Genomic DNA, 230,686 nt, shown 5'->3' with positions numbered 1-230,686 from the left:
CTCTGCTCTGAATCAGAATAGGATTTAAATCCTTTGCTTTTTCCCGAAATTACTCCAATAGGATGTATTAGAAAGTTAGTTCCTTCCATAGTGATTGGCAAGTCGGCCACTTCTATTTGAGAAGTATCAACTAGAGCTACTCGTTTTGATTTCGTGGCATCCTCATAAATAACTTTGGGTTTATCTATTGCTTCTTTTTTGCAACTAACCAAAGTAAAACCAACTATAATTGAAATATATAAAGCGTATTTTTTCATTTTCATAAAATTAAACACTAAAATTAGTGAATTCTTTCTATAATCTTGCCGTCAGTTTAATATTGAAAACGCGCGTTGTCATGTAGTTTGGAATTCCGTACTGGTTTTTCGTATACACATCGCGTACCCATGTATTTGTGATGGCATTTTGATTATTAAACAAATTGAAGATTTCAAATCCTGCAGATAAATCTTTGAATTTCTTTAACCAATGTCCTTCTGGTCTTTCGTTATTTCTTTCGGTCAAGACATAAGAGAATCCAACATCAGCGCGACGATAATCTCGTAAACGACTTTGATATACATAAGGATCTGCATACGATGGTGAACCGCCAGGTAATCCTGTGTTATAAACCAAGTTCATATACAATTTCATATTCGGAATATTTGGCATATAATCTTGGAAAAGAATTCCAAATTTCAATCGCTGATCGGTTGGACGAGCAATAAAACCTCTATTATCAAGATTTTCTTCTGTTTTCATATATCCAAAACTCAACCAGGATTCGGTTCCCGGAACGAACTCTCCGTTCAAGCGCATATCCAATCCATAAGCATAGGCTTCGGCATCATTATTGGCTCGGTATCGAATCCTAACATTTTCTAAAGTATAACTATTTACATCAGTCATTGTTTTATAATACGCTTCAGTTACCAACTTGAAGGGTCGATTATTCAACTTAAAATTATAATCATTACTGAATACAAAATGAATTGATTGTTGGGCTTTTACATTTGGATTTACCGCTCCATTTAAATCTCTTAACTCGCGATAAAATGGCGGCTGATGGTAATATCCAAGAGACAAACGGAAAATCATATCTTTTTCCCAATCGGGTTTGAAAGCCAATTGCGCTCTGGGGCTAAAAACCGTTTGCTGTTTTGCATTTGAAATTCTATCGCCTGAAACAATCCAAGAATGAAAACGAGAACCAGCCGTAATCCAAAGTTGATTTTCGCCAATTTTAGTTTTGGTACTCCATTGTGCATAGCCCGAAAGACGGTTAATATCAATAAAATTTGTGGCTCTAACATTTTGATACGGAACCAAAGGTCCAACATAAGGATTATAGGGTTGCTCATTTGGGAAATCAAAAGCCGGTGGATTAATTGAAAAACCAGCGGAATCAATCACTTCCCATTCTACAATTCGGTCACGAATATTTTCACGAGTGTATTTAAAACCCCAATCTATTTGTTGTTTTTTGTTATTGATTTGATGCACTCCTTTAATTTCTGCATTGACAATCAAAGCATCTAAATCATTACGAGCGTGATTTAATTGCGTACCAATACCTCGATTAAAAGTTACTTGTCCCAATGTTTCTGAGCCGATATTCGTATCCACTTCACCTAAAAAATAAGCCGCAAAAATATCAAAGTACTCTTGCTCTTGTGTATGATAAACAGATGTGATTAACTTAAAAGTATTGTTTTCATTGGCAACAAAATTGGTTTTAAATGCTCCAAAAAGGGTTTGATACCTATCATTTTCCTGACCTTCATAAAAAACTTGTAATGCAATGGGTTCGTCAATAGTTCCAAAATTTGTTTGACGGGTTAAAGGTTGATAATTATATATGTTTTGAGAGGCATTACCCAAGAAACTAAAATGCCATTTTTCATTTGGACTGAAATTTACATTAGTTTGAACATCTACAAATGTTGGTCTAAAATTAGTTTGGGTTTCCTGACTATTAACTAAAAGTGAGTTATCACGATAACGAACTCCCGTAATTGCTGACCATTTTTTATTTTTAGAAGCGCCTTCTGCAGTTACACTGCCACCAAGGAAACTTGCTTCTGCTGCAAGTCCGAATTTAGTTGGTTTTCTATACGTAATATCTAAAACAGAAGATAATTTATCACCGTACTTTGCTTGAAATCCACCAGCCGAGAAGTCCACATTTTGAACCATATCAGTATTGGTGAAACTCAATCCTTCTTGCTGGCCTGAACGAATTAAAAACGGACGATAGACTTCAATTTCATTTACATAAACTAAATTTTCGTCATAATTTCCGCCACGAACTGCATATTGCGTACTCAATTCACTATTCGAATTTACTCCAGCAAACGTTTTTAAGACACTTTCTATTCCGGCATTTGCACTTGGGTTTTTACGTATTGTTTCTGGCTCAATTGAAGTAATTCCTTGAACTCTTCTTCTACTACTGGTTATAATAACATCACTTAATTGCTCTGCTTTGTCACTCATTACTACATGAAATTCAAAATTTTCATCAGGTTTTAATTGCAGTGTTGCCGTGATGCTTTTTAAAGCCGTATGGGTAAAAACGATAACAATTTTTTGATTGGCAGGAACCGTTAATTCATAAAATCCGTTTGAATTGGTTGTAGCTGATTTAGTTTTGTAGCTAATATTTACACCTTCAACAGGTTTGTTATTTTCATCGAGCACAATTCCAGCAACTTTAGCAGTTTGATTTTGTGCAAAAGAAAATATACTTATAATAAAAAATAGGAGCGTGAAAAGGAATCTAATTGTTTTCAAATTATAGAATTAAGGTTTTTGACTTCTAAAAAATTGTGTTTCAAAGATAGTAGAATTTCCAACATTATCAGTAACCACAACTTTTAAATCATTTTTTCCTTCGGCCACGATACCATCAGAAAAACGATGAATCAATTTTTTTGTTTTAGGTTCATATTCTAATAAAATCCATTTTCCATTCAGATATCCATCGTAACTTTTAATGCCAGATAATTGATCCGAAATTGTAAATCTAAGTTCATTGATATCACTAATCCATTTACCACCAATACTTTTATCACTTTTAACTTTAGGTGGTGTTCCATCTTTAAACAGCTTATATTCGCCCAAATATTTGGTATAGATGGTAAACGAATTTTTGTAGCGTTTAGTATTGTAGTAGTTTATTTTCTTTCCATCAATCAAACCGATAAACATAATTTCTCTATCTTTTTGAGCCGTCAAACTATCTTCAAAAGTAATAGAAAAATTGGTATGTGCGGGAACGCTATCTTCATGAAGTTTTAGAATTCCTTTCTCAACTTCGAAATTCATATAAAAATCATCATAGAATGTATTTGCTGGAAAATTTACAGTTACATTTTCAAATGAAAAAATATTTTCTTTTTTAGATTTCACAACATATTTTGAAGTTTTTGGTATTTCAGAAACTTTTGCTGCCAAATCAGAATAATGAATTGGAATAAATATTTTTGTGATGTTCTCACCAAAGTCGGCAATTTCTATACGATAGGATTGTGTTATGTTGTTTGAAACAGTAATCACCCCATTATCAACTCCGGGCTTGATAATACTTAACGAATATGGATTTTTCATAAACAATTTCTGAACCCGTTGTCCCAATTTTTTATAGCGTTCATAATCAATTAAAGCATTCACAAATCGGGTTTCATCAAAATCAAAAGTGTCAAATTGATACCCAAAATCGGCTTTGCCATTCAAAAAAGTTTGAACTCTAAATTCGCCGTTAGCATTCCACGACACATCATCAAAATCTGTTGCTGTAATTCCGAAGCCAATCTTACCTTTTGCAGCAACCTTCTCTGCTAAATAACTTCCATCTTCTTGTAATGATAAATTCACTGAAATAGGTCTTTTAGATTGATTTACAGTAGCATCTTCATCTAACGGATAAACCCATAAACTTGTAATGTTTGGTCTTTTAGAATCAGAAATAAGAGAATCAAAACCAAAATACAATGGATTAATGATTTTCTCAGATTGTGTGTTACGTATTTCAAAATGCAAATGTGGCCCTTCAGAACCACCGGTATTACCAGAAATTGCAATAACATCTCCTTTTTTAACGAATAAATCATTTGGATTTAATGTGATATCAATTTCATAGGATTTGGCTTTATATTGTTCTTTTTTGATATACTTTTCAATATACCCAAAACCCGATTGTAAATGACCATAAACAGAGGTATAACCGTTAGGATGTGAAACGTAAATTGCTTTTCCGTAACCATATTCCGAAATTTTAATTCGAGACACATTGCCATCCGCGACAGCGTAAACAGGAAAACCTTCTTTTTTTTGAGTTTTAAAATCAAATCCAGAATGAAAATGATTGGGTCGTAATTCACCAAAATTTCCAGAAAGTAATAACGGAATGTCTAATGGGGAACGAAAAAAATCTTTTGGATATTGATTTTGTCCAAAACTAAAAAGAGAAAAGAGAAAAAAAAAGCAAAAATTCTTCATACCGCTTATTTTCGCTAAGGTAATGAAAAGTGCGTAAAAATTTACAATTAACTAACTTTTTGTAACTCCTTAAAAAACAAAATATTATAATTATAGTTTGTAATTGGAATAAATAATTGTCAAAACTATTGTACAACCGAAATAGAATTCTAACTTTGTGAAGTAAGTAATGAATAAAAATTCATGAGTGAAATTGCAGAAATAATTGATTCCCTCGAAAATAGAATTGGCAAACTTTTTACTAAAATTAAGGGTTTAGAACAAGATTCTGAAACGGTAAAAACGGAATTAGTTAATGCTGCTGGTATAATAAAAAACCAAGCTGATACGATTGAACAATTAAAATCAGAATGTGAATCACTCCGAATGGCCAATTCATTATTAGGCGGTGAAGAAAATAAACGAGATACAAAGCTTAAAATAAATTCATTAATCCGAGAGATAGATCACTGTATAGCGCAGTTATCAGACTAAAAACATGGATGAAAAGCTTAAAATAAAAATATCAATTGCAGACAGAGTGTATCCGTTAACGGTAGACATGTCTCAAGAAGAAGGGCTGCGGAGTGCTTCCAAAAAAATTGATGCAATGATTAAGCAATTCGAAGAAAACTATGCGGTTCGTGACAAACAAGATGTATTGGCTATGTGTGCTTTACAGTTTGCATCACAAGTAGAACAAAAGCAGGTCGACAAATCCATTGAGAGTAAAGATTTGGATAGATTAAAAAAAATTAATGATGTATTATTTGATTATCTCGAAAAAAAATAACGTTCTTAACATAGGATTACAATACCGCCTACATTAGATTTTTATTGGTAAACTCAACACTAACAAATTAAAATGAGTAAATCGTCGTTACTAAAGCATGCTCCGCCACGGCGGAGAAACTTGACCAACGAGTTAGCTCAAAACTTGTCCTTTCGAGTTTATGCATTCACCTAATGTAGGCTTTTTTTATATATAAATACAAACAAAAAATGGAAACTATACTAATTATAATTGCGCTTATTGCTGGAATTGCTGGAGGTTTTGGAATTGCAAAATTCCTTGAAAAAAGCAACATTTCCAACATGGTAAAAAATGCAAAAAAAGACGCGGCATCTATATTAAAAGATGCCAACCTGGAAGCTGAGAATATTAAGAAAGACAAGTTATTACAAGCCAAAGAAAAATTTTTAGAGCTTAAATCGGAACATGAACAAGAGATTTTAGGTAAGGATAAACGAATAGCTGAAGTTGAAAAAAGAACACGTGATAAAGAATCACAAGTTTCGAGTGAATTGGCTAAAGCTAAAAAAATAAATGATGACTTTGAAGCTAAAACTATTGAATACACTACCAAAATTGAAACATTAGACAAGAAGCAACAAGAACTTGAAAAACTGCACAAAAGCCAAGTAGATCAATTGGAAGTTATTTCAGGACTTTCCGCCGAAGATGCTCGAGAACAATTGGTAGAAAGTTTAAAAGCGGAAGCCAAAACCAAAGCGATGGCATATATTCAGGATACCATTGAGGAATCAAAATTAACCGCTCAACAAGAAGCTAAGAAAGTAATCATCAACACCATTCAACGTGTTGGAACAGAAGAAGCAGTAGAAAATTGCGTTTCTGTTTTTAATATTGAATCGGATGATGTTAAAGGAAGAATCATCGGACGTGAAGGAAGAAATATTCGTGCACTTGAAGCGGCAACCGGAGTTGAAATTATTGTAGATGATACTCCTGAAGCGATTATCCTTTCTTGTTTTGATCCAGTGAGAAGAGAAATCGCTCGTTTATCATTACATAAATTAGTAACTGATGGTAGAATTCACCCTGCTCGAATTGAAGAAGTTGTTGCTAAAACCACTAAACAAATTGATGATGAAATCGTTGAAGTTGGTAAACGTACCGTAATCGATTTAGGAATTCATGGTTTACATCCTGAGTTAATTAAAGTTGTTGGTAGAATGAAATACCGTTCTTCTTACGGACAAAACTTGTTGCAACACTCTAGAGAAGTTTCTAAACTTTGTGGTATCATGGCTGCCGAATTAGGCTTAAATGTTAAGTTGGCAAAACGTGCTGGTTTACTGCACGATATCGGAAAAGTGCCGGATGCCGAAAGTGATTTGCCTCACGCATTATTGGGAATGCAATGGGCTGAGAAATTTGGTGAAAAAGAAGAAGTTTGCAATGCCATTGGAGCGCATCATGATGAGATTGAAATGAAATATTTAATTTCTCCAATTATACAGGTTTGCGATGCTATTTCGGGAGCAAGACCAGGAGCAAGACGTCAGGTTTTAGATTCATACATTCAAAGATTAAAAGACTTGGAAAACATCGCATTTGGATTTAACGGAGTTAAAAATGCTTATGCCATTCAAGCGGGGCGTGAACTGCGTGTAATCGTTGAAAGCGAAAAAGTAAGCGACGAAAATGCTGCAAGTCTTTCTTTTGAAATTTCACAAAAGATTCAAACCGAAATGACGTACCCAGGTCAAGTAAAAATTACGGTAATTAGAGAAACTCGCGCGGTAAATATTGCGAAATAAAGAATATAAAGGAAAAAAATGCGGTATCGTTTGTATAACGATATCGCATTTTTTTATTAATAAAAAATTGATTTTAAACCATCAACTGTAATTGGTTTTAGAAAGTAATCTTTGATTTCATCTTTAAAATCTTTAGCTCTATTCCTATCCACAATATTATCAGAAGAGCTTATGATATAAATAGCAATTTCTTTTTGAAGACGATTTTTTAGTATTTTAAATTCCTCTAAAAATTCCCAACCATCAAGAATGGGCATGTTAATATCCAATAAAATTAAATCAGGTGGAGCTTCCTCTTTTTGAAGATTAATTTTAATTCCTTCTAAAGCTTGAAGTCCATTTTCGAAAAATCTTGGTTCAACATTAATGTTGTTACTGGCCAACAATTTCTTAATGATAAAATGAAATACTTTATCATCATCTATAACAAAAACGTTATTGAATTTCATTTAAAACAGCGTTTGGGGTTATTGTTTTATCTTGACTAAAACAAAAATATAAAAAAAAACAAGAAACTATACTTTTCTAGGATGAAATTTATTAATGATTTGTGTTAAATGTTTTCTGTCTAAATGCACGTAGATTTCAGTAGTTGTAATGGACTCATGGCCAAGCATCATTTGTATAGAGCGCAAATCAGCACCGTTTTCTAAAAGATGTGTGGCAAAGGAATGACGTAAAGTATGAGGACTGATATTTTTTTGCAAATTAATCTTAATCGCCAAAGATTTGATTATAGTAAAAATCATGGCCCGTGTGAGCTGTTTACCTCTTCTGTTTAGAAACAAAGTATCTTCGGCACCTTTGATAATTGTCATATGATTTCTGATCGTGTTTTTGTATAGCTCAATATACTTTTGTGTCGATTTTGCTATGGGAACAAATCGCTGTTTATTTCCTTTTCCTGTAATTTTTATAAAACCTTCTTCAAAAAACAAATCGGAAATCTTTAAGGTGGTAATTTCTGAAACCCGAAGACCGCAACCATAAAGCGTTTCAAGAATGGCTCTATTACGTTCTCCTTCTGGTGTTGATAAATCAATGGCGGCTATTAGATTATCCACATCTTCTAACGATAACGTATCAGGAAGTTTTCGGCCTACTCGTGGTGCTTCAATCAATTCCATTGGACTATCTTTTCGATAATCTTCAAAAATGAGATAGGAAAAAAAACTCTTTAATCCCGAAATAATTCGCGCTTGCGAACGCGCGTTTACTTCTTTGGAAACAGCATAAATAAACTGTTGAATCGTTTCTTCGGATATTTTTTCGGGGGAAACCGAAATGTCATTTTCAAGTAAGAACGCACACAAACGTTCTAAATCAAACGTATAATTAGCGACGGTGTTTTTTGACAAACCCCGTTCAATTTTGAGATAGGATTGAAAACTCTTGATGTAATTGTTCCAGTTCATAGAGCAAAGAAACGAAAAGTGAAGGTATAAAAAAACCTCCAAAAAAGAGGTTTATTACTATTGTTGGATTTCTATTTTAATTATATTTTAAAAACGCCTCCAACATTAAAAGAATTGTAAGCGTTTTTATAACTTACTTCAGAGTTTTTTTCTACATCCGTTAATCCTGATACTCCTTGGTAATCAATTAAAATACTAAACTTTTCAGAAACTTCTATTTTGTATCCAATTCCAACATTAAAACCAAATTGGGTATAAGTTGCAAGACTTTTAACATCTTCACCACCAGACTTCGCTGACATCAAAAATCCGATACTTGGACCAAAATTCAAATTCCATTTTCTGGTACTTCCAAAATGCCAATTTGCATTGAGAGGCACTGTCAAATAACTTAACTCATCTGTTATTCCAGAATATTTAGAACCCATTGGTTGTAGATGCAGTCCAGAGCGCAAACTCCAACGGTTATTAAAAAAATAATCAGCACCAACTCCAAAAGTCACTCCTGATCGAGGAGTGTTATTGGTGTTAATATTAGCCGCAGTATAATTAGAGCTAGCATACCCTATTTGTGGCGCTAATTCAATGGCTCCTTTCTCTCTTAGTTAGGCATTTGCAATAGTGGCCGTCAATACGACAGCAATAGTTAAAATAATTTTTTTCATGTTTTGTTTTTATTAATTTGACTGCAAATGTATTTTAAATAAATTTCAAAACAAATCTTACAATCTAGTTTTTTTCAATAAAAAAACCGCGCTAGTGGCGCGGTTTTTATAAATATTTTTTCAAATATTAGAAATATAAAGCAAATCCAATTAATCCTTGGAAACCGCTAACAGCTTTTGCTTCATCCATAGTAGCGTTGTATCTCAATTTAGGTGTTACAGCAACATTTGATCCTAAAAACCAAGCGTAACCTCCTTCGATTCCAATCCAACTAGCGTTTGTCCCTTCAGAACTGAAACCAGTATAATCAACTCCTACTGGAATTTTGCCCATAATGTAATATTGAGCTCCAATTTTGTAAGTAGTACTTGTAGTACTATCTCCCCCGTCTGGTTTTGAACCACCAAAACCTACTCCTGCTTTAATAGCTAAATTCTCCATTATAAAATAACCACCATCTAAACCGATGTTGTAAGAAGTACTTCCATCAAAAGAAGAATAAGAAAAAGCAGTGCTACCAGTTGCTAGAGAACCAGTGTTTGCTTCAATTACCCATTTACCTTCAGAAGTTTGAGCACCACTTTTCTCTTTTTTGTCTTGTGCATTAGCAAACGATAAAGCGAATACTGCTGCTACTGTTAAAATAATTTTTTTCATGTTTGTTTAATTTTAAAATTAATATCACAAATTTATCTGTATTATACTTCATGAGACCTAAAATACGTTTGCAGTTATTAACAAAATCATTAACAATTTTTCTGATAGTATTATTAACAATGTGTTTTGCTTTTTGATACATTTTTACAGTTTCATTTGATTGTGTAAAAAAACCGCCTCAGTTTTGAGACGGCTTCCTATATTCAATCAAACAATTAAATTACCATTTGTATAATAATCCAAATCTAGCCACAGCGAATGGGTTATTTATCGTACCAACTTGTACATTTAATCCATTATTAGATTCTCCACCATTATCAACAGTATCATAACTTACTAGGTTAGCCAATGTAAATGTTATAGCCCAATTTTTTGTAAGGAAATAATTCATACCTAAATCAATTCCTCCATTCAAATTATCACTCTTTCCTATTTCATTACCATTACTATCTTTTTCTTTAGTTCCGCTAAATCCTAAACTAGCTTGTCCATAAGCTTGGAAGCTTTTGTCTTCTCCTAAAGACAAGAAAAAATAACGCGCGAATACACCTGCACCAAATGTATTTGTTTTATTTTCACTGTAGAATTTTTCTTGAGTTGCATCTATTCTAACCCCTAAAGCTATCTTTTCATTAATCATATAACCCACTTTAGGACTAAATGTGTAACTCGTTTCTACATCATTTGGGCCTTGAGAAGTATTACCAGATCTAACTCCGAAAGAGCCTTCTAAAAACATATCTCCTTTAGAGAAGCCCTTTACGTTTTTCGCATCATCTTGTGCATTAGCAAATCCAAATGCAAATACTGCTGCTACTGTTAAAATAATTTTTTTCATTTTTTTTAATTTTAAAATTAGTATGCATCAAAATTATATGTAATCCTTGTGAAAGGTCATTGTTGGTTATTGTAGTTGTTAACAATGTTATCAACATTTTTTTGGTAATAATATACTAACTATCAATCAATTACAATAGATAGCAAATCAAAAAAACAAGTTTACAACTAAAATAAAATACTCTTATTGTAGTAAAATTGACATCATTTAGTTAAATTAATTATTTAAAAAAGTGCCTAAACACGCGTTGAAATACTAAAGATTCTATATTTTTACTCCAAACACTTTCAAAAAATGAAAATCATAATCATAAATGGTCCAAACCTAAACCTATTAGGTAAACGTGAGCCCGAAATTTATTGCAACATTACTTTTGAAGATTACTTTTTAGAACTAAGACAAAAATTCACATCTGTCGACTTAGAGTATTATCAAAGTAATATAGAAGGCGAGCTTATTGATAAGTTGCAAGAAGTGGGTTTTACTTATGATGGAATTATTTTGAATGCCGCCGGGTATACCCATACATCCGTTGGCATTGGAGATGCGGTAAAAGCCATTACAACTCCAGTAATCGAAGTGCACATATCCAACACCTTTGCCAGAGAAGAATTTAGACATCATTCTTATCTATCGCCAAATGTTAAAGGAATTATAATTGGTTTTGGTATGAAAAGCTATGAATTAGCTTTACAGTCTTTTCTATAATTTTATTACTATTTATATGCTACTTAGAAATTCTATTTCATTTATCGTTTTCATTTTCTCTTTTGCTTCTTTTGCTCAAATCAAAGGAACTGTAAACGATGTAAACGGAAAACCATTACCGTTCGTTACTATTTTTGAAGAAAACACCTATAACGGAACCACAACCAATGAACAAGGCAAGTTTGTATTGAATGTTAAGATTCCTGGCGATCATATCATTCTTTTTCAGTATTTGGGATATAAAACCAATAAACAAATTGTGACTATTCAGCAGAATAACAATAGTCCAATTGATATTGAAGTAATCATGCTTGAAGAAAATATCACGCTCAAAGAAGTCGTAATTAATCCGAAAGACAATCCAGCCAATGAAATTATAAGAAACGCTATTAAGAACAAAAAAGCAAATTCTGAAAAGTCTTCAAAGTATACAGCCGATTTTTATTCTAGAGGAATTTTTAGAGTTAAAAATTTGCCCAAGAAAATCTTAGGACAAAAACTAGACTTTTTTGATGAAATTATTGATTCGAGTCGGAGTGGAATTTTATATTTATCAGAAACCGTTTCAAAAGTTACGTTTCAAAAACCAGATAAACTAAAAGAAGTGATTGTGGCTTCTAAAGTAAGCGGAAATGACAACGGCTTTAGCTTTAATAATGCTTCGTCAGCCAATTTTGATTTTTACGATAATTATTTAGAATTTAACACCAATGTAATTTCACCTATTGCTGACAATGCTTTCAATTATTATAAGTTCAAATTTGAAGGTTCCTTTTTTACCGAAAACCGTCAACAAATCAATAAAATAAAAATCATTCCACGTCGTGAGACCGAACCCGTGATGAATGGTTATATCTATATTGTGGATGATACTTACGCTATTTATGCTGTGGATGTCACTTTTACTGGAAAGCAAATTCAAAATCCCGCGTTGAATACTCTAAATTTAAAACAAAATTTCAGTTATAATAGTACCACCAGAGTTTGGACAAAAAATACACAAACATTAGACTTTGACGCCGGAATGTTGGGTATCAATATCTCAGGTGGATTTACCTATGTGTTTACCAACTTCGAGTTTCCAGAAAAATTCGAGAAAAAAACATTTACCGCCGAAGTCATTCGTTTTGAAGAAAACGCCAATAAAAAAGAGGATTCTTTTTGGAATATTATCAGGCCAGTTCCTTTAACCGAAGAAGAAGTTACTGATTATATCAAAAAAGACGCCCTTCAGGAAAAGAAAAAATCAAAGGTTTATTTAGATTCTATTGATAAAAAGAAAAATAAATTTGGTTTCATGGATATTTTGAATGGCTATACGTATTCTAATTCCTTTAAAAAATGGTCTATAAGCTATGAATCGCCTCTAATGAATACTTCATTCAACACGGTTCAAGGTTGGAATTCAAAAATTGGAGTGTCTTATTTTAAACGAAATGAAGATAAAAATACCTATTATCAGTTTGGCTCATCGTTAGCTTATGGTTTTTCAGATGAAAGAGCAAGAACAACTGCTTATTTTTCATCAAAATTGAGCAACAAATCGAAATCGTATCTTTCTGTTTTTGGAGGAAATTCTGTTAATCAATTTAATGGTGAAGAACCCATTTCAAAATTGGTAAATATGGTAAGCACCTTATTTTTTAAAGACAATTACATGAAATTGTATGAGAAGAATTTTATATCCACTAATTTTTCCAGAGAAATATTCAATGGCTTAAACATGAGTTTGGGTTTGGAATACGCAGAACGAAAACCGCTTTTCAATACAACCGATTATACTTTCATTAAATCGGATGACTTATATACCTCTAATAATCCTTTATTGCCATTTGATTTTACAACTTCGGCTATAGAAAAACACAATTTAGTTAAACTGAATCTTGGTGCTCGAATAAAATTTGGACAACAATTCATCACACGACCAGATGGTAAGTATACCATTGGAAATGACAAATATCCTTCATTATCGTTAAGCTATGAAAAAGGATTTGCAGGCAGTGAAAACCAATATAACTTTGACAAGATTGCGGCTAGAATAACCCATACGCTTACTTTAGGCAACAAAGGAGAAATGCAAATTAATTCCAGAGCAGGAAAATTTTTTAATGCCGACGGGATATCATTTGTAGATTACAAACATTTTAACGGTAATGAAACGCATGTTGTATTAGGGAATTCGTATACAAATTCGTTTAACTTATTGCCATATTATGCTGCAAGTACAAACGATAGTTATTTCGAAACGCACATTGAACATAATGACAAAGGATTTTTTATGAATAAAATTCCGTTATTAAATAAACTACAGTCTAAGTTAATGTTAGGATTTAAAAACCTTGCAGTTCCTGACAGAAAACCCTATCAAGAGTTTTCAGTGGGCTTAAGTAATTTAGGCTTTGGAAAAGTAAGAATCCTTAGAATTGATTATGTTCGTTCATATCAAGGCGGTTATCTTGGCGATGGCGTGATGTTTGGGATAAATTTTTAGAATAATAAGTTCTTGATTTTATCGTTTACTTTAATGTAAATCTACAATTCATGAAAAAAATTGTTTATGTTTTTATCATATTCATCGTTGTAGCGTTTTTTATCATTTTATCGACTGCTATAGACACTTCAAAGGAAAATTCCATTAAAGTTTATGGAACTGTAAAGTCAATAACTGAAGGCGGTGTTAAAGATGTGGTATTTGAATTAGAAAACAATAAAACGCTCTACTACATCAATCGGGGTTTTGAAAACAGATTTGAAATTTTTAAAGCGAAAAAAGATTTTGAAGGAAAAAAAATCACATTGTTTTATGCTAAATCATGGACACCTTTGGCCCCTTTTGGAACTTGCAGTAAACATATTACACATGTTTCGATAAACGATAGTGTTGTGTATTCCGAATGGGAATAATTACTTAAAAAACACATCATATCCAAAACGAATCAACGTTCCGATAACCACAATTAAAAAGAAAATACGGATAAATTCATTACCTTTTTTGATGGCTAATTTTGCACCAACCCAACCGCCAAATGCATTGCATATCGCCATTGGAATAGCAATTGCCCAAATTATTTTTCCTTTTAAAATAAATAAACAAATAGAACCAAAGTTGGTTGCTAGGTTTACCATCTTGGCATTTGCAGAAGCATGAAGAAAGTCAAAACCCAAAACGCTTACAAAAGCCAACACCAAAAAACTCCCCGTTCCTGGACCAATAAATCCATCATAAAAACCAATAACAACACTGATGATGATAGCATAAAATAGCTGTCTTTTAACCGAATGTTCTTTAGCTTGATGTATGCCAAAATCTTTTTTGACAAAAGTGTAAATAGCGATAAATATCAAAACCATAAAAAGTAAGGGTTTCATAAAATCGTTGTGAACCAAGGTCAACAAATTAGACCCAAAAAAAGCAGCAATGAAAGCTATTATTGCCATGATGGAAAGCAATTTCCAGTTCATTTGAACTTTTTTAACATACTGATAAGCCGCAAAACTGGTACCACTAAAAGCTGGTATTTTCAACGAACCTATAACATTGGCAACCGCCAAATTAGGCAACAATATCATAGCTACCGGAGTTTGAATTAATCCACCACCGCCGACAATTGCGTCTACAAATCCGGCAATGAATGCAGCAAGGCAAAGAAGTATGAGGACGTAGTTTTCCATAAATAGTAAAAAATACTAAAACTAAAAACCATTAAGATATTAAGTTTCATTAAGTCGTTCTTAATTCTCTTAATACCTTAATGGTTTAAAATAAATTTTTTTCGGTTTATAATCTAACGATATTAGCTCCAAGCGCACGAAGTCTCTCGTCTATACGTTCGTAACCTCTATCAATTTGTTCAATGTTTTGAATGGTTGAAGTTCCTTTGGCAGAAAGTGCGGCTATCAATAATGAAATTCCAGCTCGAATATCTGGTGAACTCATGGTAGTAGCTTTTAATTGTGATTGGAAATTGTGACCCATAACTACGGCTCTGTGTGGATCACACAGCATGATTTTAGCTCCCATATCAATCAATTTATCTACAAAGAACAAACGGCTTTCAAACATTTTTTGGTGAATTAATACATCACCATTAGCTTGCGTTGCCACCACCAAAACAATACTCAATAAATCGGGAGTAAACCCTGGCCAAGGTGCATCGGCAATGGTTAAGATAGAACCGTCAATATCGGTTTTTACAGTATATCCTTTAGTATGCGCTGGGATATAAATATCATCTCCTTTTTTCTCAAGTGTAATCCCTAATTTTCTAAAAACACTTGGAATAACGCCAAGGTTTTCCCAAGAAACATTTTTAATGGTGATTTCGCTTCTAGTCATCGCCGCAAGGCCAATCCAAGAACCAATTTCTATCATATCGGGTAAAATTCTGTGTTCGCAACCTCCTAATTTTTCAACACCTTCAATCGTTAATAAATTGGAACTAACTCCCGTAATTTTTGCCCCCATCGAGTTCAACATTTTACACAATTGTTGCAAATAAGGTTCGCATGCCGCATTATAAACAGTCGTAATTCCCTCTGCTAAAACAGCTGCCATAACAATGTTAGCGGTTCCGGTTACAGAAGCTTCGTCAAGTAGCATGCTGGTCCCTTTTAATCTTCCTTTAGTTTCTACGCCATAGAAATGGTCTTCCCGTTCGTATCTGAACTTGGCTCCAAGATTAATAAATCCTTCAAAGTGTGTATCCAAACGTCGACGACCAATCTTATCGCCACCCGGTTTTGGAATATATCCTTTTCCGAAACGAGCCAAAAGTGGTCCAACTATCATGATCGAACCTCGTAAACTTCCACCTTCTTTTTTGAACGCTTCTGTTTCAAGATACCCAACATTCACTTCATCTGCCTGAAATGTAATGGAACCTGGACCATTTTTTTGGATTTTTACTCCAAGGTTTCCCAATAGCGTGATCAATTTATTGACATCGATAATATCTGGAATATTATTTATTGTTACTTTTTCTGGAGTTACAAGCACCGCACATAATATTTGTAATGCTTCATTCTTTGCTCCTTGTGGTGTTACATCTCCTTTAAGTTGGATGCCGCCTTCTATTTTAAAAGTTCCCATTTTTAAGAATTATGAATTATGAATTATGAGTTAAATCAATGTAAATAAATAACTCATTACTAACATCTACTTTGGACTAGTATTATTTTTTTTTATGAAAGGTTTTTTACCGTTTTTGATGATTTTCGCTTTGCTATTTAAGGGCATGTTTTTATTGGACATTTTTTTGTTGGTGCGCATCAAATCGTTTGTAGTTAATAACTCTTCTGTACTGTGCAACAAATTTAATTTTCCTCCTGACAATTCAAAAAGATGCTCAAAAATAACGGTATCGGTTACGGTATCCTTATTCCAACTCAAATAGGATTTTTTCATGTGGTTGGCAATTACTTTTACCAAAGCACTTTTCATTTCGCCTTCATCCCAACTATTGGCCACATCAATCATATATTTGATGTTGTTACCATAAAAACGGTATTTTGGGTTTTTTTGGGGATAGGCTAATCGTTCTGGTTTAAGATATATTACATCTCGAGTCGGAATAGGATAAGGAGAATCGACATCCAATTTAAAATCGGACATGATAAAAATCTGATCCCATAATTTATGTTGAAAATCAAGCACATCACGTAAATGTGGATTTAAACTTCCCATTACTTGAATGATGTATTTCGCCGCTTTATTACGTGTTTCCTTATCTTCTATAATCGTGGCCTGATCAATCAGTTTTTGTAAATGGCGACCATATTCTGGAATGATTAAATGTGGCCGTTCTGCGTTATATTCTAGGTTGAATACAACATCGTTTGCATTTTCTTTTATGTATTTTTCAATCATTATAATGAAATTATTCCTTCAATTGTGGACACCGCAATATATTTTTCAATCACACTTTCTGGGCTTTCCAGCATTACGTTTATTGAAATACTAGTGTACTTTGCATTTTTGGATTGTGTAGTTTGAATTACGGCGCCAATGTTATCAAAAGCATTTTCTATTTCTTCTATTTTCTTGGCGTCGGTTGGCACTATAAATTTGTATAAATATTCACTTGGCCATGTTGAAGTGTTATTTAACTCTTCGCGCAATCTTTCGTAAAATTCTTCCGTCTTCTTATCCATTCCTTATTAAATAAAAGCAAATATACAGTATTGATTTTAGATTTTAGCAACCGCTTTAATTTCATCAATTATTCTGAAAGCCAAAGCATCTGCTAATTCCTGTGTTTGTGCTTCAGTATAAATTCTGATTATTGGTTCTGTATTCGATTTTCTAAGGTGAACCCAATTCTCGGCAAAGTCAATTTTTACTCCGTCAATCGTATTGATTTCTTCAGAAGCATACTTCTCTGTCATTGCAACCAAAATAGCATCCACATCAATTTGTGGTGTTAGTTCAATTTTGTTTTTGCTCATATAATACTGAGGATAGGAAGCTCTTAAATCGGCTACCGTCATATCAAGACTAGCCAAATGTGTTAAAAACAGCGCCACACCAACTAAGCTATCCCTTCCATAATGCGATTCTGGGTAAATGATTCCACCGTTACCTTCGCCTCCAATTATAGCATTGGTTTTCTTCATCAGCTCCACTACATTTACTTCACCCACCGCACTTGCTTGATAATTTCCGTTGTGTTTGTTTGTAATGTCTCTCAAAGCTCGAGAGGAACTCATGTTCGAAACCGTATTTCCTGCTGTTTTACTCAGTACATAATCGGCACAGGCCACCAAAGTGTATTCTTCTCCAAACATTTCTCCATCATTAGAAATGAATGCTAAACGATCCACGTCAGGATCTACTACTATTCCGAAATCGGCTTTTTCTTTAACTACCAATTTGCAAATATCACCCAAATGCTCTTTTAAAGGTTCTGGATTATGCGGAAAATGTCCGTTGGGTTCGCAATACAATTTCACACACTCCACGCCCATTTGTTCTAATAATTTTGGAATGATTATACCACCTGAAGAATTTACACCATCAACCACTACCTTAAATTTTCTTTTGGCAACCGCTTCGGCATCAACCAAAGGCAAATTCAAAACTTCATCAATATGAATATCCATATAAGCGTCATTCACCGTGATTTCTCCCAAAGAATCCACATCCGAAAAGTCAAACGCTTCTGATTCGGCAATTTCTAAAATCAATTCGCCTGCTGCACCGCTTAAGAACTCTCCTTTCGAATTCAGTAATTTCAGGGCATTCCATTGTTTCGGATTGTGTGATGCCGTTAAAATGATTCCGCCATCAGCTTGTTCCAAAGGCACTGCAATTTCAACTGTTGGCGTAGTTGACAACCCCAAATCGATAACATCAATTCCTAATCCGAGTAACGTATTCATGACTAAATTATGAATCATCGGTCCCGAAATACGGGCATCTCGACCAATAACTACTTTTAGTTTCGAGTTGCGAGTTGCAGGTTGCGCGTTTTTCAAAAAAGTTCCGTAAGCAGCAGCGAATTTTACAGCATCAATTGGTGTTAAATTATCACCAACTTTTCCTCCAATAGTGCCACGAATGCCTGATATCGATTTGATTAAAGTCATTTTTATTATTTTGAATTTTGAATAATAATTTTTATTTGTTTACAAATATAAAGAATGGGTTTTTTCAATTCTAATTTAAAATTCAAAATTTATAGTTTAAAATTCCTAAATTAGGCACATGAACTTCTTAGCCCATATTTATCTTTCTGGTGATAACGATTTGTTGAAAATCGGAAACTTTATGGCGGACAGTATTCACGGACATGATTATAATCATTACCAAACCGAAATTAGAAAAGGAATTTTGCTGCATCGTTCTATTGACAGTTTTACCGATATGCATCCTATTTATCGACAAAGCAAGCATCGATTACATGAAAAATACGGACACTATTCTGGTGTAATAATGGATATTTTTTACGATCACTTTTTAGCTAAAAATTGGAATCATTATTCGAAAATAAAACTCGAACACTATACACAAACATTCTATAAATTACTTCAGGATAATTATGATTTATTAACCGATAAAGCAAAAGGAATGTTACCTAATATGTTGGGTAGAAACTGGCTAGTAAGTTATGCCTCTATTGAAGGGTTACAAATGATTATGTTTCAAATGGACCACAGAACTAAAAACCGTGTTGCTATGCACGAATCTACAGTGGAGCTTCTGTACTATTACAATGAATTTGAAGACGAATTTACTTTGTTTTTTGAAGAATTACGCCAACACTGCTCCGATAAATTAATAGAACTGAATGGATGAAAAATACTAGTCGTCAGTTCAAGGTATTTAAGAACAAAAAAGTATTGAGAGCACTTAGTTTAAAAAAGCTTCTCGATACATTCCATCTCGTTTTAAAAAACGAGATCGGAACACTCGAGGTGACGGTTCTACTATTATTCTGCTCTTTCATTTCATTTGGTCAACAAAAAGGATTGATTGCTAGCAAAGCAATGGTCGTCTCAGCACGTGAAGAAGCTTCTAAAATTGGTCTAGAAATTATCAAAAAAGGTGGGAATGCTTTTGATGCAATGATAGCGACCCAACTTGCACTAGCGGTAGCTTATCCCTATGCTGGAAACATTTCTGGCGGTGGATTTATGGTGTACAGAAAAGCAAATGGCGAAATCGGCACCTTAGACTTTCGAGAAAAAGCACCACAAAAAGCCACTAAAAACATGTATCAAGACAAAGATGGAAATGTGATTCCGAATTTGAGTACCAACGGCGCATTATCGGTCGGAACTCCGGGAAGCATTGCAGCGATTTTTGAAGTACATAAAAAATTTGGAAAAACACCAATAAAAAATTTGTTCCAACCTGCAATAGATTTAGCACAAAAAGGAATTGTGGTAACCGAAAAAGAGAAAATAAAGTTAGATGAATATCATGATGTTATATTAAAAATTAGCGGTGATAAAACCTTATATAATAAGACATTTAAAGTTGGAGATACTATAAAGTATTTAGCGTTAGCTAATACATTGAAAAAAATTCAAAAAAACGGCAAAAAAGAATTTTATAAAAGAACTACAGCTAAAAAGTTGATAGCATTTCTAGAAAAAAAGGGGGGAATTATTTCTATGAAAGATTTAGCTGATTATAAAGTCGTTTGGCGCAAACCCATTACTTTTAAATATAAAGAACTGAATATTATTTTGATGGCGCCACCATCAAGCGGAGGCATTACTGTGGCACAAATCATGAAGATGATTGAACCTTATGACATCTCTAAATTCGGCCATAATTCAACTGAATACATTCAACTTTTAACAGAAGCAGAACGAAGAGCATATGCCGATAGAAACTACTTTTTAGGCGATCCTGATTTTGTAAAAATTCCACAAAAGCAATTACTGAACGAAAGTTATTTACTAGACCGAATGAAGAATTTTTCTTATGACAAAGCAACACCTTCTTCCGAAGTGAGTCATGAAACTATAGAAACATACGAAAGTGATGAAACTACCCACTTCTCTATTGTTGATACCGAAGGCAATGCCGTTTCGTTAACCACGACGCTTAACGGCGCTTATGGTTCCAAATTGTATTGCGACGAACTCGGTTTCTTTTTGAACAATCAAATGGATGATTTTTCAGCCAAACCCGGAGTTCCTAATTCTTATGGCTTAGTTGGTGCCGAAGCCAATAGTATTGCTCCTCAAAAAAGAATGTTAAGTTCGATGACACCAACTATAGTTGAGAAAAACGGCAAACTGTTTATGCTGTTAGGTTCTCCAGGTGGTTCTACGATTATTACTTCGGTACTGCAAACTATCTTAAATGTATACGAATTTAACATGTCTATGCAATACGCTGTGAATGCCCCCAGATTTCATCATCAGTGGCTGCCCGATGACATTATAATTGAGCCGAATAAATTTGACAAAAATATACTTGAGAATCTCACTCTGAAGGGTTATAAAATAAATGAAAAGTTTGCTCCAGTTCTAGGAAAAGTAGATGCTATATTGGTTGAGCCAAATGGCAAACTTGAAGGCGGAGCTGATTTTCGTGGCGATGATAAAGCGGTAGGATTTTAAAAAAAACATGGACTTTATATCTGAATTGACATCTAAATTATCCGAACTAAAGAACATTGAAAATGCAAAATCAATGCAAGCCTACATGAAAGATAATTTTGTTTTTTTGGGTATCAAAACAAAAGAAAGAAGAGTCATTTTGCAAAACCTATGGAAAAAACATCAACAAGAAATTAAAATCAATTTTAGAGCGATAGCTTGGGAATTATTTAATAAAAAGGAACGTGAATTTCATTATTGTGGTGTAGAAATAATGATTAAAGAAGCCAAAAAAAAGTATACCATTGAAGATATTGAGCTTATAGAAAAATTTATCATTACTCATTCTTGGTGGGATAGTGTTGATTTTATTGCGAAATACATTTTGGGAAATTATTTGCGTCAATTTCCAAATGAAACGTATGTTGTTATTGAACGATTTTCAAACGCAAATAATATGTGGCTCAATAGAAGTACTATCATTTTTCAGTTAGATTATAAAGCTACAACCAATTTTGAGTTACTTATTTCGGAGTGCGAAAAACATAAAGAATCGAATGAATTTTTTATTCAGAAAGCCATTGGTTGGGCATTGCGAGAATATGGCACTTTTAATCCAAAAGGTGTCATTCATTATGTTGAAAACACGAATCTAAAATCATTAAGTAAAAAAGAAGCATTGCGTAAATTAATCTAAAACTAATTACTACTATTTTTTTACTTTTTCTATATATGGGTTACTTTTGTTATTCATCAAATTAATATGCCATCGAACAAAGCTTCCCATTTTAAAATTATTTTCAGGAGTATTTTCAGGAGAGTAGAGAATTTAATTTTTCTTTTGAAAGGCAAATTAAGCGAAAGAAATTTTATCTACTTTGCTAGTGTTGCTGTAGCCATTACTTGTGCTTTTGCAGTAATTCTACTAAAAAGTTTTGCGCACAATATTTTTCTATGGGCAAATGACATAAACGGCTTTTTAAAACTTCCGTATATAAACAGTTTGCTACCAATAGCTGGAATTATATTAACCGTTTTTGTAGTTCGCAATTTCTTAGGCAATAGTTTAGAAAAAGGAAGTTCCAAAATATTGTATGCCGTTGCCAAAAAAGGCGGAATAGTTCCCAAAAAGCAGATGTACGCGCAAATTATTACCAGTTCCTTAACCGTTGGACTTGGCGGTTCTGCCGGATTAGAGAGTCCAATTGTGATTACTGGCGCAGCTTTTGGTTCTAACTTTGCGCAGAAATATCATCTTTCTCAAAAAGACCGGATTCTACTTTTGGCTTGTGGTGTCGCGGCCGGAATTGGAGCCGCATTTAATGCTCCTATTGCAGGTGTTTTATTTGCAATAGAAGTTGTGCTTACCGATGTTTCTATTGCAGCTTTTATCCCCATTATTATATCGGCAGCTACAGGTGCTCTTATTTCTACTATGGTTTTGAGTAACGATGTTATTCTTAATTTTCAGCAAACACTTAAATTTGATTACCATAATACTCCTTATTATATTTTACTTGGAATTTTAGCGGGTTTAACTTCCATTTACCACGCTCGAAATTTTCGAAAAGTAGAGATTTTCTTTGGAACATTCAAAAACAAAGGGTATCGAAGAGCGCTTTTTGGCGCAATCATTTTAGCAATATTAATTTTCTTTTTTCCGACATTATTTGGGGAAGGTTACGAGAGTATTAAAACTTTGGCTTCCAAAAATCCAAGTGTTTTATTAGAAAATACTTTGCTGGAAAACTTCAAAAGCAACGAATGGGTTTTGTTAGGTTTTATTGGAGTAACTATGTTATTAAAAGCGTTTGCCACTGGACTAACTATAGGAAGTGGAGGAAATGGAGGAAACTTTGCTCCTTCGCTTTTTGTGGGTTCGTACTTAGGTTATTTTGTTGCAAAAACTATAAATCTTTTGAACATCACGCATCATTTACCAATAGCAAATTTCACCATTGTTGGCATGGCAGGAATATTGAGTGGCTTGTTTCATGCGCCATTAACTGCTATTTTCCTTATAGTAGAAATTACGGGTGGTTATGATTTGATGGTGCCTTTAATGATTGTGTCTTCGGTTAGTTTTGCAGTTTCCAAACAATTTGAAAAACACTCAATGGATGTAAAAGGATTGGCTGATAAAGGCGATGTTTTTACAAGTGATAAAGACAAAAATATTTTGCAAAGCATTGATATTCATAATTTGGTCCAAAAAAGCTATAAATCGCTAACTATTGAAAGCCCTCTGGAAAATATGGTCGAGATTTTCTCTACTACCAAACAGAAAATCATTCCTATAATTGACGAAAACAAGATATTGATTGGAATCGTAGATTTTGAAGAAGTAAAAGCTATAATTTTCAATCCTTTGAAGTTGAAATTTATGAATATGAATGAAATTATAAGTCAACCCAAAGAAATTATTTTACTTGAAGATAAAGTAGAAAAAATAATGAAACAATTTGAAACTTCAAAAACACAACTTTTACCCGTTATTCAAAAAGGAAAGTACTTTGGTTTCCTGTCCAAAATTGATGTGCTTGAAAGCTATCGCCAACGTCTTAAAGAAATGATTATTGAATAAAATTTTAATATCGGATAAAAATAATTTTTATATCAACCGATAATAATGTATCTTTGTTTTGTAATGTGGAACATAGATTTAACATATCGCGAAGAATTCAAAACAACTTTCGAAAGATTGTATGAAAAACTGGCTGTTTTGCAAAAAAGCAGGCCATTGCCTAACATCGCTTTGCAAAAAATAAAAGAAGCGCTTTCAATAGAATGGACCTATAATTCCAATAGTATTGAAGGAAATACGCTAACACTTAGAGAAACTCAAATGGTTCTTCAAGAAGGAATTACGATAAAAGGAATTACCCTTCGAGAACATTTTGAAGCAAAAAATCATGAGAATGCTATCAATCATTTGTACTCTATTATCAATGCTGATTATACATTAAAAAGCATTGATGTTCTATCGTTGCACGGTTTGGTTTTACGTTCTATTGAAGATGATTTTGCGGGAAGAATTAGAACTGCTGGTGTTAGGATTACTGGAGCCAATTTTGTTCCTCCAAATGCTACTAAAGTTTCGGATTTATTGGATGAATTGATTGATTTTGTGAATACAAATCCTCTTAATTTAAATGACATTGAATTGGCTACTGTTTTTCATCATAAACTAGTATGGATTCATCCCTTTTTTGATGGAAATGGAAGAACAGTTCGTCTGGCGATGAATTTACTGTTGATGCGAAAGGGTTTTCCGCCTGCTATTATTTTAAAAAATGATCGAAAAAAATATTATGAAGCGCTTAATCAAGCGAATGGCGGAAATTATCAAAAACTCACCTTATTAATGTATCAAGCATTAGAACGAACTCTTAATATTTACATTAGTTCATTACCAGATAATGATTATGATTTTCAAGAAATTTCGAATATAGTAAACGAACCAAGTTCACCATATAGTCAAGAATATATATCGCTCTTGGCACGTCAAGGCAAAATTGACGCTCACAAAGAAGGTAGAAACTGGTTTACCACCAAGAAAGCTATTAACGATTATATTAATAACAGGAAACGAAAGCGCTAAAGCAATTTTAGTGCTTTGTTTCACAATAACTTTTGAACTCTCTATTCAAAATTTCTTTTCAATACACTACCTTTGCATTTTGCAAAAAATGCTATGGTTGAAACAGAAAATAGGATAGAAGTTCTCGGCGCTCGAGTTCACAATCTTAAAAATATTGATATTAACATTCCACGTGAAAAACTGGTTGTTATTACCGGTCTTTCAGGTTCGGGGAAATCGTCTTTGGCTTTTGACACTATTTATGCCGAAGGACAGCGTCGTTATATTGAAACCTTTTCTGCCTATGCGCGCCAATTCCTTGGCGGATTAGAACGTCCCGATGTGGATAAAATTGATGGCCTGTCGCCAGTTATTGCCATTGAGCAAAAAACAACCAGCAAAAGTCCGCGCTCTACTGTGGGTACCATTACTGAAATTTATGACTTTCTGCGTTTGCTTTATGCCCGAGCTGGTGAAGCTTATAGTTATGTCAGTGGCGAAAAAATGGTTTCCTACTCGGATGAGCAAATCAAAGAATTGATTATTCAGTATTTTATAGGAAAACGCATTACTATTTTAGCTCCCATCATTCGAGCACGGAAAGGACACTATGCCGAATTGTTTCAACAAATAACCAAACAAGGTTTCCTCAAAGTGCGTGTAAATGGTGAAGTACAAGATTTGCTTCCCGGCATGAAACTCGACCGTTACAAAACCCACGATATCGAAATTGTCATTGACCGAATGGCGATTGAGAATACTGAAGAGAATGAAAAGCGATTGACCGAAAGTATCAAAACAGCGATGTATCATGGTGAAAATGTGCTGATGATTTTAGACCAAGACACCCAAGAAGTTCGCTATTTCAGTAGAAATTTGATGTGTCCAACATCTGGAATTTCGTATCAAAATCCGGAACCCAATTTATTTTCGTTTAACTCTCCAAAGGGAGCATGTGAACATTGTAAAGGATTGGGCTCAGTACATGAAATCAATGTTAAAAAAATAATTCCTAATCCGAAAATTTCTATTAAAAATGGCGGTTTTGCCCCACTAGGTGAATATAAAAGTTCATGGATTTTCAAGCAATTGGAAATCATTGGCGAAAAATTTGGCTTCACTGTAAATGACGCTATCGAAACGATAACTGAAGAAGCAATGCAGGTTATTTTGCAGGGTGGAAAAGAAAAATTTGCTGTAGAATCGAAAACTTTGGGCATTACCAAAGAATACAAAATTGAATTTGAAGGCATTTCCCATTTCATCAAAAATCAATTTGATGAAAGTAATTCCACTTCTATCAAACGTTGGGCTAAGGAATTTATGGATGAAATTGAGTGCCCAGAATGTCATGGTTCACGTTTGAAAAAAGAAGCGATGTATTTTCGAATTCACGAAAAAAACATTTTCGATTTATCCGCTATGGATATTTCAGATTTATCCCTTTGGTTTGACGATTTAGACAAAAACCTTTCCGAAAAACAAAAAATCATTGCTACAGAAGTTGTCAAAGAAATCAAAGACCGATTGCGTTTTTTGGTCAATGTGGGATTGAATTATTTATCGATAAACCGCAGTTCTAAATCGCTTTCGGGCGGTGAAGCACAGCGCATTCGATTGGCAACACAAATTGGTTCGCAGTTGGTTGGAGTGTTGTACATTTTAGACGAACCAAGCATTGGTTTACACCAAAGAGACAATGAAAAACTCATCCATTCTTTGGAACAATTACGGGATATTGGCAATTCGGTTTTAGTAGTTGAACATGATAAAGACATGATTGAACGCGCTGATTACGTGATTGACATTGGTCCAAAAGCCGGAAAATTTGGTGGTGAAATTATCAGCAAAGGAACACCAGCCGAATTGCACCAGCAACATACCATGACAGCGATGTACTTGAATGGTGAAATGAAAATTGAAGTGCCCAAAAAACGACGTGAAGGCAATGGAAAATTTTTAAAATTAAGTGGCGCAACAGGAAATAACTTGAAAAATGTTTCCATCGAATTGCCATTAGGAAAACTGATTTGCGTGACTGGAGTTTCAGGAAGTGGAAAATCGACTTTAATTAATGAAACGCTTTACCCTATTTTAAATGCCTATTATTTTAATGGCGTTAAAAAACCACAACCTTATAAAAAAATTGAAGGTTTGGAGCATATTGATAAAGTCATTGATATTGACCAAAGTCCAATTGGAAGAACCCCACGTTCAAATCCGGCAACGTATACCGATGTGTTTTCTGAAATTAGGAGTTTGTACACGATGACTCCTGAAGCCATGATTCGTGGTTACAAAGCAGGTCGTTTTAGTTTTAATGTTTCGGGCGGAAGGTGCGAAACCTGCGAGGGCTCGGGAGTAAGAACGATTGAAATGAGTTTCCTTCCCGATGTGTATGTGGAATGCGAAACCTGTCAGGGAAAACGTTTCAACAGAGAAACTTTGGAAATTCGATACAAAGGGAAATCCATTTCGGATGTGTTGAATATGACGGTAGATGAAGCCGTTCCGTTTTTTGAAAATATACCGAAAATCTATCGTAAAGTGAAAACAATACAGGATGTTGGTTTGGGTTATATCACTTTGGGACAACAAAGTACCACACTTTCGGGTGGTGAAGCGCAACGTATAAAATTGGCCACGGAGTTATCCAAAAAAGATACCGGAAATACCTTTTACATTATGGATGAACCTACAACAGGTTTGCACTTTGAAGACATTCGAGTATTAATGGACGTCATCAATAAGTTGGTCGATAAAGGCAATACTATTGTGATTATCGAACACAATATGGACGTAATTAAATTAGCTGATTATATTATTGACATTGGTCCCGAAGGCGGAAAAGGTGGCGGTGAAGTGGTTGCAAAAGGAACACCCGAAGAAATTATTAAAAACAAAAAAAGCTATACTGCAGAATTTTTGAAAAAAGAGTTTGATTAAATTTAAATCAAACTCTTTTAAAAAAACATAATTTAATAAGTCAATTTTGCATAAAATTTACTACATCATTTTTATCTCTATTTGTCATATTATTTACATCAATAATAAATGAGTCAATTATTGAAATGTAGTTAACATCAGTACTTAGCTTTTTATAAGCGTTAAGTACTTTGATTAACTTTATGTTTAAATCAGTTGAGACAATAACACCATTATAAGATGGGTCAAGGAATTTATTATATGCTTCATAAATATTTGGCATTAAATCAATTACATCAACAAAATTTTCTATTGTAAATTTTTTGTAATCTTTCTCAATACCCGAAGTTAAATAGTATTCATCAATGTATCTTTTTCCTCTTGGTGATTTAGACAATATACTGTCCCTTATACTATAAAGAATATCTTTATTAGCTGGTACATTTGCAACTTGTCTTTCAACACATTCTTCTTCAATCTCTGTTGATAAATCTTTACTTTCATCTTCATACTCATCTTGATTACATTCATCTGGACCTTTCATAAAGGCACTATCTTTACTATTAGATGGCTCACTGTCACTACAGGAAACGACTAAAACGAAAGAGAATAAAAAAATACCAATAAGCAAAACACTAATTTTTTTCATAATAAAATAATTAAAAGTTTAAGGTAAAAAAAAATTACCTATTAAATTAAACCAAATGATAAATCCTAAGAAAGAACCTATCAAACTACCAATTATAAAATTCAGTCTTATACTTTTAGGAATTAAAACAAAATAAACATATAAACATATCAAAGTAGATGCAACTCCCAAAAAAGTAACTAATAATCCTGATTGCAGCCCTAATATCTTTGCTATTTTAGCCTCATCACCACCAAAAATAAATTTTCCCTTTAGGTAAGAATTTGCCAGAGCATAAAACATAACAAAAACTTGCCTTAAAAGAAATAAAGTCAAGAAAATACCTATCCACCAAATTTTAGTTCGAACTTTATTTCGTCTAATAACTATAAGACCTAAAATACCTGTAAAAAGGGTTTGCAATGGACCCGCTATTTTAATTAATAAAACTTTAGTATCTGAATAAAACTCGCTATTACTTTCAATATCATAACTAACACTTGCGAAATGTAATTTTGGATTGAAGTTAAAATAATACGCTGTTAAATAATGTCCATACTCATGTAACTGAGTACCTATTACTGTTAGTAGAATGAAAATTAAACTAAAATAAAATATTTTAGTGTACCTAATTTCGTTGAGCATAATAAAGAATTATAATTGATAATAAATTTCTTTAAAGAAATTTTTCATAAAATGAGATTATCAGCCTCGAAAAGATATTTAAAAGCATAAATTAATAAAAAATAAAATTAATAAGTAATTTTATTACAAATAAAATTTAAAGTATTTATTTGCAACTTAAACGGCACTTTTACTACTTTTGAGGAAACTTAAAAAAATAATTATGGATATTAAAAAAGTCTCAGAAAACATTAAGAAATTTAGAGAATTAAAAGGTATAACTAGAGATGATATTGCTGGCGAATTGGAAATGAGTGTAAGCGGTTTTAGTAAAATTGAGAGAGGAGAAATTGATTTAACATTGTCAAAACTAGATAAGATTGCAAACATAATTGGTGTTTCAGTTTCACAAATATTAAATTTTGATGCAACGAATATTTTCAATGTAAGTAATAACAAAACTGTAAACTCAATAGGTACTGACAACAACATCACTAATCAGAATGAAGGAAACTATACCGAAAAATACATTCAAAAATTAGAGGAAGAAATAGAGTTGTTAAAAAAACGGAATTAATGAATATTTAGATTGTTAATCCTTTCTGTAATGGTTATGGTAGAAAATCAGCTCTAAGAACATGAACACTTTTTAAAAAAAAGAATTACTTTAGCTCGCCTTTTTTAGCCCAGATAGTAATGGAAAGCTTTGTGAAAATGAAATCTAATTTTTTTGCTAGAAAAAAGCGACTAAAGGAAGCTTTTTAATAGCTTAAAAAATAGATTGAATTGAATAAACTTGAAATGAATAGCTGGAAATAGCTACAAAAAAAATAAAATTTACGAATATGGCAATTGAAAAATACGAAAACGAAGATGATAAAATCCATGATAAATTAAAACAAAAACCATGGAACGAGATACGAACGAACGATTCCTGGGCGATTTTCAAAATCATGTCGGAATTTGTAAATGGCTACGAAACCATGGCTCGAATTGGTCCTTGTGTTTCTATTTTTGGGTCAGCCAGAACAAAACCAGACAACAAATATTATTTACTTGCTGAAAAGATAGCCTACAAAATTAGTAAAGCGGGTTACGGCGTAATCACGGGTGGCGGACCCGGAATTATGGAAGCAGGTAACAAAGGTGCTCATAATGGTGGTGGATCATCAGTGGGTTTAAACATTGAACTTCCTTTTGAGCAACATTATAACCCATTTATAGACAAAGATAAAAACCTAAATTTTGACTATTTCTTTGTACGTAAAGTAATGTTCGTCAAGTATTCACAAGGTTTTGTGGTGATGCCGGGCGGTTTTGGGACTTTAGATGAATTATTCGAAGCGGTTACACTTATTCAAACTAAGAAAATTGGAAAATTTCCAATTATTTTAGTAGGCTCCGAATTTTGGGCTGGTTTATTAGACTGGGTAAAAGCAGTAATGATTGAAAAAGAAGGAAATGCCAATCCAGAAGACTTGAACTTGATAAAAATTGTAGACACGGAAGATGAAGTGGTGGAAGTTTTGGATAATTTCTATAAAAAATACAATTTGAGTCCAAATTTCTAACTTAAATTCCAAGTATTAAATTCCAAATTCCAATACTATCTGCTATGGAATTTGGAATTTGATTTTTGAAAATTATATACCCTATGTTTTTCAACTCGCTTCATTTTGCCATTTTCCTTCCAATAGTATTTCTGTTGTATTGGTTCATGCCAAATAAATCGAAGACTTCTCAGAACTATATTTTAATTGTTGCGAGTTATTATTTCTATTCTTGTTGGGATTACCGCTTTTTATTTTTGTTGATTTTCTCAACGTTGCTTGACTATTTCTCTGCCATACAAATTGAAAACAGCAACACACAAAACCAGCGGAAATTTTGGCTATGGCTTTGTGTGTCTATCAATATTGGTTTTCTTGGAATTTTCAAATACTATAATTTCTTTATTGCTTCATTCACAGATTTATTGAATGCTGTTGGATTTCATGCTAATCCTCTTTTGCTGAAAGTGATTCTTCCAGTCGGGATTTCGTTTTATACTTTTCATGGGCTATCCTATATTATTGATATTTATTATGGCCGAATCAAATCAGAAAGGAACTTTATTGATTATTCATTGTTTGTGAGCTATTTCCCTTTACTTGTAGCTGGTCCAATAGAAAGAGCGACGCATTTGTTACCGCAATTAAAAGCTAAGAGAGCATTCGATTTTGAAAAAGCTAAAGAAGGAATCTATCAAATAGTTTGGGGTTTGGTCAAGAAAGTGGTTATCGCTGATACCTGTGCCAATTATGCTAACGAAATTTTCAATCACTCCAATTCGATGAATTCATTGTCTTTGATTTTAGGTGCAGTGTACTTTGCATTTCAAATTTATGGAGACTTTTCGGGGTATTCCGATATTGCTTTAGGAACTTCTAAACTCTTTGGAATTGATTTACTGAAAAACTTCAACTATCCTTATTTTTCTAGAGATATCGCTGAATTTTGGAGGCGATGGCATATATCATTAACTACTTGGTTTCGCGACTATTTATATATTCCATTAGGCGGAAGCAAAGGTTCAAAATGGTTAAAAGTTAGAAATACGTTTATTATTTTCCTTGTCAGTGGATTTTGGCATGGCGCTAACTGGACATTTATTGCATGGGGGTTTATCAATGCCTTGTATTTCCTTCCGCTATTGTTATTAAATAGAAACCGAAACAATATTGACGCGTTTGAATTGGGTTTCAATTTATCGTCATTGAGAATTCTATTTAATATACTGACAACCTTTGCTATTACTTGCTTTGCTTGGATATTTTTTAGAGCTAAAACCATTCACGATGCTATAACCTATATCAAACGAATGTTTACAAACTTAGAGTTTTCTGAACAATATTTAAGGATTGAACGCTATAGTTATGAAATTGTTTTAATGTTATTTCTATTCGTTATTGTAGAATGGAATAACAGAACCAAAATAGAACCTATATCGGGAAGATTTAGCGGGTTGAAGTTGTCTTTATGCTTAGCTTCTATAGTAGCTTTGGGCGTTTTTTCGGATTATAAAGAATTTATTTATTTTCAATTTTAATGAAATCATTTTTTAAATTCATAGTAAAAGCTTTATTCCTACTTATAGTAACAATGGTGGTGCTCGACATCGTGTATACGGTTGTTTACGAACAAACAAATGACCGAAATAAAATCAGTTATTTATACCATTCTAAAGATAAAAACTATGATGTTGTTTTTTTAGGTTCGTCAAGAATGAATAATCATTTAGTACCCAAAATATTTAATGACAACGGCTATAAAACTTTTAATTTTGGGGTTACGCGTTCCCGACTTGAAGAATCCGCTTTGATGCTAAAATTGATGGTAGAACGCAATTACAAAATCAAAAATTTAATCCTTCAAGTCGATTTAAATATTAATACAAATGACCATTCTGAAGCAATACGTTCTCTGTTTATGCCTTATTTGCATCAATCTAAAATTATTAGAAACCATTATAAAACTATTCCAGAATATAATAAATTACTTTACCTTCCGTTTTACAGGTATTTGCATTATGATGCACGTATTGGCTTTAGGGAAATGTATTATTCACTTGTTCATAAAAAAACCAATGCTTTAGAAAATGGGGGTTTTAATCCATTGAAATCAAATCCGGGGAAAATGATTCCGGCAGATTTATCAAAATACTATCCCAAAAGGAATATTGGTTACGAAGAAATAAAAGCCATTTGCAAAAAAAACAACATCAATTTAATTGCAATAACAACGCCGATGTGCATGAGTACTATTAATAGAGACTATTTTAATCATATTCAATCTGTTTATCCAGAAATTCGTAGATTTGAAAATGCCGTAACAGCCGATGCCTATTTTTCAACGTGCGGCCACATGAATAAAGCTGGTGCAATTGAATTTACCAAGGTTGTTTTTAATGCCTTTTTTAAACCCAAAACAAAACCTTGAAAAAATTACACTACATAATACTCTTAATTGGTTATTTCGTTTCAGCCCAACACCATTCTAAAATGGTAGTAGAAGTAGATGACGAAAAAAAAACAGCTACTGTTTTTCAAGAACTAATTTTTTTTAATCAAACAAATGACACGCTCACAAATATTGTTTTAAATGATTGGATGAATGCGTATGGCAATAAAAATTCAGATATCGGAAAACGATTTGCAGACGAATTTGAGCGTGCGTTTCATCTGGCCAAAGAGAAAGATCGTGGACGAACTGAAAACATTACCATTTCAAATCAGGAAAAATCATTCCTCACCTGGGAACGTAATGAAAATAGAGCAGATGTCATCCAAGTGCGACTTCAATCTAAACTTCTTCCAAAGGAAAAAATTACGCTTTATCTGACCTATACTGTTAAAATTCCAAATGCGCGGTTTACAAAATATGGCTATTATGATGATGGTGGAATGTATCTAAAAAATTGGTTTTTAACACCCGCTCGTTATGAGAATAAAGCATTTGTAAAAAACAATAATAATAATCTGGATGATATTGCCAATGCCCTTTGTGACTATGACCTTTTACTAAAAATAAATCAAAAAAATGCTGCAGTTTCTGATTTAGATGAGATTCAACTAGAGATAGTAAATAATCAAAAACACTATTCATTTTCGGGAAAAAACCGAATGGATTTTTCACTTTTTATTGATTCAAAAAAAGAATTTGAGATATTCAAAAACGAAAAAGTTGAAGTCGTTACCAATTTTAAAGATAATCGAATTAATGATCTTCAGCGTGCACTTGTTATTGATAAAATCTCTAATTGGGTAAATGAAAGAATTGGCAATTATCCCAACAAAAAAATAGTTGTTTCAAAAATAGATTACGAGCGAAATCCCTTTTATGGTTTAAATCAGCTTCCTGCATTTATTGCGCCATTCCCAGACGAATTCATGTATGAAATAAAATTTTTAAAAACCTATATAAATACGTTTATTCATAGCACCATTAATTTAAATCCGAGAGACGACAACTGGATTTACGACGGAATGCAGGTGTATTTAATGATGAAATATATCGAAGAATTTTATCCTGGAATTAAAATGATGGGGAATGTCTCTAAATTTAAACCTGTCAAAGGATACAATTTAGTAAGTTTAGATTTTAATGGCCAATACAGTTATTTTTATATGTTGATGGCTCGAAAAAATTTAGACCAACAACTTAATATACCCAAGGACAAACTAATTAAATTTAACGAAAAAATAGCCTCAAAATACCGTTCTGGTTTAAGTTTAAAATATCTAAACGACTATTCCGAAAGCAATTTAGTAGATAAAACCATTCCTGTTTTTTATAATGCTAATTTAAAACAACAACGTTCCGCAGATGATTTTGAATCGCTTCTAAAACAAAATTCCACAAAAAAAATAGATTGGTATTTTGACAAAATAATTAATTCTAGAGAAACATTTGACTATAAATTTGATGCGGTAACAAAGACAAAAGACAGCATTAGCTTTCGGTTAAAAAACAAAACAGAAACCAATGTTCCTATTTCAATTTATGGCACAAAAAATAGAGAAATTGTATTCAAAAAATGGATAGATGCTTTGCCTAAAGACAGTTTATATACTATTTCTAGAAATGAAGCTGATAGAATTATCATTAACTATAAAAATGAAGTTCCCGAATTTAATCTACGAAACAATTGGCGATCATTAAAAGGTCTTCGTTTAAGTAATAGGCCAATAAAATTTATATTTTTTAAAGATTTAGAAGATCCTAATTATAATCAAATTATTTATCTACCAACATTAGAGTTCAATATCTATGACGGATTTTATCCTGGGATGCGGTTTCATAATAAAACCATTCTTGACAAACCTTTTATATTTGATATCAATCCAACCTATTCAACAAAAACCCAAAGTTTAACCGGAAAAGGTTCAATCTTATTTAACCAATTCAATCGGAATAGTAATTTATATCATATTCGTTATTTGTTGAGCGGAAATACGTTTCACTATGCACCCGAAGCTAGATACTTTAAAGTAACACCCATTATCAATTTCAGAATTCGTCCTGATGATTACAGAGATAATAAAATTCAAAGTATAACATTCAAACAAACGATTATCGATAGGGAAAAATCTAATTTTACAACATCCGAAAACACCGAAAACTATTCTGTTTTTTCAGCAAAATATTATAACGGAAGAACCGAAATAACAAATCATTATAACTTTATAACAGAAACACAATTCTCCAAAAATTTTGGAAAATTACAAGCAGAAATGCAATACCGTAGACTCTTTGATAACAACAGACAATTAAATATCAGAGTTTTTGCAGGAACATTTTTATACAATACCACGACAACAAATTTTTTTGATTTTGGCCTAGACAGACCATCTGATTATTTATTTGAAAGCGACTACTTAGGAAGATCAGAAACTAAGGGTATTTTTAGTCAACAATCAATTGTGGCCGATGGTTTTTTTAAATCAATTTTTGAAACTCGTTTTGCTAACCGTTGGATGGCAACTACTAATCTTAGTTGTAATGTTTGGAATTGGGTAGAAGTCTATGGTGATATTGGTGCGTTTAAAAATAAAAATATTCCAGCTCAATTTGTATATGATAGTGGTATACGGCTTAATTTAGTTACTGATTATTTCGAACTATACTTACCAATTTATTCTAGTAATGGTTGGGAAATAGGGCAACAAAATTATGGTGAAAGAATACGATTTATAATAACATTTCAACCAGATACTTTAGTTAGCTTATTTACAAGAAAGTGGTTTTAAAAATCACATGATTCATTACATTTTTAAACATACTCTTAAATTATGTTTCTTTTAATGCATAATTCTCAACATAAATCGTTTATGAAGCAGAGAAATTACAGATAATTAAAATTATATTTTTACTAGAGATTATACTTTATAATCAGTTTTTAGTTAAATTTGTTACTTCTTGAAATAATCTACCACTATGTCTGAGACTACATCCAAAACCGAAATCACCTTTGAAGACTTCAAACAAGAAGTTTTAAATGATTATAAAATTGCCACAATTAGTAGAGAATGTAGCCTTTTGGGACGAAAAGAAGTACTTACTGGAAAAGCAAAATTCGGGATATTTGGTGACGGAAAAGAGGTGCCGCAATTGGCAATGGCTAAAGCATTTCAAAATGGTGATTTTCGTTCGGGTTACTATCGTGATCAAACCTTCATGATGGCCATTGGTCAATTGTCAATCGAACAATTTTTCGCTGGTTTATACGGCCATTCTGATTTGGAGCATGATCCTATGAGTGCCGGAAGACAAATGGGTGGACATTTTACCACTCATTCTATTGATGAAAATGGCAATTGGAAAAATCTTACCCAACAAAAAAACTCTAGTGCTGATATCTCTCCAACTGCCGGTCAAATGCCACGATTATTAGGATTAGCTCAAGCGTCGAAAATCTATAGAAATGTTCGTGGATTGGAAAATTTTTCAAATTTTTCTAACAACGGAAACGAAGTAGCATGGGGAACAATTGGAAATGCTTCCACCTCTGAAGGATTATTCTTTGAAACCTTTAATGCCGCTGGAGTGTTACAAGTGCCAATGGTAATTAGTGTTTGGGATGACGAGTACGGAATTTCGGTACACGCACGTTATCAAACCACTAAAGAAAGTATCTCTGAAATTATGAAAGGCTTTCAGCGTGATGCTACTGCAAATGGTTACGAAATCTTAACGGTGAAAGGTTGGGATTATCCGTCATTAGTTGCTACTTATGAAAAAGCTTCCGAAATTGCTCGTGAAGAACATGTACCGGTATTAATTCACGTTCAAGAACTAACTCAACCGCAAGGACATTCCACTTCAGGATCACACGAGCGTTATAAAAATTCGGAACGATTGGCATGGGAAACCGAATTTGATTGTGTTTCCCAAATGAAAACTTGGTTGTTACAAAATGATTTGGCAAGTGCTGAAGAATTAGAAACCCTTGAAACCAATTCTAAAAAAGAAGTTTTAGAAGGAAAGAAAGCCGCTTGGACTGCTTTTGTTACTCCAATGAAGGAAGAACAACAGGAGTTGGTTTCGTTATTAAATACTATTGCCGCAACAAGTGATAAGAAATCTTTTATCGAAAAAGAAGCCCATGATTTAGCTTCTATTAAAGAACCTATTCGTAAAGAAATTATAACAGTCGCTCGTAAAGTGTTACGATTGATTGTCAATGAAAATAGCAGAAAGAAATTGGCAACATGGATTACAAATTATACTGAAAAAATCCAACCCAAATTCAGTTCTCATTTATTCTCCCAATCGGATAAAAATGTACTAAAAGCAACTGAAACTGCTGCAACCTATGATGAAAATGCTGAAGAAGTAGATGCACGTTTGATTTTGCGTGATAACTTTGATGCTATTTTTTCAAAACACCCTGAAGCCTTGGTTTTTGGGGAAGATGTAGGAAATATTGGCGATGTGAATCAAGGATTAGAAGGCATGCAAGAGAAATATGGAGAACTTCGTGTGGCTGATGCTGGAATCAGAGAAGCTACGATTCTTGGACAAGGAATCGGAATGGCTATGCGTGGTTTACGACCCATTGCTGAAATTCAGTATTTAGATTATCTATTATATGCTATCCAAATCATGAGTGATGATTTGGCAACCCTACAATACAGAACCAGAGGTAGACAAAAAGCACCTTTAATAATCAGGACGCGTGGGCATCGTTTAGAAGGCATTTGGCATTCAGGTTCACCTATGGGAATGATTATTAATGCCATTCGTGGCATCCACGTTTTGGTTCCGAGAAACATGACTAAAGCAGCAGGTTTTTACAATACATTGTTAGAAACGGATGAACCTGCCTTAGTTATCGAATGTTTAAACGGTTATCGATTAAAAGAAAAAATGCCAACTAATTTAGGTGAATTTAAAACAGCCATTGGTGTAGTCGAAACCATCAAAACAGGAAGTGATATTACTATTGTTTCTTATGGCTCAACTTTGCGAATTATTGAACAAGCGGCCAAAGAATTACAAGAAATAGGAATAGTAGTAGAAATAATTGATGCGCAATCCTTATTGCCATTTGATATTCATCATGATTGTGTGAAAAGCGTCATGAAAACAAACCGATTATTAGTTATTGATGAAGATGTTCCTGGCGGAGCAAGTGCTTTCATCTTACAACAAATTATAGACGAGCAAAAAGGGTATAATTATTTAGATAGTCAACCGCAAACATTAACTGCAAAAGCGCACAGACCTGCATACGGAACCGATGGCGATTATTTCTCGAAACCTTCGGCAGAAGATGTTTTTGAAAAAGTATATGCCATTATGCATGAGGCAAAACCGAATCAGTTTCCGAGTTTGTATTAAATTACTTTTGAGACGTTGCTTTGCAACGTCTCACTTTTTAAAGGCTATTTCATATCTTTGCCAAAAAATAATACCATGCAACCCAAAGATTTACTTAACCTAGCTGAAACCTTCGGGAATCCATTATATGTCTATGACGCTGATACAATTGCGTTTCAATTCCAACGCTTAACGAATGCTTTTTCTAAGGTAGAAAAGTTACGCATCAATTATGCGATGAAAGCGTTGTCTAATATTTCTATTCTAAAATTGCTAAAAAGTTTAGGTTCCGGATTAGATACCGTTTCTATACAGGAAGTGCAATTGGGTTTGCATGCTGGTTTTACTCCAGATAAAATAATATTTACTCCCAACGGCGTTTCGTTTGAAGAAATTGAAGAAGTGGCTAAAATGGGGGTTCAAATTAATATTGATAACCTTTCGATTTTAGAACATTTTGGTGCTAAATATCCCAAAGTTCCTGTTTGTATTCGCATCAATCCGCATGTGATGGCTGGCGGGAATGAGAATATTTCGGTTGGACATATCGATAGTAAATTTGGGATTTCTATTTATCAAATTCCACATGTGTTGCGTATTGTTGAGAATACCAAAATGAACATCAACGGCATTCACATGCATACGGGTTCTGATATTTTAGATATTGAAGTGTTTTTGTATGCTTCGGAAATACTGTTTGATGCTGCTAAACAATTCAAAGATTTAGAGTTTCTTGATTTTGGTTCTGGATTTAAAGTTCCTTATAAAAAAGGCGATATTGAAACCAACATTGAAGAATTAGGTAAAAAACTCTCCAAACGTTTCTTGGCATTCGAAAAAGAATATGGTCGAGAACTTACTTTGGCATTTGAACCAGGTAAATTTTTGGTAAGTGAAGCGGGGTATTTTTTAGCCAAAGTGAATGTGGTGAAACAAACCACATCTACTGTTTTTGCTGGTATCAATAGTGGGTTTAATCATTTAATTCGTCCCATGTTTTATGGATCACAACATCAAATAGAAAACATTTCTAACCCAAAAGGCAAAGAGCGTTTTTATACTGTAGTTGGTTACATTTGTGAAACGGATACGTTTGCCAATAATCGTAGAATTGCCGAAATCCATGAAGGCGACACACTTTGTTTTAAAAATGCTGGTGCGTATTGCTTCTCTATGGCATCCAACTATAATTCGCGTTACAAACCTGCAGAAGTATTGTGGAAAGATGGAAAAGGCCATTTAATTCGCGAGCGCGAAACTTTTGATGATTTACTTCAAAATCAGATTTTGATTGATGTATAAAACAACCTTTAAAGTTGTGATACTGATGAAGTAATCATCTGATTAATAACAAAGCAAAAGTATTTTAAAATAATTATGAGATTCCTCTCTCGCCTAAAAAGTCGAGACGGAATGACAAAAATGAAAAAATTATTTATTCAAAATCTCTGTCAAAACCTCAGATTCCGTTCCGTTGGGTTGGGTAATTTTTAGTAACTGAGATAAAGTTGGAGCAATTTGCGTAATTACTTTTCTATCATGACTTTCGCCTTTTTTGATATTCCAACCATAAAATAGTAATGGCACATGCGTATCGTAGCTATAGGTAGTTCCGTGAGACGTTCCTGTTGGACCGTATTCTATATAACCTGGTTTATCTAACACAATCATATCACCATTTTGGGTGACATCATAGCCTTTAGCAATACAATTTAGATGATAGTCAGCTCCAGAATTGGCAAGAATTTCTTCCTCTGTATATACTCTTTTTACATAATTCTGTGTCATTAAGAAATCTTTAAAAGCCTGCTTAACTTTTACCAAATCTAAATTTTTCGTCTTTATTTTTTCTTTGTCAAAATAGAGATTAAAACCACCATAATCTAAAACCAAGTCTTCTCCAAAAGCATCCGTTGAGAATTTTTTTAGATTCTTAGTTGCCTCTTTACCTTCTATATTGGTTACTTCGTATTTATTGTCCTTAAGATATCGGGCGTTTTCAGCACCCGCATGATCTGCAGTTAAGAAAACCAAATAATTTCCTTTGCCAACGTTTTTATCTAAATAGAGTAAGAAATCAGCAATCGTTACATCCAAACGCAAATAGGTGTCTTGTAACTCTATAGAACGAGGTCCAAGAATATGGCCTACATAATCGGTAGAAGAAAAACTTAAAGCAAGGAAATCGGTATCAGTATCTTTTCCAAGCGACTCTTTTTCGATCGCTAATTTGGCAAAATCTGCTACATAGTCATTTCCAAAAGGTGTTGTGCGTAAAACTCCAGCATCATTTTTATCATACATTGCTTTCAAGTCATAGGGAAAAACAGGTTTGTCCACTTTATATAATTTCCCTTCATACGGATTATCATCAGACATACTTTCATCATAAGTTGTCGAAGGTTTAAATAAATTCCATCCTTGATTAATATAATTCATATATCCTTTCTTGGCATTGAAATCATTTACCCAATCAGGTAAAGCAGCAGCATAAAACGTACTCGAAATAAAGTTTCCTGTTTTGCTATACCAAAATGCCCAATTAGCAAAATGGCCAGCGGGCAAAATAGCGCCTCTATCTTTAATACTGATGCCAATAACTTTTCCTTTAAAATTGGTTGACAATCTTAGTTCATCTGTAATGGTTGTAGTTTGCAAGTTTTTAGGTGACATTTCGCCTTCGGTTTTACTACTTTCCCCCAAAGCTTTTACTGAGGCATCATCGGTGCAATAGACTTCTTTACCTAAGGTTCTGCTGAACCATTCATTGCTTACAATTCCGTGCATTGATGGCGTTGTTCCAGTATATATTGAGGCATGTCCTGGTGCAGTGTAAGTCGGCATAAAATTATAATGCATATTATAAAAAGTATAACCATCGTTTATCAATCGTTTAAAACCATTTTCCGAAAAATCATTTTGAAATCGATAGAGGTATTCCATTTTCATTTGATCTACTACAATACCGACAACTAGCTTTGGGCGTTGTTGAGCTGAAACTGTTAAAATGTAAAACAAGAAAACAAATGGAAGAAATTTTTTCATACGGAATAGAATATATACAAAAATAGAGGTTAAAAGTGAATTATAGCAAAAAAAATGCACACTAAAATTCGGTGTGCATTCTTCCAAAATTCAAAATCTAACAAAACAACAATCTAACTAACTTTTATTTTAAAATCATAAAGGTACATCTCCTATTTATGGAATGTTCTGCTGATGTACAATCATTATTTGGACAAATAATCAAAAGCTTCGTTTCTCCATAACCAATAGCGCGTAATCTTTTTCTATCGATTCCATTTTGCACCAAATAGTCTAAAGCAGCAGCGGCTCTTTTATTCGAAAGCCTTAAATTATACATATCTGAGGCTCGTGAATCGGTATGAGCGCCAATTTCGATTTCCATGTATGGATACTTTTTGAGGATGCCTAACAGTACATTTAATACTTGGGCAGCTTGTGGTTTGATATCCCATTTATTCAAGTCGAAGTAAATATTTTCAAGTTCGATTAGTACGGAACCGTCTGGCTGTTTATTAATAATGTCTTCTGCATCATAATACGATTCAACTTTCATCTGTAAGTCTATGTAAACTTTTCCTTTTTGGCTAGTATCAAATGTAGCTTCAGCTGGAATATAAAAATCTTTGAAAGCCATGATTTTATATTTCTTATTTGGCTCTATATTGAATGTAAAAGTACCGTCTTTACCAACAACAACTTCTTCTAGTAGATTTCCTGCTTCATCATATAATTTTACGGTAGAACCAGGTAAGAGTTGCATTGATTTCATATCTCGAACTTCACCTTCAACCAAATATTGCAATTTATTATCCTCTCTTATGAAAGTATAGAGATTATCATCACCAGTTCTGTTGGAGGCAAAATATCCTTGATCCTTTATCTCGTCTAAAATAAAATTAAAATCATCCATTTCGCTATTAATCGTTGATCCTAAATTCCGTGGTTTATCAAATTCGGCATCACTAATTTTCAAACTCATGAAAACATCTAAGTTACCATTTCCTTGATGCCCGTCTGAAGCAAAATATAGTGTTCCGTCTGCGGTTATAAAGGGAAATTGCTCTCTTTGATTTGTATTGATTGTTTCTCCTAAATTTCTTGGTTGACTATACGTTCCATCATCATTTACATCTACAACATAGATATCAAACGAACCTAATGTACCAGGCATGTCACTCGAAAAATAAAGTTTCTTACCGTCTTTAGTTAAAAACGGATGCTGTACACAATAGGTATCACTTGAAAAAGGTACCATTGTTACATTTGCCCATTTTCCATTTACTAATTCCGCTTTATAAATTTTAACCATTGCCACTTTTTCTTCACCAACTTTAATCTGTTTTTCGCCAGTTCTATTGAAATACATGGTTTTTAAATCGGCACTAAACGTAGCATTACTTTCGTGTTTTTTGGTGTTTATAACATCAGAAAACGGTTCTACTTTCACAAGTTGCCCTTCTGTGTTTACAAATGCTGAAAACAAGTCGAGATAGGGTCTGTCATTCCAACCATATGCGTTCTCTACACCATTTCTAACCGACGCAAACACTACTTTATCGCCATAGAATGAGATTCCGAAATCGCCATTAGTCTTATTTTTTGACATCATTTGTAACTTAAAACTATTAGGTATGTTTCGGGTTACATTTTTCATGAATTTAGTTGTACTTTGCTCATAACCTATATATTCTGTCATTAAAGCATCCCCTTTTTCAAAATCTTTAGTTCCTTTTAAAGCATTAGCGTATCTGAAGAAAACCTCTTTTTTGACGCTGTCTTTAAAGGTAAAAAACAATTGTCCGTATGCGCGAACTGCATTATTCATTTGGAAATTGTAATAATAACAATCTCCAAGATTTTGCAAATTTTGTTTTGTTTGAGGTAATTGCTCATAAGCCTCTGCTGCCTTTACATAAGACCTGCTTTCAAACAATGAATTGGCTTGTTTAACACTAACTTTCTTTTGGGCAAAAAGAGTGGTGATACTGCAAAAAACAAAAAGTATGTAGTATAATTTTTTCATCATTTTCATTTTAAAAGAATCGTGGTGATTTATCATATCCTTTACCAGAAGAAAGTTTACTTAAATCTAAATCAAACAATAAAAAGACTTCATGTGAACCCGAATTAAAGGCACTCAAATTCGTTAATGTATAGTCATAAGAATATCCGATTCTAAGTGTTGGCGTCACATAAAAACTAGCTAATCCACTAAAAGAATCTCCCATTCTATAACCTGCTCCTATTTCAAACTTATTATTGATTAAAGTATTCATGGTTAAATCTATCGACACCGGAGCTCCTTCAACACCTTTTGCCATGAAAGCAGGTTTTAATTTGAAGTTGTCATTTCCGTTAAACGTAAACACATAACCACCGGTAAGGAAAAAATGAACCGCTTCTACGCCACTACCCGGACGTCCGTTTATAGTTTCAATATGTCTTGAGGTCATTAAATTGGGAGCTGAAAAACCAGCATAATAATTTGATCCAAATAAATACATACCAGCTCCAATGTTAGGAAAAGCTTGGCTAATATTATTTTGAAATGCTGGATCTGGTACTGGATCTGTTAATTGAAATCCGCTAAAATTGGTATCAAATAAAGTAACTCCAGCTTTTATACCAAAAGACAACTTGGTACTTTCACTTAAAGGCAAAACATAAGCAAAATCAGCAAAAATATTGTTTTCTTTCACTACATCACCAATTTCATCATGCACAACGGAAATTCCAATTTCTACTCTTTTTGATAGCGGCTTATGCGCAAAAAAGGATTGAGTCGTTGGTGCTCCTTTTATACCAACCCATTGGGCACGATATAAACCACCGATGTTAATTACATCAGCATTATCTGTTGCATATGCTGGATTCATTACACTCATATTATACATATAATGAGTAAACTGTGGATCTTGTTGTGCTCGTAATTTTGAAGTCAAAAAAACCACAAGCAGTACCAGAAAGTATTTAATTATTTTATGTTTCATAGTTGCACTCATTTCTGCATTATCTGTTAAGATATACTCTACCTTGAATTGCTTTTTTAATTCCGTCATTGAAATCTAGAATGTAAAAATAAACGCCTGTTGATAGTATTTTGTCTCCTAAATTAAATCCTCCTACATCTGTAGTTCCATCCCAATTTGGCAAATTTCTGTTGCCTTTATAAACTATATTTCCATATCGATTATAGATTTCTAGTTTAAAATTTGGATATAATAAAGCAAGGTTTGGAATTTCGAAAGTATCATTGATTCCATCATTATTTGGAGAGAATCCATCTGGAATGATAACATCACAAATCGTTAAATCAACAGTAACCGGAAGACGTTGGCTTTCACAACCATTTGCGGAAACTACAGCCCCAAAGTATGTTGTTCCATTTATTAATACCTCAGATGGACTGTATGCTGTTCCTCCTGTCAAAGCATTATACCAAATAACATTCGGAGTTCCAACAATATTTGCTGATAAGTCGGCAACAGTTGGAGCAGGAACATCCAATCCACAGAAAAGATTTCCTTGCTCTATTAAGACTGGAGTTGGCAATGCAGCAACAGTGACAGTAGCTGTTGGAAAAGAAGTGCCACTAATTCCGCATGTCGTAGCAGTAAATGTCAAATCATTTATAGTTATTGTGGTAGCTCCATTGTTTAAAATAGTTGTTCCTGGAATAGTAAATGTTGCAGTTCCTCCTGTAAAGGTTACCGAAATTGTATCGGTACCACTATTTGCACCAGATAAAATATAGGTAATTGAATACGTTCCATTAGGTAAGCTATTGGCACCAGAGATAGTTACATCGCTTCCAAAATTCACACAGGTTGTTTGTGCCGAAACCGTTGCACCAGTGGTATTTGGAATAGCATCAACAGTGAAATTAGCAGTTGCATTTTCATTCGAATTAGTACAACCAGTAGCCGCCACTATTCCTGTAACGGTTAGCGTATAGTTTCCAGCAGTGGTGAAAGTTGCAGCGGGTATTGTAAATTGTCCTGCTCCTGCAGTTATAGTAACATTTCCTGAATTTCCAGTTACTGGTGTTGCTCCCGGAATGGAATAATTAAATTGATACACTCCGTCAGGAAGATTGGTTGCGGCCGCAATATCTACTACTACATTATTTCCAATACAAACAGTAGCAATAGTTAGGTTTGAGCTATCGATATCTGCAATTGGCCTGATTATTATTTGCGCCGTAACATTGGTTAACAAATTGGTACAAGTGGTTGCGTTATTTACAATACTTGTAAACGAAATTATCGTAGGTCCTACATTCGGAATTGAGACTGCTGGAATAGTAAAACTTCCGATACCAGCAGCAATGGTTACAATGACTGATTGATTTAGTAAGGTATTACTTCCGCTTAAATCATAATTTAAGGTATAAGTCCCATCTACTAAACCGTTAAAACTTACAACTGCATTTGAACCAATACATGTTGGTGAGGTAGTAATATTAAATGTTGACAATTGTGGACTTGCTAAAACGGTAAATTGAACTACTTCGGTATCCGTTCCACACGAATTGGCAACGGTATACGTATAGCTATAGGTTCCTGCTGCAAAATTTATAATATTTAAAGGAGATGTTACAGCTTGTCCATTACTATCTGTCCATGCTCCTCCAGCATCTTGACCAATTAAAAGCAAGGCCAAATCAAGAACTCCTATTGAAGAACAATATGACGGCACTGGTGTAACTGCGGCTCCCGCTGTTAGCGGAGCAACAACATTAAAAGTAATATTCGCATCTTCACTAGTGTTTGAACAACCCGAAGTTGTAGTAATTCCATTTATCGTTAGCGTATAACTTCCAACTAATGCAAAAACGGAAGCAAGTATGGTAAATTGACCTACTCCACCAGTAATGGTTATATCTCCAGAGTTTCCTGTTGTTGGAGTTCCGGTAGGAATTGTATAGGCAAATTGATAAATTCCATCCGGAAGATTCGTTGCATTTGTAATTAAAACTGTTGCATTTGAACCTAAACAAACTGATGAAACCGCTATGTTTGCATTATCAATTTGAACTATTGGATTTACAGTAATCGTTGCAATAATATTAACTAAAGTGACTTGACACGTTGAAGCGGTATCTTGAATTGTATTGAATGTAATCGTGGTTGTTCCAGTATTAGGAATACTTGCGGTTGGAATTGTAAAACTACCGGTACCACCTGAAATAGTTAGTGTAATTGTTTGATTGGCCAATGTATTGCTTCCACTTAAACTATAATTTATAGAATAAGTTCCATCTGTCATTCCAGAAAGATTAACTACAGCATCTAACCCTACACAAACTGATGTATTAGCAATATTTGAAGTAATTAAAACTGGATTTGGTAATATAATAAACTGAACATCCTCTGTATCTGTTCCGCATGCATTAGTAACTGAATAAGTATAAGTATAAGTACCCGCAGCAAACGAACTAATATCAATTGGTGATGATGTAGACCATGTCCCTCCTAAATCTTGTCCTGTCAACAAAGTATTCAAATCTATAGTTCCAACTGAGGTACAAACCGATGGAGGCGAAATTGCTGTACCAGCAGTTAAAGGAGCAAATACTCCGAATGTAATATTGGCGTCTTGACTAGTGTTTGAGCATCCTGAGATAGTAGAGATACCACTAATAGTTATAGTATAATTGCCAACTGCTGCAAAAACAGATGCTGGCACCGTAAATTGACCAACTCCACCTGTAATCGTAACATCTCCAGAATTACCCGTTGCTGGAGTTCCTCCCGGTATTGAATAATTAAATTGATAAACACCATCTGGAAGATTGATAGCATTAGTTATTTCTACAACAGCATTTGATCCAAAACATATAGAAGATACTGCAATATTTGTGTTATTGATTTGAACTAACGGATTTACAGTGATGGTTGCTATAATATCAACCAAAGTCACTTGACAAGTCGTACTTGTATCCTGAATAGTATTGAAAGCAATTGTCGTTGATCCTGTATTGGGAAGACTAGCCGATGGAATTGTAAAACTACCTATTCCGCCTGAAATAGTAATTGTAGTTGTTTGATTGGCCAATGTATTGCTTCCACTTAAATTATAATTTATAGAATAAGTTCCATCTGTCATTCCAGAAAGATTAACTACAGCGTCTGACCCTACACAAACTGATGTATTAGCAATATTTGAGGTAGTTAAAACTGGATTTGGCAGTACGATAAATTGAACATCCTCAGAATCGGTTCCGCATGAATTAGTAACAGAATACGTATATGTATAAGTACCTGCTGAAAAACCACCAATATCGATAGGAGATGGTGACGACCAAGTTCCTCCAGCATCTTGCCCTGTCAATAAAGTATTCAAATCTATAGCTCCAAATGAAGTACAAACGGATGGAGGCGGTATAGCTGTACCAGTATTAGGTAATGGATTTACTATTACCGTTACGATAGCTTCATCCGTCAAACAAGGAGAAACTCCACCACTAACAGTATAGGTGAAATTATAAGAACCTGGCAGAACCAATGAAGGATTAAAAAATGTTCCTGATAAAGCTCCTGTTGCATTATCATCACTAAATGTTCCAGAACCCTGCGTTCCGTCCAATCCATTCAATAAATTTAAATTTGTTGTATTGACACATGTCGTTAAAGTTCCATCAATACCTGCATTTGGTGATTGTACTACCGTAATAGTTACTGTTGCAGAATCAGGAGTACACCCAAAACCACCAAAAACAGTATACGTAAATACATCAGAAACACCAACAGCTGGATTAAATATATTTGATACTGTAACGTTAGAAGAATTTGTCCAAACACCACCTGCTTGAGGTGTTCCGCTTAACAATGTAAATAAATTAACTGGAGCATCATTGGAACAAATTATTGGTGGTGTTGTACTTGTTCCTGCATCTGGAACAGGAGATATTGAAACAGTAATAACAGCTTGATCATTCGAACAAGGTAAAGTTCCCGTTAAGGTGTATGTATAATTTCCGATTGGGTCAACTGCCGGATTGAAAATGCCTGAGACTACTACATTTGATGGATTAGTCCAAACTCCACCTGATTGGGCAGAAGTTCCTAATTGTTGAAATAAATCATAAGGTGCTACATTTCCACATATTGAAAATGGGCCAGAAACTCCAGCTTCTGGACCCAATGCTATTGAAACTGTTATTTGAGCCACATCATCAACACAAGGTGCAATTCCTAAAACTGTGTAGGTATAAACTCCGTCAACAGCTGTAGCTGGATTCAAAATATTAGTAACTATTGCATTTGATGGATCTCTCCAAACCCCACCTGTTTGAGCATTAGCTCCGAGCAAAGGAAACATATCTACTGGATCCTGATTTGAACAGATAGGTAAGTTCGCATCATTTCCTGCATTTGGTACAGGTCTTACCGTTAATATTACCGTTTCTATGAGTGCTTTGGTACAAATCGAACTTCCTGCAGTGGTTACACTTACTAAGGTTACGGTCGTGTTTACAGCATAAGTTCCCGGTACTGTTGCCGTTCCTGCTGAGTCTAATGTGATGGTTTGATTCGCTCCGCCGTTTATTGAATACGTTACCGTGGCATTGGCCGTTCCTGTAAATGTGAGTACTGAATTTCCGTTGGCACAAATAGTGGTGGGACTAAAACTCGCACTTGCCGTTGGGTCGATTACCGTTAAGGTAACTGTTTGTGTTAGTGCTTTGGTACAACTCGGACTTCCTGCTGTGGTAACGCTTACTAAGGTTACTGTCGTGTTTACAGTATAGGTTCCTAGTAATTCAGCTGTTCCTGCTGCGTTTAGTACAATGGTTTGATTCGCGCCGCCGTTTATTGAATACGTTACCGTGGCATTGGCTGTTCCTGTAAATGTGAGTGTTGAATTTCCGTTGGCACAAATAGTGGTGGGACTAAAACTCGCACTTGCCGTTGGGTCGATTACCGTTAAGGTAACTGTTTCTGTTAGTGCTTTGGTACAAATCGGACTTCCTGCTGTGGTTACACTTACTAAAGTTACGGTCGTGCTTACAGTATAGGTTCCCAGTAATTCAGCTGTTCCTGAAGCGTTTAGTACAATGGTTTGATTCGCTCCGCCGTTTATTGAATACGCTACCGTGGCATTGGCCGTTCCTGTAAATATGAGTGTTGAATTTCCGTTGGCACAAATAGTGGTGGGACTAAAACTCGCACTTGCCGTTGGGTCGATTACCGTTAAGGTAACTGTATCTGTGAGTGCTTTGGTACAACTCGGACTTCCTGCTGTGGTTACACTTATTAAAGTTACGGTTGTGTTTACAGTATAGGTTCCTAGCAATTCAGCTGTTCCTGCTGCGTTTAGTACTATGGTTTGATTCGCTCCGCCGTTTATTGAATAAGTTACCGTGGCATTGGCTGTTCCTGTAAATGTGAGTGTTGAATTTCCGTTGGCACAAATAGTGGTGGGACTAAAACTCGCACTTGCCGTTGGGTCGATTACCGTTAAAGTAACCGTTTGCGTGAGTGCTTTGGTACAACTCGGACTCCCTGCTGTGGTTACACTTACTAAAGTTACGGTCGTGCTTACAGTATAGGTTCCTAGTAATTCAGCTGTTCCTGAGGCGTTTAGTACAATGGTTTGATTCGCTCCGCCGTTTATTGAATAGGTTACCGTGGCATTGGCCGTTCCTGTAAATGTGAGTGTTGAATTTCCGTTGGCACAAATAGTGGTGGGACTAAAACTCGCACTTGCCGTTGGGTCGATTACCGTTAAGGTAACCGTTTCTGTGAGTGCTTTGGTACAAATCGGACTTCCTGCTGTGGTTACACTTACTAAAGTTACGGTTGTGTTTACAGCATAAGTTCCCGGTACTGCTGCCGTTCCTGCTGCGTTTAGTACTATGGTTTGATTCGCTCCGCCGTTTATTGAATAGGTTACCGTGGCATTGGCCGTTCCTGTAAATGTGAGTGTTGAATTTCCGTTGGCACAAATAGTGGTTGGACTAAAACTAGCACTTGCCGTTGGGTCGATTACCGTTAAGGTAACTGTTTGTGTCAGTGCTTTGGTACAGCTTGGACTTCCTGCTGTGGTAACGCTTACTAAGGTTATGGTCGTGTTGACAGTATAGGTTCCCGGAACTGTTGCGGTTCCTGTTGCGTTTAATACAATGGTTTGGTTTGCTCCACCGTTTATAGAATACGTTACCGTAGCATTTGGTGTACCCGTAAAAGTGAGTAACGAATTTCCGTTGGCACAAATGGTGGTGGGACTAAAACTCGCACTTGCCGTTGGGTCGATTACCGTTAAGGTAACTGTTTCTGTTAGTGCTTTGGTACAACTCGGACTTCCTGCTGTGGTTACACTTACTAAGGTTACGGTTGTGTTTACAGCATAAGTTCCCGGAACTGTTGCTGTTCCTGAGGCGTTTAGTACTATGGTTTGATTCGCTCCGCCGTTTATGGAATACGCTACCGTGGCATTGGCCGTTCCTGTAAATGTGAGTAACGAATTTCCGTTGGAACAAATAGTGGTGGGACTAAAACTCGCACCTGCTGTTGGGTCGATTACCGTTAAGGTAACCGTTTCTGTTAGTGCTTTGGTACAAATCGGATTTCCTGCTGTGGTTACACTTACTAAAGTTACAGTCGTGTTGACAGTATAGGTTCCTAGTAATTCAGCTGTTCCTGCTGCGTTTAGTACTATGGTTTGATTCGCTCCGCCGTTTATTGAATACGTTACCGTGGCATTGGCTGTTCCTGTAAATGTGAGTGTTGAATTTCCGTTGGCACAAATAGTGGTGGGACTAAAACTCGCACTTGCCGTTGGGTCAATTACCGTTAAGGTAACCGTTTGCGTGAGTGCTTTGGTACAACTCGGACTTCCTGCTGTGGTAACGCTTACTAAGGTTACTGTCGTGTTTACAGTATAGGTTCCTAGTAATTCAGCTGTTCCTGCTGCGTTTAGTACTATGGTTTGATTCGCTCCGCCGTTTATTGAATACGTTACCGTGGCATTGGCCGTTCCTGTAAATGTGAGTGTTGAATTTCCATTGGCACAAATAGTGGTTGGACTAAAACTCGCACTTGCCGTTGGGTCGATTACCGTTAAGATTGCACTACTTATTTGGGTATTTACACAACTAGGAATAGTTGCACTCTCTACACTAACGACATTAATTGTTGTATTCACTGTATAAGTATTGGATACTGTTGCAATACCTAAGCTATTTAATACTATTGTTTGATTTGAACCACCATTGATATTATATGTTACTGTTGCATTTGGTGTGCCAGTAAAAGTTAACGCTGATGAAGTTCCAGAACATATTGTTGTTGGATTTAGAGAAACAACAACAGAAGGTAATGGTAAAACTGTGATAGTTACAGTTGAAACATCTGTTACACAAAAAGCAGAAGAAACTGTATATGTAAAGACGTATGGACTTCCAGCTAATGTCATACTAGAAACATTTAATGTTCCTTGATATCCATTTGTTGTTGCAATTGGACCTGACCAAACTCCTGTGATATCAGGCGAACCTCCTAATAAACCAAACAAATCAAATGGAGAGGTTGATGGAATTTCATTTAAACAAATTCCCCTATTACCGTCCGTTCCAGCATCATTTGGTTCATATAAATTTACTAAAACTTCCAATCTGGTACTACTCTCGCATGGTGGATCAACAGTAGTAGCATAATAAGATTGTCCATTTACTAGCAGTGTAGTGGGATCTAATGAAATACCAAAAAAAGGAGTTAAATACCAATTATTAGTACCTGATGCAAGTAAATCAGCTACAGTAGGTGGGGCGCCAGTTACATTACAAAATTCTTGAACCGAACTACCCGAGGGTGTTGGAACAAGTCCAACATTCACAAATAAAGTAAATCTAGAAGTTTCACAACCAGTATTAGGATTGGTTTGACTAATATAATAAATAGTATTGTCTAATAGTGGTGCCGAATTTGAAAGAGCTGTTCCTCCACTGGGAACCGTATACCATCGCAAACCAACACCATTAATTACGAATTGTGGATTGGATGGAGTAGCTAAATTAGCATTAATGACACAAACTCCTTGAAAATTTGCTCCAGTAGGTGCAGAATAAACTGTAACGACAACGCTTTGCCTAGCTCCGCATGTTCCAGTATTGTCATCTGCAAAATAATCTTCACCATTAATTAAACCCGTTGAACTTGAAAGTGGCGTAATTGATGTAGCTGTATCATACCATCTTATTCCACCTCCAGTATTTGTAGCTACTAAACTAGCTATTGTAGGTGTTTGGGTGTCGCAAAAAGTTTGAATAGGATTTGAAACTGTGGGGCATTGAGAATATATAGCTTCATTATATCCAAAAAGAGATACCAATAAAATAATATAAGTGTAGTAGTTTTTAATAATAGTAGTAATCCTCATAAGCAATTCGGTTTTGAACAATTCTTTGCATTTTGACAGAATACGCTATATCATATATTAAGTGTAAAAACAACTCATGTTTTGAAAGTATCCACCAAAGCAAAAAAAGCTTCCACTATATTACTCAATATAATACTCATACCATTTGACTTATTGAAATGTTATAAACAAAATAATCAACATTATCAACAAAAACATATCGGCATACAAACGATAGATATCATAATTTATATATAGTTTTAAGAAAAATTAAGGACTATTTTAAAAGTTATTAATATTTATTTTTTAATAAAAAAATAAAAAAATGTTAATAAGTTTAAGCCGAAACATAAACCTATTAACATTTGTTTAAAAAATTTCTATGCTTTTAAAATTTAATCTTTTGCATTTCTTTTAATGTATATTCTGCTTCTGAAATAACCTCATCAATTATCTCTTTTACCGATTTAATTTCGTGAATTAATCCAGCTATTTGACCTATTTCTAATTCTCCTTCTACTAAATCGCCTTCAAACATTCCTTTCTTAGCTCTTGCTCTTCCTAATAACGTCTTTAAATCCTCTGTGGTTGGACATTTAGAATATAAATCCTGAAGATCATTATAAAACTTATTTTTTATCAATCGGACCGGAGCCAATTCTTTTAAAGTCAACTGGGTATCACCTTCTTTTACATCTATTATAGTTTTTTTAAAATTCTCATGCGCTGAACTTTCATGAGAAGCTGCAAATCGGGATCCCATTTGAATCCCATCAGCACCTAAAATCATAGCTGCTAACATTCCTTTTCCTGTCGCAATTCCTCCAGCAGCTATTAAGGGAATAGAGATACTTTCTTTTACCATTGGAATTAAAGTTAACGTGGTGGTCTCTTCTCTTCCATTATGACCGCCAGCTTCAAAACCTTCAGCGACTATAGCATCTACCCCTGCTTCTTGTGCTTTCAAAGCAAATTTTGAACTGCTCACAACATGTACTACAATTATTCCTTTTTCTTTTAAATAACTTGTCCATGTTTTAGGGTTTCCAGCGGAAGTGAAAACAATTTTCACTCCTTCTTCTATAATTATTTGTATAATTTCCTCAATGTTTGGATAAAGCATCGGTACATTTACCCCAAAAGGTTTGTCGGTAGCTTTTTTGCATTTTTGAATATGCTCTCGTAAAACATCGGGGTACATTGAACCTGCTCCAATTAAACCTAACCCACCAGCATTACTTACAGCACTTGCTAGTTTATATCCACTATTCCAAATCATTCCTCCTTGAATAATTGGATATTTTACACCAAAAAGTTGGGTTATTTTATTCATTAATTCTTAATAAGTTTTCCTTTTTGAACAAATGAATTGCTTTCAATTTTATAATAATAAATTCCTAAACTTAGGCCGTCAACATAAATTGATGAACTTGAATCAACTTCTTTGTTAAAAATAATTTGTCCAAGACTATTATATATCGAAACATTTGCACTATAAAATCCATTTGGAAATGAAATTGAAAAATAATTTTTAACTGGATTTGGATAAACTAAAAATTTGTCAAATTGATTTTGGTTAGTTGAAAGCAATGCTCTATCCAAAGCATTTTGAAAATCAGGGATTCCGTATCCAAATTGATTTGTTGGATTTGTGAATCTATCCGCCGATTCTTTTACGAAAGTAACCACTTCTTGATTTGTTGCCCAAGGAATTGCCTGCCACAAACTAGCAATAGCACCAGCCATTATTGGACATGAAAAAGACGTTCCACTTGCTGTTACAATAGCGCCTGATGTATTAGATACCACGGAACTCTGCCCTTGTGCCATTACGTCGGGTTTTATTCTACCGTCAAACGAAGGGCCAATGGAACTAAACGTTGCATAAGTTTCATCCGATTTAACGGCACCAACTGTTAACACATTAGTGGCTTCTGCTGGAACACCGATATGAGGTTCCACGGAATTTCCAGAATTACCTGCGCTTGCCACAACAATCATTCCTTTACTAAATGCAATATTTGCTCCTTTTGATGCAAAAGCAGCATCACCTGTCATATCAGAATAGGTATGACTGTAATTTGGATTGTCATAATCAAAATATCCTAATGAAGTTGAAATAATATCTACTCCTAACCTATCAGCTTCTTCTGCAGCTTCTACCCAATAACTTTCTTCAACCGGATTTTCTTCAGCAATATCTTCCGTAATAAACAAATAATATTGCGCATTGGGTGCCGTACCTATTAATTGACCATCAACAAAACCGACCATACATGACAAGGTCATCGTTCCGTGATTATGAGTAGAAAAAACATTTGTATTATTGGCTACATAATTATATCCTCCCAAATACAAATTTGTACTGAACATTCTGTTAAAAGGAAGAATCGTATTTACTTCTGCAAAGCCTGAGTCTAAAACAGCTATTATTTTTCCGCTTCCAGTATAATCTTGTTGGTGCAGTAAATGAGCATTTAGCATCTGAACCTGATTAGCAGAATTCCCATAGGCAAAAGTAGCTTGTACATCCATTTGTTTATTTATAGGGCTAAACAATCGAGGCATCGGCATTCTTGCGTTTAAAGAGTTATCGGCAAATTGAATTCGACTTACAAATTGCAAACTTGTTAATGCTTGAATATTAGCAATAGTCCCACGAATGTGAAGACAGTTCAACCATTTCGATTTGGCCTTGACCAGAATTCCGGGAGATGCTGCTACTTGATCAAAATAAGATTGCTCTATCGGAGCATCACTAGTGTTTAAAAGTATACCTTGTGCAGTTCTTCTATCTAATGCTCTTTGCGTGAGCATAGTTGAAGGATTATCTATAAAAGCTTGTGCATTTGGTTTATCATTAAAATAAACCCAAGCATCTTCTTGTGTATACGCAGAAAACGTAACTAATGAAAAGATAAATAGTATTACTTTTTTCATAGATTTGAGATTTGAAAGCACCAAATTACGAAATTACTCCTGAACCAACTAATTCATCATCAATATTCCAAGCAACAAATTGACCTTGTGTAATCGCAGATTGTGGTTCTTCAAAAGAAACATACAAACCACTTTCAAATTGATACAAAGTCGCTTTTTGTAATGCTTGACGATAGCGAATACGGGCCATTACGTTCATTTGCTCTCCATTTCTTAAAGCTAAATCTTCTCTAATCCAATGAATTTCCGAAGGCTGAACTCGCAATGCTTTTCTAAATAAACCCGGATGATTATGACCTTGACCCGTATAAATAGCATTCAATTTTATATCGGTTGCAATAATAAACAGCGCTTCTTTGGTTCCTCCAACATTCAAACCTTTTCTTTGACCAATCGTAAAATAATGTGCTCCTTGGTGTTTACCCACAACTTTTCCGCTTTCTGGAGAATAAGAAATTGCTTCCGATTCAAAAGCCAATTGCTCTTCTAACGAGCTACATTTTGGCAAATCTTGATGGTAAATTTTATTATCGAATGCTATTTCATAAATCAAACCTTCTTTAGGTTGTAATTGCTGTTGTAAAAAAACGGGTAAACGAACTTTACCAATAAAACACAAACCTTGAGAATCTTTCTTTTCAGCAGTAACTAAATCTAGTTTAGTGGCTATTTCTCGAACTTCAGGCTTGGTTAATTCCCCAATTGGAAATAATGATTGTGATAATTGTTTTTGTGATAATTGACATAGAAAATACGATTGATCCTTATTGCCATCTTTCCCAGCAAGCAATTGATATACTGGTTCACCCTCAACTTGAATTTTGCCTTTTCTACAATAATGCCCAGTCGCCACAAAATCAGCACCAAGAGACAAAGCAATTTTCATGAAGACATCAAACTTAATTTCGCGATTACACAATACGTCTGGATTTGGAGTTCTTCCACTTTCATATTCTTTGAACATATAGTCCACTATTTTTTCTTTGTATTGTTCGCTTAAATCAACTGTTTGGAAAGGAATTCCGAGTTTTTCAGCAACAAGTAATGCGTCGTTACTGTCTTCAAGCCAGGGACATTCATTAGAAATTGTAACTGAATCATCATGCCAGTTTTTCATAAAAAGACCTATGACATCATAGCCTTGCTCTTTTAAAAGATAAGCAGCAACACTTGAATCAACACCTCCAGAAAGTCCAACAACAACTCGTTTCATCAAACAATAAATTTTGCAGCAAAGTTATCGCAAAATCTGAAAAAAATTACAATACATTATCAGTTAAAATAATTTGGTCGTAAGCAAAACTTATTTATCGTCCCATTTTATTTCTGATTTCATTTTCTAAGTCTGGATTTGATTTTTCAGCATCTTTAACTTCAACTCTGACTTCAGACTGATTTGGCATTTTAGGTCTTTTGAAGTTTTTGTTTTCATAGTTCATGTTGACCTCTTTCAATTTACCTTTCTCAAGCATTTTCCAGATGTTTACTTTTTTATCCTTTTTATATATACCTTGAGCGGTAATTTGATTACTTACATTTCTATAAATCGCTTGTCCATCATACTCTCCGTTATTATAGTTAGATTCTTCAAGTACAATTCCATTTTCGGCATAACTTTTATATGTTCCGTTTTTAATTCCGTTTTTATAGGTAGTTTCTTCTGCTATTTCTCCACTTTTATAAAATACTTTTCTAACACCGTTTAATTTTCCGTTTACATATAATTCTAGTGTCATAATCGAAGGTAAATCTTCATGATAGTATTTCCATTCGCCTTCAAACTTTTTGTTAATTAGTTTTCCTTCACTTACTTTATTCTTATTTTGATTATAAAAAATGGTGTAACAAGAATTATCATTAGAGTTAAATTCTCTTGTCGCTATTATGGTCCCAGCTTTAGTATCATCAAAAAATTTAAAAATTCCAACTTCCTTTCCGTGTTCAAAAGTGCCGACATACCTTGTTCGTTTGGATTCTTCATACAGTCCTTTCCAAAGACCGTGCTTTTTCCCTTTTTCATCTAACGTATTATATTCTTGTGAAAAAACAGCAACAGAAATTAATAAACACAATATTATGTATTTCATATCATTCATTTTATAAATCAATATTGGTTGCGAAATTAAACTTATCTCTTAAACGAAAAACTTTCGTAATTAGTATTTATCAAATACAAATATCAAATAACTAAATTATTAATAAATGTAAATTTGTTTTTAAGATAATATTGGGAAATTAAATTATTCTTTTTATATTTGGAAAAATTTAAAACTTAAACCAAATGAGAAATTTAATTAAAGGTATTGCATTAGTAGCATTAGTTTTTACTGCGTTTTCATGTAGTAAAGACGAAGCAAAGGATTTTAAAACTTCATCAATTGCTAAAATAGCTGAAATTACACCAGAATTTAGTTCATTCAAAGAAGCTCTTGAAGTTACAGGATTAAAAGCTACATTTGAAGATGCTGGAAATTATACAGTATTTGTTCCTACTAATGCAGCTTTTGCACCAGTACTCGGAGGTCTAACGGTTGCAGAATTTAATACTGCAAATCCTGGATTATTAGAAACAGTATTAAAATATCATGTAATTGCTAATGCTGGAGTACTTTCTAAAGATTTAACAGACGGCCAAGTTGTGACCACTTTACAAGGTCAAAACATTACAGTTGCATTAGAACCTAATACATACTTTCCAGATTTTGATTCAGATTTATTAGATTTTGAAGAAACAAGTATCTTTATTAACTCTGCAAGAGTATTTGCTAGAGATGTAAAATGTACAAACGGAGTAATACATGTTATTGACAGTGTGTTGTTGCCTCCTAGTTCATAGATAAAGTAACACTATTTAAGAAGCTTCTCAAAATTGAGAAGCTTTTTTTATTTAAAGAGGTTTCAAAATGATTTATTTTATTTAACGATAAACAAATCAATAAAAATAAGAATATTATTAAAAATAGTATGTTACTCAAAAAAAATAAAATTTATTTTTATAACATACGCAACCATTTAGTGTTTTTATAATCATTAATGAAATTTAAAAAAATTATTAATCATTTAAAAACAAAAAACAATGAAAAAATTTTCAAAAATTATCGGAATTGCATTATTATCTTTAACTGTTTTCTCATGTAGTGATGATGATGACAACGCTCCTGCTCAACAAACAATTACAGACATTGCTGTAGCCAATCCAGATTTATCAATTTTGGTTACTGCACTTACTCGTACTAATCTAGCTGGCACTTTAGATGGTGCAGGGCAATTTACTGTTTTTGCTCCTACAAATGCTGCTTTCAATACATTCTTTACTTCACTTGGTGCTGGCGTAAATGTTAATAATGTTAATGTTGATGTTCTTAAAGCTGTTTTATTAAACCATGTTATTGGTTCAGAGATTAAGAGCACTGTTATCCCTTCAGCAACGTATGCTTCTACATTATCACCAATAAACGCAACTACCAATGCACCAACTATTACTATGTTTGTTCAAAAAGCTGGAGCAACGGTAACACTAAACGGAGGTATTGACAGCAAAGGAGCGGTGGTTACCACTGCCGATGTGGATGCTAGTAATGGTGTCATTCATATTGTTAATAGAGTAATTCAAATTCCAACTCTAGTTGATCATGTAGTTGACAACCCTGATTTTGATACATTACAAGCAGTGGTAACAAGCACAAGTGGTGCTTTCGGAGATCAAAGTGCTGTTCTTAATGCTTTAAATGGTTTAACTGCTACTGCTCCAGGAACTTTATTTGCACCAAACAACGCTGCTTTTACTGCAGCTACAACGGGAACTGGTTTTTTAACTGGTACTGCAGTTACAGCAGCTAACGTGACAAGAGTATTGCAGTATCATGTTTTAGCTGGAAATGTTCGTTCGTCAGCAATTACAACTACCTTACAAAGTTTGCCAACACAAGCTATGATGCCACAATTAAATGTGGGAGTGCAATTAAATCCTACGGCTAAAATAACAGATACTCAAAATATTGTTACTGATATAATATTAGTTGATGTACAAGGATCTAATGGAGTAATACATGGAGTTACTAAAGTGTTACGTCCATTTTAAATTTAAACATTTCTATGAAAAAGAGAGAAGCGCAGTTTTTAACTGTGCTTTTTTTATGAACCCAATTCAAGTGCTCTATCATTTGCTGCATTTATAGCATCAACTATAGTTTCTTCCAAACTTTGCTTTTCAAAAACTTGAAGTGCCCGTTCGGTGGTTCCGCCTTTGGATGCTACTTTTTTAATCCATTCTTCGTTGGATAACGAATAACTATTTTGGATGGCAACCGAACCCATAAACGTTTGATTGACTAATAACTCTGCTTCCGATTCGTTGAAGCCTAAATCAACAGCAGCTTTAATCATCGATTGCATAAAATAAAAAACGTATGCTGGACCACTTCCCGAAATGGCTGTAGCAGCATCAATTAGTTTTTCGTTTTCTACGTAAACTGATTTTCCTGTGGTGTTTATTAAATTTTGTATGATAAATAATTCTTTTCTATCTACGTTAGCAGAAGCTGAGAAAACAGTCATTCCCATTCCTATTTGAGTAGGAATATTGGGCATGGAACGCACAATTTTAGAGCAAGATAATTGTGATTCTAATTTCGATATTGTAATTCCAGCCATAACCGAAAAAACAATCTGATCGTCTTTCAAATAGGGCTTAATTGAGTGCGCCAAAACATCAAAATCTTGAGGTTTTACAGCCAATATGACTATGTCAAAATCGCATACTTTTTCTGTTGGCACCGATGAAAAGTTAGCTGTAGGTATACTACTTTCTGACGTGGAAAAATTATCATTTCTAACTAAAACAAAAATATCTTCTGGTTTGATGAATCGCGAACTGATAAAACTATTGGCATACGTTTTACCCATATTACCATAACCTACAATTAAGACTTTCATGATTTTATAGAAATTAAAAACTCTGTTTAAAGATAGGATTTTAAACAGAGTCTTAAAAATGTATTATTCGAAAATTATTTCTTTTTATTCTGAATTTGTTTTTGAGCTTCAGCTTGTTCCATCATTTCACGCATCTTCTTTTGGAATTTACCTTCCGTTTTGGGCTTGGCTTTATTTTCCTGAATTTGAGCATGAATCTTATCGCTATTGATGAAATATTTCTTAATAACCAACATGATGCCAATGGTAATCAAATTTGAAATAAAGTTATATAAACTCAATCCTGACCCAAAGCTATTAAAGAAAATCAACATCATCACTGGTGAAACATAGATCATTATTTTCATGATTTTGGCCATATCGGGCATTCCATCTTGTTGAGGTTGCGCCATGGCTTGGTCACCAGATGTCATTTTCATATAGAAGAAAATAGCTATAGCTGCCAATATCGGAAACAAACTAACATGATCTCCATACAATGGAATATTAAAAGGCAATTTAAATATTTGGTCAAATGATGATAAATCGTCAGCCCAAAGAAAGCCTTTTTGTCTTAATTCAATAGCAGAAGGAAAAAATTGAAACGAAGCATACATAAACGGGATTTGTATCAAAGCTGGTATACAGCCCGCCATCGGATTCACTCCCGCTTTATTGTATAACTTCATAGTTTCTTGTTGCTTTTTCATTGGATCTTTTTTGAATTTTTCTCCAATTTCCATAATCTCTGGACGCAACACTTTCATCTTCGCTTGTGACAAAAAAGATTTAAAAGTAATAGGAGACATTGCAATTTTTATCAAAATAGTGAAGATGATAATCGCAATTCCCAATCCCATGAATGAACTTAAAAACCCAAATAGTGGAATAAAAATAAATTTATTAATCCATCCAAATATTCCCCAACCTAAGGGCACAATATCCTCGATATTTTTTTTGTAATTGTTTAATATTTTATAATCTGTTGGACCTAAGTACCAATTCATTTTATAATCTAACTCACCATTTTTAAATGCTAAAGGCAATGTTGATTTAAACTGTTTTGTATATACTGTATCAATTTTATCATCATTAACTAAATCTGTTGAACTTATTTTTACTTTGTTTACAGGTGTTTCAAATAATAGAATTGAACTAAAAAAATGTTGCTTATATGCAATAAACGTTGCATTTTCTAATACATCATCCTCTTGCTTACCTGTACCAGCATAATCCACTTTCCTTTCATTATGTTCATAATAGATTTCTGAATAACGATTTTCATATGCTACACTTTTTTCATTACGATAGGTTTTTAAATCCCATTGCAAATCAGCGGTGGCAGACGTGTTCAAGACTTTACTTAAACCTTGAGAACGAACATCAAAATCTAACATATATTCTTTGGCTTTTAGAACATATTTATATTCTAAAAAATCATTTGCTCCGGTTTTTAACTTCATCGATAGGATTTGGTCTTCTCCGTTTTTAGATAAAGTTGGCTCAAAGAAAAGGTCTTTGGTATTTAAAACCCTATTATCTTTCGTTTGTAATTGAAGATTAAAATTGGCATTATTATTTTTAATTAATTCAACCAATTGTCCTGAATCTTTCTTAAATCTTTCAAAATTCTTTAAAGTAGCTTCAACAATAAAACCTCCTTTATTAGCAATTTTCAAACGCACTAACTCGTTCTCTAAAGTAGTAAAGCTTTCTTTTGCAGAGGGTAACGTTGCTGAATAAGCAAAACTCCCTAAACTACCTTTCAACTTTTCTAATTTTACGGTATCATTAACAGTCGAATCATTTATAGTTGCAACAATTTGTTTTGTAGCGATTTGTTTGGCTTGTTGCTGTTTTTCAACTTTTTCTTTTTTCGCTTTCTCTTGTTGTTCTTTTAATTCAGTATCTCTATTATTGTACATCATCCACATGATGATTACGAATATTAAACCAAAACCAATGATGGTATTAAAATCAAATTTCTTTTGTTGTTCCATAATAATGCTGTCCCGAAGTTTCGGGATAATTTCGATAGGTTATTTATTTTTATGCTTTACCATTGCGGCCACAAAGCTAACAAAAATTGGGTGTGGATTGGCAACAGTACTTTTATATTCTGGATGGTACTGTACTCCAATAAAAAACGGATGGTTTTGTAGTTCAATAATTTCTACCAAACCTGTTTCAGGATTTATTCCAGAACAAACCAACCCAGCATTTTCTAATTGTTTTCTATACTCATTATTGAATTCATAACGATGACGATGACGCTCTTCAATTTGATCTTTGTCATAGATTTGATGTGCTAAAGTACCTTTAGAAATATCACATTTCCATGAACCCAAACGCATAGTTCCGCCTTTATCTGTAATTGTTTTTTGTGCTTCCATTATAGAAATAACGGGATGCTTTGTCTTCTCATTCATCTCGGTTGAATTGGCATCTTCCAATCCTAAAACATTACGCGAAAATTCGATAACAGCCATCTGCATTCCTAAACAAATTCCGAAAAACGGAATGCTATTTTCACGAGCATAGCGAACGGTATCGATTTTACCTTCAATGCCGCGACCACCAAATCCTGGCGCAACTAATATCCCATCTAAATCCTGAAGTTGTTCTTGTGCTGTTTTTGCATCTAAATATTCGGAATGAATAGAAATGACATTCACTTTGGTTTGATTGGCAGCACCCGCATGAATAAATGATTCTAAAATAGATTTATACGAATCTTGCAATTCTACATATTTACCAACTAAACCGACATGTACAGTTTGTTTAGGATGCTTTAATCTGTGAAGGAACGTGTTCCAGTTTCTCAAATCGGGCGCTGCTTTTTTAGGCAAGTTTAATTTTTTCAGCGCCACAACATCTAAGCCTTCTTCGAGCATCAGATTGGGCACTTCATAAATCGTCGAAGCATCAATAGATTGAATTACAGCTTCCCGTTTTACATTACAAAACAATGCCAACTTTTGACGCAATTCGTCTGATATTTCGTGTTCGGTTCTACACACTAAAATATCCGCTTTGATTCCGCTTTCCATCAACGTTTTAACAGAGTGTTGCGTTGGTTTTGTTTTTAACTCACCCGCTGCAGCTAAATATGGAACCAAAGTTAAATGAATTACAATTCCGTTGCTTTCTCCTAATTCCCATACCAATTGACGAACGGATTCGATATAAGGCAACGATTCAATATCGCCGACAGTTCCACCAATTTCAGTAATTACAATATCAAAATCACCTGATTTACCAAGCAATTGCATGCGTTCTTTAATTTCATTGGTGATATGCGGAACGACCTGAACCGTTTTGCCCAAAAACTCGCCTCTTCGCTCCTTTTCAATCACTGAAAGATAGACTCTTCCCGTGGTAACATTATTGGCTTGAGAAGTAGGTACATTTAAAAATCGCTCGTAATGTCCTAAATCCAAATCGGTTTCAGCACCATCATCAGTAACGAAACATTCTCCGTGTTCGTATGGATTCAACGTTCCTGGATCTACATTGATATAAGGATCAAACTTTTGAATGGTAGTTCGATACCCTCTAGCCTGAAGTAACTTGGCCAAAGATGCTGCAATGATTCCTTTCCCCAAAGAAGAAGTCACACCGCCTGTAACAAAAATATATTTTGTTTGATTCATTTTATTAGTAGTTGTTGTGTTGTAGATGTTGTAAAAAAACGAGGCAAAAGTACAATATAAATTGGAGAAAAATCAATTTGAAAATGAGATAATTTGGAAATTTGAAAATGAAAATCAAGATAAATAAAAACGTAATTTTAAAATTATCTCATTTACAAATTTTCAAATTAGATTGGTTTCGGATATTGCCTCTTTACGTTACGAACTAACTCTTCTAAACCATTTAACTTAAGTTCGTAAACCAATTGTAATTGTTCGCCTAGTTGTCCTTTTGGAAACCCTTTATTACTATACCAAACGACATAATACTCGGGTAAGTCGATTAGATAATAGCCTTCATATTTACCAAAAGGCATTTTGGTATGGGCGAGTTTGATAAGAAGTTGTTGTTGTGCATTCATTTAATAAGAGAATAGAAAATAGATAAATGATAGTAAAATGAAAAGTCTATAATCTATATTCTTTCATCTTTATTCTAATTTTACTTCCAGTTAAAGATTATACTCTTTTTAATATCAGGATGCAAACTATGATAAACCGGACAAGTCATGGCTGCTCTTTCTAATATCGATTTAGTTTTATCATCAGCCTCGAGGTTCATTTCAAATTTGATATGAATCTCTGAAATTCGTCTCGGTTCCGCGGCCATAATTTTGGTAACTTCGGCTGTGGTTCCTTTTAGTTCCAAATCCATATCTCTTGCTTTTATTCCCATAATTGATATCATACAAGTTGCCAATGAATTTGCGACCATGTCGGTTGGCGAAAAGGCTTCACCTCTACCATGATTATCTGTTGGAGCATCGGTAAGGATTTCCGTTCCCGATTGCAAATGCATAGAGGAAGTCCTCAATTCGCCTAAATATCTAACAATTGATGTGGTCATTATAAAGCTTCTTTTATGGTTAAATCAGTATCGTAATACAAAATATAAATTCCGTTATTAGAGTAGCCATAAGTTGTATTGGCTACATAATCAAACTTGTTCTCTATTTGTTCCGAAGAGGTTGCTTGAACCGTTTCTTCAAACGTTTTGTCCTGAGACAATCGAACTAAAGTATCAAAAGTTACATCAAAACCCCGAATAGCATATTGGTTGGGTAAAATCTTATTTAGCTTTTTATATTTAGCATCAAATTGATTGGCTTCAACCGTTTCGTTTGGTCTGGAAAGTGATGGAAATAAAAGTTTTAATTTGGTCAATCTAGTCAATGATATTTCTTCAAAATCTAATGTCTCATTCGGTTCCAATATAACCAATTGTACTTGATACTCTTTTTGCACAGCCAACATTACTGAAGTAGTTGCTAAAATCATTCCGGTACTTTCAGAGGCAAGTATTACATAGTTGAGTTTATCTTTTTGAAGTAATACTTTCAAGCTGTCAGCAACTACAGTACCTTTAAGGCTCAATCCAACTATTTTAGTTTCATTTTGCATGTCTTGAATATACTGCCTGACACCTGTTTTTTTATTGTCAATTACGGCAATAATATTCGCATTTTTAGTTTTCATAAAATCAAAGATGGAAGTTCGCAAAAGCTCAGTTGATGGCATGGATTGATATAAATTAGAATACTTTTTTCCAACTTCTTTAGATAATGGAGAAATAACGGGAGTTTTAGTTGACTCAACTAATTCTGCTAATTTTTCCACATTCGCCTGATAAAAAGGCCCAACAATTGCATCCATTGTTTGAAGATTGTTTTGTTGTACTAAAGCAGAAACATTAGAAGTGCTTTTTGTTTCCTGAGAATCTAAAATTTTGATATCAATATTCATCCCTAAAACCTTTGCAGAATCAATTGCCATGAGTGCTCCAGAATAAAAATCTAAAGTCAAGTTTAAAAATTTGTCTTTTTTTAAAAGCGCTTGCGTTGAATTTATAGTATCACTTTCTAACTTTGAGATATTAAACGGAAAAAGTAATGCGAGTTGTTTCCTCGCATTAGTGTTAATTGTTTTTAGTAAATTTCCTTGTTCCTTTTTGACAGGTTCCTTCCGCTGGCCTTTCGGAACTCTGAGAATCATACCTTGTTTTAATCCTTTTTTTAATTCTGGATTAAGTGAGATTAGTTCTTTTTCAGGCATATTATAATCATTGGCTATGCTCAAAATTGTTTCATTCGGTTTAACCACATATTCTTCTAAATATTTTTTGGTACTTGACGAAGGTCCTGATGGCGTTTCTACCGTTGGAGACTTCGCGGTTTCTAAACTGGGTTTTACTGATGAATTACCTACAACAAGAAGCTTAAGTCCAATTGGAAAATCAGAAATAACTTCTGGGTTAAGACGCTCCAATTCAGCAATAGTCATGCCGTACTTTTTGGCTATTCCATACTTTGTTTCTTTAGGTGCAATGACATGATAAGCAATTCCTTCTGTTGAAGTTTCTGGCTTTGATTCCGATTTTTGAGCATTTACTTTCGGTGCTTCTTTCACTGGTACTTTTTCAACTTCAACAGGCTTGGAAACTATGGTGGTTTGTGAACTTCCCGATACTGGAATTTTAATATTTTGTCCGATTTTCAATCCTTCTTTTAACAAATCCTCATTAGCGGCTTTAAGCGCATCAATCGTTATATTATATTGTTTAGAAAGACTATATAAAGTTTCTTTAGATTGAACCAAATGGGTGGTTGGATTACTATTTTGAATAGTTGAAGAAGTTGCTTTAGGGGCAACATAAGATGTCGTTTCAACTGCTGAAGATGGAATTAACAAAACACTGTCCAGCTGAATTCCGTTTTGAGAATCTGGATTTAATTTGTAAATGTCATAAGGTGTAATCTTATACTTTTGAGCTATAATATTTATAGTCTCGCCTTTAACGACAGTATGTTTAGTGTATTTTTCTTGTTTTGCAGCGACGGTAAATACGAAAGAAAATACAGTTAGAAATATTGAAAAAAGAATACGGTTTTTCATTTACCTAATGTTTATTTAACGTCTAAAGTTAACAAAACTTTTTAAACTCAATATAAATTGCTAATTTTTTCATTAACTTTTTTATGTTAACAAATCTATTCCCATTCAATTGTGGCGGGTGGTTTAGAACTAATATCATATACTACTCTATTTACACCCTTCACTTTATTGATAATTTCATTAGAGATTTTCATCAAAAACTCATACGGCAAATGAACCCAATCCGCTGTCATTCCATCTGTTGATTCTACAGCACGAAGCGCAACTACTTTTTCATAAGTGCGCTCGTCGCCCATTACTCCAACACTATTTACAGGAAGTAAAATCGCTCCGGCTTGCCAAACTTTATCATATAATCCATGTTCTTTTAAGCCATTAATAAATATAGCGTCAACTTCTTGCAAAATCCTAACTTTTTCAGGAGTAATTGCCCCCAAAATTCTAATTGATAATCCAGGCCCAGGAAATGGGTGTCTGCCTAAAAGTTCAGGGTCGATGCCCAATGTTTTTCCAACTCTACGAACTTCATCTTTGAACAACATGCGCAAAGGCTCTACTATTTTGAGCTTCATATAATCGGGTAAACCGCCCACATTGTGATGTGATTTGATGGTAGCCGATGGTCCTTTTACAGAAACTGATTCGATAACATCTGGGTAAATTGTTCCTTGAGCCAACCAAGTTACGTCTTCAATTAAATGCGCTTCTTCATCGAAAACTTCAATAAAGGCATTCCCAATTGCTTTACGTTTGGTTTCTGGATCTTCAATTCCATCTAATGCATTCATAAATCGGGCTGAAGCATCAACACCTTTTACATTCAATCCCATGCCCTTGTATTGATGCAATACATTTTCGAATTCGTTTTTGCGCAGCAAACCATTGTTAACGAATATACAATACAAGTTTTTACCAATAGCTTTATGCAATAAAACTGCTGCTACGGTAGAATCTACTCCACCAGAAAGTCCAAGAACGACTTTATCATCTTTTACTTTCTCCTTCAACTCTTTGACACAGTCTTCCACAAAAGCATTGGGTGTAAAGTTTTGAGGAACGTGAGCAATCTTAACTAAAAAATTTTCTAAAATCTGTTTTCCATCTGTTGAATGATAGACTTCGGGATGAAATTGAATGGCATACGTTGTTTCGCCTTCGATTTTGTAGGCTGCATTTTCTACATCTTTGGTACTTGCCAATTTCACACCATTGGTTGGTAAATGTTTGATGGTATCGCTGTGGCTCATCCAAACCTGTGAATTTAGATTTACCTCTTCAAAAAAAGTTTCTCCTTCTTTGATGAATGATAAATTGGCTCTTCCATATTCTCTGATATTGGAAGCGGCTACTTCGCCTCCTGAAAAATGGGCCAAATACTGAGCGCCATAACAGACCGCAAGTAATGGTAATTTGCCTCTGATATTAGACAAATCAATTTGCAAAGCATCTTCTGAACGGACAGAATAAGGGCTTCCGCCAAGGATGACTGCTTTATAAGATGATAAATCTGTTGGAACATGATTGTATGGGAAGATTTCGCAGAATATATTTAATTCCCGAACGCGGCGTGCAATAAGTTGGGTGTATTGCGAACCGAAATCTAAAATAAGTACGTTGTGTTGCATGTGCAAAAGTAGTATTACTAATTGAAAAATAAAAACTCATTTTTTTGATTTCTGAGGAAATTATCACGATTACGCATTCTAAAACAAAAAATAACTAAAAGTGTTACGTAGTTGCTATCGAAACAATGTGTGAATGTTATAATTCTTATTTATTATTATACAAGGTTATTGTAAGTAATCGGTAGCACCTTTGACTCATTGTGAAAATTCATTCGCATTGAAAACAATTTCAAAATGAAAATTTCAAAAAAAGGTATCGAAGCATGTTTAGCATGTTTGATAACTTGCGAAAGCTGTATTATCGATTGTATTGCGAGTGGCAATAAAGAATGTATTGCATTATGCAGAGATTGCGCTGCTATTTGTGCATTGTGTGCACGTTTTGAAGCTAGGGGTTCAAGATTTAGTCAAGATTTGCATGCATTATGTGCTAAAATATGCGGAATTTGTTCCGAAGAGTGCGCAAAACACGCTTCTCATCATGATTCTTGTAAAGCATGTGCAGAAGCTTGTGAAAAATGTGCAAATATCTGTGAAGAATATGCAACAGTCAAGATATAATTTGTAAATTGTCTCAAAATAAAAGATTACCCGAGTAACATTAGAATTGAAGAAGTCCTAAATTATTAAAAAAATGAAAATTTTCATCATAACAACCGGCATCATTATCGTACTCCTGTTACTATTTCAAGTATATACTACCCTGTCAATTAATTCAACACAAACACAGCCATACAAAGTAATTCGGGTAGAAAAAAATTTTGAAATACGATTCTATCCGGCTGCGACTATGGCTACCATTACATCTTCTGCAAAATCTTATAAAGAGTTAGGGAATTCTGGTTTTAGTAAATTAGCGGGTTATATTTTTGGCGGTAACAGTACCCAACAAAAAATAGCCATGACTGCTCCAGTATATATGGATGTAAATGATACTATTTCCTCTATGAGTTTTGTGATGCCTTCTGAATACAATAAAGACAACTTGCCAAAACCAAACAGTTCGGAGGTGAAAATTGTAACTACAGCTGACGAATATGTAGCTGCTATAACATTTGGAGGTTTTGCATCAACTCAAGACATCAATGAAAATATTGAGAAATTGGAAAATGCTTTAAAAGCAAATTCCATTTCTTATTACGGTCACTTTCGATACTTAGGATACAATCCACCTTACCAATTATTTGGCAGGAAGAACGAGATAATCGTGAGTATTAATAAAGATTTTAATTAAATAAATACTACTAGTTATGAAAATTTTATTCGTTTTAACGTCGCATGCTACTTTGGGAAACACCCAAGAAAAAACAGGTTTTTGGATTGAAGAATTTGCAAGCCCCTATTATGTTTTAGCCGATGCCGGTGCCGAAATTACAATTGCTTCGCCAAAAGGAGGACAGCCGCCAGTGGATCCTAGTAGTGAGTTGAAAGATGCGCAAACACCGTCTACCGAAAGATTTTATAAAGACTATAAACTCATTGATAAAGTAGCACATTCATTAAAATTAAGTGATATGAAACAAGAGGATTTTGATGCTGTTTTTTATCCTGGAGGCCATGGTCTGTTATGGGATTTAGCCATTGATAAAATTTCTATTCAACTGATTGAAGAGTTTTATAATCATCAAAAACCAATTGCCTTTGTTTGTCATGCGCCAGCCGCATTAGTGAATACAAAAGCAGCGAATGGAGAACCAATTGTAAAAGGCAAACACCTTACTAGTTTTTCAAATTCAGAGGAAGAAGTAATTAAACTAACCCAAGTAGTGCCATTTTTACTAGAAGATGAATTGATAAAGCATGGCGCTATTTATAGTAAAGGAGCCGATTGGAGTAGTCACACCCAACAAGATGGTTTGCTAATTACTGGTCAAAACCCTGCTTCATCAGAAGCAATAGCAAAATTACTTTTAGCATCACTTCAAGAAAAAAAATAGCATTGAATTAAAATTTAAACCCTGTCAGTGTTTTGAACGCTGACAGGGTTATAAAAAAATACAAAAGATTACACCTATTTTGTCAATAGTTTAGTCTCTTCCCAGCTCCGCAGTCAGGAGACATTTACGAAGCTTTTCAAAGGAACACTTTGCGGAGGTATAAAATTTTGAAAATATCGAAAAAGAATAGTACATTTGTGTTAGATAGAGCAGACAATGACGATGATTAGGATAAAAATGTATTCTACAGAATGCGTGCCACAATGCTAACCAAACAAAAATTTCAGAACTTTTTTGCACAGAATTTACAAACATCTAAATAATCAAAACAATGAAACTTCAAGTATTACAAGACAGCAACGGCAATAATTCTGGAGTTTACATTCCACAACAAGAATGGAGTTTAATTAAACAACAGTATCCCGATATTGAAGAAATTTCATCTGATATTCCTGATTGGCAAAAAGAACTTTTAACATCAAGATTAGAAACTATTGCCAAGCATCCTGAACGTGTAAAACCAATTCAAGGATTATTTGATGCACTCAATAAAAAAGTCAATCGATGATTGAATTTGATTTTGAGTTAGATTACTTTGAAGAAGTTGAAGACGATATTGAGATTGCCAAGCTCTGGTATTATGAGCAAAGTCCTGATACAGATTTAGAAGAACGTTTCGCACATTGCATAAAAGAGACTATTGATAAATTGCAAAAAAATCCTTTTATCTATTATCCGATTTTTGAAAATATTAGAATTGCTCACCCTAAATTTTTTCCATACGGCATTCATTTTACAATTAATGAAGACAAAAAACAAATTTTAATTATTGCCATTTTGCACAACAAACAAGATAAAAGCAAGGTTATAAAACGCCTGTAAAAAATATTTTATTATAACAATAAACCCGGCAATTGCTGGGTTTTGTGTTTTTATATCTTCGCTTTGTGGGCACGGATTGCACCCGAGCGATGCGAACTGACGAAGTAAATCCGCTATCGACCGTTGAACATATCCGAGCGGTCGGGTTTCCGCAGTCATGAGGCATTTGCGAAGCTTTTCAAAGGAACACTTTGCATAGGTATTAAAATTTTGAAAATATCAATAAGAATAGTACATTTGTATTAGATAGAGCAGACAACGACGATGATTAGGATAAAAATGTTTGGAATAGGATGCTTACCAAACAAAAAATTCAGAACTTTTTTGAACAAAATTCTCAATCCGCAAAATAAACAATTATGAAAGTTTTATTAGATATAAAAGACAACAAAGCACTACCTCTTTTGGAGGTACTTAAGGGATTATCTTATGTAAAAACAAAAACTATTTCTAACGAAAAAGCTTTGCTGATGGAAGAGATTAAAGAAGCGGTGGAAGAACTGAAATTAGTACGAGATGCGAAACTGAAAGGCATACCTGCTAAACAGTTGTTAGATGAGTTATAATATTATTGCTGTTCCTACTTTTAGGAAAGAATTAAAAAAGTTGGCTAAAAAATACCATTCCTTAAAAACTGATTTAGCCGTTTTATTTGAAAGTTTGGAGAAAAACCCTGTACAAGGAACTTCTTTATCTAGAAACTGCTACAAGATACGTCTTGCCATTTCATCAAAAAGTAAAGGCAAAAGTGTTGGAGCAAGAGTAATTACAAATTTTGTTATTGCTGATGAAACCGTTTATTTACTCTCTATTTATGATAAATCAGAAAAAGAAAACTTAACCAACAAAGAACTGGCTGAACTACTAGAAGAAGTGCCCGAATAACATAAAGTCCGCTATTAACTAGCTCTTTACTTTATTTTCCAAAACAAGTCCCCATTCTGGTGCTCTTCTGTGACGAGTACCTACTTACCTTTATTTGACAAATAAAGCGTTTTTAACGCTGGTCTTAAAACATTTTATAAATATAAAATTTTTGAGAAAACAATAATATAAAAACGGAAGCTTCAGATTACTTTTATTTTAGTTAACCGCATTGCAAATGCTGTGATTATTTTAACTTAATTCATTACTCGCCTCAAACAAGCACTAGAGATGTGGAGAAACGAGAGCCAGTGGGGGAATACCTTTGTAGAGCTGGTTTAAAATTTTGAAAATATGAATAAGAATAGTATATTTGTGTTGGATTTAGCAGTGGCAACTACGATGAGTAAAATATAAATATATTTTATAAGAAGCTTTATACAATGCTAACCAAATAAAAATTTCAAAACTTTTTTGAACAAAATTTGCAACCTAATAAACAAATAAAAATGAAATATATTTTAGAAATACCCGAAAATAAAATCGCTTTTGCCGAAGAGTTTTTTAAGTCTATTTCTTTTGTAAAAAAAGTAAAAGCTATTGCTCCTAATGAGATTACCAATACTGCTATTTTAAAAGGTATTGAAGATTATGAAAGTAAAAAAGTAGTTCCTACACCGCTTAATTTAGCTGAACTTAAAGCAATGATTAATGCGTAATTTAGTTTTTATGCCAAAAGCTTGGCAAGATTTGGGCTGGTGGATGAAAAACGATATTAAAGCAGTAAAGAAAATTTACAACCTTTTAGAAAACTCTTGCAAAACTCCTTTTGATGGCATAGGACAACCCGAACCATTAAAAGCCAATTATAGCGGTTACTGGTCTCGTAGAATAAACCTCGAACACCGCATTATTTATAAAGTGGAAGAAGAACAAATTGTTGTCTTTTCGCTTTATGGTCATTATCAAGATTAAAAAATAAAGTCCCGAATTTCGGGGCTTTTATTTACAACTATTTTTTTCTGCTCAACTTTATGGGCACTGAAAACATTTCCTCACTATCGACTGTTTAACATATCCAAACGCCCCGCTCTCCGAAGTATTCTTTATAAATATCGTTGTTTCTAGGATGCTGTGCGAATGTCTCCGACTTCGCACCCACTACTAAATAACGCACCAACTTCCTAAAACTCAATATTCGTTATATTTTGTAAAATTATTCAAATTTAAAACATCAACAATAGGAATATCTGCTTTTTCTATTTTCAATAAGCCTGTATCAGAAACATAATTACTGGCGCTCGAATAAATATAGTGTGATGCTTTCTCTACAATTCCTGCACGAACGGGATTGAGATGAATATAATCCAGCTTTGACCACATAAATTTGTTGCTGTAAATTTCTTCAGGATGATTGCCATACTGCCAAAACTGATAATTTTTGTTTCTAGAATGACTGTCGGTTGCCAATTTAAAACGTTCCAACATCCATTCTCTTCTGCTCTCGGGCTCTTCCTGTATGGTTTTTACAATTTCTTTAGAAGTGAATTTTTTAAAATCACGCAACAAATCCGACAATTCTCCATTACCAGATTGCACTACCATGTGAATATGATTGCTCATAATAACATAACCATACAAAACCATAGCTTTGTTTGTAATGCAAAAATCCAAACAAGCTATAACGATGTCTCTATAGTTTTTTCTAGTAAAAACACCTGCCCGCCGGCAGGCTGGTCAACCCAATCTACAACTGTTGCAGTTACAAAATGCGGCAAAGTTTGGTCTCTTATTTTGTATCCGTCCGACATGTTTTTTTATTCAAATATAATTTTTTTTACTACAAATTGATATTTGTTTTGTTGAATTAACTGTGTGTATTATTGGAACGGGTGCGAAGTCAGGAGACATTCGCACAGCAAGCCCCTAGTTTTGATAACGTTTTGTTTTTATGGTAGACTTCGGACAGCGGGGGGGTTAATATTATATTTAGAACCACACGAAAGGATTCGTGCGGGAGCGGGAGGCACTCGTTGCCGTTAAACATGATCCGCAACTCAAAGAATATTATGAAAGAAAAAAAGATGAAGGAAAGAATGCAATGTTAGTTTTAAACAATGTAAAATGTAAAATTATTGGTCGTGTGTTTTCTGTGATTAAAAGACAAACACCTTATATAAATACTTATAAATTTGCAAGTTAATTTACTTTCATTTTTATTTGTTTTTTAACATAGAATGCGCTATCGGGGTTTTTTATGTTTAGGAAGTAATATTGTCATATCTATAAAGCATATAGAATTGTAGTAATGTTATTGCAAAGTTTATAATAGCTAATATCATAATTTTTCTTTTATTGCTATCATTTGAATTCCAAATAATTACAGATAAAACAATTTGCATTAATAATATAAATAGCATTAATAAAAATGTTACTGGACCAGAAATAAAATTACCTTTAGGTAATGTATATACATAATACATTGGAATTAAACTTAAAAAAATACTTAAAAACGACGAATATCTGATATATTTTTTCATATTTTTTTATTCAACACCAGCTTTTATCAATTTATCAGCAGCTTCTCCAATCTTTTTGTCTGCAGCTTTTCCTGGTCTTGCCAAATCAAAATGGTGGTGGGCATCTCCTTCAAAAAAAGGTAATGCATCTATAACAGCATTTAAATATTCGGAATTACTTTTAGGATTACTAAAACCATCTCCCTCAATATCTATTCTTTGTATTCCACCGATTTTCCCAGCATCCTTATATTCATTTAATGTTTTCATCAAATCAGAATCATCCGAAATAGGACTTCCAATTAATATTAAATTATCTACTTTCACTCCTTTGTCTGCTAATGCAATAGCAACATGGGCTTGTAAAACACTACCATAACTATAACCAGTTAAATTCATTTGTTCACCTTCTGCCAATGGATTATTTTTTAAATCTTTCATAATCCCATTAACTGCTTTTGTTATCATTTTTGCCGTTACTTTCATATTTGAATTAGAACCTGGCACTTTACTGTAATGTCTATAAGCATCCGCAAAGATCATATCTCCCTCTCTTCCGTGACTAACATTCATTAAACGAACATCTTTTATACCTCTAGATTCCCAAATTTTCTTAAATCTTTTTTTATAATTCCATCCTTGACTTGCAGGGTCATTTCCTGCACCTGCAACAAAGTAAACTCTACGACCATCAGGATCAATAGCATTAATTGGATTATTTAAGCAGTAAGCGTATGGCGAAACGTTAGGGTATTCTTCCGCCAGCGGGTCAACACTCAACCAAATACTTATCCTCGGGTCATAATACCTTGCTCCATAATAGTAAAATCCTGTTTCTTCATCTAGTTCTTTGCCGTTAAACTTATAGGGCGAGTTGTAGTAATTGCTACCCAACTGCTGCGCCATGGTTTCTCCAAAAGGCAAATTTAAGAAAAATTGGTACGCATTACCGTTAAAATCGGTTAAAGCAGTGCTGGTGCCCAGATGGTCGGGATGGTAATAATATATTGGTGCAACTTCTGGTGCTCTTGCCTCACCCGACCTCTGCAATTTAGCGGTGTTTTCCTCGTTATCAGTTTTGTTTTCATCAGCCAATGCCTTTTCTTGCTCTGCTAGTGGTATTGGTTTATAGTCCTTGTAAACTATTGTTCCTTTTTTGAGTTTATCGGCATAGCTTTGCAAATCTGTTATTTGTGCTTTTTGGAGTTCTTTAGAATCAAATTCGTTAGCCGTGCTTTCTTTTTTGCAAGTAGGGCAATCTGTTTCAAACATACTGGCATCGTTATCACCCAATCGGCTCACTATCCGTTGGCTTCCTGCATAATAATGTTTGCTATATACACCATCGGCAGTAATGACCATAAAGCCGCTCGGGTAACTGGTGTAACCGTTGATGCTTACTGTTCCTGGTGCATTTACCAATGTGCCGTTTTCATACACGGCTTCCATATCAGAATTGGCTTTTAGCACACGCTCACCACTTGCATCATAAATATAATGTTGCATACTGCTGTTGTCTGAAACCACTCTTAAACGGTTGGATTCGTCCCAAGAAAATACTCTTTGTGAGGTATTGGTTGTACGCTTTGTTATATTACCATTCAAATCATATCCAAAATTTTCTTGTTCGCCCGTATTGACATCAATAATAATCCCCACTTTATGTGTATCGGCTATATACTTATAATGATTGCTATAGGTGTTTTGAATGAATGTATTTCCGTTTTTGCTGTGTCCTTGTGTCTTGTTTTCAATGCCATGCGTCTTATTGTAACTCATTTTTAAAAAGTATTTAGCATTGGCATCATTTCCTGAGGCAATTTGATCGATGCTGCCATCAAAAATTCCTTCTGCTTTAACAAGACGGTTAAAATTATCATATTCAAAAGCATGCTTATATCCTCCAGCCATATTATTGGCAGTTACTCCCGCATTATTACTCAAGCCAAGCACATTACCCACTTTATCGTATTGATATTTATTGTTAAACAAATCATTGCTATCGGAAGTTTTAACATTAAGATTTTCTAATCTTCTTAAAGCAGGTGTATAATTATAAAATGTTTCCGTTCTGTTACCATACAGTAAATAGGTTCGCTGCTCATAGTAATCGTAGTCTATACGATTAATGTAACTATAAGGAGATCCGTTATAATCGCCTGTCATTTTGTTTAAGTTTCCTCCTAAATCGTAATTATAAGCTATTGTTTCGCCATCAGGATAAACCATCGATTGCAAACGGTTCCAACTGTCATACTGATAGGAAGTTTTGAAAACTCGTGTAGGTATATTTGGCCCAACAACCGTTCTCACATTTGAAACCATTTCGCCCATATTACCATAATCAAACTCTTGGGTTCCTGTGGCATCTTTCTGCCATATTAATCTGCCTGTTTGATTGCCTGTGTCACCATATTTGTAATATACATTACTGATATTGTCTGAACCATTACTATTGATAGGATATTTGATTTGTACTAATCTGTTATAATAATAATTATACTTAATGAATCTATTATCTGGGTCTAACGAACCATCATTTGCTAAATTGGCAGTCTGCAATTTAATCAAATTACTAGCATCGTCATATTGATAGGTAGTCGTTCCATTATCAGGATGACTAACCAACGTTTTTCGACCTAGTAAATCATATTCATAACCGGTAGTTATTTCTTCAGCATCAGTGTAAGACAATAACTCACCAATAGCGTTATAATTAAAACGTGTCCAGAGGTCGTCCGTAGTACCTTGATTTTTAGTCGAAATTACCTTACCCGACACATCTTTAAAGGTTTCTGTAACAATATTTTGATTTCCATTTTGTTCCACTATAGATTTAGTTTTTATGGCCATTGTACCATCAACATCCGTTTCGATGGAATATTCCATTGTACTGGAGTTATCTTCAGGGTCTAAAGTTTTTACAGGCCTGTCGAGCTCATCATATACAGTTTCTGAATCAAATGGAGACTCATATTCATTCACTACATAATTCTGTTCACAATTTTTATCTTCAAAATAAGGATGAAATTGCTTGATTGTTCTTCCAAAATCATCAAACCACGCTTTACCAGAAATGGACATGGACTCTATATAATTTGGCTCTTGGGGGGAACCAACATTCAACTGAATATCTTTTTTAACTTGAATAGGTCGTCCTAGCCCATCAATGAAAGTAACGGTTTGTATATCATTATCGCTATGCTGTACATCAAAATGATTGGTAATAGCAAATGGCGTAAATAGTGCTCTATCAACACACTCCCTGTAAGGACTATCGTCCACATTGGCATAAATTGGGAAATACTCAAACCTGATGGTGTATCTTTGACTCGCTTCAGTTTCCTTAGGTGCTCTTATAAGCGTAGTTCTTCCAAAAGAATCATACCTATATAACATCAAATTACCTGCCAAATCTATTGTGGATAGAATTTTATCAAAATCAGAGTTATAGGTAGCAGATGACGAATAACCAAAAGCATCAGAAATGCCTATAATGTATTTATTATAAGCAGGATCATATTTATACTCATAAGCCATTTGCTGACCAGCTTCATTTTCTGGATATTGGATATAGTTTAAATTTCCATATTGGTCATACTTCATAAACGTTTGGGCTTCGACACCTGTAGAGATTAGAGCGCTTATTGATTCAATATTCCCATTTGCAACATCCACTGTTGTGGTTCTTTGTCTTCTCAATCCTGATGCATCACTAACTTTTATAAACTTTGGAACATTTAGAATATTTAGATTAAGCAAAGCAGGATCATCATGATATCCTATTTTTGAAGTATAATCATCGCTATTTGTGTCAATGTTACCAAAATTTAAATATTCTACAACTCTACCTTTCGTGTCGTATTCAAATCTTACTTGTGTAGTTAATTGTGGGCTCGGATTTAATTCATACAATTCGTTTATTGTGCTAGTAAGTAAAACAACCGCAGAACGACGACCTTCTGTTCCTCCAACATCAAAGTTATCGGGCAAAACGGTACTATCAATTAAATTATTGTCGTTATTATTCAATTTTCTTACTTGATAATTATTTATGGTTCTTGAAAACTTTAGCTGCTCATCCTCTCCTTTTAAAACATAACTCTCTTTCAATAAACCATTCAAGAAATAACTATTGTTATGATATTTAGAAACCGAAGTTCTGTAAACACTAGTAGGCAGGTTATCTGCATCCATTGCATAATCTTGTACTTTCACCGTTTCATATCCATAAAATTCTCTTTCTCTTCGGTCATATTTTCCGTTTTCGTATATAAAATGTTTTTTATAAACATCTTTTCCGTCATTCACTTTGTCATAACCGTCCTCAATCTGTAAATCGCTCATTGCCCATTTAGCTTGCGAATTGTTATAGTCAACCGGCTGTACTTTATAATCAATAGTGAATTTTCCGCCTAATGGGTTTGTAACAGATTTTAGCATGTCGGTTCGTCTTATACGAGAATGATAAACCCTAACTGTTCCTGGGCTTAATTCTTCTAAAAAATCTGGATAACCGTCACCATCAAAATCGGTAAGTGTTTTTTTGGTTCTGTTGGTAGAAGAACCTAAGGATGCCGTTATACTAACGTCTGGTATTTTAAGAGGTATAGTAATAACTAATAAATACAATGGCCATATTATAGCCCCTGTTCCTGTACCATTTATGCCCGAATTTACAGTTTCTGCACTATTTTTATAATTGAATTGATTGCTAATTTGTGTAAAATTACTAACAAATTTATTTCCTAAATTATAATCAACACTAATGGAAGAACCATTTGAAGCTATTTTATCCAATAAACCATCTCCATTAATATCAAAAAGCGTGTTGTTTGTATCGGAGTCGGTTCTTCCAAGTGATAATCCTGCTTCAATACTACCGTTAGCAAAATTATACCCCAATCCACCACCAATAGTTTGGCTAGAACCAGCAGCTAAGCTGAAATTTCCCCAATAATTTTGAGCACTAAAAACATTATTCCCCAAGTTCAAGTCAATAGAAACATTTATAGTAGAACCGTTCATAGATTTTTTAACTATGTCAGGAAGACCATCACCATTAACGTCTGCCCACATGCGAGAGGTGTTATTCTCACCAAACCCTAAACTTCCAGAGATCCCCGTAGAATTTCCACCTCCACCAAAAGCAAATGTTCCTGGCTTTCCAATATGATCTTTACCGTTTCTTTTGGCGGTGTCTGCTGGAATTGGTTTTCCTGCTTTACTGAACGTCCCAGAAGCTGATAAACCCCAGTTCCCATTATTATCGTCAGACATAGCTCCACCTATACTTCTAACCATTGGTTCAAATAACCCCCCAGTTTTTAATGTGTATTGTAATCTATCAGTAGTAACAATATCGGGATAACGATCACCATTCAAATCAATATAATCTGTTAATGTTGTTGAACTTCCACCTAAGGACGCTACAGCTGATGCTTGAAAACCGCCAGATCCACCACCAGCGGTAATATTATCTCCACTTCCTCTAGAAACTCTATCAATTCCAATAGCACCTGTATTATACAATCCTTGTGTTATGGAAGTAACACTAGGGAATACATAAGATTGAGCCAGTGTTGCAGCCCTAAAAGCAGTACTAGTAGCATAATTTTCATTATGGAATCCTATCCATTTTTCCACAATGGTACTGTTGTCTTTACTTCTAACAGGATTTGCCATCATAAAGGGGAAATTGTTTATTCCAGATTGATTTACCAAAGTGTTTAAATTATTAAACAAAGTGGTGGTTGCAGCTGGATCTTGAACGTTAATAGGTGGCTGATTAATAGTGTTATTTTCCAACGCTGTTTGCAATTGTGTTGCCTGCGCATTAGTAATGGTTAACAATTCTTCTTTGATTAACTTTACACCAAGTGTTGGATCAACAATTGAATTTGCTGCTTTTGCCGGACAATAAAAAAATTGTCCCCATTGACGGTACATTGAACCAAACTGACTGAGCGGTTTATGCATTAAATTAACATTACTAGCAGGAACATTGACAGCTGTTGTTCCGTTCATGATAGTGGCAATTGTAGTGGCATTCATCAATCGGAAAAGTAATGAAACATTTGTTGGATGATTTATAGGTCGTGCTGAATCATCGGTATAAATACCAACTTCAATTTTTGCTCCTGTGCCTGTAATAGGGATTGGGGTTGTAGCTACTGTAACACCGTCAGCTTGAAAAATAGACACAGATCCATTAGCAACTTTTATTATTCGCTTTCCTACTAAAGTATTTCCTCGTTTAACAACAAAATTTAATGTTCCGTTATCATTATTGTTGAAAATACTATTTGTAATAACAGGTGCTATGCTTAAACCTGAACTATTATAAGAACTAATATCAATGGTTTTATAATAACTCCCACAATTAAACGGTTTATAAATACTATAATCCACTATTGGATATTTAGTTTCTGCATCGGTTACAACACCTTCCGATGCTCCGCCTACAGTAGCGGTAATGTTTTGAGAAGTGGTGAAAATAACCTTTGGCTTCCACTCAAATAATTTCCAATTTACATTAGATGTCGAACGCACTCTAAATAAAAATTGCGCCAGCGAGTTTGTTGTAGAACTTGCCGATATGGCATTTAATGCTGCCGTTGGAGCTACTGTATTTGGAGATCCTGGCTGACATGTCCAAGTGTATATTTCATCTTCTTGATACAATATAGGGGTGCCATTATTTGGCGGAGTACCAGTGGTAGTGACTTGTCTTTTCACTATTTGAAAAGTTACCACATCCGATGGATTATTTACATTAAAATTATCCCAAGTGATTTGGGCTGTTCCATTACCAGGAAAAGTGACCGGAGCACTCTGAGAAAGAATAAAACCATCACTATAACTGCTGGAATAGGGTTTTAGCCCATTCTGGTCTAATGTATTTAAAAAAACGGTTTCTGTATAAGAAACTTTTGGATCCCAGTTTACTGCAGGATTTCCAGTTGATATAGAATGTACCCTAAAATAGATACGGTCGCCTTTTTTGACTTTCAATGTTTGCCCTTCGCAGTTTTTGTCAAGTGTATTGGTAACCGATGTTGTTGCGCCATTAAGACGAATGCCGTATAATTTACAAATCTCACTTGGGGTAAATGTGCAAGTGGTCGGGTTTATTGATGTTGATGATAGATCGTTTACTTTTTGGGAATTTTCTTCGTTTTGTTTTTTGTAGTATTCATCGAGCCAATCTTGCGCATCTTTCTGGGCTTGTTTTCTTTCTTTAGTTTGCTTGTCTATGAATGAATCAGATAAACTACTGTAATTTGAAAGAAATTCAGGAGTTAAATTTTTATTTAGTTTATAAATTTTAATTTGGTCAGTAATTAAAGCATCTTTATCATCATACCATACAATTCCTTTGTTAGTTTTCTTTAAAACATATTTTTGATTTTCAATTTCTAATTGTATAGGTATTCCTAAAGAGTCTAATTCATTCAAGTCACAACCATTTGCTAAAGATTGTTTATAAATTAATTCAAGTTCATTTTTAGAAAATCTATAATCTTTCCAATCATCATTATTCGATAATGTATTTTCTGCTAATGATTTATTTTGTGTACAATTAATTTGTGAAAAATTATAAGTATTTGTAGTGTTGCCATTTACTGATGTCAAAGAAATAGTGCTGAGTGTTTCAAAAGTATTATTTATTGTTACAGTAATAGTAGATCCAGCATTTGGATTTGTAAATAAAGTAACGGTTGCTCCTGGATATTGTGACTCGATGTAGTTTTTAAAAATTTGAAAATCACTATTTTGATATAATGTTAAAGGTGAATTCGGAAGAATTTGATTATTTATTTTAATATTGGTAGAAATCCCAGATGAAGTTGTTATTGGCCATGCAGGAGTTGGAGTTTCATTAGGTCCAGAGCCATTACATTGATAAGGTAAATTTCCATTACCTAAATATGATAACCAATATCCATCCATAGCCAGATAATTTAATTCTGGATTACTTGAATACAAATGTTTTGAATAATAAACAGCATCAATTAATGTTTGAGTGCAATAACCTATATCAATTGAAATGTGTTGATAGGCATCATATAGGGTGAAACTATTATGATAAGTCCCAGGAAAAACTGATTCTAAAGAATTTAAGACATTATGGTTCTTATAAACAAAATCATTTGAAATTATATTGTGATTTATCCCATTAGCATTAATATAGCTGAACGTTTGTCCCAAAAAAGTAGGACCCGAATAATTTCCGTTAGACATAAATAGTGGATGATTAGTGTTTACTGATGGAAATACTCCAGTCGCAGCATTATAATTTGTACTCCCAACTAAATAGGTTAATTTTAAGGAAACATTTTCACTTCCATCCCTATCATATTCCCACCAACCTTCATTACTTGCACCTACAGATCGTGTTAAATTAAAATCTCTAAATATACTTGTTGGAACCGGAAATGTTACGCTATAGCATTTTGGTTCAACAAACTTTCCCATCTCAATAGTCAAAATAGCTTCCTTCGAAGGGTCAGTATTTAATATAGTATTTTCTATCTTTATAGCACCATCAGCAGGTGCTTCCCACACTTTTACCACATCATAAGCTGGAGTTACATCTTCTAAGACCTCATCGGGTGGTGTAATTTCATTGGGTCTGGCTTTAATGATCATGTTCTCAGTACGTTCGCTCTCGGGTTCAAAGAAAGGGATGTCACCTTGTATTCTATTAAAATACACAGTACCATAACTTTCAATATCCGTTAATCCATCGCCATTAGCATCTGTAAAATACACATTGCTTCGTGATTTGTTATTGGAACCATCATATCCAAAAATAGCACTTCCTCCAGAGAAACCTGCATTCAATTGAATGTTATAACTGGAAGATTCACCATGAGACTTATAAAAGTCTGTAATTGAATTATCAATACTAGTAATATTTTTTAAACCGCTAAAGGAATGGGTAATAACGGGTTCGTTATTAGTATCATAAGTTCTAGTAACCAAGTGTTTCTTCCAATACAACCTATTATTAAATTTGTAAACACAATCTTCCAGTCCATCACCATCTATATCTATTAGGGCTGTTAACGATTCGCTATTTTCCCAACTATGGCTATAACCACCTCCAATAGTCATTAATTTGTGGCCATTGTTCCACTCAAAATCAATTCCAAAACCAAGGTGACCCCCAATATTTATCGATTTTGAAGTTGAAGAACCTAAAATAGCCCCAACACTAACAAAGGAAGGAATAACTCCATTGATGAAAAAACTTGAATTATAGAGTGGAGGACAATTTGGATCAATAATGTTTCCTATTGGTTGATAACTGATTGTGTGATTTCCTAACAAATTATGGAAATAATCTCCTGCTGGAAATAGCCCTTTGTTATAGATTTTTGAGTTTTTTGACTTAGTAATGCTATTTTTTAATTCTAGATCTTTTTTTATCTTTTCTAAATTATCTTTTGAAACTTTACTAATATCTACATTCTCAATATTATTATTCACAACTGATTGCTTTGCAGACAATTGGGAACAATTTAATGATAGATTAAAATTATAAAAATGATCTAGTCCATTATAGTGCAAGTTAATTTGATTAAATATATGATTGCCATAGAATTGAAGAATACAACTATAAAGTGTCATACCATCTTGACCAAAATTAAAGAAAGTATTGTATTGTGAATTAACAGCCTGAGAAAAAGCATAAGGATTGCTAAGTAGATTAAATGGACCTCCAGGAACTTGAACACCATCGATAAATACTTCAGTAGGTATCCCAACTGGAACTAATGGAGCCCCTGGTTCAGTACGTGGAGCTGGAAAGTGTACTCCATAGCAATGATTGCCTTGATCTATAGGACACCCATTATTACTTATTGGACCTGCCACGGTAGGACAAGGATCATTTTCATTACAAACTCCATCATTGTCTGTATCTAAACATGGAGTGACAGGGGCATCATTACAAATTGTTTGATTAACACCATTAGAAAAATAAACATCATTCCCATTTCCATCGGCTAAATCATCATAATACTCAAAAGTATGTCGGTAGAACTCCTTGTTATCTTTATCCAACTCTGCCACAGCTATAAGTTGGGATTTTTTGAATTTACTGAGATTGGGATTGTAAATAAGATTATATTTTCTAATGGGGAGACGACCATCAATTTTTTTAACAATAATATCTTTTAGCAAATAAGGTTCCACTTGTTTTACTCCCAAACGAGCATTAATACTTACATCTTGACGAATTGTAGTTGTAGAGTTGAATACAACTTCATACCCATAGTTTGCATTATTAAATCCTGTATATTTAATGTTCTTAATATGAAAAATTCTACCATTATTTAAATTAGCATTTTGTCCTGACTGTGTTGGGATTGTTGTGTTGTCATACTCGTATTTTACACAATTACCAAAAACATCTTGTGTCATATATAAAGCCCAATGACAAATGTTGGTTCCGGCTCCACCAATCCTGATAATAGCATTTTCATTAATACCTGTATTATCGCCTCCATACCAATTAATTGTACCATCAGTATTGGTTACTTTCCAATAATAGTTTGTTGTAGCAGATCCTAATCTTTCAATTTTAGCAAAACTGCCTTGCTTTCTTGGTGTAAATTGAATATTTGCAGTTCTATTTATTGGAGAAGTATCATAAATTCCTCCTGTTTCTTGATGCCTGTTAGGCATCCAATCTTGACCATTACTAGTTTTTGGATACATTAATTGTTCACCATTTAAAGTATATATTTCAGACTCTTTTGTTGGGTTAAAAGTTGGCACTCCCCATCTTGTGTCTATGGTAATGGCTGGAGTGCTAATATTCCATCCTTGCCCTAACCATCCATTACCACCTTCATTGCTATATTGCACTGCAAGTTGCGGTTGCATCCCTTTTCTACCTGCTGGAATTTTGATAGGATAACTCACATTGGCATCACCTTTTTGTGATACTTCTGGAGGACTTATCAATGTCATTTCAGAGGAAGGGTCAGCCGCTTTGATGTCGTTCATCATGGTAGGTGTAAATCCTGCTGTTTCTGGACTTTCCGGTGTTTGTATTATCCCATTGATGTAATCCGTAAAGTGATTGGTTAAAGACGTAATTGTTTTATCAATTTTATTGATGGTGTCTCGCTCAATAGCTACCCATGTTTTTTGTTGTGTATTGAAATAAAAAGTCTTTATTTCATTAGCATTATGCCCTTTTGGGATTAGATGCTCATCATAAGCAATTTCTAGTGCTACAGGTTTATTGAATTTTGTTCCATCAGGCAAAAAGCGAAAACCATAACCGCCTTGGGTAACATTGACCAAACCAGAAGACATTGGAGCAATATCAATAGTTCTAATTTTTGAAATACTAATTTCTTTGTCATCTATTAATGCGCTATCATTAATTTTTAAAGATGCACCTTCTGTTTTTATAACTGAGCTAGTTCGTGCTTTAACAAAACTGACTACTGGTTTAAAACTTTCTTCTATAATAAATACTTTATCTGCTTCTATTAAATTATCTAATGAAAGTAGTTCCTGACCTAAAAGCCCTTTGGAATCAAAAGCTTTTACCATTACAAACTTTCTGTTTTTTATGGCGTCAGTCAATTTTAAAAAACCTTCGTATTCACCATCAACACTATTTAAAGGTGTGTCTTCGGCATAAACTTTTACATCTGAATTGTAATTTTTCAAAAATCCTTTGATATATAGTTGATTGTCTTTACTATAATTTAAACTTGGCGCATTTAAAATTAAAGAAGAAACACCTTCACTACCTTTTGTTATACCAAATTCAAGTTTTACATTTTTTATTTGATATTGATAATTAGATCCTTTGGGAATACCAAAAAGTATTTTGTTTTCTCCAACTCGCAACCAATTGAGGTTAATTTCTTCCCGTTGTGAAGTCCAACCCTTTTGATTTTTAACGATATAACCACCTGTTGCTGGTCTATCATTGATGCTTCTAGAAACGGCATTGAAATCTTGTACACCAAACAAGTCATACGTCAAATAGGTCTTAAAATTTTGAGTTGGAATGTCTTTTATATAAAACTTGAATAAATTATCTTTTGCATCATCCAAAGGATTTGTATTGGAAACACCAATAGTACCTTCTTTAATATCCGAATCAACTTGAAAGCTAAAGAGCTTATCATTTAATGAATTTGAACTATAAAGTTTGGATTTTGGGTTTGATTGTATGATATTTGGAGTATTCGATTTACTCGCAATTTTATCGTTAGTATCTACTAATTGAGAACTACCAATATAACCGTAATAGTCCTTTTCTTTTGCCCCATAAACATCTTGAATCATTGATTGACTGGGTGCTACAAATGTGCTATGAAGCATAGCTATTAAAGCGATTCTATTAAAAACAATTACAGTTTTTCTATTGATTCCTAAAATTTTAGTTCTATTTTCCATGTTAAAAAAGATGTTTTTATTAAAACTGTATTATTTTACAATTAATTTACTTGTTTCTAGTTTTTCATTAACAGAAATCATAATTAAATAAGTCCCTGACACCAATATACTTTCGTTAAAAAGATAATTTTTAATTGATCCTAAATTTTTCGTTTTAATAACTTTGCCATTAACATCAGCAATTTGAATTAAAACAGTTGAAGATTCTTTTAAATTAAATTGTATTGTGAATATTTCGTTAGCATTTATAGGATTTGGATAAACCTTAATTTGACTTGCCAAACTATTGTCAGAAGCTTGTTGGATTGGCAAATCGTTAAGTAAAATAGAATTTAGGATATTTTCTTTTGCTTTAACTATTGTAAATAAATAACTAAAATCTGAATCAAATTGAATAGCATCAAACACAATTTCATTTTCATTATTAATAGTAGCTTTTATATACTTTGCTTTGTCATAATTAAATTCGGATGTACTTACACTATCAATTGCTAGCCAAATAAATTCTTTATCATTACTATCAAAATTACTCTCAAGCGGCATCAGCTTTTTATCTATTTTAATTTGAGTTATAAATTTTCCAACACTAGCAGCTGAAGGATTAATTTTCCATACTCTATTCATTTTTTTTTGATTTCCTTCATCATTCTTTTTCAAAACAATACTTTTTCCATTATTACCCCATAACAGAAAGTCTTTATCTCTTATAAATGTTTCATTTTCATTATTGCTTTTCATTATTTTATTTAAGCCAATACATAAACCATCTTCTAATGAATTTTTTGACTGCTTTTGGTTTAATCCAATGTATTCGTCATTTCCAATGCCAGTAATATTAAAATTAAAGCCTTCATTTTGTTTAACATCCCAAATTATATCACCTTTAGAATTGTAATAGCTTTGTCCTTCATTAAGAGATATTCCATATTTTAATGACAAATAGCTTTCTATTATAGCTCTTTCTTTATTACTAACATATCTTGGAATATATATCAACTCCGCTAATTGATTTATAGATTCTTTATCAGTTGTCAATAAATCCTCCAAAATCAGATTTCCGTTTTTTCTGCCAGTTAAAGAGTTTTTATTATACAAATAACTCAGAAGAATACCTGTTTTAGAATCGCCTTTGTTTAATATCACTTCTTTATCACAAACTATTTTTTGATTACTCAATCTTGATTTAAAAGAACCTCTTTCTAATGAAAATAAAAGATTTTCTTCCTTTGAATTGCTTTTACAAACTATAAACAACGAAGAGCTTTTAGATACTAGATTTTTATATTTTCTTGACACACTGTCTTTTGAAAAATCAACGGAAGGATTAAAGTTCAAATACTTTTTTATTTTTAAAGCTTCCAAATTAGGAACAGTAGGATTGACTTTAATTTCCGTTTCACTTCCCTTAATCCAGAGATAACCATCGAAGAATGATGAATTTTCTTGGGCAAAAAGCATAGTACTACAAAGCAAAACTGAGAGAAAAGAAAGCTGTTGGAGAAAAAAGCAGTGAACTTTCATGATATTTTTAATTTAGTGGTTATAACTATTTAGCAAAACTAAAAAAGATAATTTGAAGTTTAGGTAAGCAAAATGCGTACATTTTCATTTTTTTTTCAGAAATACTCTAAAATCAATGCAAACTCTCTTAATCAGTTGCATTCATTCGCTATTAGATACAAATTTCTTGCTTATTTTATTGATATTTAACAGTTAACTTACAATATTAATAAAAAATTTTAAAGAAAAAACATTTATTTATAATTTAATATTTAGATAATATAAAAACTATTAGTTGTTGACTACTGAATACTAAATATGTCTGTTGTCATTCCAAAGGAATCACTTTTACTATTGTCATTCCGTAGGAATCTCCCATCTCCCATCTTCCATCTTTTTTGTCATTCCCGCGCAGGCGGGAACATCTCCCATCCTCCATCTCCCATCCTCCATCTTTTTTGTCATTCCCGCGCAGGCGGGAACATCTCCTCAAAAAATAAACCTTTAAATAAGCTTAATAAGCTCCCTCTCCTTTGGAGAGGGCTGGGGTGAGGTAAACTTTAACAAAACTTTAATCATTACCTCACAAACTTTGGCAAAAAAATTGATAATTCAAAAAATGTGAAATAGTTCACAAACAATTATTAATTCAAAATATCATGAAATCAAATTCAGACTTAACAAGCGCGAACACCTATTCAAGTAAAAGTTCAGTGAGCGAAACAGGACACTACAAGAACGTAGTAAACTTCAAAAAACTAAAAATCTATGCAGAAGGACTAGGTGCATCCTACAGTCCTCAAAAAGAAATCCTAAAACTTTCTTTTATTGAAACATTACTAACCGATGCTACAAAAGCACACGACAACGTTAAAGCACAAGACAACACGGTGGCACTAGCAATAGATAATCGTCAGTTAGTTTTCGAAAACATCAAACCATTAGCAACAAGAGTAATCAACACTATGAGCTCAACAGATGTGGATCAGAAAACAATTGAAGATGCAAAATCAATCAATGCTAAAATTCAAGGAGCACGCATTGACAAAAAAGACAAATCCACAAATACTGAGCAAAACAAAAATAGTATCTCAGTTTCTCGTCAAAGCTATGATAGCTACTACGAAAATTTCAAAAGTTTGGGAAACCTACTAGAACAAGACGGCAATTACAATCCCCTTGAAGAAGATATAAATATAGAAGGGCTAACAACCAAAAAAAACGAAATGTTAGCATCCAACGTTGACGTTACGACCAAGAGCAATACCTTAGAAACACTTCGAATAGTTAGAAATAAAATACTCTATACCAATGAAAACTCAGTAATAGTGGTAGCAAAAGGAGTAAAAAAATACATTCGAGGAAAATTCGGTATATCCTCCCCAGAATTTGCTCAAATAAAAAATTTAGAATTCAAAGATTTAAGCAAAAAAAACAAAAAATAAAATCAAATAACAACCACTCATCGAGTGGTTTTTTTATGCACATTCAGCAAGAAATTCTATCCTAAAATCAATAGTAAAACAGAATTTTCAAAACTAGCAACTACATTTTCAAAACTCTCAGTGGCAGTTTCAAAAATCCCAGTGGCGGTTTCAAAACTCTCGACCGCGATTTCAAAACTCTTAACTGCCATTTCAAAACTTTGAGTGGCGGTTTCAAAATTCTCAACAGACATTTCAAAACTTCAAGTTGCAGTTTCAAAACTCTCAACAGCCATTTCAAATCTTCGAGTAGCAGTTTCAAAACTTCCAATTACAGTTTCAAAACTTTCATTATAATTTATTACACAAAAAACCCTTTCTTGTTATATAACTAGACAGGGTTTATGATAAGATTAAGTAGGTACTCGCCACAGGCAAGCACCAGAAATCTGGACAAACGAGAGCCAGTGGGGTGTCATAAAATAAAATTTAATTATTCAATTAAAATTAATAGCAAATAGAATTAATAATTTGATAATATATTGAGTTGTTTTTAAATATTCTAATTATGGTACCTTTAGTTTTCAAAATTTAAAACCTAAAAAAATGACAACAACAGCAGTAGCAAACCAATTGGTTGACCTTTGTCGCCAAGGAAAAAACGAGGAAGCGATTACCTCATTATACGCAGAAAATATCGATAGCGTAGAAGCCAATGAAATGATGGGGCCAAAAGTACAACACGGAATGGCAGCTATCTTAGAAAAACATAAAGCGTTTGAAGAAAGTGTGGAAGAATTTCACAATGCTGAAATTTCAGAACCTTTAGTAGCAGGAAATACTTTTGCCATTACCTATTTACTCGATGCTACTTTTAAAGGTAGAGGAAGAATGACTATGGAAGAAGTATGTGTTTACCAAGTAAAGGATGGAAAAATTATTTTAGAGCAATTTTTCTATTAATCAGAAAAACAAAAAGTTAGTGTTTGAAACTCTAGTAACGTTTTGAACTCTTTGAAGGATATCGATACTTCAAATTATTAATTAAATAAAACACCCTAAGGTTGTAAAAAAACTTAGGGTGTTTTGTCTTATTCTAAAAATCAATTATTATTTAAACGCTTTCAATCCAGGGAAATAAGCGGTATCGCCCAGTTCCTCTTCAATTCTTAATAGTTGATTGTATTTCGCCATTCTATCAGAGCGCGATGCCGATCCTGTTTTAATTTGACCACAGTTTAACGCTACTGCTAAATCAGCAATAGTATTGTCTTCGGTTTCACCCGAACGGTGCGACATTACTGAGGTGTAACCTGCATTATGCGCCATGTTTACCGCTGCAATCGTTTCTGTCAAGGTTCCGATTTGGTTTACTTTTACCAATATTGAATTGGCAATGCCTTCCTTAATTCCTCGAGACAAACGTTCCACATTGGTTACAAATAAATCATCCCCAACTAATTGAGTTTTATCTCCTATTAATTGAGTTAAATGTTTCCAACCTTCCCAGTCGTCTTCGTACATTCCGTCTTCGATAGAAATAATTGGGTAATTGGTTGCCAATGAAACTAAATATTCGGCTTGTTCTTTTGAGGTTCTTATTTTTCCTGTGGCTCCTTCAAATTTGGTATAGTCGTATTTTCCATCAACATAAAATTCAGAAGCAGCGCAATCTAACGCAATCATTATTTCATCACCAAATGTATAACCTGCATTTTCAACTGCTTTTTTAATAGTATCCAAAGCATCTTCAGTTCCACCCGCAAGGTTTGGTGCAAAACCACCTTCATCGCCTACTGCTGTAGAAAGATTTCTGTCGTGCAATACTTTTTTAAGGTTATGAAAAATCTCAGTTCCCATTTGCATTGCGTGGGTAAAGGATGTTGCTTTTACGGGCATAATCATAAATTCTTGGAAAGCAATCGGCGCATCAGAATGTGAACCGCCATTGATAATATTCATCATTGGAACGGGTAATGTATTGGCAGAAACTCCACCAACATATCGGTATAAAGGCAAACCAAGTTCGTTTGCAGCCGCTTTAGCAACAGCCAAAGAAACACCTAGAATAGCATTAGCACCAAGGTTTGATTTGTTTGGGGTGGCATCCAATTCAATCATCAATTGATCGATATGATTTTGTTCAAAAACAGAAACACCCATTAACTCTGGAGCAATAGTAGCATTAACGTTGTTTACTGCTTTCGAAACTCCTTTACCCATGTAGGATTTTCCGCCATCTCTTAATTCTACTGCTTCGTGTTCGCCGGTTGATGCACCACTTGGTACAGCTGCACGACCTAAAACGCCGTTTTCTGTTACTACATCTACTTCAATTGTTGGATTTCCTCTGGAGTCAAGAATTTGTCTTGCGTGAACTTTAATAATAATACTCATTTTTATGATATTTAGATTTTTGATTATAGTTTGTAGTCCTTCTCGCGAAACTTCGAGAGCGCTTAGGATGACAACAAATATATTTCAACTTTATTTATCAATTTGATAATTCGCTAGAATGTTATTAACGCAATCGTTTTAGTTTTTTTACGATAAATGAAATTTGGACAGTTTTAAGCTTGTTGCAATTCCTTACTCCATTTAATGTTGGAAATAAACTCATCAAATAAATAAGAAGAGTCATGTGGTCCTGGACTTGCTTCTGGATGATACTGCACTGAGAAACAATTTTTAGATTTCATTTTCATTCCAGCTACTGTGTTATCATTGAGATGGTAGTGTGTGATTTCCAAATCGTTATGTTTTTCCAATTCTTCTCTATTCACCGCAAATCCGTGGTTTTGAGAGGTGATTTCACCTTTTCCAGTCAAGATATTCATGACCGGATGATTAATTCCTCTGTGACCGTTAAACATTTTATAGGTTGAAATTCCATTAGCTAAACCAATAATTTGATGTCCTAAACATATTCCAAAAACGGGTGTATCAGAAGCAATAATTTCTTGTGCAACTCCAATAACTTGTTCCAAAGGTTCAGGATCACCTGGTCCATTAGATAAAAAATAACCATCTGGATTAAATGCTTTTAATGTTTCGAAATTTGTATCGTATGGAAATACTTTTATGTAACAATCTCTTTTGGCGAGATTTCTCAAAATATTTCTTTTAATCCCTAAATCCAAAGCTGAAATTTTAAATGTTGCATTTTCATTCCCAAAAAAATAAGGTTCAGTTGTTGATACTTTAGAAGCCAATTCTAATCCTTCCATATTTGGTACGTTGGACAATAGCGTTTTTAATTCCTCTACTGAAGTTCCATCTGTACAAATCACAGCATTTTGAGCGCCATTATCTCTGATATAACTAACCAAAGCTCGGGTGTCAACATCTGAAATACAAATCAAATTTTGATTTTCAAAATAGTCATAAAGATTACTTTCGGAATCAGGTCTTGAATGATTAAAGCTAAAATTTTTACATACCAATCCCGAAATCATTATTTTTTCCGACTCTACTTCATCTGAGTTTACACCATAGTTTCCAATGTGTGGATTAGTAGCCACCATGATTTGTCCAAAATAAGATGGATCAGTAAATATTTCTTGATAACCTGTCATTCCTGTATTAAAGCAAACTTCTCCAAAAGTTTTTCCAGAAATTCCAATAGATTTCCCATAAAAAATAGTTCCGTCGGCAAGTAGTAAAATAGCTTGTGGTCGTGTTGTGTATTTCATTAGATTATCTTAGTAGTTGTGTTACAAATTTAGAGTATTCCAAATTAAATTCTAAATCGATTTATTAAAGTTTATAAACATTCCTTTTATGGCAAAAAAAAAGGATAAACAAAACGTTTATCCTTTATATTTATGAAGTAGCAATCATTATGCTTGCTCTTCTTTTGAATCTTCATCTGATTCTGTTTCTGGTGTTTCTGCTGCTGTTTCTTCTGCTTCAGCGATTGGAGTTTCTTCAACAACTTCTGGAGTTTGCTCCGCCAGTTCGCTAACGCTCGAGTCAACTTCAGCAACTGGAGTTTCTTCAACAACCTTTGGAGTCTCTACAACCTCTGCAGCAGGAGTTTCCACAACTTCTTCTACAATTGGCGCAGCTTCTTCAGCGACTGGAGTCACTTCTTCTACAACTGGTGCAGCAACATGAGTTGCAATAGGTGCAGCCGTTTTCTTAGGACGACGCGTTCTACCTTTTTTCTCTTCTTTTTTACCTCCGTTGTATAGTTCGTTGAAATCAACTAATTCAATCATTGCCATATCAGCGTTATCTCCAAGGCGGTTACCCATTTTGATGATGCGAGTATATCCACCTGGACGATCACCAACTTTTGCAGCTACATCTCTAAACAAGTCAGTTACTGCATATTTGCTACGTAAGTAAGCGAAACATATACGACGATTGTGCGTTGTATCTACTTTCGATTTTGTTATAAGCGGCTCAACGAATTGTTTTAGCGCTTTTGCTTTAGCAACAGTAGTATTAATACGTTTGTGCTCTATAAGAGAACAAGCCATATTAGCCAACATAGCTTTTCTATGTCCAGTCTGTCTGCTTAAATGATTTACTTTTTTTCCGTGTCTCATGACGTATTTTTTTAACCTTCATCTTGCTTCAATCCACCTTGGAGAGCAAAATATGAAGTAATTTATTCTTTATCTAATTTGTATTTACCTAAATCCATTCCGAACGTTAAGTTCTTATTGGCAACTAATTCATCTAACTCCGTTAGCGATTTTTTACCGAAGTTACGGAACTTCATAAGGTCATTTTTGTTGAAAGATACTAGATCTCCAAGTGTGTCAACTTCTGCAGCTTTCAAACAATTCAATGCTCGTACGGATAAATCCATATCAACAAGTTTTGTTTTAAGCAATTGTCTCATGTGTAATGATTCCTCATCATAAGACTCCGTTTGAGCAATTTCATCAGCTTCTAAAGTAATTCTCTCATCCGAGAATAACATAAAGTGGTGAATTAAAACTTTAGCAGCTTCAGTTAAAGCATCTTTTGGATTGATTGAACCATCAGTCTTGATTTCGAAAACTAATTTTTCATAATCTGTTTTTTGCTCCACACGGAAGTTTTCAATAGCATACTTAACATTTTTTACTGGAGTAAAAATGGAGTCAGTAAATATTGTTCCGATGGCTGCGTTTTGTTTTTTGTTCTCTTCTGCTGGAACATAACCACGACCTTTCTCGATAGTTAATTCCATATTAAGATTTACTTTGCGATCTAAATTACAAATAACTAAATCTGGGTTCAACACTTGAAAACCAGAGATGAATTTTTGAAAATCACCAGCTGTAATTTGATCTTTTCCTGAGATAGAGATAGAAACTGTTTCATTATCTACATCTTCGATCTGACGTTTGAAACGTACTTGTTTTAGATTTAAGATAATTTCAGTAACATCTTCTACTACTCCTGAAATAGTTGAAAACTCATGCTCAACACCATCAATTCTGATAGAGGTGATTGCATAACCTTCTAACGCAGAAAGTAAAACTCTTCTAAGTGCATTACCAACTGTCAATCCGTATCCTGGTTCTAAAGGTCTGAATTCAAACTTACCTTCAAAATCGGTTGAATCGATCATGATAACTTTATCGGGCTTCTGAAAATTAAATATTGCCATAATTTAGACTAATGTCAATTATTATTTGTTATACAATTCGACGATTAACTGCTCTTTAATATTTTCTGGGATTTGAAGTCTTGCAGGAACAGAAACGAAAGTTCCTTCCATCGTGTCATTATTCCATGTAATCCACTCATATACATGAGATGAATTTGATAATGATGCACCAATTGCTTCAACAGATTTAGATTTTTCACGAACGGCAACTTTGTCACCTGCTTTTAAGTGGTAAGAAGGAATGTTAACCAATTCTCCGTTCACAGTGATGTGACGGTGAGAAACGATTTGACGCGCTGCTCTTCTTGACGGAGCAATTCCCATTCTAAAAACTACGTTATCTAATCTAGCTTCGCATAACTGTAAAAGGATTTCACCAGTTACACCTTTAGAAGCCGCTGCTTTCTCGAATAAATTTCTGAATTGCTTTTCTAAAATTCCATAAGAATATTTAGCTTTTTGCTTTTCCATCAATTGGACAGCGTACTCAGATTTCTTTCCTCTTTTTTTAGCCATCCCGTGTTGTCCAGGAGGATAATTTCTTTTTTCGAAGGCTTTGTCTTCTCCGAATATCGCTTCTCCGAATTTACGGGCGATTCTTGTACTTGGACCAGTATATCTTGCCATTTTAAATTGTTTTAGATAGAGATTATGAATTCAGGTCGAATCCTTCGATAATCTTATTTTCTATCTTTTGTTATACTTAAATATATTAGATACTGAGATACTGAACTAAATTCAGCATAAATTCAGTATAAAATTAAACTCTACGTCTTTTAGGAGGACGACATCCGTTGTGTGGCATCGGAGTAACGTCAATGATTTCTGTTACTTCAATTCCCGAATTGTGTATCGAACGGATAGCAGACTCACGTCCGTTACCTGGTCCTTTAACATACACTTTAACTTTTTTAAGTCCAGCTTCTAATGCTACTTTACCGCAATCTTCTGCTGCCATTTGAGCTGCATACGGAGTATTCTTTTTAGAACCTCTGAAACCCATTTTACCTGCAGATGACCAAGAAATAACTTCACCTTTTTTGTTAGTCAAAGAAATGATGATGTTGTTAAAAGTTGCATTAATATGCGCTTCGCCAGATGATTCAACGATAACTTTACGTTTTTTTGTTGTTGCTTTAGCCATATTACTTATTATTTAGTTGCTTTTTTCTTGTTAGCAACAGTTTTTCTTTTACCTTTTCTTGTTCTAGAGTTGTTTTTAGTTCTTTGACCTCTTAATGGAAGACCAGATCTATGACGAATTCCTCTATAACATCCAATGTCCATTAAACGTTTAATGTGTAGTGAGACTTCTGAACGAAGTTCACCTTCAATTTTGTAATACGATACCGCATCACGGATTGCTCCGATTTCGTCATCATTCCAATCTTGAACTTTTGTATCTTGGCTTACTTGAGCTTTTTCTAAAATCTCAATTGCTCTACTTTTACCTACTCCGAAGATGTAGGTTAAAGCGATAACTCCTCTTTTGTTTTTAGGTATATCTACCCCTGCTATTCTTGCCATAACTATCCTTGTCTTTGTTTAAATCTAGGATTCTTTTTGTTGATTACGTATAATCTGCCTTTTCTTCGTACAATCTTGCACTCGGCACTTCTTTTTTTAACTGATGTTCTTACTTTCATCTGATTCGATTTAATTGTTTTTAAAAGGTCAGATGGAACTCGCCTGCTCGTTTCATCTTGAATATCTTTTAATATCTATAAGTAATTCTTGCTTTTGACAAATCATAAGGACTCATTTCTAGTTTTACTTTGTCACCGGGTAACAATTTAATGTAATGCATACGCATTTTTCCAGATATATGAGCAATTACAACATGTCCGTTTTCTAACTCCACACGGAACATTGCATTTGACAATGCTTCAATTATTGATCCGTCTTGTTCTATTGCTGATTGTTTTGCCATAAAAACTAAGCTACTGCTTTTCTATTTTTACCACTTTTCATCAATCCATCATAGTGTTTATTCAATAAATAAGAATTTATTTGCTGAATAGTATCGATAGCAACACCGACCATAATGATCAATGACGTACCACCATAAAACATAGCCCAAGATTGTTGCACATTAGCACTAACAACAATCGCTGGGAACACAGCAATTAACGCAAGAAATAATGAGCCAGGGAATGTAATTAGAGACATGATTCTATCTAAGAAATCTGCAGTTTCGATTCCAGGCTTAACACCAGGAATAAATCCACCGCTTCTTTTTAAATCATCTGCCATTTTATTTGTAGGTACAGTAATTGCCGTGTAAAAGAATGTAAAGATTACAATCAATGAAGCAAAAACTACATTGTACCAAAGACCAAACATATCACTAAACGTACTTGCAATAGATTGTGAAGTTTCTGATTTTGAAAGTCCTGCCACTGCAGCAGGTATAAACATAATAGCTTGAGCAAAAATGATTGGCATTACTCCGGCAGAATTCAATTTTAACGGAATCCATTGTCTGTTTCCACCCATCATGTCTTGTTCGAAATCTCCGGTTGTTGTACGACGTGCATATTGTACCGGAATTTTTCTAACGGCCATAACTAATAGTACACAGGCAATAATTACTAATAACCAAATAATGATTTCAAGTACTAATAACATAGGTCCACCATTATTATTGGTCACTTTTGAAGTAAACTCTTGGTATAATGCTTGTGGTAATCTAGCAAGAATACCCACCATAATTAATAGCGAAATACCGTTACCGATACCTTTATCTGTAATTTTTTCTCCTAACCACATTGCAAAAATAGTTCCTGTAGTAAGGATTAAAACCGATGAAAATAAGAATGAGAATGAATCAAATCCTAAAAGGAATGCGCTATTTGGTAAAGTTCTGTATAAGTTATAGATATAACCAGGACCTTGAACTAAAGTTATAGCGATGGTTAACCATCTTGTAATTTGATTTAATTTCTTTCTGCCGCTTTCACCATCTTTTTGTAATTTTTGCAGATAAGGAATGGCAATTCCCATTAACTGAACAACGATTGAAGCCGAAATGTAGGGCATGATGCCTAATGCAAACACAGACGCTTTTGAAAAAGCTCCACCAGTAAACATATCTAGTATTGATCCAATACCATTATCTGTTTGGCCAGCAAGACCGCTTAATTGAGTAGCATCAATACCCGGTAGCGTAACGTGCGCGCCAAATCTATAAACCAATAATAGACCAAGAGTTACCAAGATTCTATTTTTTAGTTCTTCTATTTTCCAAACATTACTAAATGATTCAAAAAATTTCTTCATTGTTATTACAATTATAGTGTTACCGCTTCTCCACCAGCAGCTTCAATAGCCGCTTTAGCAGTAGCCGTAAATTTGTGGGCTGTTACTTTTAATTTTGCTTTCAATTGGCCTCTACCAAGTATTTTAACCATTTCGTTTTTAGTGGCCAAACGGTTTTCAACAATAACTGTAAAATCTACAGTATCGGTAACAATTCCGTTATCTACTAATAATTGAAGGTTATCAAGATTTATTCCTTGATATTCTTTACGATTAACATTTGTGAAACCAAACTTAGGCACACGTCTTTGAAGTGGCATTTGACCTCCTTCAAAACCAATCTTTTTAGAATAACCAGAACGAGACTTAGCTCCTTTGTGACCTCTTGCAGAAGTACCACCTTTACCAGAACCTTCTCCTCTACCCAATCTTTTGTTTTGATTGTGTGTTGAACCTTCAGCAGGTTGTAAGTTACTTAAATTCATAACTGTATTTGTTATTTAACTTCCTCTACGGAAACTAAGTGTTTAACTTTATTTATCATTCCAAGGATAGCTGGATTGGAATCATGCTCTACAACTTGTCCCATTTTACGGAGACCTAAAGCTTGTAATCCTCTTTTTTGTGTGAGTGGACAGTTGATTTTGCTTCTAACTTGTTTTACTAATAATTTAGCCATAATTTCCTTGAATTAACCTTTAAAAACTTTTTCTAAAGAAATACCTCTTTGTTTTGCAACAGTAACAGCACTTCTCATTTGTAATAAAGCATCAAAAGTTGCTTTTACCACGTTGTGAGGGTTTGATGAACCTTGTGATTTTGATAATACATCGTGAATACCAACTGATTCAAGAACCGAACGAACAGCTCCACCAGCAATTACACCAGTACCATGAGATGCAGGCATCAAATATACTGCAGCACCACCAAATTTTCCTTTTTGTTCGTGTGGTACAGATTGTCCACTCAATGGAATTCTAACCAAATTTTTCTTAGCATCTTCTACTGCTTTAGCAATTGCTTCAGAAACATCTTTGGACTTTCCTAATCCGTGACCAACTACACCATTTTCATCGCCTACAACAACAATGGCAGAAAAACCGAATGCTCTTCCTCCTTTTGTTACTTTTGTAACACGATTTACACTTACCAAACGATCTTTTAATTCAAGACCACTAGGCTTTACTAACTCTACGTTTTTGTATCCGTTATACATAATTTCTTAGAATTTAAGTCCAGCTGCTCTCGCGCCTTCCGCTAATGATTTAATACGACCGTGGTATAAATAACCTCCTCTATCGAAAGTTACTTCTGTTATCCCAGCTTTTAAAGCTTTTTCAGCAACCAGTTTTCCAACTGATGTTGCAACTTCAATACTTGTTCCTTTTACATCTACTCCTTTATCTTTTGATGAAGCAGCCAATAAAGTAACTCCATTCACATCATCAATTAGTTGTGTATAGATTTCTTTATTACTTCTGAATACAGAGAGTCTTGGTCTAGCAGCAGTACCGCTAACAATCTTTCTGATTCTGAATTTAATTCTTTGTCTTCTTTCAGTTTTTGTTAATGACATAATACTACTTTTTACGCTGATTTACCTGCTTTTCTTCTCAATACTTCACCAACAAACTTAACTCCTTTTCCTTTGTAAGGTTCTGGTTTACGGAAACCTCTGATTTTCGCAGCGATTTGTCCAATTAATTGTTTGTCGAAAGATGTTAACTTCACTATTGGATTTTTACCTTTTTCAGATATTGTTTCTAATTTAACTTCTGGAGCTAATTCTAAAACAATATTGTGTGAAAAACCTAAAGCTAAATCTAATTTTTGTCCTTGGTTTGAAGCCCTGTAACCTACTCCAACCAATTCTAATTCTTTTGTAAACCCTTCAGATACTCCAGTAACCATGTTATTGATTAACGATCGATATAATCCGTGTTTTGCTCTATGATCTTTACTATCAGATGGTCTTTCAACTGTAATTTGACCTTCTTCAACTTTAACTGTTACGTCTGCGTAATCTTGTGTAAGTTGACCTAATTTTCCTTTAACTATAATTACTGTTTCGCTAACTTCTACAGTAACACCAGCAGGAATCGAAATTGGATTTTTACCTATTCTTGACATTGTTTGACTGTTTTAATTAGTATACGTAACAAATTACTTCTCCACCAACATTTAATTGCTTCGCTTGTTTCCCGGTCATTAAACCTTTTGAAGTGGAAACAATAGCAATTCCTAATCCGTTAAGGATTCTTGGGATTTTTGAAGAACCAGCGTACTTGCGTAGACCTGGCTTACTGATTCTTTGGATATCTTTTATCACAGAGTCTTTAGTATCTTTATCATACTTCAGAGCAATTTTGATGGTTCCTTGAACAGAACTATCATCAAATTTGTAACTTAAAATATATCCTTGATCGAATAAAATTTTTGTGATTTCTTTTTTAAGATTAGATGCTGGAATCTCAACCACTTTGTGATTGGCTCTCACTGCATTTCTAATTCTAGTCAGAAAATCTGCAATAGGATCTGTATACATATTTATTAAATTGCGGCAGCGGTTTTCAATAAAACTATTTCATTGAACCTGAAGCCATTAAACTCTTTTTTTTTACAACAGAAATTGAGTGTTACCATTAAAAAGCCGGCAAATGTACAATTATCCGTTGAAATAAACTAACTACCAGCTAGCTTTTCTAACACCTGGTATCAATCCTTGATTAGCCATTTCACGGAATGTTACACGTGAAATACCGAATTGACGCATATACCCTCTTGGTCTTCCTGTCAATTTACAACGATTGTGCATACGAACAGGTGAAGCATTTTTAGGTAATTTTTGTAAACCTTCGTAATCTTTAGCTTCTAGTAAAGCTTTTCTTTTCTCAGCGTACTTTGCTACCGTTTTTTCTCTCTTAACCTCGCGGGCTTTCATTGATTCTTTAGCCATGTCTTAATTCTTTTTAAAAGGTAAACCTAATTCTGCTAATAATGATTTTGCTTCTTTATCGGTGTTTGCAGAAGTTACGAAAGTAATGTCCAAACCTGATATTTTATTTACTTTGTCAATATCAATTTCAGGGAAAATGATTTGTTCAGTAACACCAAGATTGTAATTTCCTCTTCCGTCAAAACCTGTAGCTTTGATACCGCTGAAATCTCTAACACGTGGTAAAGATGAAGTAATAAGTCTGTCTAAAAACTCATACATTCTTTCTCCTCTTAGAGTTACTTTTGCTCCAATTGGCATACCTTTTCTCAATTTGAAAGACGCAACGTCTTTTTTAGAGATTGTAGATACTGCTTTTTGGCCAGTTACTTTTGTCAACTCATCAACTGCATAGTCAACCAGTTTTTTATCAGATACTGCTGCTCCAACTCCACGGCTTAAAACGATTTTTTCCAATTTTGGAACTTGCATTACGTTTTTATAACCGAATTCTTCTTTAAGGGCAGCAATTACTCTGTCCTTATATTCTTGTTTAAGTCTAGGTGAATATGCCATAACTATAGTACTTGATTAGATTTTTTTGAAAATCTCACTTTCTTATCTCCTTCTACTTTAATTCCAACTTTTGTAGCTTCTTTTGATTTTGGGTCAATTAAAGACAAATTTGAAATATGAATAGGAGCTTCTTTCTTAACGATCCCTCCTTGAGGGTTTTTTGCACTTGGTTTTGTATGTTTTGAAACCATGTTTACACCTTCAACAATCGCTTTGTTCTTTTCACGGTCAACACGCATAACTTTACCTTCAGAACCTTTATGGTCTCCAGCGATAACCTTTACCGTATCTCCTGATTTTATTTTTAGCTTTATCATCTTACTATGAATTAAAGCACTTCTGGTGCTAATGATACAATTTTCATGAATTGTTTTTCACGAAGTTCTCTTGCCACTGGACCAAAAACACGAGTTCCTCTCATTTCGCCTGCAGCATTCAAAAGAACACATGCATTGTCATCAAAACGGATATAAGAACCATCGGCTCTTCTCACTTCTTTTTTGGTACGTACAACAACTGCAGTTGAAACAGCACCTTTCTTAACGTTACCGTTTGGTGTTGCATCTTTAATTGAAACTACAATTTTATCTCCAACAGAGGCATAACGACGTTTCGTTCCTCCTAATACACGGATAGTCAAAACTTCTTTTGCTCCTGTGTTATCTGCGACTTTTAGTCTTGATTCTTGTTGTACCATAATTATTTAGCTCTTTCAATGATTTCAACTAGTCTCCAACATTTAGTTTTAGATAAAGGCCGTGTTTCCATGATCTTTACTGTATCACCAATGTTACAGTCATTTGTTTCGTCGTGTGCATGAAACTTTTTAGTTTTTAACACGAACTTACCGTATAATGGGTGTTTTACTTTAGTTACTTGAGCCACAACAATAGACTTGTCCATTTTGTTTGAAGTAACCACACCAATTCTCTCTTTTCTTAAATTTCTTTTATCTTCCATTTTAGCTAGCATACAATTATTGTAACTCTCTTTTAGTTAGCTCAGTTGCTACTCTAGCAACTGCTCTTCTAGCACTTCTAATTTGAAGTGGATTTGCAATTGGCGAAATAGCGTGAGCATTTTTTAGATCTGAATACGCTTTTCTTAGTTGACTAAGTTGAACTTGTAACTCAGCGGCGGATAGATTTATAATTTCTGATTGTTTCATAATATTTTTTGATTATGCTTCGAAATCTCTAGCAACGACAAACTTAGTTTTTACGGGAAGTTTTTGAGCAGCAAGACGTAACGCCTCTTTTGCAACAGAAAGTGGAACTCCACCAACTTCAAACATAATTCTTCCCGGTTTTACAATTGCAGCCCAATATTCGACCGCACCTTTACCTTTACCCATACGTACCTCAAGAGGCTTTTTAGTTATTGGTTTATCTGGGAAAATATTGATCCATAATTGACCTTCTCTTTTCATATATCTAGTTGCGGCAATACGCGCAGCTTCTATTTGACGTGAAGTTAAAAACATTCCGTTTTCGTGTACAGATTTAATTCCAAACATTCCACTAGAAAGTTCGTGCCCTCTTTGAGCATTTCCTTTCATTTTACCCTTCTGTACCTTACGGTATTTTGTTCTTTTAGGCTGTAACATTTTTCTTTAATTTAAAAATTTACTTTCTTTTACGGTCTCCCGCAGGTTTTCTATCCTTATTAAAAGGTTTTCTGTCTCCTCTTGGAGAATCTACACCTTTACTACCACCTTGCCCAGCTTGTTTTTTGTCCATGCCTACGAGTGGAGAAAGATCTCTTTTTCCATAAACCTCACCTTTCATGATCCATACTTTGATACCCATTCTACCATAAGTAGTATGTGCTTCAGCCAAAGCATAATCAATATCAGCTCTGAAAGTTGATAGAGGAATTCTACCTTCTTTGAATTGTTCCGAACGTGCCATTTCAGCTCCGTTCAAACGACCAGAAATCAAAACTTTAATACCCTCTGCATTCATACGCATTGCCGCTGCGATAGCCATTTTAATGGCTCTTCTGTATGATATACGGCTTTCGATTTGACGCGCAATACTAGTTCCAACTAAATAGGCATCTAATTCCGGTCTTTTAATTTCAAAGATGTTAATTTGAACCTCTTTGTCAGTAACTTTCTTAAGTTCTTCTTTTAACTTGTCTACCTCTTGACCACCTTTCCCGATAATAATACCAGGTCTAGCAGTAGTGATAGTAACGGTTACAAGTTTCAAAGTTCTCTCGATGATTACTTTTGATACACTAGCTTTTGATAAACGAGCATGAATGTACTTTCTGATTTTATAATCTTCAGCGATTTTGTCACCGTAATCATTTCCACCATACCAGTTTGAATCCCATCCTCTGATGATCCCAAGTCTGTTTCCTATTGGATTTGTCTTTTGTCCCATCTTACTTAATTTGCTTGTGTGTTATCTAATTGTCCTAATACGATAGTAACGTGGTTAGAACGTTTTCTAATTCTGTGTGCTCTTCCTTGTGGCGCTGGACGAAGTCTTTTCAACATCATTCCACCATCTACTGTGATAGTTTTTATAAATAAGCCAGCTTCAGAAACGTTTCCTTCTGCATTTTTCTGCTCCCAATTGTTGATGGCAGACAATACTAATTTCTCTAATTTTCTTGAAGCTTCTTTTGAGCTAAATCTTAAAATATTTAAAGCTCTTTCCACTTTCTGACCTCTTACCAAGTCTGCTACTAAGCGCATTTTTCTAGGTGAAGTAGGGCAGTTATTCAATTTCGCGAAAGCAATCGACTTATTAGCCTCTTTTCTCGCATCTGCTGTTTCTCTTTTACGAACTCCCATTGCTTCTTATTTTTTACCTTTATTTTTTGCTCCAGCGTGACCTCTAAAAGATCTAGTTGGTGAAAACTCTCCTAATTTGTGTCCTACCATGTTCTCAGTTACATAAACTGGAACAAATTGACGACCATTGTGTACTGCAATTGTTTGCCCAACAAAATCTGGAGTAATCATGGATGCTCTAGACCAAGTCTTTACAACACCTTTATTTCCACCAGCAATATTTTCTTGAACTTTCTTATCTAATTTATAGTGTACAAAAGGTCCTTTTTTTAATGAACGTGCCATGTCTATCTAATTATTTCTTTCTGCGTTCAACAATATACTTATTACTCGGGTTCACTTTAGAACGAGTTCTATACCCTTTGGCAGGAAGACCTTTTCTAGAACGTGGGTGACCTCCTGAAGAACGTCCTTCTCCACCACCCATTGGGTGATCAACAGGGTTCATTGCAACTGGTCTTGTTCTTGGTCTTCTTCCTAACCATCTTGTTCTACCTGCTTTTCCAGATACAATCAATTGGTGGTCAGAGTTAGAAACCGCTCCAATAGTTGCCGAACATGTCAACAAGATTAATCTTGTTTCACCTGATGGCATTTTGATTGTAGCATACTTTCCGTCTCTTGCCATTAATTGAGCAAATGTTCCAGCAGAACGAGCAATTACTGCTCCTTGTCCTGGTCGCAATTCGATACATGAAATTACAGTCCCCAATGGAATTTTGCTCAATGACAAAGTATTTCCAATTTCAGGAGCCGCACCTTCTCCAGACACAACTGTCTGCCCTACTTGCAAACCGTTTTGAGCCACAATATATGTTTTCTCACCATCTGCATACCACAATAATGCGATAAAAGCAGTTCTATTTGGATCATATTCAATTGATTTGACAGTAGCTGGAATTCCAACTTTAGTTCTTTTGAAATCAATCATACGATACCTTTGTTTATGTCCACCGCCTGTATAACGCATGGTCATCTTTCCTTGACTATTTCTACCTCCTGAGTTTTTTATCGGTGCTAACAAAGAGCGCTCCGGCTTATCAGTCGTGATGGCGTCAAAACCATTCACAACTCTAAAACGCTGACCAGGGGTAATAGGTTTTAATTTTCTAACTGACATTTTCTATTAGATATTATTATAAAAATCTATTGTTTCTCCTTCTTTTACTTGAACAATTGCTTTTTTGTAAGCATTTGTTTTTCCGCTGATCAAACCACTTTTAGTATATTTAGTAGTTCTATCAGCTCTATAGTTCATCGTGTTCACATCAACAACAGTAATTCCATAAGCAGCCTCTATGGCTTTCTTAATTTGAACTTTGTTGGCTTTTTTGTCAACAACAAAACCAAAACGATTGAAAACCTCACCTTCTTTGGTAATTTTTTCTGTTATGATAGGTTTAATTATGATACTCATGGCCTGTTATTTACTTAAATTTTCAACAATTCCTTCTAAAGAACCCTCTGAAAGAACTAAGTTATTTGCGTTTAATATCGCATAAGTGCTTAATTCTGAGTTGGTTACAACGCTAGATGCTTTCAAATTACGTGACGACAAATATACATTTTTATTTGATTCACCCAACACAAACAAAGATTTTTTGTTTTCTAACCCCAATGCTTTCAAAACATTGATGAAATTTTTAGTGTTTGGTGTTTCAAAATTGAAGTCTTCAACAACTACTATATTTGATTCTTTTGCTTTAATAGAGAATGCAGATTTTCTAGCTAATCGCTTTAAACTTTTATTCAATTTGAAAGAATAACTTCTTGGACGCGGTCCAAAAACGGTACCTCCACCTTTGAATAAAGGATTCTTTGCACTACCAGCACGAGCGGTACCGGTACCTTTTTGTTTTTTAATCTTACGAGTAGAACCAGCAACTTCAGCTCTTTCTTTAGCTTTGTGTGTTCCTTGTCTTTGATTTGCTAAATATTGTTTAACATCAAGATAAACCGCATGATTATTTGGCTCGATTGCGAAAACTGAATCAGAAAGTTGCACTTTTCTCCCAGTATCTTTTCCTGTTTTATCTAAAACTTTTACTTCCATTACTTCTGAATGATTACGAAAGAGTTTTTGCATCCAGGAATAGCTCCTTTAACAACAAGTAGGTTCTTTTCAGCCACTACTTTTAAAACTCTAAGATTTTGTACTTTCACATTATCTCCTCCCATTCTTCCTGCCATACGCATTCCTTTGAATACACGTGATGGATAAGAAGAAGCTCCTACAGAACCTGGCGCTCTCAAACGGTTGTGTTGACCATGTGTAGCTTGTCCAACACCACCAAAACCGTGACGTTTTACAACACCTTGAAAACCTTTACCTTTTGATACACCTTGTACATCAACAAATTCTCCTTCGCTGAATACTTCCACGGTGATGTTGTCACCTAATTTGTAATTATCTTCAAATCCTTGGAATTCAACGACTTTTTTCTTGGCAGATGTTCCCGCTTTTTTAAAGTGACCTAAGTCAGCTTTAGTGGCGTGTTTTTCTGCTTTGTCATCGAAACCAAGTTGAAGAGCTGAATACCCGTCAACCTCATTGGTTCTGACTTGGGTAACGACACAAGGGCCAGCTTCGATTACTGTACAAGGAATGTTCTTCCCGTTTTCATCGAAAATGCTAGTCATGCCGATTTTTCTTCCAATTAACCCAGACATATTAAACTATTTATAATTATTACTTGTTTACTTTTTTTCAGTATTAATAATTAAGTATTAAGTACTAAGACAAAAATCTTAATACTTAATACTCTTTACTTAGTACTATGCTTATACTTTAATCTCTACTTCAACACCACTAGGTAACTCTAATTTCATAAGAGCATCAATAGTTTTTGAAGATGAAGAATAAATATCCAACAATCTTTTATACGAACTTACTTGAAATTGTTCTCTCGCTTTTTTGTTAACGTGAGGAGAACGCAATACAGTAAATATTTTTTTGTGCGTAGGTAACGGAATAGGACCTGTTACAACAGCACCTGTGCTTTTCACAGTTTTTACGATTTTCTCTGCTGATTTATCAACCAACATATGATCGTAAGACTTTAATTTTATTCTAATTTTTTGACTCATCTTGATAAGAATTAAGCGTTACCTTTTGCTTTTTTGATTACTTCCTCAGAAATATTTGAAGGAGTTTGTTCGTAGTGTGAAAATTCCATTGTAGAAGTTGCTCTTCCTGAAGATAATGTTCTTAATGTTGTTACATAACCAAACATTTCAGATAAAGGCACATCAGCCTTGATAGTTTTCGCACCATTTCTGTCACCCATGTCATTTACCTGACCTCTACGACGGTTGATATCACCTACGATATCTCCCATGTTTTCTTCTGGTGTAATAACTTCCATTTTCATGATAGGCTCAAGAATAACAGCTCCAGCTGCTTTTGCTACTTCTCTGTACCCCATTCTTGCTGCTAATTCAAAAGAAAGCGCATCAGAATCCACAGGGTGGAAAGATCCGTCTAATAAAGTAACTTTTAAACTATCAACTTGGTATCCTGCTAAAGGACCCGTTTTCATAGCTTCACGGAAACCTTTTTCAACAGAAGGAATATATTCTTTAGGAACGTTACCCCCTTTTACGGCATTGACAAACTGTAAACCAACAGGAGTTTTACCATCCACTAGATCAGCAGGCTCAAGAATAAATACGATATCACCGAATTTACCGCGTCCACCAGATTGTTTCTTATATGTTTCTCTATGTTGAGCAGATTTTGTGAAAGCTTCTTTATATTCAACTTGAGGCTCACCTTGGTTTACTTCAACTTTGAATTCACGTTTCATACGATCTACAAGGATGTCTAAGTGTAACTCACCCATTCCTGAAATAATCGTTTGACCTGAAGCTTCGTCAGTTCTTACTGTAAACGTTGGATCCTCTTCAGCTAGTTTTGCCAAAGCCATACCCATTTTATCAACGTCAGCTTTAGTTTTTGGCTCAATAGCGATACCAATTACCGGCGCTGGGAATTTCATTGACTCAAGAATAATTGGGTGTTTTTCATCACACATAGTATCTCCAGTCTTGATATCCTTAAATCCAACTGCTGCGCCAATATCACCTGCTTCGATATAATCGATTGGGTTTTGTTTGTTAGCGTGCATCTGGTAGATACGAGAAATTCTTTCTTTGTTTCCTGAACGTGTGTTCAAGATGTATGAACCTGCATCCAAACGACCTGAATACGCACGGAAGAAAGCTAAACGACCAACATAAGGGTCAGTAGCAATTTTAAATGCTAAAGCTGCGAACGGCTCTTTTACATCAGGACGACGTAAGATTTTAACCTGATCTTCCTCTAATAAATCAGCATCATCAGGATGAATTCCTTCAATACCTTCTTTATCTAAAGGAGATGGTAAATATTTACATACAGCATCCAACATGAATTGAACACCTTTATTTTTAAATGAAGATCCTGCAATCATAGGAATGATAGCCATATCCATAGTTGCAGCTCTTAATGCTGTGTTGATTTCTTCCTCAGTGATAGAGTTTTCATCTTCCATGAATTTCTCTAAAAGGTTTTCATCATAATCAGCAACTGCTTCAATAAGGATTGATCTGTATTCTTTAACTTCCGCAAGCATATCCTCTGGGATAGGCACAATATCAAAAGTAGCTCCTAGTGTTTCATCATGCCATACAATAGCTTGATTTTTAACTAAATCTACCACTCCTTTAAAGTCATTTTCCTCACCTATTGGTAATGTAATCGCAACAGCGTTAGACTTTAACATGTCTCGAACTTGTTGACAAACCATTAAGAAGTTAGAACCCTGACGGTCCATTTTGTTTACGAATCCCATACGCGGAACTCTATATTGATCAGCCAATCTCCAGTTAGTTTCTGATTGTGGTTCCACACCATCAACAGCAGAAAATAAGAAAACTAATCCATCCAGTACACGTAAGGAACGGTTTACCTCTACGGTAAAGTCAACGTGTCCCGGGGTATCAATAATATTAAAGTGATAATCCTGAGAAGTTGGTAATGGTTTACCTTGTTCCGTTGGAAAACTCCATTCACAAGTAGTAGCAGCAGAAGTAATGGTTATACCTCTTTCCTGCTCTTGTGCCATCCAGTCCATTGTTGCAGCACCATCGTGTACTTCACCAATTTTATGTGATTTTCCGGTATAGAATAATATACGCTCCGTTGTTGTTGTTTTACCAGCATCAATGTGAGCCGCAATTCCGATATTTCTTGTAAATTTTAGATCTCTAGCCATTTCTTAAATATTAAAATCTGAAGTGAGAGAATGCTTTATTTGCTTCTGCCATTTTGTGAGTGTCCATTCTCTTTTTAACAGCGGCACCTTCTTCTTTGGCCGCAGCTAAAATTTCAGAAGCTAATTTACCTGACATCGATTTCTCGTTTCTTCTACGAGCATAAAGTATCATCCACTTCATGGCCATAGAAATTTTTCTGTCTGGACGAATTTGCATAGGAATTTGGAATGTAGCTCCACCAACTCTACGACTGCGTACTTCTACGTGAGGCATAACGTTTGTTAAAGCATCTTTCCATACTTCTAATGACGATTTTTCATCATTGTTCTTTTTTGTTTCTACAATTTCCATAGCATCATAAAATACTTTGAAAGCTGTCGATTTCTTACCATCCCACATTAAGTTGTTTACAAAACGTGTTACTAACTGATCGTTAAATTTTGGATCTGGTAAAAGTGGTCTTTTCTTTGCCGCTCTTTTTCTCATGTCTTTACTTTAAAAGTTTTTAAATTACTTTTTTGCTTCTTTTGGGCGTTTTGCACCGTACTTAGATCTTCTTTGTGTTCTTCCTGCTACACCTGATGTATCAAGCGCACCACGCACAATGTGGTATCTAACTCCTGGTAAATCTTTTACCCTTCCGCCTCGCACTAATACTATCGAGTGCTCTTGTAGATTGTGTCCTTCTCCTGGGATGTATGCATTTACTTCATTTCCATTCGTCAAACGTACACGCGCAACTTTACGCATAGCAGAGTTTGGTTTTTTTGGAGTAGTAGTGTAAACACGCGTACAAACACCTCTTCTTTGAGGACAAGAATCTAAAGCAACCGATTTACTCTTCTTAGTGATTTGAGTTCTTCCTGTTCTTACTAATTGTTGAATTGTTGGCATAATTAAATACTAATTTTTCTTTATTTTATTAATTCCCGCTTTTTTAGGGGTTGCAAATGTAGTAATTATTTTCAATGAAACAAATCGTAATTAATTAATTTTTTTATCAATTAAATATTTGTATTATAATGAGATAAAGATTTGCGATAAAGTTTGTGTATTTATAAAATTAAAGTACTGCCAATGGCTATATAAGACAAATTATTTTTAGATTCCACAAACAACAATAAAAACAATTTTTTTGCGTTATTTTTATCCAAACTTAAATAGACTTGAATAAGATTTTAATCCCCTTTGTACTACTTATCAACATTTGGAATCTTTCTGCACAAGAATTTCAAATGAAAATTGTGGGACAAAACGAAAGAGAAACAAAAATTATTGACAGTCTTGGCTATTTAGTAAAGCACAAAAACACTAAATCTATTATTGATGAAAATAATTCTTTTTATGAAAAACTGAATAATAAAGGATATACAGAATCTCAGCTCATAGAAAACTCCAAACCCAACGACTCAAGCTTTAGTTTTAAATATAGTCTTGGTAAAAAAGTAAAAACAATACACCTATTTATTGGTAAAGAATTTCAAGAAAACATAAGTAGTTTATATGAAATCAAAAATGACACATTAATTCTTCCGTTTGAAGAAAGCGAATTATTCTTAAATACAATTTTAAAAAAATTAGAAAGTAATGGTTTTTCAATGGCAAAAGTAAAACTTATTAATATTCAAAAAAATAATGACTTTCTAAAAGCGGACTTATCAATTACCAAAGCAATAAAAAGGAAAGTAAATGATATTGTAATTAATGGGTATGATAAGTTTCCTATTGGGCATAAAAAAAATCTGATTCGGTTATACCGCAATAAGGTCTTCAATCAAAAAAACTTAGAGCGATTGTATAATGAAATTGAGAAATTCCGATTTGTCAAACAAAGCAAATTCCCAGAAATCCTTTTTACCAAAGATTCAACTAAAATATATGTTTATTTAGAAAAAACGAAACCAAATACTTTTGATGGTTTTATTGGTTTCAATAATGATGAAAATAAAAAACTTATTTTTAGTGGCTATCTGGACTTGGTATTGAATAATATTCTAAATTCTGGTGAAAAACTATCCTTGTATTGGAAAAGCAACGGTCAAGATCAAAAAACATTCAATTTGGGAGTTGAGCTTCCCTACATCTTAAAAAGCCCCATAGGAATAAAAGCAGAATTGAATATTTTTAAGCAAGACAGCACTTTTCAAAATACAAAAACTGGAATCGATTTGGGGTATTATTTTAATTACAATTCTCGATTATATTTAGGCTATCAATCGACAGAATCGAGCGATATTCAAAATGTGAATTCTTCTAGTTTAAGCGACTTTAACAATTCCTTTTTAACGACGTCATTTGAATTTCTAGATTTCAAGACTGATGATTTTCTTTTTCCTGAAAAAACGCACTTTGATTTTAAAATAGGAACTGGAAAAAGAGACTCTAAAATACTATCAGACAATCAGTTTTTTGGCAGTTTGTTTTTGAAACATAACTTCTATTTAAACGAAAAAAATAGTGTCAATATTAAATCTCAAAATTTTTATCTCCAAAGTGGGAATTACATTGTAAATGAATTACAGCGATTTGGCGGAATAAATTCTATTCGTGGATTTATCGAAAACAGCCTTCAAGGAAATGTATTTAGTGCTTTATTATCTGAATATAGATATATACTTTCACCTGGTTTATATGTGCATTCAATTATTGATTATGCCTACATCCAAGACAAAACTTCAAATAGCAATCAAAATCTTCTCGGTATTGGATTTGGCTTTGGACTACTTTCCAAAAACGGATTGTTTAATATTGTTTATGCCAACGGTAGCCCCAACAATCAAGCAATAAAACTTTCCAACTCTATTGTACATATTAGCTTTAAAGCAAGCTTTTAATGGTCGACAAACTTTACCCTTTTTCTTTTAACATTTCATTAGGATTTTTAAGATTTTTTTAAGATATTTGGTTTCACTAATTATAACCAAATAAATAATGAAAACAAAGTTAAATGGATTCCTAACGCTGTTCATAGCGTTGTTGGTGCAAATCTCTTTTGCACAAGAAAGGATGGTTACAGGTACTGTAATGGACGTGTCTAACCAACCACTACCCGGTGTAAATGTTTTAGTTAAAGGAAGTAATGTTGGAACACAAACCGATTTTGAAGGTAAGTTTTCGATAAAAGCTTCTTCAACCGCTACATTAATTTTCAATTTCGTAGGGTTGAAAACACAGGAAATAGTTGCTTCATCTACAACTATTACGGTAAAAATGAAGGATGACGCTATCGAATTAGAAGGATTAGTTGTAACCGCTTTAGGTATCAAAAGAAAGCCTAATGAAATTACTACAGCAACTCAATTAGTTAAGTCAGCCGAATTAAATCAAGCCAAGGCTACAAACGCGGCACTTGGTTTGGTTGGAAAAGTATCAGGTTTACAAATCAACACCATAAACAACGGTGTAAACCCACAAACAAGAATACAACTGCGCGGGTTTAGATCTATTTCAAATAACAACGAAGCGCTAATTGTAATTAACGGAGTAATATCTACGGCACAAGCTTTCACTGAATTAAACCCTGAAATTATTGAATCTGTAAACGTAATGAAAGGGGCAAATGGATCTGCATTATATGGTAAAGATGGAGCTAACGGTGTCATTATTGTAACCACAAAAAGAGGTACTAAAAATACTGAAAAATTTAAAATTACGCTGAACACAACGTTTACTGCGGAAGAGGCATCAATGTTCCCTATACTTCAAAACCGATTTGGTCAAGGCTATCAAGGTGCTCAAGATTTTACCGAGAACACGAATTGGGGTGCAGAACTTGATGGTTCATTGCAACCCACTGGTTTAGAACAAACACTACTTCCCTATTCATTTATCAAAGATAACTACAAACCATTTTTTACTGATGGAAGCACGCTTCTAAACTCAATTGCGATAGCCACTGGTGATGAAAATAGTTATTTAAATTTTACCCTCGGAAATCAAAAAACGGATGGTATTATTCCGGGAGACCAATTTACAAAGAATAACTTTTATTTAAGCGCAGGGAAAAAAGTGGGAAAATGGAGTTTTAACGGAAATGCAACCTATACCACTAGCAATCAAAATACGGCTGGAGGTGTAGAAGGTTCTATATATGGCGCTTTAGTTCAAGTTCCGGTTAACGTGCCTGTACAATTATTTAGCAATCCTGACAACGCTACACACTGGACCTATTGGGAGTTAAGTCCTTATTGGAAACTGAAAAACGAAAGAATTTCAAATAAAGGGCAAACTTTTGAAGGTGTTGGTGAATTAAACTATGAATTCAACAAAAATATTAGTGCTACCTATAGAGCCAGTTACAGAAGTACTTCTTTCAATAGAGTAGAATTCTTCAATGGCTATAAAACAGAGGTTGTCTATTGGGATTCTCCTTTTGACTATGTTTCATCCTACGAAGTTGGGAATAGCAATTCAAGAATTTTGTATGGCGATTTATTGATAAATTTTAATTATGAATTAACGAAAGACTTGACTTTTAAAGCAAATGTTGGAAATAATGTACAAAATAGAGAATTTAATTCTTTATCAGTTAAAGGAGAAAAATTAGTAATACCAGGATTGTATAATATTACAAATATTACAGGAAATGCTATTCCTTCCGATTCTAAATCAAGAGATAGAAGTTATTCTTATTTTGCGAATGTTGATTTAGGGTATAAAGACTATTTATTTTTGAACTTAACTGCAAGAAAAGATTGGTGGTCAGTAATCAAAAAACCTAGCTTCTACCCAAGTGCAGGGGTTTCTTTTATACCTACTCTTGCTTTTCCTAATTTTGGAGGCAAAACACTTACGCATGCAAAGTTTTCTGCCGGATTGGTAGCAGTAGGAAATAGTAGTATTGATGCCTATGAAACTAATAACCTATTTGAAAGCGCACTCTCGGCAGGATTTCCTTATTCAATCAATAGTTTTGTTCAAGAAATATCTATTGCAGATCCTGACTTAATTCCAGAACTCACCACTACTTTTGAATTCAATATGAATTTAGAATTCTTTAACAGAAGAATTACTTTTGATGCGAGTTATTTTAGATCTCAAAACAGTGATCAAATTATCGGAATTTCTCCCTCTACAGCCTCAGGTGTCAACTCCGCAACCATAAATGTGGGTGAAACTATTTCGAAAGGTGGCGAATTAGACCTTGGTGTCATACCTTTCAAAACAGAAGACTTTACTTGGGATTTCAGAATTGGCTATAGTACTTTTAGAACCGATGTAACAAAAGTAACTAAAGAATCTAATCAAATTGCTGTTGGACAATACCTTGGAACGGCTGGAATTGCTGCTATTAGAGGAGAACAGTTTCCTATGCTTGTCGGAACAGGTTACCAAAGAGATGATAATGGTAATGTGGTTATAGACGCCGCAACTGGAGACCCACTAAAAGCAACAAACGTAAAACTAGGCAAAACAACTCCAGACTACATTCTTGGAATCACAACCAATATTAGATATAAAAATTTAAAACTTACTGGCGTTTTTGATTATAGAACAGGTCATGTTTTTTATGCCGGCGTTAAAGATGGTTTGATACAAAATGGTTCTGATATAGTTACGGCTCAAAACGGAAGAGATCCTTTTATTTTTCCTAATTCCGTTATCGAAACATCACCTGGTGTATTTACTCAAAACACGAGTGTAACTACTTCGGGTAATCAAGATTATTTTACTGGAATTTATAGAGAAATTGATGAAAATTTTGTTTTGGATGCTACTGCTTTTAAATGTAGAGAGCTTGCGTTATCTTATTCATTCTCAGATAAAATATTGAAGAATTTGCACATTGATGGATTGTCTCTAGGACTTAATGCACGAAACGTATTTATGATACTTCCTAAACAGAATAGAAACTATACCGACCCTGAATTTTCGTTTACCACAGGAAATAACGTTGGTTTAAGCACCGGAGGTCAAGCACCACCAACAAGAACATATGGCTTCAATATTAATATAACTTTTTAATACAAATGAAAACGAAAAATATATATAAAAAAATATTGTGTGGCTTATTAATCGGAACTTCTTTACAATCGTGTGATGATTTTCTTGATGTAAATGAAGACCCTAATAATCCTTCATCTGAAAATGTAAATCCTGAAATCGTTCTCGCCGCAACTCAAGTGTATACTTATGGTGTATTGGCTGGATATGTATCTGAGTTTAATCCAAATGCAGTTCAAGACAATATGAACCAATTGGGTAATTTAATGATGAATAACTGGACTAGAGATGTCGGTGCATCCAATTCAAGTTACTATTTTAATGAACACACGTATAATGTAACTTCTGATTTCTATTCAGGTGTTTTTGAAAATCTATATTTAAGAACTTCAAATTATACGTTCATACAAAACACAACGAAACCCGGATATAACAATTATAAAGCCATTGCTAAAATATTGAAATCATTTTATTTCCAATATTTAGTAGATTTATACGGAAACATTCCATACACGGAGGCACATAAAAGAGGTGATAATTTGACTCCAAAATACGACGATGCCTTAACTATTTATAGAGATTTAGTGGTACAATTAGAGGAAGCTGTTACTTTGATAGACAATGCACCTGCTGGCACGTACAATCCTGGAGAAAATGATGTAATGCTTGGTGGTGATATGCAAATGTGGAAAAAATTTGCCAATACACTTAAACTAAGAATACTTTTAAGAGAATGCAAAAGAACGGCTTCATCAGCTTATATTTCCTCAGAAATGGCTGAATTACAAAGTAGCGGTGCTCAATTTTTAGGGCCAAATGATAATGTAACCATTAACCCTGGGTTTAGCGCAGCTACAAATAAACAAAACGGATTTGCAGCAATGTTTTTAACTATAAATGATACTTATAAAAATAACTGGTCCTCTACCGCTGCAACTAAATATACTGTAAGCTATTTACAAACCACTAATGACCCCAGATTGACTAGAATATACTCTGCTACATCTGCTCCTGGTGGTAATGATTACAATGGTCATCAACAAGGCGATGTGTTGAATACCTCTACAAACTATCCGGTTTCGCATGTTGGTCCCGGTTTATTGCAAGACTCATCACAAGACGGCTTGGTATTTACCGCCACCGAGAGTTTATTATTGCAAGCAGAAGCAGTACAAAGAGGTTATTTAACTGGTTCTGCAAAAAGTTTGTATGAAAGTGGTATTACCGAATCGTTTAAGTTGTTAGGTTTAACTACTGCTCAAGCGGTTACTTATTATAGCCAAGCAACCAATCTAATAGGATGGAATGGTTCTACAGGAAATGAAATTCATGCCATAATCAATCAAAAATGGATTGCATTAAACGGTATTAACGGGGGAGAAATTTGGATTGAAAATACAAGAACAGGTTTTCCGAGTCATGTGCCACTTTCAACAGTAGCACCAGGTTCAACAAGACCAATTCGTTTATTATACCCAAGCTCTGAAATTGCAGGTAATACTGCAAATGTTCCGCAACAGAATGAATCTGAAGCTTTCACAAGTAAAATATTTTGGAACCAATAATAAAAATAAATATGAAAAAAATAAATATAATATTCTTAACAATTTTAACCTTTGCTATTGCAATATCCTGTGTTAAGGATGATGTAGAAAACAATAGTACAGGTGATCTTATCGTTGGATTTAAGAATTCACAATCATCATATATCTATACTGATAATGATGTCGACCCAGTTCAAGTTTTTGAACCGATAGACCTAGTTGGAGGTAGTGATGGTACAACATCAGATGCTGATATTTCGATCCCTTTTTCTATTGATGTAACGAGTACTGCAATTTTAGGAACTGATTATACTATCAATGCAACTGGTGGAAATGTAACCCTTGAAGCAGGTTCTAGTTTTGTAAAACTCCCATTCACAATTAACCCAAGCGTGCTGCCAGGAAATGTTCCTAAAACAATCATTATCAATTTAGGACAACCAGTTCCTGCAGGAGTAGTGGTTGCAGATGATAAAAAAACCATCACTATAACCATTGCCAAATGTGAATCTGATTTAGCAGGCACCTATTCTTTAGTGGTTACCAGAGAAGACAATGGAGTCGTTTATAATTTCCCAAATGAAGTAATCACAGAATTAGCCTTAGGCGTTTATGAAACTTCAAGTACAGGTCCGTATGATGATTTAACCAATGATGGTGCACCAAGAAATGGGTTCATTTTTAAAGATGTTTGCCAATCTATTGCTATAGATGAGCAAAATTTAGGCGATTATTACTCCAATCTTGTAGAAGGCGATGAAGATGCCGGATTAGTTACACTTGACCCTATTACTGGTGAAGTGACCTCTATCACGATGAACTACTCGATTAGAGGATTCTCTGCTGGAGTAACTCGAAGATATTTTACAGCTGTTTATACAAAACTCTAAAAAAATTATTATGAAAAAAATATCAAATTATATATATCTCTTAGTATCATTGCTGTTTTTAGGAATATTTTCTATAGCCTGTAATGAAGAAGAAAATTTAGGAAAAAAAGAAAAACCAGAGTTAACTGCTAATGGAGATACTTCAATAACTGTATCGGAAGGAACAGATGCTGTACTAAAATTTAAACTTGACAAAGCTATAAACAAACCAATACAGTATCGTTTAGTTATGTTAGACGAAAGTAGCGCAACAGACCAAGATGATTACGTAATTCCAGGATGCAGAAGTAATGATCCTGATTGTGTGGCTATTGAAGAAAATGGAGGCCCAGTGGGTTATATCTTTGAAATCCCTGCTTATACAACAGAATACAGTGTAAATATCTCCACAATTCTTGATGACTTTAATGAAGCCGATGAAGTTTTAAGACTTAAAGTAATTTCAAACAGAACATTATTAGGTACTGTAAATGAGTTGTTTTATAATGTCACTATTCAAAATTCGGTTTCTGATGATTTAAGCATACGATTAAATTGGGATGGTACTTTTATGTCTGGTGGTGATGAAATCGCCAATTGTGATTTAGATATGGACCTTGAATTGTACGATACAAATTTGAATATCATTGACGACAGTTATAGTAATTGCCCAGAGAGTATCACCATCAACACAGCTACAGCAGCAGACGGAACGTATTATTTAGCGGCTAGTTTATGGGATACTTTTGGTTATATAGAAAATGTAAATATTCCTGCTAACATTACATTTATAAAACAAGGAACCACTTTCAATACAACGCTAGACATTTCTACTTTTTTTCCAATGCAAGATGGTGGTTTAGCAAATGGAAATTCTAATGCAGCAGTTATTTATACTATTGTAAAGAGCGGCACTGTTTATACAATAACCGATGTAAATAACACCACTGTTTTCCAAGGAAGGTATGGTAACTTTAATATAAAAGGAAAATCCAAAAGAAAAAAGTAATTAGTTTTTTAACCTAAACAAACCATCCCGTTCCAAAAAACGGGGTGGTTTTTTTATATCTTTGCGCCATGGAAAAAGAAAACCAAATATTTGGAATTAGAGCTATTATAGAAGCCATTAGTGCGGGTGCAGCAATCGATAAAGTCTTCATACAATCCGATGCGCAAAGCGAGTTAATGCAGGAATTAATGAAGGCGATGAAGAAAAATAGCGTCAATTTCTCGTATGTTCCTGTTGAAAAATTAAACCGATTGACTCCAAACAACCATCAAGGTGCTGTAGCCACTATCGCTCCTATAAGCTTTGTAAAGCTAGAAACGCTCGTTGATAGCTTAGTCGAAAGCGGCAAAATTCCACTTTTCTTAATTCTAGACCAGTTAAGTGATGCTCGTAATTTTGGTGCTATTATTAGAACTGCAGAATGCACCGGCGTTGATGGAATCATTGTTCAAAAAACAGGTTCTGCTCCCGTAAATGGCGACACAGTGAAAACTTCTGCTGGAGCCGTTTTTAATGTGCCCATTTGTAAAGTAGATCACATAAAAGACGCCATTTTCTATCTTCAAGGAAGCGGCATAAAAACCGTTGCTGCTACCGAAAAAACAGATCAAAACATTTATGATATTTCCCTTAACGAACCTGTTGCAATTATAATGGGTAGTGAAGACCGAGGAATCAATCCATCAGTTTTAAAAATTGTAGATGAAAAAGCAAAACTGCCAATGTTTGGAAGCATAGGTTCACTTAATGTTTCTGTTGCCTGTGGTGCTTTTCTTTATGAAACTGTTCGTCAAAGACTATAAATATTTCTCTTTTTTAAACCATTAAGAAATTAAGTTAAATAAGACATAGTGAAACTTAATTTCTTAATGGTTTAAATCAGTATTCTCTTTAAAATCATATACATAATTGAATGTTGCTGTTGAATTATCTTGTTCACCTTTCTCTTCCTCTTTTTGTGTATTGACAAAATTTCCGTTTTCATCAAAGTGCTTCATAAACCTATCCTCTTCTGGATTAAAATCAGGCTTTTCCCAAGGATATTGAATTGCTGTAACATAATCGGGAGTTTTGAAATAGGCAGCAAATCCAAAACCTGTGATCAATCCCGCCAAATGACCTTCCCACGAAATGGTATTATCCACATCAGGAAAAACATACCAAACCATTCCTCCATAAAACATCACAACTGTTAATGACAACGCCATTAAGCGATAATATTGTGTCATCATGCCTTTAAAAAAAATAAAAGAAACCAATACATAAATTAAACTACTGGCACCAATGTGATACGATTCTCTTCCAATTACCCATGTAATCAATCCGGAAAGTAAAATGCCATAGAATAATACTTTTAATGAAATATCTCTATAGAAATAAATTAATGCCGTTGTCAGAATAAATAAGGGAATGGAATTGTTGGCTATATGATTCAAACTTCCATGAAGAAACGGACTAAAAATTACGCCTTGCAAACCTGAAACCGTTCTTGGTAAAATTCCGTGAGAAGTCAAATCAACATTGAAACTATTTTCAAAAAAGAAAATGAACCACATTATTATAAGAATAATTACTGGAACTAGCCAAACCGATGGTGTAAACTTAAAATGATGATAATCGTTCATTGGAAAAAAAATACTTTTTGCTCTAGTCAAAAATACAACCAAAATAAAAGCAATGCTAATTTGTCAGTTTGTTTTAGTTTTAACCACGAAGTTCACAAAGAAGGCACAAAGTTCTCAATGCTTAGTGTGCTTCGTGAAAATATTTGTGCTCTTAGTGGTTAAGCTTTTTTAAAAAAATAGTATAAATTTACAACATGGAAGCACCACTTGCCGAACGCATCAGGCCTGAAGTTTTAGCCGATTATATCAGTCAATTACATCTTGTGGGTGAAAATGGCTCATTGACTCAACAAATTGAACGTGGCATTATTCCGTCTATGATTTTTTGGGGTTCTCCCGGCACAGGAAAAACCACTTTAGCACAAATAATTGCCAAACAAAGCAATCGTCCGTTTTATGAATTGAGTGCTATTAATAGTGGCGTGGCGGCCATTCGCGATGTGATTGATAAAGCCAAACAAAGTGGTGGATTATTCACTGCAAAAAATCCAATTTTGTTTATTGATGAGATTCATCGGTTTAGCAAATCGCAACAGGATTCACTCTTGGCTGCTGTCGAAAAAGGCTGGATAACATTAATTGGTGCCACCACCGAAAACCCAAGTTTTGAAGTTATTCCAGCGCTTTTGTCACGTTGTCAGGTGTATGTTTTAAATCCGTTTTCTAAAGAGGACTTATTGGCTTTGCTTCAAAGAGCCATTACCGAAGACAAAATCATTTCTTCCAAAAAAATAAAACTGAAGGAAACCGAAGCGTTACTTCGACTTTCTGGAGGCGATGGACGGAAGCTATTAAATATTTTTGAACTCGTCGTAAACGCAAGCCCTGAAGGTCAAATTGTGATTACCAATCAAAAAGTTTTGGATTTGGTTCAACAAAATACGGTTTTATATGACAAAACCGGAGAACAACATTATGATATTGTATCAGCGTTTATAAAATCGATACGAGGAAGCGACCCGAACGGAGCAGTGTATTGGTTAGCCCGAATGATCGAAGGTGGCGAAGATGTAAAATTTATTGCACGACGTATGTTAATTTTATCAAGTGAAGATATTGGCAATGCCAATCCAACAGCTTTTATTATGGCAAACAATACCTTTCAGGCAGTGGCAACTATTGGGTATCCCGAGAGTAGAATTATTTTAAGTCAATGTGCTGTTTATTTGGCTACCTCAGCAAAGAGTAACACAAGTTATATGGCTATCGGTGAAGCGCAGCAATTAGTAAAACAAACGGGAGATTTATCAGTGCCGATTCATTTGCGTAATGCTCCAACGAAGTTGATGAAGGAATTGGGTTATGGCGAGGAATACCAATATTCACACAGCTATGAAAATAACTTTTCTGAACAGGAATATTTGCCCGATGAAATTAAAAACACCGCTTTCTATAAACCCGGAAACAATGCTCGGGAAAACGAAATGCGTACTTTTTTGAAAAATCGTTGGAAGGATAAATATGGGTATTAGTATGCAGTGATAAAATTAACATTAAGAAGTTAAGAAAATTAAGAATTTCATTAAGACTTAACTAAACTTAATGGAGAAACTTAATTTCTTAATGGTGAAAAAGTGTTTGTTCTTAAAATTAAAACCGAAGATTTATTGATTCCGAAACAAGCTTACCACCTTCATAATATTCAAAAAACCATTGATTTTCTTTTGAAATCAAAACTCCATTTATCACACCTTTTGTACCAAGAAATACATTCTTTTGAGAAGTAGTATATAATTTCATTATAACTTTAGGCTCATTGTCAACCACTTGAAAACCATAAGTAGTGGGTTGAGCAAAGTAGAATGTTTCAGAATTTTTATTCTGATTGTTAGAAACACTATCATTACTAATTGGTACTTGAGTTACTATTGGAACCACAGATACAATTTCTGTAATTGTTGTACCATTATATTTATAGTTCAAGGTGTCAAATGATTTAGAAACCATCCGCAAAGCTTCATTATAAGCTGGCGCTAATTGTTTGTTTCTACTACTACCAAAATCGGTTTCAAATACTACTTTGTCTTTACAATCTTTCAAGACCAATTTTACTTTTGTCATGAACATATTATTATTTTCTTCTAAAGATGCTTTTAAATGAGAACATTGATTGTTTATTACTTCATAAGGAATTTCATCTGTACTCAAATAGGACTTAAAGCCATATTTCTGCAAAAGTAATTTGGTTGTTGTATTCAAATTATACCTATCATTTTCTTTCAAAAAATCAAACTTAATAGGAACAATAACATATTGATAGTCATTTATGCTTTGCGAAAAAGCAGAAACAGAAACAAACAAAATCAGTAGCAAAAGTAATTTCTTCATTATAATATATTTTTTAATTCTAATAAATGTTTAATGACCATAATTTCTTCTTCGGGAGAATGGATTTCTTTCTCATCAAATAAAATGGCTTGCATTCCAAAAGCCATAGCGCCACGAACATCTGCATCAATACAATCGCCAATCATTATAGCGTTCTCTTTTTGAACACTAGCCAAAGATATGGCATATTCAAATATAGTTCGATGCGGTTTCTTTACTCCAGCCATTTCGGAATTGGTGATGGTTTGAAAATATTTCTCCAACCCCGAATGATACATTTTTCTTTGTTGCACTTCAGCAAAACCATTGGTAATGATATGTAATTGATATTTTGGATATAAATAATCTAAAACTTCAATCGCACCCTCAAACAATTGATTATTATCGGGCAAGAATTCAATATAGTCATGAGAAATACTATCAATTTCTTTATCTGAAATTGTATAGTTTATAGCATCAAAAGATTGTCGAAGTCTTTCATATCGCAATTCTTCATGTGTCATCTTATCGACCTGATACAACTTCCAACACGATTGGTTAATGGGCGCATAAATTTCTATAAATTGGAGTGTATTAATTGTGGGATGATGTGCTTTGAAAATTTTATCAAAAGCTAAAATGGAATTTTTATCAAAATCCCAAAGAGTATGGTCTAAATCAAAAAAAATGTCGGTGATAGTATTTAACTGCATCTTATTTTTTATTTAAAAATTCTTTTATCAAGAGGGAAATTTTCATGATGAGTAATTTTTATTCTTTTAAAATCGGAATGATAAGGATTTAATAAATAATTAAAATCTCCTCTAACCACTGCCGATGGAACTTTCATTACACAATACTCTTTTTTTTGAATAAATTCATCACCAATAATCTGTGTGGTGGTATTTTCTGGAAATTCATTCCAACCGATTTCTATTTTTTTTTGATTACAATCAATTACCTCAATATCATCAGGAATTTGAATGGTTATCATTAGAAAACTACTTGGTAAAGTAGCCAATGTTAAATGTACTGCAACTTCCGCCATTGCTAAAGCTCTACTTTGAGCAGTGTAAATTATTTCGGTTCCTTTTGAATTCCATCTTGCGCCAAATCTTGCTGCACCAATTCCAGATAATTCTATTGGATGCTTTTTGTTTATTAACCTATAAACTTCCATTAGAGAAAAATAGCTTGGTCTATTTTATGCAACTCTGTCATGACCATTTCTTTACCATAGGAATCTGTCAACAGATCTAATGGTTTTAAATTTGCCAATGCAAAACTTGGTGTGTTTAACCATAAATAAAACTGCTCCTCATCGTCAAAAATTTCCCTCCCTAAAGCGGTAACTTCTGCCAATTCTAAAATTTTCTCTGAAGGAATTGCATCAAAAAAGAAATCTTTTTTTAACTTATTTCTGTGAAGCGTACGTGTGGAAACACCAAGAAATTTAGCCCATTCTTCCTCTTTAAAAGGCGTTCTTTCTTTAATCAAATCGTATAATTCATAAGGAAGTCCTTTTCTAATAGAATGCACAATTAACATTCTGTTGGAAAGAAATTTTTTGTATGTGATATTCTTATCAATTAGTGCTATTTTATAATCTTTCTCTACTTTTGAAACATATAAACGCACAACTTTATCAAGGTGAACATCAGAATTGGAAACTATTTTAGACATAATTTTTGACATTTGTCTGCTAAAATATGACATTTGTCATCGCAATCCAAATTTATTTAAAAAATACCTTCGTCTTGAAAGCTATAATAACCGTTTTCGGTAATGATAATATGGTCTAAAACTTTAATATCAAGTTGCTCGCCAGCCAATTTTAATTTTTTGGTAATTGCTGCATCAGCATCACTCGCTTGTAATTTACCCGATGGATGATTGTGTGTTAGAATTATAGAGGTAGCATTGTGTTCTAAAGCAGTTTTAAAAATTAAACGAACATCAACTACGGTTCCAGTTATACCTCCTTTTGAAAGTTGGGATTTATAAATCACTTTATTGGAATTATTAAGATACAACACCCAAAATTCTTCGTGTGGAAGTTCGCCAATAATGGGTTGCATAATGTCGAAAACGGCTTTGCTCGAAGTGATTTTTTGTAGTTCCAACGTTTCTTCCGCTCTGCGTCGTCTTCCTAATTCTAATGCTGCAGCAATGGAAATGGCCTTTGCTTCGCCTATTCCTTTGAACTCCATTAATTGCTTCAAGGATAATTTCCCTAGAGCATTCAAATTGTTACTGACGCTAGCGAGAATTCTTTTGCTTAAATCAACAGCGCTTTCATTTCTGCTTCCGGAACCAATTAGAATAGCCACCAACTCGGCATCGCTCAAAGCTGCTTTGCCTTTTAGCATTAGCTTTTCACGTGGCTTATCGTCTTCTGCCCAGTTTTTTATGGAGAAATTTTGTTCCAAAACAGTATACTAATTATTACTTTTTTACGTTATCAAATAAAGGATAAATGTATGAAACCATTTTATTTTTTGCTAATTGCCATCACATTTTTAACATGTGGACAAAAAATTATGTATAATTATGATATTCTGTAGAAATCCTTTCTGATAAAAGTGCTTTGAGTTTTCTAGGGAAAGAAAAACTATGGGCAAGGTTCCTAGGAAGTGACAACAAGACTCACTACCCACAAACACTAACTACAAACTTGTTATTCCGGAGGAATCATTTATTTAAAAGACCCATTCCAAAACTCTATGTTTGGGTTTACTTCCATAATCAAATTTAACTTCTTTTCCCTTGAAAGATTTTTGATTTCTTTTTCCCTTTCAATCGCCAGTTGAATCCATCCAAACTTTTCATAATAAATTAAAAAATGCACATTATAACGTGCTGTAAAACTATTTGGATTTAATCTACTTTCATGTTGTTGCAATCGTAACTTCAAATTATTGGTTACGCCTGTATATAAAACTGTTCTGTTTTTATTAGTTAAAATATAAACATAAAAGGTGTAAATTCCTTCGGTGTATTCAATCATGAACTATTGCTTTATTATTAACTTTTTTGAGACTCCTACGGAGTGACAACAAGACTCACCACCCACAAACACTAACCACAAACTTGTCATTCCGTAGGAATCCCTTTTTAATTATAGCGTCACGAGTTTTCTAAGGAAAGACAAACTATTAGTGAGACTCTTTCGGAGTGACAACAAGAATCACTACCCACAAACACTATATACAAACTTATCATTCCGTAGGAATCGCTTTCTGATAAAAACGCTACGAGTTTTCTAGGGAAAGACAATCTATGAGTGAGACTCCTTCAGAGTGACAACAAGAATCACTACCCACAAACACTAACTACAAACTTGTCATTCCGTAGGAATCCCTTTTTAATAATGGCGCTATGAGTTTCCTACGGAAAAACAAAATATGAGTGAGACTCCTTCGGAGTGACAACTAAATAAACTTTACTCAATCAAACTCTTCACCTCATCAAAATTCAATCCGCCATAATTTCCGGAACTCATTAAAAGTAAAGCCGAATTATTCAAGTCATAAGAAAATAAAAAGTCTTTAAATTCCTGTGGATTGGTATAAATAATCAGATCAGTACGCTTGAACGATTGTGCAATTTGGTCATAGGTAACTTCTTCCAACTGTTTTATTTTCACTGCATCAGGAGAATAAAAAACAACAGCTACATCTGCTGCATCCAATGCGCCTTCGTATTCTTTTAAAAACTCAGCGTTCAAACTGCTATACGTGTGTAACTCCAAACAAGCTACTAATTTTCTATTTGGATATTGGGCTTTTACTGCTTTAGTCGTTGCCGAAACTTTGCTTGGGGAATGAGCAAAATCTTTGTAAGCTACTTTCCCTTTTCCCTCTGCAATTTTTTCTAAGCGTTTAGATGCGCCTTTGAAACTCGCAATGGCTTCATAGAAATCGGCTTCGTCTACGCCCATGTTTTGGCAAATCCATTTGGCTCCGGCAAGATTGTTCAGATTATGTGCTCCAAAAACTTCAATAGGCATCAGTCCTTCCGGAGTATCAAGCAAAGTTATTCCATCTTCTACCGTATAACTTGGTGTAGTATATGGAATTCTTCTGATGGTATTTGTTGTTTCTTCAGCCACTTTTTTTACAGTTTCGTCTTCTTCGTTATACACCAAAATTCCGCCTTTGATAATTTGATTGACAAATATTTCAAACTGTTCTACATAGTTTTCAAAGGTGGGAAACACATTAATATGATCCCAAGCAATCCCAGAAAGTAAAGCAATATTGGGTTGATACAAATGAAACTTTGGCCTTCTGTCAATTGGTGATGATAAATATTCGTCACCTTCCAATACAATAAAATCATTTTTTTCTGTGAGATGAACCATGGTATCAAAACCTTCGAGTTGTGCTCCAACCATATAATCCACTTCGATGTTATGATACTGCATGACGTGTAAAATCATAGAAGTGATAGTGGTTTTACCATGTGAACCGCCAATGACAACGCGGGTTTTGTTTTTGGATTGTTCGTATAAAAACTCTGGATACGAATAGATTTTTAACCCTAATGCTGTAGCTTTTACTAATTCTGGATTGTCTGCTTTGGCATGCATTCCTAAAATTATGGCTTCAATATTGGATGTGATTTTCTCAGGAAACCAACCCAATTCAACCGGAAGTAATCCTTTCTTTTCTAATCTTGATTTTGATGGTTCAAAAATAGCATCATCACTTCCAGTAACTTGATATCCTTTGTTGTGCAATGCTAAAGCGAGATTGTGCATGGCTGCGCCGCCGATGGCAATGAAATGTGTACGCATTTAATTTAGTTTCGTAATTTGTAATAGTTAGTCCAAAAATACACAAAAAAGAAAACATTCAGATAATAATAAAGAAGCCTTCTCAATATTAAAATTTGAGGCGGTTTTATTATTTGATTCCATTTTTTCTAAAAGTTTAAAATTATAGAATGATGATAAAATTACTTTCAAGCTGCAATTTTCTTTCTTAAATTGTGAGTTAAAGCCATTAATCCGAACTCTAATTCTGTTTTTTCGATTCCTTTTAGAGAAAATCGTCTAAAACTGTTGTTATGTTTGAGTTGAGCAAATACGGGTTCTACATCGGCTGTGCGTTGTTTTCTTTTATGTAATCCTGTCTCGCTTGTTAAGAGTTCCCTTATTTTTTGTTTGTGTCTCTCAAGATTGTGGTTTCTCTCTATACTCCGATTTCCTTTTCCTTTAAAACATTGACCTCGTAATGGACAACCTTCGCAGTTTTTGGCTCGGTAATGTGTTAACTCTTGCGTATAGCCAGCTTCGGTAATCCGTTTATTTTGGTAAGTTTTATGCATTTTTTGTCCAATTGGACATACATAATAATCTTCTTCTTGGTTGTAATGAAGATTTTCTTTACTAAATGGTTTGTGCTTCTTTTGATAATTTTTGTCTTGTTCTTTGTCAAAAGTATTGTACTTCACATAAGCTATTAACTCTTGTTTTTCTAAATAATCATAGTTTTCTTCACTTCCATAGCCTGCGTCGGCAGTAATGTCTTGTAGTTCTTGAAAAACTTCCTCTCCGTAAGTTTCGAACTGGATGTTTCTCAGAAATAAAATCGTCAAACGAATAAGGTAAAAGTGTGGTTTGACGTTGATTGTAATGCTTGAATTTCATATATAATCATCTGTAAATCAGATATATATACAAAAAATCAATCTTTTATGCAAGAAAAAAACATAAAAAAACCGTCTCTAGTTGTGAGACGGCTTCTTTCTTGTGGGTAATGAGGGATTAACTTCGTTGATCCTTTTAGGGGAGACTTTAGCACAAGAAAAAACTTCAAGAATGCTTCGCATCCTTCTGTTTTTTATTTCTAAAACACTTACAAGAGTAAACTCTTGACGTGTTTCAAAAATAAAAAACCGATTAGTTTCCTAATCGGTTTTCTTGTGGGTAATGAGGGATTCGAACCCCCGACCCTCTCGGTGTAAACGAGATGCTCTGAACCAGCTGAGCTAATCACCCGTGTTGCGCTTTAATGCGAGTGCAAATATAGGACTCTTTTTTATATCTGCAAACTTATATTAAAAAAATTATAAAATTTCTGCCACTACAAAAGTGCTTCCCCCAATATAAATAAAGTCATTTGTATTGGCTTTTTCTTTTGCGGTTTGATAAGCGTTTGATACTGAATTATATGTTTTTCCTGTTAAATTATATTCGTACGCTTTTTTCATTAATATTTCAGAATCTAATCCGCGAGTAACAGGAGGTTTGCAGAAATAGTAAATTGCGTTTTTTGGAAATAGAGGAAGAATTTCGTCTAAGTTTTTATCATGTACCAATCCTAAAACAATATGTAATTGGTCAAATTTTTCATTCTTTAATTGATTTAAAACAACTTTCAATCCGTGAGCATTATGTGCCGTATCGCAAATAATTTTTGGGTTTGAACCCAGTTGCTGCCATCTTCCTTGAAGTCCAGTATTTTTAATCACATTCAAAAAGCCTTTTTTTATAGCTTCTTCTGAAATTGAAAGTATTTTTTTTTCTTGTAAAACTTTGATGGTCTGCATAACCGTTTTCTTATTTTGAACCTGATAATCGCCAAGCAAAGCTGATGGATATGTCTCTTCAATTAAATCGGACGCAAAATAAATTTCGGCATGCATTTTTTTAGCTTTCGTTAAAAAAACAGATGCTGTTTCTGACGAATATTCGCCTATAACTACAGGTATATTGTATTTTATAATACCGGCTTTTTCAAAAGCTATTGCTTCTAAAGTATCTCCTAAAAATTGAGTATGGTCTAATCCGATATTTGTAATCACAGAAACCAGTGGAGTTATAATATTAGTCGAATCTAATCGTCCACCCATGCCCACTTCAATAATATTGATGTCTGTTTTTTGTTTTACAAAATACTCAAATGCTAAACCAACACTCATTTCAAAAAAACTCAACTCATGGACTTCAAAAAAAGTTATGTTTTTGTTTATAAAATCACAAACATACTCCTCCGATATGGGTTTTCCGTTTATGGTAATTCGTTCTCTATAGTCTTTTAAATGAGGTGATGTATATAAACCAACTGTATAACCCGCTTCTTGTAAAACAGATGCAAGTAAATGCGAAGTTGAACCTTTTCCGTTAGTGCCAGCTACATGGATACACTTCAAATAATGTTCTGGATTTCCCAAATGCGCGGACAACAAAACAGTATTGGTAATATCTTTTCGATAGGCAGTTGCTCCTTGTGTTTGATACATGGGCAATTTGTCAAACATCCAAATTAACGTTTCTTTATAGTTCATAATTTTCGGAAAAATTTCGGCATCTTATATACTTTAGTACACTTTTTTTCGTTTATATTGTCAAGCGTATTCTAGAAGTACAAAATTGAAATTATTTTCAGAATTAATAGTCAAAAATTAGATAAATATGATTAGTACATTTTTGCAATTACAAGCCGATACTTTAGCTCAAGCTATTCCAACCGTAGATAAAGCCAATGCTGCTTTGACCAATGAAGTTTCTGTTTTAGAGTTTATTTTTAAAGGCGGTTTGTTCTTAATACCAATCGCTATTTTATTGTTCTATACATTATATATTATTTTTGAGCGCTATTTATATATTCATAAAGCGGCCAAAATGGACAAAAATTTAATGAAAGACATACGAAACCATTTGAATAATGCCAATATAGAAATGGCGGTTAATTCGGCTGAAAGAACCGGTAATGCCCAAGGGACTATCATGAAAGAAGGCGTGTTAACTATCGGAAGGCATATTAACGAAATTGAATCCAATATGGAGCGTGCTGCCAATATTGAAATTGGCTATATGGAAAAGAAATTAGGACAACTTGGATTGATTGCCGGAATTGCCCCAACACTTGGGTTTATCGGAACCATATCGGGAGTAATCAAAATATTTTATAGTATTTCAGTTACTGAAGATATCAGTATCGGAAATATTTCCGGCGGATTGTATGAAAAAATGATTAGTAGTGGTGCCGGATTGATAGTTGGAATTATTGCTTATAGTGCCTACCACTTATTTAACGGAAAAATAGATGCATTCTCATTAGATATTCAAAAGCAAGTACTCGAATTTATAAATATCATTCAAAGACCAAATCATGGCAATAAAGCGAAATAAACGATTTCATGCAGAAGTCGCTACTTCCTCTTTAAGCGACATTATGTTTTTCTTGTTGTTGTTTTTCTTAATCATTTCTACTTTGGCAAATCCAAACGTTATTCGAATGACCTTGCCAAAATCTAAAACCAATGAAAAGACTAACAAGCAATTAATTACGTTGTCTATAACAGACGAAAAACGTTTTTTTGTGGATAAAGAAGAAGTAGATTTTGGACAACTGGAAGATCGATTATTGTCCAAAATGGACCCAGCCAAACAACAAACCGTTGTTATTAGAATTCCAGCTACATTGCAAGTACAAGACTTGGTCGATGTTTTGCAAATAGGAGTGAAAAACAAGCTCAAGTTTGTTATAGCTACTAGTCCAAAATAGAGTTAAATTTTATTATATTTAAAAAAAAGAAGCCGTTAAGAACCTTTTTTGTTTAGTTCAAACTAAAAGTATAAATAATTTTTCCGACTTGTTTTTCAGGTGCATTACTATCAGCTTGCCATTTGGTATTCATCGCAGCTATCTTAGCTTGGTCTAGCAAACACTTTGCGGTGTTAGTTGTTCCTTGCACTCCAGCCGTTACGCTTATTGTATTTCCATTTCTATCTACAGAAACTTGCACTGCTACACGTCCTTGTTCTTGGCAAGTATAATCGGGTTGTGGTTTGCTCAATGCTTTTCGGTTGCCTAACGAATAACCAGAACCACTCCCGTTGCCACCACCGTTTCCACTTCCAGTTCCCGAACCTGTTCCGCTACCACTTCCAGTTCCGGTTCCAGAACCATTTCCTCCGCCCGAACCTGTCCCACTTCCGCTACCATAATAACCACTTGAGTTAAGGTTTCCGTTGGCATTTCCTTTGTTACCGCTTCTCGTATCATTTCCATCGCCACCTTTGTTACCAAGGATACTAGATAAAGCATCGTTAGCATTTTTGGAAACTTTTGGTTTTTCAACAACCGGTTTTATGTCTTTTTTGGGAATAATTGGAGTAGGTGTCTTTTTTGTCTCTTTTTTTGGAATTACGGCAGTTACATCTTCCGAATTATCATCTGAAATTATGTCTTCATCAGGCGAAGTAGTGGTAGGCGTAACTTTGGCTTGGTCTTTTACATTTAAGACTTCGCTTTTAAAATTGTCTCCCATTCCAAAATCACTATCTCCAAAATTCATTTCAATACCGCCACCGCCGCCACCGCCCATGATTTTCATATCGGATGGAGGCCAAAAACGCAGCAAGAAAAGTAATAGCAATAACAAAGTATATACAATAGTTGTAATAGCTAATGATTTTTTGTCATCATTTGATAATTCAAAGCTCATAAAGGTTTATAAGTTTGTTTATTATTATAACGTTTAAAAATACAAATTATTGTGCAATTTCAAGACTTATTTTTACTAGACTAATTGTTTCAGCGCTATTTCAAAAGCAGTCGCACTGATCTTCTTTTTATCTGAATTTAAATTATAAGCCTTTTCTATAGCTTTTTTTATAGTTTCTGAAATATCAGAGAATATAGCCTCATCGGTCATTTGTACTTTTTTCTCCATAAAATAAGCGAAAACACGAGCCATTCCGCAGTTGGAAATAAAATCCGGAATTAAACTTACTTTGTTGTCGGTTTCTTCCATAATACTTCCGAAGAAAATTTCTTTATCGGCAAACGGCACATTAGCACCACAGGAAATCACTTCTAAACCGTGATTTATTAAGTTGTCAATTTGCGCTTTGGTTACTAATCTTGATGCAGCACAAGGCGCAAAAATATCAGCACCTAAATTCCATATTTTTTCATTGATTTCTTCAAAAGCAATCATGTTTTGAGCCACCAGTTTGTTTCCATCTTTATTCAAGAATAATCTTTTGATTTCGTCAAAAGTAAATCCTTCTTCATTGATGATACCACCATCACGGTCAATAATACCTACTATTTTCGCACCCATTTCTGCCAAATAAAAAGCCGCAGCCGAACCAACGTTTCCGAAACCTTGAACGATGGCTTTCTTGCCTTTCACATCACCACCATAAATATGATAGTAATGACGCACCGCTTCGGCAACACCATAACCAGTAATCATATCGGCTACCGTATATTTACGCAACACATCAGGAGAGAACTTCGGGTTTTCAATTACCTTGATAACACCTTGTCGCAATTGCCCAATTCTATTAATTTTATCCGCTTCGGTTGGTTTAAAATGACCGTTAAAAACACCTTCCTGCGGATGCCATACACCACATTCTTCCGTAAATGGAATTACTTCATGAATTTCGTCAACATTTAAATCACCACCTGTACCGTAATAACTTTTTAATAATGGAGAAACCGCTTTATACCATCGTTGTAAAACACCTTTCTTTCCAGGGTCATTCGGGTCGAAGTTTATTCCTGATTTGGCACCGCCAATAGCTGGTCCTGAAACCGAAAACTTTACTTCCATAGTCTTTGCTAGCGATAGTACTTCGTTCATATCCAATCCTTTTCGCATTCTCGTTCCGCCGCCGGCAGCACCTCCACGAAGCGAATTTATTACGGTCCAACCTTCGGCTTCCGTCTCGGCATCTTTCCAGTTGAATATAATTTCGGGTTGTTTATCTTCGAATTTTTTTAATAATTCCTTCATTATTAGATTGGTTTATTACTTTATGTTCCAAACAATTCTGGTTCACCACAGGTATTTGTTGCGCAAATATAAAACTTAAACAATAATAATTGACGCAACTAATTACATAGATTTGTATCAAGTGTTAAAAACTATGAAAAAAGTAATTTTATTCATTAATGTTATTCTGCTGTACTCATCTTGCGAAAAAGTCGACGATGACACTAATTTAAGTTGTATTGAAAATTGCACTCATATTGAAGGTAAAATAACGACTAAAAATAACTTACCAGTAAAAAATGTACAATTGATATTTCGCTTTCAAAAAAGCACAGGTACATATTCAATTTATACCCGTAAAATCGCAAACGCAAAAACTGATTCTAATGGAAATTATAGCATGGATTTTTATCTAAAGGATGAAGAATTAGGAGATAGCGGGCCAGGTTGGTTAAACATGTACATCGAACAAAACTCTATAAACAGAGGCCTTTTTTATGTTAATCGTATTTACCTTTTTGAAGATATATTGCCTATATATGACAGGAATACTTCACGGATAAACAATGTCTATCTACCAACAAAAAAAGATTTAAAAATTAAACTCCAAAATTTCGTTCTATTACAAGAAGGAGATTATTTCGAAGTACAATTATATGTTCCAAATGGTTTTGAGAATAATGAGTTGAATACTTATGGGAATTATTATAGATATCATACAGAAGGAATAAATAAGTATCGAATAAATGTTTCTTCAAAAACATTCACCATACCAGCGGCATTAAATCAAACTAATTATGTTGTTTTGGTAAGAATGAAAAATGGATTGTATTCAGAAGAAACTATCCCAGTTGCTGTGGATGAAAATTCTAATACTATTTTGACGTATGATTATTAAAAATAACACCACAGCTGTGGTCATGTTTTGCGCCAGTAACAATCGAAATAATTAATTAATAACGCCACTTTCAAGTGGCGTTATTAGTTGTTATTTTTTATTTTCTTTAAAGCGTTTGTCTGGAGTCCCGTCTTTTTTCAAAGGTACTTTTGCTTTCTTATTCTCTTTGAAACGTTTGTCTGGAGTTCCGTCTTTTTTCAAAGGAGCTTTTGTCTCTGTAGCTGGTTTTGCTGCTTTTTTAGAAGATTGTTGTGCCGATGCAGCTAATGTGAAACTTAATAATGCAGTAACGGCTAAAAGTAATTTTCTCATGGTTTAATAATTTTGTGATTGAAGCGCTAATTTATTACATATTGAAAAGAAAAAGAAATAGAATCCTCTTAATATTTAAAAGTTAAAATTCAATTATTCTTTAATTATATTTGGTTTTAAAAAAAAATATATGAAAGCAAAATTATTATTTTCTCTCTTATTGATGTTAAATTGTATACCGTTTTTTTCTCAAGTAGAAAATAGAGCAACCTTCTTTTACTCATACTATTCTCCATCGTCAGGAGATGCTTTAAATGATGTTCAGCAATCTAACATCGATTTTCAATATTTTTTAAAAAGTAGCGCATTGGCAAAAAAAATCCGCTGGGATAATTCATTTTCTGTTAAAACAGTTCTTTTGGATCAAATTACGAGTCAAAATCTTTATGATTTTTCTTATTTAACTTCTTTTGCCTATACTAAAAAAGGTAAAAATTTAATTATCGGAAATGCCAGAATTAATTTCAGAAACGAAACAGGAGCCGCATTAACAAATGATGCGATTTATACTGCTTTTTCATTAGGTTATATGAGACAGTCTCAAACCAACAAATCGATTCGATGGGCAACAGGTATTAACTATAATAACGATTTTGGAAAAAATGTGATATTGCCTTTTTTTATATTTAATTATGAAACGCAAAAGCTTAAATTTAATGCAACACTTCCTGTTTCTATTTTACTTCTAATTAGAAACAATCTTAAATTTTATTACGGATTAAACGCTACTTTAAATTCATCTATTTTTAAGGTTGAGAATGATTCCTATCAAAGACTGCAACTATTAAATACTAACTTTTTTGCTTTTTCACAAATAAAACTAAACCAAAAGTTATGGTTAGAAGTAAAGCCAGGTATTACATTGCGAAGAAATATTAATTTTTTACAGCATGATTTTGAACTCATCAACGCTAGTTCAGAAAATAGCTTAAATCCTAATTTTGTTTTTACTTCTGGATTGCTGTACAAGATCAATTAACTATAAATAACACCACTAGAATGATTGTATTTCGCACCAGTAACACTTGCTAGTGTATTAATTTCGTTTCGAAGTTTCAACACACCAAGCAAGCCAAATATTAGTGCTTCTTTATACTCAAGGACTTTTTTATCTGGAATAATAATTTTCATTTTAGGTAAATGAAACATCATTCGCTCAATCAAAAAGGTATTGTAAGCTCCGCCGCCAGTAACTAACATTTTACCTTCTCTACTAGATAAAGCCAAGCCAATTTGTATTGCAATATGTTCTGAAAACGTTCTCATTTTGTCCTCTGTCGTAGTATTGTATTTTTCAATCATAGGCAAAACAGTTTCTTTTACATATTCAAATCCCAACGATTTTGGAAACGGTTTTTTATAATAATCCAAGGCATTAAGTTCATCTAACAAATCGGTTTTTAAATTACCACTTCGAGCAATTGTACCTTGGTCATCATAATCTAAGCCTAATTGACTGGCATAAAAATTTAAAACGGTATTAACCGAAGAAATGTCAAAAGCGATTCTATTTTCATTTTCTTCAAATGACACATTAGAAAAACCTCCCAAATTCAAACAATAATCATAATCGGCAAAAAGAATTCGGTCACCAATAGGAACCAAAGGTGCTCCTTGCCCGCCTAATTGAACATCCTGCAAACGAAAATCACAAACTACGGTTTGATTAACAATACTTGCTATTTCTGGAAGATTGCCGATTTGAAGTGTAATCCCATTTTGGGGTTGATGTAAAATGGTATGTCCGTGAGCGCAAACTGCATCAAGGTTTTGTAATTGATGTTTATCGATAAATAATTTGATAATGTTTCCTAACAGAATGGTGTACGCTTCATTTAGTTTTTTCAATTCTACATCTGAAAAATCTACAGCTGTTTTTAAATTGTTTAACCAAATTGTATTATAGGGTACTGTTTCAGATTCTAAGATTTCATAGTGCCATTTACCTTCTATGATAGTGAAATGGATATGTGCTAAATCAACTCCATCTAATGAAGTGCCCGACATAACACCAATAACGTTATAGGATTCTTTAAACATTGTCTAAATTTACGAAAACGTTTGAAATTTTGAGTTTTAAGTACTATTTTTGCTCACCAAAAATAAAGAAACAACCAACATAATCGCAACTATTTATGGATTTTAATTTAACCGAAGAACATGTAATGATACAACAAGCAGCTAGAGATTTTGCTCAAGCAGAATTGTTGCCAGGCGTAATTGAAAGAGACGAACATTCAAAATTCCCGACCGAGCAAGTCAAGATGATGGCAGATCTTGGTTTTATGGGAATGATGGTTGATCCTAAATATGGTGGTTCAGGTTTGGATAGTATTTCTTATGTTTTGGCGATGACTGAGATTGCAAAAGTAGATGCTTCGGCTGCGGTTATTATGTCGGTAAACAATTCTCTAGTGTGTGCCGGAATGGAAAAATACTGCAATGAAGAACAAAAAATGAAATATTTAGTACCTCTTGCCAAAGGAGACGTGATAGGGGCATTTTGTTTATCGGAGCCCGAAGCAGGAAGTGATGCGAGTTCGCAAAAAACAACTGCCAAAGATATGGGCGATTATTATTTGCTTAACGGAACCAAAAACTGGATCACTAATGGAAATTCAGCTTCGACTTATTTAGTGATTGCACAAACCGATGTGGAAAAAGGACATAAAGGAATCAATGCTTTTATTGTTGAAAAAGGTTGGGCAGGTTTTGATATTGGACCCAAAGAAAAGAAAATGGGAATCCGCGGAAGCGATACACATTCCTTACTATTCAACGATGTGAAAGTGCCAAAAGAAAACAGAATTGGTGCTGATGGTTTTGGGTTTAATTTTGCAATGAATGTGTTGAACGGTGGAAGAATCGGGATTGCATCTCAAGCATTGGGAATTGCAACAGGTGCTTATGAATTGGCTTTGAAATACTCACACGAAAGAAAAGCATTTGGCAAAGAGATCTTTAAACACCAAGCTATTGCCTTTAAATTGGCTGATATGTATGTAAAAATTACAGCCGCTAAATTGTTAATCATGAAAGCGGCTTGCGAAAAAGACGAAGGCAAAGACATTGCACATTCTGGCGCTATGGCAAAATTATACGCTTCAGAAATTGCACTTGAAGTGGCGAATGAAGCGGTTCAAATTCACGGAGGAAACGGCTATGTGTCCGAATACCATGTAGAACGCATGATGCGTGATTCAAAAATCACCCAGATTTATGAAGGAACTTCAGAGATTCAACGAATTGTAATTTCAAGAGGATTGGTTTCGTAGAACAGACAATTAAATATTTTTAACCATTAAGAAGTTAAGGAAGTTAAGTAATGTTAAGCTTAATGAAACTTAATTTCTTAATGGTTTTTGAATTTAATAAATAGCTACATTTACTCAAAGAATTTTTATGTCAGAAGAATTAAAATACTGGTATCTCCGTAATCATAAATTGTTTTGGACATTAAGTATGTCACAAATTAAGCAAATATGCATTATCACTGGTTTTAAAAAAGCCAAGAAAGGCGATGTTATTTATTTCTCTTCCTCTGATTTGCCTCGTGTTTTTTTACTCAAAAAAGGAAATATCAAAATTGTTTCTGTGGATGAAGAGGGCAACGAAACCATCAAAGATATTATCCAAAAAGGGAGATTTGTTTGGAGAATTAGAATTAGAAAATGACAGAAATTCTAGTGAATATGCCAAAGCATTGACAGATGAAATCATCATTTGCAGCTTCTTGATGTCTGACTTTGAAAATTTGTTATTACAAAACCCCAATTTAGCTTTATCCTACACCAAGTTCGTTGGGCTAAAAATGAAGCGCATCAAAAATAGTTATGCTAACCTAATGTCTAAAGATGCCAAAACCCGTTTGCTAAACTTCTTAAAAGATTGGGCAGAAAAAGAAGGCAATAAAATTGATAATCGAGTAATTATTGAAAACTACCTCACTCAAAACGATATCGCTCAAATCATTTGCACCTCACGTCAAACGGCTACTTTATTATTTAATGAATTAGAAGAAAATGGACTAATGCATTATAGCAGAAAGGAAATTATCATTGAAGATATTTCGAAGCTTTAAGATTATTTTACCTAATTTGTAAACTACCCGACATTTCGCTTTTTTAAACCTACTTAGTTTTGCTTAATAATCAAAACATAAAATTACTTTATAATGAAAAAAACAATTTTAATCTTATTCGTTGCTTTTCTATCAACAATAAGTTTTGCGCAAACAGCAACAAAAAGAGCTAAAGAATTCAATTTAGAAAACAAAGTAGCCATTCAAGGTTATGATCCTGTTGCTTATTTTACACAGAAGAAAGCTGTGAAAGGGAAAACTACAATTGCAACAACTTATGAAGGAGTAACGTATAATTTTTCTTCAAAAGCAAATAAAGATTTGTTTTTAAAAACCCCAACGAGTTACGAACCTCAGTATGGTGGATGGTGTGCTTATGCTATAGGCACTAATGATGAAAAGGTTGAAATCAATCCGGAAACATTCAAAATCGTAGATGGAAAACTTAATTTATACTACAATGCTTTTTTCAACAACACGCTCAAAAGCTGGAATAAGGATGAGGTCAATTTGAAGAAAAAAGCAGATGCCAACTGGAAAAAATTTATCAAATAATCAAAAATCAAAAAAATGAAAAACCCAATATTTATTTGGATTGTAAAACTAATAGCTGTTGCAATCCTTGTTCAAACTTTATTTTATAAATTTTCTGGAGCAGTAGAAAGCGTTTATATTTTTACCAAATTGGGTATCGAACCTTTTGGAAGAATAGGTTCGGGAATAGTTGAATTGATTGCATCGATTTTAATCCTTATTCCGAGAACTACTTTACTTGGTGCGTTATTAGCTGCAGGAACAATGTTTGGTGCTATTCTTTCTCATGTATTTGTGTTGGGAATTGATGTAAAAAATGATGGTGGAGAATTATTTACTTTGGCAATAATTACGTTAATTTGTTGCTTACTATTAGTTTATAATCAAAAATATAAAATAGTAGACTTATTACGGTTAAAAATCTAATCTATAATTATGCTTATTCCTTCCATCCAAAAAACATTAAATGAATTGAGCCAACTTATTAGTCAGCTCTCATCAGAAGAATATTGTCGTCCTTGTGAAGGATTGAGTAATGCTACAATTGGCGAGCATTCTCGTCATATTATTGAAATGTTTCAATGTCTTCATAATCAATATGATTTAGGTGTAATAAATTATGATAATCGGAAAAGAGATTTTACGATACAAACGGATACTGTTTTTGCAAAATCAACAATCGAAACAATAGTTGCTCAACTTGAAAAATCAAATAGAACTCTTCAATTACAACAAGTAATTGACGGTGAAGAGCTTTTAATTGATACCAATTATCACCGAGAATTATTGTATAATTTTGAACATTGTATTCATCATCAAGCCTTAATAAAAGTAGCTATTATTCAGTCACACAGTATCACTGTTGATGAAAATTTTGGAGTTGCGCGTTCCACAATTGAATATAGAAAACAATGTGCACAGTAAGTTTTGTTTATGCCAATGGGAAAATGATTATAACTTCTAATAGAGATGAAAAAATCATGCGCCCAAATGCAATTGAACCTAAAAATTATTTAATTAATAATAAAAAAATTCTTTTTCCAAAAGACAAGAAAGCGGGTGGAACTTGGTATGCAGCAGATGAATATTCTAATGTGATTGTTTTGCTAAATGGAGCATCTGAAAAGCATATTGTCAAGCATAGCTATAGAAAAAGCCGTGGAATAATTTTATTGGAATTGATTAGCAGTTTGTCGCCTATCGAATCATGGGAAAATATAGATTTGAATGATATTGAGCCTTTTACTATAGTATTATTTGAAAGTCAAAAACTCTACCAATTACGCTGGAATCAGATTGAGAAAGAAACGATAACACTAGACACTACTAAATCGTATATTTGGTCTTCAGCCACTTTATATTCAGAAGAAATCAGACAAAAAAGAGAAAAGTGGTTTTATACTTTTCTTGATACTAAGCCTGAAGTCAACGAAAAAGAATTGTTTACCTTTCATCGCTATACAGAAGAGGATAATTATGAACATGGTATGGTAATCAACAGGAAAGATATTTTAAAAACATTGAGCATTACTCAAACGATTATTGAGCAAAACCGATTGGAAATGAAGTATTTCGATTTGCTCAACAAACATGAATACAACAACACTTTTTTTGTGATTTAATATACTAAAGTTTGAAACTATTTTTTCACAAACTCTTTCATTGGGAGTATTGGCCATTTCAGATTGTCTATATTCCTATTTATTTTTTATGGGGATATTATGCGCTAAAAGCACGAACGATTTTCTTTTTCAACGCCTGTAATCCATCAATGAAAAATGGTGGTTTTGTGATGGATAGTAAAATAGAAATTTATGATTTGATTCCCCAAAATTTTTACCCAACAACGAAATTTGTTAACGAAAAAATGTCTTTTGATGCCGTTAAGACTTTACTTGAAACGTCACAAATAAAATTTCCGTTTATCGTAAAACCAGATATTGGCTTACGAGGTTCAGCTGTAAAAAAAATCCATTCGCTTGATGAATTAGAAGCGTATCACAACAAAGCCAATTTTGATTATTTAGTGCAAGATTTGATTCCCTATCCTAACGAGGTTGGAATTTTCTATGTTCGATATCCAAATGAAAGAACAGGAAAAATCACTGGAATTGTAGCCAAAGAATTTCTGATTATTGAAGGCGATGGTTGTTTGACTTTTGAGGAATTATTGAAAGTTAATCCACGTTATGAATTCCAATTAAAAGTACTGCAAAAAGAATACGGAAAACAATTACTCGAAATTTTACCAAAAGGCGAAAAGCGAAATTTAGTTCCTTATGGGAATCATGCTCGTGGTGCCAAATTCTTAGATTATAGTCATTTAATTTCTCCCGAATTAACCAAGGTTATAGACGAAATGTGTTTGCAAATTCCGGAGTTTTATTTTGGCAGAATGGATTTGATGTACAACACTTGGGAGGAATTAGAACAAGGTAAAAACTTCTCATTAGTGGAACTAAACGGAGCAGCCAGTGAACCAACGCATATTTATGATCCAAAACATTCGTTGTTTTTTGCATGGAAAGAGTTGGCGCGACATGTTACATACATGTATCAAATTAGTGTTGACAATCACAAACGTGGATTCCCGTATTTGTCTCACAAGGTCGGAATGGAACAATATAGATTACATTTGGAACAAAGTAATAAAATTGTAAATTTTTAAAGTATTCTCTTTGTCATTCCGAGGCACGAGGAATCTCATACTCTAAAGAGATTTCTCCTTCGTCGAAAGGACAAGTTTAAGGTTAAGAAATGATAAATCTCAAAAACATATTCGTTGGTTTTCTAATAAGCTTTATCGGTTCCATTCCGTTGGGTTATTTGAATGTTATTGGATTTGATATTTACTCTCAAAAAGGATTGATGGCAACCATTAAGTATCTATTAGGTGTTATTATAATTGAATTTTTTGTAATTTATTTCACCTTGATTTTTGCAAAAAAATTAGCCGAAAATAAAAAACTAACCCAATACATCGAAGGTTTTTCGGTGGTCTTTATGTTTATTTTAGCTGCCGTCTTTTATTTTGGTTCGAATTCAAAGACAGATTATTCCAATTCGTTTGATTATTCGCCATTTGTTTTGGGAATTGTATTAAGTTGTTTGAATTTTATACAAATTCCGTTTTGGACCGGCTGGAATTTATATTTACTCAATGGCAATTATATTGAAATTTCTAAATCAAGGAAATATTTTTATGTTTTCGGAACTATTGCAGGAACGTTCAGTGGAATGTTGGTATTAATTTTAGCACTTCATTATTTTGCTTCTAATGTTGATTTTTTGTCTCGATATTTAATGAAGTTCATTATTCCTCTTGTGTTTGTTGGGCTTGGAGTTTTTCAGGGAATTACGTTTTATAGGAAGTATTATCGCTAAATTTCATTAAGGCACTTTTAGTATCTTTACGGCGACAAAGAAAAAAATGAAAAAAAATATCATCATATCAGGAACATCTAGAGGAATTGGCTACGAGTTAGCATTACAATTCGCAAAAGCAGGACATCATGTTTTAGCTATTTCTAGAAAAACACCTCAAATATTAATTAAAAACGAAAACATCACCTGCCTTTCAGTTGATTTAGGAAAGCAAGAAGAGTTGATAGAAGTTGAAAAAATTCTTTCACAAACTTGGAAGAAGGTAGATATTATCATTCACAATGCCGGAAGTTTGTTGCTCAAACCTTTTGATCAAACTACTCAAGAAGATTTTGAAAACATCTATAAAGTAAATGTTTTTGGCGTAGCCAATCTAACAAGAATAGCTTTACCTTATTTAAAAAAAGGAAGTCATGTTGTTTCTATAAGTTCAATGGGAGGCATACAAGGAAGTACGAAATTCGCAGGTTTGGCTGCGTACAGTTCGAGTAAAGGTGCAGTAATTACCTTATCTGAATTATTAGCCGAAGAATACAAAGAACAAGGAATAGCTTTTAATGTATTAGCACTTGGTGCTGTGAATACAGAAATGTTGCAAGAAGCTTTTCCAGGTTATGAAGCGCCAATTTCTGCGGAAGCAATGGCTACTTATATTTTCAATTTTGCTTTAACTGGAAATAAATACCACAACGGAAAAATAATTCAGGTTTCATCATCAACGCCATAATTCATTGAGTGAAGTTTTATCAAAATACTTACCTGACCATTCTGTTCATTCTTGTTTTGAATTAATCAAAAACAATAATGTTCACCTAAAAATTGTCAACGAACGACAAACGCGTCATGGCGATTATCGAAGAGCTGTTGGAGGGAAACACGAAATTACTGTAAATGCCAATTTGAATAAATACCGGTTTCTAATAACCTTAGTTCATGAAATTTCGCATTTAGTTGCCTATGAAAAATATGGTCGGTTTATAAAACCACACGGCAATGAATGGAAAATTACCTTTCAGCGACTTATGGTCCCGTTTATTCGTCCTGAAATTTTTCCACATTCGGTATTGCCTTTAGTGGCAAATCATTTCCGAAATCCAACGGCTAGCAGCGATACTGATGCCCGATTGGCTTTTGCCCTAAAACAATTTGACGAACGAAAACCCGATGTTCATTTTATTCACGAAGTGCCAAGCGGTAGTATGTTCCGAATAAAAAATGGCAGAATTTTTCAGAAGAAAGGCCTACGTGTAAAGCGTTATGAATGTCTTGAAGTAAAAACAGGACGATTGTTTTTGTTTAATGCCAATGCTGAGGTGGAGATAATTTTGGGTTGAAAAAAAGCAGCATTAAATAAGATTAATGCTGCTGAAAATTGAAACTCAATTAAGTATTAGTTCACTCTTTTAAAAACAAACACTTGCGATGAGGGTTCGGAGTCGATTGCAATGAGATAAACTTTTAAGGTCGTAGAATTTAAAGTCTTGATTTCATAAGTTAAAGAAGCACTCTCTCCAGCCACAGTAAGTACATTACCTTCTCTTGTATACGATTGGTTTGAAACAGATTCAAAACATTCGCTTCCATTGAATGAATGACTTGTAATTATAGCAGAATTTATAATGGCAAAATTTTTAGCACATCCAGCAACAGGTACATAATCTGTTAATGTTTCTTGTCCGTTTGTTACAGTTCCTAGTTTAAAATTTTCCCATTTTCCAAGAAGCGATACTTGATCGTCATTTGAACAAGACATAATAGTTGCTAAGGAAATAAAAGTAACTGCTACTAAAATTATTTTTTTCATTTAGGTTTGTTTTTAGTTTTGGTAAAAATAGTAATATTCTTATTAGATATAAATATTAATATGTTAATTATTTAATCCTAGTTTATTATAAATATATTTGTATCCATAATAATAAAACCTATAATCTGAGTTACTCGATACCTTAGTAAAATAAAGAAATGAATAAAAATTATTACGCCATATTAATGGCAGGTGGCGTGGGTTCTCGCTTTTGGCCAGTGAGTACAACAGAGTTGCCGAAACAGTTTCACGATATGTTAGGTGCAGGAAGTACTTTGATTCAAAAAACGTTCAGTCGATTGTCAAAAACAATTCCAGCCGAAAATATTTTGATACTAACCAACGAACGCTATAACGATTTGGTTCTCGAACAATTGCCCATGGTTAAACCAGAGCAAGTCTTGCTAGAACCAGCGATGCGAAATACCGCTCCTTGCATTTTATATGCGTCGTTAAAGATCCAAAAGCAGAATCCGGATGCTGTAATGGTGGTAGCACCAAGCGATCACTGGATTGAAGATGAAGATGAATTTTCACGAAATCTACAGCAGTGTTTTGATTTCTGTCAAAAAGAAAATGCCTTAATGACTTTAGGAATTCAACCTACGTTTCCAAATACTGGATTCGGTTATATTGAATTTGATAAATCGGATACCAAGCCAATTAAGAAAGTAAATCAGTTCAGAGAAAAACCCGATTATCAAACGGCAAAAACATTTCTAGAAGCTGGTAATTTCCTTTGGAATGGGGGCATATTTATTTGGAGTGCAAAAGCAATTACGGAAGCCTTTGAAAAATTCCAACCACAAATGAATGCCTTATTTCAGAAAGGAATGGATTGTTATAATACGTTCGATGAAAAACAATTCATAGAAGAAAATTATGCTAATGCAGAAAATGTTTCTATAGATTATGCGGTGATGGAAAAGGCAAAAAATGTGTATGTTTTACCGGCTACTTTTGATTGGAATGATTTAGGGACTTGGGGACAACTCCATGAAAAATTAGAAAAGGATGAACACAACAACGGTATTATTAATGCTAAAGTTGTGATGGAAAATGCATCTAATAATATTGTGCGTTCTGATGCTGATAAAATAATTGTTATCGATGGTTTACACGATTATATCATTGTAGATAAAGAAGGGATTCTTTTAATTTATCCAAAAAGTAAAGAACAGGATATCAAGCGAATTACGGCTTTAGCAAATGAGTTATAAAAGTAAAGGAACTTTGCTTCTTTACTTTTATTACTCTTTATTTTGTGCTTTTCTAATTTTTTTGAAAAGATTGGAGGAATAAACAAAGTCGGTAATAGCTTCGTTATCAGTTTTGAAAATATCTTTTTTGCTTCCTTCCCAAGCCAAAACACCTTCTTTTAAAAAAACAATTTTTTCTCCTATTTCCATTACCGAATTCATATCGTGAGTATTGATTACGGTGGTAATATTATATTCAACTGTGATTTCATGAATCAAATTGTCAATAATGGTTGCAGTTTTTGGATCCAAACCCGAATTTGGCTCATCACAAAAAAGATATTTCGGATTGTTTACAATGGCCCTAGCAATGGCTACCCGTTTTTGCATTCCTCCCGAAAGCTCTGAAGGTTTTTTTAGATTGGCATTTTGCAGATTTACCCTATTAATTACAAAATTGACGCGTTCTTTTATTTCGGTAGCCGATTTATTGGAAAACATTTTCAAGGGGAAACCCACATTTTCTTCTACTGTCATACTGTCAAATAAAGCACTTCCCTGAAAAACCATTCCAATTTCTGTGCGTAATTCTCTCTTTTCAGCATCTGAAAGTTCAGTATAAATTCTGCCATCAAAAGCAATAGTTCCTTTGTCTGGCGTGTGAATTCCGAGTAAACTTTTTAGTAAAACCGTTTTTCCCGAACCACTTTGTCCAATAATAAGATTGGTCTTTCCTGTCTCAAAAGTAGTTGTGATTCCTTTCAAAACTTTAGCATCGCCAAACGATTTCTCCACATTTTTTACTTCTATCATTAGGTTAAAAGTAATTGCGTTAATATATAGTTCATTAAAATGATAGTTACGGAAGTCCAAACAAAGGACACAGTACTTGCCTTACCCACTTCGAGTGCGCCACCTTTCATATAGTAGCCATGAAAGGATGGAATTGTTGCTAAAATCAAAGCAAAAATAAAAGTCTTAATAAAAGCATAAGTGATGTGAAACGGAATGAATTCCATTTGAAGACCGCCAATAAAATCAGCGCTATTTCCAAAACCTCCATAAACACTAGCGATAAAACCACCATAAATTCCCAAAAACATGGCTATTCCAATTACAAATGGATAGAGCAGTAGTGCAACTATTTTTGGAAAAACTAAATAATTCAAAGAATTTACGCCCATGACCTCGAGCGCATCAATTTGTTCGGTAACTCGCATAGTTCCGATACTTGAAGTGATAAAGGAACCCATTTTACCTGCCATGATGATCGAAATAAAAGTGGGGGCAAATTCTAAGATTATGGATTGTCTTGTCGCAAAACCGATGAGGTATTTCGGAATTAAAGGATTGGTTAGGTTCAATGCTGTTTGAATGGCTACAACACCGCCAACGAAAAATGAAATGAAAGCCACAATGCCGAGAGAATCAATAATTAAATCATCTATTTCTTTAAAGATTAATGTGCGCATTACCGACCATTTTGTGGGCTTTCTGAAAATTTCAGCCAGCATCAAAAAATATCTTCCGATTTGCGATAAATAGCGAACAAGCATCATAAAATAAAAATAATGGTAAAAATAGTTATAAGTTGTGAGTTATGAGTTTTTACTTTAGAACAATTTTTCTTTCATCTTTTGTAATCTGTATTTTCTAATGAATTTAGCTTGTTCATCAGTAACTAAAAGTGGTTTTTTTGCTAATTTAGCTTTCAAAAAGCCTTTAATGTAATCAATAGACAATAAAGGTTTTCCTTTTCGAAATGCTAATTTTAATGATGCAATAAAAGTGATAAAAAAGCCATAACCCAAACAATAAAAAGCTTCACCTTGCTTATACCTTGCAGCTTTGTTGTAATTCGCTCCGGTAGGTTTAAGATGTTTTACTTTTAACGTTTCATCAGTAACTACTTTCCAATTGCAAAATTTGCATAATAATTCGTCAACAGTATCCCAGCCCATTGCGGGTTTTAAACCTCCAATTTGCTGAAAACATTCTTTTCGATAGGCTTTAAAGGCACCGCGAATATGGTCTTTATCCGTAAGGTTTTCTAAAATCCAGTCACCATTTTTTTCGATGTAGGCAAATCCGCCCACCATTCCTATTCGTTCATCTGATTTGAAATGGTTAATAATGGTTTCAAAATAGTTAGATGGAAAAATTAAATCGGCATCGGCTTTTACAATAAAATCATACTCATCATCTAGCGTTTCTAATCCTTTTTGAAATGCTTGAATGACTTTGCTTCCTGGCAAGTGTATGGAATCTGAAGTTTTATTTACTAATGTTATCCAAGAATGTTTTTCTGAAAATCCTTTAACGATTTCAGCTGTTCTATCCGTAGAATTATCATTCACCACCACAATTTTTGAAGGTAAAACCGTTTGCTCGACCAACGATTGTATGGTTAGGGCAATAAATTTTTCTTCGTTGTATGATGGAATGACGATGTAATATTTCATTTTTAAATTCCAATTTTTTAAATTCCAAATTCCAACTGATATGAATGAAATTTTGGAATTTTGGATTTATTTTTTGGGATTTCTTACTGCATAAACAATATAATATCTGGGTGTAAAATAACGGAGTAAGGGACGGAAACCAAATTTTTTAACGGGATGCGTAAACTTTTCTTTATCGATGATTTTCCAACCTGTTTTTTCTAATAGCCAATCCAATTGCCAATCTTCAAATTCATGGTAATGTCGGTCCCATGTATCGGTTTTACTTCTGTAAGCAGGAGAAAACCACAAACGCAATGGAATGGATATTAATAATTTATCACATTTTACGTTTTCTAAAACCGTATAAGGGTTCAATAAATGTTCAAAAATTTCAAAAGCGGTAAAGACTTGATAAATTTCGTTTTGTAATGCCGATTGATCATTATCTAAATCTTCTCCTTTGGTATTTTTAACAGTATATCCATTTTCTTCCATGATTTTGGAAAATGGATTTGGAACTCCTAAATCGAAAATGGTTTCCGATGTGGAAATGTGTTTTTTTAGAAACTGAAGTGTAATGTTGAAGCGTTTACTTGGATAGGTCTTCTCGTACATGTAAAAAGTTTGTGGTTTATTGTTTGTGGTCTTTTCAAGGCAAAATTAACTATAAACCATAAACCATAAACTAAAAAACAGTTAAAAATTACATTCGGTATACAATAGCATTTACATTCATTCCAGCGCCAACCGACGCAAACATGATAACATCGCCTTTGTTTAGTTCTTGGTTTTCAATTTCGCCTTTAACCATAGAGTCATATAAAGTTGGAATAGTTGCAACGCTTGAGTTTCCGAGTTTGTGAATGCTCATTGGCATTATTCCTTCTGGCATTTTTTGGTCATAAAGTTTGTAAAATCGTTGCACTATTGCTTCATCCATTTTTTCATTGGCTTGATGAATCAATATTTTTTTTAGTTGATTAATATCAGTTCCACTATTATCAAGACATTCCTTCATAGCTTTAGGAACATTGCTTAATGCAAATTCATATATTTTTCTGCCATACATTTTAATGTAGCGAACATCAGGATTATGTGTAGTATTAAATGATTTTCCAAAGTATAAATAGTTTGCTTCATCATAAGAAAATGTTGCCGATTCATGGGCAAGAATTCCGCCATCATCAGCTGTAGCTTCAACAATAGTAGCACCTGCACCATCAGAATAAATCATAGAATCTCTATCGTGTGAATCAACCACTCTTGATAAAGTTTCTGCGCCTATGACTAAACATTTTTTTGCCATTCCGGCTTTTATAAATGCAGTTGCTTGGATGAATCCTTCAACCCAACCAGGACAACCAAAAAGCATATCATAAGCAACACATTTTGGGTTTTTAATTCGAAGATTATGTTTCACTTTAGAAGCTAAACTCGGTAACATATCGCCTTGGATAGCTCCTTTTTTTACATCGCCAAAATTATGAGCAAATATTAGATAGTCTAAAGTTTCAGGATCTATTTTAGAATCTTCAATTGCTTTACGAGCAGCAATCGTTGCTATATCTGATGTATTTAAATCATCAGTAACATACCGGCGCTCTAGTATTCCAGTGATTTCGAGAAATTTTTCAGCTACTACATCATTCGGATGCGGAAACGGAGTTCCGTCATCATTCAAAAAAACGTGTTCAGCAAAATTTTTATTGGATACTATTTCAGTTGGGATATAACTTCCAGAGCCTGTTATTTTTATGTTCATTATTCTAAAATTTCGTTACGAAATTATTAATAAAAATAGTTTTTGATTATATAATTTATAATTAATTGAAAACTATTGTGAATAATTCAAAAAAATCGTTAGATTATTGTTGAACTAATAATTATTTGTCTTTTTCTTTTGCGATTTTAATTTGCATTACAGTGGCAATACTTAGCGCTTGTGTTTTTATTTGCTCCGCTTTTTCGCCTTTAAAGTTTTCATCAACACTGTTATAAAAATGGTTAAGCCAAATTGTAAAAAGTTCTGGAGTTAAAGGTTCTTTTTTATGAATGTCCAAATGAATTTGGGTTAAATTTTTCGCATATCCGCCAGTTCCTAAAATCGCTTGCGACCAAAACGTCACTAAAATTGGTAAATGTTCTTCAATTTTTATTTTCACTACATCGGTAAAAATATAACTTATTGATTTGTCTGAAAGCAGTTTTTTGTAGAATTCGTCTACTAACAAATATAAGTCACTTTGGTTTTGAATATCGTTCATTTTTAATGTTTAAAGTTTAAAAATTGTTTGAGGGTTTAAAGTTAATCTGAACAACTTTAAACCCTTAAACAATTTTAAACAAATCTAAAACTTATATGTACGCTTCAATTGGAGCACAGCTGCAAACTAAATTTCTGTCGCCATAGGCCTCATCTGCCCGACGAACAGTTGGCCAAAATTTATTATCCGCTACATAATCCAAAGGGAATGCTGCTTGTTCACGAGTATAAGGATAAATCCAATTATCGGTAGTGACCATCATTAAAGTGTGAGGCGCATTTTTCAAAACATTGTTAGGGTTTTCAATGGTGGCAGCTTCTATTTCTTTTCTAATTGCGATCATTGCATCACAAAAACGATCTAATTCTTCCAAGTTTTCACTTTCAGTCGGTTCAATCATCATCGTTCCTGCAACAGGGAATGAAACAGTTGGTGCGTGAAATCCGTAATCCATCAATCGTTTAGCAATATCTGTTACTTCAATTCCTTTTTCTTTAAATGGACGGCATTCCAAAATCATCTCGTGTGCCGCGCGACCCATTTCTCCAGAATATAAAGTATCGTAATGACCGTTTAATTTTTCCTTGATATAATTGGCATTCAAAATAGCATATTCTGTAGATTTTTTCAAACCTTCAGCACCCAACATACAAATATAGCCATACGAAATTAAGCAAACCAAAGCCGAACCCCAAGGTGCTGCAGAAATAGCTGTGATAGCATTCTCTCCACCAGTTGGAATTACAGGATTTGTTGGCAAAAAGGGAACCAATTGTGGTGCAACACAAATGGGACCAACACCTGGACCGCCACCGCCATGAGGAATAGCAAAGGTTTTATGCAAATTTAAGTGACAAACATCAGCGCCAATGGTTGCCGGATTTGTTAAGCCCACTTGCGCATTCATATTGGCACCATCCATATACACTTGTCCACCGTGATCGTGAATGATTTGTGTAATTTCTTTAATGGCACTTTCAAAAACGCCGTGGGTTGATGGATACGTAACCATTAAACATGATAAATTAGCAGAATGTAGTATTGCTTTTTCACGTAAATCATCAACATCAATATTTCCGTTATCCAATGTTTTGGTAACCACAACTTGCATCCCAGCCATAGCAGCCGAGGCTGGATTAGTACCGTGAGCAGAAGATGGAATTAAAGCAATATTTCTGTGATGATCGCCACGTGATTGGTGATACGCACGAATAACCATTAGTCCTGCATATTCGCCTTGAGCGCCTGAATTGGGTTGTAAAGTGGTTCCGGCAAAGCCAGTAATAACATTTAATTGTTGCTCTAACTTAGTCAACATTTCTTGATAACCTTGCGCTTGGTCTAAAGGTGCAAACGGATGAATGTTGTTCCACTGAGCCATGCTTAGAGGTAGCATTTCTGCGGCAGCATTTAATTTCATTGTACAAGAACCTAAGGAAATCATGGAATGATTTAAAGCCAAATCTTTGCGTTCTAACATTTTGATGTAACGCATTAAGGCCGTTTCTGAATGGTACTTATTAAAAACATCATGTTGTAAAAAGGTAGATGTTCTTTCTAAATTAGAAGGTATTTGATTTCCGTTTTGCAAGTAAGAAATAGTAGAAGACTGTTTACCATTTGCTTTAGCAAAAATCGAAACTATTTTATTTAAATCAGTAATACTGGTGGTTTCATTTAAAGATATTGAAACGGTTTTATCGTCAACATAATAAAAGTTGACTTCGTTTTGTTCCGCAATTTCTTTTACCATTTTTGCATCCGTTTTGATGACGATAGTATCAAAATAGGCAGTATTGGTTTGGTATAAACCTAATTTTTCCAATTCATTTGCTAAAGTGGCAGCCAAAGCGTGTACTTTATTGGCAATATATTGTAACCCTTTTGGGCCATGATAAACCGCGTACATTCCTGCCATAACAGATAATAAAACCTGTGCTGTACAAATATTAGAAGTAGCTTTATCACGTTTGATGTGTTGTTCACGAGTTTGCAATGCCATGCGAAGTGCACGATTTCCATTAGTATCTACCGTTACACCGATAATTCTTCCTGGCATCGAACGCTTGTATTCGTCTTTAGTAGCAAAATAGGCCGCGTGTGGACCACCATAACCTAATGGAATTCCGAAACGTTGTGTAGTTCCAAAAACAACATCTGCACCCATTTCTCCTGGTGGAGTTAGTTTTACTAAACTCAAAATATCAGCTCCAACGGCAACTTTTATTTCGTTAGTTTTCGCTTTGGCAATGAATCCAGCATAATCATGAACTTGTCCAAATTTCCCAGGATATTGAAGAATTGCCCCATAAAAATCATTTGAAAAATCGAATTCTTCATGATTTCCAATTACTAATTCCACACCAATTGGAGTAGAACGGGTTTGTAAAACGGATAATGTTTGTGGTAAAATTTCATCGGAAACGAAGAATTTACAAACATTATTTTTCTTTTGGTCACGTGTTCTTACATCAAATAATAACGCCATGGCTTCTGCTGCAGCGGTACTTTCATCAAGAAGTGAAGCATTTGCAATCTCCATTCCGGATAATTCGATAACCATCGTTTGAAAATTTAGAATTGCTTCTAAACGACCTTGGGCAATTTCTGCTTGGTAAGGAGTATAAGCGGTATACCAACCTGGATTTTCAAAAACATTTCTTTGAATTACTGCAGGAATAATCGCTTGGTTATAGCCCAAACCGATATACGATTGGAACATTTTATTTTTATCCCCAAGCATTTTTATGTGGTTTGCAAATTCATATTCAGTCATGGCAGGATCTAAATCTAAATCTGTTTTTAAGCGAATATCATCTGGTAACGTTTCAAAAATTAGCTGCTCCATCGTTTCAGCATCAATAGTTTTAAGCATATGATTTAGGTCTTTCTCACGTGGACCTATGTGGCGAAGTGCAAATGCGTCTGTTCTCATTAAAAAGGTAGTTCTTAAGTGTTTTAATTATGCTAGTTTAAGCGCTCACAAAAGTAATTATTAATGTTTTAATTTTGTGCTAAACAATGTTTAATGTTTTCAGAATTTTTCAACTAATAACAACTGTTATTAACACTTTGACTACTTTTATATAATGCATTTTTTAAAACGATTTCTTGACTTTTATATTTATTCTTCTATTCACGTAGGTTTTGCTGTAATGGCTTTGGTTTATGTCACTACTTTTTCTTATGATTTGAGTAAAACCATTTTGTATCCAAGTTGTGTTTTTTTTGGAACTGTATTGGGGTATAATTTCTTAAAATATTTTTTTGTTTTACGGATTGGGAATTTTTATTCAAAGAAATATTATAATATTTTAGTCATAAGTCTTTTGGCTTTAATTGGATTTTTATGTTTCTTTTTATGTTTGAAACAGCGTATTCAAATTCATTTACTCTTTTCGGGAATAGCTGTTTTGGTTTATCCTTATTTACGAAAGTACGGTTGGTTGAAATTATTTTTAGTGAGTTTTGTGGTAACCTATATAACCGTTTTTATTCCTTATCAATCGGTTAAAGGGTTGCCACTCGATTTTTATGTCAATTTATTGCAACGATTTATAATTATAACAAGTTTACTAATTCCATTTGAAATTATGGACAGTAAGACAGATGCAATAACCATGAATACTTTGCCACAATTATTTGGAATTAATAAAACAAAAGTCTTAGGTATTTTATTAGTAATTCCGTTTATAGTATTAGAATTTTTAAAACAAAAAGCCGATTATTTGGTAATTCCAATTGGATTATTAACAATCTTATTTATCACTTTCACCACTTTAGAAAGAAATAAATACTATACCACTTTTTGGGTGGAAAGTGTACCGATTTTATGGTTGAGTTTACTTTTGTGCTTCAGCTAAATTTTTAACAAACTCATTTCTTTTTAGTAAAAAATCGGTTAGGTGTTTTTTGAGTAGTATTTTGTCAAATAGTTTTCCAAAAATCCCATAAGGTGTCTCGTATTGCAGAAAATCAATCATCACTGTAGTGCCATTTTGAGCGACAAAACTATGTTCGTGGCGAAAGGATTTAAAATGACCTTGTTCCATCTCATCAACAAAATAAGATGGTAGTTCCATTTCAGTGATTTTGCTTTTGTGTTTTAGATATACTCCGAAATGCTTGCCACGCCAAGTAACGGTTTCATTCCATTTAATTAGTCCAGAAGTTCTACCCGCTATGGCTTTTTCTTTTGATTGAAAAGTTGAAAGTTGGTGCACTTCGATGTTTCTAGATAGATCAAAAACGATTTGAATGGGTGCTCTTATTTTGGTGATGAGACGGATGGTGGTCATACGAGGTAATTATGCTTTTACTGCTATTGATTGGTTTTCTTTCGCTTTGCGTTTTCCTCTAAAGAAAAAATATAGGTTTAAGAAAAGCATTACTCCCAGATAAATAGTAAAGGCACCTATTTTGTAACTCAATTGTTCTATCAGATTTTGATAACTATCTTGATATAGATTCAATTCTAAAATCAACAGGGCAAAGCCCAAATTGAGCAGGTAAAAACCAGTTTCAAAGAGTTTGTTAGTAGCATTGGCAATTTCTTCGCGACCTTTAAAAATGTCCATCATATATACTTTACTGTTTTTAAAAAGTGTTCTAGAAACGTAATAAGTAAGAAATAAAGCAACTGGTAAATAGATGGCGTAACCGAATAAAATTTTTGTAGTTTCCATGATAATCGAATTTAAATTAATTTTTGAATGTATTTAGTAAGAACGAAAATGTTGATGTAATGCATTATAGCAATAGTGCCGACAATAATTGCTGATTTCAAAGCAATGACTTCGACCAATTGATGGAGTGATAGTATCTTTTCCCAAGAAATCAAAGTCATGGCGCAGTATCCAAGATTGAGTAAGTAATAGCCAACGAGTAAAATTTGATTGGCTTTTTGGCATAAATCTTCATGATCCGGAATCAAAGCAGCAACAAAGATATTGCCGTTGTCGTAGCAGATTCGACCTACTCTAACAATGATAATTCCTGTAATGAATAAGTAAATGAAGTAGCCAAGGATGTTGAGGTTCATAGTTTTCTTTTTTTATAGATAATAAAAGTAAGATACATTGCCAATATTGCTGGAATTGGAATCAAAGTGAAAGTAAGAATGTTGTTATAACCAATTTGGGCATTAACAAACCATGTGATGAAAAAGAGAATAACGCCTGCAGCATATACCTGAAGATATTTGTCCTTTGGTTCATCACGAAGCATTCCAAATCCGACTATGACCTGAAACAAACCTGTAAGCATTGTTGATATCAATCCCCAAAAGAGAAAGTTTTCATCTATAATTCCTATCAGGCAAAGCAAAATTGGAAATCCAACAAAGGCAAGATTGAGTTTAAATAGATTTTTCATAATTATCATTTGTTTTAAACTTTCAGAAAAAAATGAAAGTTTTGATTAAATTTTTTACTTTTTCATAAATTTAACTAACAATTGTGCCAACCAATTGTCTTTGTATTCGGTTATTTTGTCTAAAACATTATCAGCTTGTAAAACAAAATCGTACAGTTTTGTGGTTTGATCAACAAAGTATCTTTCTTCGGCTGTAGCATCTGATTTTATAGATGAAACTTCTTTCAATACTTTCAAAGCAGGTTTGATTTCGCGTTTGCTTCGCTCTCTTGAGATTTTTACGGCCAATTCGTCTAAATCTTTTTCTGCAGTAAAAAATTCTCTTCTTTCTCCCGCTTTGTATTCTTTATACACTATACCCCAATCCATCAAAGCTCTCAAATTCATCGAAGCATTTCCTCTCGAAATTTGTAGTTCCTCCATAATATCTTCCATCGAAACCGCTTCGTGTGACACCATCAAAAGCGCATGGATTTGTGCCATGGTTTTGTTAATGCCCCATTGGCTGCCCAGTGCACCCCAAGTTTGAACGAATTTATTTTTAGCTTCTTTGAATTCCATATGACAAATGTATAACAAAGTTTTTAAACTTTCAAAAATAAATGAAAGTTTATTTTAATTTTTTTAGCGTTTCCCTCCGGGTCGGGCTTTCCGCTACAAGTCCTCGCTTCGTCGTTCCTCCTTGCTGTGGGCTTTTCGCTGCAATCTCTAACGCGAAATCGTAAATAAAAAAACCGAAGCACTACTTCGGTTTTTGAAATATTTTAGATCTTAATATGACCCCAGTTTTCACCACTTTTAATTCGGCTGATTTGCATTTCACTGACTCCAAATTGCTTTGCAATCATTTTTAATCGCGTTTTTCGATCAGGTTTTGCCAACAATTTTTTTATTAACATCACTTTGACAACCGTAAGTTTTCTTCCGTCAGATTTTATATTGTGTTCTAATAAATTTTTTCTTGCCTGAATTACATAAGGACTTTGATTACTAAAGTCAATCATTTCTTGTCTTGTGGCCCATTTTAAATTCCTGTAATCATCATTGTCTCGTTTTCGGTCCAAATGCAAAACATAGGTTTGATCTTCGGATTCTTTTGGAATGAAAAACGTTGCAATAAGTTTTGAATAAAATAAATGTTTGTATTTTGGCTTGCCATTTATTACAGTTTTATAACTTACAATGTTATAGCCGTCTGCTTTAGCAGGTTTTAAAAGTCGACCAAATTTTATGTCTTCGATAAAGCTCATCAACCTTCCTTTGTTAGAAATTGCATATCGCAATTTTCGTTCATCTTCAAAAATAATTTCCCTAAACTCTTCGTTTGGTAAGAGCCTAATTGGAATCATAGGATTAAGTTTCATTATATTGTGGTATTAAATAGAAAGTACTAAACTACAATATTTTTTTAAAGTAACCCTGCTCTTTTTAATAACGCTTCCGGTTTTGGTTCTTGCCCGCGGAAACGTTTGTATAACTCCATTGGCAATTCAGTTCCGCCTTTTGACAATATAGTGTCTTTGAATTTTAACGCAGTTTCTTTATCAAAAATTCCTTTCTCTTGAAAGTAAGCAAAAGCATCGGCGTCTAAAACTTCTGCCCATTTGTAACTGTAATATCCTGAGGAATAGCCACCTTGAAAAATATGAGAGAACGAAGTACTCATACAATTTTCAGCCACATCGGGATAAAAAGTAGTACCATCCATAGCTGACTTTTCAAAAGATTTTACAGTAAGTATTTCTTGAGGTTCCCCATGAAAACTCATGTCTAATATTCCAAAACTCAGTTGTCGTAGCGTAGCCATTCCTTCTAAGAAACTTGCACTTTCTTTTATTTTGTCAACATATTCTTGCGGAATAATTTCACCCGTGAGATAATGTTTAGCAAACAATGCCAAAGCTTCAGGCTCATAACACCAGTTTTCCATGATCTGACTTGGCAATTCAACAAAATCCCAATACACTGATGTGCCCGATAAACTTGGATAGGTTGTGTTGGCTAGCATGCCATGTAAAGCATGACCAAATTCATGGAAAAGGGTAGTTACTTCATTGAAGGTTAGCAATGATGGTTTTGCTTCTGACTTCTCGGAAGAGACAATTGGTGGCGTAAAATTACAAACGATAGAAACGTGTGGTCTTTCGTTAATTTCCTCTTTTATATATTGAGGTTTAAATGATGTCATCCAAGCACCGTTTCGTTTGCCTTTTCTCGGAAAGAAATCGGTATAGAAAACGGCAACCAATTCATTTTTGGATTCCCGACTACTCGGGAATGACACTTCAAAAGTTTGCACATCTTCATGGTATTTTTCAATATCAAAAACTTCATTGAAGGTTATGCCAAAAAGTTTTTCAGCGATAGTAAAGGCACCTTTTAAAACATTTTCTAATTTGAAATAAGGTTTTAAAATTTCATCATCCAAATTAAACAACTTTTGCTTCAATTTTTCTGAATAATAAGCACCATCCCATTTTTCAAGATGGTCAATTCCGTCTAGTTCTTTTGCGAAAGCAGTCAATTGTGCAAATTCTTTTTCAGCTGCGGGTTTCGCTTTGGATAATAAATCATTTAAAAAAGATTGAACTTTTTCAGGTGTTTGGGCCATACGTTCTTCTAAAACAAAATGCGAATGCGATTTATAACCCAACAAACGGGCTCTGTCGTGACGCAAAGCCACTATGTTTTTTACATTCTCCTGATTGTCGTAATCATTTTCTTGGAATGCCTTTTTACCAGCAGCAATGACCATTTCTTTTCGCAATTCTCGGTTTTCGATATAGGTTATAAAAGGTAAATAACTTGGAAAATCTAAGGTAAACATCCAGCCTTCTAAATCATGAGATTTGGCTAAGGAACGTGCCATTTCTTTGGCACCATCAGGTAATCCTTTGATTTCAGCTTCGTTGCTGATGTGTAATTTATAGTTGTTGGTTTCAGCCAATACATTTTCGCCGAAAGTCAATTTTAATTTGGCCAAAATTTTATCTATTCCACGTAAAATTTCTTTTTTTTCATCCGAAAGTAAGGCTCCGTTTCGTGAAAAGCTTTTGAATTTTTTATCTAATAACGTAGCTTGCTCTGGAGATAATGTCAAAGTTTCTTTTTGATCGTAAACAGCTTTTACTCGTTTGAATAAGTCTTCGTTTAAGGCAATGTCATTACTGAAAGCGGTTAGTAAGGGAGAAACATTCTGAGCGATTTTCTGCATTTCGTCACACGTTTCTGCTGAATTCAAATTAAAGAAAATGGATGATAATCTATCGAGCGCTTCGCCTGAAAAATCTAGTGCTTCAATGGTATTTTCAAAAGTTGGTGCTTCAGGATTGCTGGTAATGGCGTCAACTTCGGCTCTGGCTTTCGCTATGTTTTCCTCGAAAGCGGGTTGGTAATCTTCTAATTTGATTTGGCTGAAAGGTGCCGTGTTGTGTTTGGTATTGAATTTTTGTGTTAAGATTTTCATAGTCATTGCGAGGAACGAAGCAATCTCGTTCTTTTAATTTATTTTGTTGTATCAATTTAGGTCTCTAGCCCCGATTGGAGAGGAAATCCTTTTTTAGTTTGTACTTCGACAGGCTCAGTATGACAAACTAAAAAAGATTGAAACGGAAAGCGGGAAATGGCTCCTATTAATTATTTTTTCATTTCATCCGATGATTTATTCACCGCGTCTTTCAGATTTTCTTTATAAACAAGAATTTTATCGAGCACTAATTTATCATGACTACCGATTATTTGTGCTGCCAGAATTCCGGCATTTTTTGCTCCGTTCAAAGCTACTGTTGCCACTGGAACACCTCCAGGCATTTGCAAAATTGACAAAACCGAATCCCAACCATCGATAGAATTACTGGATTTTACTGGAACTCCAATCACAGGCAAAGGCGACATAGAAGCCACCATTCCGGGCAAATGCGCTGCACCACCGGCACCGGCAATGATTACCGAAATGCCACGGGTATGTGCTTTTTTGCTGAACTCAAATAATTTTTCGGGTGTTCGGTGTGCTGAGACAATATCTACTTCGGTCTCGATGTCAAAACTTTTAAGGATGTCTATGGCTTCTTGCATTACAGGCAAATCTGATTTTGAACCCATGATTATCGCTACTTTGCTCATTTTTGATTTTTTTTGAACACAGATTTCACAGATTAACGCAGATTTAATTTGTGCTAATTTGTGGAATTTGTGTTTATTTTACTAATTACTTTAATTGAATTCTTAACTTCTTCCGCAATTCTTCTAGCTTCATTCATATCCTCATTTACAATGGTAACATGTCCCATTTTTCGGAATGGTCTTGTTTCTCTTTTTCCATAAATGTGTGGTGTAACGCCATCAATCGCCATAATTTTCTCGATATTTTCGTAAACAACTGGACCAGAAAAACCTTCAGCACCGACCAAATTTACCATAATTCCGGCAACTTTGCTAGCGGTATTTCCTAAAGGTAAATCCAGAATAGCACGTAAATGATTTTCAAATTGCGAGGTGTAACTTGCTTCAATGCTATAATGTCCGGAATTATGAGGTCTTGGTGCTACTTCGTTGACCAAAATTCCTTCATCATGTGTTTGAAACATTTCAACGGCAAGCAATCCTACATGATTGTAGGCTTGTGAAACTTGTAGTGCAATTTTAGTTGCTTTTTTGGCGATGTTATACTCAATTCGGGCTGGGCAAATTACATATTCAACTTGATTGGCTTCGGGATGGAATTCCATTTCAACAACAGGATAGGTTTTTACTTCGCCTGATGCACTGCGAGCTACGATTACTGCCAATTCATTTATAAATGGTACCATTTGCTCCGCTATGCATTCTACATTTGGAAGTGTCTCAATATCTTGAATAGAGCGTACTATTTTCACTCCATTTCCATCATAACCAAATTGGGCACATTTCCACACAAAAGGCATTTCGATTAAGCCGTTCTCAATTTCGGCACGCAAACCATTTAAGCTATTAAAACGTTTGAACGCTGAAGTTGGAATTTGATTTTCGACATAAAAATCTTTTTGAACGCCTTTGTTTTGAATTAATCTCAGTGTTTTTGGAGAAGGATACACTTTTAATCCTTCTTCTTCTAATTTATCTAAAGCATCGAGGTTAATATTTTCAATTTCAATAGTTAATACATCTACTTTTTTACCAAATTCATACACGGTATCGTAATCCATTAAATCACCAATAAAAAAATGTGTAGCACCAAATTGACATGGCGCATCCATACTTGGGTCAAGAAAATAGGTTTGAATGTCAAATTTTCGAGTTTCGGCTAATAACATCTTGCCGAGCTGACCGCCTCCGAGAATTCCTAATTTAAAGTTGGAAGAGAAATAGTTCATTCGTCCTAGTTATTGTTTTTTATTGGTCTCATGCAGTCGCTTCGCTCGTGTTATTTTGTTGCGTGTTGTCAGTCTGTCGACAAGAAGATTGGCACAAAGATAATTTTTAAAAAATGAATATTAAAACCAAAAGTGTAACAATATTTTACATTGATAAACTAATTTCAAAAATAAAAAATTATGAAAGCTATATTCTCTTCAGTTTGTGTTCTATTTTTTTTAATTACGAATGCACAAGAAAGCACTTGGAAAAAGTTAACAACGGAACCTTATCCAGGAAAACAAGACGACATCACCTTTATCGATGAAAATAGTGGTTGGTATGTAAATGGGTATGGAAAAATTTACCACACAGAAGATGCTGGCCTAACTTGGGTTAAGCAAATAGAACAAAAAGGCACTTTCTTTAGAACGATTGCTTTTGTTGATAAAAATAGTGGTTTTGCGGGAACGGTTGGAACCGATTATTTCCCAAATGTTACTGATACCATTCCATTGTATAGAACTAAAGATGGCGGTAAATCATGGAATCCCGTTTCGTATAAAGGCAATTATGTTAAAGGTTTATGCGCTATAGATATTGTGAAAGAACAATTTATCAATCATGGGAACATCGATTATAAAACACATGTTTTTGCCGTAGGCAGAGTTGGAAGTCCGGCTAATTTTATGGTTTCACATGATGGAGGAGAAACTTGGACATCAAATAGCATGAATAATGATTGTAAAATGGTGTTCGATATTAAAATGTTGAATAAAAACGAAGGATTTGCTTGTGCGGCGAATAATGAAGACATTGCTCAGTCAAATGCTGTGATTTTAAGAACTACTGATGGAGGAAAAACGTGGCAAAACGTATATCAATCTTCCCGACCTTATGAAACAACTTGGAAAGTATCTTTTCCAACACCAAAAGTTGGCTATGTTACCATTCAAAGTTATAACCCAGATCCAAATGTAAAACAACAACGCATTGCCAAAACAGTTGATGGTGGAAAAACTTGGGAAGAAATAAATTTGGTTGAAGATGCTGGTTCACGCGAATTTGGAATAGGATTTATTGATGAGAATCACGGTTTTGTGGGTACAATGAACTCAGGATTTGAGACAAAAGACGGAGGTAAAACCTGGGAAAAAATTGATTTGGGACGCGCGTGCAATAAAATTAGAATTTATAAAAACGAGAAAGGAAAAGTATACGGTTATGCTATTGGAGTGAATGTTTTTAAGATGTAATTTTCTTTAAAATATCTTTCACTGCAAATCGATACCCAGGAGTTTGATCACTAGATTCGCGTGATAGAAGCATGATTAATTCTTCGTTTACCCAAGAATATTTTTTACCCAAAATGTATAAAAAACGCATAGTGTAAGCAGCGTTAGCCGCTTTTTTGGTTTGAATGAGCCAGTCTAAGCCTGTTTCAATGATTTTTTCTTCTTGAATTTTGTTGAGTCTAATTTTTTTACTCTTGGCTAAAAACAAGCAAATTTTTGAAATAGACCGAATAGCAGAATCCGATTTATAGTCCGCTATTGAAGTACTGAATTTATCTATAAAAGGAACAAAAAGGGTTAATTGCTCTTCACAAATCATTTCTAAAATCCAACAAGCCTTTATATGATTTTTATCTTCAGTGTTACACGCGATTTCAACTAATTGAGAAATATATATCGGATTTTCAATACAATAATCTCTAATTAATTCCCTTGGTTTTCTATGAGCTGTACAAGTGGCAACCTGATCGTAAAATGGAGTATTCATTAAGTAAAAAAATCAAATTTATAAAAAAGTGCTAATACTTAGTCCTTAATACTTAATACTTCTTTAAATTTGTACCTTATTTTAAATTCAAAACCACATGATACACCTTCACGATAAAACGTTCGAGCCATTCATTTCTTCAGAGGAAATTGATTTTGCGATTAAGAACATGGCCAAACAAATGGATGATGATTTTTTTGACGAAGTGCCTGTGTTTATTGGTGTTTTGAATGGCGCATTTATGGTGTTGTCTGATTTGATGAAACAATACCGCGGCATGTGTGAAGTGAGTTTTGTGAAATTGGCGTCTTATGAAGGAATAGCAAGTACAAACGACATAAAACAATTGATTGGATTGAATCAGGATGTGGAAGGCAGAACCGTTGTAGTTGTAGAAGATATTGTCGATACAGGAAATACCGTCGAAGAACTGAAATCCATCTTTAAAGAGAAAAAGGTAAAGCATTTAAAAATCGCGACGCTTTTCTTCAAACCACAAGCCTATAAAAAAGACATCAAAATTGATTACATCGGAATCAGAATTCCAAATAAATTTATAGTAGGATATGGTTTAGACTACGACGGCTTAGGAAGAAATTTGCCGGATGTTTATCAAGTGGCACAATAATAATTAACGATTAAAGATTAACGATTTTTGAACTAAGAACTTTGTACAAAATGACTAAGCATATTAGAATGAAAATCATAAATCATAAATCAGCAATCAAAAATCAAATAAATTTTTATGATTAATATCGTTCTTTTCGGAAAACCAGGTGCTGGAAAAGGCACACAAGCTGAATTTTTAAAAGGAAAATATAATTTGACACATCTTTCAACAGGTGATATTTTCAGATACAACATTAAAAACAATACCGAGTTAGGAAAATTGGCCCAAACCTATATGGAAAAAGGCGATTTGGTTCCGGATGAAGTTACCATTCAAATGTTGCAAAGTGAAGTGGATAAAAATCCAGATTCTGACGGGTTTTTATTTGATGGTTTCCCAAGAACTATAGCGCAAGCAGAAGCTTTGGATGGGTTTTTAGAATCAAAGAATCAAAAAATAACCGCAACGGTTGCTCTAGAAGCAGATGACACCATTTTAGTAACCCGTTTGTTAGAACGAGGCAAAACCTCAGGAAGACCTGACGATCAAGACGAAGAAAAAATCAGAAACCGTTACGAAGAATACACTCAAAAAACAGCACCTTTGATGGATTATTATAAAGCGCAAGGCAAATTTCACGCTGTGGATGGAATCGGTACTATAGAAGAAGTGACACAGAGGTTGAATAACGTTTTTGATAAATTATAAGAGGTTTATAGTTTATGGTTCATAGTTTATAGTTAGAGATTCTAACAAACCACAAACCACAAGCCACAAAAAGTAAACAACAAATGGAACTACTCATTATACTTTTTTTAATACTCCTAAATGGTGTGTTTTCTATGTCTGAAATCGCTTTGATTTCAGCTCGTAAAAACCGTTTAGAAACCGCTGCCAAAAAAGGAAATACCAATGCAAAAGTCGCTTTGGATTTGGCTAATTCACCAAATAAATTTCTATCAACGGTTCAAATCGGAATTACCTTGATTGGAATTTTGACGGGTATCTATTCGGGCGATAAAATAACTTCAGATGTTAAACTTTTTATTGAAGGATTTGTTGTTTTAAAGCCTTATGCTGATTCAATAGCGGTGGGAATAGTAGTGTTGGTTTTAACATTTTTCTCTTTAGTATTAGGCGAATTATTACCAAAAAGAATCGGTTTAAATCATCCGGAAAGTATTGCTAAAGCAGTAGCACTTCCGATGAAGATTATTTCTCAAATTACCGCTCCTTTCATTTGGTTACTCACAATTTCTACAGAAGGACTACTTAAGGTTTTGAACATTAAACCCACAGCTGACGGAAAAGTTACTGAAGAAGAAATTAAAGCCATTATTAAAGAAGGAACCGAAGGTGGTGAAGTGCAAGAAATTGAACAAGATATAGTAGAACGCGTTTTTCATATTGGAGACAGAAAGGTGAATTCGCTCATGACTCATCGGCAATCTATTGTATACCTTTCGTTAGAAGAAACTTTAGAAGCATTAAAGAACAAAGTACTTGACGAATTACATTCGGTATATCCTGTTTGTAGTGAGAATATGGACGATGTTGTCGGAGTCGTTTTGCTGAAAGATTTGTTTACTAGTTTTGAAAAAGGACCATTCGATTTAAAATCGATTACTAAAGATCCAGTATATTTCATTGAACATACATCGGTTTATAAAGCGTTAGAGAATTTTAAAAAGTCAAAAGTACACTATGCATTGGTTACAGATGAATATGGCGTTTTTCAGGGAATTATTACCCTAAATGACATCTTAGAAGCTTTAGTAGGCGATGCCTCTGATTTTGATGAAGACGAATACCAATTGATTGCAAGAGAAGATGGGACTTGGCTTGTTGATGGTTTGTATTCTTTGCATGATTTCTTGACGTATTTTGATATGGATGAATTGACTAATGACTATGAAGTTACTACCGTTAGTGGTTTAATAATGACCGAACTTGGAAATATTCCAAAAACGGGTGAAAAACTGATTTGGAATAAATTTGTTATAGAAGTCATTGACATGGATGGCGTAAAGATTGATAAAGTGATTGTGAAAACTTTAAAAGCTTAAAAATTGGTTTAAAAGTTTAATGTAGTTTAATTTTGTTTAAAACTAGTTGAAAAGCAAACCATTAAACCCATAAACCCTTAAACATTTAAACTAAAGAAAATGACAGAAGGCAATTTTGTAGACTACGTAAAAATATATGTTTCTTCCGGAAAAGGAGGAAAAGGTTCTTCGCACCTACACCGAGAAAAATTTATTGAAAAAGGTGGGCCTGATGGTGGTGATGGCGGTCGTGGTGGACATGTTTTTTTGAAAGGGAACAAAAGTCTTTGGACCTTATTTCACCTCAAATTTGCACGTCACGTAAAAGCCGGTCATGGTGGCGATGGCGGAAGTTCAAGAAGTACGGGTCACGACGGTGAAGATCAAACCATAGAAGTGCCATTAGGAACCGTAGTTCGCGATAAAGAAACCGATGAAATTTTGTTTGAAATCACGGAGCACGGAGAAGAACGAATCTTGGCGAAAGGCGGAAAAGGGGGTTTAGGAAATTGGCATTTTAGAAGTTCAACCAATCAGACACCTCGTTATGCCCAACCTGGAATGCCATCAGAAGAGTTAGATGTCATTTTAGAATTGAAAGTCTTGGCCGATGTCGGTTTAGTAGGGTTTCCCAATGCAGGTAAATCGACTTTGCTGTCGGTATTAACTTCTGCCAAACCAAAAATAGCCGATTATCCGTTTACGACGTTGAAACCCAATTTAGGAATTGTTGCCTATCGTGAATTCAAATCCTTTATTATGGCAGATATTCCAGGAATTATTGAAGGTGCAGCCGAAGGTAAAGGATTAGGACATTATTTTTTACGCCATATCGAACGTAATTCAACGCTTTTGTTTCTAGTTCCAGCCGATGCGGACGATATCAAAAAAGAGTATGAAATTCTACTCGATGAATTGCGTCGCTATAACCCAGAAATGTTAGATAAAGACAAGCTCATCGTAGTTTCTAAATGCGATATGCTCGATGATGAACTCAAAGCGGAACTAAAATCACAACTAGACAAAGCCTTCAAAGGAACGCCTTATTTATTCATTTCCTCAGTGGCCAATCAAGGATTAATCGAGCTCAAAGACAAACTTTGGGAAATGCTAAATGTAGCTACTGAACTGCCTGAGAATAGTCATGGTTTGTAAATTATAGAGTACCATTTTTAGCTATCTTAAAGGATAGCTTTTTTATTTCTAAAATGAATGTTAAAATTTACGCTATCGATGTAGTTTTTAGAAATGATTGTTCGTCAATTAATTCAAAAAAACTATATTCGCACCGCTTATAAAAGTTTTTTTTGGAACAAATTCAAATTTCAAAAGACTAAAGCATTGAATCGTATAACTTATTAAAATATTATGAAGAAAATTGTTTTATCTCTAATCGTTGGGATAGTATTGATGCCATTGAGCATGAAAGCTGACGAAGGAATGTGGTTCCTAATGTTCATTGAAAGATTAAACCACCGCGATATGCAAAAAATGGGCTTACAACTGACAGCCGAAGAAATTTATAGCATTAACAATCATAGTTTGAAGGATGCTATTGTGCAATTTAACGGAGGTTGTACAGCCGAAATAATTTCAAAAGACGGTTTGGTTTTAACCAATCACCACTGTGGTTACGATGCTATTGCAGAACTTTCTACAACACAAAAAAACTTATTGAAAGATGGTTTTTGGGCAGAAAACAGAAAAGCAGAAATTAAACCATCTAGTTTATTTGTTCGTTTCTTCGTTCGTATGGACGATTGTAGTAAAAGAATTTTAGCCAAAGTAAACTCTTCTATGTCAGAAGCTGATAGAGAAAAAGCAATCAATGCTGAAATTGCAGCTATCGAAAAAGAAAATAATCTAGGCGGAAAGTATACGGTTTCTGTGCGTTCTTTTTTTCAAGGAAATGAATATTACTATTTTGTATACCAAGATTATAAAGATGTCCGTTTAGTAGGAACTCCTCCTGAAAGTTTAGGAAAATTTGGTGGCGATACTGATAACTGGGAATGGCCACGTCATACTGCCGATTTTTCTATGTTTAGAGTTTATTCTGATAAAGACGGAAATCCAGCCGATTATTCAGAAAGCAATGTGCCTTTAAATCCAAAGCACTATTTACCAGTAAATTTAGGTGGTGTAAAAGAAAATGACTTCGCAATGATTTTAGGTTATCCGGGAAGAACCAACCGTTGGATGCCAGCAGCTGGTATTGAGCAAAACGTAAAATTTGCTTATCCAGCATGGGTAGAAGGTGCTAAAACTGGAATGGATGGCATGAAAAAATATATGGATCAAAGTGATGCTTTGAACTTAGTCTACGCTTCTAAATATGCATCAACAGCCAACTATTGGAAAAACCGTCAAGGGATGATTGACGCGTTAACTAAATTTGGAACTTCTAAAACCAAAGCTGCTCAAGAAGCTAAATTTAATACTTGGGCAAACAAACCGGGCAACAAAGCGAAGTACGGAAATGTAGTGGCTAATATCAATACGTATTACGGAATGACTAACGAAAAGTCAAGACATGATAATTATTTGCAACAGTTATTTAGAACCAGTGGTTTTGGTACTATAGGACGTACTTTAGGTCGTCAATTAGAAAATTACGTTAAAGCCGATGCTACTAAACGTGCCCAAATGGCACCTGGAATTGAAGAAATGGCAACGGAGATGTTTAAAGAACTTCACTTACCAGCAGAAAAAGATATTTTAGCAGCACAATTAAAATTATACGCGACTAAAGCTACAGGATATGCTATTGCGCCAATGGTTAAAAAAATTGGGGACGAGAACAACAATGATTTTACAAAATATGTAAATGCTGCTTTTGATTTAAGTGTGTTCACTTCTCTTGACAGAATTAAAGGGTTTTTAGCCATTCCAAGTCAAGGCATTTTAGATAACGATCCTTTATACACCTTATCCAATGACATGATTACTCACTTTAATTCAAAGTCAGATGAAATAGCGAAAGCCCAAAACGATTACAGTGCTTCGTTCCGTTTGTTGGTTGAAGGATTAAGAGAATCTAAAATTGGAACTATCAAATATCCAGATGCCAATTCAACCTTGCGTTTAACCTATGGTAAGGTACGATCTTTACCAGCGGACAAGCGTAATGACGCAAAAATAAATAACTATACGACACTTGACGGACAAGTAAAAAAATATAAAAAAGGAGATCAAGAATTTGATTTACCTGTTAAGGTTTTGGATATGAATAAGAACAAAGATTACGGAAGATTTGCCGATAAGGACGGTTCGCTTCACGTAAATTTCTTAACGGATAATGACATAACAGGAGGAAACTCGGGTTCGCCAGTATTGAACGGAAAAGGCGAATTAATTGGTTTAGCATTTGATGGAAACATCGAAGCCATGGCTGGAGATGTTATCTTTGATCCTAAATTGCAAAGAACCATTAATGTAGATATTCGTTATGTATTATGGGTAATTGAGAATTTCTCAGGTGCCAAGCACATTGTAGATGAAATGACATTGGTGAAGTAAAAGTAATAAAGTAATTCTGAAATGAATGAAGAATCTAAAAATTCGTCCTGATTAATTTCGGGACGTTTTTTTTGTTCTAAATCTTTTATTGGAATACTAATAATAAACTACATTTGTTCTGCTCACGCAAACTATATTGGAGTAAATGAAAAAATTGATTTTTATTATTTATTTAATGTCAAATATGATTTTCTCTCAAACCAATTTTGAGAAAGCAGAAAAGCTTTTTTCACAGCAAAAATATGCTTTGGCCAAGCCAATTTTTGAAAGTATACTTATCGAAAATCCCAATCATCAGAAAACTTTAGAATATTTAGGTGATATTGAAGGCGATAGCAAATCTTGGGATAAAGCAATGGTTTACTATGATAAACTTAGAAAACTAAATCCATCTAATGCAAATTATTATTACAAATACGGAGGTTGTCTTGGCATGAAAGCCAAGGAAAGTAATAAATTTAAAGCACTCGGAATGATAGGCGATGTAAAGGCTTCATTCGAAAAAGCAATACAACTCAATCCCAATCATATTGAGGCGCGTTGGGCATTGATAGAATTATACCTTCAACTTCCCGGAATTATTGGTGGCAGTGAACGCAAAGCTCAAAAGTATGCTGCCGAATTACTAAAGATATCTCCAGTAGACGGACATCTGGCTAAAGGACACATTTCTGAATATTTCGATAGATACCAAGAAGCTGAGAATAATTATAAAAAAGCAATTGCTTCAGGCGGTTCAAAGAATACGTATCTAAAATTAGCAAATCTCTACAAAAACAAATTAAACCAACCACAGAAAGCAAAAGAAGTAATGGATTCGTTTTTTCAAAAAGGATAATTTACCATTTTAAAATATAGTACTCAAAATTATTTTTTCATATATTTGAATTCACTTTAAAAACTTATTTATGAAAAAAATCATTTTATTAGCAATCGCCTTGATTGGATTTAATGCAGGAGCACAATCATTGCCTAAGGAAGTAAAAAAAGTAGTACCTGCAGCAGCTACAAAACAAGCTGAAGCAACAGGTAAAGCAGAAGTTAAATCAGCAAAAAAATCGAATAGCACTCTTAAAAAAGTGAACAAAACTTCCAAAGATGTGGAGAAAGGAGCTGATGAAGCTGCAAAATATTCCAATAATAAAGCAATAAGTACAACAAAAAAAGGAGCAAAATCTGTTAAAGATGCCACAGCTCAATAGTTTTTTTTTTTACAATTGGAAGCCGTCTCAATATTAAAATTTGAGGCGGTTTTATTATTTGATTCCATTTTTTCTAAAAGTTTAAAATTATAGAATGATGATAAAATTGCTTTCAAGCTGCAATTTTCTTTCTTAAATTGTGAGCTAAAGCCATTAATCCGAACTCTAATTCTGTTTTTTCGATTCCTTTGAGAGAAAATCGTCTAAAACTGTTGTTATGTTTGAGTTGAGCAAATACGGGTTCTACATCGGCTGTGCGTTGTTTTCTTTTATGTAATCCTGTCTCGCTTGTTAAGAGTTCCCTTATTTTTTGTTTGTGTCTCTCAAGATTGTGGTTTCTCTCTATACTCCGATTTCCTTTTCCTTTAAAACATTGACCTCGTAATGGACAACCTTCGCAGTTTTTGGCTCGGTAATGTGTTAACTCTTGCGTATAGCCAGCTTCGGTAATCCGTTTATTTTGGTAAGTTTTATGCATTTTTTGTCCAATTGGACATACATAATAATCTTCTTCTTGGTTGTAATGAAGATTTTCTTTACTAAATGGTTTGTGCTTCTTTTGATAATTTTTGTCTTGTTCTTTGTCAAAAGTATTGTACTTCACATAAGCTATTAACTCTTGTTTTTCTAAATAATCATAGTTTTCTTCACTTCCATAGCCTGCGTCGGCAGTAATGTCTTGTAGTTCTTGAAAAACTTCCTCTCCGTAAGTTTCTTTTAGATTTTCTAAATGTGGTTGTAAAGTTTTAGTATCTGTTGGGTTTTGATGTAAAGTATAATTAAATATGATTTGATTTTCAGTTGATATTTGTGCGTTATAGCCAGGTTTTAACTGTCCGTTTTTCATATGATCTTCTTTCATTCGCATAAAAGTAGCATCTGGATCGGTTTTACTATAGGAATTTCTATCTCCCAAAATAGCTTCTTGTTCTTCATACTTTTGAAGATTTTTTTCAAAGTTTTGTTTGATGTAACGAAGTTTTGCTTTGGATTTTGATGAAGCTTTTTCATTACCTGATAGTTTAGCGTCTATTTGCTCAACAGTTTTTTGAATAACTTCTTTGCTGATTTCTTTGAACTCAGGCGGTTCTGGATTTGGGTCATCATCATTGGAGATGCTTTGAGCATAATTCCATAAATCTTCTAATTGAGTAAGCATTTTGGTTTTATTTGTTTTGATGCTATTACCCCAAACAAAGGTATATCTACCTGCTTGTACTTCTATCTTTGTGCCATCTGTATAAATTTGTTTTAAAGAAATAAGTACTTCTGATGCTAACATTAAAAACACTTGCTTGAAAATTTCTTTAAAACTGTCTTTAAGTTTGTTGCTTCTGAATCGATTAATAGTATTATGGTCAACTATGTTCATGCCAGTCAACCACATAAAATTGATATTCTCTCTTATAGCTAATTCTATCTTTCGAGAAGAATAGATGTTAGTCATATAAGCATACAACATTACTTTTAGTAACATTTTTGGATGATAGGCTGGATTACCTTCTTTACTGTATGCTTTTAACAATGGCTGAATGTTTATTGACTCAACTACTTAGTCAACTACTCCTTTAGATTTGTTTTAATAAATTTAGGTAAATTTAGAAAAGAGAAAAGTGTGGTTTGACGTTGATTGTAATGCTTGAATTTCATATATAATCATCTGTAAATCAGATATAAATATACAAAAAATCAATCTTTTATGCAAGAAAAAAACATAAAAAAACCGTCTCTAGTTGTGAGACGGCTTCTTTTTATAATTAAATCAATTATTAAAAAATTTACGATTATAAAATAATTATTTAATCCTAAAAATTACTTTTCTAACCAAACTTCTTGTTTCCTTACTGCTTGGAACATAGGTTCTGTCCTCTCCACCCGAAATTGTATTTAATCGAGAAGGATCTATACCTAACTTTATTAAAGTATCTTTAACATTATTTGCTCTATCTAAACCTAACTGTTGATTATCAAAACGATCACCTATATCATCCGTATACCCTATCAAATCCATATTGGCATTTGGATTCGTATTCAAATAAGTTAAAATATAATTAATACTATCCTTAGAAGAACTAATATATACCGATTTATTTGTTTCATAATAAACACAAATATATCCATCATTAATTGCTCTAGTAAATGCGTCATCGGTTGACTTTTGATTAGTATTAGATGGTGATTGAGATGTATTGGTAATGCCTGAATTAGCACCATTATTTTTATCTAAGTACTTTTCAATTTCATCTGGAATATTGTTTTTATTTTTATCTACCATAACACCTTTTGTGTCTACAATAGATCCTTCAATAGAATTATTTTCTTGATCTAAATAATCTAATACTCCATCTTTATCGGTATCAATAAGTTTAGTTTCAACCTCTTTCATTCGTTTTTCTAGATCTTCATTCTTAGCGTCAACTAATTTTTTATTTTCTTCTTTAACTTGTTCAACGGGTTTTCCTAATTTATAACTTATCCCAATAGACAAACAACTCATCTGACCTGTCAAGTTGTTCTTTTCATCGGACACATTTCCATCCCAAGTATGGTGTTGTCTAAAGTTATTAATTAACGTCATATCTAAAAATAATGCCGTTTTTTTAGTAATATTATATGATGGAGATATTCCGTAAATCAATCCTAAAATATGATCTGGTGAACCAATAACCTGATTTTGTGAAGATTTAACAGTTTTAAGAGAAGCTATATTAATTCCGATATGGGGAAGCAATTTGAATTTAGAAGTTTCACTTAATCCAAATAATGCATTAATATTAAACATTGTTTGTATGGATAGTCTAAATTGAGCCACTTCAAAATCATTACTTTTATTGTTCGTAGGTATAAATCTATCAAAGGCTAAATCCGATTTAAAAGTAACATATTTGTTTACATAGTATCTCGCTCCAATATTTACAGAATTTAAATTTATTTCCCCTAAAAATTTATCGTTTTCTGTAGAAAAATAGCCGTCGTTATAAGGTCTAATACCGCGACTACTTCCAAAAGATAAGTCTAAAGACCATCTATTTAATTTAATTTTTTTTGTGCTGGCGGAATCAATTACTTCTTGAGAAAAAGCATTAAAACTAAGAAGATAAATTAGTAATAAAGACAAAATATTTTTCATGAAACTATCTATTTTTTTTGCAAATCTATTCAAATTTGTATTTGTCATACTACAGCAAATAAATTATTAACAATTTTAAAACATTCCTAACTATTACATTTTAATTGGTAATGATTAATTAATATTTTCATAATGATAATCTTGAATTTTATAATTTTAGGTTAACTATAATTTCACACTTCTGTACTTAGTTTGCATCACAACTAAAACTCCGCAGATGAAATTTTTTTACGCTACTATCTTACTTCTCCTATCGCACGCAATTACTGCTCAAACTGGAATTATTTCAGGAAGCGTTGTAGATGAATCAAATGGATCATCATTACCTGGAGTTAATATTACCATCAAAGAATTGAAAAAAACCCTAACTAGTGATTCTGAAGGAAAATTCATTTTTAGAAATATTCCTGTTGGTCTTTATGAATTAGAATTCCGATTTGTAGGTTATCAAGCAAAAGCCGTATCTGATATAAACGTGATAGCTAATGAAACAACCAACTTAAATGCTTCATTAAATTCCCAAAAAAATGTATTGGATGAAGTGGTAATTACAAGAACAAAAGCCAAAACAGAATCGGTTAAATCATTATTGATAGCTCAAAAAAACAGTGCCAATGTATCTGATGGTATTTCTGCTGAAACCATAAAAAGAACTCCCGACAAAAATACTTCAGATGTATTAAAGAGAATAAGTGGCGCGAGTATTCAAGACAATCGTTTTGTAATTATTAGAGGTTTGAATGATCGTTATAATGCCGCCTTTTTAAATGGAGCTCCATTGCCAAGTTCAGAATCTGATAGAAAAGCCTTCTCTTTTGATATTTTCCCTTCTAATATGTTGGATAATTTAATTATCACCAAAACAGCGACACCCGATTTACCAGGCGATTTTGCTGGAGGTGTTGTTCAAATAAATACAAAATCGGTTCCTGATAAAGATTTTCAATCGGTAACTATTGGTTCAGGGTACAATACCATAACAACTGGTAAAAATCAAAGAACTTATAAAGGTAGTGGCACTGATTGGTTGGGCTTTGATAACGGAACGCGTGCTATACCTTCCACCATTCCTAATGTTGAGGTATTTAGCACTCTGGGTTTTCAAGAAAGAGTAGATGTAGCAAAATCGTTTCAATCCGATTGGAACATAAATGATAGCACTTTTGGCCCAAATTATAGCTTTCAATATTCTCTAGGCCATCACTTTGATATCAAGGACAAAACATTAGGTATAATGTTTTCGGTTTCCAATAATAAATCAAATAATTTTAATACCGTTTTGAGAAATGATTATGACAATCCTGGCCAAGATTTACCAGCGATTTTACTTGAAACGTTTAATGATAAAAACTATAGCGAACAAGTATTAACTGCAGCATTAGCCAATTTTTCTTTGAAATTTAATGATAATCATTCTATTTCTTTTAAAAATATTTTGAGTTTGAATTCCACTGATTTAGTGGTAGAAAGGTCTGGTCTGAATGATGTTGCAGATGTTAGGTTAACTGTTTCAGATGTAAGATGGTTTACAAGCAGTAAAATTTATTCAGGACAGCTTAATGGGGAACATTATTTTTCTAAACCAAAAATTAAACTGAACTGGACAGGCTTTTATAGTGATATAAATAGAGATATTCCAAATCTGCGCAGGAATATTTATACTATAGCTGATCCTGACAGTACAGATCCAGCACAAAATACTCCAATTGCTGCAATTGCAGCTAATAATGGTGGTCCTGATTATGGCGGTGGAATGTTTTGGTCTGAAACGAAAGAATTTATTACAGGAGGTAAAATAGATATTTCAAGAAAGTTCTTGATCGGTGAAAATTTTAACAATGAAATAAAAATTGGTGGCTTCACACAACTTAGAGAAAGAGACTTTTTTGCGCGTCAACTACAATATAATGAGTTGAGACAACCACCAGGAACTTTATTTGATACAGATCTGTTAGAATTACCAAATGCTACGATATTTAATGTTGCCAATATGGGGCCACAACCTTCAGGATTAAATGGTTTTACCCTTTTTGATTTTACAAAATTTACGGATACCTATTTTGCAACATCTAAATTACATGCCGGGTATCTTATGTTGGATCATCGTTATAAAAAGTTTAGACTCATTTGGGGAGCTCGATTAGAAAGTTTCACGCAAACTTTGGACGCAAGAAAAACTGAAGTTGAATATTTAGCGTTAAATAAAAAACAAAATGACCTATTACCATCCGTAAATTTAATTTATGCTATTACAAGTAAACAGAATTTACGTATCAGTTTTTCTAAAACTTTAAATAGACCTGAATATAGAGAATTAGCACCTTTTGGATTTTACGATTTTACGACTCAATTTTTCACTCAAGGAAATGACACTTTGAAAATAGCTAAAGTTAATAATTTTGATTTGCGTTATGAATTTTATCCTGGTAAAGGACAACTATTTTCAGTTTCTTATTTTAGAAAAAATTTCACAAATCCTATAGAACTTAAACAAGAAATTAATAACAAAACGGTAACCTATAGAAACGCAGATAGTGCTGTAAACAGTGGTATAGAATTAGAATTCAGAACCTTATTGAGTTCTATTTTTACAAACGAGAATACTACCGTTTTTGATGACATCACATTATTTGCAAATACCGCAATAATTAAATCAGTAGTAGACGTCTCGAGTATTAGTTCCGTTAATACAGATTCGAGCATTCCGCTTCAGGGTCAATCGCCTTTTGTGATAAACGTTGGTTTGCAATATTTGAACAAAGAAAATGGCTGGGTCTTTTCGTCAAACTTAAACAGAGTAGGAAACCGAGTTGCTATTGCTGGAAATGAATTCAATCCCGCTTTATGGGAAAAAGGAAGAACAATAATTGATTTTCAAGTAGCAAAAAGTTTGATGAAAAACAAAATAGAATTGAAACTAAATGTTCAAAACATTTTGGCTCAAGACCAAATTTTCTATCAAAACGATTACTCACAAGCGGATAGATACGGAACTTTTGAAACATTAGGAAATTATATTTTTACTGGAGATTATTTGTATGAAGATGGCTTTAATCCTAAATACGATAATGTCTATTGGCGTACTAAATTTGGCCCAACATTTTCTTTTTCGATGACCTATAATTTTTAATTTAAAAACAAAATTCCAAATCATCTCAACGATTGTTTTAGTCACTATTGAAGAAAACTTTGGATATTTAAACAACTATAAAAGTACAATTATTTAAATTTTAGTAACCGCTATCATTTTTATAGTTAGAAATAAATTTAAATTAATGAAAATTCTATACGCCGTTCAAGGTACTGGTAATGGTCATATCACAAGAGCAATCGAGATCATTCCCTATTTGCAAAAAAAAGGAGATCTAGACATCCTGGTAAGCGGCATTCAATCTGATATTGAGCTCCCATTTGAGGTTAAATATAAATTTAAAGGACTTTCCTTTATTTTTGGGAAAAAGGGAGGGATTAATTTTTGGGAAACGTTTTTAAAATTAAATTCAAGAAAACTATTAAAAGACATAAAAGCACTTAAAATCAAAGAATATGATTTGATAATAAGTGATTTTGAGCCTATTTCTGTATGGGCTGCTATAAAAGCAAAAAAAGTATGTATTGGACTTAGTAATCAAGTTGCCGCTTTGCATCATTTAGCGCCTAAACCTCAAAATGATGATTTAATGGGCAAATTGATTTTACAAAATTATGCTCCTACAAATTATAATTACGGCTTACATTTTAAAAGTTTAGATACTAATGTATTTACACCAATAATTCGAAAAGAAGTAAGAGCTATTACCCCAACAAATAATGGTCATTATACCGTTTACTTACCTTCCTATGATGATATACAAATTATTAAAAAATTAAAAAAAATTGAACAGGTAGAATGGCATGTTTTTTCTAAACATAGTTCAAAAAAATACAAAGTGCATAACATATCAATAAACCCTATAAACTCTGAACTTTTTTTGAAAAGTATGGCTTCGGCTGAAGGCATATTTACTAACGCCGGATTTGGCACAACCAGTGAAGCTTTATTTCTTAAAAAGAAATTATTAGTAATTCCGATGAAAAAACAATATGAGCAACATTGTAACGCCGCTATGTTAGAAGAAATGGGAGTTACCGTACTTAAAAAATTTAATAAAAAAATGATTGAACCCATATTAGAATGGGTTAACAGTACTAATTTAGTTGAAGTTGATTATAAAGACAACGTAAAAGATATTATTGATTTAATTATTAAAAATCATAACGTTTTAATTAAAGATGGTCAAATTGACAAATAATTAAAATGAAAAATCTCGAGCAAAATATCGATTTAACGTTCAATTATTCTAAAGCTGATTTTGGCGAAGACTTTTTATGGGGTGTATCCTCATCTGCGTTTCAAACTGAGGGTAATCATGATAAATTTGGAAAAGGAGCGTCAATCTGGGATGAATTTTCAAGCAGAAAAAAAGCGATATTAAATAATGATTCTCCAAATATTGCAACTAATTTTTATGAAAATTATAAAGACGATATAAAACTAGTTAAAGCATTATCAATACCTTTTTTTAGATTTTCAATATCGTGGTCTAGAATTTTACCAAACGGAACTGGAGAAATAAATCAAGAAGGAATCAATTTTTATCATGATGTATTGGATGCTTGCAAAGAAAATAATATTGAACCTTTTGTAACACTATATCATTGGGATTTACCTCTCGAACTAGAAAAAAAAGGTGGATGGACTAATAGAAGCATTTTGGAATGGTTTGAAGAATATACTTCGGTTTGCATCAATGCATTTAAAAACAAAGTTAAGTATTGGGTGGTCTTAAATGAACCTTCTGTTTTTGTTGGTGCTGGTTATTTTTTAGGCATTCATGCACCAGGAAAAAAAGGAATCAATAACTTTTTACCCGCAATGCATCATTCGTTACTTTGCCAATCTATAGGTTTCAAAACTATCAAAAAAATTGACCCAAGTGCTCAGGTAGGAACTACTTTTTCATGTACCTATATTACTCCAAAAACCTATAATGAAAAAGACATTAAAGCCGCTGAAAGAATCGATACTCTTTTAAACAAAGCCTTTTTAGAACCATCATTAGGTTTAGGATATCCGATTGCAACATTGCCTTTTTTAAAACATATTTCTAAATACACTCTTAAAGGTGATGAGGAATTAATAAAAGTAGATTTTGATTTTATTGGTCTTCAAAATTATACAAGAGAAGTAGTAGAACATCATTCTTATACACCTTATTTGAATGCAAAATTAGTTCCCGCTAATAAAAGAAATGTTGACTCCACTTTAATGAATTGGGAAATACATCCGAAGTCTATCTACATGATGATTTTAAAATTTAGTGAATATAATGGGGTCAAAAAAATTATTATAACCGAAAATGGCGCTTCATTCCAAGATGAAGTTAAATTGGATATAATCAATGATGAAAAACGTGTCAATTTTATAGAAAGCTATTTGCAACAAGTTTTATATGCAAAAGAAAAAACGGATAAAGTTATCGGTTATTTTGTATGGTCTTTAACGGATAATTTTGAATGGACTGAAGGTTACAAACAACGATTTGGTTTAATATATGTTGATTACTCTACGCAACAAAGAATTATAAAGAAATCAGGTGTTTGGTATAAAAAATTTTTAGAAGGAAAGTAAATTTCTTAAACATACGTTAACATTTGATGCTAGATTTTTGTCATAAATAGGCCTGTTAATACTAACTTAACAAATAGTAAAATAAAAATTTACATTAAGGGCAAAGTAGAAAACGATTACTTTACTTAATAATCATCTTTATTTAATTCATTTTTTACACTAAATTATTCTGTTAAATCTAAGTTTGCCTTGTCTAACAAAATAACATTTTTAAAAATGAAAAAAAATTATTTAATTGCGCTTTTGGCATTATTTGTCAACTTTGCAAATGCTCAACAATTTTTTGAGTCAACAACTTATCGTGGTGCCTTTGCACCTGGAACTCCAATGTGGACGGATTCATGGACCAACTTTGACCCAATCAATGAACCGTACCCTGATGCTGCAACTGTAGTAAACGTTACTGCTGACATTACAACTAACACAACGTGGTTGTCTGGAAGAACTTACAAATTAACAGGTTTGATTTATGTAAGAAACAATGCTACGTTAACAATTCAACCTGGTGTAGTGATTAAAGGTCTTACCTCTGTTAATGGTACTGCTTTAATTATTACTAGAGGTTCTAAATTAAATGCTATCGGAACTGCTACTAGTCCTATTGTATTTACCTCTGGAAAAACAGTTGCTCAAGGAAGACAACCTGGTGATTGGGGTGGAATTATCCTTTTAGGAAGAGCTGGATTTAATGCCAATGTTCCTGCAGGATTAAATAACGGTGTTAATAACATCGAAGGTATTACGGCAAATGCTAATACTGAATATGGTGGTGGAGCTTCTGCTATCAACAATGATGATTCAGGAACATTAAAATATGTTAGAATTGAATTTGGTGGTTATGTTTTCTCACCTAACAACGAAATTAATGGTTTAACAATGGGAGCTGTAGGAAATGGTACTACCATTGATTATGTTCAAGTATCCTACACTAATGATGATGCTTTTGAATGGTTTGGTGGTTCTGTAAATTGTAAGCACTTAGTTTCATTCAGAAATTTAGATGACGATTTTGATACTGATAACGGTTACAAAGGTCTAGTACAATTTGGTTTAATCGTAAGAGATCCTGCTATCGCTGATAACCCATCTGTTTCTACTTCTGAAAGTTTTGAGTCAGATAATAATGCTACTGGAGCTGTATCACCTGCTGGTTTTGATACCACTTCTGCAATATTTACAAACATTACTTCAGTAGGACCATCTTTCCGTGCTACTTTATTACCAACTACAGCATTAGCTACTGGACATGAAAGAGCGTTACGTTTAAGAAGAGAAACACAATTGAAAGTTTTCAATTCAATTTTTATGGATTTCAAACAAAGTATCTTATTTGTTGATGGAGCCGCTACTGTAAGCAACGCAACTCCAGACGGTACTTTGAAATTTGTAAATAATATTATGGCTGGTGCTGTTGGTAGTTTCACAGGTGGTGTTAACCCAGCTAGTTTAGCTACAGGTGTAGGTGCAGCGAATTGGTTTACATCAAATGGAAACACTACACAAGCATCTAGTTCAGGTATTTTGGCTTCGCCTTATAATGCTACTACAAATACCTATTTAGGATTAGATTACAGACCAGCAACTGGAAGTGCAGCGCTTGGTGGAGCTAATTTTACTGATAGCGCCATTGCTCCTTTTGTAATTCCTCCTACGGCAGGTACAACTCCAGTGGTAACAAACGTTACCTATTGTAAAGGTGCTGTTGCTACTCCATTAACAGCTACTATAACAGGATCTGGTACTTCTTTATTATGGTATACTGTTGCTACTGGTGGAGTAGGTTCAGCTACAGCTCCAACACCTGCTACAACTGTTACTGGTGTTAAAAACTACTATGTTTCTCAAATTAATCCAGGAACGGGAGAAAGCGCAAGAGTATTGTTAACAGTTACTATAAATGCTTTACCAACTGAAGTTATTGGTACAATCACAGGTGTAGGTCCAGCTGGATCAACTTCTGTAACTGCAATTGGAAATTATGTGGGAACAACAGCTGTATTTACTTACTCAGTACCTGCATTTATAGATGGTTCACTAGCTTATTTATGGACAATGCCTTTGGGAGTAAATATTACCGGTGGTCAAGGAACCAATTCAATTACAGTAAACTTTGCTAACGTTCCTTTTGGTGCTGGTGCTGTTGGATCAATACAAGTACAAGCGGTTAATGCAAGTGGTTGTAGAACTGCTGCTAAAACTTTAGCATTGACTAAAGCGTTACCGCTTGCTCCTACTTTAATCAATATGTATGATACTGCTTCAACTACTCCTACTACGGCGCTTACTTCGTATGCAAAATATATGGGTTCTACCACTCCATTAACTTTGACTGCATCTCCTGTTGTAGGTGTTACAACCTATGAGTGGGAATTACCAGCTGGTGTTACTATAAGTATTCCTGCAGGAACTCCTGCTCCAGTAAACTCAACGGTTAACTATACTTCAGAGCCATTTTTTAGTCCATCAACAGGTTCGCTTCCTCTTGGAACTAGATTCTGGACAGTTTCTAATACTACGTACACAATTAATGTAAATGGTACTCCAACAACAATTACTGTTTCTCAATGTGCTCAAAGATATCAAGGTGGTGGTGCATATCCTTCTACTACTGCACTTTACTTACAATACGGAACGGTAGTTAGAAGTAACTTACCCTCTATTTTGGTAAATTTTGCTGGTGTTACAAACCCTGCTACAACGGCATTATACTTCGGAGTTAGATCACTTAACGGTGTTGGTTACTCAACTACATCTAATACAGCAAACGCTGATGTTGTAGCTAATTTAACTGGAATTCCAGGTTTGTTTAATACAACATACACAGCAACACAGACATTAATTACACCTCCTAATATACAAGGAAGTACAACGTACACTGCAAGTGGTTTTGCTCCAAAAACTTCAAAATTGAAGAAGTTCACAGCTGCAATACCTAATGCTCCAAGTGCATTGAAATTAACGAATCCAGCTGCTGTTTTACCAGCGACTCCAACAACTGCAGTGAGCATAGTTACTCCATTTATTGGTACAACAACGCAATTAACATTGACTGCAACTCCATCTGCAACTGCATCTTCATATGCTTGGACATTGCCAGCGGGTGTTAATCAAATTTCAGGTGGAAATTCAAATGTTATTGTAATTGATTTTGCTGGTGTAGCGCCAGGAGTTACTTCTATGTATTTAGAATGTAAAGCTGTAAACGCAATTGGTAGTTCAATTACAAATAACTCAGCTGCAACTGTTATTCCTGCAACCACTTCAACTGCTAGATTGTTAAAAGTAACAGCAGCAGTTCCTTTAGCTCCTGCAACTTTAGCTTTAACTAATGGTATTACTACTACAGCTATAACTAATGCAGGTAAATTTTTAGGTACAACTACTGCATTAACATTAACAGCTGCTGCTTCAGCTAATGCAACTTCTTACTCTTGGGAATTACCAGCGGGTGTTACTCAATTGTCTGGTGGAAATACAAGAATTATCACTGTTGATTTATTTGGTGTTGCACCAGGTACTACCACATTATATTTTGGTGTGAAAGCGGTTAACGGAGTTGGTTCTTCAGTTACAAACAATGCTACTGCTGTTCCTGCAACAGCTTCAACAGCTAAATTGTTAAAAGTAACAAATACAGTACCTCTAGCTGTTTCAATTGTATCAGGACCTCTTACTGCAATTAGCTGTGGAACTACTTATAACTACACTATAACAGCGTCTTTATTAGCAAGTTCTTACATCATTACTGGTCCTGCTGGTTCTGTGGTTACTTCTGCAAGTTTTCCTTCAAATCCAACAAATACTATTACAACAAGTGATTTGACATTCTCAGTGGTATATCCAAGTAACTTTGCTACAGTAACTCCAAAAACTATAGTTATTACTTCAGTTAATGGTTTTGGTAATAGTACAACTAACAAAACACTTACTATTGCTCCGGCTACTTTATTACCGGTAGGAGTTATAGGAGGCGGTTCAACATTTAGCAGAACAATTCCAAAAACTATTTCAATTCCTGCTGTTACAAATGCTGCTTCATATACATGGTCAGTAGTGAATGGTGCGGTAATTGTTTCTGGTCAAGGAACAACTTCGGTTGTTGTTGATTTTACTAATGTACCGTTAGCTTCAACTACAAATGTTGTTTCTGTTTTTGCTAGCAGTAATTGTGGTGTAAATACACCAACAAAATCAATTACATTAACTGCTACATTACCAAGAATGGCTGAAGCTAAAGTTATTGATGAAAAAGCTTATAGCAATGCATCAGTATATCCTAACCCTGCAACATCAGAATTCAATATTGATATTGATGCTTCAAAAGTTGGTGCAGTTCAAATGTCAATCTATTCTATCAATGGAATAATGGTATTGAACTCTAAAACAATCAACTTGGAAGAGGGTAGAAATACTATCAATGAAAACATCTCAAATTTAAGCAATGGTATTTACATTGTTAGATTAGTTGACGCTTCTGATAATGAAGTATTGGTTAAAAAATTAATCAAAAACTAATCCTTAAATCATAGTTTTAAAGGCTGCCATTCGGCAGCCTTTTTTTTTCTCCTTAATTAAAAAATAACTTAAACATAACAATATAAAAATAATAGCAAGTAATTCATTTTTACCTTTATGGTTTTAATTTTTACCATGAAAAAGATATATTTATTATTATTTTTTGTGTTATTTTTTGGTTCTTTAAAGGCACAAACGATAACATTTTCAGACCAAACTTTCAAATCAAAACTCCTAGAATCTAGTTCAAGTAATTTTATTGCGAGAAATTTAAATGGCGATTACTTTTCTATTGATGCTAATTCAAATAACGAAATCGAACTTACAGAAGCCTTAGAAGTAGCCTTTTTAGAAATTGATAATTCTTCCATTTCCTCTTTGAGCGGAATTAACAACTTTACTAATTTACTATTACTTAGTTGCGAAAATAATTTACTTACCAACTTAAATGTTTCAGGTTTAATCAATCTTACTACATTGAATTGTAGTTCTAATCAGTTAGGTAATTTAAATGTGAATGGTTTAACCGAACTACAAAATTTAAATTGTCAATTCAACCAACTTACTAATTTAAATGTTAACGGAATAACGAATCTTGAAATCGTAAACTGTAGCTACAACCTCATTGCTAGTTTAGTTTTGAATAACTTATTAAATTTAACTGAGGTTAATTGTAATGACAATCTGATTAGTTCTATTGACTTAACTGATTTAATTAGTCTTATTTCTTTGAACTGCAGCAATAACAGGTTGTCGTCACTAGATACCACCAACTTAGTGAGTCTTGAATTATTAAATTGCAACACAAATTTATTGGTTTCGCTGACAATTAATGGTTTAGTAAATTTTAATGAGTTGGACTGTAGTAATAATTTATTAACGTCTTTAAATTTAATAAACACATCTAATCTAAGCGAATTGAATTGCAATTTCAACCAATTAACTTTGATTAATTTAAGTGGTTTGATTGGATTAATAAATTTTAGTTGTAGCAATAATATTTTAATCGCTCTTGATCTTGATGGTTTAACTCAATTAGAAGATGTAAACTGTTCGAATAATCTAATTACAACCATAAGCTTTTTAAATACCAATCAACTACAAAATCTAAACTGTGATAACAATCAACTTGTTACGTTAGCAATTAGTGATTTGACTAACTTAAAGTATTTGTATTGCAATAATAATTCCATAATTGATTTAAATACAAACGGACTTAATGCACTTTTAGTCTTAAGTTGTAATGCAAATGAAATTACAACTTTAAACCTATCATCAACAAATAATCTACAATCTTTATACTGTTCAAACAATCAAATTGCAACATTGAATTTGAGCAATTTGTTTAATTTTCAAAATCTATTTTGCTCGAATAACGTATTGACCAGTTTGTTTATAAAAAATGGAAGTTTTGAAAATAACTTGCAATTCGCGGGAAATCCTACTTTAGAATATATTTGTGCAGACCCATTTCAAATGGAATTTATTCAGGATGAAATTAATAATAATAATTATACTAATTGTCATGTCAATAGTTATTGTTCATTTGTGCCTGGAGGTATTTCGTATACCATTCAAGGAAACAGTAAATTTGACTCCAATACGAATGGATGTGATGCATTAGATACTGTATTCCCTACTTTACAAATGTCATTCTCTGATGGTTCAGTTACTGAAAATCTTTTTGCGAACAATTCTGGTAATTTTTCTAAATCAATTATAAATGGTTCCTATACCATTACACCAATAGTAGAGAATTCAAACTATTTTTCAATTGCTCCTTCTACAGTATCGGTAGCGTTTCCTTCTCAATCTAGTCCTTTTGCACAAAATTTTTGCATTACTCCAAACGGTAACCATAACGATTTAGAAATTGCTATTCTACCCGTAAACAATGCTATTCCAAATTTAGAATCAAAATATAAAATAGTATATAAAAATAAAGGTACAACGACACAATCAGGTACAATCAACTTAAATTTTAACGATGCTGTTTTAAATTTCGTCTCATCAAATCCAGTCAATTCTTCTCAAAGTACAAACAACTTAAATTGGATTTTTACAAGTTTAAATCCGCTTGAAACAAGATCCATTTTAGTGACACTAAAAGCAAATTCTTCAACAGACACACCAGCGGTAAACATTGGCCAATTGTTACCATTTAGTGCATCTATCACAACTGCTGCCGCTGATGAAACACCTAATGATAATACAATATCATTCATTCAAAAAGTTGCTGATTCAACTACAACTAATGATAAAGTTTGCATCGAAGGGAATAGCATTTCTACATCACAAGTAGGCGAATATGTTCATTATTGTATTCGCTTTACAAATAACGGAAACGCAATAGCACAAAATGTAGTTGTAAAAGATATAATTGATCTCAGTAAATATGACATTGCTACCGTAATTCCTCTTGATGCGAGTGCTATTTTTGAAACTAGAGTAACCAATTCAAATACGATAGAATTTATTTTTGAAACTATAAATTTAGGTTTTGCTTCTACTAATAATGCAGGATATGTACTGTTCAAAATTAAAACTTTGCCTACTTTGTCTGAAGGTGATATTTTTTCCAACAGCGCCACTATTTATTTCGATTTTAAAACACCTTTATCAACAAATAATGAGTCAACAATCATCCAAGTTTTAGCGAATCAAACTTTTGTCTCTTCTGAAAATTTTATAATTTATCCAAATCCAGTAAAAGAAGTGTTAACTATACATTCTTCTGATGTAAGAACAGTTGATACCATTTCTATTTATAATTCACTTGGACAGTTAATGAAACACATGTCAAATCCTAGTAATTTATCATTAAATGTGTCGGACTTAAGTAAAGGTATTTATTTCATAAACATAATTTCAGAGAATGTTAAAACAAGCTTTAAATTCATAAAGGAATAATTTATTGAATTTGTAATGACGTAATGTTCAAAAAAATGAAATTAAAGCATATTGATTCAATTCGAGGAATAGCTATAATAATGGTCATTTTTGGTCACATTGGACAAGAAATAAGAGGTCTAAGTAGTGTACCTCATCTACTTACTTCCTATGGTCAAATGGGAGTTCAATTATTTTTTGTTGCGTCAGCATATACATTGTGTTTATCCACATCCAATAGAATAAGTGAGACACAATCGTTAAAAAAATATGCAATTCGTCGTTTCTTCAGAATTGCACCTGTTTATTATTTAGGATTACTAGGCTATTTGCTATTAGAATTGTTATTGGGGTGGAATAAAACGGGACTATTTATTGTACCCGAAAAATATAGTGTAATAAATATTTTAATGAATTTTTTATTTTTTCATGGATTTTACCCGCCAGCTAATAATAATATTGTTCCTGGTGGTTGGTCAATTGGGACGGAAATGGCATTTTATGTGTTATTTCCTTTATTATTTTTAGCTGCAAAAAAATGGGCAACTGCAGCTTTTGGAAAAGCTCTTTTACTGCTATTCGTTTTACTTTGTTTTTCTCAATTACTTATTGTTTTAATTGCAATTTCCTCAGGGCAAATAGTCAAAAATAACAGCTTTATGTATTACAATCTTGTGAATCAAATTCCGGTGTTTTGTATTGGAATTATTTATTATTTATATGAAAAAAAATCGGTTTTTAATTTCAATTGGAAATTTGATTTACTAGCATTTCTTATGTTTACGAGTTGTTCACTTATATTATGGAACTCCAATTTGCAAGGTTCATTTTCATTAATTCCATTTTTGTCTGCAATTTCATTTGTCTTTTTAATTAATATATTCAAAAAAATTGAGTCCTTAAATTTTAATTATTTGATAAAATTAGGAACCGTTTCCTATTCGATGTATATCATTCATTTCATTTTTCTGAACTTCTCGAGTAAAGCATCGCTTAATTTATCTGACTATTTGAATAAAAACATCTTGCTTATTTTGATGTTTATTCTAACCGTTATTGTAACCTTTGCTTTTGCTGCTTTATCGGAAAGGTATATTGAAAAACCATTTATTAACCTAGGAAAAAAAATAATCCTTAAAATGCAATAAGTTAGGCTTTTATCTATTAATTTGATTGTGTTTTACAATTGGTTGTATGTCGATACTTAAATAACAAAAAAATGAGCAAAAAAATACTAGTTTTAGGTCTGGGTCAAAACAATTTCCTCTCTTTTTTATATTCAACATTAAAAAAGTTTGACGCGTCTTATAGTATTTCGGTGCCATTTTATAATGAAATTACATCCGACTCTTCTCATGAAACTTGGATGTATGATAATAAAAAAATAGTTTTAAAAAATAATTTAATCTCAATAGTACGTGCTTTATTTTTCTGCCTGTTTTCAAAGCACTTTTATCAAACCTTTTACTTTATCCTTTTTGTAGAAAAAAAAATGGGTAAGGCATTTCACTTTTGTTACAAACAACTAATTGCTAAAAGTTTCTTTATCAGAAATAACAACTTTCAGGATTATGATACGTTCCACTTTCATTTTATGCAGTACAGTTATCTAAGAGAATTGTTCTTAGTGCCAAAAAACAAAAAAATTGTCTGCTCGTTTTGGGGTTCTGATTTATTGCGAACTAATGATATTCTGAATTTTTACTTTGTTAAAAAAGCACTAAACAAAGCAACCATTATTACCTGTCAATCCCAAGAATTAAAAGAAATCATACTTTCAAAATTTGGAAGAAATCTGACCGATAGGATTCAAATTGCTTTATTCCCAACCTATGAAAAAATTTATGATTTAATGGATGTTAATGAACAGAACCAAGAAGCAATAAATCTTTTCAAATCAAATAACAGCTATTCCAATGATAAACTTAACATCTTAATTGGTCATAGCGGAAGTACCGCTAATAATCATTTGAAAATTATAAAAACATTAGAAAATGTAAAGCATAAAAATAAAATCCATCTGATTATTAATCTCAACTACGCCATTACATTAAGTGAAAAGGAACTCTATACAAAAGAATTAACCGAAGTTTTAAATAGGTTAGACATTTCCTTTGTGATTTTAGAAAAATTCTTTGTAAACGATGAATTAGCAGTATCGAGATTAGCCTCTGATATTTTTATTCACGCACCTATTTCAGATGCATTAAGCGGAACAATGTTAGAATTATTATATGCCTCAAATATTGTTATTACAGGTTCCTGGTTGCCTTATAAAACATATAGAAAAGCGAATTTAAACTATCATGAAATTTATGATTTTGGTGAACTTTCTGAAAAACTTGACTTCATCATTGATACTATTAGTTCTGAAAAAATCATAGCGTCAAAAAATAAAGCATTCATTAAAGATTATTTTAGTAATGATCGAATTATTGTGAATTGGTCTCAAATTTTAAATTAAAATGAATCTAAAAAGCAAAGTAAAAAGTGGTTTGAAATGGACTTTTATTGACCAAATTCTATCTCAAATTATTTTTTTAATTTTTAGTATTTTTCTGGCTCGTGTCTTAACGCCTTCTATGTTTGGAATTGTGGGAATGGTTACTATATTTTCAAATTTTGCAATTCTTTTTATTGACTTAGGTTTTAGTGCTGCATTAATTCAAAAGAAAGAAGTTACTCAAGCACATTTTTCATCCGTTTTTTGGCTGAATATTGGCATTGGATTTTTAATATATGCTCTTTTTTATATTTGTGCACCATTGATTAGCGTGTTTTATAATCAACCCGAATTAAAACTCCTAATTCGAGTTATTTGTTTGTCATTTATTTTCACCGCATTCACTTCAGTACAAGCCAACATTCTAATTAAAGAAATGCATTTCAAAAAAAAAGTAATTATAAATTGGATTGCCATGCTTATTGGCTATTTAGTTGCTTTCATTATGGCATATCAAGGATATGGCGTTTGGTCTTTAGTTATGATGACTTTAATTACAGCAATTCTTAACGCTATTTTGTATTGGATGGTTTCAAAATGGATTCCATTATTCATTTTTGAATGGAATAAAATTAAAGAATTATCAAGCTATGGATTAAATTTTATGGGTGAAGCAAGTGTCAATTATTGGTCGCGAAATTTTGACAATTTTATTATTGCAAAAGTTTTAGGAAGTACTGATTTAGGGATTTATACAAGAGCTTATTCATTAATGCTGTTACCGTTAAGAAATATTTCTACAATTGTCACCAAAGTGATGTTTCCTGCATTTTCCCAAAAACAAGATGATGTAGCATTATTAAAAAAGTATTATTTAAACATTATTCAATACATAGCACTAATTACATTTCCTTTAATGATAGGGCTTTCATTAGTATCGAAAGAATTTGTGCTTTTATTTTTTGGTAACAAATGGTCGGCAATGATTCCGATACTTTCCATTTTAAGCGGATTGGGTGCCATCCAATCTATAGTTTCCTTAAACGGATTAATTTACAATTCTTTAGGTAAAGTAAATATTGCATTTAAAGTGTCTTTGTTTACTAATTTTATCTTAATAATCGCCTTTATTATTGGTGTTAATTATGGATTAAAAGGAGTGGCATGGAGTTATTTTATAGCCAGTTTGTTGCTTTTCTTTCCAATTTATGGTATTGCCATAAAGCAACTTAATATTAGTTTGTTCGAAATTTATGTAAATTTAAAAGGCGTGTTATTGGCTACACTATCAATGATTATAACCATGTTAACTTTGAATCATTTTTTCGATTTTTCTCTGCTATTGGGTTTACTACTAAAAATTGTAGTCGGAGGATGCACCTATCTTTTACTGCTTTTTATTTTTGAAAAAAAAATGCTATTAAATTTAAAAAACAAAGTTGTTCATTTTAAAAAAAGCGAGGTTACTAAATCAAAAGACATAACTGATTAATAATAAAATAATAAAAAAGAGTATGCTATTTAATACTTTAAATTTTGCCATTTTTTTGCCCATAGTTTTTCTATTGTATTGGTTTGTTTTCAATAAAAATTTTAAACTTCAAAACATATTACTACTGGTATCGAGTTACTTTTTTTATGCTTGCTGGGATTGGCGTTTTTTGTTTCTATTGGTTTTCTCTACGTTATTAGATTATTATACGGGATTGAAAATGAGTGATTCTAAAAGTAAAGCCCAGAAAAAGTTTTGGTTCGTAGTGAGTGTAAGCATTAATCTCGGTTTTTTAGGAATATTCAAGTACTATAACTTTTTTAGTGAATCATTTGCTGGATTGATTTCAAATTTTGGCTTTAAAATCAATCCGTATACCTTAAATGTGATACTTCCTGTTGGAATTTCATTCTATACATTTCATGGATTGTCTTATGTCATTGATATTTATAAAGACCGCATTAAGGCAGAAAAGAATTTTATAGATTATTCGGTATTTGTTAGTTTCTTCCCGCTTTTAGTTGCTGGACCTATTGAAAGAGCCACCCATTTATTGCCTCAAATTCAAAATAAGCGAACTTTCAATTTTTCCATTGCTAGCGATGGCATGCGACAAATATTATGGGGACTTTTTAAAAAAGTAGTTATTGCTGATCAATGTGCCATTTATGCCAATCAAATTTTTAATGATGCAGGAGAACAATCTGGAAGCAATTTAGTACTTGGTGCTCTTTTTTTTACTTTCCAAATTTATGGTGATTTTTCGGGGTATTCAGATATTGCCCTTGGAACCGCACGATTATTCGGAATCGATCTACTGAGAAACTTTGCCTTTCCCTATTTTTCTAGAAATATTGCCGAATTTTGGCGAAGATGGCACATCTCATTATCAACTTGGTTTAGAGATTACCTATATATTCCGTTGGGAGGAAGTAAAGGCGGCATGTGGATAAAAATTCGAAATACTTTTATCATCTTCATCGTAAGTGGATTTTGGCATGGCGCCAATTGGACGTTCATTATTTGGGGATTATTACACGCTTTATACATCATGCCTTCTATTATTTTTAACACTAATAGAAACCATCTCGATATCGTTGCACAAGGGAAATTTTTACCAAGTATAAAAGAATTAGCAATGATGCTGATTACGTTTAGTTTAACAGTATTTGCCTGGATATTTTTTAGAGTTCAAGATGTAACCCATGCTTTTATTTATATTTCCGGTATCTTTTCGAAATCATTATTTACTATACCAACAATAACCCCGCTAGTATTGTTTGCATTTATTGGATTATTTATTACAATAGAATGGTTGGGAAGACAAAATCAGTATGCTATTGCTAAATTTTGCGATAATTGGCCTCGGTTTTTTCGATGGAGTTTTTATTATTTAGTTATTGCTGCTATCTTCTATTTTAATGGAACGGAACAACAATTTATTTATTTTCAGTTTTAAATATGAAAAGATTTATAAAATATATAATACTGTTTTTTGTTCCTGTCCTAATTTTTTTGGTTGCCGCTGAATTGTATTGCAGGACTCAAACCATAATTGTAATTAAAAAACAACATTTTGAAAACAACTTAAGCACAATAAATACGTTACTATTAGGAAGTTCACACTTTCAAAATGGATTGAATCCAGAGTTTCTAAAATACAATTCATGCAATCTGGCCTATGGTGGGCAACCCATATCAATAGATTATTTTTTGTTAAATAAATATATTGACCAAATGAAAAACTTAAAAACAGTATTGTTTGAAGTTTCACCTCATCGACTTTATTATGAGTTTGATCCTTCTAATTGGAATGGTCATGTTTATTCAAATCTTTATGATATAAATTACAAAACAGAAAAACTATCAATAAAAAACTATTCCCTAGTCTTATCAGATGTTAAGTATTTCTCTACCATTTTTATAGATAATTACAATCCTAATCTCACAAAACCAAAACTAAATACATTTGGATTTATGATTAATGCGTTCTCAGGTAGATTTACAGAGTTAGAAAATGACTCGATTAAAATTAATCAAACATTTAAAATGAATTCAATATTTGAAAATCAAAAAAACTTTAAATTAAATATGTTTTTTTTGAATAAAATCATCCAAGAATGTCAAAAGAAAAAAGTAGAAATTATTTTTATAGGCACGCCATTATATCAAACATATTACAGCAAAATTCCATTGAAAACTGAAATACAAGTTAAAAATGCATTGAGTCACGTAACCAATAAATATGGAATTCAATATTATGATTTTTCTAGAAGCAAAAAGTTTCATTTGAAAGATTATATAAATGACAATCATCTCAATCCAAATGGAGCAAAAAAATTTACTATGCTTATTGATAGTATTTTAACCAACTAATCGCTACTAGGATTATGAAACTATTTTTAATTTTAATAAATAATATTCCATGAAACTATTTATTATAAATTGTATTAAATTTTTTGGGATAATGATAATTATCTGTGTTTCCTTATACGCCTGTATTGATTATCTAAATTCTAAAAAAAGTAATGATTATATTAGTTCACTTAATAAAAAAGCTATTTTTGTTGGTGATTCTCACATGCAATGCGGGATTAATGATGCGGTGATTGCCAATGGAATCAATTTCTCTCAAGATGCCGAATCCTATTATTTTACTTTTCAAAAACTAGAGAAAATACTAGCATTAAATAAAGAAATAAAAACAATTTATTTAGGTTTTAGTTATCATAATTTATCCTCGTATTACGACGATTACATTTTTGGAAAAGAGAATCTCGAAATTTCTTCTCGCTATTTTTTTATACTTCCTCCAGCCGAAAAAAGAAAATTTATGATTTACAATTCAGATAATGAAATACTATATTTTAATAAAATTATTGTCAAAGGAATTTTAAACATTAGGGACAAAAAAAATAATTATTCTTTTTTTGGAGGGTATCAAAATAATTTTTATGAAGTAGGATCCAAAAAAAAATCAATGGATAAAAGAATAAAAAATCAATTTTTCAAAAATGATACGATAACTCGTTTTTCGGAAATTAATTTATCGTATTTGGATAAAATAATGGAATTATGTAAAAGAGAAAATAAAGATTTAATTGTATTGAATACACCACTTGATTCTTATTACAAGAGTAAAATTCCACAAGAGTATGTATACAAATACAATCAAATTATTGAAAGTAAAAAACTTAAAGTTATCGACTTTAATGCTGTGGCATTTAAAAATAATGATTTTTTAAAAGATGGAGATCATGTTTCTAAAAAAGGGGCAATTTTGATTTCAAAAATGTTAAATAATTGATTTTTGAACATAAAACTGAAGAGCCAGATGATTAAAAAATTGCAAAAAATTTACGCCGCTAACATTCATTTGTTAAAAATTAATACACTTTGGATAAATATAAGTACCAAAGGTATCCGGAGAAATATGAGTCGCATTTTAGTGTTCGGAAATTGCGATTATGCTATTCATAAATCGGCTCAAATTAATTTAAATAATGGTCATTTAGCACTCAATCGACATATTACAAAAAAAGACCCTTTCGTTGGAAACATAGAATTGTATGAAAACTCAGAAATAAATGTAGCTAATACATTTTTTATTCATAGTGGTTGTGATGTGATGGTTTTTAAAAATGCAAAATTAAATTTAGGAAGCGGCTATATTAATCGTTATGCAAAAATCAGATGTTATTCCTCTATTTCAATTGGGCAGGGAGTAGCAATATCTGAAAACGTTTCTATTTGGGATAGTGATGTGCATGCTATAAAAGGAAAAGAACACGTGATGACCCAACCCATAGTCATAGGAAACCACGTTTGGATTGGTACGAATGTTACAATTTTAAAAGGAGTAACAATAGGAGATGGCGCAATAATAGCTGCGGGTTCTGTGGTTAGTAAAGCTATTCCTGCTAAATGTTTAGCGGCCGGAATTCCCGCTAAGGTTATTAAAGAAAATGTTGAATGGAAATAAATAAGTAGATGTTTTCAGTAATCATACCCTATTATAACAAAGCAAACTACATCATTAGATGTATTGATTCTGTTATGAATCAAACGTTTGATGCGTTTGAAATAATTGTAGTGGATGACGGGTCAACAGATGATGGAATAGCATTGATATCAAAGAAATATAGTGAAAGTATATTAATTATTTCTCAAAAAAATCAAGGTGTTTCAGCAGCAAGAAATAATGGGATTAAAATGGCAAAACAGGAATATATAGCACTATTAGACGCTGATGATACATGGCATCCGCACTATCTTGAAAGTGTAAATTTTGTTATAGGTAAAGAAAATGAAGTAAAAATAATTGGAAGTCATTATTCAAGAACAAATGATTTTTTTAATAAAAAAGTCGATTCTCCAAATTATTATAAATTAGATGATTATTTTAGAAAAGCTATTCGTAATACTTATTTCACATCATCCTCATCGGTCATTCAAAAAAAATTCTTTGAAGAAAATGATGGATTTAATAGTAGTTTAAAAAAAGGAGAAGATCATGATGTTTGGTTTCGAGTGATTTTAAGCGGCGGAAATTTCTTTTATATTACCGATACTTTAGTCTACTATTCTAACGAAGATACAAACCAAGTTACAAGAAATAAAGTAGCATTAGAAAAGGACCTTGTGGGAACAATAAATACTTTATATAAAGAGTATAAAATACTAAACACTGATAAAAATTTTAATAAATTCATAAGTCTTTATGTATATTTTAATCTCTATCCTTATTTTTTTGATAGTGATTCGAATGCAAAAGCAAAAGCAGTTCTAAAACAAAATGAACACGCTAACTTTTTTTTGAAACTTTTATATATGATTCCGTTATCGATTGGAAAAAAAATAATGGGAGTAAAACAAGGTGAAAAATACATGCGATTGTATTTAAAATTCATAATTCGTTATTTATCAAAATAAAGATGAAGATAATTCGATTGACAACGTTTTTAGATTTTGGTGGAATTGAATCCAAAATGGCAAATTTATCTTCTACATCCGATGATAATGAGTGGATATTTTGTTCGATAGGTAAAGGAGGAACAGCAGAAAAAAAAATTATTGAAAATAAAAAAGACGTGATTTGCTTTAATTATTCTTATAAAATCCCTTCCATAATAACAATTGTAAATTTATATTTTTATTTCAAAAAACAAAAGCCATTCGTGTTACATTCTGCTGGTTCTGAAGCTAACTTTCATGGTATAATTGCCGCAAAATTAGCAAATGTCCCTGTAATTATTGCCGAAGAAATAGGTATTCCAAATCATAGTAAAATGGCTAAAATTGTTTTTAATTTTATTTACAAACTTTCTGATTTTGTAGTAGGCGAATCGCATAGTGTTGTTGAAAATCTCAAAATAAACTATCAAATAAAACAAAATAAATTAAAAGTAATACCCAATTTTACCCTTTTTGCTGCGGATGAAAAAGCATTTTTTACAGATAAAAATGATGTGTTTAAAATAGTGTCTGTATCAAGATTAGAACCCGTAAAAAATATTGAGGGTATGATTAAAGTTATGAAAAAATTACAGCAACAAAAATTTACTTTTAAATTTACTATTGTTGGAGAAGGAAGTTCATCACAGGCATTAAAAGAGTTGGTAAAAGAACTAAATTTAGAAAATGAAGTCGAATTTGTTGGATATCAAAAAGATACGGAAAAGTATTATTTAGATTCAGATGTTTATATTTTAAATTCCTTTTCTGAAGGATTTTCAAATTCACTCTTAGAAGCTATGTATTTAAAAAAAATGTGTATTACAACCCATGTTGGAGCAGCTTCAGAAATAATTAAAAATGATATAAACGGTTGGATTATCCCAGTTAATGATGATAATGAATTATATCAAAAAATAATAAACTGCATCAAATTAAGTTCAGAGGATAAAAAGAATATTGGAAATAATGCAAAAAAAACAGTTGTTGAAAATTATTCATTACAAAATCACATCAAAAAACTATTGCAATTATATAAAACCAAACCATGATTAGAGTTTTAAACATAATCGACACTATGGGTTCTGGAGGCGTGGAACGTAGACGTCTATCTTTGGCCAAATTATTAGACAAAACTAAGTTTGAACTAAAGATTATTTGCACCAATGCAGTAGGTGATTTTCCAAAAGAATTTAAGAAGCACAACGTCGAAATTTTTGTAGTTGGAGATTTAAAGTCATTTTTAGATAGTAAACAACACAAAAAAGTACAAAAAATAATCGGTGAGTTTAAACCTCACATTATACATGGCGCCGTATTTGAAGGTGTAACAATGGCAGCTATTAACGGATTTTACAAGCGAGTTCCCGTAATTATTTTAGAAGAAACTTCAGATCCTCAAAACAGACGTTGGAAAGGCAACCTACTGATGAAATTACTGTGCTTCACTGCCCATAAAGTAATTGGTGTTTCACCTGCGGCAACTTACTATCTCGAAAATAAAATTAATTTACCTAAAGATAAAGTTGTATTAATAAACAATGGTGTTGTTATTCCTAATATTGACGATTCTGAAACAATAAAAAGAAGTAAAGAAAAACATCACATTTTAGATGATGAAATTGTTATTGGTTCAGTAGGTCGAATGAACTCTGATGCACATAAACGTTTTTCAGATTTAATTGAAGCATTTTCAATTGTAGCCAAAAAGAATACTAAAGCAAAATTAATATTAGTTGGTGATGGTCCGGAAAAAGAAAATTATGAAAAACTTGCCGTTACGCTCGGAATTTCTGACCGCGTAGTTTTTACAGGGTATCAAAACCAAATCGGAATGTATTATTCTATTTTCGATATTTTCTGTTTGGTTTCTGCTTATGAAGCTTTTGGGCTTGTATTGGTTGAAGCAATGTTGCATAAGTTACCCGTAATTGCTACGAATGTTGGTGGAATGCAATTTATTGTTGATGATAATAAGACTGGATATTTAGTTGAGAAATTTGATGTTGATGCTATTAGTAACAAACTAACTATCTTATGTGATGATGTTGGTACAAGAATACAATTTGGTGAAAATGGATATCGTAAAGCCATCCAAAATTATACAGAAGAACGCTATGTTAAAAATGTGGAAAATTTATACATAGAACTTATAAAAAAAGAAAAAATAAGTGAGCACTAAATTATTTTTGCCCGGATTAAATGGCTTGAGGGCAATTGCTGCATTATCGGTTATTTTGGCGCATGTCTCAGAAACACTGGTAGAAAAAAGAATTTTAAATACTAATTATTTTGGACATTTTGGTGGTTACTCTGTTACCATTTTTTTTACTCTAAGTGGATTTTTGATTACGTTTCTTTTACTAAAAGAACTTGAACTACAATCAAAAATTGATATCAAAAAATTTTATATCAGAAGAATTCTCAGGATTTGGCCACTGTATTTTTTTTATATACTATTAATTGTTATCGTCATGAAGTTTACAGTGCCTTCTACTATTTGGTATTACGTTTTCATTGTGCCTAATATTCCTTTTGCACTTCATTTAGCTGGAAATTCTATGATTACAATTCCATTACTAATTCATTATTGGTCCTTAGGTGTTGAAGAACAGTTTTATGCTTTTTGGCCATGGATGCTAAAAAATTCCAAAAAAATAAAAAAAACAATATTCATTTTTTGTGTCGCTTACTTTGGACTAAAAGTTGTTTTATCTATACTAAATGCTCCTATCGTGATACAATCGATATTGCTTCATACCCGATTTTGTTGCCTGGCTATTGGTGGAATTGGTGCCTGCCTCTATTTTGAAAACAATAAAATAGTAGTTTTTGTTAAACAAAAATTTGTTGAGATTTTGGCTTGGCTCATTATAGTATTATTCTTATTGAATGTCATAAGAGTTTTTTCGATTGTAAATCATGAAATTATCGCTCTATTGGTTGTTGCCTTGATTATTAATCAAATAAGTAATTCAAAAACAGTCATTCCATTAGAGAACAAGCTATTTGATTATTTAGGTAAAATCTCATTTGGGTTATACATTTATAATCCATTAGTACTTTATTTCATCTCCTTTCTTCTTCTTGAGACTAATGAAAACAAACCTTTAAAAGCCACGCTATTTATTTTTTCAACTTTTAGTGCTGTAATTCTTGTAGCGCACCTTTCCTACTTCTATTTTGAAAAGCGCTTTTTAAATTTAAAAAATAGATTTACGACAATCGAAAGCTATTCTAGTAATCCGAATAATTAGGATGATATGATTACAAAAGATAGTATATACTTACCTGGTTTAAACGGAATACGCGCAATTGCCGCAATGGCTGTTGTAATTACACACATTAACAATAGATTAGAATATTATGGAATTCCAAATGCCGCTTTGTTGGATTTGGCTAGTTATGGTGTTACCATTTTTTTTACACTCAGCGGTTTTTTGATTACGTATTTATTACTAAATGAACTTGAAAAAACAAATACGATTAATGTCAAAAAATTCTATATGCGAAGAGTGCTACGCATTTGGCCTTTGTATTATATTTATCTAATTATTGTAGTTTTTTTAAATGGAATTTCGAATATTCAATGGCCAATCTTATTCTATTTTTTGATGATTCCAAATTTGAAAAATTCATTTGTTGGCATTATAAATACTGCTGTTGGTACTAAAATAACGACCTTTATGGTTGGCCATTATTGGTCACTCGGAGTTGAAGAACAATTTTATGCATTTTGGCCTTGGATTATAAAAAAATCAAAGAAATTAGTATTGTTTTTAGTTGTTTTTCCCATTGCATTTATTTTATTAAAACTGACTTTGCGAATTTTTGAAGCGCATTATAATATACTGGTATTTGTAAACTATACCCGTTTTGGTTGCCTTGTTATTGGTGGTTTGGGAGCTTATTTATATTTTAAAAATAATGTTTATATTCAAATATTATATAGCAAATGGATGGAAACATTAGCTTGGCTGTTTTTTATTATGGTTGCCGCAAACAAATTTCACATAACCTCTATAATAGACCATGAAATAATTTCTGTATTTACGTTGATCATTATTTTTAATCAAATAAATAATCCTGAAAAACTCATTTCATTAGAGAACAGATTTTTCGATTATTTAGGAAAAATATCATTCGGTTTATATGTTTATAATCCCTTAGTCATATTTTTGATGGCAGATGTTTTTAATTTATTTTCCATAAATAATATTTTGATTAAACAAATTCTTATCTATGTATTTGCAATTACTGCTGTCATATTTGTAGCTCATATTTCATATAATTATTATGAAAAACGATTTCTAAAACTAAAAACCAAGTACACGACCATCGAAAGTATAGCAAGCAAATTTTAAAAAAAAACCATGAAAAATATTCTTTTTATTACTTGGGACGGACCACAAACAAGTTATATGGAAGGTCTGTTTATGCCCATTTTTTTTGAAATTCAAAAAGAAAATAATTATCGTTTTCATGTGATACAATTCAGTTGGGGAACAGAAGAGCGAATAGCGATTACACGACAGAAAGCAGATGAACTAAATATAAAATATTCCTTTAAAAAAATTCATCGAAAACCTCATGCCTTAATTGGAAGTTTATTTACTGTTGCTGAAGGAGTAATTTTTATAAAAAAATATTTAAAAAATAATTCTATTGATATACTTATGCCAAGAAGCATAATGCCCGCAATAATGGTAAATCGATTGTTTACTAAAAACTATAAAATTCTATTCGATGCCGATGGTTTACCTATTGAAGAACGCGTAGACTTTTTAGGATTAAAGAAAAATAGCCTAATTTATAACATCTATAAAAAAGAAGAAAGATTAATTCTCATCAAAGCTTACGCTATTATTACAAGAACTGCAGCGGCAATTGATTTTCATTTAAATGCTATTGGCAAACAACACAGGGATAAATTTTTTGTTGTTGTAAACGGAAGAGATACAACGTTTTTTAAGCATAATATAAACGTTAGTCAAAAGATTAGAGAAGGATTTAACATAAATAAGGAGACCAAGGTTTTTATTTATAGTGGTTCACTTGGGCCACAATATGGATGGGAAATTATGATTAAAATATTTAAAAGGTATTTACAAATAAATCATAACTCAATCTTTTTGATACTTACCGGAAATGAAGCATTTGCAAAAAAAAGAATTCCACTAGCTTTACAAAATCACATAATAGTAAAATCATTACCTTTTGAAGAAATTCCAAAATACCTTTCTGTAGGTGATATTGCATTTGCCATTAGAGAGCCTAAATTGAGTATGCAAGGTGTTGCTCCAATTAAGCTTGGTGAATACTTATTAATTGGAATTCCTACCATAGCGTCGTCAGGAATTGGCGATACAGAATCTCTCTTGAAAGATAAAAACTTCTGTTTTTTATATCAACATGATGCTAAAGATTCCGTTGAAAATGCTATAAAATTTATAGAAAAATCTGGTGAATTTGATAAAGTAGACATTCAAAATTTTGGTATTGACAATTTTTCAATGAAAATAAGTACCTCTCGCTACAAAATTGCTTTAGACTATTGCTCATGAAAATACTTTATCTCACAAAATACAGCAGAAATGGAGCTAGTAGTCGACTGCGAAGTTATCAGTATTTCCCAATTTTGGAAGCAAATGGACACTCGGTTACAGTCAGTCCATTTTTTGATGAAGAGTACTTAAGTAATCTATATTCAGGAAAAAAAATAGCAAGATTAAAATTTTTGAAATTCTATTTAAATCGATTTTTGACACTATTTTCAATATATAAATACAACAGAATTGTAATTGAAAAAGAGCTTTTTCCTTATTTTTTTAGTTGGTTTGAAAAAATTTTATACTGGTTTAAAGTAAAATACATTGTCGATTTTGACGATGCCATTTTTAATCACAATTATGATTATAACAGATCAAAATTAATTTCGTTTTTTTTTAAAAATAAGATTAAAAATGTCATGAAATACAGTGGCTGTGTAGTGGCAGGAAATAGTTACTTGGCTGAAAAAGCTAGAGAATCTGGTGCAAGAAAGATTGTCATACTTCCAACAGTAATTAATATCGATGTTTATAAAGTTAAGGATAATTATGATAATTCTAAAATTATTATAGGTTGGATTGGTTCCCCATCAACTTTTAAATATGTTGTAAATATTAAATCTGTTTTGTTAAAGTTATTAGATTTTTACAATGTTGAATTGCATATTGTGGGTGCAAACCAAGATTTGGAATTGGGAAGCAAAGTGAAATACCTTAAATGGACCGAAGACTCCGAAGTAGCATTGATTTCTAATTTTGATATTGGAATAATGCCACTCGAAAATACCCCTTGGGAATTGGGAAAATGTGCTTACAAACTAATTCAATACATGGGCTGTGGATTGCCAGTAGTAGCTTCATCTGTTGGTATGAACAAAGAAGTTGTTGACGAAAATATCAATGGTTTTTTAGTTGAGACAGAAGAACAATGGTTCGAAAAATTAAGCATTTTGATTGAAAATAATATTTTAAGAAAAGAATTTGGGAACAAGGGAAGAATAAAAATAGAATCGGATTACGATATTCAAAAAAAACATAATGTGTTATTATCAATTTTAGCAAATGAATCGTAATTCTAAAACCCATTATCTTGATATTTTACAAATTTTTAGAGGAATTGCTGCCTTAATGGTAATTGTTCATCATGCTGTTGGATCATTATCCTTCTACCACCAAATTGATTATTTGTTATTATCATATATTGGTTTACTTGGTAAGTTTGGTGTCGATTTCTTTTTTATCCTTTCAGGTTTTATAATTTCTTATGCTGCCTATTATAAATATAGCGAACCCGATTCCTTTAAAAAATATATAAAAAATAGAATCATTAGAATTTATATTCCATATCTTCCTATCGGGATTTTAATGTATGTCTTGTACACCTATTATCCTAGTTTTTCTAATGGCAACCGAGAAATTAGTTTATTTACTTCTGTAACTTTATTGCCTTTTGGGAATCCAGCATTATCAGTGGCATGGTCATTAATATTTGAGCTTCTGTTTTATTTTATTTTCAGTATTTCATTTTTCTCAAGAAAAGCATGGAATTATTTTCTGTTATTATGGACGGTTATAATTTTATTGTTTAACTATAGTTCCTTACACAATTTATCTATAAATAATAACATTACTTTTAGAATATTACTATCAACGTATAATATCGAATTTATACTTGGATATGTTTTATCGCTTCTCATTATTTACAAAATAAAATTAAGTTTAAATAAAATTATTATTTGGCTAGTAATGCTGTTCTTAGTTTTCTTTGGAATAAACAATTTTTATACAAACACACCTTATTTCTTTCCCAACTTTTTATTTTCAGGTGTTTCGTTTTTTATCCTATATTATATGATTACAAATTATAATTATCAACTGAATAAAAATTCAATTATGATGATTATAGGCAATGCATCTTATTCGATATATTTAATTCACAATCCTTTACAACTAGTAATTTTAAGGATGTATCCAAAAATAAATACGGTTGCTAGTTTAATTTTATCTTTAACATTAGTGGTAATAGCATCATGCCTATTTGGTTATGTATATTATCTTATATTTGAAAAAAAATGTATGAATTTTATAAAATCTAAAATACTCGGATAAATTATGGATATCCTTTTTGTGATACTATTTATATTTTTTGGTTTTTTGTTTATCAATAGTTTTAAAAGGAAATTATCTCAAAACAACATTGCGACACTAAGACAACTCTTTATTTATCATTTACTTTTTGGGGTTTACTTTTATTTCTTTGTTTATGGAGATTCTATAGGGTATTGGCGTTACCCTAAATTCATGACGTTTGAACGTTTTTTGTACTCGTTTAAAGAAGAACAAGGAACGTATTTCATTTATGCTCTAAATTATTTTCCATCTAATGTATTGGATTTATCCTATTTCGTTGGAACAATGATGTATAGTGTCATTGGTTTTATAGGATTAACCTATTTTTTTGTGACTGCTATTGATATAATACCTACTAATCCAAAATTTAATTCTTTTAATTTATTTCCACTTTTATTTTTCTTTCCTAATTTACATTTTTGGAGTTGTGGCGTTGGAAAAGATACGCTCTTATTTTTCTGTATTGGGCTTTTTGTTTATGGAATAATGAATGTTACAAAGCGCATTTTGTTAATTATTTTGGCATTGTCGTTATCTTATTTTATTAGACCTCATATTTCATTATTCATGATACTCTCTTTTGGTTTTGCCTTTATTGCCAATAAAAACATCACTGTATTTCAAAGATTAGTATTCTTTTCAATCATGATTGGTTTAGCTATTGCAATATTTCCTATGGTACTAAAATTTGCTAAAATTGAAGAAGCAACTATAGAAAACTTTAACAATTTTGCCACAAATAAAGCTTCACGATTAAATAGATCGTATACAAGTTCTTCTATTGATGTTTCCTCCTATCCATTTCCATTAAAAGTATTTACGTTCTTATATCGTCCTTTCCTATTTGATATCAATAGTATTCCGTCTTTACTTGCGGCTATTGAAAATACTATCCTATTAGTTCTATCTATAAGTATAGTGATAAGAAAGGGACTAACCTCATTCAAAAAAGCACCATTTATAATTCAGGGAATGGTTTATTTTTTATTCATAGGAACCTTTGCTTTTTCTCAATCTTTAGGGAATTTAGGCATCATGATTAGAATGAGAAATATGTTTCTGCCTGGATTAATTATTTTTATTCTTTGGCATTTTTCGTATGTCAACAAAGAAGAATTAGACGACACTTCAATTTAAATCAGCACATTCAATTCATAATTTTTTATTCTAGTTATCACACTTTGTTTTAACATAACATGAATTAATCTTTAAGAGATTTGCTCCCTTTTTAAGTTATTGTAAAGATTTATTTTATCAACAATAATTAAATAAATTGAACTTAAATTTGAACTAATAATTGTTATAACACATTATTATTTTATAAATCGAGTAAGAATTAAACCTTAATAAAAGGTAATTCATGTCAGAATCAAAAAAGAAATTAATTAGAATTACAACCGTTCCACTATCATTGGATAAAATTCTAGATGGACAGTTGGCATTTATGAACAATCATTATGAAGTGATTGCGATTTCTTCTGAAAAAGAGTATCTCATAAGATGTGCTAAAAATGAAGGTGTTCGTTATAAACACATTGAAATGACTAGAAAAATCACTCCATTAAAAGATTTTCTTTCACTTCTAAAGCTCATTTCATTTTTAAAAAAAGAAAAACCATTTATTGTTCATTCACACACTCCTAAAGCAGGTATTATTGCGATGTTAGCTTCTCGAATAGCAAATATTCCAATTCGATTACATACTGTTGGTGGATTGCCTCTTATGGAAGAAAAAGGAAGCAAAAAGAAATTGTTAGAAATGATAGAAAAATTAACGTATTCTTTTTCTACAAAAATATTTATAAATTCTAAAGGACTTTACGACTACATAATTGACAATAATTATACTTCTAAAAATAAATTAAAAGTTGTTGGTAATGGCAGTTCAAATGGAGTAGATGTCCACTATTTTTCACCTGAAAAAATTTCACAAATTGAAATAGCTCAGCTAAAATTATCATTAGGAATTCTAGAGAATGACTTCACTTTTATTTTTGTAGGAAGAATTGTAACTGACAAAGGAATAAATGAACTGGTAGAAGCATTTGATACCGTTTGTTTAAAATATAAAACTATCAAACTAGTATTAGTTGGTGAACAAGAAAGCGATTTAGATCCTTTAAATGAAAAAACATTAAATCTAATTCGCAATAACAATAAAATCATTGAAACTGGTTTTCAAAATGATATTAGACCCTATTTAGCTTTAAGCAACGCATTAGTTTTCCCTAGCTATCGTGAAGGATTTCCAAATGTTCTTATGCAGGCTGGTGCAATGGGACTGCCTGTCATTGCATCAAATATAAATGGCTGTAATGAAATTATTGTTGATGGAAAAAATGGAATACTAATACCCTTGAAAGACATAAATTCTATTGAAAGAGCACTTATTCAACTAATTGATGATAAGTCGTTTTATCTAAATCTTAAATCAAATTCGAGAAGCATGATAGTATCTCGATTTGAGCGGAGCGTTATTTGCGAAAAAATATTGGATGAGTATAAGAAAATGGAAAATAGCTTATAGTCATGATATATAGAGAACATTTTATTTTTGGAGCGGGTGGACATGGTAGGGTTATTGCAGAGTTATTGCAGTTAAACAACTATAATATAGAAGCTTTTTTTGACGATAATCCTAAAACTAATATCGTAAATTCACTTCCTGTAATTTCTAGTAAAAATATTTTAAATAATGATCTAAAATTATATTTGATTATCGCAATTGGAGATAATTTTACCAGAAAAAATGCAAGTAAAAGACTCAAAAATAATAATTTCTTTTCTTGTACTCATAAAAATGCAATAGTATCTATAACAGCAAAAATTGATATTGGCACAGTTGTCATGGCAAATGCTGTCGTTAATTCTAATGCCAATATCGGAAAACATGTAATTATAAATACTTCTGCAGTGGTGGAGCATGATTGCACTATTGAAGATTTTGTACATATTTCTCCTAATACTACTTTGTTAGGAAATGTATTTGTAGGTGAAGGTACTCAAGTTTGTGCTGGAGTTGTTATTTTACCTGGTGTTAAAGTCGGAAAATGGTGTGTAATTGGTGCTGGAAGTATTATTCTAAAGGATGTTCCTGATGGTTCTATAGTAGTTGGAAACCCGGGTAGAATCATCAAACAAAATCCAATTTATGAATCTGCGATGGAATTTGAAAGAATGATTCAGGTTTTTAGTTAATAAAAACTAATTCCCTTTTCTTTAACTATCCAAAAAATTAAAATCTTAACTACGATTTTCGAACCTTAATTTTATTAAATATACTTTTCTTTTTTTGAATTTCATTCTCTCCATATCCGTAGTTATATCCATAATTATATTTATATCCATACGTTTTATTTTGTCCAATATTATTTAGAATTAGACCCATACTTTTTACGTTATTAAGGGTTTTAAAATTGGAAATAAACTTAAGTAATTTCTTTTCTGTGTAATTGGAACGAGTAACATATACTACAGTATCGGCTAATTCAATGATTAAACTCGTATCTGTTACTAAAACTGTTGGCGCTGTGTCAACGATCACATATTCATATATATTTCTTAGTTCATTAAGCAATACTTCAAATCGACCATTTGAAAGCAATTCTGCCGGATTTTGAGGTATAACTCCAGATATAATTACGTCGAGATTTACTTCATTTTCCTGACTATTTGTTATAATATCTTCAGCAGTTAATTTATTGTCAAACAAGTAATTAGTAACACCTTTTACTAACACCTTTTTCAAATCTAACGAATTATGCAACTGAGGATTTCTTAAATCTGCACCGACCAAAACCACTTTCTTTCCAAAAGATGAAAGTGTAATTGCTAAATTAGTTGAAACAAAAGTCTTTCCTTCTCCTTTTACTGATGAAGTGACAAAAATGACATTTCCTGCTTTTTTAAGAGTAGTAATGAATTTGATATTTGAACTCAGGATTCTAAAAGACTCAGATAATATGGAGCGATCTAATAATCCTATCTTTTTATTCTCATCTTTAATATTTGGAATTTCAGAAATGACAATCATATCTTTTATTTCCTGCTCAATATCTTCTTTTGTTTGAACTTTACTATTAAACAATCCGTTGAGATATACTATAATGAATGGGATTAGTAACCCCATAATAAGAGCTATACCAAAATATGATTTCCGATTGGGGAAAATCGGAGTAGGAGAAAAACTGGCATCCTCAACAACTTTTACGCAAGGATTCGTAATTGCCAAATTTACGAGTGCTTCCTCACGTTTTTGCAATAATAATACATACAAATTCTCTTTAATAGTTTGTTGTCTTTCTATTGATCTAATATTTTTCTCCTTATTGGGAACTTTCCCATAATTTGCTATCTCTTCAGAATTGATTTTTCTGTATTCATTTTTCTTTATTTCTAATACTTTTTGATACCCAATTATTGATGACTTAACATTATTCTTCAATTGTATTGCTTGGTTTATACTCTCTTTAACCAATGGGTTAGATTCTCCACCTCCAGATTGTAGTAATTTATTACATTTAAAAACCTGTTGATTATACTTATCAATCAAACCATTTATTTCTTGATCATCAAATCCTACATTTGCAGGCAAAAGCTCTAAGTCTTTTGATTTATTTAAAGACAACAGCATCAGTTTCGATAAAGTTGATTGTGTATATGCTTTATCTAAATCAGATTTTGACTGAAATGTCCTTTGCATTAAAACACTCGCATCACTTTCGACATTACCCACTTGGTTATCGCGCTTATAGTCAGCTTTAGATTGTTCAATAGAGTCTAATTCATTATAAAGATATTCGAATCTTTTATCAACAAAATCGACCGTTTTCTGATGTACATATTGTCGGTCTTTTACACCATCATTATTAAAAGCTATTATCAAAGTATTTAAAATATCCGTAATCTTTTCTGGGCTAAAACCTGTTAAATTTAGTTTCAGTATTTCACTTTGATTACCTACATAATCTACACTGATTTTTCTTGAAATATTCTTTATTATACTTTTTCTATCTTTTAGTGAAATTAAATAAATACGTCCCTCTATTTTTTTTAAAGATTCCTTATTTTTTAAGGTTAATTTAAACGGTAATTCGTAATCAAAATTTGTCTGGTTAAATTTATATTTTTTTGAAGAACCGTTCAATTTATAACCGGTATTCGTTATTTCAACTTCGAAAGAACCAAATCTATTTTTGAGTGAATCCTTTTCAACCGCCCATATCACTTTAAAAGGAGCATCATTCCATAACTCGTATGACTTAACTCTGCCCACACCATAAACTTCAGTAGTCAGGTTTAAACTATCAACTACAGTCCCAACTATTCTTGAGGATTTTAAATTTTCAATTTGATTTTCTAAATTAACTTTACTTGAACCAAATATGGAGACGCCATCGTTTGGCATTTTAAAAGAAGACGTTGAACTATCCAAAACTTGAATTTTGGCTGAAGATTCAAATACATCATTTGCATATCTCAAATAAAAATAGCAAGCTACAAGCGAAATAATGGCGGAAAATAAAATCCACTTCCAATGAAATAAGTATTTATCTAATTCTTCTCTAAAATTAACTTTTATGGGTTGACTTTGCATTTTATTTTGTAAGTAGAATAATTGTTAATGCTAATGATAATGAAACGGAAATCACAGCAATAAAGTTCCCTAAATTACCAATATATCCAGCGGACTTTACTTTCGGTCCATTTGGATTTATATATAAAACATCATTAGGTTTGATATAATAATAGGGAGAGCCAAACCAACTTTTAGATGTCATATCAATAGTTATGTACGTTTTTGCATTATCCTCTTCTCTAATTAATAATACGTTTTCTCTCTTTCCATTTATTGTTAAATCACCCGCATATCCTAAAGCTTGGAGTATGCTTATATTTTGCTCTGAAAATGTATAAGTTCCTGGATTATTTACTTCCCCTAATACAGTGAATTTTGCATTCATCAAGCGCGCTGTAACGATAGGGTCTTTTAAATGTTTTCCATCGATTAATTTTTTAACCAATAAATCTTCTAATTCTACTAATGACAATCCTTTAACATAAACTTTTCCAAGAATTGGTAGCGAAATTTTACCCTCTAAGTTGACAAGATAACCTTGATATAGCGTATTACTTTGATTTTGGGCTAGATTCATATTATATACCATTGACAATTCTGCTGAACTAGAAGAAATGATAATACTCAATATATCATTTGATTGGATTTTACTAAAAGAAAAAATATTTTCATCACGCTTTTCAGAATTAATATCATTGAAATAAATTACCTCTTTTTTTGATGAACAAGAAGATAAAAAAAATAAAGACAAAATAATTAAAAGATAATCTGATTTAATAAAATTCATCGAGAGGTTTTGTTTGAAATAAATAAAATTTGATACTAAAATTAAAATCAATTATTACAATAATTATAATAAATAGATTCGGAGCAAATCTATACTTCTACTCATTAACAAGCAACAAATTAATAGATATATAAACTTTTATAAATCATTATTTAATGCAAACTTAACATTGTCAATTTTAATAAAATTTTTGTCAAAAAACAAAGAGTGTACAAAGAAACTTTAAAATCAAATAGTACGAATTTATATTTATAAATAGTCTAAAGTCCTTTCCAAAGCCATTCCACGTGAACCTTTTATAAGAAGTGTTTTATGTTGCAATTTTACTGATGAAAGGTAGTTGGCTAAATCTTCAAAAGAAACATAAAAGTAGAAATTGTCCTTTTGTACGGTATTGGCAAAAAAATCTTTGCCCACAAAATGACATTCAAAATTGCTATTACTTTTTAAAAAATCTACTATTGTTTTATGTTCAGAAATACTTTCATCCCCAAGCTCATACATATCACCAATGATGATACATTTATTAGATTTATCTAATTGGATGAAATTCTCTAACGCCACTAACATACTGCTTGGATTGGCATTGTAGGCATCTAGTATAATTTCATTTGTTCCTTGTGTCAATAATTGAGAACGGTTATTTTCGGGAATATAACTCTCTATTGCAGCTTTTATATCTTCTGTGGGAACTTTAAAATGATATCCGACAGTAATTGCAGCATTAATGTTATTCGTGTTATATAGCCCAATTAAATGGGAATTGATTTCAAAACCTAAAGTTTTGATTTTAACAAAAGGATTTGCGCTAACGCTTTCAATAAAAACGTTGGCACTTTTATCTTTTTGACTAAATGTAATTCTTTCAAAAGCTTCTGTTTTACTGTTTTGAATTTCGTCATCTAGATTTACAAAAACGGCTTTGTCATTTCCTTTTATAAAGGTATACATCTCACTCTTACCCTTTATCACTCCTTCTATTCCGCCAAACCCTTCAAGATGTGCTTTACCAAAATTGGTTATATATCCATAATCTGGTTGTACTATTTCACATAAAAACTCGATTTCTTTTTGATGATTAGCGCCCATCTCAACAATACCTATCTGCGTTTCTTTGGTAAATGACAATAAAGTTAACGGAACGCCTATATGGTTATTAAAATTACCAATTGTTGCTTTTGTTTTATACTTTTTCGATAAAACTACATTAAAAAGCTCTTTGGTAGTTGTTTTTCCGTTGCTCCCAGTCAAGGCAATAATAGGAAGTTTCAGGTATTGTCGATGAAATTTAGCCAACTCTTGAAGCGTTATTAAACTGTCTTCAACCAAAATAGTTCTTTCATCTATAAAATAATTTGAATTGTCTATAATAACATAACGCGCTCCTTTTTCTAATGCTTCTTTGGCAAAAGTATTAGCATCAAATCGTTCTCCTTTTATAGCAACAAAAAAAGAATTATACTCAATGTTTCTGGTATCAATTGAAACCTTGATGCACTTTAAAAATAAATCATGAATGTTTTTAATTGTCATTTCGGAAAAATAATAATAATAAAAAAGCCCTTAAAATTAGGGCTTTTTTGTCAGTATTCATAAAACTAGAATTTAGTTTCTTGCTCTTTTCTTTTTATCAGCTTTTGGACCAACTTTAGACATTGCACATCTGAATCCGATGAAGTCGGTAGCCATATCTTGTGGGAAGTATCTTCTTTGTGCTGGATCTAACCAATAAGCTCTGTCTCTCCATGAACCTCCTTTATAAACTCTTACATCATCATTTACTAAAGTTGTTCTTTTGTTAGACTTGTCATATTTTTTAATCATATTACCTAAACTGTCTGTAGAAACATTGTGTCTAGGAGAATCATACATTCTTTGGTCGTCCTTTAGTTTCCCTTTTTCATCTCCTTCTTCTGAAGATCCAAATTTAAAATATCTAGTAGATTGCTTATCACCATCTCTATAATTTTTATTGTCTGATTTATCAAAGTTTTGTCTCAAATAGGTTTCTTTATCATCAACAGGAACTTGAGCAATTCGCCCTGGGAAATTTCTAGAAATAATTTTACCATTAGATAAGGTATCGAATTTCTGAGTTTCAAGAGTAACTAACTCCACTTTCCCATCTTCTCCAATCTTATTCTTCATGTAAACGTTACCTCTAAAATAGTTGAAGTCATTGGCTTCATCATCTACAATTGGTCTGTACACATCGGCAACCCATTCGGCCACGTTTCCAGCCATATCATACAATCCAAAATCATTTGGTGGATAGGACTTCACTTTGTTAGTGATATCAGCACCATCATCGGACCAACCTGCAAGTCCACCATAATCTCCTTTTCCTTGTTTGAAATTAGCCAATTGATCTCCTCTAACTTGTCTTTTTCCAGAACGTGTATAACTTCCAGACCAAGGATACTTCTTTTGCCCCTTATAGGTATTGTATTCTCTTTGTCCAACATCGGCAGCAGCTGCATACTCCCATTCCGCTTCGGTTGGCAGTCTATAATCTGGCAAAATTAGACCCGAAGATCTTTGTGCATAAACATTTTTCGCACTGTTTCCTGCAGTGTTATTTGCATCAGCTTTTGCCGGTTTTGCGGCACCTCTTCCTGCTCCTTTTTTCAAAACCAACGTCTCATCTCCTCCTTTTGCTGTAGACGGAGTTGCAAGATATGCTTCTGTACTGAAAACTTTATCGGCTGTCATGTCAGTCACTTTTGAATCCTTCTTCAAATACTTTTGATCTTCAAGAATTTTTTCGTTGACACGATCCGTTCTCCATATTGCAAATTCGGTAGCCTGAATCCAGTTAACACCCACTACAGGGTATTCGGCATATGCTGGATGTCTCAAGTAGTTATTAGTCATTGTTTCATTATAGCCTAATCTGTTTCTCCAAACTAATGTGTCAGGTGAAGCACCTTCATAAATGTTTTTATAATTGTCTTCATCAGGAGGAAAAACTGTTTTTAACCAATTTAAGTATTCCATATACATCATATTGGTCACTTCCGTTTCGTCCATGTAAAAAGACATAACGTGTTGCTGATTTGGAGTATTATTCCAATCGTGCATTACATCATCCTGTACTTTACCCATGGTAAAAGTTCCTCCTTCAACCATAACCAAACCTGGACCTGTTGCTTGATTTTTAAATTTAGAAGCATATTGAAAACCTCCTTTTTTATCGTTGATTTTCCATCCGGTTGCTTTGGAACCACCAGTTGACTTGCCTTTTTTACTACAACTAGTAAATCCGACCATTATTACCATTAGGGTTAGTAATAATTTTGCAGTATTAATTTTGTTTACTTTCATATTCATAGTAGGTATAAATTTCGTGCCGCAATATAAGTATTTACTATTACATTGCAAAAACTTTTTTAAAATAATACTAAATTCGCCACTTGTAGAAGAATTTTATATGTAACGCAAAAATACTAGTTTTATTGTATTTTGTATCAAAAAAAAAAATTTTTTACTTTAATACTTTTTTGAATAATATTACGTTTACTCTATTACTATGAAAAAGATTATCACTCTTTCCTTACTAATTGCAAATGTTTTCTTTGCTATTGCGCAAGAAAAAGGAACTAATTCATTAAAATGGACCGATAAAAAACCATTATCTTATGGTAATTATTCGTATACATTGCCTCAGTTTAATATAGAGAATTACCAATTTGATGCCTATTCAAAAACGTTGCTTTATGGTTTAACTATAAAACTTAATAATAGCCTTAATGAGGGTGCTTTTCAAATTACAAATGTGGTTTTTGAGCCAATTTTAGAAAGTCAATTGGGCGATTTGTCCATAAAAAACATACCTTCTACATTTAACTATACCTTTAAAAACTCTATTGCACGTGACCAATATTATGGAAAAATAAACATTACACCGATCATTAAAGAAGGTAATTCATATAAAAAACTTATCTCTTTTACCTATTCTTTTGGACAAAATGCGTTAAGAGTAGCACCACAGACGAATACAATTACGGCAATCGGAAACGCTGTTTTAGATTCTGGAAACTGGTATCGTTTTTATGTACAAAAATCAGGTGTCTTTAAAATAACCAAGAGCTTCTTGAGTAGTTTAGGGTTAAATACCAATGTTGACCCAAGAAAGATTAAGATTTACGGAAATGGTGGTCGTATGTTACCGCTACTGAATTCTGAAGATTACCCAATGGATTTAACTGAAAATGCGATTCAGTTTGTTGGCGAAAATGATGGGGTATTTGACAATCAAGATTACATTCTTTTTTATGCAGAGGGAGTGGACAAATGGAATAACGATTACAAAAGCAATCTCAACATTTATAGTGACAAATCATATTACTATGTTACTGCACAAGGAGGAGATGGTAAAAGAATTGTTGATATGACTCAGCCAACAACAAATGCAACAACTACGATTACAACATTTGACGACTATAAATTCCATGAAGTTGACGATATCAATATAGAAAAACTAGGAAGAATATGGTTTGGCGAAAATTTTAGTGCTACTAACGAACAAGAATTTGAGTTTAATTTTCCAAATTTAGTAAACACGACAGCCATTAGAGTTGAAACCCATATTGCAGCAGTTACGTCAACAACTAACAATTTTAAAATTGAAGCCAACTCACAATTAGTTGGAAACATTGCAATAACGCCATCTCCTAATAGCGATGTATTGGTTTTTGAAAGAACCTTATCTTCTCTTGTAACTGTAAATAGTAATGATGTAACTGTTAAAATCACTTATGAGAATAACGGTGTCCCAAGTTCTAAAGGGTATCTAGATTATATAAACATTACAGCCAAAAGAAACCTTCAAGCTTATGGCAAACAATTTTCTTTTCAATTTGATCAAGCCGCTTCTTTACTTGGAGTCGGAGAATACCAAATTTCAAATGCCTCTTCCATTTCACAAGTTTGGGATATTACCGATATTTATAATGTTACCAAAGCAGAAAATACCGCACAAAGTTCGTTTTCCTTTAAGTCAGATTTAGGGGAAGTTCGAAAATATATGGCTATCGATAATTCAGATTATTATTCGCCATCAAAAGAATCTAAATCAAAAGTAGACAATCAAAACCTAAAAGGAACTATTTTCAATGATGCTCAAGGTGGTTTTAAAGATATTGACTACCTAATTATTACGCCAAAATTCTTAACTGTACAAGCCGAAAAACTAGCCGCATTTCACAGAAGTTATTCCGGACTAAATGTAAAAGTGGTCCATTTAGAAAACATCTACCCTGAGTTCTCATCAGGCAAACAAGATATTGGTGCTATTCGAAACTTTGTGAAATATGTATATTTCAATGCTTCGACAGCTAGCAAAAGAGTGAAGTATTTAAATATTTTTGGAGATGCATCTTATGATTTTAAAGACCGTATCCCAAACAATACCAATATCGTCCCTATTTATCAAGCCCTAAATAGTTATACCGAAGGAGAATCATCGTTCGCCTCAGATGATTTTTTTGGCATGTTAGATCCCGATGAGGGCAGATTAGATTTTGGTAATTCTCCAACTAACGGAAGCACTTCTTTTTCATATGACTTTGGCGGAATTGATGTAGCAATCGGAAGGATGATTGTAAGCTCAACGCAGCAAGCAGATGAAATGGTCAATAAAGTTATAGAGTATCATGATATTAAATCGTATGGCAGTTGGAGGAACAATTATGTGTGTATAGGCGACGACCCAAATCTGGATAAACCTAGTGACAACCAATTACAATATTATCAAAACAGACTTGCAGATAGAATCTCTGTAGAAAAACCTTTTATTAATGTCAAGAAAATACTTTTAGACTCCTTTGTGCAGGAAACTTCTGCAGGCGGAAAAAGATATCCAAAAGTTCGCGAAGAAATTTTTGCATCATTCGAAAAAGGAGCATTAGTGTTTAATTATTTAGGTCATGGTGGCGAAGAAACTTTAGCTGAAGAGCGTATCTGGGAAAAATCAGACGGTCAAAACTTGACAAACAAATTTAAATACCCACTATTCATAACCATAACTTGTGATTTTTCAAGATTTGACAATCCGTATCGTCCAACAGCAGGCGAATATATCTATTTGAATCCAAAAGGGGGCGCCATTTCAATGATAACTACTGTTCGTTCCATTGGGCAATCAACCGCTCAATATTTTAATGACGAATTAGCAGAGTTTTTATTTGCTTTTGGTAGTGATAGTTACCCTTCTATAGCCGAAGCGCTAAGGTTCGCTAAAAATTCTGGACCAAACGCCGCAACAAACATTGTGGTATACTTAGGTGATCCGGCATTAATGTTGGCTATTTCAAAGCCAAAAATTGTCCTGACAAAAGTAAATGACATCCCTATTTCTGGTCCAATTGATGATTTCCAATCACTTGATTATGTAAAATTAACTGGTGAAGTTCGTGATGAAAACAATAATACTTTGGTAAATTATAATGGTGAATTATCGGTAAATATTTTTGATAAAAATTTAGTTGTAAATACACTACGAAATGACAATTATGACGCTGTAATTAATGATCTTTTAGAGCTTGCTCCTACCATGTCATTTTCAAAACTAGGAGAAACCATTTTTAGAGGAAATGCAGGAATAGTAAATGGAAATTTCGAATTTGGCTTCTATGTTCCAAGAGACATTAGAATTCCTGTTGGCAACGGTAGAATTAGTTTTTACTCCAAAAGAAATCAGATCTTATTAGACAAAACGGGTTACAATACCGATATTAAAGTAGGTGGAATTAACACGAGTGCAGTAGCGGATACTACTGGTCCAACAGTCAAACTCTATATGAATGATGAAACGTTTGTAAATGGTGGTATTACTAATGAATCCCCTTTCTTTCTTGCACTACTTGAAGATGAACATGGCATCAATACAGCAAGTGGAATAGGTCATGATATTATTGGAATTCTTGATGGTGACGAAACAAAACCATTCATCATGAATGATTATTATGAAACCGAATTAAATGATTATACAAGAGGTAGAGTCTATTTCCCTTTCCGTAATTTGGCGGTTGGTTTGCATACCATTTCATTTAGAGCTTGGGATGTCTATAACAATCCAATAACTGCTGAAATACAGTTTGTGGTTGTAGGTGATGAAAGTATCACCCTAAGCAAAGTGCTCAATTATCCTAACCCATTTGTAAGTTATACTGAATTTTGGTTTTCACACAACAGACCTTTTGAACCTCTAGAAGTACAAGTGCAAGTAATGACCATAACCGGTAAAATTGTATGGACAAAAAATCAAACCGTATCCACTGATGGTTTTCTCTCAAGAGAGATCACTTGGGACGGAAAAGACGACTTTGGAGACCGAATTGGCAAAGGTGTTTATGTCTATAAACTAACGGTAAAGTCCACTTTATCGAATAAAAAAGCAGAAAAAATAGAAAAACTTGTAATCCTATAGGAATATACTATATTTGTGAACTTTTATTAAAATGAAGATGAAAAAAATAGCGATGTTAACTGTTTTATTAACCACACAGTTTATCAATGCACAACAAGATAGCCGCGTAATTACCACGGGTGTTCCTTTTCTTTTGGTTGCTGCCGATGCCCGTGCAGCAGGTATGGCGGACCAAGGAGTTGCAACCTCTACCGATGCTTTTTCCCAGCAATGGAATCCTGCAAAGTATGCATTTGCAATAGACAAACAAGGTTTCACCACTAGTTATACGCCTTATTTAACAGATTTGGTAAATGATATTTCGCTAGGTCAAGCAACCTATTATAACCGATTCGGCGATGATGGAAGAAATGCCTTCGCTGTCAGTTTGCGTTACTTTGGGTTGGGAGAAATCGAATTGAGACAAAACGCAGATGATCCAGCGCAAATTGTTAAACCAAATGAAATGGCAATCGATGGTTCGTATGCACTTAAATTAAGCGAACGATTTTCGATGGCTGTTGCAGGAAGATATATTCGTTCAGCTTTAAGAATTCCAAGTGGAGATACCGGAGATTCTAAACCCGCAAGTTCATTTGCTGTAGATATTGCTGGTTTTTATCAAGGTGAAGAAACTGCATTTGCCGATTTTAATGGACGCTTACGTCTGGGTTTTAATTTCCAAAACATGGGACCAAAAATCAATTATGATGCTGGGGCTTCAGACGACAATAGTGCCAATTTCCTTCCAGCCAATATGAGAATTGGTGGCGGCTATGACTTTATTTTGGATGATTTCAACAAAGTATCTTTAAATGTTGAGATTACGAAATTATTGGTTCCAACACCACAAAGTGCTGACTTGGATGGTGATGGATTAGTTACTACCCCAGAGGAACAAGCATTACAAGCACAAAACAATGCCGATTACAACAAAATCAATTGGGTTTCCGGTATTTTCTCTTCCTTTGGTGATGCACCAGGAGGGTTTAGTGAAGAACTTAAAGAGTTTACCTATTCCATTGGAACCGAGTATTTATACCAAGATTCATTTGCCTTTCGTCTGGGATATTTCCACGAAAGTCCGATAAAAGGAGCTCGAAAATTTTTCTCACTTGGCGCAGGATTTAAATACAATGTAGTTAAAGTAGATGTATCCTATTTGTTCTCGGCATCAAAAGTGAAAAACCCATTAGAAAATACTCTTCGTTTCTCATTATCGTTTAACTTTGGTGATAAATATGACGATTATTAATAGCTAATAAATAACAAAAAAAACATCCAAATTTCCAAAAAAGAAATTTGGATTTTTTTTCCTCAATACCTAAGTAAAAAATTTTCAATTCGAATGAAAAAAATAGAAATCAACACCTCGTTTACCGCTTTCCAATCCATTGAAGAACTTCCTCAAGACGTTGAGGCATTAATGCAAAAAGCAATAGAAATTAGAAAAAAAGCTTACGCACCTTATTCTAAATTCAAAGTCGGTGCAGCACTACTATTAGACAACGGAAAAATTATTTTAGGATCTAATCAGGAAAACGCAGCGTATCCATCAGGTCTATGTGCAGAGAGAGTAGCTATTTTTCAATCAGGGGCTATTTATCCTGAAGCCAAAATTATTAAAATGGTTATATCCGCTGCTTCAGATGCCAACAAAACAACAACGCCAATTCCACCATGTGGCAGCTGCAGACAATCCATTTCTGAGTATGAATTTAAACAAAACACGCCAATAGAAATATATTTTATGGGTGAAAGTGGCGAAGTATACAAATCAGATTCGATCAAAAATTTACTGCCTCTGAGTTTTGATAAAAACTTCTTATAGATTTGATATTAAGAGGAGAATGTCCAGTGGACATTCGGTACTTTTTTATTCATTTTAGGGTAAAGTAATATTTTTTTTAGCGATAGGTGCAAAGTCAAGATAATAGTTAAAAAATTACACTTTTAAATTTTACTTCTTACCTAGAATGTTTTACTTTTGCCTTCCGACCTTTCGGAACGCAAATTTGTGAGTGAGTGAACTATTTTGCGTTGAAATATAATTTACAACTAAATAACGCTTTAGCAAAAAGTAACAAATGAAAGAAGTAACAAAAGAAGTTTATTTAAAGTGGTACGAAGACATGCTACTTTGGAGAAAATTTGAAGACAAGCTTGCAGCACTTTATATTCAACAAAAAGTTAGAGGATTTCTTCACTTATACAATGGTCAAGAAGCCGTTTTAGCGGGGGCATTACACGTAATGAACCTTGGTGGTAAAGACAAAATGATTACCGCTTATCGGAATCACGTACAACCAATTGGAATGGGTGTTGACCCAAGAAGAGTAATGGCTGAACTACTCGGTAAAGTAACCGGAACTTCGAAAGGTATGGGTGGTTCGATGCACATCTTCTCAAAAGAACACGGGTTTTATGGCGGTCACGGTATTGTTGGAGCGCAAATTCCAGTAGGTGCCGGTATGGCTTTCGCCGATAAATATTTTGAAACTGGCGGAGTAACACTTACTTATTTTGGTGATGGTGCAGCGCGTCAAGGGTCATTACACGAAGCCTTCAATATGGCTATGTTATGGAAATTACCCGTGGTTTTCATTTGTGAAAACAACGGTTATGCTATGGGAACTTCTGTTGAAAGAACCGCTAATCATACAGACATCTGGAAACTAGGATTAGGTTATGAAATGCCATGCGGACCGGTAGACGGAATGAATCCGGTTAAAGTTGCCGAAGCCATGCATGAAGCAATGGAAAGAGCACGTCGAGGCGATGGACCAACTTTTTTAGAAATGAAAACATACCGATACAGAGGTCACTCTATGTCAGATGCTCAATTGTACCGTACTAAAGATGAGGTAGAAGAATACAGAAAAATTGATCCAATAACACAAGTGCTCGACGTGATTATGGAAAAAAGCTATGCTACAAAAGAAGCTATCGAAGCCATTGACGAAAGAGTAAAAGCCTTAGTTGAAGAATGTGCCACATTTGCCGAAGAGTCTGCTTTCCCAGAAGTGCAACAATTGTATGATGTAGTTTACGAACAAGAAAATTATCCTTTCATTCCTCACAGACTATAATTATGGCAACAAAAATAACAATGCCGCGTTTGAGCGATACGATGACCGAAGGAACCGTTGCTACTTGGTTGAAAAAAGTGGGTGACATAGTTAAAGAAGGTGATATACTAGCAGAAATCGAAACGGATAAAGCGACAATGGAGTTTGAATCTTTCAATGCTGGTACTATATTATATATCGGAATTAAAGAAGGGGAAACTGCTGTGGTAGATTCTCTTTTAGCTATTATTGGACAAGAGGGTGAAGATATTTCAGGATTAATAAGCCCCCCAACCCCCAAAGGGGGAGTTGTTGGAGAGGAATTTAAGAATCCGATTCCTGATGAAAATACTATTTCAGATTCATCTCCTTCCCCTTTGGGGAAGACTGGGATGGGGCTTCCAAAAGGAGTAATCGTAGTAACGATGCCTCGCTTAAGCGATACTATGACCGAAGGAACCGTAGCCACTTGGTTGAAAAAAGTTGGTGATGTCGTAAAAGAAGGTGATATCCTTGCCGAAATTGAAACCGACAAAGCCACAATGGAATTCGAATCTTTCAATGCTGGTACATTATTGTTCATCGGCATTAATGAAGGACAATCAGCGCCAGTAGACAGCGTTTTAGCCATCATCGGTCCTGCCGGAACAGATATTACAGGCATAGCAGAAAATTATAAAAAAGAGGGAGGATCTCAATCAAGTGCAACACCAAATGCATCAGAGGTTTCCAATAGTGTTTCTAACTCCCAGCTTCCAGCTTCCAACTCTTCAGACAGAATTTTTGCTTCTCCATTAGCGAAGCAAATAGCAAAGGATAAAGGAATTAATCTTTCTCAAATAAAAGGTTCGGGTGAAAACGGTCGTATCACAAAAAGTGATGTGGAGAATTTCACTCCATCGGCTTCAGCTGCAACTAGTCAAGTTACGCAACCCGCAACACAAAACTCGCAACCCGAAACTGTTGTAAGACCATTCATTCCAGCTGGAGAAACAGTAACAGAAGTAGTCAAAAATTCGCAAATGCGTAAAACCATTGCGATTCGTCTATCGGAATCCATATTCACCGCACCCCATTTCTATTTAACCATAGAAATTGCCATGGACGAAGCTATGAAATCTCGTGCAGCCATTAATACCATCCCTGATACAAAAGTGTCTTTCAACGATATGGTTATCAAAGCGTGTGCGATGGCATTAAAAAGACATCCTAAAGTAAACACACAATGGTCTTCTGATGCCATCATCATCAACCATCATGTGAATATCGGAGTGGCTGTAGCGGTTGAAGACGGCCTGGTTGTCCCTGTTTTGAAATTTACAGACCAAATGACATTGACTCAAATTGGCGATAGAGTAAAAGATTTAGCCGGAAAAGCCAAGTCTAAAAAATTACAGCCAGCTGAAATGGAAGGAAGTACATTTACCGTTTCTAATTTAGGAATGTTCGGCATTCAGTCGTTCACTTCTATCATCAACCAACCGAACTCTGCCATACTTTCCGTTGGCGCAATCGAAGAAAAACCAGTGGTAAGAAACGGGCAGATAGTAGTGGGTAACACGATGACACTAACGTTAGCTTGCGACCATCGCACAGTTGACGGAGCAACAGGAGCACAATTCCTGCAATCATTGAGACAATACTTGGAAAATCCGGTAACAATGTTGGCCTAAAGAAAATTGTCATCCAAAGCGCAGCCGAGGGACATCAACACAATACATAGAAGCCGTCTCAAAACTGAGGCGGTTTTTTTATGATTTTTTATTTGAAAAACAAAGAGATTTTTTTCCTGACTTCCGCACTGGGACACCCAAGTTTATAATTCAAAAAGTTTTTTTATTATTTGATGCTCTTTTGTTATCATAATATTGTGTTTAATTATCTCATTATTTGTTGTGTTTTTACTTCAATTTGAAACATACTTTGAAGAATTTCGATTGCTTTTTCTGGGGATAGATTCGATCTCTTTAATTTTAGTTGTCTTTCGAGTTCTTTGTAAACTTTGTAAGTAACAAAGGTTAAACAAATATGTGCTTCTATTCGTTCTTTTTTTCGGTGATAAATAGTTCTTATTTTTAAATCTGTTTTAGCAGTTCTGAAAGCTTTTTCTATTTGCCATAAGTTACTATAATTCTCTAAAATTTCATCTTTTATATGTTTCGCATTGGTTATATCACCTTTTAATCCATCCCACTTTGTGTCTTGTTGGAACTTAAACTTATAGATGACAACTTGTAATTTTCCTTCAATTTTTTAATTTCTTTAAAAAAATTTCATGGCTCTTCAAAAAGTTTATCGATTTGAACACGATTACTACTAATACTAATGGTTTTCAGTACCTTATAGCTGCTAGAACTTTTATCAATAACTTGAATACTTACAACACCACTTTTATTTTTCTTCTGTCTAACAAACATAGAACAAATGTAAAAAAACATCCTGGGACACCCAAAACCAAAAAAAAAAAATAAATCTTAAAAACCTCATATTCAGAGTTAAAATAATCAAGAATTAAAAAATTAAAAAAAGTGAGGAAGTCAGGAAAAAAACCGCAAATTCGCAAATTAAAATTACAGATAAAGTGATTTTAATTTGCGAATTTGCAGTAACTTTTTTTAATCTGCACATTATCCCAAATTACGCATTTATTTACAAATAAAAATGCACTACCTGTGTTTATAAAAAACAACAAAATGTAAGTATTTTATATAATACATTATAAATTTTATGGTTTTTAAACGTTTTTTTATGCTTTTTATCGATTATATTAAAAAATGTTTTAGTTTTGTAGTGTTAAATAAAATGAATTATAATTAATTCTTTTTTTGAGGTGCAATGATAATCTTAGTGGTATTAAAAATAATATCACAGACTTCAAGTAAAAGGTATTGTTATTATTTGTTTTTAAACACACAATTAAACTTAAAACATAAAAAATAGAAAAAATGGAACTTAAAAGAATTACAAGATTAATTTGTTTAGCTATTGTATTCCTAGTAGGATTAAGTAGTAGCAGCATTAAAGCCAACAATTTAAATATTGGTACACCCACTGTAGTCGGGGGGGATTTGCAGTTTACCATTTCATGGGATAACAGCTGGAATACAGATATAACCCCAGGCAACTGGGATGGTGTTTGGGTATTTATCAAACGCCAAGGTTGTTTGGATAATTTTTGGACACATGCTTTAGTAAGCACCGTTTCTGGTGATCATTTGATAACAGGAGGTGTTTTGCAGGTAGATGCTGTGCCAGATGGCATGGGTGTTTTTATCAGACGGTCTGCAATTGGCAATGGAAACATTCCAACAGCAACAGTTTTAATAGCCCTACAAACCGCCGCTAACCTAAGTGATAATTTTCAAGTAGCGGGAATTGAAATGGTTTATGTGCCAGAGGGCGATTTTCTTATTGGCGACAATAGTAATGGTTTTGGGCAAGGAAGTGGTTCTAATGCATGGGGCTTTAAAAATGTGTTAATTACCAATGCCATACAAACAGCAGGTATAGGAGCTACTCTTAACTATAAAAATAATGCTACTCATGGTAGTACAGCTCCTTTGCCATCTACCTATCCGTTAGGGTGGAATAGTTTTTACAGCATGAAATATGAAATCAGTCAAGAGCAATATGTGGCTTTTTTAAACTCGCTTACCTATACGCAACAGATTGCAAGAACTAATGTTAGTCCTGCTTCTGCTGCTGGTACCTATGCCAATGCAAACGCAGCAACACCAGTAAGAAACGGTATCAAAATTAGAACCAGCGGCGTTGCCGCCACTTCACCTGCAGTGTATGGATGTGATTTAAACAACAATGGTGTTTTTAATGAAGCGGCCGATGGTCAAAATATTGCCTGTGGTTGGATATCGTGGTCTGATTTAATGGCTTATTTAGATTGGGCAGCTTTACGACCGATGACAGAATTTGAATATGAAAAAATTTGCAGAGGTTCATCACCATCTTCGTTACCAAATGAATATGCTTGGAATGCGGTTAGTATAACCCAAGCAACAGCAAATTCAATTAACAATGCCGGACAAGCAAGTGAAACCGCAACAGCGGCTGGTAACGGGCTATGCAACTTTAACGGAGGACCAAATGCTGGACCTTTGCGATGTGGTTTTGCCGCGGGTGCCGCTACCAATAAAGCACAAGCCGGTGGTGCTTGGTTTGGCGCTATGGAAATGTCGGGCAATGTATGGGAACAATGTGTAGGAGGACAATTTTTTAATTATTCTGGCTTTACATCTGCTTGTGGCGATGGCACTTTAGCTACTTCAGGTTGGGCCAATACGCCCAACTGGCCCGGATCAGGTGGTGGTCAAGGTGGAGGCGTTATTAGAGGTGGCAGTTATGCAGAAGCTGGGCAATTCCAAAGAATTAGCGACTGTGCAGGTATGAATAATAATTCTAATCAAAATAGGAATAACCCAAACGTTGGTGGAAGAGGTGTAAGATAATAAAATAAAAAAACAAGCTAATTAGGTTATCAATACTACAACAAAATGTTAAAATATACCATATTACTTTTGATGCTATTGACCGCATCTCTAAAATCATTTGCCCAGTTTACTGGTGGAGATGCCGATGGATATAGTGCTGGATTATTGACACAATCTAGTTGTCCGCCAATAGTTTCAAATTTTGTTTTTTATGGTGGTAATGACGACGGAAGTAGTATTGCAACCGTAACGCAAGGCGGTTGTGTGCCTATAGTTGCTAATTTTGCTTTTTATGGTGGCGTTGCCGATGGATCTAGTAATGGTTATCTAGTGCAAACCAATTGTGGGCAATTGACTACGGATTTTATTTTTTATGGTGGTAATAACGACGGAAGCAGTGTTTCATCGTTGACGCAATCCGGATGTACACCTATAGTGGCTAATTTTGTCTTTTATGGTGGTGATTCCGATGGATACGACACTGGCTCGTTGACGCAATCTGGTTGTACCCCTGTTGTTGCCAATTTTGCATTTTATGGAGGCAATGCCGATGGATACGACACTGGCTCGTTGACGCAATCTGGTTGTACACCAGTTGTTGCCAATTTTGCATTTTATGGAGGCAATGCCGATGGATTTAGTACTACATTGTTGACGCAATCAGGTTGTACACCTATTGTTGCCGATTTTGTTTTTTATGGCGGCAATGCCGATGGATTTGCATTTGTTGCAATTAATAGTTCAGGAACTCCATCGAGCTCCCCAACATTGTGTATCGGTACCCCTGCAACCCCAATAACACATGTGACAACTGGCGCAACAGGGATCTCCAATTCGGGAGTGTCTGGCGCCAATGGATTGCCCGCAGGGATGAGTGCTACTTGGGCAAGTAATACCATCACAATTAGTGGAACCCCTACCGTGGCTGGGACATTCAACTACAGCATACCCTTAACAGTAAGTTGTGGTTCGTTAAATGCCACCGGAAGAATAACTGTAACTCCAGCATTGGTTGGAGGTACCGTTGCAGGAAGCGCAATAGTTTGTACGGGGTCCAATTTAACGACTTTAACATTAAGTGGTCATACTGCAGGTGCAATCAGCCGCTGGGAATCCTCAATTGATAATTTTGCTACAGCAGGAACCCCAATTGCCAATACCACTACTACATTAACAGTGTCTAACTTAACAGTGACAACTAGTTATAGAGCGGTAATAGGAAACAGTACATGTAATTCAATAAATAGTTCAATAGCAACGATAACAGTAAGTACAACATCACTCGGAGGCACCGTAGCAGGAAGCGCAACGGTTTGTTCGGGCACCAATTCAACCACATTAACATTAAGTGGTCATACAGGCACCATTGTTCGTTGGGAATCCTCGATTAATAATTTTGCGACAGCAGGAACCCCAATTGCCAATACCACTACTACATTAATAGCGACAAACTTAACCGCGACTACTCAATACAGAGCGGTACTAACAAGCGGCTCATGTACTGCAGCAAGCGACTCAGCAACAGTAACAGTTATATCCTCAGTTGGAGGAACAGTTGCGGGAAGCACAACGGTTTGTACCGGTACTAATTCAACAATATTGACACTAAGTGGTCACACAGGTGATATCACCAGTTGGGAATCTTCGCCTTCAAGTACATTTGCTTCTTCAGTTACTAGCATTGCCAACACCACTACTACATTAACAGCAACCGACTTAACAGTGACTACTTATTACAGAGCGGTTGTAACAAACAGTACCTGTAGTCCAGCAAACAGTGCCATAGCAACCGTCACAGTAAGTCCAGCATCAGTTGGAGGTACTGTTGCAGGAAGTACCACAGTTTGTACAGGGACGAATTCAACCACGTTAACCTTAAGCGGTCATACAGGCACTATCACCCGCTGGGAGTCTTCACTTAACAATTTTGCGACAGCAGGAACCCCAATTGCCAATACCACCATTACATTAATAGCGACAAACTTAACAGTAACTACTTATTACAGAGCGGTGCTAACCAGTGGTCCATGTAGTTCTGCAAACAGTGCAATAGCAACAGTAACCGTAGGTCCAATATCTGTTGGAGGTACAGTTGCAGGAAGCGCCACCGTTTGTACAGGTACCAATTCAACTACTTTAACCTTAAGTGGTTTTACAGGTGCTATTACCCGTTGGGAATCTTCGCCTTCAAGCACATTTGCCTCTGCAGTTACTAGTATTGCCAATACCACTACTACTTTAACAGCGACTGATTTAACAGCAACTACTTATTATAGAGCAGTAATAACAAACAGCCCCTGTGGTCCAGTAAACAGTGCCATAGCAACAGTAACAGTTAGTCCAGCGTCAGTTGGAGGAACTGTTGCAGGAAGCGCCACAGTTTGTTCAGGAACAAATAGTACTACTTTAACCTTAAGCGGTCATACTGGTACTGTAACGCGATGGGAATCATCACTTAATAACTTTGCGACAGCAGGAACGAACATTGCCAATACCACCACTACATTAGTAGCGACTAACTTAACAGTGACTACTTTTTATAGAGCGGTACTAACCAGTGGTGCTTGTAGTGCAACGAGCAGTGCAGTAGCAACAGTAACAGTAAGTCCATTATCAATTGGTGGTATAGTTGCAGGTAGTTCAACAGTTTGTACAGGTACCAATTCAACCACTTTAACCTTAAGCGGACATACAGGAGCTATCACCCGTTGGGAATCTTCGACTTCCAGTACATTTGCTTCTGGAGTTACACCTATTGCCAATACAACAACTACATTAACAGTGACTGACTTGACTGCGACTACATATTACAGAGCGGTACTAACAAGCAGTCCATGTAGTGCAGCAAACAGTTCAATAGCAACCGTAACCGTAAATCCAATACCTGTTGGAGGTACCGTTGCAGGCAGTGATACAGTTTGTTCAGGCAATAATTTAACGACTTTAACATTAAGTGGTCATTCAGGTGCTATTACAAGATGGGAATCCTCACTTGATAATTTTGCTACAGCAGGAACCCCTATTGCCAATACAATATCTTCATTAAATGTCAATAATATAACAGCCACTACTTATTATAGAGCTGTTATTACCAACGCAGGTTGTGCATCGGTTTACAGTACAACAGCAATAATTACAGTAAGCCCAACATCAGTTGGAGGAAGCGTTGCTGGTAGTGCAACAGTTTGTAATGGCAACAATACAACTACATTAACATTAAGCGGTCAAACAGGTGCTGTAATCCGTTGGGAATCCTCGTTTAATAACTTTGCTACAGCAGGAACCCCAATTGCCAATACCACCACTACATTAACAGTGACTAACTTAACAACCACCACGTATTACAGAGCCAGAGTAGCAAGCAGCCCCTGTAGTTCAGTAAACAGTGCATCAGCGACACTAACAGTTATTGCATCAGTTGGAGGAACTATATCAGGAAATGCAACGGTTTGTACAGGCACCAATTCAACCACCTTAACATTAAGCGGTTACACAGGTGCTATTATCAACTGGGAATCCTCACTTGACAATTTTGCAACTGCAGGAACCCCAATTGCCAATACCACCACTACATTAACAGCGACCAACTTAACAGCGACCACTTCTTACAGAGCGTTATTAACAAACGGTACATGTAATTCAGTATACAGTGCAAGAGCAACAGTAACAGTAAGTCCAACATCAGTTGGAGGCACCATTGCAGGTAGCGCAACGGTTTGTACAGGTACCAATTCAACCACGTTAACCTTAAGCGGTCATACAGGTGCTATCACCCGTTGGGAGTCTTCACTTAACAATTTTGCGACAGCAGGAACCCCAATTGCCAATACCACCACTACATTAACAGCGACTAATTTAACAACAACTACTTATTACAGAGCGGTACTAACAAGCAGTCCATGTAGTGCAGCAAATAGTGCAATAGCAACAGTAACAGTAAGTCCAGCATCGGTTGGAGGTACGGTTTCGGGAGGAGCCACAGTTTGTACGGGCACCAATTCAACCACGTTAACCTTAAGCGGTCATACTGGTGCTATAATCCGTTGGGAATCCTCACTTAATAACTTTGCTACAGCAGGAACCCCAATTGCCAATACCAGCACTACGTTAATAGCGACTAACTTAACAGCGACTACTTTTTACAGAGCAGTACTAACAAGCAGTCCATGTAGTTCAGCAAACAGTGCAATAGCAGCAGTAACGGTAAGCTCAGCATCGGTTGGAGGCACCATTTTAGGAAGCAGTTCGGTTTGTACGGGCACTACAATCATTTTAACATTAAACGGCCATACAGGGGCTGTTACCCGCTGGGAATCCTCACTAAATAACTTTGCGACAGCAGGAACCCCAATCGCCAATACCACCACTACATTAACAGCGACGTTAACAACAACTACGTATTATAGAGCAGTTGTTACAAGTGGTGCATGTGCTGCTGCGAATAGCACAACGGCAACTGTAACAGTAAGTCCGGTATCCGTTGGTGGTTCGGCTACTGCTACCCCAGCTACAATTTGTACAGGCAATTCTACTACAATACTATTAACCGGAAATACAGGTTCAACCATCCAATGGCAACAATCAGCCAATGGAAGTACAGGTTGGGCAACAGTAACTGGAGGAAGTGGAGGTACTACAGCAACTTATACTACACCAAATTTAACTTCTACAACCTATTATAGAGCAGTTGTTACAAGTGGTGGTTGTAGTTCAGCAAACAGTACAGTAGCAACGATTACGGTTAATGGACCATCCGGTCAACCTACCTTAGGTTCCTTGGTGCAACCAACTTGTACCGCTTTGATTGGAAGTTTTACTATTACCAATTACAATGCCTCTTATACTTATACTGCTTCACCTTCAATTGGTGTAGTAATATCA

200 protein-coding genes, 1 tRNA gene and 2 pseudogenes (1 of these 203 cut by a window edge) are annotated in these 230,686 nt (G+C 33.6%); 94 read left to right on the top strand and 109 right to left on the bottom strand.

Going from position 1 to position 230,686, the window contains the following annotated elements:
* The 3 genes in view from ACIQ2L_RS04870 to ACIQ2L_RS04860 are tightly spaced (at most 37 nt apart) and all read right to left on the bottom strand, a layout consistent with a single transcriptional unit that may run on beyond the window.
* On the bottom strand, positions 1-257 hold the 5' portion of the coding sequence (locus tag ACIQ2L_RS04870; protein ID WP_396156975.1) for a hypothetical protein. 457 nt of this gene lie to the left of the window's left edge; only the first 257 of its 714 coding nucleotides appear in the window; it begins with the start codon at positions 255-257; the stop codon falls past the left edge of the window.
* A gap of 37 nt (positions 258-294) precedes the next feature.
* Positions 295-2,772: a carboxypeptidase-like regulatory domain-containing protein gene (locus ACIQ2L_RS04865; RefSeq protein WP_396156973.1), complete on the bottom strand. Its 2,478-nt coding sequence runs from the start codon at positions 2,770-2,772 to the stop codon at positions 295-297.
* 9 nt (positions 2,773-2,781) lie between these two features.
* Complete coding sequence (locus ACIQ2L_RS04860) at positions 2,782-4,479, bottom strand: M23 family metallopeptidase (protein ID WP_396156971.1); 1,698 nt, start codon at positions 4,477-4,479, stop codon at positions 2,782-2,784.
* Between the two features lie 183 nt (positions 4,480-4,662).
* On the opposite strand from ACIQ2L_RS04860, the gene ACIQ2L_RS04855 reads away from it, so the two are divergent.
* The 3 genes from ACIQ2L_RS04855 (at position 4,663) to rny (ending at position 7,023) form a co-directional block, all read left to right on the top strand.
* Positions 4,663-4,953 carry a hypothetical protein gene (locus ACIQ2L_RS04855; RefSeq protein ID WP_396156969.1) on the top strand — a complete coding sequence of 97 codons (291 nt, stop codon included), beginning with the start codon at positions 4,663-4,665 and terminating at the stop codon, positions 4,951-4,953.
* Positions 4,954-4,957: 4 nt separating this feature from the next.
* Positions 4,958-5,251, top strand: coding sequence for a cell division protein ZapA (locus tag ACIQ2L_RS04850; RefSeq protein WP_396156967.1), 294 nt, complete (start codon positions 4,958-4,960; stop codon positions 5,249-5,251).
* 209 nt (positions 5,252-5,460) lie between these two features.
* Positions 5,461-7,023: a ribonuclease Y gene (rny, locus tag ACIQ2L_RS04845; RefSeq protein WP_396156965.1), complete on the top strand. Its 1,563-nt coding sequence runs from the start codon at positions 5,461-5,463 to the stop codon at positions 7,021-7,023.
* A 56-nt stretch (positions 7,024-7,079) separates the two neighbouring features.
* On the opposite strand, the gene ACIQ2L_RS04840 is transcribed toward rny, so the two are convergent.
* The 5 genes from ACIQ2L_RS04840 to ACIQ2L_RS04820 form a co-directional block, all read right to left on the bottom strand.
* Entirely contained in the window at positions 7,080-7,472 is a 393-nt protein-coding gene (locus ACIQ2L_RS04840) for a response regulator (RefSeq protein ID WP_396156963.1), read from the bottom strand.
* A gap of 66 nt (positions 7,473-7,538) precedes the next feature.
* The gene (xerD, locus tag ACIQ2L_RS04835; RefSeq protein WP_396156961.1) at positions 7,539-8,438 is read right to left on the bottom strand and encodes a site-specific tyrosine recombinase XerD; all 900 of its coding nucleotides are present in this window, start codon (positions 8,436-8,438) and stop codon (positions 7,539-7,541) included.
* 80 nt (positions 8,439-8,518) lie between these two features.
* Positions 8,519-9,025 carry an outer membrane beta-barrel protein gene (locus tag ACIQ2L_RS04830; protein WP_396157012.1) on the bottom strand — a complete coding sequence of 169 codons (507 nt, stop codon included), beginning with the start codon at positions 9,023-9,025 and terminating at the stop codon, positions 8,519-8,521.
* A gap of 205 nt (positions 9,026-9,230) precedes the next feature.
* A complete protein-coding gene (locus ACIQ2L_RS04825) occupies positions 9,231-9,761 on the bottom strand; it encodes a hypothetical protein (protein ID WP_396156959.1) in 531 nt (176 codons plus the stop codon).
* 220 nt (positions 9,762-9,981) lie between these two features.
* Complete coding sequence (locus ACIQ2L_RS04820) at positions 9,982-10,599, bottom strand: outer membrane beta-barrel protein (RefSeq protein ID WP_396156957.1); 618 nt, start codon at positions 10,597-10,599, stop codon at positions 9,982-9,984.
* Between the two features lie 294 nt (positions 10,600-10,893).
* Here ACIQ2L_RS04820 and aroQ point away from each other — a divergent pair, with 294 nt between their 5' ends.
* The 3 genes from aroQ to ACIQ2L_RS04805 are packed head-to-tail and all read left to right on the top strand — an operon-like array spanning position 10,894 to position 14,211.
* Positions 10,894-11,307, top strand: coding sequence for a type II 3-dehydroquinate dehydratase (gene aroQ, locus ACIQ2L_RS04815; RefSeq protein WP_396156955.1), 414 nt, complete (start codon positions 10,894-10,896; stop codon positions 11,305-11,307).
* A gap of 16 nt (positions 11,308-11,323) precedes the next feature.
* Positions 11,324-13,798 (top strand): DUF5686 and carboxypeptidase regulatory-like domain-containing protein, encoded by a 2,475-nt coding sequence (locus ACIQ2L_RS04810; protein ID WP_396156953.1) that lies wholly within the window; start codon positions 11,324-11,326, stop codon positions 13,796-13,798.
* Positions 13,799-13,848: 50 nt separating this feature from the next.
* Positions 13,849-14,211, top strand: a complete 363-nt coding sequence (locus tag ACIQ2L_RS04805; RefSeq protein WP_396156951.1) for a hypothetical protein — start codon at positions 13,849-13,851, stop codon at positions 14,209-14,211.
* Here ACIQ2L_RS04805 and ACIQ2L_RS04800 read toward each other — a convergent pair whose 3' ends face one another.
* From ACIQ2L_RS04800 to glmM, 5 genes are all read right to left on the bottom strand, one after another.
* Positions 14,212-14,979: a sulfite exporter TauE/SafE family protein gene (locus ACIQ2L_RS04800; protein WP_396156949.1), complete on the bottom strand. Its 768-nt coding sequence runs from the start codon at positions 14,977-14,979 to the stop codon at positions 14,212-14,214.
* A gap of 106 nt (positions 14,980-15,085) precedes the next feature.
* Positions 15,086-16,396 carry a UDP-N-acetylglucosamine 1-carboxyvinyltransferase gene (murA, locus tag ACIQ2L_RS04795; protein ID WP_396156947.1) on the bottom strand — a complete coding sequence of 437 codons (1,311 nt, stop codon included), beginning with the start codon at positions 16,394-16,396 and terminating at the stop codon, positions 15,086-15,088.
* Between the two features lie 66 nt (positions 16,397-16,462).
* Complete coding sequence (locus tag ACIQ2L_RS04790; protein ID WP_396156945.1) at positions 16,463-17,173, bottom strand: DUF4290 domain-containing protein; 711 nt, start codon at positions 17,171-17,173, stop codon at positions 16,463-16,465.
* Positions 17,173-17,457 carry a DUF493 family protein gene (locus ACIQ2L_RS04785; protein ID WP_396156943.1) on the bottom strand — a complete coding sequence of 95 codons (285 nt, stop codon included), beginning with the start codon at positions 17,455-17,457 and terminating at the stop codon, positions 17,173-17,175. The genes ACIQ2L_RS04790 and ACIQ2L_RS04785 overlap by 1 nt, the downstream gene beginning before the upstream one ends.
* 36 nt (positions 17,458-17,493) lie before the next feature.
* Positions 17,494-18,891 (bottom strand): phosphoglucosamine mutase, encoded by a 1,398-nt coding sequence (gene glmM / locus ACIQ2L_RS04780; RefSeq protein WP_396156941.1) that lies wholly within the window; start codon positions 18,889-18,891, stop codon positions 17,494-17,496.
* Positions 18,892-19,009: 118 nt separating this feature from the next.
* Between glmM and ACIQ2L_RS04775 the strand changes: the two genes are divergently transcribed.
* The 6 genes from ACIQ2L_RS04775 (at position 19,010) to uvrA (ending at position 27,886) form a co-directional block, all read left to right on the top strand.
* On the top strand, positions 19,010-19,600 hold the full coding sequence (locus ACIQ2L_RS04775; protein ID WP_396156939.1) for an ACP phosphodiesterase: 591 nt from the start codon (positions 19,010-19,012) through the stop codon (positions 19,598-19,600).
* Positions 19,597-21,381, top strand: a complete 1,785-nt coding sequence (gene ggt, locus ACIQ2L_RS04770) for a gamma-glutamyltransferase (RefSeq protein ID WP_396156937.1) — start codon at positions 19,597-19,599, stop codon at positions 21,379-21,381. Before ACIQ2L_RS04775 ends, ggt begins: the two co-directional genes overlap by 4 nt.
* A 7-nt stretch (positions 21,382-21,388) precedes the next feature.
* Positions 21,389-22,057 carry a DNA alkylation repair protein gene (locus ACIQ2L_RS04765; protein ID WP_396156936.1) on the top strand — a complete coding sequence of 223 codons (669 nt, stop codon included), beginning with the start codon at positions 21,389-21,391 and terminating at the stop codon, positions 22,055-22,057.
* Positions 22,058-22,123: 66 nt separating this feature from the next.
* Positions 22,124-23,944, top strand: coding sequence for a chloride channel protein (locus ACIQ2L_RS04760; protein ID WP_396156934.1), 1,821 nt, complete (start codon positions 22,124-22,126; stop codon positions 23,942-23,944).
* Positions 23,945-24,007: 63 nt separating this feature from the next.
* Positions 24,008-24,961 carry a Fic family protein gene (locus tag ACIQ2L_RS04755; protein ID WP_396156932.1) on the top strand — a complete coding sequence of 318 codons (954 nt, stop codon included), beginning with the start codon at positions 24,008-24,010 and terminating at the stop codon, positions 24,959-24,961.
* Positions 24,962-25,054: 93 nt separating this feature from the next.
* Positions 25,055-27,886 (top strand): excinuclease ABC subunit UvrA, encoded by a 2,832-nt coding sequence (gene uvrA, locus ACIQ2L_RS04750; RefSeq protein ID WP_396156930.1) that lies wholly within the window; start codon positions 25,055-25,057, stop codon positions 27,884-27,886.
* Positions 27,887-27,926: 40 nt separating this feature from the next.
* Here uvrA and ACIQ2L_RS04745 read toward each other — a convergent pair whose 3' ends face one another.
* Together ACIQ2L_RS04745 and ACIQ2L_RS04740 are read right to left on the bottom strand one after the other, a co-directional pair.
* The gene (locus tag ACIQ2L_RS04745; protein WP_396156928.1) at positions 27,927-28,514 is read right to left on the bottom strand and encodes a hypothetical protein; all 588 of its coding nucleotides are present in this window, start codon (positions 28,512-28,514) and stop codon (positions 27,927-27,929) included.
* An 18-nt stretch (positions 28,515-28,532) separates the two neighbouring features.
* Entirely contained in the window at positions 28,533-29,138 is a 606-nt protein-coding gene (locus ACIQ2L_RS04740; protein WP_396156926.1) for a hypothetical protein, read from the bottom strand.
* A 202-nt stretch (positions 29,139-29,340) separates the two neighbouring features.
* On the opposite strand from ACIQ2L_RS04740, the gene ACIQ2L_RS04735 reads away from it, so the two are divergent.
* From ACIQ2L_RS04735 to lysA, 7 genes are all read left to right on the top strand, one after another.
* Positions 29,341-29,694 carry a helix-turn-helix domain-containing protein gene (locus ACIQ2L_RS04735; protein WP_396156924.1) on the top strand — a complete coding sequence of 118 codons (354 nt, stop codon included), beginning with the start codon at positions 29,341-29,343 and terminating at the stop codon, positions 29,692-29,694.
* A 268-nt stretch (positions 29,695-29,962) separates the two neighbouring features.
* Entirely contained in the window at positions 29,963-30,688 is a 726-nt protein-coding gene (locus tag ACIQ2L_RS04730) for a TIGR00730 family Rossman fold protein (RefSeq protein ID WP_396156922.1), read from the top strand.
* An 83-nt stretch (positions 30,689-30,771) separates the two neighbouring features.
* The gene (locus tag ACIQ2L_RS04725) at positions 30,772-32,205 is read left to right on the top strand and encodes an MBOAT family O-acyltransferase (protein ID WP_396156920.1); all 1,434 of its coding nucleotides are present in this window, start codon (positions 30,772-30,774) and stop codon (positions 32,203-32,205) included.
* Positions 32,205-33,095 (top strand): hypothetical protein, encoded by an 891-nt coding sequence (locus ACIQ2L_RS04720; RefSeq protein WP_396156918.1) that lies wholly within the window; start codon positions 32,205-32,207, stop codon positions 33,093-33,095. The genes ACIQ2L_RS04725 and ACIQ2L_RS04720 overlap by 1 nt, the downstream gene beginning before the upstream one ends.
* Positions 33,092-35,905, top strand: coding sequence for an aminopeptidase (locus ACIQ2L_RS04715; protein ID WP_396156916.1), 2,814 nt, complete (start codon positions 33,092-33,094; stop codon positions 35,903-35,905). Before ACIQ2L_RS04720 ends, ACIQ2L_RS04715 begins: the two co-directional genes overlap by 4 nt.
* 187 nt (positions 35,906-36,092) lie before the next feature.
* A complete protein-coding gene (locus ACIQ2L_RS04710) occupies positions 36,093-38,498 on the top strand; it encodes a thiamine pyrophosphate-dependent enzyme (protein ID WP_396156914.1) in 2,406 nt (801 codons plus the stop codon).
* A 75-nt stretch (positions 38,499-38,573) separates the two neighbouring features.
* Positions 38,574-39,779, top strand: coding sequence for a diaminopimelate decarboxylase (lysA, locus tag ACIQ2L_RS04705; protein WP_396156912.1), 1,206 nt, complete (start codon positions 38,574-38,576; stop codon positions 39,777-39,779).
* 129 nt (positions 39,780-39,908) lie between these two features.
* Here the strand turns inward: lysA and pafA are convergent, their stop codons facing one another.
* The 8 genes from pafA to ACIQ2L_RS04665 form a co-directional block, all read right to left on the bottom strand.
* Entirely contained in the window at positions 39,909-41,522 is a 1,614-nt protein-coding gene (gene pafA, locus ACIQ2L_RS04700) for an alkaline phosphatase PafA (RefSeq protein ID WP_396156910.1), read from the bottom strand.
* A 124-nt stretch (positions 41,523-41,646) separates the two neighbouring features.
* The gene (locus tag ACIQ2L_RS04695; protein ID WP_396156908.1) at positions 41,647-43,530 is read right to left on the bottom strand and encodes an OmpA family protein; all 1,884 of its coding nucleotides are present in this window, start codon (positions 43,528-43,530) and stop codon (positions 41,647-41,649) included.
* Between the two features lie 7 nt (positions 43,531-43,537).
* On the bottom strand, positions 43,538-44,494 hold the full coding sequence (locus tag ACIQ2L_RS04690) for a type IX secretion system membrane protein PorP/SprF (protein ID WP_396156906.1): 957 nt from the start codon (positions 44,492-44,494) through the stop codon (positions 43,538-43,540).
* A gap of 19 nt (positions 44,495-44,513) precedes the next feature.
* Positions 44,514-52,886, bottom strand: a complete 8,373-nt coding sequence (locus ACIQ2L_RS04685; protein ID WP_396156904.1) for a gliding motility-associated C-terminal domain-containing protein — start codon at positions 52,884-52,886, stop codon at positions 44,514-44,516.
* Between the two features lie 367 nt (positions 52,887-53,253).
* Positions 53,254-54,198: an NAD(P)H-dependent flavin oxidoreductase gene (locus ACIQ2L_RS04680; RefSeq protein WP_396156902.1), complete on the bottom strand. Its 945-nt coding sequence runs from the start codon at positions 54,196-54,198 to the stop codon at positions 53,254-53,256.
* Entirely contained in the window at positions 54,198-55,805 is a 1,608-nt protein-coding gene (locus tag ACIQ2L_RS04675) for a S8 family serine peptidase (protein ID WP_396156900.1), read from the bottom strand. Before ACIQ2L_RS04675 ends, ACIQ2L_RS04680 begins: the two co-directional genes overlap by 1 nt.
* Before the next feature lie 25 nt (positions 55,806-55,830).
* Positions 55,831-57,018, bottom strand: a complete 1,188-nt coding sequence (gene mnmA, locus ACIQ2L_RS04670) for a tRNA 2-thiouridine(34) synthase MnmA (RefSeq protein ID WP_396156898.1) — start codon at positions 57,016-57,018, stop codon at positions 55,831-55,833.
* A gap of 94 nt (positions 57,019-57,112) precedes the next feature.
* Complete coding sequence (locus ACIQ2L_RS04665) at positions 57,113-57,892, bottom strand: toxin-antitoxin system YwqK family antitoxin (RefSeq protein WP_396156896.1); 780 nt, start codon at positions 57,890-57,892, stop codon at positions 57,113-57,115.
* Between the two features lie 194 nt (positions 57,893-58,086).
* On the opposite strand from ACIQ2L_RS04665, the gene ACIQ2L_RS04660 reads away from it, so the two are divergent.
* Both ACIQ2L_RS04660 and ACIQ2L_RS04655 read left to right on the top strand, forming a co-directional pair.
* The gene (locus ACIQ2L_RS04660; protein WP_396156894.1) at positions 58,087-58,641 is read left to right on the top strand and encodes a fasciclin domain-containing protein; all 555 of its coding nucleotides are present in this window, start codon (positions 58,087-58,089) and stop codon (positions 58,639-58,641) included.
* Between the two features lie 240 nt (positions 58,642-58,881).
* A complete protein-coding gene (locus tag ACIQ2L_RS04655) occupies positions 58,882-59,886 on the top strand; it encodes a fasciclin domain-containing protein (RefSeq protein WP_396156892.1) in 1,005 nt (334 codons plus the stop codon).
* Between the two features lie 53 nt (positions 59,887-59,939).
* Here the strand turns inward: ACIQ2L_RS04655 and proC are convergent, their stop codons facing one another.
* The 7 genes from proC to guaA all read right to left on the bottom strand — a co-directional run bounded on the left by proC (position 59,940) and on the right by guaA (position 68,928).
* On the bottom strand, positions 59,940-60,740 hold the full coding sequence (proC, locus tag ACIQ2L_RS04650) for a pyrroline-5-carboxylate reductase (RefSeq protein ID WP_396156890.1): 801 nt from the start codon (positions 60,738-60,740) through the stop codon (positions 59,940-59,942).
* Between the two features lie 74 nt (positions 60,741-60,814).
* Positions 60,815-62,719, bottom strand: coding sequence for a membrane protein insertase YidC (gene yidC / locus ACIQ2L_RS04645; RefSeq protein ID WP_396156888.1), 1,905 nt, complete (start codon positions 62,717-62,719; stop codon positions 60,815-60,817).
* 39 nt (positions 62,720-62,758) lie between these two features.
* On the bottom strand, positions 62,759-64,372 hold the full coding sequence (locus tag ACIQ2L_RS04640; RefSeq protein ID WP_396156886.1) for a CTP synthase: 1,614 nt from the start codon (positions 64,370-64,372) through the stop codon (positions 62,759-62,761).
* Between the two features lie 167 nt (positions 64,373-64,539).
* Positions 64,540-64,773: a DUF3820 family protein gene (locus ACIQ2L_RS04635; RefSeq protein ID WP_396156884.1), complete on the bottom strand. Its 234-nt coding sequence runs from the start codon at positions 64,771-64,773 to the stop codon at positions 64,540-64,542.
* Between the two features lie 80 nt (positions 64,774-64,853).
* A complete protein-coding gene (locus ACIQ2L_RS04630) occupies positions 64,854-65,258 on the bottom strand; it encodes an OsmC family protein (RefSeq protein ID WP_396156882.1) in 405 nt (134 codons plus the stop codon).
* Positions 65,258-67,303, bottom strand: a complete 2,046-nt coding sequence (locus ACIQ2L_RS04625) for a LysM peptidoglycan-binding domain-containing protein (protein ID WP_396156880.1) — start codon at positions 67,301-67,303, stop codon at positions 65,258-65,260. The genes ACIQ2L_RS04630 and ACIQ2L_RS04625 overlap by 1 nt, the downstream gene beginning before the upstream one ends.
* Positions 67,304-67,398: 95 nt before the next feature.
* Positions 67,399-68,928 carry a glutamine-hydrolyzing GMP synthase gene (guaA, locus tag ACIQ2L_RS04620; RefSeq protein ID WP_396156878.1) on the bottom strand — a complete coding sequence of 510 codons (1,530 nt, stop codon included), beginning with the start codon at positions 68,926-68,928 and terminating at the stop codon, positions 67,399-67,401.
* A 234-nt stretch (positions 68,929-69,162) separates the two neighbouring features.
* Here guaA and ACIQ2L_RS04615 point away from each other — a divergent pair, with 234 nt between their 5' ends.
* The 9 genes from ACIQ2L_RS04615 to ACIQ2L_RS04575 all read left to right on the top strand — a co-directional run bounded on the left by ACIQ2L_RS04615 (position 69,163) and on the right by ACIQ2L_RS04575 (position 73,586).
* A complete protein-coding gene (locus ACIQ2L_RS04615; RefSeq protein ID WP_396156876.1) occupies positions 69,163-69,489 on the top strand; it encodes a four-helix bundle copper-binding protein in 327 nt (108 codons plus the stop codon).
* Positions 69,490-69,562: 73 nt separating this feature from the next.
* The gene (locus tag ACIQ2L_RS04610) at positions 69,563-70,162 is read left to right on the top strand and encodes an SOUL family heme-binding protein (protein ID WP_396156874.1); all 600 of its coding nucleotides are present in this window, start codon (positions 69,563-69,565) and stop codon (positions 70,160-70,162) included.
* A gap of 16 nt (positions 70,163-70,178) precedes the next feature.
* A complete protein-coding gene (locus tag ACIQ2L_RS04605; protein WP_396156872.1) occupies positions 70,179-70,865 on the top strand; it encodes a type 1 glutamine amidotransferase domain-containing protein in 687 nt (228 codons plus the stop codon).
* Between the two features lie 331 nt (positions 70,866-71,196).
* Entirely contained in the window at positions 71,197-71,433 is a 237-nt protein-coding gene (locus tag ACIQ2L_RS04600; protein WP_396156870.1) for a hypothetical protein, read from the top strand.
* A complete protein-coding gene (locus ACIQ2L_RS04595) occupies positions 71,430-71,747 on the top strand; it encodes a type II toxin-antitoxin system RelE/ParE family toxin (protein ID WP_396156868.1) in 318 nt (105 codons plus the stop codon). The genes ACIQ2L_RS04600 and ACIQ2L_RS04595 overlap by 4 nt, the downstream gene beginning before the upstream one ends.
* 359 nt (positions 71,748-72,106) lie before the next feature.
* A complete protein-coding gene (locus ACIQ2L_RS04590) occupies positions 72,107-72,313 on the top strand; it encodes a hypothetical protein (protein ID WP_396156866.1) in 207 nt (68 codons plus the stop codon).
* Positions 72,303-72,632 carry a type II toxin-antitoxin system RelE/ParE family toxin gene (locus ACIQ2L_RS04585; protein WP_396156864.1) on the top strand — a complete coding sequence of 110 codons (330 nt, stop codon included), beginning with the start codon at positions 72,303-72,305 and terminating at the stop codon, positions 72,630-72,632. The genes ACIQ2L_RS04590 and ACIQ2L_RS04585 overlap by 11 nt, the downstream gene beginning before the upstream one ends.
* A gap of 488 nt (positions 72,633-73,120) precedes the next feature.
* On the top strand, positions 73,121-73,330 hold the full coding sequence (locus tag ACIQ2L_RS04580) for a hypothetical protein (RefSeq protein WP_396146588.1): 210 nt from the start codon (positions 73,121-73,123) through the stop codon (positions 73,328-73,330).
* A complete protein-coding gene (locus ACIQ2L_RS04575; RefSeq protein ID WP_396156862.1) occupies positions 73,323-73,586 on the top strand; it encodes a Txe/YoeB family addiction module toxin in 264 nt (87 codons plus the stop codon). Before ACIQ2L_RS04580 ends, ACIQ2L_RS04575 begins: the two co-directional genes overlap by 8 nt.
* A 216-nt stretch (positions 73,587-73,802) precedes the next feature.
* Here ACIQ2L_RS04575 and ACIQ2L_RS04570 read toward each other — a convergent pair whose 3' ends face one another.
* From ACIQ2L_RS04570 to ACIQ2L_RS04555, 4 genes are all read right to left on the bottom strand, one after another.
* The gene (locus tag ACIQ2L_RS04570) at positions 73,803-74,285 is read right to left on the bottom strand and encodes a transposase (RefSeq protein WP_396156860.1); all 483 of its coding nucleotides are present in this window, start codon (positions 74,283-74,285) and stop codon (positions 73,803-73,805) included.
* A gap of 872 nt (positions 74,286-75,157) precedes the next feature.
* On the bottom strand, positions 75,158-87,565 hold the full coding sequence (locus tag ACIQ2L_RS04565; protein WP_396156858.1) for a SpvB/TcaC N-terminal domain-containing protein: 12,408 nt from the start codon (positions 87,563-87,565) through the stop codon (positions 75,158-75,160).
* Between the two features lie 30 nt (positions 87,566-87,595).
* Complete coding sequence (locus tag ACIQ2L_RS04560; protein ID WP_396156856.1) at positions 87,596-89,086, bottom strand: T9SS type A sorting domain-containing protein; 1,491 nt, start codon at positions 89,084-89,086, stop codon at positions 87,596-87,598.
* Between the two features lie 307 nt (positions 89,087-89,393).
* Complete coding sequence (locus tag ACIQ2L_RS04555) at positions 89,394-89,558, bottom strand: hypothetical protein (RefSeq protein ID WP_396156854.1); 165 nt, start codon at positions 89,556-89,558, stop codon at positions 89,394-89,396.
* 166 nt (positions 89,559-89,724) lie between these two features.
* On the opposite strand from ACIQ2L_RS04555, the gene ACIQ2L_RS04550 reads away from it, so the two are divergent.
* A complete protein-coding gene (locus ACIQ2L_RS04550) occupies positions 89,725-90,510 on the top strand; it encodes a hypothetical protein (RefSeq protein ID WP_396156852.1) in 786 nt (261 codons plus the stop codon).
* A 56-nt stretch (positions 90,511-90,566) separates the two neighbouring features.
* On the opposite strand, the gene ACIQ2L_RS04545 is transcribed toward ACIQ2L_RS04550, so the two are convergent.
* Entirely contained in the window at positions 90,567-90,743 is a 177-nt protein-coding gene (locus ACIQ2L_RS04545) for a hypothetical protein (protein WP_396156850.1), read from the bottom strand.
* A gap of 352 nt (positions 90,744-91,095) precedes the next feature.
* On the opposite strand from ACIQ2L_RS04545, the gene ACIQ2L_RS04540 reads away from it, so the two are divergent.
* Positions 91,096-91,452, top strand: a complete 357-nt coding sequence (locus ACIQ2L_RS04540) for a SnoaL-like domain-containing protein (RefSeq protein ID WP_396156848.1) — start codon at positions 91,096-91,098, stop codon at positions 91,450-91,452.
* Between the two features lie 147 nt (positions 91,453-91,599).
* Here ACIQ2L_RS04540 and eno read toward each other — a convergent pair whose 3' ends face one another.
* From eno to rpsL, 34 genes and pseudogenes are all read right to left on the bottom strand, one after another.
* A complete protein-coding gene (eno, locus tag ACIQ2L_RS04535) occupies positions 91,600-92,886 on the bottom strand; it encodes a phosphopyruvate hydratase (protein ID WP_396156846.1) in 1,287 nt (428 codons plus the stop codon).
* 173 nt (positions 92,887-93,059) lie between these two features.
* Entirely contained in the window at positions 93,060-94,181 is a 1,122-nt protein-coding gene (gene carA / locus ACIQ2L_RS04530) for a glutamine-hydrolyzing carbamoyl-phosphate synthase small subunit (protein WP_396156844.1), read from the bottom strand.
* Between the two features lie 378 nt (positions 94,182-94,559).
* Positions 94,560-95,042: pseudogene (rplQ, locus tag ACIQ2L_RS04525) on the bottom strand (50S ribosomal protein L17); the annotation flags it as partial.
* A gap of 62 nt (positions 95,043-95,104) precedes the next feature.
* Positions 95,105-96,097, bottom strand: a complete 993-nt coding sequence (locus tag ACIQ2L_RS04520) for a DNA-directed RNA polymerase subunit alpha (protein ID WP_396156842.1) — start codon at positions 96,095-96,097, stop codon at positions 95,105-95,107.
* Positions 96,098-96,118: 21 nt separating this feature from the next.
* On the bottom strand, positions 96,119-96,724 hold the full coding sequence (rpsD, locus tag ACIQ2L_RS04515) for a 30S ribosomal protein S4 (protein ID WP_396156840.1): 606 nt from the start codon (positions 96,722-96,724) through the stop codon (positions 96,119-96,121).
* Positions 96,725-96,857: 133 nt separating this feature from the next.
* Positions 96,858-97,241 (bottom strand): 30S ribosomal protein S11, encoded by a 384-nt coding sequence (gene rpsK / locus ACIQ2L_RS04510; RefSeq protein WP_091467573.1) that lies wholly within the window; start codon positions 97,239-97,241, stop codon positions 96,858-96,860.
* 8 nt (positions 97,242-97,249) lie between these two features.
* Positions 97,250-97,624: a 30S ribosomal protein S13 gene (rpsM, locus tag ACIQ2L_RS04505; RefSeq protein ID WP_264520636.1), complete on the bottom strand. Its 375-nt coding sequence runs from the start codon at positions 97,622-97,624 to the stop codon at positions 97,250-97,252.
* Between the two features lie 2 nt (positions 97,625-97,626).
* The gene (ykgO, locus tag ACIQ2L_RS04500; protein WP_081932050.1) at positions 97,627-97,743 is read right to left on the bottom strand and encodes a type B 50S ribosomal protein L36; all 117 of its coding nucleotides are present in this window, start codon (positions 97,741-97,743) and stop codon (positions 97,627-97,629) included.
* A gap of 68 nt (positions 97,744-97,811) precedes the next feature.
* A complete protein-coding gene (gene infA / locus ACIQ2L_RS04495) occupies positions 97,812-98,027 on the bottom strand; it encodes a translation initiation factor IF-1 (protein ID WP_026714631.1) in 216 nt (71 codons plus the stop codon).
* A 5-nt stretch (positions 98,028-98,032) separates the two neighbouring features.
* The gene (secY, locus tag ACIQ2L_RS04490) at positions 98,033-99,376 is read right to left on the bottom strand and encodes a preprotein translocase subunit SecY (RefSeq protein ID WP_396156837.1); all 1,344 of its coding nucleotides are present in this window, start codon (positions 99,374-99,376) and stop codon (positions 98,033-98,035) included.
* Between the two features lie 11 nt (positions 99,377-99,387).
* On the bottom strand, positions 99,388-99,840 hold the full coding sequence (rplO, locus tag ACIQ2L_RS04485; RefSeq protein WP_396156835.1) for a 50S ribosomal protein L15: 453 nt from the start codon (positions 99,838-99,840) through the stop codon (positions 99,388-99,390).
* An 11-nt stretch (positions 99,841-99,851) separates the two neighbouring features.
* Positions 99,852-100,034, bottom strand: coding sequence for a 50S ribosomal protein L30 (gene rpmD / locus ACIQ2L_RS04480; RefSeq protein ID WP_396156833.1), 183 nt, complete (start codon positions 100,032-100,034; stop codon positions 99,852-99,854).
* A gap of 12 nt (positions 100,035-100,046) precedes the next feature.
* Entirely contained in the window at positions 100,047-100,571 is a 525-nt protein-coding gene (rpsE, locus tag ACIQ2L_RS04475) for a 30S ribosomal protein S5 (protein WP_396156831.1), read from the bottom strand.
* A gap of 6 nt (positions 100,572-100,577) precedes the next feature.
* Entirely contained in the window at positions 100,578-100,931 is a 354-nt protein-coding gene (gene rplR / locus ACIQ2L_RS04470; protein ID WP_396156829.1) for a 50S ribosomal protein L18, read from the bottom strand.
* A gap of 11 nt (positions 100,932-100,942) precedes the next feature.
* Complete coding sequence (gene rplF, locus ACIQ2L_RS04465; protein ID WP_396156827.1) at positions 100,943-101,485, bottom strand: 50S ribosomal protein L6; 543 nt, start codon at positions 101,483-101,485, stop codon at positions 100,943-100,945.
* A gap of 16 nt (positions 101,486-101,501) precedes the next feature.
* Positions 101,502-101,900 (bottom strand): 30S ribosomal protein S8, encoded by a 399-nt coding sequence (gene rpsH / locus ACIQ2L_RS04460; protein ID WP_396156825.1) that lies wholly within the window; start codon positions 101,898-101,900, stop codon positions 101,502-101,504.
* 141 nt (positions 101,901-102,041) lie between these two features.
* The gene (rpsN, locus tag ACIQ2L_RS04455; RefSeq protein ID WP_396156823.1) at positions 102,042-102,311 is read right to left on the bottom strand and encodes a 30S ribosomal protein S14; all 270 of its coding nucleotides are present in this window, start codon (positions 102,309-102,311) and stop codon (positions 102,042-102,044) included.
* A gap of 3 nt (positions 102,312-102,314) precedes the next feature.
* The gene (rplE, locus tag ACIQ2L_RS04450; protein WP_396156821.1) at positions 102,315-102,866 is read right to left on the bottom strand and encodes a 50S ribosomal protein L5; all 552 of its coding nucleotides are present in this window, start codon (positions 102,864-102,866) and stop codon (positions 102,315-102,317) included.
* Positions 102,867-102,868: 2 nt separating this feature from the next.
* Positions 102,869-103,183 (bottom strand): 50S ribosomal protein L24, encoded by a 315-nt coding sequence (rplX, locus tag ACIQ2L_RS04445; protein ID WP_396156819.1) that lies wholly within the window; start codon positions 103,181-103,183, stop codon positions 102,869-102,871.
* Between the two features lie 11 nt (positions 103,184-103,194).
* A complete protein-coding gene (rplN, locus tag ACIQ2L_RS04440; RefSeq protein ID WP_007803649.1) occupies positions 103,195-103,563 on the bottom strand; it encodes a 50S ribosomal protein L14 in 369 nt (122 codons plus the stop codon).
* Positions 103,564-103,565: 2 nt separating this feature from the next.
* Positions 103,566-103,826 (bottom strand): 30S ribosomal protein S17, encoded by a 261-nt coding sequence (rpsQ, locus tag ACIQ2L_RS04435; RefSeq protein ID WP_264520627.1) that lies wholly within the window; start codon positions 103,824-103,826, stop codon positions 103,566-103,568.
* A gap of 16 nt (positions 103,827-103,842) precedes the next feature.
* Positions 103,843-104,034, bottom strand: coding sequence for a 50S ribosomal protein L29 (gene rpmC, locus ACIQ2L_RS04430; protein ID WP_396156817.1), 192 nt, complete (start codon positions 104,032-104,034; stop codon positions 103,843-103,845).
* 12 nt (positions 104,035-104,046) lie between these two features.
* Positions 104,047-104,472 (bottom strand): 50S ribosomal protein L16, encoded by a 426-nt coding sequence (gene rplP, locus ACIQ2L_RS04425; protein ID WP_396156815.1) that lies wholly within the window; start codon positions 104,470-104,472, stop codon positions 104,047-104,049.
* Between the two features lie 19 nt (positions 104,473-104,491).
* Positions 104,492-105,256 carry a 30S ribosomal protein S3 gene (rpsC, locus tag ACIQ2L_RS04420; RefSeq protein ID WP_396156813.1) on the bottom strand — a complete coding sequence of 255 codons (765 nt, stop codon included), beginning with the start codon at positions 105,254-105,256 and terminating at the stop codon, positions 104,492-104,494.
* 5 nt (positions 105,257-105,261) lie between these two features.
* Positions 105,262-105,672: a 50S ribosomal protein L22 gene (rplV, locus tag ACIQ2L_RS04415; RefSeq protein ID WP_290284598.1), complete on the bottom strand. Its 411-nt coding sequence runs from the start codon at positions 105,670-105,672 to the stop codon at positions 105,262-105,264.
* A 6-nt stretch (positions 105,673-105,678) separates the two neighbouring features.
* On the bottom strand, positions 105,679-105,957 hold the full coding sequence (rpsS, locus tag ACIQ2L_RS04410) for a 30S ribosomal protein S19 (protein ID WP_007136562.1): 279 nt from the start codon (positions 105,955-105,957) through the stop codon (positions 105,679-105,681).
* 10 nt (positions 105,958-105,967) lie between these two features.
* Positions 105,968-106,792, bottom strand: coding sequence for a 50S ribosomal protein L2 (gene rplB / locus ACIQ2L_RS04405; RefSeq protein ID WP_396156810.1), 825 nt, complete (start codon positions 106,790-106,792; stop codon positions 105,968-105,970).
* A gap of 6 nt (positions 106,793-106,798) precedes the next feature.
* Positions 106,799-107,089, bottom strand: coding sequence for a 50S ribosomal protein L23 (gene rplW, locus ACIQ2L_RS04400; RefSeq protein WP_290284594.1), 291 nt, complete (start codon positions 107,087-107,089; stop codon positions 106,799-106,801).
* Positions 107,090-107,095: 6 nt separating this feature from the next.
* Complete coding sequence (gene rplD / locus ACIQ2L_RS04395) at positions 107,096-107,725, bottom strand: 50S ribosomal protein L4 (RefSeq protein WP_396156809.1); 630 nt, start codon at positions 107,723-107,725, stop codon at positions 107,096-107,098.
* The gene (gene rplC / locus ACIQ2L_RS04390) at positions 107,725-108,342 is read right to left on the bottom strand and encodes a 50S ribosomal protein L3 (protein WP_396156807.1); all 618 of its coding nucleotides are present in this window, start codon (positions 108,340-108,342) and stop codon (positions 107,725-107,727) included. The genes rplD and rplC overlap by 1 nt, the downstream gene beginning before the upstream one ends.
* A gap of 111 nt (positions 108,343-108,453) precedes the next feature.
* Positions 108,454-108,759 carry a 30S ribosomal protein S10 gene (gene rpsJ, locus ACIQ2L_RS04385; RefSeq protein WP_136151632.1) on the bottom strand — a complete coding sequence of 102 codons (306 nt, stop codon included), beginning with the start codon at positions 108,757-108,759 and terminating at the stop codon, positions 108,454-108,456.
* Between the two features lie 11 nt (positions 108,760-108,770).
* Positions 108,771-110,927, bottom strand: a complete 2,157-nt coding sequence (gene fusA / locus ACIQ2L_RS04380; protein WP_396156805.1) for an elongation factor G — start codon at positions 110,925-110,927, stop codon at positions 108,771-108,773.
* 10 nt (positions 110,928-110,937) lie between these two features.
* Positions 110,938-111,414, bottom strand: a complete 477-nt coding sequence (gene rpsG / locus ACIQ2L_RS04375; RefSeq protein ID WP_136151630.1) for a 30S ribosomal protein S7 — start codon at positions 111,412-111,414, stop codon at positions 110,938-110,940.
* A 24-nt stretch (positions 111,415-111,438) separates the two neighbouring features.
* Entirely contained in the window at positions 111,439-111,822 is a 384-nt protein-coding gene (gene rpsL / locus ACIQ2L_RS04370) for a 30S ribosomal protein S12 (RefSeq protein ID WP_007136570.1), read from the bottom strand.
* Between the two features lie 272 nt (positions 111,823-112,094).
* Between rpsL and ACIQ2L_RS04365 the strand changes: the two genes are divergently transcribed.
* The 6 genes from ACIQ2L_RS04365 (at position 112,095) to rlmB (ending at position 121,096) form a co-directional block, all read left to right on the top strand.
* Positions 112,095-113,762, top strand: a complete 1,668-nt coding sequence (locus ACIQ2L_RS04365) for a hypothetical protein (RefSeq protein WP_396156803.1) — start codon at positions 112,095-112,097, stop codon at positions 113,760-113,762.
* 97 nt (positions 113,763-113,859) lie between these two features.
* The gene (locus tag ACIQ2L_RS04360) at positions 113,860-116,892 is read left to right on the top strand and encodes a SusC/RagA family TonB-linked outer membrane protein (RefSeq protein WP_396156801.1); all 3,033 of its coding nucleotides are present in this window, start codon (positions 113,860-113,862) and stop codon (positions 116,890-116,892) included.
* A gap of 5 nt (positions 116,893-116,897) precedes the next feature.
* Complete coding sequence (locus ACIQ2L_RS04355) at positions 116,898-118,436, top strand: SusD/RagB family nutrient-binding outer membrane lipoprotein (protein WP_396156799.1); 1,539 nt, start codon at positions 116,898-116,900, stop codon at positions 118,434-118,436.
* An 11-nt stretch (positions 118,437-118,447) separates the two neighbouring features.
* The gene (locus ACIQ2L_RS04350; RefSeq protein ID WP_396156797.1) at positions 118,448-119,305 is read left to right on the top strand and encodes a hypothetical protein; all 858 of its coding nucleotides are present in this window, start codon (positions 118,448-118,450) and stop codon (positions 119,303-119,305) included.
* Between the two features lie 10 nt (positions 119,306-119,315).
* On the top strand, positions 119,316-120,293 hold the full coding sequence (locus tag ACIQ2L_RS04345) for a hypothetical protein (RefSeq protein WP_396156795.1): 978 nt from the start codon (positions 119,316-119,318) through the stop codon (positions 120,291-120,293).
* A gap of 68 nt (positions 120,294-120,361) precedes the next feature.
* Entirely contained in the window at positions 120,362-121,096 is a 735-nt protein-coding gene (gene rlmB, locus ACIQ2L_RS04340; RefSeq protein WP_396156793.1) for a 23S rRNA (guanosine(2251)-2'-O)-methyltransferase RlmB, read from the top strand.
* A gap of 63 nt (positions 121,097-121,159) precedes the next feature.
* On the opposite strand, the gene ACIQ2L_RS04335 is transcribed toward rlmB, so the two are convergent.
* The gene (locus tag ACIQ2L_RS04335) at positions 121,160-121,918 is read right to left on the bottom strand and encodes a rhomboid family intramembrane serine protease (protein WP_396156791.1); all 759 of its coding nucleotides are present in this window, start codon (positions 121,916-121,918) and stop codon (positions 121,160-121,162) included.
* A 194-nt stretch (positions 121,919-122,112) separates the two neighbouring features.
* Between ACIQ2L_RS04335 and ACIQ2L_RS04330 the strand changes: the two genes are divergently transcribed.
* The gene (locus tag ACIQ2L_RS04330; protein ID WP_396156789.1) at positions 122,113-123,390 is read left to right on the top strand and encodes a replication-associated recombination protein A; all 1,278 of its coding nucleotides are present in this window, start codon (positions 122,113-122,115) and stop codon (positions 123,388-123,390) included.
* A 118-nt stretch (positions 123,391-123,508) separates the two neighbouring features.
* Here ACIQ2L_RS04330 and ACIQ2L_RS04325 read toward each other — a convergent pair whose 3' ends face one another.
* From ACIQ2L_RS04325 to ACIQ2L_RS04280, 10 genes are all read right to left on the bottom strand, one after another.
* The gene (locus tag ACIQ2L_RS04325; RefSeq protein WP_396156787.1) at positions 123,509-124,246 is read right to left on the bottom strand and encodes a hypothetical protein; all 738 of its coding nucleotides are present in this window, start codon (positions 124,244-124,246) and stop codon (positions 123,509-123,511) included.
* Complete coding sequence (locus tag ACIQ2L_RS04320) at positions 124,246-124,938, bottom strand: YjjG family noncanonical pyrimidine nucleotidase (RefSeq protein ID WP_396156785.1); 693 nt, start codon at positions 124,936-124,938, stop codon at positions 124,246-124,248. The genes ACIQ2L_RS04325 and ACIQ2L_RS04320 overlap by 1 nt, the downstream gene beginning before the upstream one ends.
* A gap of 8 nt (positions 124,939-124,946) precedes the next feature.
* Complete coding sequence (locus tag ACIQ2L_RS04315; RefSeq protein WP_396156783.1) at positions 124,947-125,405, bottom strand: RES family NAD+ phosphorylase; 459 nt, start codon at positions 125,403-125,405, stop codon at positions 124,947-124,949.
* The gene (locus ACIQ2L_RS04310) at positions 125,405-125,908 is read right to left on the bottom strand and encodes an antitoxin Xre-like helix-turn-helix domain-containing protein (protein WP_396156781.1); all 504 of its coding nucleotides are present in this window, start codon (positions 125,906-125,908) and stop codon (positions 125,405-125,407) included. The genes ACIQ2L_RS04315 and ACIQ2L_RS04310 overlap by 1 nt, the downstream gene beginning before the upstream one ends.
* 56 nt (positions 125,909-125,964) lie before the next feature.
* Positions 125,965-126,654, bottom strand: coding sequence for a DNA repair protein RadC (radC, locus tag ACIQ2L_RS04305; protein ID WP_396156779.1), 690 nt, complete (start codon positions 126,652-126,654; stop codon positions 125,965-125,967).
* Between the two features lie 266 nt (positions 126,655-126,920).
* Entirely contained in the window at positions 126,921-127,232 is a 312-nt protein-coding gene (locus ACIQ2L_RS04300) for a GIY-YIG nuclease family protein (RefSeq protein WP_396156777.1), read from the bottom strand.
* Between the two features lie 435 nt (positions 127,233-127,667).
* The gene (gene murC, locus ACIQ2L_RS04295; protein ID WP_396156775.1) at positions 127,668-129,023 is read right to left on the bottom strand and encodes a UDP-N-acetylmuramate--L-alanine ligase; all 1,356 of its coding nucleotides are present in this window, start codon (positions 129,021-129,023) and stop codon (positions 127,668-127,670) included.
* A 167-nt stretch (positions 129,024-129,190) separates the two neighbouring features.
* Positions 129,191-129,826 (bottom strand): transposase, encoded by a 636-nt coding sequence (locus ACIQ2L_RS04290; protein ID WP_396156773.1) that lies wholly within the window; start codon positions 129,824-129,826, stop codon positions 129,191-129,193.
* A 328-nt stretch (positions 129,827-130,154) separates the two neighbouring features.
* A tRNA-Val gene (locus tag ACIQ2L_RS04285) sits at positions 130,155-130,229 on the bottom strand.
* Positions 130,230-130,297: 68 nt separating this feature from the next.
* The gene (locus ACIQ2L_RS04280; protein ID WP_396156771.1) at positions 130,298-131,518 is read right to left on the bottom strand and encodes a bifunctional folylpolyglutamate synthase/dihydrofolate synthase; all 1,221 of its coding nucleotides are present in this window, start codon (positions 131,516-131,518) and stop codon (positions 130,298-130,300) included.
* A 130-nt stretch (positions 131,519-131,648) separates the two neighbouring features.
* Here ACIQ2L_RS04280 and ACIQ2L_RS04275 point away from each other — a divergent pair, with 130 nt between their 5' ends.
* The gene (locus ACIQ2L_RS04275; RefSeq protein WP_396157011.1) at positions 131,649-132,365 is read left to right on the top strand and encodes a MotA/TolQ/ExbB proton channel family protein; all 717 of its coding nucleotides are present in this window, start codon (positions 131,649-131,651) and stop codon (positions 132,363-132,365) included.
* On the top strand, positions 132,346-132,741 hold the full coding sequence (locus ACIQ2L_RS04270; RefSeq protein ID WP_396156769.1) for an ExbD/TolR family protein: 396 nt from the start codon (positions 132,346-132,348) through the stop codon (positions 132,739-132,741). The genes ACIQ2L_RS04275 and ACIQ2L_RS04270 overlap by 20 nt, the downstream gene beginning before the upstream one ends.
* 52 nt (positions 132,742-132,793) lie before the next feature.
* Here ACIQ2L_RS04270 and ACIQ2L_RS04265 read toward each other — a convergent pair whose 3' ends face one another.
* Both ACIQ2L_RS04265 and ACIQ2L_RS04260 read right to left on the bottom strand, forming a co-directional pair.
* Positions 132,794-133,684, bottom strand: coding sequence for an energy transducer TonB (locus ACIQ2L_RS04265; protein ID WP_396156767.1), 891 nt, complete (start codon positions 133,682-133,684; stop codon positions 132,794-132,796).
* Between the two features lie 75 nt (positions 133,685-133,759).
* A complete protein-coding gene (locus tag ACIQ2L_RS04260; RefSeq protein ID WP_396156765.1) occupies positions 133,760-134,986 on the bottom strand; it encodes a Glu/Leu/Phe/Val dehydrogenase dimerization domain-containing protein in 1,227 nt (408 codons plus the stop codon).
* 133 nt (positions 134,987-135,119) lie between these two features.
* Here ACIQ2L_RS04260 and ACIQ2L_RS04255 point away from each other — a divergent pair, with 133 nt between their 5' ends.
* On the top strand, positions 135,120-135,863 hold the full coding sequence (locus ACIQ2L_RS04255; RefSeq protein WP_396156763.1) for a hypothetical protein: 744 nt from the start codon (positions 135,120-135,122) through the stop codon (positions 135,861-135,863).
* Positions 135,864-135,953: 90 nt separating this feature from the next.
* Here ACIQ2L_RS04255 and ACIQ2L_RS04250 read toward each other — a convergent pair whose 3' ends face one another.
* Positions 135,954-136,175, bottom strand: coding sequence for a hypothetical protein (locus ACIQ2L_RS04250; protein WP_396156762.1), 222 nt, complete (start codon positions 136,173-136,175; stop codon positions 135,954-135,956).
* A 130-nt stretch (positions 136,176-136,305) separates the two neighbouring features.
* On the opposite strand from ACIQ2L_RS04250, the gene ACIQ2L_RS04245 reads away from it, so the two are divergent.
* The gene (locus tag ACIQ2L_RS04245; RefSeq protein WP_396156761.1) at positions 136,306-137,154 is read left to right on the top strand and encodes a DUF6268 family outer membrane beta-barrel protein; all 849 of its coding nucleotides are present in this window, start codon (positions 136,306-136,308) and stop codon (positions 137,152-137,154) included.
* Here the strand turns inward: ACIQ2L_RS04245 and ACIQ2L_RS04240 are convergent.
* Positions 137,151-138,215: an anhydro-N-acetylmuramic acid kinase gene (locus ACIQ2L_RS04240; protein WP_396156760.1), complete on the bottom strand. Its 1,065-nt coding sequence runs from the start codon at positions 138,213-138,215 to the stop codon at positions 137,151-137,153. The two genes, ACIQ2L_RS04245 and ACIQ2L_RS04240, sit on opposite strands and share 4 nt — an antisense overlap.
* 95 nt (positions 138,216-138,310) lie before the next feature.
* Here ACIQ2L_RS04240 and ACIQ2L_RS04235 point away from each other — a divergent pair, with 95 nt between their 5' ends.
* The 11 genes from ACIQ2L_RS04235 (at position 138,311) to ACIQ2L_RS04185 (ending at position 145,508) form a co-directional block, all read left to right on the top strand.
* The gene (locus tag ACIQ2L_RS04235) at positions 138,311-139,450 is read left to right on the top strand and encodes an acyl-CoA dehydrogenase family protein (protein WP_396156759.1); all 1,140 of its coding nucleotides are present in this window, start codon (positions 138,311-138,313) and stop codon (positions 139,448-139,450) included.
* 127 nt (positions 139,451-139,577) lie between these two features.
* Entirely contained in the window at positions 139,578-139,850 is a 273-nt protein-coding gene (locus ACIQ2L_RS04230) for a hypothetical protein (RefSeq protein ID WP_396156758.1), read from the top strand.
* Positions 139,822-140,256 (top strand): Crp/Fnr family transcriptional regulator, encoded by a 435-nt coding sequence (locus ACIQ2L_RS04225; protein ID WP_396156757.1) that lies wholly within the window; start codon positions 139,822-139,824, stop codon positions 140,254-140,256. Before ACIQ2L_RS04230 ends, ACIQ2L_RS04225 begins: the two co-directional genes overlap by 29 nt.
* Before the next feature lie 93 nt (positions 140,257-140,349).
* Positions 140,350-140,811, top strand: a complete 462-nt coding sequence (locus ACIQ2L_RS04220; RefSeq protein ID WP_396156755.1) for a YHS domain-containing (seleno)protein — start codon at positions 140,350-140,352, stop codon at positions 140,809-140,811.
* Between the two features lie 15 nt (positions 140,812-140,826).
* Positions 140,827-141,216, top strand: a complete 390-nt coding sequence (locus ACIQ2L_RS04215) for a DoxX family protein (protein ID WP_396156753.1) — start codon at positions 140,827-140,829, stop codon at positions 141,214-141,216.
* 9 nt (positions 141,217-141,225) lie between these two features.
* Positions 141,226-141,714, top strand: coding sequence for a DinB family protein (locus ACIQ2L_RS04210; RefSeq protein ID WP_396156751.1), 489 nt, complete (start codon positions 141,226-141,228; stop codon positions 141,712-141,714).
* The gene (locus ACIQ2L_RS04205; RefSeq protein ID WP_396156749.1) at positions 141,702-142,412 is read left to right on the top strand and encodes an NRDE family protein; all 711 of its coding nucleotides are present in this window, start codon (positions 141,702-141,704) and stop codon (positions 142,410-142,412) included. The genes ACIQ2L_RS04210 and ACIQ2L_RS04205 overlap by 13 nt, the downstream gene beginning before the upstream one ends.
* Before the next feature lie 11 nt (positions 142,413-142,423).
* Positions 142,424-143,458, top strand: coding sequence for a D-alanine--D-alanine ligase (locus ACIQ2L_RS04200; protein WP_396156747.1), 1,035 nt, complete (start codon positions 142,424-142,426; stop codon positions 143,456-143,458).
* A gap of 89 nt (positions 143,459-143,547) precedes the next feature.
* Positions 143,548-144,174: a hypothetical protein gene (locus ACIQ2L_RS04195; RefSeq protein WP_396156745.1), complete on the top strand. Its 627-nt coding sequence runs from the start codon at positions 143,548-143,550 to the stop codon at positions 144,172-144,174.
* 46 nt (positions 144,175-144,220) lie between these two features.
* The gene (locus ACIQ2L_RS04190) at positions 144,221-144,901 is read left to right on the top strand and encodes an SDR family NAD(P)-dependent oxidoreductase (RefSeq protein ID WP_396156743.1); all 681 of its coding nucleotides are present in this window, start codon (positions 144,221-144,223) and stop codon (positions 144,899-144,901) included.
* A gap of 4 nt (positions 144,902-144,905) precedes the next feature.
* On the top strand, positions 144,906-145,508 hold the full coding sequence (locus ACIQ2L_RS04185) for a SprT-like domain-containing protein (RefSeq protein ID WP_396156741.1): 603 nt from the start codon (positions 144,906-144,908) through the stop codon (positions 145,506-145,508).
* 56 nt (positions 145,509-145,564) lie between these two features.
* Here the strand turns inward: ACIQ2L_RS04185 and ACIQ2L_RS04180 are convergent, their stop codons facing one another.
* Positions 145,565-145,978 (bottom strand): hypothetical protein, encoded by a 414-nt coding sequence (locus ACIQ2L_RS04180; RefSeq protein ID WP_396156739.1) that lies wholly within the window; start codon positions 145,976-145,978, stop codon positions 145,565-145,567.
* A gap of 158 nt (positions 145,979-146,136) precedes the next feature.
* On the opposite strand from ACIQ2L_RS04180, the gene ACIQ2L_RS04175 reads away from it, so the two are divergent.
* Positions 146,137-147,198 carry a mannose-1-phosphate guanylyltransferase gene (locus ACIQ2L_RS04175; protein ID WP_396156738.1) on the top strand — a complete coding sequence of 354 codons (1,062 nt, stop codon included), beginning with the start codon at positions 146,137-146,139 and terminating at the stop codon, positions 147,196-147,198.
* 30 nt (positions 147,199-147,228) lie between these two features.
* On the opposite strand, the gene ACIQ2L_RS04170 is transcribed toward ACIQ2L_RS04175, so the two are convergent.
* The 7 genes from ACIQ2L_RS04170 to gcvP all read right to left on the bottom strand — a co-directional run bounded on the left by ACIQ2L_RS04170 (position 147,229) and on the right by gcvP (position 154,820).
* Positions 147,229-147,990, bottom strand: a complete 762-nt coding sequence (locus ACIQ2L_RS04170; RefSeq protein WP_396156737.1) for an ABC transporter ATP-binding protein — start codon at positions 147,988-147,990, stop codon at positions 147,229-147,231.
* Positions 147,990-148,736 (bottom strand): MlaE family ABC transporter permease, encoded by a 747-nt coding sequence (locus ACIQ2L_RS04165; RefSeq protein WP_396156735.1) that lies wholly within the window; start codon positions 148,734-148,736, stop codon positions 147,990-147,992. The genes ACIQ2L_RS04170 and ACIQ2L_RS04165 overlap by 1 nt, the downstream gene beginning before the upstream one ends.
* A 54-nt stretch (positions 148,737-148,790) precedes the next feature.
* The gene (locus ACIQ2L_RS04160) at positions 148,791-149,639 is read right to left on the bottom strand and encodes a glycosyltransferase family 2 protein (protein WP_396156733.1); all 849 of its coding nucleotides are present in this window, start codon (positions 149,637-149,639) and stop codon (positions 148,791-148,793) included.
* A 66-nt stretch (positions 149,640-149,705) separates the two neighbouring features.
* Complete coding sequence (locus tag ACIQ2L_RS04155; protein ID WP_396156732.1) at positions 149,706-150,236, bottom strand: methyltransferase; 531 nt, start codon at positions 150,234-150,236, stop codon at positions 149,706-149,708.
* An 88-nt stretch (positions 150,237-150,324) separates the two neighbouring features.
* Positions 150,325-151,383, bottom strand: a complete 1,059-nt coding sequence (locus ACIQ2L_RS04150) for a 3-oxoacyl-ACP synthase III family protein (protein ID WP_396156730.1) — start codon at positions 151,381-151,383, stop codon at positions 150,325-150,327.
* Between the two features lie 121 nt (positions 151,384-151,504).
* Positions 151,505-151,885 carry a group III truncated hemoglobin gene (locus tag ACIQ2L_RS04145; RefSeq protein WP_396156728.1) on the bottom strand — a complete coding sequence of 127 codons (381 nt, stop codon included), beginning with the start codon at positions 151,883-151,885 and terminating at the stop codon, positions 151,505-151,507.
* A gap of 91 nt (positions 151,886-151,976) precedes the next feature.
* Complete coding sequence (gene gcvP, locus ACIQ2L_RS04140) at positions 151,977-154,820, bottom strand: aminomethyl-transferring glycine dehydrogenase (RefSeq protein WP_396156726.1); 2,844 nt, start codon at positions 154,818-154,820, stop codon at positions 151,977-151,979.
* A 154-nt stretch (positions 154,821-154,974) separates the two neighbouring features.
* Between gcvP and ACIQ2L_RS04135 the strand changes: the two genes are divergently transcribed.
* Complete coding sequence (locus ACIQ2L_RS04135) at positions 154,975-155,748, top strand: hypothetical protein (RefSeq protein ID WP_396156724.1); 774 nt, start codon at positions 154,975-154,977, stop codon at positions 155,746-155,748.
* Here the strand turns inward: ACIQ2L_RS04135 and ACIQ2L_RS04130 are convergent.
* The 9 genes from ACIQ2L_RS04130 to ACIQ2L_RS04090 form a co-directional block, all read right to left on the bottom strand.
* Complete coding sequence (locus tag ACIQ2L_RS04130) at positions 155,728-156,183, bottom strand: cell division protein (RefSeq protein ID WP_396156722.1); 456 nt, start codon at positions 156,181-156,183, stop codon at positions 155,728-155,730. The genes ACIQ2L_RS04135 and ACIQ2L_RS04130 overlap by 21 nt on opposite strands.
* Positions 156,184-156,192: 9 nt before the next feature.
* Positions 156,193-156,570, bottom strand: coding sequence for a hypothetical protein (locus ACIQ2L_RS04125; protein WP_396156720.1), 378 nt, complete (start codon positions 156,568-156,570; stop codon positions 156,193-156,195).
* An 11-nt stretch (positions 156,571-156,581) separates the two neighbouring features.
* Positions 156,582-156,926 carry a hypothetical protein gene (locus ACIQ2L_RS04120; protein WP_396156718.1) on the bottom strand — a complete coding sequence of 115 codons (345 nt, stop codon included), beginning with the start codon at positions 156,924-156,926 and terminating at the stop codon, positions 156,582-156,584.
* Positions 156,923-157,258, bottom strand: coding sequence for a hypothetical protein (locus tag ACIQ2L_RS04115; protein WP_396156717.1), 336 nt, complete (start codon positions 157,256-157,258; stop codon positions 156,923-156,925). The genes ACIQ2L_RS04120 and ACIQ2L_RS04115 overlap by 4 nt, the downstream gene beginning before the upstream one ends.
* Positions 157,259-157,312: 54 nt before the next feature.
* Positions 157,313-157,819, bottom strand: coding sequence for a GbsR/MarR family transcriptional regulator (locus ACIQ2L_RS04110; RefSeq protein ID WP_396156716.1), 507 nt, complete (start codon positions 157,817-157,819; stop codon positions 157,313-157,315).
* A 203-nt stretch (positions 157,820-158,022) separates the two neighbouring features.
* Positions 158,023-158,622, bottom strand: coding sequence for a hypothetical protein (locus tag ACIQ2L_RS04105; RefSeq protein WP_396156714.1), 600 nt, complete (start codon positions 158,620-158,622; stop codon positions 158,023-158,025).
* Positions 158,623-158,666: 44 nt separating this feature from the next.
* A complete protein-coding gene (locus ACIQ2L_RS04100) occupies positions 158,667-160,724 on the bottom strand; it encodes a M3 family metallopeptidase (RefSeq protein ID WP_396156712.1) in 2,058 nt (685 codons plus the stop codon).
* A 170-nt stretch (positions 160,725-160,894) separates the two neighbouring features.
* Positions 160,895-161,380, bottom strand: a complete 486-nt coding sequence (gene purE / locus ACIQ2L_RS04095; RefSeq protein ID WP_396156710.1) for a 5-(carboxyamino)imidazole ribonucleotide mutase — start codon at positions 161,378-161,380, stop codon at positions 160,895-160,897.
* Between the two features lie 53 nt (positions 161,381-161,433).
* Positions 161,434-162,609 (bottom strand): 5-(carboxyamino)imidazole ribonucleotide synthase, encoded by a 1,176-nt coding sequence (locus tag ACIQ2L_RS04090; RefSeq protein ID WP_396156708.1) that lies wholly within the window; start codon positions 162,607-162,609, stop codon positions 161,434-161,436.
* Between the two features lie 180 nt (positions 162,610-162,789).
* On the opposite strand from ACIQ2L_RS04090, the gene ACIQ2L_RS04085 reads away from it, so the two are divergent.
* Complete coding sequence (locus tag ACIQ2L_RS04085; protein ID WP_396156706.1) at positions 162,790-163,845, top strand: WD40/YVTN/BNR-like repeat-containing protein; 1,056 nt, start codon at positions 162,790-162,792, stop codon at positions 163,843-163,845.
* Here the strand turns inward: ACIQ2L_RS04085 and ACIQ2L_RS04080 are convergent.
* On the bottom strand, positions 163,835-164,371 hold the full coding sequence (locus ACIQ2L_RS04080) for a hypothetical protein (RefSeq protein WP_396156704.1): 537 nt from the start codon (positions 164,369-164,371) through the stop codon (positions 163,835-163,837). The two genes, ACIQ2L_RS04085 and ACIQ2L_RS04080, sit on opposite strands and share 11 nt — an antisense overlap.
* A 97-nt stretch (positions 164,372-164,468) precedes the next feature.
* Here ACIQ2L_RS04080 and hpt point away from each other — a divergent pair, with 97 nt between their 5' ends.
* The 7 genes from hpt to ACIQ2L_RS04045 all read left to right on the top strand — a co-directional run bounded on the left by hpt (position 164,469) and on the right by ACIQ2L_RS04045 (position 171,747).
* The gene (gene hpt / locus ACIQ2L_RS04075) at positions 164,469-164,999 is read left to right on the top strand and encodes a hypoxanthine phosphoribosyltransferase (protein ID WP_396156702.1); all 531 of its coding nucleotides are present in this window, start codon (positions 164,469-164,471) and stop codon (positions 164,997-164,999) included.
* A 117-nt stretch (positions 165,000-165,116) separates the two neighbouring features.
* Positions 165,117-165,689 (top strand): adenylate kinase, encoded by a 573-nt coding sequence (locus ACIQ2L_RS04070; RefSeq protein ID WP_396156701.1) that lies wholly within the window; start codon positions 165,117-165,119, stop codon positions 165,687-165,689.
* 134 nt (positions 165,690-165,823) lie between these two features.
* Entirely contained in the window at positions 165,824-167,047 is a 1,224-nt protein-coding gene (locus ACIQ2L_RS04065; RefSeq protein WP_396157010.1) for a hemolysin family protein, read from the top strand.
* 99 nt (positions 167,048-167,146) lie between these two features.
* Positions 167,147-168,181, top strand: a complete 1,035-nt coding sequence (gene obgE, locus ACIQ2L_RS04060; protein ID WP_396156699.1) for a GTPase ObgE — start codon at positions 167,147-167,149, stop codon at positions 168,179-168,181.
* A 213-nt stretch (positions 168,182-168,394) separates the two neighbouring features.
* Positions 168,395-170,545: a S46 family peptidase gene (locus ACIQ2L_RS04055; RefSeq protein ID WP_396156697.1), complete on the top strand. Its 2,151-nt coding sequence runs from the start codon at positions 168,395-168,397 to the stop codon at positions 170,543-170,545.
* A 145-nt stretch (positions 170,546-170,690) separates the two neighbouring features.
* Positions 170,691-171,383 carry a tetratricopeptide repeat protein gene (locus ACIQ2L_RS04050; RefSeq protein WP_396156695.1) on the top strand — a complete coding sequence of 231 codons (693 nt, stop codon included), beginning with the start codon at positions 170,691-170,693 and terminating at the stop codon, positions 171,381-171,383.
* A 70-nt stretch (positions 171,384-171,453) separates the two neighbouring features.
* On the top strand, positions 171,454-171,747 hold the full coding sequence (locus ACIQ2L_RS04045) for a hypothetical protein (RefSeq protein ID WP_396156693.1): 294 nt from the start codon (positions 171,454-171,456) through the stop codon (positions 171,745-171,747).
* Between the two features lie 112 nt (positions 171,748-171,859).
* Here ACIQ2L_RS04045 and ACIQ2L_RS04040 read toward each other — a convergent pair whose 3' ends face one another.
* Together ACIQ2L_RS04040 and ACIQ2L_RS04035 are read right to left on the bottom strand one after the other, a co-directional pair.
* On the bottom strand, positions 171,860-173,287 hold the full coding sequence (locus ACIQ2L_RS04040) for an IS1182 family transposase (protein ID WP_396157009.1): 1,428 nt from the start codon (positions 173,285-173,287) through the stop codon (positions 171,860-171,862).
* A 255-nt stretch (positions 173,288-173,542) separates the two neighbouring features.
* Positions 173,543-174,877, bottom strand: coding sequence for an OmpA family protein (locus tag ACIQ2L_RS04035; protein ID WP_396156692.1), 1,335 nt, complete (start codon positions 174,875-174,877; stop codon positions 173,543-173,545).
* Positions 174,878-175,094: 217 nt separating this feature from the next.
* Between ACIQ2L_RS04035 and ACIQ2L_RS04030 the strand changes: the two genes are divergently transcribed.
* From ACIQ2L_RS04030 to ACIQ2L_RS03920, 23 genes and pseudogenes are all read left to right on the top strand, one after another.
* On the top strand, positions 175,095-178,007 hold the full coding sequence (locus ACIQ2L_RS04030) for a TonB-dependent receptor domain-containing protein (RefSeq protein ID WP_396156690.1): 2,913 nt from the start codon (positions 175,095-175,097) through the stop codon (positions 178,005-178,007).
* A gap of 145 nt (positions 178,008-178,152) precedes the next feature.
* On the top strand, positions 178,153-179,169 hold the full coding sequence (locus tag ACIQ2L_RS04025) for a glycosyltransferase family protein (RefSeq protein ID WP_396156688.1): 1,017 nt from the start codon (positions 178,153-178,155) through the stop codon (positions 179,167-179,169).
* A gap of 5 nt (positions 179,170-179,174) precedes the next feature.
* Positions 179,175-180,548, top strand: a complete 1,374-nt coding sequence (locus ACIQ2L_RS04020) for a GH1 family beta-glucosidase (RefSeq protein ID WP_396156686.1) — start codon at positions 179,175-179,177, stop codon at positions 180,546-180,548.
* Positions 180,549-180,764: 216 nt separating this feature from the next.
* Complete coding sequence (locus tag ACIQ2L_RS04015) at positions 180,765-185,063, top strand: T9SS type A sorting domain-containing protein (RefSeq protein ID WP_396156684.1); 4,299 nt, start codon at positions 180,765-180,767, stop codon at positions 185,061-185,063.
* A gap of 135 nt (positions 185,064-185,198) precedes the next feature.
* Entirely contained in the window at positions 185,199-187,973 is a 2,775-nt protein-coding gene (locus tag ACIQ2L_RS04010; protein ID WP_396156682.1) for a T9SS type A sorting domain-containing protein, read from the top strand.
* Between the two features lie 35 nt (positions 187,974-188,008).
* Positions 188,009-189,100 carry an acyltransferase family protein gene (locus ACIQ2L_RS04005; RefSeq protein ID WP_396156680.1) on the top strand — a complete coding sequence of 364 codons (1,092 nt, stop codon included), beginning with the start codon at positions 188,009-188,011 and terminating at the stop codon, positions 189,098-189,100.
* Positions 189,101-189,171: 71 nt separating this feature from the next.
* Positions 189,172-190,416 (top strand): hypothetical protein, encoded by a 1,245-nt coding sequence (locus ACIQ2L_RS04000; protein WP_396156678.1) that lies wholly within the window; start codon positions 189,172-189,174, stop codon positions 190,414-190,416.
* Between the two features lies 1 nt (position 190,417).
* Positions 190,418-191,887, top strand: coding sequence for an MOP flippase family protein (locus ACIQ2L_RS03995; protein WP_396156676.1), 1,470 nt, complete (start codon positions 190,418-190,420; stop codon positions 191,885-191,887).
* Positions 191,888-191,909: 22 nt separating this feature from the next.
* Positions 191,910-193,346 (top strand): MBOAT family O-acyltransferase, encoded by a 1,437-nt coding sequence (locus ACIQ2L_RS03990; protein ID WP_396156674.1) that lies wholly within the window; start codon positions 191,910-191,912, stop codon positions 193,344-193,346.
* A 2-nt stretch (positions 193,347-193,348) separates the two neighbouring features.
* Positions 193,349-194,263 (top strand): hypothetical protein, encoded by a 915-nt coding sequence (locus ACIQ2L_RS03985; protein ID WP_396156672.1) that lies wholly within the window; start codon positions 193,349-193,351, stop codon positions 194,261-194,263.
* 91 nt (positions 194,264-194,354) lie between these two features.
* A complete protein-coding gene (locus ACIQ2L_RS03980) occupies positions 194,355-195,194 on the top strand; it encodes a hypothetical protein (protein WP_396156670.1) in 840 nt (279 codons plus the stop codon).
* 504 nt (positions 195,195-195,698) lie between these two features.
* Positions 195,699-195,798: pseudogene (locus ACIQ2L_RS03975) on the top strand (DapH/DapD/GlmU-related protein); the annotation flags it as partial.
* A gap of 79 nt (positions 195,799-195,877) precedes the next feature.
* Complete coding sequence (locus tag ACIQ2L_RS03970) at positions 195,878-196,819, top strand: glycosyltransferase family 2 protein (protein WP_396156668.1); 942 nt, start codon at positions 195,878-195,880, stop codon at positions 196,817-196,819.
* 2 nt (positions 196,820-196,821) lie between these two features.
* Positions 196,822-197,892 carry a glycosyltransferase gene (locus tag ACIQ2L_RS03965; RefSeq protein WP_396156666.1) on the top strand — a complete coding sequence of 357 codons (1,071 nt, stop codon included), beginning with the start codon at positions 196,822-196,824 and terminating at the stop codon, positions 197,890-197,892.
* A complete protein-coding gene (locus ACIQ2L_RS03960; RefSeq protein ID WP_396156664.1) occupies positions 197,889-199,022 on the top strand; it encodes a glycosyltransferase family 4 protein in 1,134 nt (377 codons plus the stop codon). The genes ACIQ2L_RS03965 and ACIQ2L_RS03960 overlap by 4 nt, the downstream gene beginning before the upstream one ends.
* A complete protein-coding gene (locus ACIQ2L_RS03955; protein ID WP_396156662.1) occupies positions 199,012-200,097 on the top strand; it encodes an acyltransferase family protein in 1,086 nt (361 codons plus the stop codon). The genes ACIQ2L_RS03960 and ACIQ2L_RS03955 overlap by 11 nt, the downstream gene beginning before the upstream one ends.
* A 6-nt stretch (positions 200,098-200,103) precedes the next feature.
* Positions 200,104-201,204 carry an acyltransferase family protein gene (locus tag ACIQ2L_RS03950; protein WP_396156660.1) on the top strand — a complete coding sequence of 367 codons (1,101 nt, stop codon included), beginning with the start codon at positions 200,104-200,106 and terminating at the stop codon, positions 201,202-201,204.
* A gap of 9 nt (positions 201,205-201,213) precedes the next feature.
* The gene (locus ACIQ2L_RS03945) at positions 201,214-202,404 is read left to right on the top strand and encodes a glycosyltransferase (RefSeq protein ID WP_396156658.1); all 1,191 of its coding nucleotides are present in this window, start codon (positions 201,214-201,216) and stop codon (positions 202,402-202,404) included.
* Positions 202,401-203,462, top strand: coding sequence for a glycosyltransferase family 4 protein (locus ACIQ2L_RS03940; protein WP_396156656.1), 1,062 nt, complete (start codon positions 202,401-202,403; stop codon positions 203,460-203,462). Before ACIQ2L_RS03945 ends, ACIQ2L_RS03940 begins: the two co-directional genes overlap by 4 nt.
* Positions 203,452-204,498 (top strand): acyltransferase family protein, encoded by a 1,047-nt coding sequence (locus tag ACIQ2L_RS03935; protein WP_396156654.1) that lies wholly within the window; start codon positions 203,452-203,454, stop codon positions 204,496-204,498. The genes ACIQ2L_RS03940 and ACIQ2L_RS03935 overlap by 11 nt, the downstream gene beginning before the upstream one ends.
* 3 nt (positions 204,499-204,501) lie before the next feature.
* On the top strand, positions 204,502-205,656 hold the full coding sequence (locus ACIQ2L_RS03930; protein ID WP_396156652.1) for a hypothetical protein: 1,155 nt from the start codon (positions 204,502-204,504) through the stop codon (positions 205,654-205,656).
* A 223-nt stretch (positions 205,657-205,879) separates the two neighbouring features.
* Complete coding sequence (locus ACIQ2L_RS03925) at positions 205,880-207,046, top strand: glycosyltransferase family 4 protein (protein ID WP_396156650.1); 1,167 nt, start codon at positions 205,880-205,882, stop codon at positions 207,044-207,046.
* A gap of 2 nt (positions 207,047-207,048) precedes the next feature.
* Positions 207,049-207,717 carry an acetyltransferase gene (locus ACIQ2L_RS03920; RefSeq protein ID WP_396156648.1) on the top strand — a complete coding sequence of 223 codons (669 nt, stop codon included), beginning with the start codon at positions 207,049-207,051 and terminating at the stop codon, positions 207,715-207,717.
* Between the two features lie 49 nt (positions 207,718-207,766).
* On the opposite strand, the gene ACIQ2L_RS03915 is transcribed toward ACIQ2L_RS03920, so the two are convergent.
* The 4 genes from ACIQ2L_RS03915 to gldJ form a co-directional block, all read right to left on the bottom strand.
* Complete coding sequence (locus ACIQ2L_RS03915; RefSeq protein WP_396156646.1) at positions 207,767-210,115, bottom strand: GumC family protein; 2,349 nt, start codon at positions 210,113-210,115, stop codon at positions 207,767-207,769.
* 1 nt (position 210,116) lies between these two features.
* On the bottom strand, positions 210,117-210,884 hold the full coding sequence (locus ACIQ2L_RS03910; protein ID WP_396156644.1) for a polysaccharide biosynthesis/export family protein: 768 nt from the start codon (positions 210,882-210,884) through the stop codon (positions 210,117-210,119).
* 249 nt (positions 210,885-211,133) lie between these two features.
* A complete protein-coding gene (gene murF / locus ACIQ2L_RS03905) occupies positions 211,134-212,417 on the bottom strand; it encodes a UDP-N-acetylmuramoyl-tripeptide--D-alanyl-D-alanine ligase (RefSeq protein WP_396156642.1) in 1,284 nt (427 codons plus the stop codon).
* Between the two features lie 72 nt (positions 212,418-212,489).
* Positions 212,490-214,208 carry a gliding motility lipoprotein GldJ gene (gene gldJ / locus ACIQ2L_RS03900; protein ID WP_396156640.1) on the bottom strand — a complete coding sequence of 573 codons (1,719 nt, stop codon included), beginning with the start codon at positions 214,206-214,208 and terminating at the stop codon, positions 212,490-212,492.
* A gap of 205 nt (positions 214,209-214,413) precedes the next feature.
* On the opposite strand from gldJ, the gene porU reads away from it, so the two are divergent.
* The 5 genes from porU (at position 214,414) to ACIQ2L_RS03875 (ending at position 223,033) form a co-directional block, all read left to right on the top strand.
* Positions 214,414-218,313 (top strand): type IX secretion system sortase PorU, encoded by a 3,900-nt coding sequence (gene porU, locus ACIQ2L_RS03895; RefSeq protein WP_396156638.1) that lies wholly within the window; start codon positions 214,414-214,416, stop codon positions 218,311-218,313.
* 37 nt (positions 218,314-218,350) lie between these two features.
* Positions 218,351-219,547: a type IX secretion system outer membrane channel protein PorV gene (gene porV, locus ACIQ2L_RS03890; protein ID WP_396156636.1), complete on the top strand. Its 1,197-nt coding sequence runs from the start codon at positions 218,351-218,353 to the stop codon at positions 219,545-219,547.
* 51 nt (positions 219,548-219,598) lie between these two features.
* Entirely contained in the window at positions 219,599-220,123 is a 525-nt protein-coding gene (gene cdd / locus ACIQ2L_RS03885) for a cytidine deaminase (protein ID WP_396157008.1), read from the top strand.
* A 256-nt stretch (positions 220,124-220,379) separates the two neighbouring features.
* Positions 220,380-221,381: a pyruvate dehydrogenase (acetyl-transferring) E1 component subunit alpha gene (gene pdhA, locus ACIQ2L_RS03880; protein ID WP_396156634.1), complete on the top strand. Its 1,002-nt coding sequence runs from the start codon at positions 220,380-220,382 to the stop codon at positions 221,379-221,381.
* A 2-nt stretch (positions 221,382-221,383) separates the two neighbouring features.
* The gene (locus ACIQ2L_RS03875; protein WP_396156632.1) at positions 221,384-223,033 is read left to right on the top strand and encodes a 2-oxo acid dehydrogenase subunit E2; all 1,650 of its coding nucleotides are present in this window, start codon (positions 221,384-221,386) and stop codon (positions 223,031-223,033) included.
* Between the two features lie 205 nt (positions 223,034-223,238).
* Here ACIQ2L_RS03875 and ACIQ2L_RS03870 read toward each other — a convergent pair whose 3' ends face one another.
* Positions 223,239-223,502, bottom strand: a complete 264-nt coding sequence (locus tag ACIQ2L_RS03870) for a hypothetical protein (protein ID WP_396157007.1) — start codon at positions 223,500-223,502, stop codon at positions 223,239-223,241.
* A gap of 803 nt (positions 223,503-224,305) precedes the next feature.
* On the opposite strand from ACIQ2L_RS03870, the gene ACIQ2L_RS03865 reads away from it, so the two are divergent.
* Both ACIQ2L_RS03865 and ACIQ2L_RS03860 read left to right on the top strand, forming a co-directional pair.
* On the top strand, positions 224,306-225,823 hold the full coding sequence (locus ACIQ2L_RS03865) for an SUMF1/EgtB/PvdO family nonheme iron enzyme (protein ID WP_396156630.1): 1,518 nt from the start codon (positions 224,306-224,308) through the stop codon (positions 225,821-225,823).
* Positions 225,824-225,868: 45 nt separating this feature from the next.
* On the top strand, positions 225,869-230,686 hold a 4,818-nt coding region (locus tag ACIQ2L_RS03860), incomplete at its 3' end, for a beta strand repeat-containing protein (protein ID WP_396156628.1).

The sequence above is a fragment of the Flavobacterium sp. genome, from assembly GCF_044369455.1.
Taxonomy (GTDB): domain Bacteria; phylum Bacteroidota; class Bacteroidia; order Flavobacteriales; family Flavobacteriaceae; genus Flavobacterium.
This window is presented reverse-complemented; position numbering and strand designations above follow the sequence as displayed.

What these genes read in the sequence shown, in the direction of transcription:
- rplR (WP_396156829.1), bottom strand. Translation starts at nt 100,931, where the DNA reads ATGTCATTAACAAAAACTGAAAGAAGACAAAGAATTAAATTCAGAATC.
- ACIQ2L_RS04560 (WP_396156856.1), bottom strand. Translation starts at nt 89,086, where the DNA reads ATGAAAGTTCACTGCTTTTTTCTCCAACAGCTTTCTTTTCTCTCAGTT.
- mnmA (WP_396156898.1), bottom strand. Translation starts at nt 57,018, where the DNA reads ATGAAACGAGTTGTTGTTGGACTTTCTGGAGGTGTTGATTCAAGTGTT.
- rpsC (WP_396156813.1), bottom strand. Translation starts at nt 105,256, where the DNA reads ATGGGACAAAAGACAAATCCAATAGGAAACAGACTTGGGATCATCAGA.
- ACIQ2L_RS04130 (WP_396156722.1), bottom strand. Translation starts at nt 156,183, where the DNA reads ATGACCACCATCCGTCTCATCACCAAAATAAGAGCACCCATTCAAATC.
- ACIQ2L_RS04735 (WP_396156924.1), top strand. Translation starts at nt 29,341, where the DNA reads ATGGATATTAAAAAAGTCTCAGAAAACATTAAGAAATTTAGAGAATTA.
- ACIQ2L_RS04575 (WP_396156862.1), top strand. Translation starts at nt 73,323, where the DNA reads ATGCGTAATTTAGTTTTTATGCCAAAAGCTTGGCAAGATTTGGGCTGG.
- rpsG (WP_136151630.1), bottom strand. Translation starts at nt 111,414, where the DNA reads ATGAGAAAAAGAGCGGCAAAGAAAAGACCACTTTTACCAGATCCAAAA.
- ACIQ2L_RS04655 (WP_396156892.1), top strand. Translation starts at nt 58,882, where the DNA reads ATGAAAAAATTTTCAAAAATTATCGGAATTGCATTATTATCTTTAACT.
- ACIQ2L_RS04565 (WP_396156858.1), bottom strand. Translation starts at nt 87,565, where the DNA reads ATGGAAAATAGAACTAAAATTTTAGGAATCAATAGAAAAACTGTAATT.
- ACIQ2L_RS03965 (WP_396156666.1), top strand. Translation starts at nt 196,822, where the DNA reads ATGAAGATAATTCGATTGACAACGTTTTTAGATTTTGGTGGAATTGAA.
- ACIQ2L_RS04850 (WP_396156967.1), top strand. Translation starts at nt 4,958, where the DNA reads ATGGATGAAAAGCTTAAAATAAAAATATCAATTGCAGACAGAGTGTAT.
- rny (WP_396156965.1), top strand. Translation starts at nt 5,461, where the DNA reads ATGGAAACTATACTAATTATAATTGCGCTTATTGCTGGAATTGCTGGA.
- uvrA (WP_396156930.1), top strand. Translation starts at nt 25,055, where the DNA reads ATGGTTGAAACAGAAAATAGGATAGAAGTTCTCGGCGCTCGAGTTCAC.
- rplP (WP_396156815.1), bottom strand. Translation starts at nt 104,472, where the DNA reads ATGTTACAGCCTAAAAGAACAAAATACCGTAAGGTACAGAAGGGTAAA.
- ACIQ2L_RS04595 (WP_396156868.1), top strand. Translation starts at nt 71,430, where the DNA reads ATGATTGAATTTGATTTTGAGTTAGATTACTTTGAAGAAGTTGAAGAC.
- ACIQ2L_RS04590 (WP_396156866.1), top strand. Translation starts at nt 72,107, where the DNA reads ATGAAAGTTTTATTAGATATAAAAGACAACAAAGCACTACCTCTTTTG.
- ACIQ2L_RS04860 (WP_396156971.1), bottom strand. Translation starts at nt 4,479, where the DNA reads ATGAAGAATTTTTGCTTTTTTTTTCTCTTTTCTCTTTTTAGTTTTGGA.
- ACIQ2L_RS04045 (WP_396156693.1), top strand. Translation starts at nt 171,454, where the DNA reads ATGAAAAAAATCATTTTATTAGCAATCGCCTTGATTGGATTTAATGCA.
- ACIQ2L_RS04035 (WP_396156692.1), bottom strand. Translation starts at nt 174,877, where the DNA reads ATGAAAAATATTTTGTCTTTATTACTAATTTATCTTCTTAGTTTTAAT.
- aroQ (WP_396156955.1), top strand. Translation starts at nt 10,894, where the DNA reads ATGAAAATCATAATCATAAATGGTCCAAACCTAAACCTATTAGGTAAA.
- rpmD (WP_396156833.1), bottom strand. Translation starts at nt 100,034, where the DNA reads ATGGCTAAATTATTAGTAAAACAAGTTAGAAGCAAAATCAACTGTCCA.
- ACIQ2L_RS04680 (WP_396156902.1), bottom strand. Translation starts at nt 54,198, where the DNA reads ATGAATAAAATAACCCAACTTTTTGGTGTAAAATATCCAATTATTCAA.
- rplV (WP_290284598.1), bottom strand. Translation starts at nt 105,672, where the DNA reads ATGGGAGTTCGTAAAAGAGAAACAGCAGATGCGAGAAAAGAGGCTAAT.
- ACIQ2L_RS03995 (WP_396156676.1), top strand. Translation starts at nt 190,418, where the DNA reads ATGAATCTAAAAAGCAAAGTAAAAAGTGGTTTGAAATGGACTTTTATT.
- ACIQ2L_RS04030 (WP_396156690.1), top strand. Translation starts at nt 175,095, where the DNA reads ATGAAATTTTTTTACGCTACTATCTTACTTCTCCTATCGCACGCAATT.
- ACIQ2L_RS04050 (WP_396156695.1), top strand. Translation starts at nt 170,691, where the DNA reads ATGAAAAAATTGATTTTTATTATTTATTTAATGTCAAATATGATTTTC.
- ACIQ2L_RS04805 (WP_396156951.1), top strand. Translation starts at nt 13,849, where the DNA reads ATGAAAAAAATTGTTTATGTTTTTATCATATTCATCGTTGTAGCGTTT.
- ACIQ2L_RS04125 (WP_396156720.1), bottom strand. Translation starts at nt 156,570, where the DNA reads ATGGAAACTACAAAAATTTTATTCGGTTACGCCATCTATTTACCAGTT.
- ACIQ2L_RS04115 (WP_396156717.1), bottom strand. Translation starts at nt 157,258, where the DNA reads ATGAAAAATCTATTTAAACTCAATCTTGCCTTTGTTGGATTTCCAATT.
- ggt (WP_396156937.1), top strand. Translation starts at nt 19,597, where the DNA reads ATGAAAAATACTAGTCGTCAGTTCAAGGTATTTAAGAACAAAAAAGTA.
- rplC (WP_396156807.1), bottom strand. Translation starts at nt 108,342, where the DNA reads ATGTCTGGGTTAATTGGAAGAAAAATCGGCATGACTAGCATTTTCGAT.
- ACIQ2L_RS03915 (WP_396156646.1), bottom strand. Translation starts at nt 210,115, where the DNA reads ATGCAAAGTCAACCCATAAAAGTTAATTTTAGAGAAGAATTAGATAAA.
- rpsS (WP_007136562.1), bottom strand. Translation starts at nt 105,957, where the DNA reads ATGGCACGTTCATTAAAAAAAGGACCTTTTGTACACTATAAATTAGAT.
- ACIQ2L_RS04080 (WP_396156704.1), bottom strand. Translation starts at nt 164,371, where the DNA reads ATGAATACTCCATTTTACGATCAGGTTGCCACTTGTACAGCTCATAGA.
- hpt (WP_396156702.1), top strand. Translation starts at nt 164,469, where the DNA reads ATGATACACCTTCACGATAAAACGTTCGAGCCATTCATTTCTTCAGAG.
- ACIQ2L_RS04205 (WP_396156749.1), top strand. Translation starts at nt 141,702, where the DNA reads ATGTGCACAGTAAGTTTTGTTTATGCCAATGGGAAAATGATTATAACT.
- ACIQ2L_RS04150 (WP_396156730.1), bottom strand. Translation starts at nt 151,383, where the DNA reads ATGAACATAAAAATAACAGGCTCTGGAAGTTATATCCCAACTGAAATA.
- rpmC (WP_396156817.1), bottom strand. Translation starts at nt 104,034, where the DNA reads ATGAAACAATCAGAAATTATAAATCTATCCGCCGCTGAGTTACAAGTT.
- ACIQ2L_RS04550 (WP_396156852.1), top strand. Translation starts at nt 89,725, where the DNA reads ATGAAATCAAATTCAGACTTAACAAGCGCGAACACCTATTCAAGTAAA.
- ACIQ2L_RS04020 (WP_396156686.1), top strand. Translation starts at nt 179,175, where the DNA reads ATGAAAAATCTCGAGCAAAATATCGATTTAACGTTCAATTATTCTAAA.
- ykgO (WP_081932050.1), bottom strand. Translation starts at nt 97,743, where the DNA reads ATGAAAGTAAGAACATCAGTTAAAAAAAGAAGTGCCGAGTGCAAGATT.
- ACIQ2L_RS03960 (WP_396156664.1), top strand. Translation starts at nt 197,889, where the DNA reads ATGATTAGAGTTTTAAACATAATCGACACTATGGGTTCTGGAGGCGTG.
- obgE (WP_396156699.1), top strand. Translation starts at nt 167,147, where the DNA reads ATGACAGAAGGCAATTTTGTAGACTACGTAAAAATATATGTTTCTTCC.
- ACIQ2L_RS04685 (WP_396156904.1), bottom strand. Translation starts at nt 52,886, where the DNA reads ATGAGGATTACTACTATTATTAAAAACTACTACACTTATATTATTTTA.
- ACIQ2L_RS03910 (WP_396156644.1), bottom strand. Translation starts at nt 210,884, where the DNA reads ATGAATTTTATTAAATCAGATTATCTTTTAATTATTTTGTCTTTATTT.
- ACIQ2L_RS04320 (WP_396156785.1), bottom strand. Translation starts at nt 124,938, where the DNA reads ATGCAGTTAAATACTATCACCGACATTTTTTTTGATTTAGACCATACT.
- gcvP (WP_396156726.1), bottom strand. Translation starts at nt 154,820, where the DNA reads ATGAGAACAGACGCATTTGCACTTCGCCACATAGGTCCACGTGAGAAA.
- ACIQ2L_RS04810 (WP_396156953.1), top strand. Translation starts at nt 11,324, where the DNA reads ATGCTACTTAGAAATTCTATTTCATTTATCGTTTTCATTTTCTCTTTT.
- murF (WP_396156642.1), bottom strand. Translation starts at nt 212,417, where the DNA reads ATGACAATTAAAAACATTCATGATTTATTTTTAAAGTGCATCAAGGTT.
- ACIQ2L_RS04765 (WP_396156936.1), top strand. Translation starts at nt 21,389, where the DNA reads ATGGACTTTATATCTGAATTGACATCTAAATTATCCGAACTAAAGAAC.
- ACIQ2L_RS04755 (WP_396156932.1), top strand. Translation starts at nt 24,008, where the DNA reads ATGTGGAACATAGATTTAACATATCGCGAAGAATTCAAAACAACTTTC.
- ACIQ2L_RS04540 (WP_396156848.1), top strand. Translation starts at nt 91,096, where the DNA reads ATGACAACAACAGCAGTAGCAAACCAATTGGTTGACCTTTGTCGCCAA.
- rplN (WP_007803649.1), bottom strand. Translation starts at nt 103,563, where the DNA reads ATGGTACAACAAGAATCAAGACTAAAAGTCGCAGATAACACAGGAGCA.
- rplD (WP_396156809.1), bottom strand. Translation starts at nt 107,725, where the DNA reads ATGGAAGTAAAAGTTTTAGATAAAACAGGAAAAGATACTGGGAGAAAA.
- ACIQ2L_RS04345 (WP_396156795.1), top strand. Translation starts at nt 119,316, where the DNA reads ATGAAAAAAATATCAAATTATATATATCTCTTAGTATCATTGCTGTTT.
- purE (WP_396156710.1), bottom strand. Translation starts at nt 161,380, where the DNA reads ATGAGCAAAGTAGCGATAATCATGGGTTCAAAATCAGATTTGCCTGTA.
- ACIQ2L_RS03980 (WP_396156670.1), top strand. Translation starts at nt 194,355, where the DNA reads ATGATAATTATCTGTGTTTCCTTATACGCCTGTATTGATTATCTAAAT.
- ACIQ2L_RS04610 (WP_396156874.1), top strand. Translation starts at nt 69,563, where the DNA reads ATGAAAATTTTCATCATAACAACCGGCATCATTATCGTACTCCTGTTA.
- rplW (WP_290284594.1), bottom strand. Translation starts at nt 107,089, where the DNA reads ATGAGTATCATAATTAAACCTATCATAACAGAAAAAATTACCAAAGAA.
- ACIQ2L_RS04100 (WP_396156712.1), bottom strand. Translation starts at nt 160,724, where the DNA reads ATGAAAATCTTAACACAAAAATTCAATACCAAACACAACACGGCACCT.
- ACIQ2L_RS04025 (WP_396156688.1), top strand. Translation starts at nt 178,153, where the DNA reads ATGAAAATTCTATACGCCGTTCAAGGTACTGGTAATGGTCATATCACA.
- ACIQ2L_RS04280 (WP_396156771.1), bottom strand. Translation starts at nt 131,518, where the DNA reads ATGAACTATAAAGAAACGTTAATTTGGATGTTTGACAAATTGCCCATG.
- guaA (WP_396156878.1), bottom strand. Translation starts at nt 68,928, where the DNA reads ATGCAACACAACGTACTTATTTTAGATTTCGGTTCGCAATACACCCAA.
- ACIQ2L_RS04725 (WP_396156920.1), top strand. Translation starts at nt 30,772, where the DNA reads ATGTTTTTCAACTCGCTTCATTTTGCCATTTTCCTTCCAATAGTATTT.
- ACIQ2L_RS04220 (WP_396156755.1), top strand. Translation starts at nt 140,350, where the DNA reads ATGAAAAAAACAATTTTAATCTTATTCGTTGCTTTTCTATCAACAATA.
- ACIQ2L_RS04690 (WP_396156906.1), bottom strand. Translation starts at nt 44,494, where the DNA reads ATGAAACATAAAATAATTAAATACTTTCTGGTACTGCTTGTGGTTTTT.
- fusA (WP_396156805.1), bottom strand. Translation starts at nt 110,927, where the DNA reads ATGGCTAGAGATCTAAAATTTACAAGAAATATCGGAATTGCGGCTCAC.
- ACIQ2L_RS04000 (WP_396156678.1), top strand. Translation starts at nt 189,172, where the DNA reads ATGAGCAAAAAAATACTAGTTTTAGGTCTGGGTCAAAACAATTTCCTC.
- rpsE (WP_396156831.1), bottom strand. Translation starts at nt 100,571, where the DNA reads ATGTATAACGGATACAAAAACGTAGAGTTAGTAAAGCCTAGTGGTCTT.
- ACIQ2L_RS04120 (WP_396156718.1), bottom strand. Translation starts at nt 156,926, where the DNA reads ATGAACCTCAACATCCTTGGCTACTTCATTTACTTATTCATTACAGGA.
- ACIQ2L_RS04720 (WP_396156918.1), top strand. Translation starts at nt 32,205, where the DNA reads ATGAAATCATTTTTTAAATTCATAGTAAAAGCTTTATTCCTACTTATA.
- ACIQ2L_RS03940 (WP_396156656.1), top strand. Translation starts at nt 202,401, where the DNA reads ATGAAAATACTTTATCTCACAAAATACAGCAGAAATGGAGCTAGTAGT.
- ACIQ2L_RS04730 (WP_396156922.1), top strand. Translation starts at nt 29,963, where the DNA reads ATGGCAATTGAAAAATACGAAAACGAAGATGATAAAATCCATGATAAA.
- ACIQ2L_RS04105 (WP_396156714.1), bottom strand. Translation starts at nt 158,622, where the DNA reads ATGAAACTTAATCCTATGATTCCAATTAGGCTCTTACCAAACGAAGAG.
- ACIQ2L_RS04615 (WP_396156876.1), top strand. Translation starts at nt 69,163, where the DNA reads ATGAAAATTTCAAAAAAAGGTATCGAAGCATGTTTAGCATGTTTGATA.
- carA (WP_396156844.1), bottom strand. Translation starts at nt 94,181, where the DNA reads ATGAAATACACAACACGACCACAAGCTATTTTACTACTTGCCGACGGA.
- ACIQ2L_RS04255 (WP_396156763.1), top strand. Translation starts at nt 135,120, where the DNA reads ATGAAAAAAGTAATTTTATTCATTAATGTTATTCTGCTGTACTCATCT.
- ACIQ2L_RS03875 (WP_396156632.1), top strand. Translation starts at nt 221,384, where the DNA reads ATGGCAACAAAAATAACAATGCCGCGTTTGAGCGATACGATGACCGAA.
- ACIQ2L_RS04635 (WP_396156884.1), bottom strand. Translation starts at nt 64,773, where the DNA reads ATGAATGCACAACAACAACTTCTTATCAAACTCGCCCATACCAAAATG.
- ACIQ2L_RS03935 (WP_396156654.1), top strand. Translation starts at nt 203,452, where the DNA reads ATGAATCGTAATTCTAAAACCCATTATCTTGATATTTTACAAATTTTT.
- ACIQ2L_RS04710 (WP_396156914.1), top strand. Translation starts at nt 36,093, where the DNA reads ATGTCTGAGACTACATCCAAAACCGAAATCACCTTTGAAGACTTCAAA.
- ACIQ2L_RS04745 (WP_396156928.1), bottom strand. Translation starts at nt 28,514, where the DNA reads ATGAAAAAAATTAGTGTTTTGCTTATTGGTATTTTTTTATTCTCTTTC.
- ACIQ2L_RS04135 (WP_396156724.1), top strand. Translation starts at nt 154,975, where the DNA reads ATGCATTTTTTAAAACGATTTCTTGACTTTTATATTTATTCTTCTATT.
- rpsM (WP_264520636.1), bottom strand. Translation starts at nt 97,624, where the DNA reads ATGGCAAGAATAGCAGGGGTAGATATACCTAAAAACAAAAGAGGAGTT.
- ACIQ2L_RS04010 (WP_396156682.1), top strand. Translation starts at nt 185,199, where the DNA reads ATGAAAAAGATATATTTATTATTATTTTTTGTGTTATTTTTTGGTTCT.
- infA (WP_026714631.1), bottom strand. Translation starts at nt 98,027, where the DNA reads ATGGCAAAACAATCAGCAATAGAACAAGACGGATCAATAATTGAAGCA.
- ACIQ2L_RS04600 (WP_396156870.1), top strand. Translation starts at nt 71,197, where the DNA reads ATGAAACTTCAAGTATTACAAGACAGCAACGGCAATAATTCTGGAGTT.
- ACIQ2L_RS04085 (WP_396156706.1), top strand. Translation starts at nt 162,790, where the DNA reads ATGAAAGCTATATTCTCTTCAGTTTGTGTTCTATTTTTTTTAATTACG.
- ACIQ2L_RS04315 (WP_396156783.1), bottom strand. Translation starts at nt 125,405, where the DNA reads ATGGAAGTTTATAGGTTAATAAACAAAAAGCATCCAATAGAATTATCT.
- ACIQ2L_RS04840 (WP_396156963.1), bottom strand. Translation starts at nt 7,472, where the DNA reads ATGAAATTCAATAACGTTTTTGTTATAGATGATGATAAAGTATTTCAT.
- murC (WP_396156775.1), bottom strand. Translation starts at nt 129,023, where the DNA reads ATGCGTACACATTTCATTGCCATCGGCGGCGCAGCCATGCACAATCTC.
- ACIQ2L_RS04625 (WP_396156880.1), bottom strand. Translation starts at nt 67,303, where the DNA reads ATGAAAAACCGTATTCTTTTTTCAATATTTCTAACTGTATTTTCTTTC.
- pafA (WP_396156910.1), bottom strand. Translation starts at nt 41,522, where the DNA reads ATGAAAAAATTTCTTCCATTTGTTTTCTTGTTTTACATTTTAACAGTT.
- porV (WP_396156636.1), top strand. Translation starts at nt 218,351, where the DNA reads ATGAAAAAAATAGCGATGTTAACTGTTTTATTAACCACACAGTTTATC.
- ACIQ2L_RS04245 (WP_396156761.1), top strand. Translation starts at nt 136,306, where the DNA reads ATGAAAGCAAAATTATTATTTTCTCTCTTATTGATGTTAAATTGTATA.
- ACIQ2L_RS03970 (WP_396156668.1), top strand. Translation starts at nt 195,878, where the DNA reads ATGTTTTCAGTAATCATACCCTATTATAACAAAGCAAACTACATCATT.
- ACIQ2L_RS04065 (WP_396157010.1), top strand. Translation starts at nt 165,824, where the DNA reads ATGTCTGAAATCGCTTTGATTTCAGCTCGTAAAAACCGTTTAGAAACC.
- ACIQ2L_RS04520 (WP_396156842.1), bottom strand. Translation starts at nt 96,097, where the DNA reads ATGGCAATATTTAATTTTCAGAAGCCCGATAAAGTTATCATGATCGAT.
- ACIQ2L_RS04665 (WP_396156896.1), bottom strand. Translation starts at nt 57,892, where the DNA reads ATGAAATACATAATATTGTGTTTATTAATTTCTGTTGCTGTTTTTTCA.
- rpsD (WP_396156840.1), bottom strand. Translation starts at nt 96,724, where the DNA reads ATGGCAAGATATACTGGTCCAAGTACAAGAATCGCCCGTAAATTCGGA.
- ACIQ2L_RS04160 (WP_396156733.1), bottom strand. Translation starts at nt 149,639, where the DNA reads ATGAAATATTACATCGTCATTCCATCATACAACGAAGAAAAATTTATT.
- ACIQ2L_RS03930 (WP_396156652.1), top strand. Translation starts at nt 204,502, where the DNA reads ATGGATATCCTTTTTGTGATACTATTTATATTTTTTGGTTTTTTGTTT.
- ACIQ2L_RS04190 (WP_396156743.1), top strand. Translation starts at nt 144,221, where the DNA reads ATGAAAAAAAATATCATCATATCAGGAACATCTAGAGGAATTGGCTAC.
- glmM (WP_396156941.1), bottom strand. Translation starts at nt 18,891, where the DNA reads ATGACTTTAATCAAATCGATATCAGGCATTCGTGGCACTATTGGAGGA.
- ACIQ2L_RS03990 (WP_396156674.1), top strand. Translation starts at nt 191,910, where the DNA reads ATGCTATTTAATACTTTAAATTTTGCCATTTTTTTGCCCATAGTTTTT.
- ACIQ2L_RS04270 (WP_396156769.1), top strand. Translation starts at nt 132,346, where the DNA reads ATGGCAATAAAGCGAAATAAACGATTTCATGCAGAAGTCGCTACTTCC.
- xerD (WP_396156961.1), bottom strand. Translation starts at nt 8,438, where the DNA reads ATGAACTGGAACAATTACATCAAGAGTTTTCAATCCTATCTCAAAATT.
- rplO (WP_396156835.1), bottom strand. Translation starts at nt 99,840, where the DNA reads ATGAATTTAAGTAACTTACAACCTGCTGAAGGTTCAACACACAATCAA.
- ACIQ2L_RS04740 (WP_396156926.1), bottom strand. Translation starts at nt 29,138, where the DNA reads ATGCTCAACGAAATTAGGTACACTAAAATATTTTATTTTAGTTTAATT.
- ACIQ2L_RS04355 (WP_396156799.1), top strand. Translation starts at nt 116,898, where the DNA reads ATGAAAACGAAAAATATATATAAAAAAATATTGTGTGGCTTATTAATC.
- porU (WP_396156638.1), top strand. Translation starts at nt 214,414, where the DNA reads ATGAAAAAGATTATCACTCTTTCCTTACTAATTGCAAATGTTTTCTTT.
- rlmB (WP_396156793.1), top strand. Translation starts at nt 120,362, where the DNA reads ATGGAAAAAGAAAACCAAATATTTGGAATTAGAGCTATTATAGAAGCC.
- ACIQ2L_RS04335 (WP_396156791.1), bottom strand. Translation starts at nt 121,918, where the DNA reads ATGAACGATTATCATCATTTTAAGTTTACACCATCGGTTTGGCTAGTT.
- yidC (WP_396156888.1), bottom strand. Translation starts at nt 62,719, where the DNA reads ATGGAACAACAAAAGAAATTTGATTTTAATACCATCATTGGTTTTGGT.
- rpsQ (WP_264520627.1), bottom strand. Translation starts at nt 103,826, where the DNA reads ATGGAAGATAAAAGAAATTTAAGAAAAGAGAGAATTGGTGTGGTTACT.
- ACIQ2L_RS04110 (WP_396156716.1), bottom strand. Translation starts at nt 157,819, where the DNA reads ATGGAATTCAAAGAAGCTAAAAATAAATTCGTTCAAACTTGGGGTGCA.
- ACIQ2L_RS04260 (WP_396156765.1), bottom strand. Translation starts at nt 134,986, where the DNA reads ATGAAGGAATTATTAAAAAAATTCGAAGATAAACAACCCGAAATTATA.
- ACIQ2L_RS04230 (WP_396156758.1), top strand. Translation starts at nt 139,578, where the DNA reads ATGTCAGAAGAATTAAAATACTGGTATCTCCGTAATCATAAATTGTTT.
- ACIQ2L_RS04195 (WP_396156745.1), top strand. Translation starts at nt 143,548, where the DNA reads ATGATAAATCTCAAAAACATATTCGTTGGTTTTCTAATAAGCTTTATC.
- ACIQ2L_RS04675 (WP_396156900.1), bottom strand. Translation starts at nt 55,805, where the DNA reads ATGAAAAAAGTAATACTATTTATCTTTTCATTAGTTACGTTTTCTGCG.
- ACIQ2L_RS04155 (WP_396156732.1), bottom strand. Translation starts at nt 150,236, where the DNA reads ATGTACGAGAAGACCTATCCAAGTAAACGCTTCAACATTACACTTCAG.
- ACIQ2L_RS04325 (WP_396156787.1), bottom strand. Translation starts at nt 124,246, where the DNA reads ATGAAGAAATTACTTTTGCTACTGATTTTGTTTGTTTCTGTTTCTGCT.
- lysA (WP_396156912.1), top strand. Translation starts at nt 38,574, where the DNA reads ATGCAACCCAAAGATTTACTTAACCTAGCTGAAACCTTCGGGAATCCA.
- ACIQ2L_RS04585 (WP_396156864.1), top strand. Translation starts at nt 72,303, where the DNA reads ATGAGTTATAATATTATTGCTGTTCCTACTTTTAGGAAAGAATTAAAA.
- ACIQ2L_RS04070 (WP_396156701.1), top strand. Translation starts at nt 165,117, where the DNA reads ATGATTAATATCGTTCTTTTCGGAAAACCAGGTGCTGGAAAAGGCACA.
- ACIQ2L_RS04775 (WP_396156939.1), top strand. Translation starts at nt 19,010, where the DNA reads ATGAACTTCTTAGCCCATATTTATCTTTCTGGTGATAACGATTTGTTG.
- ACIQ2L_RS03945 (WP_396156658.1), top strand. Translation starts at nt 201,214, where the DNA reads ATGAAAAATATTCTTTTTATTACTTGGGACGGACCACAAACAAGTTAT.
- rpsL (WP_007136570.1), bottom strand. Translation starts at nt 111,822, where the DNA reads ATGCCAACAATTCAACAATTAGTAAGAACAGGAAGAACTCAAATCACT.
- rpsH (WP_396156825.1), bottom strand. Translation starts at nt 101,900, where the DNA reads ATGTATACAGATCCTATTGCAGATTTTCTGACTAGAATTAGAAATGCA.
- rplB (WP_396156810.1), bottom strand. Translation starts at nt 106,792, where the DNA reads ATGTCAGTTAGAAAATTAAAACCTATTACCCCTGGTCAGCGTTTTAGA.
- ACIQ2L_RS04360 (WP_396156801.1), top strand. Translation starts at nt 113,860, where the DNA reads ATGAAAACAAAGTTAAATGGATTCCTAACGCTGTTCATAGCGTTGTTG.
- ACIQ2L_RS04330 (WP_396156789.1), top strand. Translation starts at nt 122,113, where the DNA reads ATGGAAGCACCACTTGCCGAACGCATCAGGCCTGAAGTTTTAGCCGAT.
- ACIQ2L_RS04660 (WP_396156894.1), top strand. Translation starts at nt 58,087, where the DNA reads ATGAGAAATTTAATTAAAGGTATTGCATTAGTAGCATTAGTTTTTACT.
- ACIQ2L_RS04790 (WP_396156945.1), bottom strand. Translation starts at nt 17,173, where the DNA reads ATGATTGAAAAATACATAAAAGAAAATGCAAACGATGTTGTATTCAAC.
- ACIQ2L_RS04820 (WP_396156957.1), bottom strand. Translation starts at nt 10,599, where the DNA reads ATGAAAAAAATTATTTTAACAGTAGCAGCAGTATTTGCATTTGGATTT.
- ACIQ2L_RS04210 (WP_396156751.1), top strand. Translation starts at nt 141,226, where the DNA reads ATGCTTATTCCTTCCATCCAAAAAACATTAAATGAATTGAGCCAACTT.
- secY (WP_396156837.1), bottom strand. Translation starts at nt 99,376, where the DNA reads ATGAAGAAATTTTTTGAATCATTTAGTAATGTTTGGAAAATAGAAGAA.
- ACIQ2L_RS03950 (WP_396156660.1), top strand. Translation starts at nt 200,104, where the DNA reads ATGATTACAAAAGATAGTATATACTTACCTGGTTTAAACGGAATACGC.
- ACIQ2L_RS04825 (WP_396156959.1), bottom strand. Translation starts at nt 9,761, where the DNA reads ATGAAAAAAATTATTTTAACAGTAGCAGCAGTATTCGCTTTATCGTTT.
- rplE (WP_396156821.1), bottom strand. Translation starts at nt 102,866, where the DNA reads ATGGCATATTCACCTAGACTTAAACAAGAATATAAGGACAGAGTAATT.
- ACIQ2L_RS04855 (WP_396156969.1), top strand. Translation starts at nt 4,663, where the DNA reads ATGAGTGAAATTGCAGAAATAATTGATTCCCTCGAAAATAGAATTGGC.
- ACIQ2L_RS04055 (WP_396156697.1), top strand. Translation starts at nt 168,395, where the DNA reads ATGAAGAAAATTGTTTTATCTCTAATCGTTGGGATAGTATTGATGCCA.
- eno (WP_396156846.1), bottom strand. Translation starts at nt 92,886, where the DNA reads ATGAGTATTATTATTAAAGTTCACGCAAGACAAATTCTTGACTCCAGA.
- proC (WP_396156890.1), bottom strand. Translation starts at nt 60,740, where the DNA reads ATGAAAGTCTTAATTGTAGGTTATGGTAATATGGGTAAAACGTATGCC.
- ACIQ2L_RS04240 (WP_396156760.1), bottom strand. Translation starts at nt 138,215, where the DNA reads ATGTTTAAAGAATCCTATAACGTTATTGGTGTTATGTCGGGCACTTCA.
- ACIQ2L_RS04250 (WP_396156762.1), bottom strand. Translation starts at nt 136,175, where the DNA reads ATGAGAAAATTACTTTTAGCCGTTACTGCATTATTAAGTTTCACATTA.
- ACIQ2L_RS04695 (WP_396156908.1), bottom strand. Translation starts at nt 43,530, where the DNA reads ATGATGAAAAAATTATACTACATACTTTTTGTTTTTTGCAGTATCACC.
- ACIQ2L_RS04760 (WP_396156934.1), top strand. Translation starts at nt 22,124, where the DNA reads ATGCCATCGAACAAAGCTTCCCATTTTAAAATTATTTTCAGGAGTATT.
- ACIQ2L_RS03925 (WP_396156650.1), top strand. Translation starts at nt 205,880, where the DNA reads ATGTCAGAATCAAAAAAGAAATTAATTAGAATTACAACCGTTCCACTA.
- ACIQ2L_RS03920 (WP_396156648.1), top strand. Translation starts at nt 207,049, where the DNA reads ATGATATATAGAGAACATTTTATTTTTGGAGCGGGTGGACATGGTAGG.
- ACIQ2L_RS04580 (WP_396146588.1), top strand. Translation starts at nt 73,121, where the DNA reads ATGAAATATATTTTAGAAATACCCGAAAATAAAATCGCTTTTGCCGAA.
- murA (WP_396156947.1), bottom strand. Translation starts at nt 16,396, where the DNA reads ATGGGAACTTTTAAAATAGAAGGCGGCATCCAACTTAAAGGAGATGTA.
- ACIQ2L_RS04785 (WP_396156943.1), bottom strand. Translation starts at nt 17,457, where the DNA reads ATGGATAAGAAGACGGAAGAATTTTACGAAAGATTGCGCGAAGAGTTA.
- ACIQ2L_RS04015 (WP_396156684.1), top strand. Translation starts at nt 180,765, where the DNA reads ATGAAAAAAAATTATTTAATTGCGCTTTTGGCATTATTTGTCAACTTT.
- ACIQ2L_RS04640 (WP_396156886.1), bottom strand. Translation starts at nt 64,372, where the DNA reads ATGAATCAAACAAAATATATTTTTGTTACAGGCGGTGTGACTTCTTCT.
- ACIQ2L_RS03865 (WP_396156630.1), top strand. Translation starts at nt 224,306, where the DNA reads ATGGAACTTAAAAGAATTACAAGATTAATTTGTTTAGCTATTGTATTC.
- gldJ (WP_396156640.1), bottom strand. Translation starts at nt 214,208, where the DNA reads ATGAAAGTAAACAAAATTAATACTGCAAAATTATTACTAACCCTAATG.
- pdhA (WP_396156634.1), top strand. Translation starts at nt 220,380, where the DNA reads ATGAAAGAAGTAACAAAAGAAGTTTATTTAAAGTGGTACGAAGACATG.
- ACIQ2L_RS04300 (WP_396156777.1), bottom strand. Translation starts at nt 127,232, where the DNA reads ATGATTGAATACACCGAAGGAATTTACACCTTTTATGTTTATATTTTA.
- ACIQ2L_RS04800 (WP_396156949.1), bottom strand. Translation starts at nt 14,979, where the DNA reads ATGGAAAACTACGTCCTCATACTTCTTTGCCTTGCTGCATTCATTGCC.
- rpsJ (WP_136151632.1), bottom strand. Translation starts at nt 108,759, where the DNA reads ATGAGTCAAAAAATTAGAATAAAATTAAAGTCTTACGATCATATGTTG.
- ACIQ2L_RS04175 (WP_396156738.1), top strand. Translation starts at nt 146,137, where the DNA reads ATGAATAAAAATTATTACGCCATATTAATGGCAGGTGGCGTGGGTTCT.
- ACIQ2L_RS04145 (WP_396156728.1), bottom strand. Translation starts at nt 151,885, where the DNA reads ATGAACGATATTCAAAACCAAAGTGACTTATATTTGTTAGTAGACGAA.
- ACIQ2L_RS04090 (WP_396156708.1), bottom strand. Translation starts at nt 162,609, where the DNA reads ATGAACTATTTCTCTTCCAACTTTAAATTAGGAATTCTCGGAGGCGGT.
- rplX (WP_396156819.1), bottom strand. Translation starts at nt 103,183, where the DNA reads ATGATAAAGCTAAAAATAAAATCAGGAGATACGGTAAAGGTTATCGCT.
- ACIQ2L_RS04630 (WP_396156882.1), bottom strand. Translation starts at nt 65,258, where the DNA reads ATGACCACATCAATTGTTAGATATTTAGGCGAATTGAGGACTTCCTCT.
- ACIQ2L_RS04265 (WP_396156767.1), bottom strand. Translation starts at nt 133,684, where the DNA reads ATGAGCTTTGAATTATCAAATGATGACAAAAAATCATTAGCTATTACA.
- ACIQ2L_RS04605 (WP_396156872.1), top strand. Translation starts at nt 70,179, where the DNA reads ATGAAAATTTTATTCGTTTTAACGTCGCATGCTACTTTGGGAAACACC.
- ACIQ2L_RS03985 (WP_396156672.1), top strand. Translation starts at nt 193,349, where the DNA reads ATGAAAAGATTTATAAAATATATAATACTGTTTTTTGTTCCTGTCCTA.
- rplF (WP_396156827.1), bottom strand. Translation starts at nt 101,485, where the DNA reads ATGTCAAGAATAGGTAAAAATCCAATTTCGATTCCTGCTGGTGTTACT.
- ACIQ2L_RS04180 (WP_396156739.1), bottom strand. Translation starts at nt 145,978, where the DNA reads ATGAAAAAAATAATTTTAGTAGCAGTTACTTTTATTTCCTTAGCAACT.
- ACIQ2L_RS04170 (WP_396156737.1), bottom strand. Translation starts at nt 147,990, where the DNA reads ATGATAGAAGTAAAAAATGTGGAGAAATCGTTTGGCGATGCTAAAGTT.
- ACIQ2L_RS04235 (WP_396156759.1), top strand. Translation starts at nt 138,311, where the DNA reads ATGGATTTTAATTTAACCGAAGAACATGTAATGATACAACAAGCAGCT.
- ACIQ2L_RS04215 (WP_396156753.1), top strand. Translation starts at nt 140,827, where the DNA reads ATGAAAAACCCAATATTTATTTGGATTGTAAAACTAATAGCTGTTGCA.
- ACIQ2L_RS04545 (WP_396156850.1), bottom strand. Translation starts at nt 90,743, where the DNA reads ATGTCTGTTGAGAATTTTGAAACCGCCACTCAAAGTTTTGAAATGGCA.
- ACIQ2L_RS04350 (WP_396156797.1), top strand. Translation starts at nt 118,448, where the DNA reads ATGAAAAAAATAAATATAATATTCTTAACAATTTTAACCTTTGCTATT.
- rpsN (WP_396156823.1), bottom strand. Translation starts at nt 102,311, where the DNA reads ATGGCTAAAGAATCAATGAAAGCCCGCGAGGTTAAGAGAGAAAAAACG.
- ACIQ2L_RS04310 (WP_396156781.1), bottom strand. Translation starts at nt 125,908, where the DNA reads ATGTCTAAAATAGTTTCCAATTCTGATGTTCACCTTGATAAAGTTGTG.
- ACIQ2L_RS04005 (WP_396156680.1), top strand. Translation starts at nt 188,009, where the DNA reads ATGAAATTAAAGCATATTGATTCAATTCGAGGAATAGCTATAATAATG.
- ACIQ2L_RS04165 (WP_396156735.1), bottom strand. Translation starts at nt 148,736, where the DNA reads ATGATGCTTGTTCGCTATTTATCGCAAATCGGAAGATATTTTTTGATG.
- rpsK (WP_091467573.1), bottom strand. Translation starts at nt 97,241, where the DNA reads ATGGCTAAAGCAACAACAAAAAAACGTAAAGTTATCGTTGAATCATCT.